Genomic DNA, 230,686 nt, shown 5'->3' with positions numbered 1-230,686 from the left:
CAAAATAATATCCAACTTGTTAATCCAGCGTTTACCAAAATCACCGGCTATACCCTTGAAGAAGTGAAAGGGAAAAACCCTAAAATATTACAATCTGGTCGCCATGGACCTGAATTTTATCAGCAAATGTGGAATAGCCTATTAGAAGATGGCAGATGGCAAAGTGAAATATGGAATAAACGCAAAAACGGTGAAGTATACCCTGAATTCATCGCGCTTAGTGTAGTCAAAGACATCAATGGCAACATCGTTCAACACATCAGTATGTTTTCTGACATCACACAGTATAAACAGTATGAACAAGATATCTGGTATCAAGCAAATCACGATGCATTGACAGACTTACCGAACAGAAATCTATTTTTAGATCGCTTGCGACACGAAATTGAAATGCAACCACGATCGGAAAAAAAACTGACAGTGATGTTTATCGACCTTGACCGTTTTAAGTTTGTAAATGATACATACGGTCACAGTTATGGCGACGAGCTCATCATTACCATTGCTAACAGGCTAACCGAATGTTTGAGAAAAAGTGATACTGTCTCACGATTCGGTGGTGACGAATTCGTTGTATTGTCATCGAATATTAATGGTGTCGCTGAAATTAAGTCCATTGCGTTAAAAATACTGAAAGAAGCCGCTAAACCAATCAAGCTTTCTAATGGGCAAGAAGCCATTGTGTCCGCCAGTATTGGCATCACTATATACCCAGACGATGCTCATAGCGTTGAAGAATTGGTTAAGCATGCAGACACCGCGATGTATCAAGCAAAAGATGAAGGTAAAAATACCTTTTGTTTCTATATGCCAGAAATGAATATCGCTGTTACTGAGCAAATGCAGTTAGAGCTCGAACTTCGTCGGGCAGTAAAAAACAGAGAATTCACCTTACATTATCAACCGGTATTGTCATTAAAAGACAACTGCATCATTGGAGCAGAGGCGCTTATAAGATGGAATCATCCAACAAAGGGCATGATCTTTCCCGACGTATTTATTCCAAGAGCAGAAGAGTCTGGCCTTATTGTAGAAATTGGTGAACAAGTTTTAGAGCAAGCCGCTTTAGCTATTTGTTTACTCCACGATTTGGACTTTTCAATTCACGTAGCGGTTAATGTATCTGGTCGACAATGCATATCTTCAAATAAAAAACCGATTGAAGACGTGATTGCTGACACCATAGCCAAGTTCGACCTCGACCCACACTCATTGAAGATTGAGATTACCGAAAGTATGCTGTTAGAAGACAGTCAACACGTGAAAAACACCTTACAAGCGATAAGAGATCTTAATGTTGATATTTACATGGACGACTTTGGCACAGGCTACTCTTCACTGAGTTATTTAAAACAATTTCCTATTGATGTCCTAAAAATTGACCGTAGTTTTATCTGGAAAATGCTAGAAGATGATGCAGACGCCAGTCTAGTTGAAGCTATAGTAATGATTGGACGCAGTTTGGACCTTAGGCTTGTTGCAGAAGGTGTCGAAACACAAGCCCATTTAGAGCATATGCAAGCATTACATTGTGAATATGCTCAAGGTTATCACATCTCAAAACCACTCGAACTAGAAAGTTTTATCACGTTCTTGAAAAACACCGATTACATAATAAAGTAAAGTACAGTCAGAATGCATTTCTAAAGCTTTACAATAAACAATAAAGTGCTTACTACGTCAGCTAATAACACGTATTTTATCGATTGTTTTTTGAATTTTATTCAGGACATGGGGTTCCTGCAACAACAGTATTGTTGTCGATCATTGTGTTTTCCCGTACAGACAGATTTGAGTAACTCGTTCTAGCTTTGTTAATCTCTTTTATTAACGTTTCAGGTGCGTCTACATCAAGCCAAAGTCTTTCCACCTGTTCCGGGAACTGCCCTAACATGGCTAAGTAAGTTTGAGGTGTTTTAAAGGTCAGGCTAATATTTGCGCATTGACCACGGCCAAGGATTAGCTGTTCTGACTGTTCATCTCTATTAAATTCGCCTGCGGATGCTTTTTCAATATCATCAAGATTAATAACAATCATGCTCCAAAATGCTTTGTTAATAACGAGTTTATTATCATGATTTAAATAAATAGAGTAATACTTAGCCACTCGATGATTGGCGGTGAGAAAAATCACACCATAGCAAATCAAGGTTGCCACAATCACTGCTGCAATTTCACTCCAACCCATCAATAAATAATAACTCAGTACGCCCAGAACTAAGCAGGCGAATATCGACAAACCCCAATGCATAGATGAACAAGCGTTAACGTTTAGTTGGCATATGGCTTTGATATGATTTTTAGAAAACCTTGGGATCATGTAATACCAACTCGCAGGCTCCCACGCCATTGGAAGCGCTACTGCTAATTTTTTTTCATTGTCTTTATATTTTTCTAGGGTATGAACTCGGGGGTCTCCCGACAGCTTTCTCGCGTTCCAAAGTCCTTTTGCGATAGTCCACATCAAATAAAACTCAAAAATAAGCACTACCGCAATGATTGGGTACTTGATGTAAACAACAAACTCAAAGTGATGAGCAATGTCGGTTGGAAAGCTGTATCGGGCACATGCACAACTTAGCGACAGTGCCAATATCATTTTCCAAGGCTTTTGTTGACCCGCCTTAATTACCCAAAACCAATACAACAGTGGCACAACGATAAAATATCCGAAAACAGCTAAGAACAAAGGCATTAACGTGAGTAAATTACCCTGTAGGTTTATTGTCTCAGGTAAGAACTGAAAGCCACTGACAAAAATAGCTATAGCAACGACAAAAAAGTGAATTCGTTTTTTGACGGGTCTGCGCATGTCATCATCCTTAATCTTTATTGTTTTATTTGCGTCATAACAACAGTCGCAGCGTTTACCTTTTTATTACACTTTTCAAAAAATTTATTTACTCATAGCATTAACCCTCTCACTTTAACTGGATAAATAAACAGTATCAATTTATAGTAGAGATAATCTTTTTAAATGACCTAAGAACATGAATTTGTATATTGCCGAAAAACCAAGCCTGGGACGCGCCATTGCTGATGCCTTACCTAAACCCCATAAGAAACAGCAAGGGTTTATACAGACAGGTAACGGAGATGTTGTGACGTGGTGTATTGGCCATATTTTAGAACAAGTTGAACCTGATCATTATGATGAAAAATATAAAAAATGGCAGCTAGAGCACCTGCCTATCATTCCTGAACAATGGCAATTAAAACCGAAATTCAAAACAAAAAGTCAGTTAACCGTGGTCAGAAAACTGGTAAAACAATGTCACCACATTATTCACGCTGGTGATCCTGACAGAGAGGGGCAGCTACTGGTCGATGAAGTGATTGATTACTTAAATGTCAGTCAGCAAAAACGCCAAAGCATGCAACGGCTGCTGATCAGCGACTTAAATTTAGCGGCGGTAAAGCGCTCACTTACACAATTAAAACCCAATAGTGATTTTATGCCGCTATCTGTTTCTGCTTTAGCAAGAAGCCGCGCCGATTGGCTATATGGTATTAATTTGACTCGCGCATACACCATTCAAGGCGGTAAAGTCGGTTATCAGGGTGTGCTGTCAGTTGGCCGAGTACAAACTCCCGTTCTAGGTTTGGTGGTTAATCGAGGCAAAGAAATTTCCGCATTCACGTCAAAGCCTTTCTATGAGGTCAATGCAGAAGTATCAACTGTTAACAATGAAACCTTTATGGCGAAATGGCAGCCGAGTGAGGCGTGTCAACCATACATGGACGAAGAGGGTCGAGTGCTGGTGCGATCGCTGGCATTAAATGTCATTCAACGTATTGAACACCAAACAGCAACAGTAATTGAGGTCAAAAAAGAGCAAAAAAAACAAAATGCCCCCCTAACTTACAATCTTTCCTCATTACAAATTGATGCTGCTAAGATTTTTTCAATGAATGCTAAGCTAGTGTTAGATGTTTGTCAGTCACTCTATGAAAAACACAAATTGATCACCTACCCCCGCTCAGATTGTCGCTACTTACCCTTAGAGCATCACCAACAGGCAAAAAGTATTTTATCAATCATTGCTCAATCGGGGATAGCGTATGCTGAGGGCGCTAAGCATGCGGATCCGTCGATCAAATCAAAAACATTTAATAATGGAAAAGTCAGCGCGCATCACGCTATCGTACCCACTGAGAAATCACCAAGTAACACTAACCTCAATAATTTTGAAAAGAACATCTATGGGTTAATCGCCAGACAGTACATCGCACAGTTTTATCCCGCCTACTTGTACAACCATACAAGAATTTCGCTTGATATCGCCGGCGGTCGATTCTGCGCATCGGCAAATGTCCCAGAGCAACTTGGCTGGAAATCTTTGTTTAACACAACGAATAAAAAAGCCGACGATGAAGTAAATCAGTCATTGCCACAAATTAACAAAGGCGAAGTAGTGCAATGCGTTAAAGGGCATTTGTTAGAAAAAGAAACCCAGCCTCCTAAAGCCTTTACCGATGCTACGCTACTTGGCGCGATGACAGGCATAAATAGGTTTGTCACTGACAAAGCGCTAAAATCAATTTTAAAAGACACTGACGGGTTAGGCACAGAAGCCACTCGCGCGGGCATTATTGAATTATTGTTTAAACGCGGTTTTTTAAAACGCCAAGGTAAGCAAATTCATGCGACGGACGTAGGTATCGGATTAATCGACGCCTTACCAGTGCAGTGCACAACACCTGACATGACTGCACAGTGGGAAGCGACTTTGAATGACATTGGTGAAAAAAAGGCAAACTACCAAAATTTTATGCAGCCACTATCGGCAACATTAGTAGAACTAGTCTCAAATGCAAGTGCCCAACTGCCTACTTCACTCAAAGGTCTTAAAAGCAATATTAATTCAACTTACAAAAAACGCCGACGCCGAAAAAATGCTGCATGAAGTGTGCTAAACACAACTTATCATGTATTAAATTTATTAGTTTAATACATGAATAAACACAATTTTGCCTGTTCAAACTATTGTAATCTAACAAGTATCACGTTAGCGTAAATCCAAGCCAATAAGGATTTTTTGCGTTAATGTCTGAATTGATCGCACTGTCAACAAGCACCTACTTAAACAGCACAAAATCAATGCTGATTAAAATCGATCAGGATGTCCAAAAGGAGCAGCCCCTAGATAATTTAGAGTTGCTGGTTTTAGAGTACCTAATCCAGCATAAAGACACGACCGTTTCTAAAGACGCCTTATTGGCACTTTGGCCAACCACCGTAGTTATGGAGCACTCATTAGCAAGAATAATCTCTTCTTTAAGAAAAAAACTGGAAGATTCAACCAAGTCACCAATTTTCATTAAAACGGTGCAACGAGAGGGCTACCGTTATATTGGTGATAACTCTTTAATAGAGCAAAAAAAGCCTGCCTTTTCCCATTTTTCAAAGCAATATTTATGGCTTGCTTTGGGCGCTCTGGTTGTCTCTCTTGTCATATATTTTCTTTCACTTGTGCCAAATACGTCGAAGATTATAGATTCGCCCAATTATGTCAGGCAAATCATTGCAGACCGTCAAACACAAAAACAAGACTTGAGTATTAATACTGAGGGTACATTACTCGCCTACTCCGCCCGCAAGCTAGCCCAAGAAGATTGGTTTTTACGGATTAAAGACTTAGCCAGCGGAACAACATTTGATCATATTGTCGATAGCAAAAGTGTTTTTGCGCCGGTCTGGCTAAATGAAAACACGCTAATTTTTCAGCAATGGCGATATGATACTTGTAGCTACCAAACCATCACATTTAGCAGAAATGATGGATTTTCACTACCTAAACACATTGCCGATTGCGAGCCAAACATCAGCGCGAACACCATTGCAGTGCTAGATGAAAATACCGTGTTGATCAGCGATTCCTCTGTAATTGATTTTCCGTTTTCTATCTATCAACTTGCGTTAGATAGCGCTAAGAAAACCATGGTCAAGCAAAGTAGTGGTTTAGGAAATGGTGTTTATAAAATAATTTCCAGTGTTGATAGAAATTACATTGCGACACTCGAAACAAAAGACTGGTTTGATACTACAATCTCTATCTATTCAAGCACAGACTTTGACAAAGCACTTTGGCAAAAAGTGCTTAACACACCGTTACACTCCATTGCTCTTTCTGATAAATACATTTCATACATCAATGAGTTTGGTCATTTGGTTACCGAAGCGTTCAAACTTGGAACAAGCAAAAATAGTAATATCGCATTTACCTCAAAAGCGTACCACCCTGTTACACATGGTGAAGATTTTTATTTGTTTGAGGGAATATACACCGCAAGCCACATTAGCCTTACTGATTTAAAATCGAATAACGTTATCAGCCTAGCGCCACTATCAAACGACAGCGTCACCTTAACCCAGAAAGTAGATGGAAATAGCTTTATTTATGTATCCGATCAGTCCGGTATCAATCAGGTTTGGCTCGCCAGTTTTGATGGTAATCAAGTCAAGCAATTGACCACATTTGAGCGTTCATTAACAATTAAAAATATAGACTATGATCGGCAAAATGATGCACTAGTTATCGAGTCACAATATGGTGTGAGTCTTTACCATAGAAATGCCAATAATGATTTTATCGAATCAAAAGCAATCCCCGATGCTCAATCGCCAATACTGCATAACAATCAGCTATATTTCACTCGTCTACATCATCGTGGCGCGAATATTTTTAAATACGACATCAATAATGATGAGCTGTCTTTGTTTGTTAAAAATGGCTACCAACTCGTTGTTGACAACAACACCTATTATTATTCTAAATATTTTCAAGCGGGATTGTGGCAATTCAATCAGATAGGCGATGAGCATAAATACATCGACATACCTCAAATTCAGCTAACTTTAGAAACATGGGATGTAAAGGATAATTTATTGACCATAATCGATGACGAGAGCTTTATTCAAACTAATCTGATAACCCGAGAAGTTGAGCAATTTGACACAACACGTTGTGACAGCGCACAACTTTGGCAACCGTATACCTGCTTAAGCTATGAGCATGTACCAATCGCTAATAAGATAGTAAAACTTAAAGCACATCGTTAGACCTGCTTTAAAACTCGGAGTTAATGAACACTGAGGAAGGTAAAGTCATCCAGTCCTTCAACTCCCCACGTAGTGTAACAACCTACACTCTCTCGACAAGATGCGCTGGGCAACCTTGAACCTAACGATGTTTTGGGTCTTCTGTACGCCATAATTTGCTGATCTAAAATGGTCTCCACAGAAGGTGACGTAATCGTAATCACTTCTGTTTCATCCACTGGCCATTTGCTTTTCTGACCTTCAACTTTAATCAGTGGCTGATGTTGCATGGCTTTAAATAACTTCGGATAGTTGCTCGAACTGATGACTTCACTTTCTGCCAGCACGTCAACAACGAGTGGCATATCAGGATGCTTTCTCTTAAACGCTTTCGTGAGGTAATGATCAGCTTTATCTTTATTGTATAATCCAAACGATTTGTTCATATAGACAATACCTAACAAAAAAGTCGAGTTTAAGAAATCGCGGTTTGCAGCTTTTTCTAAATAACGAGCGCCTTTGTTGAGGTCTCTATATTCATCGTGGCTTAAATAAATAAGTCCGGTTTTATATTGCGCGGCAATATTGCCCAGTCTTGCGGATTTTTTGAAATAAACAAAGGCCCTGTCTTTGTCAACCTCGGTGCCATAACCGTAATAATAAAACTGACCAAGGGTTGCCATGGCATCGGCATGGCCTCTATGCGCGCCTGTTTCTATTTTTTTAAAATAGCCAATACAAACTTCAGTCATACACTGTTGTACCATGGCTGATGACGCGCCAAAGCTTATCGTTAACAATAAAAGTGTACTCACAACTAATCGTTTAAATTTGCTCATGCTTACTCCTCGGTTATTAACGTGTTGAGATCACCATACCCGTATAAAAACTGCATACAATATGGCATACGGGTATGTGCTCTGCGCTGATGCTGCTTCATCATATTGATGTTATTTTCAATAACAGTAAATTAATAAAAGGTAATATTTTCTAATATTAAAGAGTACATTATTGATAGCCCTAAAAATAGAGAACTTTTTCTCAACAAATTTTAATCGAAAAGATGATTAATATCAGGCCAGCTAACCTATAATAACCGTAAGTAATACAATGATATATTTAAAAAATGGCACGATTAGACATTTCTCACATTAAAACACTATTTCCCGGTATGTTAGTCGCTAGTATTACTGGCCTGTCTGCACTTTTTCTCTCCCAGCATTACGGTGCTCCTGCAATGCTGTTTGCCTTGTTGCTCGGTATCGCCTTGTCATTCTTATATGAAAACAATACATGTAAGGCAGGAATAGAGTTCACTGCCTCCTCCATTTTACGTATTGGTGTTGCACTTTTAGGATTACGTATTGCGTTTGATGACTTAATGTCATTGGGCTTAAGTACCATTATAATTCTCATTAGTGCTGTACTATCGACCATTATTATTGGCGTTACTTTGAGTAAAGCGCTGGGGCTGAGCAAACGATTCGGCGCATTAACAGGAGGCTCTGTCGCCATTTGTGGCGCATCAGCGGCGATGGCTATCTCAGCCGTACTCCCTAACGATAAAAATAAAGAGCGAGACACTTTACTCACAATTATAGGCATAACCTCTTTAAGCACTATTGCGATGGTCGTCTACCCAATATTGACTAATGCGCTAGGTTTATCAGCGCATGAAAGCAGTATTTTTCTTGGTGGGACTATTCATGATGTCGCTCAAGTCGTAGGGGCAGGCTATTCAATATCCGAACAAACGGGAGACCTGGCGACCTTGGTTAAGCTCGTTCGTGTGAGTTTCTTAATGCCCGTAGTCCTAATGTTTGTTTTAGTTATTAATGCTAAGAATAAAAATGATGTCTCACCTGTTCAATCCTCAGGCTTTCCTTTATTCTTGATTGCCTTTGTCATTCTTATGCTGCTCAATTCATTCATCGACTTACCAAACACACTCACCGAAGAAGCAACCACCGTTAGCCGCTTTTTCTTAGTCATATCAATTGCAGCCATTGGTATGAAAACTAATCTTGCGCAGTTAACGTCCGTTGGGGTTAAACCCATTATTTTAATGATTTTAGAAACACTTTGGATAGCATTGTTTATCTTAGCTGCAATTTTATATTTGTAATCGCGTAGTGGTATATACGTCTAGTTGAAAGGAGTTCACATGACCAAACCGAAAGAACATTATGACTTAGTTGTTGTCGGTGGAGGAGTTAATGGCACGGGTATCGCGGCAGATGCTTCAGGCCGTGGACTTAACGTTTTATTGTGTGAAAAAAATGACTTAGCTTCTGCCACCTCTTCGAGTAGCAGCAAACTTATCCATGGCGGCCTGCGCTATTTGGAATTATATGAATTTGGCCTAGTCAAACAAGCTTTGGCTGAGCGAGAAGTCCTTATTGAAAATGCACCGCATATTATTAAACCGCTTCGGTTTATTTTACCGCATCAGCCGCACCTGAGACCCGCCTGGTTAATCAAATCCGGGCTTTTTCTATACGATCATTTAGCCAAAAGAAACACCTTGGAAGGCTCACACGCTATTACCTTTACTCAAGATTCACCACTGGTTCCTGAAATTAAGCAAGGGTTTGAATATTCCGATGGTTGGGTTGATGACGCTAGATTAGTGGTGCTCAACGCAAAAGTTGCTGAACAACATGGCGCAGATATCCATACCTATACAAAATGCATCAGCCTTTCCAGAGCAGAGCACGATTGGCAAGTCATATTGGAGGATGATCAAAAAAAGCATCGAACCGTTCGGGCCAAAGCAATCGTGAATGCGGCAGGCCCTTGGGTTTCCTTGCTGTTTGAACAAATAGAGCATATTCAGGCACCACAGAAAACTCGCTTGATCAAAGGTAGCCATATCATTGTCCCCAAAATATACGATCACGCCAAAGCCTATATTTTACAAAAGCAAGATGGGCGCATTATTTTCATTCTGCCTTTTGAAGACGAATTCTCTCTAATTGGCACTACAGATATTGAGTTTAACGATGCGCCAGAAAAAGCCGAGATTGATGAACAAGAAATAGAATATTTACTGAGTGAAACCAATCGATATTTCATCAAGCAAACAAGCCCTCAAGACATCATCATGTGTTATTCAGGCGTGAGACCGCTCATGGATGATGAGTCTGTCGATGCACAAAAAGTAACCCGTGATTACACCATAGAAGTCGACGCCATTGCTAACAAGTTGCCATTAGTTTCCGTATTTGGTGGCAAAATAACGACTTACAGAAAGTTATCTGAATCCGTCGTTGATAAACTGCAGCCAACGTTTCCAATGATGAAAGCAAAGTGGACAAAAAAATTCGCCAATAGCAGGGGGCGATTTTGATTCAAAGCAGTCCCTAGCAAAACAATTGCTTGTAGATTTTCCTTGGCTCAGCGTCAAGATCATAAAACGATATGTAAGGAGCTACGGTACGCTAACGTACAAACTACTTAAAGAAATTAATTGCCTAGACGATATGGGCACCTCATTTGGCGCAGGATTATTTTCGTGCGAAGTTGATTATTTGGTTCAACACGAATGGGCAAGAACGCGAGATGATATATTGTGGCGAAGAACCAAGCTGGGATTACACCTAACATCAGCACAAACTGATGAACTGGATCGTTATCTTGCATTAAACCTAGATCAACTATTAACCAATCATTAATGCAAATCAACCAACAAGTTTCTTCACTTTCAACATTAGCTCAAGTTCTAAAAAACCATCTATTCTGGCATCATTCAAATAGCGCTCAAGTAAGGGTAAATTATCTGGCTCATAACCACTCATGGGTAACCATTGACTATAAAGCGCCAGTTGTAAGTCGTTTACCTGTTCCATCGTCCCTTTAATGTAGAATCGTGCATAAGTACCACAAGGAAATGTTGACTTAACAAATGGTGACGGTACCTCGATATGTTGGTCAATTACAATGGCTGCCTCGTAGCGGCATTTATCTACTGGCGTGATCGCGGGATTGTCATAGCAAAACGCAAACCTAAATTGCTGAGCTGACGGTATGCCGTGCTGTTCACCCCAGTTCATCAACCGATCCCATGTATCAAATAGGGCTGCCGGTGCATATCCTCCGTTTGATGCTAACGTACAAATAGTGTTCTCAGGCATCTGTTCAACACAAATGTCTACGCCAGATATAGACTGCTCACCAGCACTTGCACTAACTTTGGGGTACATATCATGAGGATTAAATGTCTTACCATATTTTTTTAGGGTATTGCCTATTACCGCCGATTGAGCGCTTTGCGGGCTTCTTATTTGCGACGGACTAAACCCGAAGTGTAATTTGAACGCTTTTGAAAAATTAGCACTGGATGAAAAGCCACAATGTAATGCAATCTCAGTGATCGGCTTTTTACGCTGAACCAATAACATATTAGCCGCCATTTCTATACGACGACGGACAATAAAGTTATTGAGGGTTTCGTTCATCATGCCTTTGAAAACGCGATGAAAATGAAACGGCGAGAAGTGGCTCGCTTTTGCCACTTCTTCTAGCCCAATAGGCTGCGTTAGATGTTGTTCGATGAACATCACGGCGTTTTGAATACGTTGTTGGTATTTTTCGTTCATGCTATCTCGCGATGATATTCAGTGAAAAATGCTCAGGGCCAATATTAAAACTGACATTGACATGGCTAAGTATTTGTATCTGTGCATTTAAATTAAAATTGAATTCCTTAACAGAAGTAAATACAACACCGAGTAAGGCAGTGTAAAAGAATACAAAAGTTAATGCTCTAATCACTATTGTGATATTACAGCGTCGATTTGTTGACGACATCATTGGTTGGTCCAAGGTTTACAAAATGAATCACTATCATAGTGCCACTTTGCATTCATTGATTTTCCAATATTGCTCATTTTCATGTAGTAAAAATCCACTACAGCAAGAATGGAAAAGCATCTTCGTGGGTCCTAATTACAATAATACCAATTGAAATAAGTATTTGATCAAGTGACAAAACAACAAAAAATTTAAGGAAGGAAGTTTACATGACTAAAACCTATTTAGAACCCACACAAGCCGCTGGCGCAGAGCTATTTTCCAAGAGCATTGATGGCGAAGTTGTCATGTTAAATTTATTAAAATTTAAGGACATTGCCGATTACAGTGAACACCCAGAGCTAGCGCCAAGCGCTGAGATATCAGGCAAACAAGCGTATCAAAAGTACATGGTACATACAGGGCCTTTTTTACAAAAAAATGGCGGCGAAGTCATGTTGTTGGGTAAATGCAGCAGCTTTTTTATTGGACCTAGCGATGAAAAATGGGACGCAGTAATGTTAGTAAAACAACGCTCCTTGAAAGACTTTTTAGCGTTTGCAACGAATGAAGAATACCTCAAAGGAATAGGCCACCGAGCAGCGTCGCTGGAAGACTCTCGCCTGTTACCGATAGAGCCTATCAACAGTTAGTATTAAAGCTGTTATGCGCTTCATGAAAGCTGAAAACGAATTACATCGCTTTCAGTTTTTCAGTGTATTGCGCTAAGAACTTTTGTTGTCGCTTCTGGTGCCAGGAGAGCATGTTCTTACCTAGTGCTGCTGCTTTAGTTTGGTACTTTACAGCATTGACTAAGTCGCCTAACTGTTCATAGGCCCGAGCAACTGCGTGATAAGCATAGGCGTCTTCAGGAAAGCTGTTAACGCTTTCTTTTAAGACGTTAAGCCCTTGCTCAGGAGATTTTTTTAATAATGAAAACCCTAGTGTTTCTATTGAGCGCTTAGGAGAAACATCAAAGCCATACTTGTTTTCAGATAAATCCTTATAGTGAGCGATGATCGCTTTGACACCCTGCTCAGCAATCACAGAATCAGCGGGTAAGCCACGATGAATATCACTAAATAATGCCTCAATGCCCGAGATAACCGACAACGCGGGAAGCGACATAAAGTAATGTGCACCAAAATCCTGATAATGATATTGGTTGTTGACCATTTATTTTGCTAAGCCTTGGTTTAACGTTTGGTAGGTAGGTAGTTGATGATCTTCTTTGATGGTTGATGCATGAGAGAATAGTAAAAAACAATGTTGCCCTCCTTTTAAACGATCTTTGTTCTTAAGCTTAGATAATATCTGCGCATAATCCTTTTTTAGCTCTGGGCTGATCGCAATATAAGCATTAAATAATTCAGGCTTATTAAGTAATGTTGAAAGCACAATCGTACCGTTAGTACGAAAGCCACTGATGATTCGGAATTTATTGGTTCGATATTGTTTGTCTATTTCAGGAATTAATTGACTGGCAAAAAAATCAATAAGCCGCGTCGTCTCGCCTGATTCATCAAATAACTTACCAACAGGGTTACCATAGGCTGGCGTTACAATGATGGTTTCAAGCCACGGCCACTCGCCATTATGGCTCATCCAGTCATGTAAACCAGATAAATAGGTATGCGAATAGGGATGAAAATCAAACAACAACACATAACGTTTGTCTGGCTTACTGACATAACTTTTGGGTAACTGAACGTTAAACACTAGGGGTTTATCGAACCGCTCATCATTGATAGCAAACGTATCTTGTGTCGATTGCGCAAGAGCAGTATTGGTTAATACACAAATGAGCATCAACCACTTAATAAGAGTCCGCATTTACCCTCCTTGGTTATTTTGTTGTTATTGTTAAGTTGCTTCTATTTTTATGCGAAGCATTTCGTACACCACTATGTCACATAATTGATTAAATGTTCAGCATAAAAAAACACCGCCTAAGCGGTGTTTTAAATTTCAACTAACGTTGATGAATTACGCTTAAAAACAGTAATTAACAACGTGGAAATACTAATAAATCATGAGGTAAATAGCTTAGTTTTTCGAAGGAAGCGCGGTGCATACAAAGGTATGTGAGCACTTCCGACAATAAAAATAAGTTGATTTAACCTTGAGTTATACTCTTTCGATTACTGTTGCGATACCTTGACCCAATCCAATACACATAGTGGCTAAACCAATGTTAGTATCTTCATTTTCCATAACATTAAGCAACGTCCCCGTAATACGCGTACCTGAACAACCTAATGGGTGACCTAATGCAATTGCACCACCGTTAAGGTTAATCATATCATCTACTCTGTCTTCCAAACCAAGTGCACGAACACAAGATAATGCTTGCGCGGCAAATGCTTCATTAAATTCTGCAGTTTGAATATCATCTAACGTGATACCTGCACGTTGTAATGCTTTTTTCGTTGCCGGTACTGGACCGTAACCCATGGTTGATGGATCGCAACCAGCTACTGCCATACCGCGAATTTTAGCACGTGGCGTTAAACCAAGTTCTTTCGCTTTGTCCGCTGACATCACAAGCATTGCTGATGCACCATCTGATAATGCTGATGATGTACCTGCAGTAACGGTACCGTTAACAGGGTCGAATACTGGACGTAAACCCGATAGCGATTCTGCTGTTGTTTCTGGACGAATCACTTCATCGTGCTCAATCATGGTCAATGCGCCCATGGCATCATGACCTGCAGTAGCAACGATTTCATTTGACCAACGACCATCAAGTGTTGCTTGGTGTGCACGTTGATGAGAACGCGCGCCAAAAGCGTCTTGTTGCTCACGGGTTACACCGTGCTGCATACCCAGTAACTCAGCCGTTAAGCCCATGTTACCTGCAGCGCGAGAAATGTGCTTGCTAAGTGCTGGGTCAAAATCTACATCGTACATCATAGGTACATGGCCCATGTGCTCAACACCGCCTACCATAAACACGTCGCCTTGACCTGCAATGATATTCGTTGTTGCATCATGTAGTGCTTGCATTGATGAACCACATAAACGGTTAACCGTAACAGCGCCTGTTGATTTAGGGATATCAGTTAATAACTGAGCATTACGAGCAATGTTGAAACCTTGCTCTTTAGTTTGCTTAACATTACCCCAGATAATGTCTTCAATTAACGCAGGATCTAAGTTCGGATTACGAACTAATAGCTGCTGCATTAAATGTGCTGATAAGGCTTCGGCACGTACGTTACGAAAAACACCAGCCTTAGAACGACCCATAGGGGTACGAATACAATCGATAATTACGACTTCTTTCATTTTCTTTTCCTCGGCTTAAGCTGTTTTAACGTCAGTGAAAAAGTAAGATTTGCCAGACTTGGCCATCTCACGCATACCATCAGTCACTTGATAAATTTCACCCAAATGCGCATATTTGTCAGCCATTGCAATGAAGTTTTCAATACCAACAGTTTCTAAATAGCGAATTGGACCACCACGGAATGGAGGGAAACCTAAACCATAAATTAAGCCCATATCAGCTTCAGCGGCAGTATCAACGATACCTTCTTCTAAACAGCGTACAACTTCGTTCACCATAGGGATCATCACACGAGACATAATTTCATCAGGCGTAAATTCTTTATGTTCAGTATTGCCAATTAGCTCATAAGCAACTTCTGAAGGTACTTTCGTTGGTTTACCACGCTTATCTGTACCGTAATCGTAGAAGCCTTTACCGTTCTTTTGACCAAGGCGATCATTGTTGTACATCTTGCTTACTGGATCATTGCCGATTTTTTGCATACGGGTTGGGAAGCCTGCTGACATAACGCCAGTACAGTGATCTGCTGTATCAATACCAACAACATCAAGTAAGTATGCCGGTCCCATTGGCCAACCGAATTGTTTTTCCATAACTTTATCAACAGCGGTAAAATCAGCACCTTCGTTAACAAGGTGGCTAAAACCAGCAAAATAAGGGAACAATACGCGGTTTACGTAAAAACCTGGGCAGTCATTAACAACAATAGGTGATTTACCCATCTTAGCTGCATATGCAACAACGGCTGCAACAGTTTCATCAGACGTTTCTTTTCCACGAATAACTTCTACTAATGGCATTTTGTGCACTGGATTGAAGAAATGCATACCACAGAACTTGTCTTTACGTTTTACGCTTTCAGCCAATAAATCGATAGAAATTGTTGACGTATTTGATGTAACGATTGCATCATCAGCAACGATACCTTCAACTTCAGCGAGCACAATACCTTTGACTTTCGGGTTTTCAACAACTGCTTCAACGACAATATCAACGTCTTTAACGCTGTCATAGCTAAGTGATGGGGTAATGTTGTTTAACACTCCAGCCATTTTCTTAGGGTTCATGCGGCCACGTTCAACTTGCTTAGTTAGAATTCCTGAAGCTGTTTTTAAGCCTAGGTCTAATGCACTATCAGCAATATCTTTCATGATAATTGGCGTGCCTTTATAAGCTGACTGATATGCAATGCCGCCGCCCATAATGCCTGCGCCCAATACAGCAGCTTTATTGACCGCTTTTGTAGCCAACTTGCCTGCTTTTTTCGCTTTACCTTTAATGACTTGATCAGCCATGAATAAACCAATTTGCGCTGTCGCGGCATCAGTTTTAGCTAGTTTTGCAAAACCTTGGTTTTCCAACAACATCGCTTCTGCGCGACTTTTACTCGCTGCTGCTTCGATCGTTTTAACCATCATCATTGGAGCAGGGTAATGTTTGCCTGCTTTTGCCGCGATCATGCCTTTACAGGTATTGAACGTCATAATGGTTTCAGTTGGGCTAAGCGTTAATGGTGACATTTTAACGTCACGACGTGCTCGCCAATCAAGCTTACCTTCAATTGCTTGTTTTACCATGCTTAAAGCCGCTTCACGTAAATGCTCTGGAGCAACTACCGCATCAATAGTTCCCGCCGCCATCGCTTGCTCTGGCTTATGTGCTTTACCTGTGGACATCCATTCAACAGCATTGTCGGCACCAATTAAGCGAGGTAAACGTACTGTTCCACCAAAACCTGGGATAAGACCTAATTTAACTTCTGGCAAACCGATAGAAGCTGTTGTATCAGCAACACGGTATTCACAAGAAAGAATCATCTCACAACCGCCGCCTAACGCGAATCCGTTAACAGCAGCGACTTTAGGAATATCTAAATCTTCGAATGAATCAAAAACATCTGTTGCTTGTTTAACCCAATCAACTAGCGTTTCTTCTGGAAGTTTAAAGGTTTCTAAGAACTCAGTGATATCTGCACCGACGATAAATGTAGATTTAGAAGAGGTAACAATCACACCTTTAGCGTCAGCACAATTTTTAATGGCTGATACGACTTGACGAAATTCTTCAAAAGTTGCCTGATCGAACTTGTTTACTGAGCCTTGTGCATCGAATTTAAAATCTACGATGCCATCGCTAAGTAACTCGGCAGAAAGGCTTTTGCCTTGAAATAACATGCCTGATCTCCTTCACCGCAAGGGTGCTTGTTGAACATATTGTTGTTGTACCAAACGACACTTCAATAGACGTTCGGCATTATTAATAAGTAATAATAGCTGACTGAGTTTGCCTTGAATGAATATTAAAAGCAAATATTTTAAACAGGCGTTTTAATTGAGTGTTTACATGTGCGCTGAAATTATGCGTTCGCTGTATTCAATGATCAAAAATCATTACATTTTAGCTAAGTGGCGTTCGTTATCAGTTCGTGAATTTTCGTTTCAAACGAAGTAAAATACTGTTCCCGAAAAGGACAGGCCGGCACATGTTCTATTTGCTAGAGCTTATATTATAAGGAACGGTATTGAACGTTCAAAAATACACTTTAAAACCTGAAAATTTATTATTGGCAATGGCATTTATTATGCCGTTGGTATTTTCCATCTGGATGGTGCTACTTAACAACTTTGTCATTGAAAAAGCGGCTTTTACTGGTGAAGAGATTGGTATCTTACAAAGCCTACGTGAAATCCCTGGCTTTCTCGCCTTTACTGTTATTTATGTATTACTGTTCATTAAGGAACAAAGGCTTGCCCTACTTTCATTGGGACTAACCGCTATAGGGGTTTTCGCCACAGGCTTTTTCCCGACAACATTTGGTTTATATGTCACCACCATCATCATGTCGGTCGGTTTTCATTACTTTGAAACAGTTAATCAGTCATTAACATTACAATGGATAGCAAAAGATAAAACAGCGCATTTTATGGGCCGCCTTTTATCAGCTAAATCGATTGCATCACTACTTGCATTCTCTAGTGTTTGGTTGTTGATGGACCAATTTTCTTGGTCTTATCAAGCGACCTATGCGTTATTTGGTGGGCTTGCTATGGTATTCACTATCCTTTTAGCGCTCAGTTTCAAGCAGTTTTCTTCGCCAACTGAACAGCACAAAAAGATAATACTGCGTAAGAAATATTGGCTGTTTTATGCGTTAACGTTTTTTAGCGGCGCACGTCGGCAGATTTTTGTTGTTTTCGCTGGATTTTTAATGGTGGAAAAATTTGGTTACTCTGTGGCCGATATCAGCGCACTGTTTTTAATTAACTATGTGTTCAATTGGCTCTTTGCAGCAAAAATAGGGCAATTCATCGGTAAAGTTGGTGAGCGAAAAACGTTAATATTTGAGTATGTTGGCCTCGCCATATTATTTGTTTCTTATGGTCTAGTAGAAAGCGGTATGCTTGCAGCGGTGTTGTACGTTGTCGACCACCTCTTTTTTGCGCTTGCTATTGCCATTAAAACCTACTTCCAAAAAATAGCAGAGCCAGAAGATATTGCCGCAACCGCCGGGGTTAGTTTCTCGATTAATCACATTGCAGCTGTCGTTATTCCTGCGCTGCTTGGCATTGTTTGGATGACAAACTCAAGCTGGGTTTTTTATGTTGGCGCAGGGTTTGCGGTATGTTCGTTAGCTTTATCATTATTAATACCCTTGGTACCTAAACAAGGCATTGAATGGCGTGCGAAAGAATTAAACAACGAAACAGCCAAGTTAGCAGAACAAAATCACGGATAAGGAAATATTCGCAACCATAAAAAAAGCACCATGTTGGTGCTTTTTTTATGGTCTTTTACAGTGATGCTAGTTTTTTTTGCTTCTCAAGAAGCTCAAGAACTCATCTGCTGGCATTGGTTTAGCATAAAAGAATCCCTGCACTTCATCACATTGTTGATTGAGTAAATGGGCTTCTTGTTCCGCATCTTCAACACCTTCAGCGATGACTTTAAGGTTTAGCTGTTTCCCTAATCCGATAATAGTATCAGCCAATAAAGACTGCCCAGGCTTAGTAACATCATTAACAAAAGCGCGATCAACTTTTAGGCGATCAATAGGTAATTTTTGCAAGTAGCTCAGTGATGAATAACCGGTACCAAAGTCATCAAGCGCGATACTGATGCCTTGTTGTTTTAGTTTAGTTAATGCATCAATCACCATTTGCGGATCATCCATCAAAATATTTTCAGTTATTTCAAGCTCAAGCTTGCTCGGCTTTACTTGATGAACTTTAGTGGCATTGATAACGGTATCAACAAAATTGTTTCGTCTAAATTGAGGAATCGACACATTGACAGAAATCCCAACATCAGTGAATCCTTCAGCTTCAATGATATTTATTTGTTTACACGCTTGATGTACAACCCAATCACCAATTTCAATAATTAACCCTGAGTACTCGGCCAATGGAATGAAAACCGCTGGCGATATGAAATTTCCATCTGCTGAGCGCCAGCGCAATAACGCTTCAGCGCCAATAACATTACCATTGTTCAAATCTAGTTGTGGTTGATACCAAAGCTCTAATCGATCTTCTGCAAAGTCGGTACGCAGCTGGCGAATCATACCCAGACGCCAAAGTGTTTCGTCTTCCATTTCTTGTTTATAATACTGGAAATGTTTATCAGCATCTTTCTTTGCTAAATTGAGGGCAATATTGATTTGATTTAGAACTTTAACACCGCCTTGGCCAGCATCTTCTTTTAAACAAAGCCCCAAACAGGCATTGATGGGTAACGTTTGTTCACCCGCTTCAAAGGGTTTACTAAACAACGCTAATAAGCTATCAGGATTGATTACATCTTTACTGCCAATAATACCAAATACATCAGCACCAACCCGTGCCAATTTGTTTGATTCACAAAGCGTCATTAACCTTTTGGCTACGGCAGAGAGTAACTGGTTCCCAACGTCTTGCCCTAAGCCATCATTGATATCACTAAAGTGGTTAATATCAATGAGTGCGGCAGCGGTGTCACCAGAGTCACCATTTGAAAAACTATCAAGTAAGTTCAAAAACTGTAGTCGATTTGGCAGATCCGTTAACCAGTCTTTGTAGGCAGCATTTCTTAGCTTTTGGAATAAATGTACATTTTCATATCCAATCGCAATATTTGATAAAAACACTTGTAATAATTGCTTGCCAAGTTCTGACAAGTTGTCTTTCAGCCCTACAAAAATCACCGCACGATAACCACCACGAGCAACATACAAGGCTGCGCTCTTGGAAGAAAAAATATGCTCTTTTTGCTGAAAAGCGGCATTAATCGTGTCGACAATGAAATTGTCGTTTAATGTCTGTAGTTTACAATTTTCCACTTCATTAAGGTTTCCCTCTTGCGCGAGCACATACAAACTTAAATCATCCGCATCATCAACAATGCCATGACCTCTTGCACAAAAAACACCACTAGCAAACCCGCCGAGTAATTGTTGAATTTGTTGTAAAACACCTTTGCCAAATCGCTGAATTGAATGAAGTTCGAGCAAATTGGATGAGCCTTCTATAACTTGCTCTAATCCTAATCTGCTTTGATTTACCGTGGTGATTTGTTGGTATGAACGAATGGCTGCATAGACCGTAGTAACAAGCTTTCGACGTGTTAATTCAGTTTTAGTTTTATAATCATTAATATCATAATCTTTTATAACACTTTCTTCGGGCGCATATCCTGGTTGCCCAGTTCTCAGCACAATTCGAATATCTTGGCGATCGAGTTCGGTTCGAATGTATTTAACAACATTCAAGCCTGCATCGTCGGTCTCCATTACAACATCAAGCAATACTAAAACAATATCACTTTCCTGTTCTAACAAAGTATTAGCTTCCTCACCTGAATAGGCGTGAAGATATTCTAAACGACGGCCCAAAACGATTAAATCTGACAACGCCAGTTGCGTCACTGAATGAATTTCTGGATCATCATCTACAATCAAGACTTTCCATGACTCGCCACTGGCATCTTCTAGAACTTCATCTTCATCACTATCGTCAATAAACAAGAAGTCGTCGTTGGTATTTTGTGAAGCCTGCATACTGCCCTCATCTAACCAGCAGCGAGCTGATTAGGAAATTGTTCTTTAGTATTAATGTGACAATAATTAAATGATACATCTCTCATTCTAGTACATAATAAAAGTGAGATTGATATTATTCAACAAATCATTACATAAACTTCATTCAATCAAGTATTTAGAAATAGCAAAATGAAAATTCATTATTTTTCATTTTTGCCAATTAATTAATAAGTGCTTGATAAAATTGATTAACTAATTAAAACTCAATTATCGATTGTTTATATATGAATGCTAATTAATATTAGCCCACTTGGCATTGAGGCAGAACATGACAACTGACAATAATTGCTCTACACATCCTGTTACCATTGATGTTGAGCCTGAAAGCTCCAATACAACTAATGAAAACCAGCAATCGAAAAAGTCAGCCAGTTCGACTCAAGTACAATTACTCAACTTAGCCAAAAACTTTGGTTTAGCCGACAGTTTAAAACCTGAAAATAAGCAATTACCCATTGAAGAGCGAATGCTCAAACGGGACCGTTACACTCACTTGAGAAAACAAAGCAACATGGAAGCCATTATTGAGAAATCAATTAAGTATTGCTCAGAGCATGTTGCAAGCAGTAAGGCGGATCCTGATTGGTTTTCAAATTTTATAGAACTTGCTGAAAATATTAGTAACAATGTCATGCAGGATTTGTGGGCAAAAATCCTTGCGGGTGAAATATCTAACCCAGGATCTTTTTCATTAAAAACTTTACGTACATTTAAAAATTTAGCTATTCACGATGCCAAACTATTGGCGAAAGCCTGTGCGGTTGCCGTCAAAGATAAAAGTAAAAGAAACATTCGACTGTTATCTGGCAGTTATCAAAAGCCAGGGCTATTCAATCTACTAAATAAACAAAGAGCAGTTGACTTTAAACTCAGTGAATTTGGTTTAGGTTATGGTGAAATTTTGGCACTTTCAGACAATAACCTACTCTATGCGCAAGAAACTGAGTTAGCACCTATGGCAAAAGGTGATGAAATAGCATTAAGGCAAGGCGGCTCTCCCATCATTCTAAGAGCTAAAAAAAACGGTATAGTGTTGCGATTTTATAAATTCACCGTCGTTGGTGTAGAGCTCGCACAACTTATCGGCGATAAACCAGACGAAGAATTACTGACAGCGTTAAAAATAAAGCTTAGTCATCACTTCGACAGTTAAACTAGCTTACAGAATGAAAGTGTATGGCAAGTTTGTCTAACGCTTGAGCAATGTCCTTTTTAATCACCATCTTTACAAGGAATGTGGGTAACCACCCATCAACCTCGCCTCGAATATGGTAATCAATCACTGTACCTTCTTTCGTGCTATTAAAAAAAATATCACCCTGATGATTTTTCAACGGACCTTTACCGACAATTTTATACTGAATACCCGTTAAGTCTGCTTTAATTATTTCTTCAATAAAACTGTTTCTATGAGTCGTTACCTTGCGTAAACAGCCCGCTCCTCCATCTATTTCTTCAGCGTTCTCTGCGCGTTCAATCACGAAACTCGCGTTAAAAAAACGACAGAGCTGCTCATGCGCTAATAGTGTCGGTAGTAATAAATCAGTATGGACAGGAATGAACTTGGTTAAATGAATATTCATGTTTGTACTTATTGCTTTTGAATAAGTACAAGCTTATAGGCTGGCAACCTTTGATGCACGAATTTTAATCTCGGTGTTCAAGTAGTTAGTGTCGACAAATAACGAAGGATTAATGCATGGTATTGAGCAGAAAAATATCTGACGCTAACGCGATAATAGCCTCCGTGCTCTTCACTGCTGTACTCAAATTAGGTTGAATTCGAGTACAGCGACGTATGATAAAACATATTATTAAATACCATCGCCATCAGTGTGCAAGCCACACTCACGTTGCCCGCCGCCAAAACGCGTATCTTGTTCATCCATTCCAGCTGATAATGGTCTTGTACTATGTACGTCACCAACAGAGACATAGCCTTGATCCCATAAAGGATGGTATGGCAAGTTATGCTTGGTTAAATACTCATGTACGTCTTTGTTTGACCAATCAATAATCGGATGCACTTTAAATCGACCGCGTAAAATACTGACCACCGACAAACTCTTTCTGTGTTCGCTTTGTTGACGACGAATGCCTGAAAACCAGGTACCTGATTGCAAATCGGTTAAGCCACGCTCAAGCGGCTCAACTTTATTGATTCGGTTGTACTCTTTGAGAGCTTCGTCACCCTGCGCCCATTGTTCTCCATTTCTCGCGAGCTGCCACGATGCACTTTGTTGGGCACTGTACACCTGCAAATTCAGATTAAAACGATCAGTTAATTGATCAATAAATTGATATGTTTCAGGAAACAAATGCCCCGTATCGGTAACCAGTACCGGAATATTAGGGTCAATTTGCGTCATCATGTGCAACATAACCGCAGACTGGATGCCAAAACTGGATGAAAGCACAAAGTGGCTAGGCAAATTTTCCATTGCCCATTCCACGCGCTCAACCGGTGTTTGTCCTTCTAATAGCTCATTCCATTGTGCCAACCACGCAGGTGGCAAAGATGCAGGAAAACGATTATTGACGACTTTCTTCGTCGTAGCAGGTGCAATAGCAGTTGCTACTGACGATATTTCGTTTAGTTTAGTCATGAAAATCTCGCACACTTACAATCACTTCATTCACAATGCCTGCGCGAATAACAAAGTCGCCAAACGCTTCTTTGGTACCATCTGCTTGCACTTCTCGCTCTGCAACCCAACGACCGATTAAACCATCAATTTCACTTACAATGGTTTGCTCATCAATCCCTTCTTTGTATAGTTTTGGAATTCGGGTTCCACCAATGTTACCGCCCATATACATGTTGTATTTTCCTGGCCCTTTACCCACTAAGCCTATTTCCGCCAACATTGCTCGACCACAGCCATTAGGACAGCCAGTAACGCGCAAAATAATATGCTCATCACTGACATTATGCTTGTTCAGCAATGTTTCAACATTACTCACCAAACCAGGTAAATAACGCTCGGCTTCAGCCATCGCTAATGGACAAGTCGGGAACGCAACACAGGCCATTGAATTTTGGCGCTGAGCACTGGTCTCGTCTTTTAGCAAACCGTATTGACGAGCTAGCTGCTCAATATGTGCTTTGTCTTGTTCGGCCACACCAGCAACAATTAAGTTTTGGTTTGCCGTCATGCGAAAATCACCTTTGTGTACAAGGGCTATTTCGCGAGCACCGGTTTTTAATGGGCTGTTGGGCGCATCGATCAATCGACCGTTTTCAATAAACAAGGTCAGATGATGCTTTCCATCAATACCTTCTACCCAACCAAAACGGTCACCACGGCCAGTAAACTCATACGGACGACTGTTTTCAAAACTAACTTCAGCACGTTTTTCAACTTCCGCCTTAAACACGTCAATACCCACGCGATCTAGCGTGTATTTGGTTTTAGCATTTTTACGATTAACACGGTTACCCCAGTCACGCTGGGTGGTAACAACTGCTGCTGCCACATCTAGTACTTTGTCTAAAGCGACAAAGCCAAAATCATCAGCACGACGCGGGTAAGTTGATTTGTCGCCGTGAGTCATGGCCAAACCGCCACCAACTAATACGTTAAAACCAACAAGCTGACCATTTTCACTGATCGCGACAAAGTTCAAATCATTAGCATGGACGTCAATATCGTTTTGCGGTGGGATAACGACTGTAGTTTTGAACTTTCTCGGTAAATACGTACTTCCTAGAATAGGCTCTTCAGTTGTCTCAACCTTCTCACCATCTAACCAAATTTCCGCATACGCGTTTGTTTTTGGTAACAAGTGCTCACTAATTTTTGTCGCCCACTCGTAAGCTTGCTGATGTAATTCTGATTCAACAGGGTTCGACGTACACAGTACATTACGATTAACATCACCGGCTGTTGCGATTGAATCAATACCAATGCTGTTTAATGTTTGATGCATCAATTTTATGTGCGGCTTTAATACCCCATGAAACTGAAATGTCTGGCGAGTAGTCAAACGGATACTACTATATATAGTGCTGTCATCAGCAAATTTATCAATCGCCAACCACTGTTTTGGCGTAATTATGCCTCCAGGCATACGCGCACGTAACATCACATTATGTAATGGCTCTAACTTTTGTTTTTGACGCTCTGCACGGATGTCACGATCATCCTGCTGATACATGCCGTGAAAGCGAATCAGCTGAAAGTTATCACTGGTAAAGCCACCTGTGATGCGATCTTTTAAATCTTGTTCAATGGTGCCACGTAAGAAATTACTTTCACGCTTCATGCGCTCATTGCCAGCTAATTCACCTTCAACAATGATCGGCCCTTCGCCTACCAATGGACCATTTGCTATGGCTTTAACGTTGCTCATTAATATACATCCTTCTGATAACGCTTAGCTGAGCGTAATGATTTTAAGTAGTCTTCTGCTTGTTCTTCCGTTTTTTGCCCTTGCTCAATAACAATATCAACAAGTGCTTGATGAACATCTTTTGCCATTCGATTGGCGTCACCACAGATATATAAATGCGCGCCGCTTTCTAACCAAGCAAACACATCTTGAGCATTTTCTTTTAGGCGATCTTGTACATATATTTTTTCAGCTTGATCACGCGAAAACGCAACATCAAGTTTAGTTAACAAGCCAGATTTAAGGTAGTTTTGCCATTCCACTTGGTAAAGGAAGTCTTGCGCAAAGGTTTGATCGCCAAAAAACATCCAGTTATCACCTGTAGCATCATTGGCTTCACGTTCTTGCATGAACGCTCTAAACGGCGCAACACCTGTACCTGGGCCAATCATGATCACTGGCGTTTCAGGGTTTTGAGGCAAACGGAAATTGTCGTTGTGTTCAATAAACACCTTAACATCACCGCCCTCTTCTAATCGTTGTGCCAAAAACCCTGATGCACCGCCAGTTCGAGTTTGACCTTCATTGTCATAGCTCACTAGACCAACGGTTAAGTGCACTTCTTCTTCCACTTCCGCTTGGCTTGAGGCAATAGAGTATAAACGTGGTGTTAATTTTCTTAACGCATCAACAAAGTCCTGTGCGGCAATTACTGCTGGAGCGCTTTTAACAATATCCACGATTTGGTGATTTGCCGCGTATTTACGAGCACTATTCTTGTCACTGGCAATGTCAGCTAACGTTTGGCTTTCTGAAATTTTCGCCCAAAAATCAATAAAGTTTGGCGCAGTTAAAGTAATCTCCAGCTCACTAATCAATGCTGCTTTTAATGGTAATGATAATGTTTGTTCACCTTTGACTAGGCTGACTTCTTCCTCACCTGTTAACGACAATACATTAAGCAGCTCATCAACTAGTGCCGAATCGTTATCAAAGTAAACACCTAAGGCATCACCTGCTTGATAAGTTAAACCAGACTCACCTAAATCAATCTCAATATGTCTGACGTCTTTAGCAGAGTCACGACCGGTAATTTTTTGACTGACCAATAACTGCGCAGCATAAGGGTTTTGTTTACTGTATAAGCTCGCAGCGCCTGCTGGTGCTGTTGCAGACACTAATGAAACGACTTGCGCCAGCTCTTGTGACTCTGCAGTAAGCTCACCTTTTAAGTGCTCGACAATGTCGTTTGACCACGTTTTCGCGTCAACGTCATAATCCACGTCACAATCAACCCGGGCTGAGACTTGAGTTGCACCTAACGCGGCCAAGCGCTCGTCAAATTCTTTACCTGTTTGGCAGAAAAATTCATAACTACTGTCACCTAACGCTAATACGCTGTACTTTAAGTTCGCTAGTTTAGGGGCCTTTTTTCCGTGCAGGAATTCGTGGAATTCCAACGCATCATCAGGTGGCTCGCCTTCACCATTCGTACTGGCAACGATTAATAAATGCGTTTCAGACTTTAAGGATTTAGGCTTGTAATCAGCAACGTTCTTTAAGTTAACCGTTATACCTGCTTGTTTCGCCGCATCAGCTAATTTACTCGCTACACCTTTGGCGTTACCCGTTTGAGAGGCAAACAAAATGGTTAATATGGAGCTTACAACGGGCTGGGTTGCAGCTGAAACCGCACTTGCAACGGGGCTGATTTCACTTTTCGCAGCCAAGTAGCCGCTTGCCCACGCTAGTTGCAATGGAGAATAGCCATTGGTTAATTGCTGTAACTGCTGCAATTGATTAGCATCTAAAGCCGTTGATGGCTGTGCTGAGTTTAAATTTTTCTGTTCTGGCAACATAACGGATACTTCGCCCATTTGAATAATGTGACAAGGATAGACAATACAGAACAACATTAAAAAGAATAGAAAATGATTTTTTATTCCAAAAACGAATAGAAGATTTTAGAAAATGTGCTTGAGACTAATATGGAGAATCTATTCGGGAATTAGAGTTTTCTCGGATATTCTCAACTCTGGCTAAAATTCTCATGTCTAGAGAAATAATCATAGGCAATTCTAGATTGATAAGCAGACCTAAATATATGTTTCACTCAATATGAATCGACACCAATAATCTAGGCACTTCTTAGCCTAAAGTTGTTTTTCAATAAATAATCACGTTCAATGCATTTCTGATTAAAAACAATGATATACATCTATCAAAAGTTTATATATCTACATTGATATGTTTTTGATAAGACCTCTATGATTAATTTTCATATTGTGTCGGTAACTTAAAACTAGGGAGTTATCGATGAAGGTTCACTTGTCACGTTATTCACTTATCTTTGCATTTGCTTGCATAACATTATTCACAATACCGACACTAAAAGTTGCAGCAGGAGAAGTTGAAGATTTTATCTCCAAGCTGAAAACGCATTATCAAAAAGCACCGCAACTTGAGGTATTCTCACTTAATTATCACTACTTGGGCGGAGGAAGTCCCTATCAAGCTTGGGACTATCAGACACCAGAAAGGTACATGTCATTAAGAATGGTTGAAATAGATTTAGTAAAAGAGCATTTTGTAGAAAATGATATACATCATTTTCCTGATGGTAAGACATTTAATAGGATCGAATTTCAAAATGATACTGAAAGTTTGTTCTACGATAGGAATGGTCTAGGTTTAGGCAAAGGTATTCTAAGGCAAAGTATGGATAGCTTTGAGGAAAAGAAAGGCTTTGTTTTCATGAATGTCGATTTTCTTGCGGTAACACCTTTACTTGAGGAAAATAATATTGCGACAACCATCAAGCTTCATCAAGACAAATTATCTCGGCAAACAACCCTCACACACACGGTTTCTGAGGATACTATCATCGATTATGCATTTAAAGACAATCCATTACGGCTTGTATCCATTAACAATAAATCTCAGAAAAAAATATTTCTTTATGATGATTATCAAACCAGTAATGGTATAACCTTTGCCCGGGCTATTTTTAAATATTATGGTGGTGATACCAGACCTAGTTTTATCCACCGCATTGGCCAATTGCATATTCTTAAGGAAATTGACCCAGCCCGGTTTGAAATTCCACAAGAATTTGGACCCATAATTCCTGAGCTTGACGAAACATTAGTAGCAAAAAAAATTGCACCAGATCTTTATCTTGTAACTGATGCTTCAGCCTGGCGTAACACATTATTTAAAGTCAACGGTGATGAAATTATGGTTTTTGGCGCCCCCATCAGTCCTGAATTTGCAGAGGAAACTATTAAGCTAATCCTAGGCAAGTTTCCGCATAAGAGCATCACTTCTGTCTATGTGACCCATCCTCATAGTGATCATATTGAGGGTCTGCCCGCCTATGCTAAACGAGGTATTAAAATCTATGCCGATGCCTATAGTATCGCAGCCATCAAAGCCTATCCTCAATTTGCCGATGACATTGCTAGATTCAAATTCCACACTATTAAACATGAGCAAGCAATTGACGATGCACGCTTTTATGTATTAGAAAATACCCACTCTAAACGACAAAGTTTTGTTTATTTTAAGAACAGCGGCATTATCTATCAAGCAGACTTCCTTGACGTTGCATTCGATAATAGCATTCCTAAAGTAGTGCCAAGTTACAGCAAAACCTTTATTGATTTTGTTCGGAGCAAGCAACTTAAGTTCAACCGAATTGTTGGACACCACCGTAATAACAATATCTCTGTTGAAATGATGAATAAGGTCTATGAAGCCAATATGTAATACTAAAGGTGTGTCCGCTGCGTATTAATCTACGTAGTGGTGGCCACCTTTAGTTATAAAAATAACCGCCTTATTAGAGGTTAAGTGTAAGCTGCTTTATTTCATTAGCGCTTCGCCAGTGTTCCGTTGCATTATCATTAATGTACTGAGAATAAAAATCACAGTTTACCTCTTGGTTACATAAAAGAAGAGCAACATCTAAGCTCAGTGATCGTTCTCCTGCCAGCTGCGCCTGTTCGAAGGTACGCTGGGCCTGACTGATCATTTCATTAGTTTGCTGTTTTGCTTGTGCCATTAAGGTTTTTAAATATGAGTTATTACTGTTGTCTGAGGTGGCTTGGTCAATTAAAGCTTGGGCCTCTTCAAGCCGATCTTGGGCTATATAATATTGTACTAATTTTCTTCTACTAGACTGTGCTACCCAGTTTTCTGGTGCCAATTCAGTAAGTTTGAGCACTTGTTTTAGGTGCGGCTCTTTTTCCGAGGCAGCTTGAGCAAAAGTGGCATAACGATAAGAAATTTTGGCTAAGTGATAATTAGGCAACTGGTACGCTGTTATTTTATCTTCAGCTTGTTGTAAATAAAAATATTTATCCTCTTCTTTTTGGTAATAATGGGCCTTGCCAGCCAAGTGAATAAGCGTGTCTATTTCGCCAAGTTTATTTTGAGCATCAAAGGCAAGTTGCGCTGATTTTAATAAGCTAGCTTTCATCGCAGCGTAATTATTATGTTGATCATCTAACCAAGCTTGGTAATACCATGCACGAGCTAGATACTTTAAGTCGTTTATTTTTTCAAATTGATCCATGGCTAATTTCAGCTTTTGAGCACTTAAATCAAATAACTTCATTCTTGTTAATATTTTGCTCTGATAAGCCAACGCTCTACCCATTTGCTGCGGCATATTCTGCCGTTGAGCAAGTTGGATCAGTTTATCGGCCATCGCCATCGCTTTTTCTAGCTCGTTTGTCATAAAGTAGGAAATACTAAGCTCTCTGAGAATGATAAGATCTTTTGGTGATGTTTGATGAGCAATTGATAACTTGGCTTGTCTTACTTCAGGCGGTTGAGCCTTACTGATAAGATCATATATAACCTGTTGACTTAAATGCTGTTTCAGGTGCTGAATAATCTCTTGTTTTGATGAATTAGATAGTTGGCCGTGCCAATCACTAGCAGGCCCTTTTAACGTAAAATCTAGATAGTTTTTTTGCTGATGAGTACGAAATTTACCCATTAATATAAATGGATGAGTGTTAGACAATTTTGGGTATTCTATTTCCGCTAAATCTTCGAATTTTTCAGTAGTGATATGAGTTAATTCGGTGAAATCAAAGACAGTATTATCATTAAGTTTGATACTTTCATGATTAGCTTGCGTTTTATTATTATGCTCAGTGATTGGAATATAAGCCAATTTAATCACTGATTCTGTACTTTCTGGCTTGAGCTTATTTTGTGAGGAAAAAACGCCGACTGTAATAACAAAAAGACCGACTAATATTGCAAGTCGCCAAAAAGGTTGCTTTTTAGCTGATGTCGAAAAGTGAGATTGTGGTGATAATTTAAGTGCTTTTTGTGAATTTTCATTATCGGTTGGATACTGAATTTCAGGTGTAACAACTTCCGTGTGAAGTTGCCATTGGTAGCCACGCTTGGGAAAAGTCTTAATGGCGTTGTTACCGAAACGGTTTCTTAAGTTACTGATGTTTTGAAAAACAACCTGTTCAGATACAATCTTATGTTGCCAAACATGAGAAAGAATATCCTCTTTGTTTAAGACGTTATCAGCTTGTGCAAGTAATAATGCAAGTACTTTGGCTTCGCTATTACGAATGGCCTGTGTTACGCCATTGTGAGTTAGTAGTATAGTCTCACTATCAAATTCAAATTCATTAAATCTATAACGCATTGTTTTTTATGTGTTCAACTGACCTCAATGTCTTGTCAATATCTTAACTCAATAACACTAACGTTGTCGGTCACTTGTCGAAATTTATTTTTCTAGTGATTTTTTGACGTTTAGCGTGATTTTCTCGTAACTTCTGACTCATAAATTTTAAACAAATCATCAAAATTGAACGACAACCCAGAAAACAACATTTAAGAATTTTCATAATTTATGAAAACCTGTATATATGTGGAGTGGAATTAATGCTATTTGAAGTGAATGACTCAACAAGCAGCTTTTCGGGAATAGTTTATCAAGATAAAAACTATATTGAAAAGTTGAAATATAGAGCATCGAAATTTGAAGATGTTATAAAATTAAAGCGCGATGATAAATAACTATAATAAAAATTTTAGCTTCCACTCTTGGCACTTAACCGCCATTAATTTTCCGGATTATCAATTCGTCGAGAAATTCTTAACATTTATATTCTGATCTCAAATATTAAGGTGTTGATTTATTTCAATCGCAAATATCACTCCCGAACAGATTCACCAGCTTGGGTGAATCTATTTAAAAATAGAGAAATGCTTAGCTCATTAAAAAGAGCTTAGAAAAGTCGAGTGTTACTCACTGATTAACAAATAAACCTGCGTTTGTTGCGGCTCTAAAGTGACACAACTCATTCCTACCAATTAAGAATTAAACTGTGCACTTTAAAGTTACTTTCACATTGATGAGTTAGTTAACGTTTCGTTGGTTGAGTAATTTATTTACCAATTGCTCTGGTATGGTTTTGTCATAATTAATTTCAATATCAGGGGTTACTGACATATGGTTTTCACCACCTTTGGGTCTTTCAAGGTAAAAGAAAGGGCTGACCACGCTTAAGTTTGAATGTTTAAGGCTCTTAAATTGCGTGCCTCCAGTCTGGCCACTTTTCCCTCCGGTACGTTCGCCGACCAGTTGACCAAACTGATGGTCTTGGATGACATTTGCAAATAATATAGATGATGAATAAGTAAAAGAGCTAATTAAGACCGAAACATCACCTGTAAATTTATTCACTTTCGGGTCGAGCTCTCGAAAGCTGTTTTCGCCTTCAACAACATCGCCGATTGTCTCTCCCTCGTCCGCACGACCTTCTATGATTTTGGCTTTGTACTTGCTGCCTGTTCTCCATTTCTTATCAGCGAGATAAGGCAAGATACCGTCAATCCAAATGACATCGTCACCACCGCCATTTTCACGAATATCTATAATAAGGTGATCTATCTTGTTTTGTGCTATTTGTGAAAAAGATTGGTGCAGAAAGTCAATGACACGCTTATATTCAGCGCCCCAACTGAAGGTATTTAGCGTTAATAAAGCACTATTTTTGTCCAATATTTCAAATGAAAATTGCTCCTCGAAATTATCATCAAGATTAAATTCATCATGACTGGCTGCAAATGTTTTGATTTGCTGTTGGCCGTATTTATTCAGTGTTAAAACGAATGAATCAATTTCTCCGTAATACAGCCATATATATTCTGCTAATCGTCTTTGTAATAATGCCCTCCTAAACAGCACACTATCCCCATTGGTTCGCTTTAACAAAGGCGCGATGAATTTACTGGTGTTAACACCGTTGATATGAGTGATTTCATTCCCTCTATATGCTGTCGCCTCACCATTGATTTGTGATTTTATGATCAGTTTATCGTTTCTAAAAACGACCTCGAATGGAAATAGTCCACCGCCATTTTTGACGTGTTGATTTGCTAGTGTTTTTATTTTGGGTAAATTTATGACGGTGTGACCGTCACTCAAAACACTATTAAATACCGATACATGCCGCCAAAGCTCCAATATTGAAATGGGCTGAGTAATGCTGGCTTTGAGTTTTTCGACGTCCGCATGAAAAGCATCAACATTGTCCACGGTATACGAAAGTTGAGGGTGAGTTTTATTTAAAAAGGTTAACCACTGTTCAAGATCTTCACTTACCTGCTCTGGCTGCAATAGGGTATTTAAGTACTCTTGTGCATTAGCGCTCTTTTGAAAAAGGCTTAAGCAAACAAGAAGAATTAGTATTATATATTTGTTCATGACAGTCCTTGATTGGTCATTTATTTCATTTACGGAAAGAGTAAAGAAATGAACATCAAATACTTCAATAAAAGCTTTGGAAAATCCTTGGTTATTTTTGGTTTTTTTATTTTTATTTAATATCAACACCTTATCTTTCTATTTAAATTTAATAATTTCGGACTCGTCATTTTCTCTAAAAGAAAAAGTACACATTAATCTGTCGGAACTACATTTTAAAAACCCCACATGTCCTTGATAAGTTAATTCATCACTCACCAAATGCCCCGTGTTTAAATCAAATATGTTGAACTTGTTATCGGTAGCCCAGATTAATTTTTCGTTATTCCAGATATCCCAAAACGTATTAAACTTAATGTTGATGTTTTCAAAGACCTTCGTAATCACACCTGTTTGCAAATCCTTTTTCCAAAGCCCTTTGTCATGAAATTTAGTAAAATATAGCTGGCCGTTAGATTGTCGAGCAGAAAATGCGTTGAGATTTAAAGCTGATATTTTAAGCGTAAACAAATCGAGAGACTTAAGTGTCCAATATTCCTTATTTCCTTCCGAAAAAATAAGCTGCCCATCATCTGTAATACTGAAGTTGAATACTTCGTGTTTTTTCTTTGAAAGCCACTCAAGCTCGTTTAGGTCAAGGTCATAACGAAATAGGCGCTTCTGTGACAAACCATAAAGACTATTAGTGTCTATTGAGAATTCGAGCTCTCGAGCATTGGCCGGTAATTGAACTTCTTCATGCTGTTTGAACCCTTGCACTGTTTTTTGCCAGAGTTTCTCTTCACCCGAACGATCAGAGATAAAATACAGGCTGTCGTTAGCGCCAAACATCGCATTGAAATCGTAATATGGACTTTCAATTAACGGTTGAATTGTGAATGGATCGTTAATCCCCTTTTTTAGTGTCCAAATAGCATTTTTTATTCTTACTTTTTTGATCGCGAAAAGTTGCTCTGCTGCTACTACGGGATAGTTACATGAAAAACCTATTTGAGCTAATGAGGTTTGCTGTTTAGTCACAAGCTCATAAGACCAAAGCTCGTCGTTCTTGTCGCAATATACTAACTCTTCATTACTCAACCAGGCTACCCTGTCAATAAGGTAAGGCAACTCGGCAACTTTCTCTGTTTGGTTGCCTGATGTATCGCGCACTAGAATATGACTTTCCTGCCAAAGTACATTTCGAACAATAGCTAATAGCTTTCCATCAGGAGACAATGAGAAAGCGTAATCTCCTCGACCAGACGATGCAGGTGAAGTAATACTGCGTTCAAATAGTGATCTTAAATCCAATTGAAAGACCTTAAATGGATCTGTTAATGAGTTCGCTCTCGAAAAATACACATGATTGCCGTCTTTTGAGAAAGCCGTTGTTGACCAAAACCCTCCCTTTCCGCAATCGGTGAGCTTTCTTGTATTATTTGAATCAAGGTGAAAAGAACTGAAATCTGCTAACCAAACTTCACATTCATCCAAAGTTTGCTTGTGAAAAACAATTTGTGTGACATCACGAGAAAATGTAGGAGAGCCGAAGTAGTGGTTATCTTTAGCAACCAGTTGCTGAGTTCTTCCAGTGCTTAATTCTTTAACCACTAAAGACGGTTTAACATTAGGTGCCTTATTCACATAAACTAGCCAACGACCATCGTTACTGACATCAAATTCATCTTCTCTACCAACCTCATGGGAAAGCACTTCAAAATCACTATAAGATTGGCTGACTTGTGTGTTTTCGGTTAAGTTTAAAGCAGTATTTACAGCCAGTAACAAAGCGATAATGGTTAAGACAATAACTAACCATTTCCATGTGCTTTTTTCTGTTCTAACCGCTATGACTGACGGTTCAGTGCTTTCTTTGCCATTTTGTGTTTCTTTGCCCGCTTCACTTTTATCCAATAACTCAGGTGTGGTGGATGTGCTTTTTGGCTGGTTGGTTTTAGGGGGTTCAGAAACCACTTCCGCATCGACAACCTCTACAGGTTGCGTAAAACGATAACCTCGCTTTGGTAAGGTAACTATTATTTTCTGACCGTCATTGCCGCAGCCAACCAATTTTCTGATTTCCGAAATAACCGAAGATATTGTGCTGGCATCTTTGTGCGTTGTTCCCCACACCTTCAACAGTAGTTCATCATAACTCACGGTTTTGCCCGCACTCGTTATAAGCGAGAGTAAACAGGAATTTAACCGAGAAGGAAGCTGCGCTTTTCGCCCGTCTGCGTAGATTATTTCTTGGCTATCAGGAACGAACGTCCAATTTTTACACTTATACACGGTCATTTAGAAAAAGCACTCTTCTTGGGCGAAATAAGAAAGTATCCTATAAAGATTGAGCGATTTCAAAACTATGATTCATCAACTAAAAAGGTTCTTATCCAATAGAGGTAGAAGAATTGCTCGCCGAACAAGTAACCAATTTAATTATTACCCAGAATTAATGCATAGATAACTGTATTGAGTATCTCTGGTTAGATGTCTATTAGTAAAGTATTCATAGAGTACAGCCCACAGGTTAAAAGAGTTGTTCAAGGAAATAATGCTAGACAGTAAACATGCAATAATTTCTAGCCACTATTAAATTGATTTACCTATTAAATTATCTCTTATCTCGGCGCTTGTATATGTTGTGTAATGTACATAAGTTTACTTGAGTTAGCTTAATAACCTCAGTAGTGTGGTAACTAATTTTTACCTGAACAACATTGGATTATATTGATGGATTTAACAGGAAAAAGCATTTCTTTGGTATTAGGAAGTGGCGGGGCTAGAGGATTGGCCCATGTAGGTATTATAAGAGAGTTAGAGGCTCGAGGTTGCAGTATTCAGTCTATTTCGGGTTGTTCTGCAGGTGCGCTTATAGGAGCTGTATATGCCGCAGGTAAACTAGACGCATTTGAAGAATGGGTTTGTCAACTCACCAAAGTTGATGTCATGACATTATTGGATATTTCATGGAGTTCAGGAGGGTTAGTTAAGGGTGATAAGATAATAAACAAGTTAATTGATATCGTAGGTGATATCTTAATTGAAGACCTTCCTATCTCTTTCACTGCTGTGGCAGCTGATGTTAATAATGAAAAAGAAGTGTGGCTAAACTCTGGCAGATTATTTGATGCAGTAAGAGCTTCAATATCTTTACCTTTGTTTTTTACCCCTGTTAATTATAAAGGCAGCTACTTAATTGATGGCGGAGTGTTAAACCCTGTTCCTATTGCGCCCACTTTTAATGATGGAACAGACTTAACAATTGCAGTTAATTTGGGAGGCAGCATTGAGCATAGCAATGAATTATCACAACCAATCGATGAGAAAGAAAATACAGCAAGCCCAATAGCGAAAATTCAAGCTAAAATTAAAAGCTTCATCAGCGATTTATCAGAAAACAGCAATAAAGTTAGCCCACAAGACTGGGGCGCGTACGATATTGCTAACCAAGCGTTTGATGCAATGCAGTCAACCATCGCTAGACAAAAATTAGCCGCTTACCCGCCCGATATTGAAATTGAAATAGCGCGTAATGCCTGCCAAACATTAGAAGTTTACCGAGCAAAAGAAATGATAGCCTTGGGTCACTCGAAAGCTAAAGAGTATTTCGAATAAACTTGCGCATAGTTGTTCACATCTTAATGAGAAAATCTTAAAATATGCCCACAATGTATTTGAGGTTTAAATGTTGAAAGCAGTTTCTAGAATAATCGTAATAGTGATGATGCTTGTTGCCTTTATTGGACAAGCTACGGCCTTTACGACGTCTGTTTTCTGTGAAAATTCAATAGTTCCATATATATCAAGTATTAGTGAACAAGTAACACATAACGACTTAAATGCTGCTGACGACAATAACGCAGCAGATTGTTGTGATATTGATTGTTGTGATGCAAATTGTGTATGCATTGCCAATGCATGTTCTTCTTTTGCATACTTAAATACATCACTTGCTTCATCTCGAACTGTCATGTTAAGTGAAGCGAATTATGCACAGCAAATTAGACAGCCCATATCAATTACGACATCACTTTACCGCCCCCCTATTTTTACCTTGTCAAAAATGAGTACATCTTAGTTACTTACAACCGTTCACTTTTCGAGTTAGTCAGCGCCATTGTGCTGAATTATTACCAAGCATTATTTAAGGTAAAAAATGTTTAAACAATCTTTAAAAATAGCAGCAACCGTGCTGCTACTACCCGCTATTTCATACGCGAATGAAAATAACGCTGAACATGACCACCATGAAGAAGCCGAGCATCATGAGCATGACGAGAGCGCTATTGAAAGGATCCAAGTGCGAGCCTCTCGTTTAGGCCGAATTGTCACCGAATCAGCAACACGAACTGAAATTATTAACGGCGAAGAAATACAAGAAAAAGCACTTATGCGCCCTGGTAACATCTCAATGCTGGTGGCTGAAACTGGTGGCGTTAGAGTACAAACCACGTCTCCCTCATTGGGGAGTGCCAACATCAGGTTACAAGGATTATACGGGCGTTATACGCAATTATTAAGTGACGGCTTGCCTTTATACGGTGGCCAAACAGCATCTATTGGCTTATTACAGATCCCCCCTACCGACCTTGCAAATGTAGAGATAATTAAAGGCTCTGCGTCTTCCCTTTATGGCGGCTCGGCGCTAGGTGGCGTAATAAATTTGATTTCACGCACCCCTTCAGATGAATATGAAGGAGAAGTATTGGTCAACGTTACCTCTAAAGACGGCCAAGACATTACTTCGTATGTTGCATCACCAATTACCACTGATTTAAGCGCATCCGTTACCACAGGTTTTCACCACCAAGCGGTACAAGACTTAGATGACGATGGCTGGGCTGACATGGCTGGCTACGACAGGGGTAGTGTTCGTCCACGTTTCTACTGGCAAGACGGCAATGGGGCAAACTTATACGTCACATTAGGAGCAATGAAAGAACAACGAACGGGTGGCACTATTGGCGACGCTACAGTACCTGACGGTAGTGAATACCATCAGTCTCAAGACACACTTAGAACAGATGTTGGTTTTATCTATGACCAACCACTAGGAGAAGTTACCAGTGTCAACGTCCGTGGATCTGCAATGAATCAAGACCATGCACATGAATATGGCGCCGTTAGTGAAGACGATAATCACGAAAGTTACTTAATTGAATCAAGCGTTTCTGGTTATTCCGATGAAACAGCATGGTTAGTTGGGTTAGCATTTCAATCTGAAAAATTCGATTCTGATACCTATTCAGAATTCAATTACTCGTATCAAGTACCTGGACTTTTTTCGCAATTGGACTACGAAGCAAGCGATGATATTTCCCTATCGTTTAGTGCACGTTCAGACTGGCACAGCGAGTATGGAACGCAAGTAAGTCCTCGCATTTCATTATTATATGGCCCTGAAAACTGGACAATAAGGGGAGCTTATGGGCAAGGTTTTTTCGCCCCAAGTCCGTTTATTGAAGACATTGACGAAGTGGGCTTATCTCGCCTTGCGCCGTTAGAAAATATTGAGGAAGAACGAGCAACCACAGCGTCTATAGACATTAGCTACGTGTTGGACAGCCTGGAAACTAGCATGACACTTTTTGCCTCAGATATTGATAATGTCACGGAATTAGAAACCATTGATGACCTTAATGACTATTCAGATAAAAAAGTACGCATTGTTAATGCCGATGGCGAAACTGAAATTCGAGGTGCTGAATTATTACTGCGTTATCGCTGGCAAGACATTAAATTTACAGGAAGTTACCTATATACAGACGCAACTCAAGCGGGTGAATCAAGTCTAGGGCGGGAGCCGTTGGCCCTAACGCCACAACATTCTGCTGGTCTTGTTGTGATGTGGGAAGAACACGGTAGTCATTTGCTTGGCTTTGAAGCCTATTATACTGGCACACAGCACCTTGAAAACAATCCATATCGTGAAAGAAGCGACGCCTATTGGCACCTTGGGTTATTAGGCCAAATTACCATCGGTAAAGTTAGCTGGTTTGTTAATGCCGAAAACTTATTAAATGTGAGACAAACTAAAGATGATCCTTTGGTTTTACCTGAGCAAGCTCCTAGCGGCCGCTGGACCACAGATATTTGGTCGAGAAATGATGGTTTTACTGTTAATGCCGGTGTGCGTTATCAATTCGGCGACTAACTTTTATTGTTCATCAACATAAAAACCTTTCAGTTGGGTTCTCAATCATGAAAACTCAACTGAAATACTAAATTTACCCAGCCAACACAGCGTTAATTTTCTCGTGTAGTTAGCTGGAGATTGTTACCATATTTTCACCCGTCGTTTAGGAGTGAGATACATCGCGTCTTCTTCTTTTACATCAAATGCTGAATAAAACTCGGGTACATTTCGCACCGCGCCATTCACGCGATACATTGACGGCGCATGCTCATCAGTATTGATTTGATGACGCAGTGCTTTTTCACGATACTTATTACGCCACACTTGCGCAAAGCCGATAAAAACACGTTGTTCTCCTGAAAACCCATCAATGACTGGCGCAGCTTTACCGTTAAGGGATAATTGATAGGCCTTTAATCCAATGCTAATACCGCTTAGATCGCCAATATTTTCATCAAGAGTAAATTCCCCGTTTACGTGCAAATCGTCAAATGGTTTAAATGAATCATATTGTTCGATTAGGGAAGCCACTCTCGAATCAAACTCATCTTTATCTTTCTCTGTCCACCAATCTCTAAGTACGCCATCGCCGTCAAATGCACTGCCTGAAGCATCAAAGCCATGAGCAATCTCATGACCAATGATCGAACCAATAGCGCCATAGTTGATCGCGTCCTCAGCATTCATATCAAAAAATGGCGGTTGCAATATTGCAGCAGGGAATACGATCTCATTGAGCGGCGGATAATAATATGCATTTACGGTTTGTGGATTCATACCCCATTCATGTTTTCGCACAGGGCCTTTTTGCTTTTCCAGTTTTTGTTTATGTATTATTTGGGCTGAGCGTTCCAAGTTTCCGAAGAGGTCTTTTTTATCTATAGTGAGTGCTGAGTAGTCTTTCCATTTATCAGGATAACCAATTTTCACTGTGAATTTAGAGAGCTTGTCTAAGGCTTGCACCTTTGTTTTGTCAGTCATCCAATCTAATTTTTTAATAGAATCTTCGTAAGCTGTAAGCAAGTTGTTAACAAGTTCATACATGTGTTGTTTGGCTCCGCTAGTGAAGTGTTTTGTTACATACACTTTCCCTACAACTTCACCTATATTATCGTTAACTACGTTTACACCTCTTCGCCACATTGGTTGTTGTGTTTCAACACCTCGAAGAACTTTGCTATAGAAATTAAAATGTTGTTTATCTAAAGCACCTGTGAGCCGATCTGCTGTGGCATTTGTCACTCGCCATTTCATGTACAATTTCCAATCAACTAGCGATGTAGATTGGAAAATATCATTAAATGCTTTCATGTAATCCAACTGAGTAACAACTAAAGCATCTAGTTTAGTTAACTGCATTTCAGCCAAGTACCCCTGCCAGTTGAAATCAGGCATTAGCTGGTCTAATTCTGCAATAGGAACTTTATTATAGATAGCAACCATATCGAGGTTTTGTTCCTTGCTTATGTGATGCTGAGCAAGCTTTTCTTCAATCTTGTAAATCGTAGCTGCAGCGGATGCAGGTTCCTCAAACTCCACAAGTGACAGTGAAACTTCTATATGCTGCTTATACTTTTGTCTGATTTCCTCAGACGTTTGCCCTTCTTCTAAATAATACGCTCGATCTGGTAGGCCAAGTCCTTCTTGCCAGCTGTATATCATATAAGTATTTGGGCTTTTAAAATCAACATATTGATGTATGCCAAAAGGACCACCGTATTTTAGTATATTAAACTGTGCCATAAGCACAGCCAACTGATGGTGATTTTCAATAGCATCAATAGTGTCAAAGTGCGTTTTCAACGGAGATATCCCAATAATATTCCTTGTGTCCAAATCCATGAACGATCGGTACAAGTCACCTACCTTCTGTCGGTCACTACCTACAGAAAATTGCCCTCTTGCAGACTCCTCTATAATGAATTTGACATTAGCTTGGGCGACGTCCCTCAGTTTTGGATACAAACCATACTTAGATTTGTCTTCAGGGATCTCTGTTTGCTCAATCCAATTGCCATTTACATAAGCATTAAAGTCATCACCAGGTTTAACCGAACGATTCATACCTTCGGTCAACACTCCTGAATTTTTTTTATTGTCATGTTTCGCTATAATCGCTTGACTACAGCCAGACACGGCAAGCAGCATGATTATGGTTTGTAGTACTTTTCTCATTTTATAATTCCATTTATTCGTTAAGGCTTAGTATCAATACAATTCTGCCAAATAGTCACCAATTATCCTCATGGTTGCTCAAGTAGCGCTACTTCGCTTTAAGACCAGTAATACCGCCGTAAATATCAATAGTTAATCCCCTTTCTTTAGCGTAAGTATTGGGCGTTAATCCTAATTGGCTTTTTAAGTACCTGATCAAATGTGGCTGATCGCTAAAGCCAAATTTAAATGCCACGTCCACCCAATTTATTTCCTCTTTGCTGAGCGGAGCAAGATACTCCAACATGGCCTCAAGCCTATTCATAGATTGGCATTGTTTAAGCGTTATCCCTGTCACTTTGCTAAATGTTCTCTCTAAGGTTCTTTGAGAGCAGTGCAATGTTTTGCCCATTTCTGCAATGACGGCGCTGTCTAATATTTGCAATGCCCTTGATGTCAGTTCACTGTATCTATCGGGCTTAAATTGGGATAACCAGGGCACAAGCAAGTTATCGAGTCGCTCGGAGCAGGCTTTCTCGTTTGATCTCGCAAGATTAAGCAGGCACGAGATATTCAAATCCGTTTGTAAGATTAATGCTGGGAAGTTAATAGGCTCTATCTGATTCAACCTAGGGTGTGATTGATTCGGTAACACGGCAGAATACAAAGCTCCTACCTTAAACTTAATACCCAAGTGAATAAAAGGCTGAGAGTGGTCAAGTTGATACGTGTGTAAATACGGAAACAGAAGATGACTCCCAACACCCGATGCACAAACGCCGTCAACGTCATAGGAATAAGGTTGAGTTGCAGGAGAAATAATTAAATGCGCACTTGGATCAGGGTTCAATTTAGGAAACTGCGCTCTCTCTGCTCCGTGTTTTTTCTCAATCATCCAATAGCATTCAACAAACATTGCTACGAGTGGTGACTTAGGACGATGTAACCAATGAATCATAGAAGTCCGAAAAGTGAGAATATTCACTTACTATATGGACAATGAGTGAAAATTCATAGGTTTTGTCTCCCTACGCAGTCAACATAAAGCCGGTAAATTTAACCAAACGCAATTTACGTAGTAAGAAATACTCTGTGGTATTGATAGCAAGTAAACTTATTTAAAATCAAATTGTACAATTCGATGAGGAGCAAAAAAACCCGCTTTGGCAATTGCTTTTTGTGCACCCAAATTAGCACTTTCAGTAGAGCATATCGCTTTTAGCCCTTGGCATTTAGCAAGTTCAACAAGATGATTTAAGACACGAGTGGCTAGTCCTTGATTTCTTTGTGTTGGTGCGACAATCACACCTAAATCTACATATTGTGTTTGAATATCATCAAAACGTCGACACTCACCCGTTGCTGCAATTTCTTGGTTTACCGCGTAGAACCATAATTCTTGTCGCTCGATCAGATGACGATAATAACCCATGAGCCACTCTTTCGGCGCGCTGATCGCATTAACAGCAAAGGCAACTAAAGGTTCAAGTTGACTGGTATCGGCTAAAGTCATTTCAATGCTATGGACGTCATTTACTTGGTTCACACCCATATGCTGATACATCAAGGCATTAACGCTTATTGTCGGCAAATTATCGAAACATAACGATAAGTATTGAGGCTCAGCGGTACTGACGAATGCCCCATTAATATCGCCAATCACGGACTCTTTACCTTGAATGATCAAGGCGAATAAATCGTTAATTTGTGAATGCAGGTCATTGGGTAGATAGAATTGCAACATATATCCGTCACTTTTTACACAGCAAAAGCCGACCAAGTTTTTATCATCATAAAAGCCATAGTGCGCGGCCATAGGAACAAAACCAAAATGCCACATGCCGTCTAGTGGTGAGGTTGATTGTGAAAAATAGGCTTGTTTTAATTCGGATAACTCATTTAGCTGTGTAATTTCTTTAATCGTTAACATCGATATAATTCCTACTTGTGTAATCAATCTTCGTGGAATTGTCCAACATAAATGTTGCCACCACGACTCAATGAACGCCAGCTTACAGCGGTGAACATATTCAATATTGAACAAAAACGACAAATGGACTAATGAAGTAGAAATGTAATAACTGAGCACCAAGCTATATTCACGCCAGCGATGATTGGGAATTACGTGCCGGCATACGTAAAGAATATTGGGACGTAACAGCGTTTCAGCACCTTGTGGATGTTATTAACCAAATAGATGGCGTAGAAGACACTGAGGGCGAGGATAAATTAGGGCTGTACTCAGGCAGCACTATAACCAGATGGATCAATTCGGTCTTGATGTGCAAGCCACCATTGATGATTGGTTGTGGAAGCTGGAAACCATTTATCGCACCACAGAGGATGATGACTTTTGGGCTAGCCAAGCTGGCTTTTAATACACCTACATTGGCGTATTCGAGAGCAATGCAGCTCTAGGCTTATTGCTTGAATATGGTTGGGATTCTCGAGGCGAAGGTAGCGAAAACTCACCGAAAGCAAGCGTGTAAAATGATATTTTTTTCGGCAGTCATCTTGCGTTTAATGACATACAAAGCAGCGAGATGTTGGTGGGATTAGGCGCAGACCTAGACCACAATGCCTTTAGCTTTATTGTTGAAGCAAATCGCCGTTTTGGTGAAAGCGTTAAGATAAGCTTAGACGTGAGACTGATGCAAAGCACTGAGGCTAATGATGTTCTATACAGCATTAAAGAAGACGACCATCTTCAACTAACCGTTGAATATTGCTACTAAAGAAAAGGTGATGAGATACTTACTCCTTTAATATCTCATCACGCTTTACCTCATGAGCTTTTTGCTTAGTGAGCTGTTACTTCAGGTCAAATCGATCCGCTTGCATCACTTTTACCCACGCCTTGACAAAATCGTTCACAAAGCGTTCTTGAGCATTATCATAAGCATAAGCTTCAGTGACCGCTCGTAGTTCAGATGAAGAGCCAAAAATTAAATCTACTGGTGTTGCAGTAAACTTTACTGCCCCAGTTTTGCGATCTACCCCCTCATAAATATCACCTGCTTTACGCCACTTGGTCGCCATGTCCAATAAGTTAACAAAAAAGTCATTTGTTAAGCTGCCTGGCTTATCCGTAAATACGCCATGTGAGCTGCCATCGGTATTTGTGTTTAGTACACGCATTCCGCCAAGTAACACGGTCATTTCAGGAACCGTTAATCCTAACTGATCGGCTTTATCCACTAATGCCGCAGTCGGCGATTTGTAATAACCTTTCTCGTAATAATTACGGAATCCATCCGCGTGTGGTTTCAATAACGAGAATGAAGTGATGTCCGTTTGCGCCTGTGTCGCGTCACCACGACCAGGAACAAATGGGACTTGAACATTGACACCAGCTCGCTTAGCCGCTTGTTCTACTGCCGCAGCTCCGGCCAAAATAATGGTATCGGCTAATGATATTTTTGCAGCGCCATAAAATGCACGGTTAAAGTCCTCATGAATTGACTTTAACTTGGTTATAACTTTACTGGCTTCAGCAGGGTTATTAACTGCCCAATCTTTTTGTGGCGCCAGCGCAATACGTGCTCCGTTTGCACCACCGCGCATATCAGAATCACGATAAGATGATGCAGATGCCCAAGCCACTTTGACCAGCTCAGAAACGGTTAAACCTGAATTTAAGATCTCAGCTTTTAGTTTAGCGATATCTTTTTGATCAACCAGTGTGTGATCAGGTTTAGCAATTGGGTCTTGCCAAATGTGCGCTTGTTGAGGGAAATCTTGACCTAAATAATTGTCACGTGGCCCCATATCTCGGTGAGTTAGTTTAAACCAAGCTTTCGCAAACGCTAAACGATACTCCTCAGGGTCGGCGAGGAAGCGTTCGGCTATTTTTCTATAAGCAGGGTCAACCTTAAGGGCTATATCCGCGGTATTCATTACTGGCGGGTTAAATTTACCTTTTACGTGCGCATCAGGAACCGCACTATGCAAAGATTCATCGGATGGCACCCAAATGGTTGCCCCAGCAGGGCTTTTAGATAGCTCCCAGTCAAATTGCAATAAGTTGGATAAATACAAAGATGTCCACTTGGTTGGCGCTTGCGTCCATGCGCCTTCCAAGCCACTTGTAACTGTGTCTTCAGAATGCCCCTTACCGCAACTGTTTTTCCAACCTAGGCCCTGTGTTTCAGTAGGTGCCGCACCAGGCTCCTCACCAACACACTTGCTTGCTTTGTGCGCACCATGCATTTTGCCAAAGGTATGACCGCCAGCGATTAACGCAAGTGTTTCCTCATCGTTCATCGCCATGCGTGCAAAGGCTTCTCTGACATTTTTTGCTGACGCTAAAGGATCAGGCACACCACCTGGCCCTTCAGGGTTAACGTAGATCAACCCCATATGAACGGCAGCTAATGGTTTTTTCAATTTGCCATTTGTATCACGACGATCGCTGGCCAGCATTTCAACTTCTGGTCCCCAGTAAACCAAATCCGGCTCCCAGTCATCATCACGGCCCGCAGCAAAACCGTAGGTTTCAAAACCCATGTTGTCTAACGCCACATTGCCTGCGAGCACAATAAGATCGCCCCAAGAAATCTGCTCACCATACTTTTGTTTAACAGGCCACAATAAGCGACGTGCTTTATCTAAATTGCCGTTATCTGGCCAACTATTTAGTGGATCAAAGCGTTGTTGACCACCACCTGCGCCACCACGACCATCTAATGTTCGATAAGTACCAGCGGCGTGCCAAGTCATGCGGATAAACAACGGCCCATAATGGCCCCAATCTGCCGGCCACCAGTCCTGCGAGTCAGTTAATATACTGGCGATGTCTTTCTTCAATGCCGCCATATCAAGTTGGGCGAAAGCCGCTTTATAGCTGAAATTCTCACCGAATGGATTTGAATTAGAATCATGATCTCGCAAGCTACTCAAGTCGAGTTGATCAGGCCACCAAAATTGATTAGATTTAGCTTGATGCGGGGCTACTTTACCCACCCCCATAGCACCTTTAGGTTTGCTAGTGTTACCAGTAAACGCTAAAGCATTTTGATTCAGTGTTAACGCTAATGCTCCTGCGAGCGCAGAATACTTAAATATATTAATTGCTTTCATTGTCTGATTGCTCCCACTTAAATTTTAATGTTGTTTTACAAAACAAAGTCTAAAATTGATCGGCAGGTTGTTAAAATTGAATTAATTGAAGTTGATGTTCGGTTTTATTTATCGCTCTAGTTAGCACGAGGCAAATGACGGGCTGTTTTCCACAACACACTGCCCGTCTAACAAAAATGACGCTAATACCTTATTATTATTTAGGGCTAACTACAGGCTTTGAGCAGCAAATCTGATCGCCGTAATAATTGTTTGAATAGTTACAGCGCAGCGATTCTTTAATCGGTTTGCTGAAAACGTGTGTAATGCGGTTAAGTAATTTTTTCATTTTTTCTCCTGTCTCGAAAATTAGACTGTTGTTTTTACTAATGCTTGGTTTTAATACTTTTAATTAAGAAGAAGCTATTGTTTGATTTCTTGAGTCGTAACATTTGCGCTCAAGTTGTTTCGTGAAGATGTTCTGTAACAAAGTTAGCTCTTTGGCTCTGGCAAAATTGGGTCGTATTACAAAAGCGATGGTGCGATGAGGCCCTGGCTCATTCAAATGAATGGCACTTAATTCTGACTCATTAGTTACTAGCTGATCTATTGCCATGTGCGGAACCAAGGTTGTACCCAGTTTTCCTGCCACCATTTGTATTAGCGTATATAAACTTGCCGAGTCGAAGCCCGAATCTGACTTTCGTGCTTTAAATCGACAAGCGGCCAGTGCATGCTCTTTTAAACAATGGCCATCTTTTAGAAGCATAAGTTCATCAATTGCTAATTCTTCACTGGTAATTTCTTGCAACTTTTGGGGGCATTCATCTTTATGACACACCCAATAGAAATCTTCTTGCCAGAAATCGAAGCTCATTAAGCCATCTATAGGGTAAGGCAATGCCATTATCGCAGCATCGATCTCACCGTTTCTTATTTGTTCAACCAAAACATGAGATTGGTCTTCAATAATGTTTAGTTTCAAGCTAGGGTATTGCTGTCGCACCTCAGGTAGTACTTTAGGTAAGAGGTAAGGGCCAACTGTCGGGATCACCCCAAGAGTAAGCGGATTGATAAATGGTTTTTTATCCCGTTGTGCAATTTGCACTAATTCATCCAATTCAATCTTAACTCTTTTCGCTCTTTCCAGTATCAATCGTCCATTGCTTGTCACTAGAACTTGCTTGTTATTTCTTTCAAAAATCATGACACCTAATTGCTTTTCAAGCTCATGTATCGCAGTACTTAACGCTGACTGTGACACATTGCAAAGGTCAGCCGCTTTTTTAAAGTGCAGTGTTTTTTCAATAGCTAACGCGTAATGTATTTGTTTAATGGAAATCATAAAACCCCATAACATATAGTTTTATAGGCTTTTTAGTAGCCAAACATAGATGAATTGTTTTGTCCGGTATCAACCACTATTGCTGATATACCTGCTCAGTTTGACGAGGCCAATGCGACAATGAACAATGTTTTGTACATAGCATGAAAGTGCTCAAATTGTTCTGCCCATCTGCGCTAAGCCTGTTTCCCCATCGATAGATTAGAACGTGTTTTCGTCAGACGTGTACATAGTATATCTACACAATTCATTATTAAAATTGATTAAATCGATGGTTGTATTCTGAAAAATCTATCAGGGTGATAGCAGATGTTAATTAGATGACTAAAGACTTGAAATTGATAATGGCGAAGATAAGAAGTGCTGGCACGGCCTTATATTCCATGCGCTGTTTTTCATATTCTGTTACGACTTTAATTAATGTTATTATAAGGATATGCAAATACTAGTTGTTATGATTAGCGATTAAGTCGTTTCCTTATTCGATAATAAATGGACCTTTAATTTTTATCATGCTTTATGTTCTAACCATTTTCCTTAGTGCGTTCTTGCTGTTTCAAATTCAGCCACTTATCGCTAAAACAATTTTACCTTTGTTTGGTGGCGGGGCGTCGATTTGGACGACATGCATGTTATTTTTTCAAGGTTTTCTGCTGTTAGGCTATCTTTATGCCCATGGCTTAAGTCAATTACAGAACATAAAGCATCAGCTAGTGATCCATGGTGGATTATTGCTCGTTAGCATACTGTTTTTGCCATACTCACTCGCTATCTCTGTTAACACGTCTGTTTCAGCAACACCATTATTTGATATTTTAATAATATTACTGTCTACCGTTGGGGTCCCCTATTTTGTGCTTTCTGCTACTGGACCATTAGTGCAGCGCTGGCAAAGTTTAGCTGCACGAGACAAGCTACCGTATAAACTATATTCAATTTCAAATATAGGCTCACTTTTAGCACTGTTAAGCTACCCGTTTGTGATTGAGCCGTGGTTAACATTAGTGAATCAAGGTTGGGCTTGGACCATCAGTTATGTCATTTTGACAAGCCTATTTTTAGCGTTGATCTGGCAACTTTATCAACAAAGCCAACATCTAGGTGCATCAATAAAGCATGAACAGTCAAGCCAGTTTAATGAATCTAAATGGGTGCCCTTGTTGTGGCTTTGTCTTTCAGCTGTCGGTGTCATGCTGTTGGTGTCGACCACAAATGCCATGACTCAAAATATTCCACCGGTGCCTTTTTTGTGGATACTGCCTTTATGCTTATATTTGCTGACGTTTATTATCTGTTTTCATAGCCCTAAGTGGTATGTTCGTTGGTATTGGTTTGCATTTTTCACGCTCAGTGCCTTCGCCGCCATTTTGATGTTTTTTATCGGGTCCCAGTTTGACATCATCTCACAGACCTTGATGTATTCATTCATTTTATTTTCTGCCTGTATGATCTGTCACGGAGAATTAGTGCACTTAAAACCTCACTCGAATAAGCTAACAAAGTTCTACCTTTACATGTCATTAGGCGGGTTTTTAGGCAGTGTTTTTGTCTCTATAATTGCCGAAAGAGTGTTTGTTCAGTTCACAGAGTTTCCCTTAGCCATTTTTGCCACGACCCTGTTATTTATGCTTTGCATCGCAGTTGATAAAGCTAAATTACGCTTTCCAAAAGTCGTTGTACAAAGTGTTTTAGCTGTTCCACTAGGGTTATTGATTTATTTATTCATGCTTTTACAAGGACAATTTGACCAGCATGATGTAGCCAGCAAACGAAACTTTTATGGTTTACTAAAAGTGGTTGATGTTAAAGTATCGGGCCAACAAGAGCGCCGATTGATCGACGGAACAACCTCTCATGGCACACAAATACTAAACACTGAACAACACGCGATTCCTCAAAGTTACTACCGCGAAGATACGGGTGTTGCGCTCGCTTTAGAGAGCTTAATACCTGTCGGTAATAGCTTTGAGCCATTAAACGTTGGTCTTATAGGCTTAGGCGCAGGAACATTGGCAGCATACGGGAAACCACAAGAGTACTATCATTTTTATGAACTTAACCCTGCGGTAAAAACATTTGCAGAGCAGTACTTTAGTTACATTGAACAATCAAAGGCTGTGGTAGAAATTTCATTGGGGGATGGCCGCGCATTATTACAACAAGAGGCTTTGGAGTTTGGTAGTCAAGGTTATGATGTGCTAGTTGTCGATGCCTTTTCTGGCGACGCGATACCGACTCATTTGCTCACTCAAGAAGCGTTTGAGCTGTATTGGGTTCATTTGAAAGAACAAGGCGTATTGGCACTGCATATCTCTAATACACACTTAGATTTGAAAGCACTGACACGAACCTTGGCTAAAAGTATTGATAAACAGGCGGTCTATTTTAAGAGTGAAGCAAACGATGAAAATACCAATGATGCTGAGTGGGTACTAATTACTAATAACCAGCAGTTTTTATCAACTTATAAAGTCAAAAAACTGATCACGCCCTGGCCTGAATCTTCTAATAAAACATTACTGTGGACAGATGATTATTCCAATTTGTTTTCAGTATTAAAATAGTGCATTAAAGAGATTGAATTTTAGGATTCAAACCAAAATTCAATCTCATCGGTTTCTTGTTTAAATTCAGCAGCATGCACAGCGTTTGCAGGAACATGATACCATTGCCCAATACCGTAGCGGGAGACTATACCATTAAGGGTTAATATCAATTCGCCTTTGGTGATCACGCCCCAATTTTCCGTTTCATGAGTATGAGGACCAATGACAGTGTCCGCTGGATAGGAGGCAAACAATATGTCACATTGTTCAGCGTTCATTCTCCTTGCATCAAAGCGGCCATTGTACATTGGTAACTCTTTTATTTTATCTGGATAGTTCCCTGCCATATTTTAAATCCTCCATGATTACCAATTATTCAGTTTGATTAAGTTTAAAGGCTAAAGACTTTTTCACCGACGGCCATTCATTGTTAATAATTGAAAAAACAACGGTGTCTCGATAGGCGCCATCAGGTTCAACCGAAAAGTTTCGCAATACACCATCTTGTTTTGCTCCTAGGCGGGCAATGGCGTTGCGCGATGCGTGATTATGCCAATGGGTTCTAAATTCCACAGCTATTGCCTTAAGATTTTCAAAAGCATGTGATAACAGCAAGTACTTACATTCAGTATTAACAATAGTACGTTGCACACTTTTTCGATACCAAGTATAGCCAATCTCAACTCTTTTATTTTTTGTAACTGCGTTACAAAAACGAGTGCAGCCAAGCAATTGGTTAGTGTCTTTATCAAGCACGACAAATGGTAACGCTGTACCATTACTTTTATCCTTAAACGCGACCTCGAGGTAAGTATCAATAGTTTGTTCTGATGGAACCTGAGTAAACCAGAGCGTTGATAACTCCCCATCGCTCGACGCTTCAACTAACGCATTACGATGTTCACTAGATAACGGCACAAGCTTTACGTGCTCTCCAATCAGCTCAAGCTCTTGCAACCATGTACTCATTTCATACTCCTTTATTTCTCTCTATAGCTCAAAATTAAACAGGTATTGCGCTACGCCCCCTGCAGGTGCTGAAAACTCTCCGCTACCATAAAGGCCACTAAAATCGTCCGTGCCAGAATGTGCCACCACAACAAATGAACTGCTGGCTACACCGTCTTCAAACTTACCCAAGTGACGGACAATAAACTGTCCTTTTTTATCACCAATAGCCGCTATTATCGTTTCAAAACCAACAAATTCAGCCACTGTAGGCGAGTGATATGACATTAAATACTGCAATGAACTGCTGCCTTCAATATCACCACGATAAGTTTGTGTTATTTTAGCGTGGGACTGTTTTGTGCCGTCCGCTTGCTCTACATAGGCTTCTTCATTCCATGTACTGATTTCAAAATTACCTGTACTTGTAAATTTCATGCTTTCTCCTTGTTTTCAAACCGCTATTGCACGCATTTTGCCATATTATCCGTGCCTCAATTTGGCAATTCAGACGCCTGAATTTTGAACTCAGTCGTTACTAGACTTGGATTCAAATTGAACGATTTCTCCACTTACCGAGATGGTTTCAGTGCTCACCTGTTCACAATGATGACTCAACCTCACCTCGCCTACACCACTGCCATTAAATAGAGTTTTGTTCGGTGATGTACTGGGTTTTCTGACGCGGATGCGCATTCTACGCCGCTTTGTGAACCAATTAAGCGGTGAGTACTGCCCGTAAAGGTAGTAATTAAGTCGTTCCAAAACATTTAGTAGCCCGGCCGGAAACTCATTTTTAATACCACTACAGGTAATTTGAATGATGCGAGAGCTGTTGCGGCGAAAACGGTGGGTGACGTCATAAACAAACGAATAATGAACATCGCCTGATAAAATAACGAAGTTAGGTGGCGTTTTGTGATGACGAAATATATTGAGCATCACGTTCGCGGTGCCCGAATGCGCCATCCAGTTTTCAGCATCAACCGCCAGCGGCTTACCGAAGAAGGTAAAGATGCGCTGCACGGCTTCAATCACTTTCACGCCATAAATAGGTGCAGGAGAAACCATGATCACTGCTGGTTGATTGATTAGTTCTTGCTGCAAGGCTGACAATGATTCCCAATCCATTAAACCAGAAGGTTTTGATGCATCATCTTCTGAGCGCCAGCGCTGCGTTCTTGTATCAAGCACGACTATTTTAGGCGTCGTATCTAAATGATAATGCCAATGTTCCCAAGCCAACACTTCTGAAACTAACAGATCATGTTCTTGCACCCCCTGTGCGCTAAAGCAGGGTTGGATTTTTTCAGATAAACCTTTTAGCCGATCAACGCCGTTACCTAAACCTTGGCAGAGATAGTAGCCGACCAGAGCATTCCCAATAATACGCTTAGCAAATGGATGTTCATAAGCCGCTTCTTCCCAGCCTCGGGTTAGGTTCCAATCATCTGTGATGTCATGATCATCAAAAATCATATAGACAGGAATATGAGCAAGTGTACGCCTGACGTGAGATAGGCTTTGGCTAAATGCTTTGATAATCACCAGTTCATCTTGGTATTTTTTTCGATGTTTCTCCGGCAGGAATTGATCGGTATCGATGTCCACCAAAGACCACATCGTGGGCGACCACGTTAAAATATACATCGCGATGACTTCCGACAAAGTCACTAAGTGGTTTTTCGCGTTAACAGAAGTAAATATAGGTTTCTTACTGGCGGCAAAAACGCGGTCAATCCAAGAGCGATTGACTCTGTCTTGCGGTAAAAACAAATGGCGATTGTAATAACAATTTTCATGTTCAAAAAGCTGCAAACTGGTGGTGAGAATATCACCGTCTGTTGCATCGTTCTCCCACGACTCCGTATACAAGCCTAAATGGGCAATCACCTGATGAATAGCCGACAACATGGGACCTGCTACATCATCTGCATACACTTGATCGCCTGACATCATCAATAACGAAGGACGGTTCTCAGCTGTGAAGTCTTGTTGTTCTATTCTTTGGTCTAAAGTAGCTAAACCGTCTTCACTTGGAAAGTGCGGCTTACGACAGGAGCCATGCCACAATTTCTCAATGTACGGTTTTAATACAAAACTTGGCCTAGCTTGACCCGAGTATAATAAATCAGGAATTGCTTGACTCAGCAGGACGGTTTCGTCTTTGAACTTCAATACAAGCTCGTATTCAATCAAAGTATGAACTGGTAGTTCTTGCTCCAACTTGACGGTCACTTGGTTGATAAACGCGTGTTCACCCACTTGTGTGCGTAACAGCTCGGCGTCCGCAATGTCGCGATCAACAAGTACCTTGCTGTTCTCTGCATTAAATAATTGGCAAGCAAAATCAAAAGGTTTCGATGTGACCAACCAAAAGGTGATGTTGTTGCTGTCGCAGTGACGCAGCAACGGGCCTGCCACAATGGAAGGTGGGTTTACTAAACTGATATCAGATACCTCAATGGATGACGTTCTATAATCAATCATTTAGCTATAGAAATAGTTATTTGTCTATCTTTTCAGGCAAGAAGTTTTTAAGAAAAAATTACAGAGATTCAGATGCACGAGGTAAAGTAATTGAAGTAGTAGGTGCAAGAAAATTAGCCGTAATAAAAAAGCCCACTATGAATCAAGTGACTCATAGCAGGCTTTACTTATTTATTAACAATAATTGTTTATTACTGACTACTGCTCAAAGTAGAATTTTTCACGCTCATTATCATAGTTACCAATTTCATTCATGGTATCGGCATCGTACAAACGACCGTTAATCATTGTATGAGTCACTTTGTCACTTAGGCGAATATCAAGTGTGATATCTCCATCAATTACGATTAAGTCAGCAAGCTTACCGGTTTTAATTGAGCCTATTTGATCATCTAAACCTAATGTTTCGGCCGGAGAAATAGTGGCAGTGCTTATCGCCTCTAAAGGTGTCATACCACCTTGTGCCATCATCCACATTTCCCAATGCATCGCTAGACCCTCACGTTGACCGTGACCACCGGAGTTGATATTAACACCAAGTTTTTGCAACTCTGTCGCCACTGTCGCTACGTTGATGTGATTATAGTGATGATGTGGCGCTTTTGGACGACGCATAGAACGTGCATCCAAAAACTCGCTCGGTACATATTTGCTTAGGCGTGGGTGTTTCCAGACATCTGTAGTGTCATACCAGAAATTTTCCCCCGCAATACCGCCAAAGGCAACGGCCATAGTCGGTGTATAAGCCATACCCGATTGTGACCAAAGCTGTTTAACATCATCATAAATGCGCTCTGTCGATATCGAGTGTTCTAACGTTGTATGACCATCAACCACCATGGTTAAATTATGCTGTAATAATGAACCACCTTCTGGCACAACCATCATTTGTGCTTCACGTGCTGCTTGAATCAACTGTTGACGCTGGTTACGTCGTGGTTGGTTATAGCTTTTCACACTAAATGCACCGGCCTTTTTCAAGCGTTCGATATGGAATTTAGCATCATCTAGACTGTCAACATGTGAGGTATACCCCGCCGCTGTTGCACCGTATAAAATAGTACCGGTTGAGAACAATCGCGCAGCAACAATATCACCCGCTTTTTGCATTTCACTAGCAGCAAAGAACTCTGTGGTATCGTTTGAAGGATCATGGATTGTGGTTACACCTAAGGCCAGACCAGCATAATTTTTCCAATTCTGCTGCGGAATAATTTCATCCGTTCCTTGTGGGCCATGAGCATGAGCATCTATTAGCCCTGGCATAATTGATTTACCAGAAATATCAATGACATGCGCATTTTTAGGGATATTGACGGAAGCCTTATTACCGACTGCTTTGATTTTGTTTCCTTCAACCAGCACGACACCGTTGGTGATCACTTGCCCTTTTTCCATGGTCACAATTTTGCCGCCTACAAAAGCAACCGTACCTGATGGCATATCGGCTTTTTTGGTGAAGCTTAAGTTTGTTTGTGTTGGCTTAGCGCTATCGTCTTTGGCTTTATCTGCTGCGTTGTCATTTTGAATATCAAATAAATCGCCAACACTTGCTTGGTATAGGTCAGCACCTAGACTCCAGTAAATTTCATTTGATTTACTGTTCCAGCTTAAACCTTCACCTGCACGTACCGATAATTGTCTCACAGGGAAGTTACGTGCGCTGGGTCCAGTATCAATCACATCACCACGCTCAACTAGAGGCGTTACAAAGACTTTAAAACGCTCTGAGAACGCTAAGAATTCACCATCAGGTGATACTTTATACTCTGTGGCAAACTTGCCTTGATATAATGTTTTATCGTTGTTGCCGTCTAGATCTACGCGAGCAAGTTGTGTTTTCTCACCGCTGCGCACCACATAGATACGATCATTATCAACACCGAAGTGCGGCTGCACACCATTGTCAGTCACTAATGACGATTTACCGCCTTTTGCCGAAACCGTGTAGATGCCAGGGTTTAATCCCCAAGTAGGATTGGTAATATAACCACCTGAAATTTTTCGGTATACCACGGTTTTGCCATCAGGAGAGAAGCTTGGTTCAACATATTTACCGGGCTCCTTTGTGATCACTTTCGCAGAGCCACCGCGACTAGAAACGACATTGACTGTGCCAAGTTCGTTGTCATCCCAGCTTACATAGACCACTTTTTTGCCATCGCGTGAGAAACTTGGGTTGTATTCAAACTTACTTTTTTGTGTCGTAAGGCGACGTGGCTTTCCGTCAGGTAAGGTGCGAGTATAAATGTGTCCCATTGCTTCGAAGACCACTTTTTTGCCGTCTGGTGAGATTTCCACATCACGCAGCATTTTGACATCAAATACTGGCTGATCTAAATTTTGCTTGAAACGTACAGCAGTTTGAATTTTTTTGTCCGTTTTAACATGGAATTCAATGTTTTTAGCTTTTTTAGATTTGAGGTCTAACTGCTTTATTTTACCGCCAGCCCAAAAAATAATGCTCTTGTTATCAGGTGTCCAGGCCATAGTTGGATACACACCATGAATCGCCCATGTTTCTTGCATGTCGCGATCTAAATCTTCATAAACAAGCGTTTCTTCGCCGCTCTTTAAATCATACAAGTACAAATTAGGCTGAAAATCATCACGGCTAATGTAGGCTAGGTAACGACCATCACGTGAAGGAGTTGGTCGAATAGCGCCACCTTTACCTGAAACAATGACATCAATTTCACCGGTTTCTAACGTCAGTCGCTTAATTTTATAGATACCCTTTTCAGAGTCTTTGCTGTAGTGGAACGTTTTACCTGGTGTTGCATCTTGTGAAAAGTAAACATACTTCCCATCGTGAGAAAAAGCCGGCTCACCTAAGTCTTTCTGTTGATTAGGGCGCTTGGTTAACATTGCACCTTGGCCGCCGGTTTTATGATATAGCCATACTTCGCCAGCACCCAATGAGCGAGAGCCTGTGTAATGCTTACGACCGACTATATAGTTACCGTCAGGAGACCACGCAGGGCTGTTCAGTAAACGAAAGGTTTCATCAGTGATCGCTTTTTTATTGCTACCATCAACATTCATGATCCAAAGGTTATCACCACCATCTTCGTCTGAAGTAAAGGCGATGTGTTTACCGTCGGGACTAAACCTAGGTTGCATTTGCCATGCAATATCTGTCATTAGAGGCTTAGCTTCACCACCAGTTATCGGCATCGTATAAAGATCACCCAACAAGTCAAATACAACGGTACGGCCGTCTGGGCTAATATCGACATTCATCCATGTGCCTTGGGTAACATCAATACTTGCGGTTTTAAACTGTCCTTGTGGATCATTGACAGACCATTGTTCTTCTTTAGCTTTTTCAGCAAATACCGATGCAGACAAGCTCAGGCTCAAGGCCAATGATAAAGCAGAAATCTTCGAGAATTTTTTTGACATATTTCGACTACCTGTAAAGGTTTTAGTTTGTTGTTGTAAATAATTGGCCTAACTAAACCATAAAAATTATGTCATTGGTACTTTGTTGGGTTAAAACGACTAAATACAGCGACTAGTAACCATGATTATTAACTCAATGAATGTGTCCTGAAATAAGCGAATTATGAATTTTGTGCTACGGTTTAATAAGAATAAATAAATAGTTGTTGTAACCTTTGCTGAGCTTTATTACTTTTTTCCTTCCTGCGGCTATCATGAATAGCTATAGCTTTTCTTTAGCTGCTGAGCCACAAGTGCTCAGCATGATTGCCTTATCTCAAGAAAACCTTATTCAAAACAATAGCAAAGGCGCACTTGATTTCATGCTCAAAGATCTGTCGAAATTAAGTGGTATTCCACACCAATATACAGTGACATCAATTAAACGAGGAAAACGAAAATTTAGGAATAAGCGTGTTGCTTGTGTAATTCCAAGTGTGGTAGGGCAAAGCGAGTTCAAAAGCTTGAATGTGATCCACTCGGTACCCTTTGCCCAACTTGAAAACCATGCGTTTACTTTACCTAGTCAAGCGGTTATACAAGAAGAAGTGCAACTACATGGTCGATTGATCGGGGTATTAAAAGGCAGCCCTATGCTCGACAGTCCTTTTTTATACTCAATTAATCGCGCAACAATTATAGAAGTCAGCGAGTTAAGCCGTTTAGTGGATATGTTGAAGAAAAAACGTATTGAAGTTGCGATACATAATTCATTTGAATTTCAACTGGCTGCCCAACATCAACAAGTAGACATGCACCATGATGCCGCATACTCTGTTGCCGTTACGGCACTGGGCGTCACTTGCCACAGAAGCGCGCTGACGGAAAGTTACCTGAGACAAGTCAATCCAGTGTTTGAATCGTTCAATGACAAAGGGCTCGCGCCCTATTTTGAAAAATCATTTGCTGCCAAATAGCCTTACTTAAAGCCTTAGTTACAGCTTTTGGCGTTTATTTTTGATATCCCCAGCGCGGCATAATGTCTTGTGAAATGGATAAATGATCCAGGATGCGACCGACCATAAAGTCAATTAAGTCGTTAATGGATTCAGGGTTATGATAAAAACCAGGAGCCGCAGGCATTATCGTTGCCCCCAGTTGCGATAAGCTCAACATATTCTGTAAATGAATGGTAGAAAAAGGCGTTTCACGGGGCACAAGGATCAGTTGGCCACGCTCTTTAATCACAACATCTGCCGCTCTTTCAATCAAATTATCACTCATGCCTTGGCTGATCGCAGCCAAAGTGCCAGTAGAGCAAGGGCAGACCACCATTTGCTTAGGTGCTGCCGAACCAGATGCCACCGGTGAAAACCATTGTTCTTTACCAAAAACACTGATTTGTCCTGCTTTAGCCGAAAACCTTTCACTAAAAAATTGTGCTGCTGCATCGGGAGATGAGGGGACTTTAACACCAAGTTCAGTGTCGAATACGACCCGCGCCGCGCTAGAATATAAAATAAAGACCTGATGATTAGCCGTCACTAAACATTCAATCAGCCGCATGGCATACGCGGAGCCAGAAGCCCCCGTGATGGCGATGGTTATAGGGGATTTAAATTCTGTTAATACTGGCTCTGCCACAATAAGCTCCGAATATTTTTTGGCTATTAATGTTAAACAATATAAACGGGGTTTCCGTTACTTATACTAATGATAGGCGCTCTAGCAGTTTAGTGTGAAAACCACCAAAACCTCCATTACTCATCACCAATATAGTGTCGCCAGCGGTTGCTTGCGTTGCCACTTCGTCAATCAGCTGGTCAAGTGCATCCGTGTTGTAAAAAGGCTGTGAACATTGCGCCGCTAGCTCATCTACCGACCAGTGAACATTTTCTCCTTGGAATAAAAATATATGATCGGCCTTGCTTAATGCTGAAGCTAACTTGTCTTTATGAATTCCACTTTTCATGGTGTTTGAGCGGGGCTCTAATACCGTTAAAATTCTACCGTCACCAACATGTGCTCGTAACCCATCAAGGGTTTTGCTAATTGCGGTTGGATGGTGGGCAAAATCATCAAACACTTTGATGTCATTGATTGTCCCGCGTAGCTCTAATCGACGCTTAGTATTAATAAACTCGCCAAGCGCTTCTATAGCGATATGGCTAGGAACGCCCGCATGTCTAGCTGCCGCAATCGCCATTAAGCCATTGTCGATATTAAAATCTCCAATCAAGTCCCATTTAACTCGTCCTTGCTCGGTTCCTTTGAAGTTCACAATAAACTCGCTGCCGTCTTCAATAAGCTTTTCTGCATACCACCCTTGGCTAGTATGCTTCTTATCGACACTAAACTCAGTTGGCGTCCAACAACCTTCTGTTAGCGTCTCTTCAATCGCCTGTTCAGATAAAGGAGATAAAATAAGACCATTGCTAGGAACCATACGAATAAGATGATGAAACTGACGTTGAATGTCGCTGATATCATCAAAAATATCGGCATGGTCAAACTCTAAATTATTGATCACTAACGTGCGTGGACGGTAATGAACAAATTTAGAGCGCTTATCAAAAAATGCCGTGTCGTATTCGTCTGCCTCAATGACGAAGAACGGCGCATCTCCTAATCGTGCTGAAACATCAAAATTTTGTGGGACGCCACCGATTAAATAACCAGGGGACAAATGAGCATACTCTAAGATCCACGTGAGCATAGAGCTGGTCGTCGTTTTACCGTGTGTACCGGCAACCGCAAGCACCCAGCGATCTTTTAAGACATTTTCCAGTAACCACTGTGGTCCAGAAATGTAAGGAATATTGCGATCCAGCACATATTCAACCATGGCATTACCACGCGACATGGCATTGCCAACAATGACAATGTCAGGCTCATCATTTAAATGCTCTGGTAAGTACCCTTGCTGTAACTCAATACCCAATGCTTCAAGTTGGGTACTCATTGGGGGATACACATTCGCATCACAACCCGAAACACGATGTCCTAATTGTGCAGCAATGGCTGCAATACCGCCCATAAAGGTGCCGCAAATACCAAGGATATGAATATGCATAAAATTTCCGCGAGATCATTAAGCTACTACGTTATTGGCGCCAATATACCTGACTTTAATCTGCTTTAATATCTACATGCTCATGGTTGATTAAATATTTTCATTCATTTGCCATCATTCTATGATTGTATTATTAAACACAATTGCTCAAGATTAAGAGAAGGAATTAACCTCATTATCAAGGACATAACTTTGCCAGCTTGCAACTTACAAGACATTCGCGTCTATCCGATAAAATCATCCGCAGGTATTAGTCTGTCTACAAGCTGGGTTGATAATATTGGCTTACCCTTTGATCGACGTTTTGTTGTTTCTAATCCCCAAGGGCAATTTATCACGGCAAGAACGCAGCCAACACTGTGCTTGATTCAGTGTAATATCACAGCCTCAGGGTTGGTGCTTAGTGCTCCGGACATGCCGATATTAACCATCGACTACCAACAATGCACTGAGCAATATCAAGACGTTACTGTGTGGCGAGACACAATATTGGCACAACGATGCCATCAAAAAGTTGATCAATGGTTTAGCGCATATTTAAATATGCCATGCCATTTGCTGTTTTTTGGCGAGCGCTCAAAGAGAAAGGTAAATAAGTCTAACAATCCGCTTGCTTTTGCAGATGGTTATCCTTTATTGCTTATTTCAGAAGCTTCACTCAGAGATCTAAACTCACAATTAGAACAGTCCGTCAGCATGAGTCATTTTCGACCTAACTTGATTATTGAACATTGCGAGCCGTTTGCTGAAGATGAATGGAAACACATTAGAATTGGCGAAGTTGAATTTGAACTTACCAAGCCTTGTTCTCGTTGTATTTTTACCACTGTTGATCCGAGAACAGGCGAAAAACATGCATTACAAGAGCCGTTAACGACGTTAAAATCATATCGTCAGGTCGACAGTGGTGATGTTATGTTTGGCCAAAACCTGATCCCATTAAACAAGGGACAAGTTAAAAAAGGCGATGCTGTTATTGTTCTTGAAACAGGTAGTGCACCGCATTTTAAACCCAGAGGGAGACAAAAGCATAGGCCCACATTAGCTGCCGCGTCACAAATAAAACCTGAACAAAATACCTCAATGGTCCCAATATCGTTGACTTGTCACAAGATCATAGAAGAAACCCATGACGTAAAAACTTTTATCTTAACCAGTCCTGATGAACAACATTTTTATTACCTTGCTGGTCAGCATCTCCCAATCACTCTAGACATTCACGGTGATATGGTCAACGCGGTTTATACTTTGTCCTCTTCACCAACTCGACCGCACTATTTATCGTTGACTGTAAAAAGAGTACTTGGTGGCAGAGTGTCTAATTTTCTTCACGATCATTTTAAGCAAGGTGATAGTTTACAAGCTAGAGTGCCCAATGGCGACTTCCATCTAGGCGCAATCGATGCCAGTAAACTGCTACTGATTTCTGCTGGCAGTGGCATTACGCCGATGTTATCGATATTAAAGTCACTAACCGATCAAGCGATAAACAATGACGTTGTCTTCTTCCATTCAGCACGCACGGAGCAAGACTTGATTGCCCGAGATGAAATTAGTGCATTAGCAAAACAGCATGGTAAATGCCAAGTCAGTTACACCTTAACGCGCGGATGTAAACCAAACTGGCAAGATCATCAAGGACATATCACAGAGCAAATGTTGGCTAATATTCCCCTACTAACGGAAAGAGAAGTGATGGTTTGTGGTCCAGAGCAGTTTCGTGAAGCCGTAAAAAATCTATTATTGTCTTTGGATTTACCTCAAGAACAATTTCATTTTGAAAGTTTTGGCCAAAAAGTACCTAAAGAAACCAAAACGCCAACAGCCAAAAAAATCAATATTCTATTTGATTCTTGGAATAAACACATTAAAGGAAACAATCAAGAAACACTGCTAGAACAAGGTGAGTCAGCCGGGCTAATATTACCCTACTCCTGTCGTAGCGGCATGTGTGGTAGCTGTAAGGTCAAGCTAGAAAGTGGGGAAGTAAACCAACTTTCCAATGATGGCTTAACTGATGACGAAAAAGCCCAAAGCTATGTACTTGCCTGTAGCTGCATCCCTACATCCGATATAGTACTATCGAAAGGGTAAGTTTATGACCATTTATAATGACAAAAATAGCGAAGACATGACATGAAACTAAATTGCGACCTCGGTGAAAGTTTTGGTCAATGGTCAAAAGGGGCTGACGAGCACATAATGCCACTCATTGATTTGGCTAATATCGCCTGTGGCTTTCATGCAGGAGATCCCGAGACCATGGCACATACCGTTGAGCTAGCAGTGAATGCCAATGTTACTATTGGTGCCCATCCAGGCTACCCTGATTTAGTAGGTTTTGGTCGACGCAGCATAAAACTATCTCAATCTGAGCTCAAGACCACTGTTCAATATCAAGTGGGCGCATTGCAGGCTCTATGTAAGGCACAAAAAACTCAAGTGTCATACGTTAAGCCTCACGGTGCTATGTACAACGATATGATGAGCAGTATCGAAATTTTTGAAACAATCTGTCAGGCTATTGCTGAACTTGATGATTCGTTAGTACTCATATTGCAAGCATTGCCTGATATGAGCCGCTATCATCAAGTGGCCAAACGCTATAATATCTCATTGCTGCATGAAGCTTTTGCCGATCGAAATTATCAAGACAACGGCTTACTCGTAGATCGAAAGCAAGCAAATGCCGTCATAACCGATGCCAAACTCGTGTGCCAGCGAATAAAGCACTACAATGAAACTAAAAATTTACTAAGTGAACACGGCGCGGAACTCCCAATAAAAGTGGATACCTTTTGTGTTCATGGTGACAATCTCCATGCGCTTGAGCTGGTAAAACGTATAAAACACATGCTAGAGCAGAACAAATAGCGTCGGCGAGAAAGTACCCAAGTATCAATTAATAAACCAACACTTTATTTAAAAAACTCGTGTCATTCAGAGCAGACAAGCATTAAAATGATCGCCCGGTAAATTTCATTGTCTTACTAGCAGGTGTTTTTGTGTTGTTAATGATCGATAATTACGATTCATTTACTTTTAACCTCGTTCATTATTTTCAGTCCTTAGGGCAAGAAGTTGTCGTCGCTCGTAATGATGAAATTACTTTAGCTGAAATTGAACAATTGGCCCCGAAGTACTTAGTCATTTCCCCTGGTCCCTGTGACCCCGATCAGGCGGGCATTTCTTTGGACGTGATTAAACACTTTGCAGGTAAAATCCCTTTACTAGGTGTGTGTCTAGGGCATCAAGCCATAGCCCAACATTTTGGCGCTATTGTCACCAAAGCGCACCAAGTGATGCACGGCAAGACCAGCATAATTAAGCACAATGGTCAGGGACTATTTTCAACGCTAAATGAGCCACTAGAAGTAACACGCTACCACTCGTTAATCGTCGACAAAAATACTTTACCCAATGAACTAAGTATAACGGCATGGAGTACAGACCAAGAGGGAATTTTTGATGAAATCATGGGGCTTGAGCATAAGACTTTAGCCATTGCCAGTGTGCAGTTTCATCCCGAATCAATACTCACCGAACAGGGCCATGCGTTATTAAATAATTTTTTAAATTATTATACTGATTAACACTTTGCTAATATTTAAATGACCATTGCCGATACATAACCGAAAACTTTAACTTTATATTTCAATCATTCATGCAGCTATTTACACAAAACGATACCGTTCACGAAATTTACCAACGCTCATTAAGCCTTGCTATTGGCAAGGAGTTTGCGCAACGCCAAAACGGTGACATAATCGTGACAACCGAACAAGGGAGTGAACAGTCGACCAGCCGCCGTGAATTGCTTGCAGTAGAACAACAAGCAAAGAAAGACAAAATTATCCAAGCCCATGGTGAAAACCATTTTCGTAATCAAGTCATGACTAAGTTCTTTAGCAAGGTTACGGCTGAACTTAATACTGAATTTGAAAATAAAGAAACGTTTTATCAAAAATTCTTAAGAATAGAAGACGCTGCACCTACTATTTTGGAGTTGTTATCATTAAAAGCAGCATCGATTAATCGCATCACGCCGCTTGTGACCAGTTTACCATGGTTGGCTGATGAGCTAATTAAGCTGGTGAATAAGCCGCAGTACCGAAAGCGTGCCGATGTAAAGGTAACTGATGCCAGTTTAGCTGTTAGTTACATCGGCCTAGAAAACCTAAAGCTGGTGGTGCCGACATTCATTCTCAAACATTGGCTACCTATTTCAACATCGCCATTTCCACTGATGAAACGCAAGTTATGGAACGACAGCTTATCTGTGGCGCTTGCGTCACGCGTATTGGCTGAAAACCAAGGCATTGATTGGTATCGCGCGTTTAGTGCAGGCATGCTGTCGAACGTTGGCCTGCTTGCAGTAACACATTGTTTTATAACCAAGTTTAATGCGTTGTACAATGATGAGCGTAAGCAAGCTTATAATAATCGGGATAAGAGGTTACATGATGCTTTGCACGCTATTCAAAGTTCACCTCAATTATTACTAGAACATGTCAGCTCAAGAAGTTTCCAAGTTGGAGCTAACCTCATCGAGCAGATGCGCTTCGATCGTTTACCGCTAACGGAGCCCATGTTTGACCTTGCATTTAGCACAGATCAAAGCCAAATGTGCGAGATCGCTAAAATTATTACAAAAGCGAAAGCCTTTGTAATTTTCAGAAGCTTAGCTAAAGAAGAGCTGATCAACAACGATGAAGCGAAAGCCATTTTATCGATCAGTAAAATCACGGCTGAAGAAATCACCCTGCTAAAGAAAAGCGATATTGACCATATTAAGCTCAATTTTAAATAATTTTTTTTGATTAGTTATGAAGTGCACTGTTAAGGGGCAACTGTAACTCTGTGCCTATTCAGTGTATGGGCATTAGAATTATTCCCAATGCAGTTACAAAAATAGTTATGCAGTGAAGATGAATAAAACACTGTAAAGCGTTATTTTATCTGGCTTTGCAAGCAGGCAAACAAGACAAAGTTAGTTTTTTCTGCCATAATATTCCTCTATTTTCAGCAAGGTCTTGCTTAAAAAAAGATAACAGACCCAATAAAAGAGGAAGAACAAATGTCGAATCATTTTCCTGTCAACCGTGAATTATTTAACGATGTAATGGTGCCAAACTACGCGCCGTCAGCAGTCATTCCCGTACGCGGTAAAGGCTCTCGTGTTTGGGATCAAGAAGACAGAGAATTCATCGATTTTGCCGGTGGTATTGCGGTTAACTGTCTAGGTCATTGTCACCCTGCACTAGTAGGCGCATTAAAAGAGCAAGGCGAGAAAATCTGGCATCTTTCAAACGTAATGACTAACGAACCTGCATTACGTTTAGCCAAAACGATGGTTGATAATACGTTTGCTGATAAAGTGTACTTTGCCAACTCAGGTGCGGAATCAAACGAAGCAGCACTTAAATTAGCTCGTCGTTGGGCATTAGATAACCACGGTGCTGACAAATCACAAATCATCGCCTTTAAACAAGGCTTCCACGGTCGTACTTTCTTCACAGTTACAGTGGGTGGCCAAGCGGCTTATTCTGACGGTTTTGGTCCTAAGCCTGGCGATATTGTTCATGCTGAATACAACAACCTAGAAAGCGTTAAAGCGCTTATCTCTGATAAAACTTGTGCTGTTGTTATGGAGCCCCTACAAGGCGAAGGCGGCATTGTTTCACCAACTGAAGAGTTTGTGAAAGGCGTACGTGAGTTATGTGATGAAAACAATGCGTTATTAGTATTTGATGAAGTTCAAACGGGTGTTGGCCGTTTAGGTGAGTTATACGCATATATGGGCTTAGGTGTTACACCTGACATTTTAACTACAGCTAAAGCATTAGGCGGTGGTTTCCCCATTGGTGCGATGATTACAACAACTGACATTGCTAAGCATTTAAAAATTGGTACTCATGGCAGCACATATGGTGGTAACCCATTAGCATGTGCCGTTGCAGAAGCAGCATTTAACACAGTAAATGACAAAGCGGTTCTAGACGGTGTAAAAGCAAAAGCCGAACTTTACATTAAAGGTCTTAACGCCATCAATGAAAAATACAACGTTTTTTCAGAGATTCGCGGTAAAGGCTTATTAATTGGTGCCGTCTTAAATGAAGCATACCAAGGTCGTGCAAAAGATTTCTTGAATGCAGCAATGGCGGAAGGAGTTATGACTCTAGTAGCTGGGGCTAGCATTGTTCGTTTTGCTCCTTCGCTTGTTATTCCTGATGAAGACATTGCTGAAGGTTTAGCTCGTTTTGAAGCCGCAGTAGCAAAACTAACAAAATAATTGTTAGGCCTGTGCTTGCCAACGCTTAAATTGGCAAGCTTCTTTTAGTGCTAAAGAGAACTTTCTATGATTATTATACGCCCTATTCAGCTTAGCGATTACGATTCTCTACATCGCATTGCGATAGAATCAGGACACGGTTTTACATCACTGCCAGTCAATGAAGAGCTACTTCAAAAACGTATCTCACACGCTCAAGAATCTTTCAATAAAACCGTAACAAAACCCGGTGATGAAGGTTACTTGTTTGTGATGGAAGATACAGAAACTAACACCGTGGTAGGTACCAGTGGCATTGAAGCCGCTGTAGGCTTAGATGATGCGTTTTATCATTACCATTTAGGTAAAGTCGTGCACAATTCAAGAGAGTTGGGTATTTACAATACCGTAGAAACCCTTTCTTTATGCAATGATTACACAGGTGCATCTGAAATCTGCACATTATTTTTGGGTGAATCTCATCGGAAAAATAATAATGGTCGCTTCTTGTCACGTTTTCGCTTCATGTTTATGGCTGAGCACAGTGAACGTTTTTCGGATACTGTTATCGCCGAAATGCGTGGTGTTTCAGATGAAAGTGGTCGCTCTCCGTTTTGGGACTGGCTAGAAGAACATTTTTTCTCAATGGACTTCCCAACAGCCGATTATTTAACAGGCATTGGCAAAAAAGTGTTTATTGCAGAATTAATGCCCAAACACCCAATATATGTCAGTTTGTTAAGCAAAGACGCTCAGCAAGTCATCAATAAAGTCCACAGTCAAACGGTACCTGCACTAAGATTATTAGAAGCTGAAGGTTTTGCGCGTCGTGGCTACGTTGATATTTTTGATGGTGGTCCTACTGTAGAAGCGCACAAAGACAGTATTCGTACCATTCAAAATAGCCAAAAACACCAAGTAATTATTGGTGATGTGACAGGCGAAGAAAGGTATTTTGTGTGCAACACAAAAGTGGCCGACTTTAGAGCGACCCAAGCTGATGTTTCAGTACGAGAAACGGCGAATCAGGTCGTGATCAGCCAAGAAGTCGCAGAAGCATTACTCGTCACCGAAGGTGATTGGGTGCGTATAGTGGCAAGTTAATACAGCCCTATTATTTAACAGGAATAATATAAATGTCTGAACCAATTCAATTTATAAACGGCCAATGGTTAGCCGGCCTAGGTCACCAAGTGACATCATTAAATCCCGCTCGAAATAGTGTGATTTGGCAAGGCAAGACAGCATCGCCAGCACAAGTAGATGACGCGATCAGCGCTGCTCGTTCAGCGTTTACAAGCTGGTCTATGCAGAGTTTAGAAGAACGTATTTCAGTTATCGAAGCTTTTGGTAAGCAGCTAGAAGAAAACAAAGAAGAAATGGCTCGCACTATTGCAGAAGAAACCGGCAAGCCATTATGGGAAACTCGCACAGAAGCTGGTGCAATGATAGGAAAAATAGGCCTATCACTAAAATCTTACCATGAGCGTACAGGTACGGTTGAAAATCCTATGCCTGGCGCCAAAGCATTTATTCGCCACAAACCGCATGGTGTTGTTGCCGTATTTGGCCCATACAATTTCCCTGGTCACTTACCAAATGGTCACATTGTTCCTGCGCTAATTGCAGGTAACACCCTTGTGTTTAAGCCAAGTGAATTAACCCCGAAAGTGGCTGAATTCACTTTCAAGCTTTGGGAAAAAGCAGGTTTACCTAAAGGTGTACTAAACCTTGTTCAAGGTGAATTAGAAACAGGTAAAGCACTAGCGAGTCATCCTCAAATTGACGGTTTATTTTTCACTGGCTCATCTACTACAGGTAAATTATTACACGAGCAATTTGGCGGTCAACCGGGCAAAATTTTAGCATTAGAAATGGGTGGCAATAACCCACTAATCGTTAAAGACGTGAGCGATGTTGATGCCGCAGTTCATGAAATAATCCAATCAGCATTTATCACAACGGGTCAGCGTTGTACATGTGCTCGTCGCTTGTTTATAAAAAGTGATGCACAAGGCGATGCCATTATTGCTAAGCTTATTGAAGTGACAAAAGCGATAAAAATTGGCCACTTCGATGATGAAGAGCAGCCTTTTATCGGTTCGATGATTTCAGAAAAAGCCGCTTTAGGTTTAGTCGCAGCACAATCACAATTGATTGAACTTGGTGGTAAAAGCTTAGTTGAGCTTAAACAGTTAGAGGCAAATACAGGTTTTGTTTCTCCTGGTATTATTGATGTAACTTCAATTGATGCGATGCCTGACGAAGAACACTTTGGTCCTCTTTTAAAAGTATTCCGCTACAATGACTTTGATGCAGCAATCAAAGAAGCCAACAACACAAGCTTCGGTTTATCTGCGGGTTTATTAGCTGATAGCAAAGACGACTACGATTACTTCTTCACTCGTATTCGTGCTGGAATTGTTAACTGGAATAAGCAAATCACAGGCGCTAGTGGCGCAGCACCATTTGGCGGTATTGGCGACAGCGGAAACCACAGAGCTAGCGCTTATTACGCAGCTGATTATTGTGCCTACCCTGTTGCTTCAGTTGAGGCTGAAAAAGTCGCACTACCTGAGACGTTAAGCCCTGGCTTATCAATCTAGAGTTGAAAATAATGCTCAACAGCTTAAAAAACTTGTTGAGCATTAACTCTAAAATTGGTTAAAATACCAACATGACAGTAAAATACAGTTTAAGCATTGCCGGCATTCGCCCTTGCTTCTTTAAGAAAATCGACCAAATCTAACCATTTTGATGAGTTAGCAACTGCTTTCGTCAAAATTCTACGGATGTTCATACCGCAGTCGCTGATTTCATTATATTTATTCTTTTTTTTGATTTATTAGGATAACTCCATGACAGCACAAATTACGTCACTATTTGAAAATATCTGGCAGAACTATTTAGAAGTAACGCCATCAGCTGAAAAGGTACATCAACTGCTTGGCTCTGGTACCGATGTGATCAATGATCACGTTGCATACCGTACATTTAACATTGCATCTGTTAACTTAGATAAGCTGGCTCAACACCTTTTAAACTTGGGTTACAAAGAGTGCGGTGAATATCATTTCGAAGCAAAATGCTTATATGCTAAGCATTTTGAACATCAAGACACTACATTACCGAAGGTGTTCATCAGCGAACTATTGGTAGAGAAGTTCTCACCACAAGTTCAAAGCATCGTCACTAAACTTGTAGAGCAAATGGATGAAGGAGCCGCAGAGCAAGAAAACTTCTTGTACTCGGGTAAGCATTGGTCAATTAGCTTTGAAGACTACAAAACACTACTAGCCGAAAGCGAATATGCAGCCTGGCTTTCTGCTTGGGGCTTTAGAGCTAATCACTTTACCGTAAGCATTAACCATTTAGAAAACTATACATGTATAAATGCGGTAAATGACGCGGTTAAAGATGGCGGTTTTGCATTGAACACTGTTGGCGGTGAAGTTAAAGGTGATGAAACAGTTAAACTTGAGCAATCATCAACCATGGCCGACTTGTCACCTGTAGAGTTTAGTGATGGCATTAAAGAAATTCCAAGCTGTTTCTACGAATTCGCCTTACGTTACCCATTAGCCAATGGCGAATTGTATTCAGGTTTTGTTGCAGCATCTGCTGACAAAATTTTTGAAAGTACAAACGCGGCTTGATGACCAGCACCACTTAATGAATTCAAAAGCCAACTGATATTTAGTTGGCTTTTTTGTTTATATTAACAATTGGAAATTAAACGTGCTATTTCAAAAGACGTATAAGCATGATTTACGTATTGAATATAATATAGCTATTTGTGTTGGCTATAGTATTACTTGAATTCAAATAGTTATTAAGAGTAAAGTAAGGAAGCGACTAGGACACAGAAGTACATAAAATTATGGTAACTGACACAGACGGTTATATTCATATTATTGAATACCTAACGGCGCACCTGAGTTTGTTTGAAAATTCAGATGAGATGCCTATGGGTGATGAAACCGTAATGGAAATTATTGAGCAAGAGTTAAGTGAACAAATAATTACATTATGTGGTCAAAACGAACTGCTCTCGTTCAACCAAAGAAACATGGTGATAAGAGAAGTAGACTCCATTGTTTATGATCTTGAAGAGATCCTTAGTGGCGTTGTAAACAACCAAGTGACTAAAAAGCAACAAGCATTCATTACTGAGTTTGCCACTTTGATTAAAAACCTATTTGATACAGAAATTCACTCTCTTCCATAAATTGATCTAGTCTCCCTGCTATTGCTCCGCTAAAATGGCCTATTTAGAAGTAAAGATAAATAAGGCTGATAAATGAAAGCAAACGTAAAATGGGTAGGCGAAGAATTGTTTCTGGCTACCTCAGAAAGTGGTCACTCTCTTGTATTAGATGCCAATGGCGGAAAGCTGGCTCCGAGCCCATTAGAAAACGTTCTCTTGTCACTGGGCGGTTGCTCTTCGGTAGATGTAGTCAGTATCCTACAAAAATCACGTCAAAATATCACCGCATGTGAAGTAGAAATAGAAGCGGAACGCGTTGATTCTGTGCCAAAATTATTTTCAAAAATTCACTTACATTTTGTTGTAACAGGTAGTGATGTTAATGAAAAACAAGTTGCCCGTGCGGTCAGTTTGTCTGCCGACAAATATTGCTCCGTTGCATTGATGCTTAATAAAACAGTGGAGATCAGCCATGATTTCGAAATCAAAGCGTCATAGCCTGTAAATGAGTTATTTAAGCAATTCGTTTTATGGATAGTTTCATTAGGGCAAACTAGTATATAGGGCGTATTGCAGAAACTTATGCACTTGGTTTTACCAGTCAATTTACTAACGGCGCAAGTTCCTCATAACGCTCTTCCACTAACCTGTTCTTGATTAACTCCATAAAGGATTGTTTCGCATTAAAATTGGCGCCTTTGGATGAGCTAATGAAATCCCGCCATATATCAGATAATTGATATCCTGGTTGTGTGTGCTTCGCGATGAAATCAAAAATGAATAACCCACACTGATAAAACAGTTGATAATTAGACGTTTTCGCGGCTTGAGATAATCTTGCTTCTTCTAGACTTTGTTTACATTGCGTCGAGGCTTGATTTAGCTTACGGGCAGTTAGGCTTTCGCTATCTGGCATCAACTGTTGCACCAACAACATGGCAAGATACTCTGCATGCCCCTCCTGCAACCAGGCATTTTCTTCTCCTGAAAGTGCAGAAATTTGTCCTTGATATAAATGTGCTGCTTCATGGGCGAAAAACCAAGTCACTTCGAAACGATCGTTTTTGTCCAAACTTGGTATGTTTCCATACCAGTGCATAAAAACTTGATGAGGTAGAACACCGCCCTGTCGACCGTAATTTGATTGAGAGGTTTTGCCAAAAGAAGCAAAAAGCATAGGCGTGCTGATGAGTTTGCCATAATCATGTTCAAGCATTGACATCATTTTAGGAAAGAAATCATCCAAGCTGTTTTTGATGAATAAAGGTAAGCCCTGATCTATGACACTTATATACCCTTTTTCCTTTTTCCCTAATTGTTTGCCGACATAAAAATTGGTGCCATCGTTACTGTCCCACCAGCTTGTTTTACCCGTAAATGATTTACCATGCAGATACACTTTGTCACTGTCTGGCACAGTCAGCGTAAGATACCAACTGTTTTCATAGTCGCTACAGATATTTGCGCAGGCAAAAAAACGAGCGCTGTGAATGAGCATACCGCCATTAGAATATGGGGAAAAGGGCGCGTAATATTTATGTAAATGGATATACGTGGGGGTGAGCTTTAATGACACTTGAGAGAATGCTTTATTGTCCCTTCTAGTAATTATGTCTCTACCATTGATCTGGATAAGTAAAAACTGATTGTCCGTCAGGCGCCAACGCGACGCCCGTGATCGATCAGGTGTTATTGCAAGCTGTATGCTTTTTACTGGTTCGACGCTTTGGTACTCAAGAAACCAATCACCTACTTCGGTTTTAGTAATATTGGTTATTAAAGCGCTCTTACCCATCGCAATAGATGAGAATAAAAGCAAACTAATAAAAATGCATGTTTTAATCACTAAAGATCGGACATCCAATCGATTTGCTTGTTGGCTTCAGCTTTCTTATTCATTAAATTTCTTATCAACGGCGTTAGTATTAACTCCATAGCTAAACCCATTTTACCGCCTGGTACAACCAAGGTATTAACACGAGACATAAACGCACCATCAATCATGCTCAAATAATACGGAAAATCTACGTTTGTTGAATCTCTGAATCGAATAACAACGAAACTTTCATCTAGAGTCGGGATCGCTTTAGCGCTAAAAGGATTCGATGTATCTACGGTAGGAACCCGCTGAAAATTAACATGTGTACGCGAAAACTGTGGTGTGATGAATGAAATGTAGTCTTCCATTGATCGTACAATACTAGCTGTAACCGCTTCACGACTATGACCTCTTTGATTAGTGTCTCTTATGATCTTTTGAATCCACTCAAGGTTTACGATTGGTACCATGCCAATGAGTAAATCGACATGTTTAGCAACATCATTCTTTTCCGTAACAACACCTCCATGAAGGCCTTCATAGAATAATAAATCAGTTCCTTCACCTAAGTCTTCCCAAGGTGTAAAAGTACCGGGCATCTGATTATAAGGAACAGCTTCGTCAAATGTATGAAGATAACGGCGCATTTTACCTTTGCCTGTTTCAGAATAATCGTTGAACAAGGTTTCTAAGGCATCAAAATCATTAGCTTGATCACCAAAATAGCTAATATTTTTACCATCATCTCGTGCTTTACGCTTTTCTAGATCCATTTCTTGTCGGGAAAAGCGGTGAAAACTATCCCCTTCGACTTTGGCAGAGGTTATTCCCAACGTCCTGAAGATATGCTCGAAAGATTCTGTCGTAGTCGAGGTGCCTGCGCCAGAAGAGCCTGTTACGGCAATAATTGGATTACGAGATGACATGTTGTCTCACTTTTTAAAAAGATGCATTTGTTTATATGATTATTTCAGGTTGAGTTCAAGCTCGTAGAAAAATAAACATCATAATTTACCCACACTAGACCTAGTACCATCCCAGGCGATTGTAATTCTTTACATAACCTAATTAGAAACTCTCTTATCAATCAGACGATATTCAGAAGAGAAAATATCTAAGATTAGAGAAAACATTTAAAAAAATGCAAAAAGCAGGCATAAAAAAACGGAGCCTGAGCTCCGTTTTTTAAACATTTTAATCTTTACGATTAAGCTTCTGTATTTGCTTCTTCAACAACTTCCGCAGCTTCTTCAACTGCTGGACGGTCTACTAGCTCAACATAAGCCATTGGTGCTTTATCACCAGTACGGTAACCACATTTTAAAATGCGAGTGTAACCGCCTGGACGTTCTTGGTAACGTTCACCAAGTTCATTAAATAAAATACCAACTACTTCTTGGTCACGTGTACGAGCAAACGCTAAACGGCGATTTGCAACACTGTCAGTTTTAGCCAATGTAATTAATGGCTCAACTACGCGACGTAGTTCTTTTGCTTTAGCAACAGTCGTTTTAATAACGCCATGTTTAACTAAAGAGCTTGCCATATTGCGGAACATCGCTTGACGATGACTGCTATTACGGTTTAACTGGCGACCGCTTTTACGATGGCGCATAAGTTAATCCTTATCTCTACTATATGTTAACGATGATATCGATTTAGTCGTTATCAGCAATGCTTTCAGGCGGCCAGTTCTCTAGGCGCATACCTAAAGATAAACCGCGAGACGCTAATACGTCTTTGATTTCCGTTAAAGACTTCTTACCTAAATTAGGTGTTTTAAGAAGTTCAACTTCTGCACGCTGTACTAAATCACCGATATACTGAATTGCTTCTGCTTTCAAACAGTTCGCTGAACGAACAGTTAATTCTAAGTCATCAACAGGACGAAGTAAGATTGGATCAAATAGAGGTTTCTCTTCTTTTTGTTCCACTTCAGTCACATCACGTAATTCAACAAATGCATCTAGCTGTTCAGCTAGAATAGTTGATGCGCGACGGATTGCTTCTTCAGGGTCTAACGTACCGTTAGTTTCCATATCAATAACTAGCTTATCTAAATCCGTGCGCTGTTCAACACGCGCAGAATCTACATCATAAGCAATTCTTTCAACAGGACTGAATGAAGCATCAACCAATAAACGGCCAATTGCTCTGTCTTCATCTTCGGCTTCGCGACGAATTGAAGCAGGTACGTAACCACGTCCCATTTCAATCTTGATACGCATGCTGATTGACCCATCACCTGTCAAATGACAGATAATGTGCTCAGGATTAGCGATAGTTACATCGCCATCATGTTGAATATCAGCAGCCGTAACAGGGCCTTCACCAGACTTAGTGATGGTAAGAACGGCTTCATTTTTACCTTCTAAACCAACTGCAAGCCCTTTAAGGTTCAACAGTATTTCGATGATGTCTTCTTGAACACCTTCTTTACTACTGTACTCGTGTAATACACCATCAATTTCAACTTCAGTTACAGCACAACCTGGCATTGAAGATAGTAAAATGCGGCGTAACGCATTACCTAAAGTGTGACCAAAACCACGTTCTAATGGCTCCAAAGTTACCTTAGCACGTGTAGTACTAACGTTTTCGATACCAACCAATCGTGGTCTTAAGAATTCGGTTACAGAACCCTGCATTATGTCCTCTCTTAAAATTCAGCTTTACTTAGAGTAAAGCTCGACAATCAACTGTTCATTAATTTCGGCAGATAAATCTGAACGATCTGGAACGCGTTTAAATACACCTTCCATTTTCTTGTTATCTACTTCAACCCAGACTGGCTTCTCGCGTTGTTCAGCTAATTCTAAAGCAGCGATTATACGCGCTTGAGTTTTAGACTTCTCACGAATTGAAACCACATCTTCTGCTTTAACATTGAAAGATGGAATATTCACTACACCGCCATTTACCACGATAGCTTTGTGGCTTACTAGTTGACGAGCTTCTGCACGTGTACTAGCAAATCCCATGCGGTAAACAACATTGTCAAGACGCTGTTCTAAAAGCTGTAACAAGTTTTCACCTGTGTTGCCTTTAATACGAGCAGCAGCTTTATAGTAGTTACTGAATTGTTTTTCAAGCACACCGTAAATACGACGAACTTTTTGTTTTTCACGAAGCTGAACACCATAGTCAGACAAACGACCGCGACGAGCGCCGTGTTGACCAGGGATAGTTTCGATTTTACATTTAGTGTCAATCGCTCTAACACCACTTTTAAGGAACAAATCTGTTCCTTCGCGGCGGCTGAGCTTTAACTTAGGACCTAAATATCTTGCCATTTTCTTTCTCCAACTATCCTATTAAACGCGACGTTTCTTAGGAGGACGACAACCATTATGAGGAATAGGAGTAACGTCAGTAATGTTGGTGATTTTAAAACCAGCAGCATTTAAGGCACGGATTGCAGATTCACGACCTGGACCTGGACCTTTAACGAACACTTCAATATTCTTCAAGCCAAACTCTTGAGCAGCTTTACCTGCACGCTCTGCAGCAACCTGCGCAGCGAACGGGGTAGATTTACGTGAACCACGGAAACCTGAACCACCTGCAGTCGCCCAAGATAAAGCATTACCTTGACGATCTGTAAGAGTCACGATTGTGTTGTTGAAAGAAGCATGGATATGAGCCATGCCATCAGCAACTTGTTTTTTTACGCGTTTACGCGTACGAACTGGAGCTTTTGCCATTGTCTAATCCCTCGTTACTTTTTAATAGGCTTACGAGGACCTTTACGGGTACGCGCATTTGTTTTAGTGCGTTGACCACGTAGAGGAAGACTGCGACGATGACGTATGCCACGGAAACAGCCAAGGTCCATCAGACGCTTGATGTTCATTGAAACTTCACGGCGTAAATCACCTTCTACGGTGTATTTATCCACTTCTGCACGAAGCACATCGATTTGAGCTTCGTCTAATTCGCTGATCTTTGTTGATTCTGCAATACCAGTTGCTACACAAATTGCTTTCGCACGTGTTGCACCGATACCGTAGATCGCAGTAAGGGCAATTACTGCATGCTTACGATCAGGGATGTTAATGCCAGCGATACGGGCCACTAACACATCTCCTATATTTAAATTAAAAACCACAGGTTGAAAAGCCCGTTAGGATACTCAACCCGACTCTTTTTCGCAAAGCGAAGCGGCATTATACAGAATAATCTGCATAATACCACTCCTAAAAGTTTTTACCTGTTAGGTTATAACTTAACCTTGACGTTGCTTATGCTTAGGGTCTGTCTTGCAAATTACACGAACAACACCAGCACGTTTCACAACTTTACAGTTACGGCAAATCTTTTTTACGGATGCACGAACTTTCATCTTACTACTCCGTTGAACCTTATCGACCGTAGCCTTTAAGGTTAGCTTTCTTAAGTACACTATCATATTGATGAGACATCATATGAGTTTGTACTTGTGCCATAAAGTCCATGATTACTACAACAATGATCAATAATGACGTACCGCCAAAATAAAACTGAACATCGAGAGCTATCATCATAAACTCAGGTACTAAACAAATAAAGGTAATATACAACGCACCCGCGAGGGTTAAACGTGTCATCACTTTATCAATGTATTTAGAAGTCTGTTCACCCGGGCGAATACCTGGAATGAATGCACCAGACTTTTTAAGGTTATCTGCTGTTTCACGCGGATTGAAAACCAATGCCGTGTAAAAGAAACAGAAAAAGATTATTGCCGCAGCTAATAACATTACGTACAGCGGTTGACCCGGAGAAATTGTAATAGACAACTCCTGTAGGAAATCAGCAACCATACCATCACCTTGACCGAACCAGCTCGCAAGCGTGCCAGGGAACAAGATAATACTTGAAGCGAAAATTGGAGGAATAACACCGGCCATATTCACTTTTAATGGTAAATGCGTGCTTTGTGCAGCGAACACTTTACGACCTTGTTGACGTTTTGCGTAGTTAACGACAATACGACGTTGACCACGTTCAACAAATACAACAAAGAAAGTGACTGCAAACACGATAACTGCAATTAGCAATAATGCTAATAAGTGCATCTCACCTTGACGCGCCATCTCTGCAGTTTGACCTACAGCTGATGGCATACCAGCAACAATACCAGCAAAAATAAGAACAGAAATACCGTTACCGATACCTCGCTCTGTAATTTGTTCACCCAGCCACATTAAGAACATTGTTCCTGTAACTAGTGATACAACTGCTGCGAAATAGAAGCCAAAACCTTCGTTAATAACAAGGCCTGGCATCATAGCCGGTAAACCGCGAGCAATCGCGATTGACTGAACTGTTGCTAATACTAAAGTACCGTAGCGCGTATATTGGCTAATCTTACGACGTCCAGCTTCACCTTCTTTCTTAAGCTCCATCATTGGCGGATGTATTACCGTCAATAGTTGCATAATAATCGAAGCCGAAATGTACGGCATAATACCTAAAGCCAATACTGAGGCTCGCTCAAGTGCACCACCAGAGAACATGTTAAACATTTCTACGATGGTGCCCTTTTGTTGATCAAACAACTGAGCTAATACAGCGGCGTCAATACCAGGGATTGGCACAAATGAACCCAAACGAAACACAATAAGTGCGCCGAATACGAACATTAACCTTTGCTTAAGCTCAGACAAACCGCCTTGAGCTTTGTTATCCATTCCTGGTGTAGCCATAATCTGTATTATTCCTCGATCTTGCCGCCGGCAGCTTCAATAGCTGCACGAGCACCTTTAGTAACACCTATACCACGGATTGTAACAGGCTTAGTGATCTCGCCAGAAAGCATGATCTTAACTGTTTCAATGTTACGCGTGATTAGGTTAGCGTCTTTAAGCGCATGAATATCGACAACATCACCTTGGATGCTATTTAGTTCATGTAAACGTACTTCAGCGTGAACTAAAGATTTACGTGACGTGAAACCAAATTTAGGTAAACGTTGTTTCAATGGCATTTGACCGCCTTCAAAACCAGGACGTACACTACCGCCAGAACGAGACTTCTGACCTTTGTGACCGCGACCACCAGTTTTACCTATGCCTGAACCAATACCACGACCACATCGTTTCTTGGCTTTCTTAGCACCTGGTGCAGGAGATAAAGTATTTAAATGCATTATTAATCCTCCACCTTAATCATGTAATGTACTTGATTAATCATACCACGTACAGATGGAGTATCTTCTAATTCCACTGTATGGTTGATACGACGTAAACCAAGACCTTTCAATGTAGCTCTATGCTTCGGAATACGACCGATAGAACTTTTTACTTGAGTTACTTTAACTGTTTTAGACATGCTTTATTACCCCAAGATATCTGCAACGTTTTTGCCACGTTTTGCAGCAACAGCTTCTGGCGATTTCATGTTCGCTAGAGCGCCGATAGTTGCACGGACAACGTTGATTGGGTTAGTAGAACCGTATGCTTTTGACAATACGTTCTGTACGCCAGCAACTTCTAGTACTGCACGCATCGCGCCACCGGCGATGATACCTGTACCTTCAGAAGCAGGTTGCATGTAAACTTTAGAACCTGAATGACGGCCCTTGATAGGGTGCTGAAGAGTAGTACCCTTCAAGTCAACAGTTACTAAGTTACGACGAGCTTTTTCCATTGCTTTCTGGATTGCAGCTGGCACTTCACGTGCTTTACCGTATCCGAATCCAACGCGACCAGCGCCGTCACCAACAACAGTTAGTGCTGTGAAACTAAAAATACGACCACCTTTAACCACTTTTGAAACGCGGTTAACGGCGATTAGCTTTTCAGCCATATCACTTTGTTGTGAGTTTTCTTGATTATGATTAGCCATCATCAACTCCTAGAATTGAAGGCCAGCTTCACGAGCTGCTTCTGCTAACGCTTTAACGCGACCATGGTAACGGAAACCTGAACGATCAAATGCAACTGACTCAACACCTTTTGCTTTTGCACGTTCTGCGATTGTTTTTCCTACAGCTTCAGCTGCAGCAATGTTACCTGTTTTTTCAACTTGTGCTTTAACTTCTTTATCTAAAGTAGATGCAGCTGCAAGTACTTCAGAACCAGTTGGAGCAATAAGTTGTGCGTAAATATGGCGAGGAGTACGGAATACAACTAAACGATTCGCACCCAACTCGCTGATTTTTGCGCGTGCACGTTTTGCACGGCGTAAACGAGATGTTTTCTTATCCATCGTATTACCCTACTTCTTCTTAGCTTCTTTACGGCGAACAACTTCGTCATCATAACGAATACCTTTGCCTTTATAAGGCTCAGGTGCACGATATGCACGAATGTTTGCTGCTACTTGACCAACTAAATGCTTGTCAGCACTTTTCAGTACGACTTCAGTTTGAGTTGGAGTTTCACACGTAACGCCTTCCGGAATTGCGTGGTCTACTGGGTGAGAGAATCCTAATGATAGGTTCAATACTTTACCAGCGGCTTTTGCACGATAACCAACACCGTTAAGTATTAGTTTCTTTTCAAAACCTTTATCTACGCCAACTACCATATTATTGATAATTGCGCGCGCTGTACCAGCTTGAGCCCAAGCTTCTTTGCTTTCTGCAGCTACACCAGTCTTAATTACATTTTCTTCTTGAGAAAGTGCAACTAGGCTGTTGAACGTACGAGAAAGTTCGCCCTTAGGACCTTTAACTTTAATGTCTTGACCTGATAACGTAACAGTAACGCCAGCAGGAATTTCGACAGGTGCTTTAGCAACACGAGACATATTATTATTCCTTACGCTACGAAACCAAGGATTTCACCGCCAAGACCCGCAGAGCGAGCGGCGCGATCCGTCATCAAACCTTTAGAAGTAGAAACGATTGCAATACCCATGCCTGCTAATACTTTAGGAAGCTCATTGCTGCCTTTGTATACGCGAAGACCTGGACGTGAAACACGCTTGATCGTTTCGATTACTTCTTTGCCTTCAAAATATTTCAACTCAACAGTTAGTTCAGGTTTTGTACCTTCAGCAACTGCAAATTCAGAAATATAACCTTCTTCTTTAAGTAAGTTAGCGATAGCCACTTTAAGCTTAGAAGAAGGCATAGTTACTGCAGTTTTTGCTGCAGATTGACCGTTGCGGATGCGTGTAAACATGTCCGCGATAGGATCAGTCATCATAATTGCGTTCTCCTTTGATTACCAACTAGCTTTCTTAAGACCAGGTACTTCACCGCGCATTGTCGCTTCACGTAATTTAATGCGGCTTAAACCGAATTTACGTAAAAAACCATGTGGACGGCCAGTCACGTTACAACGGTTACGTTGACGTGATGAGCTTGAGTCACGAGGTAAAGATTGAAGTTTTAATACTGCATCCCAACGTTCTTCTTCAGAAGAATTTACGTTTGAGATAATTGCTTTTAATGCACTGCGCTTTTCAGCGTACTGAGCGACTAATTTAGTGCGCTTAGCTTCACGTGCTTTCATAGATGATTTAGCCATAACTCTACACCTTATTTCTTAAACGGGAAATTAAAGGCAGTCAACAAAGCACGACCTTCCTCATCAGATGCCGCTGTGGTAGTGATAGTAATATCCATACCGCGGATCTTATCGATTTTATCATAATCGATTTCAGGAAATATGATTTGCTCACGAACGCCCATGCTGTAATTACCACGGCCATCGAATGATTTAGGGTTCAAGCCACGGAAATCACGGATACGTGGAACTGAGATAGAAATTAATCTTTCTAAGAATTCCCACATACGTTCGCCGCGTAAAGTTACTTTTGCGCCAATAGGGTAGCCTTCACGAATTTTAAAGCCCGCAACTGATTTGCGTGCTTTCGTGATCATAGGCTTTTGACCAGAGATCGAAGTAAGATCATTTGTGGCGTTTTCTAATACTTTTTTATCAGTAATAGCTTCACCAACACCCATGTTTAGGGTGATCTTTTCAATCCGAGGGACTTGCATGACACTTTTGTATTCAAACTTCTTTTGAAGGTCTGAAACAATTGTATCTTTGTAAAACTCATGCAGTTTCGCCATCGTTTACTCCAATATTAAACTAATTCGTTATCAGACTTGAAGAAACGAACTTTTTTGCCGTCTTCAATTCTGAAACCAACGCGATCCGCTTTCCCTGATTTAGGGTTAACGATTGCTACGTTAGATACATGGATTGGTGCTTCTTTCTCAACGATGCCACCAGCTTGCTGTAACTGAGGTACAGGCTTCTGATGTTTCTTGATTAGGTTAACACCTTCTACAAATACTTTGCTGTTTTCAACAAGAACTTTAGTAACTTTACCAGTTTTGCCCTTGTCTTTACCCGCAAGTACGATTATTTCGTCATTTAGACGAATTTTAGAGGCCATTTTCGTGACTCCTTATAGTACTTCTGGTGCTAATGATACGATCTTCATGAACTTTTCAGTTCTTAATTCACGTGTCACCGGCCCGAAAATACGAGTACCAATTGGCTGTAAGTTAGCATTTAACATTACTGCCGAGTTGCCGTCAAAACGAATGGTTGAACCATCTGAACGACGTACGCCCTTTTTAGTGCGCACCACTACCGCGTTTAGGACATCACCTTTTTTTACTTTGCCGCGAGGAATTGCTTCCTTCACTGCAACTTTAATGACATCACCAATGCGTGCGTAGCGACGGTGCGAGCCACCAAGGACCTTTATACACTGTACACGTTTGGCGCCGCTATTATCAGCAACGTCAAGCTGTGATTGCATCTGGATCATTTTATGTGCTCCGCTGTTATTTAAAATTCAAGGCCAGAAATTTGACCCGTCACTGCCTTTAAAAAACCCACTCATAACGAGAGGGCGCGAGATTATAACACCACCAATTTTAAATTGGTACTTTATTTATACAATTTGTTTGGGTTATGAAACGATATATATTGTTGCTACATTCTGGATGGAAGAAAAGGTGACACATCAATAATTTCTTGTATCACCAAAATTTAGAATTAGCGACGAATTAGAATTGATTGATAAGATCGGTTGTTATTCCATCAAATGAATATACGTTACCGCCATATTTACTCGCAAATGCATCCGCCACTTTTTTCTCTGCAAAGCTAGCTAACGTAGAGCCCATTGCGCCAGACTGATTTGAACCGACCACAAACCAAGCGCTTTTAGCATCTATATATAGTTCATCGTCTGGCATATCCCATGGCACCTGACTCATATCATGCACCAGCAATTGTTTAACATTTCTTTTATGCTCAGGATCTAAATAATACGCAAACATATCTCGGGTCGAACAGAACTTACGTGGCGTATTTTCGGTTTTATGAGTCACCGCACCTTTAGGGCCCGCAAAACCTTCAATGATCATACCGCACAAGTGACATTCGTCCGCTTTTTCAATCGCCACTGCGGTTAACAATGCTTCTTCAGTTTTTTGCTCCGTACAAGCACCTAATGTTATTGCCGTTATAAGCATCAACGCGTGATGAATTTTTTTCATTAAATTTTTCTCGTTCTAAAAATAACTATTGCTAGTACTAGCGGGATTATCACCCATAAGCCAAGTAAGATAAATAGCTCACTAGCTGAAGCACTTGACTGTATTGCCACGGCCAAAGCCCCATTAACATCTGAGCTTTCAAGACCTGCAAAATTAACTAATCTAAAAATATCGGCAGGGTTGAGCATCATTAAATTCGTTAAGCCTTGCTGTGACATAACGTCTTCTGTTCCAACAAGTAATGCAAGCATTGCCATATCGAACACTAATGCGAAGAAGAACCATAAGATTAGCGCAAAACCTGCGGCCTTAGACTTTTCGTTTACTAATAAACTGACAATATAGGCTATAGCAGTAAAGCTCAACCCCAGTAATATGGCTGAGCCAATGAATAGACTAAAGGCAGGCAATACTTCTTCTGCGCCCTGTTGGTATGACAGCAATGCGGCAGAAGCGCCAAAACCCAATAGAATGGCAAGCGATATAATTCCCCCTTGCCCAATAAATTTACCTAACAGTAACTGGCTTTTACTCATTGGATAAGTCAACAATAAAAGGAGGGTGCCTGATTCTTGCTCACCAACAAAACTGTCGTAACTCACCAATAAAGCTATTAATGGAATTAGGAATACCGCGAGGCTCGCCAAACTCGCTATTGTCGATGACAATGATGCAACACCTACGCTGCCCGATACGGCGCTACCATAGTAACTTAATCCGATGGATAAAATGGCAAAAATCCCTGTGATTGAGATAAACCATCTGTTTCTTAAGCCATCATGAAACTCTTTATTTGCGACCGTTAGAATTTGTTTCATGAATGGGCCCCTAATGTCATGTTTTTCGATTGTGCTGATATAGATTCGTGTGCAGTCAAAAAATGCTGATACAACTGATTAAGATTGGCAGGAGACACGCTGATATCAGACAATCCATCATGGCTAAGTAAGTGTCGTAAAACTTGCACTTTTTGAGGCTCGGGCACTAACAAAGACTGTTGTTCGATATCCCAGTAATCATTAAGCAATTTATCTTTCACTAGTGCTCCATTTAACCCGTGGGGCTTTATTGTCACGTTCAGATTAGCTTGCTGTCTAAGTTCGCTAAGTGTTCCTATTGCCAGCTGTTTACCCGAAGACATGATCATTGCTCTGTCAATATGCTGCTCTACGCCAGGTAAAACATGAGAGCAAAGAATAATACTAGCGCCTGAAGACTTTAATTGGTCTACTGTTTGGTAAAACTCTTGTGTCGCTATTGGATCTAAACCAACAGTGGGCTCATCAAGTAGGAGTAATTTCGGCTCACCGATAAATGCTTGTGCTAGACCTAAACGCTGACGCATACCTTTGGAGTAGGTTTTCACTTGTCTATTCATAGCATGAGATAAACCGACTTGTTCAAGCAACTGATGTGCAGTTTTTTTGTCGTAGCCTTTTAACTTACTAAAGTAAGTAAGTACCTCCAAACCCGTTAGGTGTTCATAGAAGCTCACATTTTCAGGTAAATAGCCCATTTGTTTACGCATGTGCCATGCTTCTTTACTGTCTGGACTAACGCCAAATACTGACACTTCACCGGCTGTCGCAGAAATAACCCCCAAAATGAGCTTCATCATGGTTGTTTTACCGGCACCGTTGTGACCGAATAAACCAAGCACCTCACCTTCTGGTAAAGACAGATTAATATTTGAAAGTGCATCAAGTTGTTGATATGACTTCGACGCTTCATTGAGTGACACAATGATTTTGCTCATAATTTTATTTACTCTTTAACTACGGCTATTTGTTGCAGATTTTCGATTGCAGGTGGACTCATTAAGGGGAAGCTATCTTTAACTCCCGGTGGTTTTAAGACAGGAAATTGTCGTTGCACCCATCGCAACACTAATATAGCTGGACTCGACATCAATACTTTCATTTCTGGGTATTGCCAAAGTAATTTATCAATCCCGTCGTTAGGCTCAAACGGTACATCACCTTTTTCATCGTTGTTCATGTCCCAGCCTAAATAATTGCTCCAATAATTACCGTAGCCGTCTTTACTCCACTCTTGCTTCTTATTCGACACATATTTAACTTGGACGGGGTTATCTATAAAGCTGTTACCATATACTTTCGTGTTCTCCGAGCCCGCGGTCAGGTGAATGCCAATTTCCGTGCGCTTAACCACGTTATTACTGATGGTGTTATAACCAGAATTATAGACAAAAAAGCCCTTTCCATCTCGACCCAACACCTTTTTCTCAGGTTTGGTCCACACGTCTTCTATAACATTTCCGCTAATGTTGCTATGAATAATGTAGTTGAGCAAAAATCCATAATCTTCGCTGTCTTTACTGGTGTTACCCGTAATCTCAAGGTAGCGAGAATTCATCATCGCGTAACCTGCTCGGGTACTGTATGCGTGATTTTGAATAATACTGTTTTTATAAGAATACATGTAATGAATACCGTAGCGTAAGTGGTGCAAGGTATTTCCTCGCAATACATTATCTTGGCTATTAATCACATACAAGCCATCACGTACTTTACTGATATTATTATTAATGACCTCGCTTTGCTTAACCCCCGACAGTTGGATGCCATTGCCGCGATCTGCCGTTCGAAGTGTTGTGTTTCCTATAACCGTATTATTCAGAATACGAGTATTTTGGGTATTTTGTATCCACATGCCAAAGGCGTCGCCTTGCAAATGGTTATTTTTAATCAAAAGGTTTGTTGTTGGTTGCTCAGCATAAATTCCGGCATTTTGCTCGGTTAAATCATCGCCCCAATTAACAATAGAAAGATTGTCAATTGTAATATTTGAACTCGTTAACAAAAGTGCATTGCCACTGCCACCGGCGTCAAGGATAGACTCTTTGGTTCCAGACAAAGTGAGTTGTTTATCAATTGTGAATTGCCCACGGTAACGCCCTGGTGCCAAAATCAAATGATCACCCGCTTGAGCTAAAGAGATTTGTTTTGATAGATCCATGCCTGCATCAACATGAATTACCTCTGCCTTGGAGTGTAAGCTCAGCAAAATAAAGCTTAAAGTAAGCAGAACAGAATGTTTAAAAATCGACAAGAGCATTCTCTCTTCTTTAAATTAAACAACGCATAATGCTAGGCACTATGCGTTGTTTTAGAGATAATATGGGTAAAAACAATTACGCGTTTTTCCCCAGTATACCTTATGCCGGCTCTACAAGCATACGACCACGCATTTCCATGTGTAATGCGTGACAGAACCAGTTACAGTAGTACCATTGTACGCCTGGTTTGTCGGCAATAAAGGTCACAGAAGCTGTAGCTTGTGGACCAATTTCCATTTGTACACCATGGTTAGTCATACAGAAACCGTGGGTTACGTCTTCAACTTGGTCAAGGTTAGTCACTACAACAGTGACTTCGTTTCCTTCTTTAACGGTAAACTCATTCATACCAAAGTTAGGGGCGATAGATGTCATGTAAACACGTACTTTATTGCCGTCGCGAATAACCTTGTTTTCCGTCATGACGTTCACACCGTCGGCTTTAGCCATTGCCACTGTGCCCGCGAAGATAGGATCATCACGCGTCCAAAGTTTGTTTGGCTTCATTTTACTGCGATGTACCATCATACAGTCATGCGGTTCAGCATAAGTAGGGCCGTCATGTACTAGTTTCATTTCATCACCAGAGATATCAATTAATTGATCATTTTCTGGGCGTAATGGACCAACAGGTAAGAAACGGTCTTTAGAGAACTTACATAGTGACACTAACCATTTACCATCAGCGTCACGCGTTTCACCAGCTGATGTATGGTTATGGCCTGGTTGATAGTGAACGTCTAGTTTTTGACGAATGTAGTTAACTTTTTCACCATTATAAGCACGTACTGCGTCTTCAACGTTCCATTTAGCAATTTGGCTATCCAAGAATAACGTTGTATAAGCATTACCTTTATTATCAAAGGCGGTATGTAGTGGACCTAAACCTAATTCAACTTCTGCGGCAATAGCGTCACGAGGCTTAATTTTATCCGCGAATAAAGAATCAAGCTTAGCAATTTCTATCAATGAAACTGTAGGTGATAACTTACCGTTTGCTGCGAAGTACTTACCATTTGGCGAAGTATTTAAACCGTGAGGAGATTTTGGCACCGGAATGTAACGAGTCAGCTCAGAGCCTTTTTGACCGTCCAATACTTTGACACCATTCATCATTTTGTAGTTGCCAGCTTTGATCGCGGCTTCACAACGTTCAAGACTAAATATTACAACATGGTCACGTTCAGCCGTGATCATTTCACCTAAATTAACGCCATTTTCTGAATTATAACAAGTAGAAGCGAAATATTTACCGTCATAATCTGCATCAGTGTTGTCTAAGTTACCAGAAACAATCACTTGGAAAGAAACTTCCATTGTTTCTGCATCAATACAGTTAAACATTGAACGGTAAGCTTTAGGGTTGTTTAGATCTGTCCCATCATTAACCAAAGGTACTTCAAATTCACCGTTACAAATCACGTATTTAGTGTAAGGAACTTTTTGTACACGCAAACCATGGATAGCTTGAACATTAGGTACATGAGTAATCTTATCAGTTTTCATTACGTCACAACGAATTCGACCAACACGTGTGTTTGATTTATCGTTGATGAATACATATTTACCGTTGTAGCTACCGTCAGTCATTGACATGTGTGGGTGATGAGAGTCACCTACATGAATATTTTCGCTCTGCTTACCTTTAATAGCCTTCGATTCATTTGTGATGCCCCAACCTGTTGCACTATCAGTGTTAAATACAGGTATACGCATTAATTCACGCATTGACGGAACACCTAAAATACGTACTTCACCAGAGTGACCACCACTCCAGAAACCATAGTATTCATCTAGTTCGCCTGGGCCAACATGTGGGCTACCTGCTGCTTCTTTAGCTTTGGCTTGTGCCGTCGCAGCAAACATTGCTGCAGTCATAGGTGCTGCTACTGCGCCAGCGCCTATTAATGCGGTTTTGCCAAAAAATTTACGGCGCTCTTCATTCTCGAGGCCTAACTCTGTTGAGTCTTTTTCATTGTCGATCATGTGCTTCTCCAATTGTTATTTTTGATGCTCTTTAAAGAGCTATTAACCAGATATTGCTTAAAAGTTAATTCGTTACTTCTACAGGAATAGCCTGTTTTTTATATTGTTGTTTCTTACGCGCCATTTTTTTCAATGGTGGACATTTTGTCTCGTTAAAATATGTCATTTGGCAATCAAGGCAATAATGACATTCGCGCATATTAATGGTGCCATCAGGATAAATTGCTTGAATTTCACATTCTTTAGCACAAGTTTTACAAGGGGTGCCACACTCAGGACGACGTTTTAGCCAACTAAATAACCGCGCACTGTTTGGCATAGATAACGCTGCCCCTAATGGACATAAATATCGGCAAAAGAATTTACGTGTAAAGATGTTAATCACTAATAAGAAAGCGGCGTAGATAACAAAAGGCCATGTTCTGTCAAATTTTAACAAAAATGTTGTTTTGAAAGGCTCAATTTCTGCGAACTGCTCTGCTGTTGCTAAAGAGTCTAAAGATAAGCCGAATAATCCAAGTAAAATAAGATACTTAATTGCCCATAATCGCTCATGCACTGCAAAAGGAAGTTCAAACTGTCTGATTTTCAACATGCGGGCGACGTGATTTATCAACTCTTGCAATGCGCCAAAAGGACACAACCAACCACAATATACCGCGCGCCCCCAGATGACGACTGTGACAGCAGCAGCTATCCACAGGCAGAAAATAATAGGGTCAAGTAAGAATAAGTCCCAGCTGAAATCTTTCATGAATGCTTGTAAAAACGTAAACACATTAACAACTGATAGCTGACCGCCCCAACTCCACCCGATAAATACAACGGTGAATATTAAAAATATATGTCTAAAGTTGTGCATGAAGGTTGGATGTCTAACGAAGACATCTTGGAAAAACAACATTAATATAAGTAATGACATGGCAAAAATTAAGATCATCACTTCAGCATTTTTTTCCTGCCAAACCTGCTGTGTTAAGGTGAGTTCCTCTTCAACTATTGGTCTGTCAACATCTCTGCCTAGAGCTGAGTAGTCGCCTTTAAATGTTGTAAAAATACTGTCTAGAGGCCCTGTTTGACGACGTACTAGTAACTCAAGTTGCCAGTCTTCGCCGGGGTTGAATTTATGATGTTCACCAATCACAAACAAAGACATTTCTTTGAACTCAGGTGCGCCAGAAATAACCAAATCAGTAATGCGATGATGATCTAAATCGCGAAAAGAAATATTGGTGTCATTTTGAATCACCTGTATACGATCGAATATCGCGCCGCGAACATAGCCTGAACCTTTGAATGAGTACCCATTACCCATAATAAGCACCGCATGTTCGCCTGGCTTAAGCAGCTTCTGAAGCCACTCAAACTCTGCTTCACCTAATATATTTTTACCAAGATTTGGTAGATTTATTTGGCCAAAGTAAATATCCGCAAACATATCTTGCTTTTGCTCAGGTGATGCTTTTTCAACATCTTCAGCTTCGGTACCTACAAATGCCTGGTCGATTTTTGCTCGGTCTAGAAAAAGTCTTCTGATCGAGCCATCTCCGACCAACGCTTGCCAGTCAGCAGATGTATATACGTCCTGTTTGATTGTCGCCATCGGCGTGGCACTGAACTGACTTTCATCAATAATCCCTTGCGACTTAGCAACGGACTGTGCAGCACGAGTGATTGCAACATTCATCACGCGAACGGTAACCGTTGCTCCAGATAACCCATCTATGTGAACAGAGCCTTGCGAGGTATTACCTCCTACTTTAATTTTCGTTGCAACGGATAAGCCTGGATACTGATCAGCAAAATCATATAATTTCGTTTCAGGAATACCCGCAAGAATAATTGGCTCGTGATGTTCCAATACTTTTGCTGCTAAATAATTCCCTTGTGGATCTATAATAACTAGCATGTTTACTGGCTCACCTGAATAGGCAGGTATTTTCGCTATGTCGTTAGTTTCAAAGGCATAACCTAAAACTTCATCGCCCTGTTTAATAACCCAATGTAACGGGTCGCCTTGTTTTTCAGAAATGCTGGCTTGCGAAGGAAAAATTTCTTTAATTAGAGGGATAGGATCTTTAGGCGGACTAACAAACAACGCATAACTTGGCAATGCCCAAGTGAGCGCGAAAAGAATAAAGCTTAGAGTAAAATACTGACGCATTGTTCAACCTTGATAACGAAGTTTATAGATAACTCTATATTTCGGTAAGGTAGCACTCTATGTATTCAATTGTAACAATGCTCAGTAACTACTAAGCCCTTTGTTGATCTGAGTCATGCTTTCCTTTTAGTTCAAAGAATAGACAATTATTTTGGAGTAGCAAGGCACTAAACCCTTACGATTACTAGGGATTTTATTGAACTGATTTAATCGCTTAGTTTTGTGACAATTGTAAGTTAGGAATAAGATTATTATTAAGATAAAGCTAGCTTTGTAACAACTTCATTTTGCATTGGGCATAAAAAAGCCCCACCGGTTAGGGTGAGGCTTTTACGCATATATTGAAGTGTTTACGTACTAGAAATTGCGATTAAGCTTTTTCTAAAACGTCAACCAATGTCCAAGATTTACTCTTAGAAATTGGTGCACATTCACGAATAGTTACTAAGTCACCTTCGTTACATACGTTAGCTTCATCATGTGCTTTCAACTTAGTTGAACGGATCATGAATTTACCGTATATAGGGTGCTTAACACGACGCTCGATCAGAACAGTAACAGACTTATCCATCTTGTTGCTGATTACGCGACCTTGTAGTGTACGAATTTTATCGCTCATTACTTACCAGCCTTTTCAGTCATGATTGTCTTTACGCGTGCAATGTTGCGACGCACTGTTCTAAGCATATGTGTCTGAGCTAACTGACCAGTACTTGCTTGCATACGTAAGTTAAATTGCTCACGTAGTAAGTTAAGTAGTTCAGCGTTTAGCTCTTCAATGCTCTTTTCTTTAAGTTCGCTAGCTTTCATTACATCACCGTTCTAGTTACGAAGGTAGTTTTGAAAGGAAGCTTAGCTGCTGCTAAAGCAAAAGCTTCACGCGCTAACTCTTCAGAAACACCTTCCATTTCATAAAGAACACGACCTGGTAGGATTTGACAAACCCAATATTCCACGCCACCTTTACCTTTACCCATACGAACCTCAAGAGGTTTTTTAGTAATTGGCTTATCAGGGAATACGCGAATCCAGATTTTACCTTGACGCTTAACGTGACGAGTCATCGCACGACGAGCGGCTTCGATTTGACGAGCAGTCATACGACCACGCTCAACTGATTTCAAACCGAAAGTACCGAAGCTAACTGAGCTACCTGTGTGTGCAAGACCACGGTTGCGCAGTTTCATTTGCTTACGGAATTTAGTACGTTTTGGTTGTAACATTACTTAACTCCTACTTGCTCTTACGGTTGTTTCTTTTCTTAGGCTTAGGAGCTGGCGCTTCTACTTGCGTAGGCATGCCACCAATTACTTCACCTTTAAAGATCCAAACTTTAATACCGATAGTACCGTACGTAGTTTCGCCACGCGCAGTAGCATAGTCGATGTCAGCACGCAAAGTGTGTAATGGAACACGGCCTTCACGGTACCATTCAGAGCGAGCAATATCTGCACCGCCTAAACGACCACTAACTTCAACTTTGATACCTTTAGCACCTAAACGCATAGCGTTTTGTACTGCACGCTTCATAGCACGACGGAACATAACACGACGTTCTAATTGGCTAGCAATGCTGTCAGCAACTAATTGAGCATCCATCTCTGGCTTACGTACTTCCGCAATGTTAATTTGCGCAGGTACACCAGCGATTTGTGATACTTTTAAACGTAATTTTTCTACGTCTTCGCCTTTCTTACCGATAACAACACCTGGACGAGCCGTGTGGATTGTTACGCGGATAGATTTAGCTGGACGCTCAATCACGATTTTCGATAAAGAAGCACGCTTAAGTTTTTCAGTTAAGTATTCACGAACCAAATGGTCACCGTGAAGGTTATCTGCATAATCTTTGCTGCTTGCGAACCATGTAGACGCGAAAGGCTTTGTGATACCTAGGCGAATACCGGTAGGATGTACTTTTTGACCCATACTAATATCTCCTAGTTATCAGCAACAACCACAGTGATGTGGCTTGTGCGTTTAAGGATACGATCCGCGCGACCTTTCGCACGAGGCTTAATACGTTTCATTGTTGGACCATCGTCAACCATAATAGTTTTAACGAATAATTCATCAATGTCTGCACCATCATTGTGCTCTGCGTTAGCAATTGCTGAGTCAAGTACTTTCTTCACTAAAACAGCAGCTGATTTGTTGCTGTAAGTTAAGATTTCAAGTGCTTTCTCAACGTGCAAGCCGCGGATTTGATCCACAACTAAACGTGCTTTTTGAGCAGAACCACGGGCAAATTTATGTTTAGCAATAGCTTCCATTTAACTTCCCCTTATCTTTTCTTCGCTTTCTTATCCGCAGCATGGCCACGGTAAGTACGAGTTGGTGCAAATTCACCTAGTTTGTGACCGATCATTTCATCAGTTACAAACACAGGTACGTGTTGACGGCCATTATGGACAGCTATGGTCAATCCGATCATATTAGGTATGATCATTGAACGACGGGACCAAGTTTTAATTGGTTTTTTATTCCCGCTTTCCAGAGCTTTCTCTACCTTCGTCAACAAGTGTAGGTCGATAAATGGACCTTTCTTGAGAGAACGTGGCATGGTGATTCCTCTTATTTAATTAACTAGTACTATTTAGTACGACGACGTACGATGAACTTATCAGTACGCTTGTTTTTACGAGTCTTGTAACCTTTAGTAGGTACGCCCCAAGGAGATACTGGGTGACGACCACCAGAAGTACGACCTTCACCACCACCGTGTGGGTGATCAACCGGGTTCATGGCAACACCACGAACAGTTGGGCGAACACCACGCCAGCGTGTAGCACCAGCTTTACCTAGTGAACGTAACATGTGTTCTGCGTTACCAATCTCACCAAGAGTTGCACGACAGTCAGCTTCGATTTTACGCATTTCGCCAGAGCGAAGACGTAAAGTCACATAAGCGCCATCTTTAGCAACTAATTGTGCATAAGTACCAGCAGCACGCGCGATTTGAGCACCTTTACCAGGCTTCAATTCGATTGCGTGAACAACACTACCTAATGGTGTGTTACGTAAAGGTAATGTGTTACCTGCTTTGATTGGAGCATCGATACCTGACTGGATCGTATCACCAGCTGTAAGGCCTTTTGGAGCCAAGATGTAACGACGTTCACCATCTGCATATAATACTAACGCAATGTTAGCACTACGGTTTGGATCATATTCCAAACGCTCTACTTTTGCAGGGATACCATCTTTAGTACGTTTAAAGTCAATCAAACGGTAATGATGCTTGTGACCACCACCTACGTGACGAACTGTAATACGACCTGTATTGTTACGACCACCAGTTTTAGATTTAGTATCTAATAAAGGAGCGTAAGGCTTACCTTTGTGCAACTCAGAGTTAACCACTTTAACAACGTGGCGACGACCCGGAGAAGTTGGTTTACATTTTACAATAGCCATTTTATAACTCTCCTATTACTCAGCGCCAACGAAGTCGATATCACTGCCTTCTGCAAGAGTAACGTACGCTTTTTTCCAGTCGCTACGACGACCAAAACGAGCACCTGTACGTTTTGTTTTACCCTTAACATTCAAAGTGCGAACACCTTCAACAGAAACTTCGAATAACTTTTCAACAGCGGCTTTGATTTCAGCTTTAGTAGCAGTAGTAGCAACTTTGAAAACAACTGTGTTGTTTGCTTCAGCGGCCATTGTTGCTTTCTCAGAAATGTTCGGTGCTAAAAGCACTTTCAACAAACGTTCTTCGCTTATCATGCTAACATCTCCTCGATTTGCTTAACTGCAGAAGCAGTCATCAATACTTTTTCAAAACCAACTAAAGAAACTGGGTCGATTGCTTGAACGTCACGAACGTCAACTTTGTATAAGTTGCGAGCAGACAAGAATAAGTTCTCATCAACTTCTGGCGTTACAATCAATACATCTTTAAGTTCTAAACCTTTAAGCTTAGCAACTAATTCTTTAGTTTTCGGTGTTTCAACTGCGAAATCATTAACTATAACTAAACGTTCTTGACGAACTAATTCAGAAAGGATGCTAGCAATAGCACCACGATACATTTTACGGTTAACTTTTTGGCTGTGATCTTGTGGCTTAGCAGCGAATGTTACGCCACCTGTACGCCAGATTGGACCACGAGTTGTACCAGCACGTGCACGGCCAGTACCTTTTTGACGCCATGGCTTCTTGCCACCGCCGCTTACTTCAGAACGAGTTTTCTGAGCACGTGTACCTTGACGAGCACCAGCTGCATATGCAACTACTACTTGGTGTACTAATGCTTCATTGAACTCACGTCCGAAAGTTGCTTCAGAAACTTCAAGAGCGCCTGACGCGTCTTTTAATGCTAATTCCATCAAAATTCTCCTCAGACGTTAGGCTTTAACAGCTGGTTTGATGATTACGTTACCGTTAATTGCGCCCGGAACTGCACCTTTAATAAGAAGCAAGTTACGTTCAGCATCAACGCGAACCAATTCAAGGTTTTGTGTAGTTACCTTCACAGCACCCATGTGACCAGACATTTTTTTGCCTTTAAATACACGACCTGGTGTTTGACACTGGCCGATTGAACCGTTTGAACGGTGAGAGATAGAGTTACCGTGAGTAGCATCTTGCATTGTAAAATTCCAACGCTTAATACCACCTTGGAAACCTTTACCTTTCGATGTACCGGTTACGTCTACTAATTTAGTGTCGTTGAAAAGCTCAACAGTGATCGCACTGCCAGCTTCAAGACCTTCACCTTCATTTTCGTTTAAACGGAATTCCCACAAGCCGCGGCCTGCTTCGATTCCTGCTTTAGCGAAATGTCCAGCTGCTGGTTTGTTAACACGGTTTGCTTTTTTAGCACCCGTAGTAACTTGTAGTGCTGAATAACCATCGTTGTCTACAGTTTTAACCTGAGCAACACGGTTCGCTTCAACTTCTAGGACTGTAACAGGTGTAGAAACGCCATCTTCAGAGAAGATACGAGTCATGCCTACTTTACGTCCAACTAGACCTATAGTCATGTTAAAACCCCCTATTAACCCAAGCTAATTTGAACGTCAACGCCAGCTGCTAAGTCTAAACGCATCAATGCGTCAACAGTCTTATCAGTAGGTTCAACGATATCAATTAAACGCTTGTGAGTACGAATTTCGTACTGATCACGCGCATCTTTGTTAACGTGTGGAGAAACCAAGATAGTGAAACGTTCCTTGCGAGTAGGAAGTGGAATAGGACCACGAACCTGTGCGCCAGTACGTTTTGCAGTATCAACGATTTCTGCTGTAGATTGATCAATCAAACGATGATCGAACGCTTTCAAACGAATGCGAATTCTTTGATTTGACATGAAGACAAATCCCCAATTTTAAAGAACGAACAAAATACTGCCCATCACCTTCCTATTGTAGAAGGGGGGAGTATCGCTAATATCATTCAACCCCCTATCGGGGTTGCTGTAGAAGCAAACAAACCTGAGTTATATTTGCTTAAAAACACGCAGGCATAGCCATACGTGGAGGCGTATTATACTTAATTCGATTAGAAATACAACCATAACTTTTAACTTGCTAGAAATGCACTAACATGGTGGTTGTCACACTGGAATTGATATACTTAACAATTGTTCAGCATGGCTTATTAGGCAATAAACATTACTACCATATAGCTAGCACAAATTTGCTCTGCTATTAGATAGTTTTAATAACAAGCCGGAAAAACTAATACGGTTCCATAGGTTGTTGCTATGCTTTAATCACACATGAATAAAATTAGGTACTAGGTATGCTAGTACTTATATATCTTGTATATCTTGGCGAAAGCACCGCAAAATCTATTTAACTCTGCTTATATATAGAAAGCTTTAAACAAACCGTTGACTATTTGGGTCACAGTAACATTGTGCACTTTGTTTTTTAGCCATAAAGCACTGAGCTATTCTTTTAGAATTGCACAGATTTGCAAGCGAAACGGTTGTAAATACCAAAATAATTAGTATTTTTGTTCAATATTGAATAAACGCTGAAACTCCCCACAATCACTAGCTTTGGCTAATTTCTGCGCTGGTAAATAGCGATATTTTCTTATTCAACTATGTTTGTTTGCTTGAAGTTCTGGTATACTCGCGCGGTTTTTATTCACTAACCTTATTTAGAGCAAAACAATGGCAGATTTAAGTAAATACAGAAATATTGGTATTTTCGCTCACGTTGATGCTGGTAAAACCACCACAACAGAACGAATTTTGAAACTTACAGGTATGATCCATAAGATTGGTGAAGTACATGATGGTGAGTCAACTACTGACTTCATGGAACAGGAAGCTGAGCGCGGTATTACTATCCAGTCTGCTGCTGTAACTTGTGAGTGGAAAAAACACCGTTTCAACGTAATTGACACTCCTGGTCACGTTGACTTTACAGTAGAAGTATACCGTTCACTTAAAGTACTTGATGGTGGTATCGGTGTATTTTGTGGTTCTGGTGGTGTTGAGCCACAATCGGAAACTAACTGGCGTTACGCTAACGAGTCTAAAGTTGCTCGTTTAATTTTCGTTAACAAGTTAGACCGTTTAGGTGCGAACTTTTACCGCGTTAAAGATCAAGTAGAAAATGTACTTGGTGCCCGCCCACTTGCAATGACTTTACCAATTGGTGAAGAAGATGATTTTGTAGGTGTTGTTGATGTACTAACTCAAAAAGCATACTACTGGGATGATTCAGGTCAGCCAGAAAACTACGAAGTTAAAGATATCCCTGCGGATATGGTTGACGACGCTGCTGCTTACCGTGAAGAAATGATCGAAACAGCTTTAGAAGCTGACGAAGACATGTTGATGGAATATTTGGAAGGTGAAATGACACCGACTGAAGAACAAATTAAAGCATGTATCCGTAAAGGTACAAACGAATTAATGTTCTTCCCTACATACTGTGGTTCAGCATTCAAAAACAAAGGTATGCAGTTATTATTAGACGCTGTTGTTGATTACTTACCTTCGCCAACTGAAGTTCCGCCTCAACCGTTAACTGACGAAGAAGGTGAACCTACAGGTGAATTCGCGATCGTTGATGCTGAAGAGCCGTTCCGTGCATTAGCATTCAAAATTATGGATGACCGATTCGGTGCCCTTACTTTCGTACGTGTATACTCAGGTACATTAAACAAAGGCGATACTGTACTTAACTCATTCACTGGCAAGACTGAACGTATCGGCCGCATGGTTGAAATGCAAGCTGAAGACCGTACAGAACTTACATCAGCACAAGCGGGTGATATCCTTGCTATCGTAGGTATGAAAAACGTTCAAACAGGTCATACTTTATGTTCTGTTAAAGAGCCATGTACACTTGAGGCTATGGTATTCCCTGAGCCAGTAATCTCAATCGCTGTATCGCCTAAAGATAAAGGTTCTACAGAGAAAATGGGTATCGCTATCGGTAAGATGGTTGCAGAAGATCCTACGTTCAAAGTTGAAACTGACGAAGATTCTGGTGAAACCATCCTTAAAGGTATGGGTGAATTACACTTAGATATTAAAGTAGATATCTTAAAGCGTACTTACGGCGTTGAATTAGAGGTTGGTAAACCACAAGTTGCTTACCGTGAAACAATCACTCAAGAAATTGAAGATTCTTACACGCATAAGAAACAATCAGGTGGTTCTGGTCAGTTTGGTAAGATCGATTACAAAATCCGTCCAGGCGAGCCAAACTCTGGTTTCACGTTCACTTCAACGGTTGTTGGTGGTAACGTTCCTAAGGAATTCTTCCCGGCTGTTGAGAAAGGTTTCAAATCAATGATGGATACTGGTGTTCTTGCTGGTTTCCCTGTATTGGATGTTGAAGTTGAATTATTCGACGGTGGCTTCCACGCGGTTGATTCATCTGCTGTTGCCTTCGAAATCGCTGCAAAAGGCGCATTCCGTCAGTCGATTCCAAAAGCCGGTGCTCAGTTAATTGAACCAATCATGAAAGTTGATGTGTTTACTCCAGAAGATCACGTTGGTGATGTTATCGGTGACCTTAACCGTCGTCGTGGTATGATCAAAGACCAAGAAGCTGGTACAACTGGTGTTCGTATTAAAGCAGACGTTCCTCTTTCAGAAATGTTCGGTTACATCGGAACATTACGTACAATGACATCAGGTCGTGGTCAATTCTCTATGGAATTCTCTCACTACAACCCATGTCCAAATAACGTTGCTGAAGCAGTAATTGCTGAAGTTAAAGAGCGTAATGCTAAAAAATAATTATTAAGTTAATTATTTAATTAAAGAGCCTCGCAACAGCGGGGCTTTTTTATACTTATTCAAACAAAAAACCCCTGCTTCTATTTTATGAAAAGATAACTTCCCTTTATCAACTATTGATCCGAACTCCCATTCAGACTAAACTCATCTGACCAGTATGTTGGATTTTTCCATTTTTGCATAACAAGAGTTTTATATGACCGATTTTAAAGCCCCCGTTGAAGACATCAATTTTCTCGTTAATGATGTTTTTAAATTTGAACAGCACTATAAAAAATTTCCAGAGTTTGAAGAAGCAACGCCAGACCTTGTAGAAGTCATTATCAGTGAGTGTGCTAAATTTTGTGAAAATGAACTCGCCCCACTAAATCACAGTGGAGATAAAGAAGGGTGTACATTCAATGACGGCGTTGTAACCACACCATCAGGGTTTAAAGAGGCATACCAGCAATTTATAGAAGCAGGGTGGCAAGGGCTTTCTCACCCTGTTGAATATGGCGGTCAAGGACTACCAACATCACTCGGCTTAATCAAAAGCGAAATAGTAGGCACTTCTAACTGGTCTTTTGGCATGTACCCTGGTCTTAGTATTGGTGCTATGAATACCATTTTGGCGCATGGTAGCGAAGAACAAAAAAATAGCTACATGCCTAAACTTACAGAAGGTACATGGAGTGGCACCATGTGTCTTACTGAAGCGCAATGTGGTACCGACTTAGGACAGATTAGAACAAAAGCAGAGCCAAATGAAGACGGTAGTTTCTCAGTTACTGGTAGCAAAATTTTTATTTCTGCTGGTGAACATGATCTGACTGAAAACATCATCCATATTGTGTTAGCACGTCTACCTAATGCACCTAAAGGTACCCGCGGCATATCACTTTTCATTGTGCCTAAGTTTAATATTAATGAAGATAATTCTCTTGGGGAGCGCAATCCAGTATTTTGTGGTTCTATCGAAGACAAAATGGGGATTAAAGCGTCTGCTACTGCTGTATTAAATTTCGATGGCGCAAAAGGCTATTTGATTGGCCCGGAGAATAAAGGATTAGAGTGCATGTTTACCTTTATGAACACTGCACGTATAGGCACTGCAATTCAAGGCGTCGCTGCATCTGAACTCGGATACCAAATCAGTTTGGCCTACGCAAAAGATAGAATGTCTATGCGTTCATTAAGCGGCACCAAATCACCTGAACAAATAGCAGATCCTATCATTCATCACCCTGATGTGAGGCGTATGCTTCTGACGCAAAAGGCCATCTCGGAAGGCGGTCGTGCAATGACCTATTACGCTGCTTTGATAGCTGATCAGACTGATAAAGGCGCTACTCAAGAAGAGCGAGATGCCGCTGATAGGAAATTAGGCTTCATCACGCCTATTCTCAAAGCTTTTCTTACAGAAGTAGGCTTTGAATCGGCCAATAATGCAATTCAAATCTTTGGTGGTCATGGCTACATCAAGGAATGGGGATTGGAGCAAAACTTACGTGACGTAAGAATTTCAAGCCTATATGAAGGTACAACTGGCATTCAAGCTTTGGATTTAGTCGGCCGTAAGATACTGCTAGATAGAGCACAATTATTCAAATCATTCAGTATCGAGATATTAGCGTTCTGTAAAGATCACAGCATGATTTCTGGTAATCCACAAAAGAAACGCATGCATAAATTCATTTGGCAATTGAGCAAAGAAGTGGCTAACTGGCAACGTCATACGGTCAGACTAATGCTGAAAGCACGTAAGGACAGAGATTTCGTTGGTTCATGTTCAGTAGACTACCTGATGTACTCAGGTTATATATTCATGGGCTATATGTGGGCGATGATGGCACAATCTGCTAATGAGAATCTAACTGAAGGTAAAGGTGATAAAGAGTTCAATAAGGCTAAAGTACGCACAGCAGAGTTTTACTTTGATAGATTATTCCCACGTGTAAAAACACTTTCGAAAACGATGATGAAAGATGCTGGCTCTTTGATGAAAATTGACGTAAACCAGTTTTAGCAAAGATGAGCGTTTGACAAGAGCCTCACATAGTATGTGAGGCTTTTATAACCCTATATTACCTCTTCAACGCTAACGATTATTCGCCATATAACCTTTGTATTTGATCGCTAAGATATTGGATACGTTGAGCCATTCCCTCAATAACCGCATCTTTAAACTTATCTTTTAAAACCGAGGGTAAGCCATGCAGGGTATCCTCGTCTATACATAGAATTATCGATTCCGATAGTGCTTTCGCACTTGCACTTTTAGGTCGCTTTTTAATAAAGCTACCTTCACCAATAAACTGACCTGCAGAAATACTACCTAAGGCTTGTGCTTTTCCTTGACGCAATATCTCTATCTCGCCTGTTAGCACGATATAAAAATGGCTGTTATGATCCAGTTCAGATTGTACATACTGCTCTTTTGCACATTTATATACTTTTGTGCTGCTTAGTAAACGCTCTCGCTCTGCAATAGTGAAGCTTTTGAAAAAAGTGATTCGTCCAATGATTTCAAGTAATTTAAGTTTAGATATATTATTAAGAGGTAACATTTTATTGAGGCGAAGTAGGCTTCAGCTATTCATACTTATTAGCTTTGACACTATCAAAATAAACCGCACTTTGATAGATCCTTAAGACACTACCGGTGATTTCATTAACTTAGACGTTTAAATTTAGGTTCAGCTTATTATTTTCCTGCGAAAACAAGCAATGTCCGATGTTGATTTGAAAGCTAAATTGACACTATCACCTCAAATTCAATAAGTTTCAGGAAGAAAGCACAGTTTACTTACCATTTAATTGCAAAAACGACCTGTACCGCATATTGGGCAACACCTACCCCCCTTCCAAACGTACGTCCGCGTAAATCATTGTAATAGTTTGTATTTCAGCGTGACCTGCTGCGGTTGTTACACTATAGTTACCTTAATGTAAGGAATGAGCACCAAAAATTCTTCATTTTTGTTCAATGATAATTAACTTGGAAATAGCGTAATTTTACTGCTTTATTTTCATCAAAGATCATTAATAATTAATTAACCATTTATAAACTCAAAGCTACAGGAGAAAACAAATGAAGCTTTTCAAACCTAAGTCTTTAGCTAAATTGACTTTACTATCAGTTTTAGCCGCTACAACGACTTCTGCATTTGCAGCACAAGATACCTCTCGTCCAAATATTCTCGCAATATGGGGTGATGATATCGGTTATTTCAACATTAGCGCATATAACCAAGGCATGATGGGTTACGAAACACCTAATCTAGACCGTATCGCAAATGAAGGTGCATTATTCACTGACCACTATGCTCAACAAAGTTGTACAGCGGGTCGAGCGTCATTCATTACGGGTCAACACCCATTCAGAACTGGTTTATTAACTATTGGTATGCCTGGCTCTCAACATGGTATCCCTGATTGGGCGCCTACTATTGCAGATGCATTAAAAGAGAAAGGCTACACTACAGGCCAATTTGGTAAGAACCACTTGGGCGACCAAGACAAACATTTACCAACAAACCATGGTTTTGATGAATTTTTCGGTAACCTATACCACTTAAATGCTGAAGAAGAGCCAGAAACATACTATTACCCTAAAGATCCTGAGTTTGCCAAAAAATTTGGTCCTCGTGGTGTAATTCACTCGTACGCTGACGGCCGCATTGAAGATACTGGACCTATGACGCGTAAGCGCATGGAAACAGCTGACGAAGAATTCGTAAGCGCAGCAATCACGTTTATGGGTAAAGCCGTTAAGCAAGACAAGCCTTTCTTTGCATGGGTAAATGCATCACGTATGCACGTTCATACTCGTCTTCAAGAGAAATACAAAGGCATCACAGGTATTGGCTTATACCCTGACGGAATGACTGAGCACGATGACCATGTTGGCGTACTTTTAGACAAGTTAGACGAGTGGAAAATTGCTGACAATACTATCGTAATTTACTCTACAGATAACGGCGCAGAAAAATTCACTTGGCCTGACGGTGGTACATCTCCATTCCACGGTGAAAAAGGTTCAACTGCTGAAGGCGGAATGCGTGTACCTCAGTTAGTGCGCTGGCCTGGTGTGATCAAAGGTGGTACAAAGATCAATGCAATGATGTCTCATGAAGACTGGATGCCTACGTTATTAGCCGCTACTGGTGAAGGCAACTTCAAAGAAGACCTTAAAAAAGGAACTAACTTCAATAATAAAGATTGGAGAGTACACCTAGACGGTTATAATTTCTTACCTTACTTCAGTGGCGAGACTAAAGAATCACCACGTAAGAGCAAGCTATATTTCAGTGCAAACGGTGAATTAAATGCTATTCGTTGGACTGATTGGAAAGCAAGTTTTGCTATGATGGAAGGTAACATGCAATCCGCTGTTCGTAACGTTCCAGCATGGGCTTCACTTACTAACCTTAAAGCGGACCCATTTGAGATTGCAGCTAAAGAATCAGCTATGTATGTTCGTTGGATGATTGACAACATGTGGTTATTCGTACCAATGTCACAAGAAGTTGGTAAATTCATTGGCTCTTTGGAAGGTTATCCAATGCAAGCTGGTGCAGGTTTCAGTGCAGCTGGTATTAACTACAACACGCTTAAGTTGAAGAAAGTGCTTGGTAAATTGGAAGCACAACAACAGCAGTAAGCTACGTTAGTTAAACAATAGAGTTATAAAAAACCCAGCATCTTTATACTGGGTTTTTTTTACGCTAAATATCCGTAAAATATAAAAGGACTACATAGAGGTTGTTATGAAAATACTTATTCCTACGTTGATGATCGTGTTGCTGCAATCATGTGCGCTAACCAAATCTTATAATAATGAATTGAGAGAGCAAGTGCTTAACAACATGATACTCGTTGATGGTGGTACATTTGATATGGGGAGCTCATGTGAACAAGAGAAAAACTGTGATCATGTGCAACATCAAGTAACTGTTGATTCCTTTTACATTGGTAAATTCGAGGTCACACAGCAGTTATTTGAATCAGTTTTAGGTTCAAGTAGCTCCTATTTTCCTGGCGACGAATTTCCAGTCAATTATGTTAGTTGGCAACAGGTGAAGTACTTTCTTAGTAAACTTAATGAAGAAACTGGACTAGATTTTCGTCTTCCTACTGAAGCTGAGTGGGAATTTGCTGCTCGTGGCGGTACAAAAAGCAAAGATTATGTCTTTAGTGGCTCTAATGATATTGAAACCGTAGGTTGGTATGCGCAAAATGCAAATAACAAAGCACATGCTGTGGGGTTAAAAGCACCAAATGAACTCGGCCTTTATGATATGACAGGAAACGTCGGAGAACTTGTTGAGGATGCGTTTGATGTTAACTTTTACAAGCATTCACCCAAAAACAATCCTGTTAACTCAATTGCGTCAAAGCATCCGTTAGCATATAAATCAGTAAGAGGCGGTAGCTTTTCTTATGACGGTCATGAATCAGAAAATTTTCGAAGAGATTCTGCAAGTCAAAGCGCACTTATGCCAGACATAGGATTTAGACTCGCAATGTCTAAATAGAGGTATTGATAATAACTCTGTGATTGATTTATCGTTAGAGCGTAAAAGTTGACTTATCAAGCCCTCATTTTCACTAATTTTAGAGGGCTTAACGAAATAAATTTCTATCAACTAATTCACTCAATGATTTAGCATTAACCTTATTGATATAAACTATATGTGTTTTTGAATGAAGCCATCAATTGCTTCTAACGCCTTCATTCTATTGGCTCCATTGCTCAGGTAATGATCGCCATGTTCTAACTCGATCAGTTCAACCACTTTATTTGCATCTTTTAATTTGTCTTCCATATATTTCGACTGATGCAAAGGTACGACTTTATCGTATTCACCGTGAATTAATAATACTGGCACGTTAATTTGTTCGACATAGTTAATCGGTGAAATGAGTTTCAAATGATTTTCTGGTAACTCACCATTATTTATCAACTTTTGCCAATAGGCCACTACCCAGTGTTCAGCGCCATGCTCACGTCTTTCATCTCGCATCATTCTATCTATATCTGATACACCATTAATTGAAACCGCACACTTGTATAGCTCGGGAGAGAAAGCGGCACCAGCTAAAGCAGCGTAGCCTCCATAACTGGCGCCTACGATACACACCCTTTCACTATTCACATAACCGGACTTGGCTAACGTGCGAAGCGTATCGGTTAGATCATCTTGCATCTTTCTGCCCCATTCACCACGCCCTTTTTGCTTAAACTCGTATCCAAATCCGTCTGAGCCCCTAAACTGAGGCTGCATGACTAAGAAACCTCGACTAGCAAAATATTGAGCTAGCCAATCAAATCTAATACTGTCATATGCCTCTGGACCACCATGGGGCAACATAATTGCGGGTAAATTTTGTGGGTTTTCCACATTAGGTAAAGTTAATAATGTTGGAATACGTAGGCCATCTCTCGCCTTAATTTTTGTCTGAACGATTTGATTAATCTGCTCAGTGGAAATATCAGGCCTTCTACTCGCTAAAAACCTCAGCTTTTCATTACTATATAAGTAATATTCACCAACACTGTTATTACCTTCTATCAAAAAAATGAGCTTGTTCCATTCAGGAGTATGATCTACGAGGGTAACGGAACTGTTGGGCACTAATTCCACAACATCTGTAATCATCTTTGTAGCTTGTGCGTCAAAGAACTCATAAGATGGCGTAAAACCTGAATAACGAACGCCATAAACAATCCGGTTAATATCTGTCATCACATATTCAACATCCTTGTCCGATTGCGCAAAAATTGGCCCTCCGACCTCACCATCTTCTAGTGCCATAGTGTAGTATGACACTATGCCTTTATTACTATGTTGTAAAAATACAAGGTGTTTAACATCCGCGGTTAGGCCCACGAATGATTTGGTTTTAATGTCCGTCTTCTCACGATAAATCTCAACCCACTCTTCATTTTTGAATACTTCTATTCGGTGTAGGTCTTTTTTGTTATCAAAGCGCTCTCGAGCTATAGGTAGATCATTGCAAACAAAGAAGTCAATGGTATCCGATTTCCCTTTAGTAAATCGCCTCGCCTTTCTTTTACTGTCTAGCTTTGTTTTCATTAAGCTAAATGTGGCTCCGTTTTCCCACGCAGGCATATAAACTTCTCTGCCGTCGTTGGATACTCCTACGATCCTTCCTAGAGCAGTTTGTCCGTCATGGATGCCATCGCCAAGTCTTAATAGTTGCCTTAACTTTTTATCCTTGACGTTATATGAAAAGGCGGCGCTAATTTCATGACGCCCTTTATAGCCCCATAATTTAGCATTGTCGCTTGCCACTAAAATTAAGCGATCTTCATCGATAAAATATGCGCTGTCAGGTCGGATGTCTCCAATATCAATAGCACCAATTGATTTACTCCCATTAAGATCGTAAATCATAAAGAAGTCTTTTCCTTCTTTAGTCAATCGATACGCTATCTTAGTTCCACTAGGAGATAGCACCATCATGCTAGTCTTGGGCAGGCTACCATACGCTTCTATAGGAATAGGCTTTGATGAAATTGATGTTGAAATTAAACACAAAAGAAAAAGTAATTGAAAAATACGCATTTACTGTCCTTGTAAATATTCTTGCCACAGCTTGTAAAGCTGCAATGCTTTTGATTTGTCTTAGTCGTCCTATAAATATGCTAACGCTAAAATATTGGAATGTCTAAATAGTGAAATAAAAAATCAGTGCTCAGGTGAGTATTGGCCGCCTTAAGCATATATGATGAAAATAAAAAAGGCCGCTTTCGCGACCTTTTTCAGTGTATTCTAAAAAGAATCAATATTAGTCGATTACTTTAGAAACAACACCAGCACCTACTGTACGGCCACCTTCACGGATAGCGAAGCGTAAACCTTCGTCCATCGCGATTGGGTTGATTAGCTCAACAACAAACTTCAAGTTGTCGCCTGGCATTACCATTTCTACACCTTCAGGAAGCTCTACTGCACCTGTGATGTCAGTTGTACGGAAGTAGAACTGTGGACGGTATCCTTTGAAGAATGGAGTATGACGACCACCTTCATCTTTTGAAAGTACGTATACTTCTGATTCGAACTTCGTATGCGGGTTGATTGAACCAGGCTTACAAAGTACTTGACCACGTTGTACGTCTTCACGCTTAGTACCACGTAAAAGTACACCACAGTTCTCACCAGCTCGACCTTCGTCAAGAAGCTTACGGAACATCTCTACACCAGTACATGTTGTAGTGGTAGTTTCTTTGATACCTACGATTTCTACATCGTCACCAACACGAACGATACCGCGTTCAACACGACCTGTTACTACTGTACCACGGCCTTGGATTGAGAATACATCTTCAATTGGAAGAATGAAGTCACCATCGATTGCACGCTCTGGCTCTGGAATATAAGTATCTAATGCGTTAGCAAGTTCTAATACTTTTTCTTCCCAGTTTGCTTCACCGTTCAATGCACCTAGTGCTGAACCTTGAATTACTGGTAAGTCGTCACCTGGGAATTCGTATTCTGAAAGAAGTTCACGAACTTCCATTTCTACTAATTCTAATAACTCTTCGTCATCTACCATGTCACATTTGTTCATGAATACGATGATGAAAGGTACACCAACTTGACGAGAAAGAAGGATGTGCTCACGTGTTTGTGGCATTGGACCGTCTGTCGCTGCAACTACTAAGATTGCGCCGTCCATTTGAGCAGCACCAGTGATCATGTTTTTAACATAATCGGCGTGACCAGGACAGTCTACGTGTGCGTAGTGACGAGTTTCTGTATCGTATTCGATGTGAGAAGTATTAATTGTAATACCACGCTCGCGCTCTTCTGGAGCGTTATCGATTTGTGCGAAATCTTTAACTTCACCACCGTGAGTTTTTGTTAATACTGCAGAGATAGCAGCTGTTAGTGTTGTTTTACCGTGGTCAACGTGGCCGATAGTACCAACGTTAACGTGCGGTTTCGAACGTTCAAATTTTTCTTTAGCCATTTTTCATGTACCTTAAAGATTATCAATTAAATTAAATTATTTAGCACTTAGCGACTGTTGACCACTGAGCAGCAGGAGGTGATTTTAGAGAATGGTTATTCTCTTGTCAAAACAATCCTTACTACCTATACGGCAACCGCTAAAATGCGGGAAAACAATACTAAAAAGAGTATCTCTTTTTAGAATGTACCTCCTCGTGACTCAACTACTGTTTTAGCCACCGCCTTTGGTGCTTCTACATATTGAAGAAACTCCATTGAATATGATGCACGACCTTGAGTTGCACTACGTAAATCAGTAGCGTAACCAAACATCTCTGCTAGTGGTACTTGCGCATTCACTATTTTAAGTCCAGCTGGACCTTCGTCCATACCATCGATCATGCCTCGACGTCGGTTTAAGTCACCAACAACATCACCCATGTTTTCTTCTGGAGTCGTTACCTCAACTTTCATCATTGGTTCAAGTAAAATAGGGCTTGCTTCACGCGCACCATCTTTAAAGGCAAGCGATGCTGCCACTTTAAAGGCAATTTCGTTAGAGTCTACATCATGGAATGAACCATCATACAATGTCACTTTAACGTCTAGCATAGGGAAGCTAGCCAGTACACCGGCGTCCATCTGCTCGCTACAACCTTTTTCTACTGCAGGGATGAACTCTTTTGGAACAGCCCCACCAACAATTTCGTTTTCAAATACAAATCCAGCGCCGTACTCTAATGGCTCCATCTTCAGCCAAACGTGACCATATTGGCCTCGGCCGCCAGATTGTCTTACAAATTTACCTTCAACTTCTACTGAATTACGAATCGATTCACGATAAGCGACCTGCGGTTTACCAACATTACAGCCGACTTTAAATTCACGCATCATGCGATCGACGATTATATCTAAGTGTAGTTCACCCATCCCTGAAATGATGGTTTGCCCTGACTCTTCGTCCGATTCAACTTTAAATGACGGATCTTCAGCAGCAAGTTTGCCTAAAGCAATTGCCATTTTATCTTGATCAGCGACGGTCTTAGGTTCAACAGCAACCGAAATAACCGGCTCTGGAAATTCCATCTTTTCCAAGGTAATAACATTATTGTTATCACAAAGTGTGTCACCAGTAGTCACTTCTTTTAGTCCGATTGCGGCAGCGATATCACCTGCACGAACTTCTTTAATTTCTTCGCGATTATTCGAGTGCATCTGTACAATGCGACCTAAACGTTCCTTTTTACCCTTGATTGGGTTAAATACGCTATCACCAGTTTTAACTACTCCGGAATAGACACGGAAGAATGTTAATGTTCCCACAAATGGGTCAGTGGCAATTTTAAATGCTAGTGCAGAAAACGGCGCATTGTCATCGGCTTCACGCACGTCTTCTGTTTCCTGCTTATCATTTTTAATACCAGTGATTGCAGCCACTTCAGTAGGCGATGGTAAATATTCAACCACAGCATCAAGCACCGCTTGAACACCTTTGTTCTTAAATGCACTACCACAGGTACAAAGGACAATTTCATTATTCAATGTACGAGTACGTATGCCTGCTTTGATTTCTTCTTCGGTTAAATCACCTTCTTCAAGGTATTTATCCATTAATTCATCATTCGCTTCTGCGGCCGCTGAGATCAAATTTTCACGCCACTCTTCCGCCATATCTTGCATATCAGCAGGGATATCTTCGTAAGAAAACGTCATGCCTTGATCGGCTTCATCCCAGTTGATTGCTTTCATTTTTACCAAATCAACTACGCCGGAAAAATCTTCTTCTGCGCCGATAGCTAATTGTATTGGTACAGCCGTCGCGCCTAGACGCGTTTCCATTTGCTCAACTACATTTAGGAAGTCAGCACCGGTTCTGTCCATTTTGTTGACAAAGACCATGCGAGGTACGGCGTATTTTTCCATTTGTCGCCAAACAGTTTCTGTTTGTGGTTGAACACCAGATGAACCACATAATACAAGCACGGCGCCGTCAAGTACTCGCAATGAGCGTTCTACTTCAATGGTAAAGTCAACATGTCCTGGAGTGTCAATTATGTTGATGCGATGATCGTCAAACTGCTTATCCATTCCCTTCCAAAAACAGGTGGTGGCAGCAGAAGTGATGGTAATACCACGTTCTTGCTCTTGTTCCATCCAATCCATTGTTGCAGCACCGTCGTGAACTTCGCCCATCTTGTGGGAAAGTCCAGTATAAAACAATACACGCTCTGTAGTTGTTGTTTTACCAGCATCTACATGGGCACAAATACCAATGTTACGGTAGCGCTCAATAGGAGTTGTACGAGCCACAAATGTTCCTCAAATTCAAAACAGAATAATTACTTAACGTTTATTCATGATAAAAAATGTACAAACGTTAAAAAACTACATATTAATAAAAACTGTGCTCTATAGAGTAGAAAAGTGCAGCTACAACGAATGTAACTGCACTATTCAAATTACCTATGGAGTGATTACCAGCGGTAATGTGCGAACGCTTTGTTCGCTTCAGCCATACGGTGTACGTCTTCACGTTTCTTAACCGCTGAGCCTTTGTTGTCAGACGCATCTAACATTTCGTTAGCTAGGCGCTGAGCCATTGATTTTTCACCACGTTTACGAGCTGCTTCAACTAACCAACGCATGGCTAGTGCATTACGACGCACTGGACGAACTTCAACTGGAACTTGATAAGTTGAACCACCTACACGACGAGATTTAACCTCGACTTGTGGACGGATATTATCTAAAGCAATTTCGAAAAGCTCTAAGTGAGTTTTTTCGTTGTTTTTCTCAGTTAAAATGTCTAATGCACCATAAACGATTTTTTCTGCAACAGCTTTTTTACCATCAACCATAAGGATGTTGATGAATTTTGCTAAAAGTTCATTATGGAACTTAGGATCTGGCAATATTTTACGTTGCCCTACGACGCGTCTTCTTGGCATCTTAATTCTCCGTTGTTTTCAGGTATAACCCAAAATTTAATATTTTATTTGGCCTTACTTAACTTTTTCTATTTCTAATTAAAGAAATGGAATAGCTTAAGATTTAGGTCGTTTAGCACCGTATTTAGAACGGCCTTGTCTACGATCGTTAACACCTGAACAATCAAGTGCGCCACGAACAGTATGGTAACGAACACCTGGTAAATCTTTAACACGACCACCGCGGATTAAGATAACACTATGTTCTTGTAAGTTGTGACCTTCACCACCAATGTATGAAGTTACTTCGAAACCGTTAGTTAAACGAACACGAGCAACCTTACGCAATGCTGAGTTAGGTTTTTTTGGTGTAGTTGTATACACACGAGTACATACGCCACGACGTTGTGGACAAGCTTGTAACGCTGGAACGTTACTTTTAGTTACTTGTCTGACACGTGGTTTACGTACCAATTGGTTAATAGTTGCCATTATAGCTCCTGATTAAGTTAAAACATGGGTAAATACATTGACTAAGTTTGTCATTTTACCCGCTTATAAACGTGAAAAACCGCGACCTTATTATTCTAGCGCACAAGGCACAGAATATAGGGTCGCGGAATTCTAATGGTCAAGGCTTAACCTGTCAAGCTTTAACTAAACTTAAGACAGGTTAATTGATCATTTTCATCGCAAAAGGATCGCTTTAGTCATTTGCGTCTGCATTCAAAGCATCAGTTAGTGCTTGTGCTGCTTCGTCTGCTGAAACTGTAGTTTCTTCTTGCATTGCTGCATTACGCTTACGAGCACGATCCTGATGGTAAGCATAACCTGTACCTGCCGGGATCAAGCGACCAACAATTACGTTCTCTTTCAAGCCACGTAACGCATCTTTCTTACCTGCAACTGCAGCTTCTGTAAGTACACGTGTTGTTTCTTGGAACGATGCCGCAGAGATAAATGATTCAGTTGCTAGTGATGCTTTGGTAATACCCATCATTAACATTTCAAGCTCAGCTGGCTTCTTACCTTGAGCTTCTAACTCACGGTTGGCAATATTTACATTGGCAACTTCAAGTATTTCACCTTTCAGGAACTCTGAATCACCTGCGTCTAAAATCTCGCACTTGCGGATCATTTGACGAACGATAACTTCAATGTGTTTATCATTGATTTTTACACCTTGTAAACGGTATACATCTTGTACTTCGTTAACAATGTAGTTTGCAACTGGTGCAACACCACGCAAGCGTAATATATCATGTGGTGACTCAGGACCGTCGGCAATAACTTCACCTTTAAGTACTGATTCACCTTCGAACACGTTAAGTTGACGCCACTTAGGGATCATCTCTTCGTAAACAACACCATCTGGTTGAGTAATCAATAGACGACGCTTACCTTTAGTTTCTTTACCGAAGCCGATAACACCTGTTTTCTCAGCAAGAATTGCTGGTTCCTTAGGCTTACGAGCTTCAAACAAGTCCGCTACGCGCGGCAGACCACCGGTAATATCACGAGTCTTCGAAGATTCTTGCGGGATACGTGCTAACGCGTCACCAATACCAACTTCACTACCATCTTCCAAGTTAACGATCGCGTTACCAGGTAAGAAGTATTGCGCAGGAATTTCAGTACCAGCGATCATCACGTCATTGCCTTTCGCATCAACTAGCTTAACCATTGGGCGCATTTCTTTACCCGCTGAGCTACGTTGACCAGCATCAGTAACAACAATGCTAGACAGACCTGTTAATTCATCAGTTTGACGAGTCATAGTTAGGCCATCGATTAAATCGACGAACTTAATTTTACCTGCCACTTCAGTGATGATTGGATGCGTATGCGGATCCCAGTTTGCAACTGTTTCACCAGCTTCGATAGCTTTGCCATCTTGCTTGTTTAATACCGAGCCGTAAGGCACTTTATAGCGCTCTTTCTCACGACCTAGCTCATCGATTACTGTTAGCTCAGAAGAACGTGAAGTGATAACAACTTTCTTCTCAGAGTTAATGACGAACTTGGCGTTTTGAAGTTTCAATGTACCAGTGTTTTTAACTTGTACAGAGTTTTCAGCTGACGCTCTTGATGCCGCACCACCGATATGGAACGTACGCATCGTTAACTGTGTACCTGGCTCACCAATTGATTGAGCAGCTACAACACCAATTGCTTCACCTTGGTTGATCATATGACCACGGGCCAAGTCACGTCCGTAACAATGAGCACAAATACCAAAGTCTGTTTGACACGTAATGATAGATCGTACTTTGATTTGATCGACAGAATTCTCTTCAATCACATCACACAACGCTTCATCAATTAATGTGTTACGTGGCAGTAATACCGTTTCAGTACCAGGAATAAGCACATCATCAGCTACTACACGACCTAATACACGTTCACGTAAAGGCTCTACAACATCACCACCTTCAATGAGTGGTGTCATTAATAAACCGTCTTCTGTACCACAATCGTGTTCAGTAACAACCAAATCTTGTGCAACATCAACTAGACGACGAGTTAAGTAACCCGAGTTAGCTGTTTTAAGTGCAGTATCCGCTAGACCCTTACGAGCACCGTGAGTAGAGATGAAGTACTGTAGTACGTTCAAACCTTCACGGAAGTTAGCAGTAATTGGTGTTTCGATGATTGAGCCATCTGGCTTAGCCATTAGACCACGCATACCGGCTAGCTGACGAATCTGTGCGGCACTACCACGAGCGCCTGAGTCAGCCATCATAAAGATTGAGTTGAAAGAGTCTTGCTCTTCTGGCTCACCATCACGGTTAATAACTGTCTCTTTTGACAAGTTGTCCATCATCGCTTTAGACACTTTTTCGTTCGCAGACGACCAAATATCGATTACTTTGTTGTACTTCTCACCCGCTGTTACAAGACCTTGTTCAAACTGTTCTTGAATTTCGGTTACTTCTTCTTCAGCAGCATCGATGATTGTGTACTTAGCGTCAGGAATTACCATGTCGTCTATACCAACAGACGCACCCGCGATCATCGCGTAGTGGAAGCCGGTATACATAATGTGGTCGGCAAAGATAACAGTATCTTTAAGGCCAAGGTTACGATACGCATGGTTAATCAATTTAGAAATTGGCTTTTTGCCAAGTGGCTGGTCGATTAAATCGTATGGTAGTCCTTCAGGACATACTTGCCATAAGATTGCACGACCTACCGTTGTATCACGTAAGGTCGTAGTGGCGACTAATTCACCCTCTTCGTTACGAACATGTTCAGTAATACGAATTTTAACACGAGCATGTAACTCTGCTGCACCGGTACGGTATGCTTTTTCAGCTTCTTTAGTGCTGGCAAATACCATGCCTTCACCTAAACCGTTAACGCGATCACGTGTTAAGTAGTAAAGACCTAATACAACATCCTGTGAAGGAACAATAATTGGGTCACCGTTCGCAGGAGAAAGTACGTTGTTCGTTGACATCATTAACGCACGAGCTTCTAACTGTGCTTCAAGAGTCAATGGTACGTGCACCGCCATTTGGTCACCATCGAAGTCGGCGTTATATGCCGCACAAACTAATGGGTGTAAATGGATTGCCTTACCTTCGATAAGTACAGGTTCAAACGCTTGGATACCTAGTCTATGTAGAGTAGGTGCGCGGTTAAGCATCACTGGATGTTCACGAATAACTTCGTCTAATACATCCCATACTTCTGCGCCTTCGCGTTCTACTAATTTTTTAGCCGCTTTAATCGTTGTCGCTAAACCACGTGCTTCTAATTTTCCGTAGATGAATGGCTTGAATAGCTCTAACGCCATTTTCTTAGGTAAACCACACTGGTGTAAACGTAACGTTGGACCTACAGTAATTACTGAACGACCAGAGTAATCAACACGCTTACCTAGTAGGTTTTGACGGAAACGACCTTGCTTACCTTTAATCATATCGGCAAGTGATTTCAATGGACGTTTGTTTGAACCGGTAATAGCACGACCACGACGACCGTTATCAAGAAGGGCATCAACAGACTCTTGTAACATACGCTTTTCGTTACGTACGATAATGTCTGGTGCTACCAAGTCTAGAAGACGTTTCAAACGGTTGTTACGGTTGATAACACGACGGTATAAATCGTTTAAGTCAGACGTAGCAAAACGGCCACCATCTAGTGGTACTAGAGGACGTAAGTCAGGTGGTAGAATTGGTAGTACTGACATGATCATCCACTCTGGCTTGTTACCAGATTGTGCGAATGATTCCATCAATTTAAGACGCTTAGTGATTTTCTTGCGCTTAGTTTCAGAGCCAATTTCAGGTAGCTCTTCACGCATTTGAGCGATTTCACCTTCAAGATCGATTTGTTGTAAAAGCGCTAACACCGCTTCTGCACCCATCTTGGCATCAAACTCGTCACCGTGCTCTTCTAAAGAATCTAAGTATTCTTCTTCAGTAAGAATTTGACTACGCTCCAATGTAGTCATACCTGGTTCGGTCACTACATAAGATTCAAAGTAAAGTACGCGTTCAATATCACGTAATGTCATGTCTAGTAATAAACCAATACGCGAAGGCAGTGATTTAAGGAACCAGATATGTGCAACCGGGCTTGCTAATTCGATGTGACCCATACGCTCACGACGAACTTTGGTTAAAGTAACTTCAACGCCACATTTTTCACAAATAACACCACGGTGTTTTAATCTTTTGTATTTGCCACAAAGACATTCGTAGTCTTTTACTGGGCCAAATATACGCGCACAGAATAAACCATCACGTTCAGGTTTAAATGTACGGTAGTTGATGGTTTCTGGTTTTTTAACTTCACCGAATGACCATGAACGGATCAAATCTGGTGATGCTAATCCAATGCGAATACCATCGAATTCTTCTGTTTGATTTTGTTGCTTAAGAAACTTAAGTAAATCTTTCACACTCTATCTCCTGTCGGAGTTAACCTTGATAGAGAGCGGTATAGCCGCTCTCTCCATGTACTAACTTTTAGCAGTTAGTCTGCTCAACAACTCGCTATGCGGTTATTCCTGATCTAATTCAATGTTAATACCTAAAGAACGAATTTCTTTAAGTAATACGTTGAATGATTCAGGCATACCCGGTTCCATGCGATGATCACCATCAACTAAGTTTTTATACATCTTAGTACGACCGTTAACATCATCAGATTTAACCGTTAACATTTCTTGTAGCGTATATGCAGCACCGTATGCTTCTAGTGCCCATACTTCCATCTCACCGAAACGCTGACCACCGAACTGAGCTTTACCACCAAGTGGTTGCTGAGTAACAAGTGAGTATGAACCTGTTGAACGTGCATGCATTTTGTCATCAACTAAGTGATTCAGTTTCAACATGTACATATAACCAACGGTTACAGGACGTTCAAAACGACGACCAGTACGACCATCTGTAAGGTTGAACTGACCACTTTCAGGCATGTCTGCTAACTTGAATAGGTCTTTAATTTCTCTTTCGCTTGCACCGTCAAATACTGGTGTTGCAATAGGAAGGCCTGCACGTAAGTTATTCGCTAGACGTTGGATTTCATCATCAGAGAAGCTATCGATATCAACTTCTTGACGAGATTCACCCAGTTCATACACTTCTTTTAAGAAGCTACGCAATTTAGCAACTTGTTGCTGAGCTTTGATCATGCGATCAATCTTCTCACCAATACCACGTGCCGCCATACCTAAGTGAGTTTCTAAAATCTGACCTATGTTCATACGTGATGGTACACCCAACGGGTTAAGTACGATATCAACTGGAACACCATTTTCGTCATACGGCATATCTTCAACAGGTACTACGTTTGAAATAACACCTTTGTTACCGTGACGACCGGCCATTTTATCACCTGGCTGAATGCGACGTTTAACGGCAAGATAAACTTTAACAATCTTCAATACGCCTGGTGCTAAATCATCACCTTGAGTGATCTTACGACGCTTAACTTCGTATTTCTTATCAAAGTCAGCTTTAATGTTGTCGTATTGCTCAGCAATTTGCTCAAGTTCTGCTTGTTGACCATCGTCAGATAAGTTTTGAACTAACCACTTGTCACGTGACATTGAGTTAAGATCAGACTCATTTAAGCCAGAAGAAAGAAGAAGCTTCTTAGCACGAGCATAAATGCCATCTTCTAAGATGCTAAACTCATCGCCTAAGTCTTTCTTAACTTCTTTAAGCTGCATTTCTTCTATTTCTAGTGCACGAGCGTCTTTTTCAACACCGTCACGAGTGAAGATTTGTACATCGATGATCGTACCAGACACTGAGTTAGGTACGCGTAATGAACTGTCTTTAACATCAGCAGCTTTCTCACCGAAGATAGCACGTAAAAGCTTTTCTTCAGGTGTTAACTGTGTTTCACCTTTAGGTGTCACTTTACCTACTAAGATGTCACCACCGTTAACTTCAGCACCTATATATACAACACCAGATTCATCAAGTTTAGATAATGCAGATTCACCAACATTAGGAATATCAGAAGTAATCTCTTCTGAGCCTAATTTGGTATCACGAGCAATACAACTTAATTCTTGAATGTGAATTGTAGTGAATCGGTCTTCTTGAGCTACACGCTCAGATAACAACATTGAATCCTCAAAGTTGTAACCATTCCAAGGCATGAAAGCGATACGCATGTTTTGACCAAGTGCCAATTCACCCATATCAGTTGACGGACCATCAGCCAATACATCGCCACGAACTACCGGCTCACCAATGCGACACTGTGGGCGTTGGTTAATACAAGTGTTTTGGTTAGAACGTGTGTATTTAGTTAAGTTATAGATATCAATACCTGCTTCACCAGCATGCATTTCATCTTCATTCACTTTAACTACGATACGAGAAGCGTCTACATATTCAACGACACCGCCACGTTTAGCTACAGCTGTAACGCCAGAGTCAACGGCAACGATTTTTTCCATACCGGTACCAACTAGTGGCTTGTCCACTTTCAATGTTGGCACTGCTTGACGTTGCATGTTCGACCCCATCAAGGCACGGTTAGCATCATCGTGCTCTAGGAATGGAATAAGTGATGCAGCAACAGAAACGATCTGTTGTGGAGAAACGTCCATGTACTGAACCGCCTCTTTAGACATCAACGTAAATTCATTTTTGTGACGACAAGGTACTAGGTCACTTGTTAAGCGGCCGCTTTCATCACGTTCAGCATTTGCCTGAGCGATAACAAAGTTACCCTCTTCAATCGCTGATAAGTAGTCAACTTCATCTGTTACTATACCGTCAACAATTTTACGGTAAGGAGTTTCTAAGAAACCGTAATCGTTGGTACGTGCGTAACAAGACAGCGAGTTGATCAAACCGATGTTTGGACCTTCCGGCGTTTCGATAGGACATACTCGACCGTAGTGGGTTGGATGTACGTCACGTACTTCGAAACCTGCACGCTCACGCGTCAAACCACCAGGGCCTAATGCAGAAATACGACGCTTATGCGTTACTTCAGATAACGGGTTGTTTTGATCCATAAACTGTGAAAGTTGTGATGAACCAAAAAACTCTTTAACCGCTGCAGAAATTGGCTTAGCGTTAATTAGGTCTTGAGGCATTATAGCGTCAAGGTCACCTAAGCTTAGACGTTCACGAACAGCACGTTCAACACGAACAAGGCCGACGCGGAATTGGTTTTCTGCCATTTCACCTACAGAACGAATACGGCGGTTGCCTAGATGATCGATATCATCTACTTCACCTTTACCATCACGGATGGCAATTAATGTTTTCATTACTGAGATGATATCTTCTTTAGATAAAATTCCTTCGCCCGTTGAATCAGAAGAGCCAACACGACGATTGAACTTCATACGACCAACTGTTGATAGGTCATAACGCTCTAACGAGAAGAATAAGTTCGCGAATAAGCCTTCAGCTGCATCTTTCGTTGGTGGCTCGCCAGGGCGCATCATACGGTAGATTTCTACTAGCGCTTCTAAACGGCTGTTAGTTGAGTCAACACGAAGCGTATCTGACATATATGAACCAACATCAAATTCGTTCATATATAATGTGCTAAGCTGCTTGTGACCAGCTTGACTTAGTTCAGCTAGTAATTCTAACGTGATTTCAGCATTTGCTTCAGCAATCACTTCACCAGTAGATTCATCAACATACGCTTTAGAAAGTACACGGCCTACAATATATTCTGCTGGAACTTCTAACTCAGTAATATTTTCTTTTGATAACGTACGAATGTGACGTGCGGTAATACGACGGCCTTGTTCAACTAATACATCACCATTTGGCAATTTAATATCAAAAGTAGCAGTTTCGCCACGAAGTCGTTCAGGAACAAGTTCCATGATCAACTTATCGCCTTTGATTTCGTATCCTGTTGTATCGTAGAAAATGTCTAAGATTTCTTCAGTAGAATAATCTAGTGCACGTAAGATAATCGACGCAGGTAATTTACGGCGACGGTCAATACGAACAAATAAGTTGTCTTTGGGATCGAATTCAAAGTCTAACCATGAACCACGATAAGGGATAACACGTGCGTTATATAACACTTTACCTGAAGAATGTGTCTTACCTTTATCGTGATCGAAAAATACGCCTGGAGAACGGTGTAATTGAGAAACAATAACACGCTCAGTACCATTGATGACGAATGTACCATTTTCCGTCATTAATGGTATTTCACCCATGTATACTTCTTGTTCTTTGATATCTTTTACTGTGCCAGCCGGCGCTTCTTTATCATAGATAACTAAACGTAACTTAACACGTAACGGAGCAGAATAAGTGACACCACGAATTTGACATTCTTTAACATCAAATAATGGCTCACCTAAACGGTAACTCACGTATTGTAATTCTGAACTACCAGAATATGCTTTTATCGGGAAAATTGAACGAAAAGCGGCTTCTAAACCGGTTTCACCTGTAGGGTCAATATCAATAAACTTGCGGAAAGATCCGAGTTGGATGGACAACAGGAATGGATATTCCATGACCTGTGCACTTTTACCAAAGTCCTTTCTAATTCGTTTCTTTTCAGAGTAGGAGTATCCCATGGGGTTCCTCAGCTAGCTGGTTATACCGAATCTGTCTTAGTTTTGTCGACTAAGCTAAGACAGCCTTTTTGCTTTGACATCAAATGCCAAGTTGATTGAATACTTCAACGAAATATTCAATCAACTTGGCAAGCGTCTAACTTTTTATAATGCACTGTTTTGCTTTTAAAAAAAACCAATTTAGTTGGCTTCGTAAAAAATAGCTTTAATTAGCGCAAAAAGGCCGGTGACGTTTAAATCACCAGCCAATGCCTTTTCAGGCAAATAATCTGTCTAGAGACAGATTATTTGATCTCAACAGAAGCACCTGCTTCTTCAAGAGCTTTCTTAAGCTCTTCAGCTTCAGCTTTCTCAACGCCTTCTTTAAGAGCTTTAGGAGCAGATTCAACTAACTCTTTAGCTTCTTTAAGGCCAAGACCTGTAGCGCCACGAACAGCTTTGATTACTGCAACTTTCTTCTCACCGAAACCAGTTAAGATTACGTCGAATTCAGTTTGCTCTTCAGCAGCACCACCAGCGTCGCCGCCAGCTACTGCAACAGCAGCAGCAGCAGAAACACCGAATTTTTCTTCCATTGCTTCGATTAATTCAACAACGTCCATTACTGACATTTCAGCAATTGCGTTTAAGATATCGTCTTTAGAAATAGACATACTATAATTTCCTAATTTTTAATAAACAGTCTTTATTAATTTAAATGAACTGTTTGAAATAACTATTAATACAAAAAGTGCGATTTGCGTTAGCAAATAAATTACGCTGCTTCTTGCTCTTTCTGATCGCGAACTGCAGCAATCGTGCGGCAAAGTTTGCCAGCAGATGCTTCTTTCATAGCGCTCATTAAACGTGCAATTGCTTCGTCGTAAGTTGGTAGCTTAGCTAACATGTTTACGTCTACTACATTACCTTCAAATGCTGCTGCTTTTAATTCAAATGCTTCGTTAGTTTTAGCGAAGTCAGAGAATAAACGCGCTGCGGCACCTGGATGCTCGTTTGAAAATGCAATTAATGAAGGACCTTTAAACGTGTCTGCAACACATTCAAATTCAGTACCTTCTACTGCGCGACGCGCTAAAGTGTTACGGACAACTTTCATCCATACACCGTTCTCACGTGCTTGCTTACGCAATACAGTAATTGCTTCAACTGTGACGCCACGTGCGTCGGCAACAACAGCTGATTGAGCGCCATTGGCAGCTTCTTGAACTTCAGCAACAATTGCTTTTTTGTCATCAAGATTGATAGCCATTGGCTTTAACTCCTGGTTCAACCGGATCATTCCGGTGTTTTCAATCCCTAATAAAATAAATTATTAGGCCGTTACGGCGAGGACCAGAATTTAGGAAAATGTCTGGGTAATCACCATCTACGCAGGCTCTAATTAAGATTCTTACATATAAATATGTAAAATCACCTACGGTCTTTGACGGACCACTAGAGTTGCAAATAATACGCAATCCCAGCAGTTCCTACCAAAATTTAAGGGGCGAAATTATAGTTCACAATATCACCCCTGTAAAGCTTCAATTAATTGAAACTTTGAAAGTTACATGCTTAAGCTACTTTGGTCTACTGTTACACCAGCACCCATAGTAGTTGAAACTGAAACCTTCTTAATAAATTGACCTTTAGCATTTGCTGGTTTTGCTTTCTTAAGCGCTTCCAATAATGCTTCTAAGTTTTGTTGTAACTTAGCATCGTCAAAATCAACCTTACCAATAGTAGTATGGATGATACCGTTCTTGTCGTTACGGTAACGAATTTGACCAGCTTTTGCGTTATTAACCGCAGCAACTACGTCTGGTGTTACAGTGCCAACCTTAGGGTTAGGCATTAAACCACGTGGGCCTAAGATTTGACCTAGTTGACCAACAACACGCATTGCGTCTGGAGTTGCGATAACTACGTCAAAGTCCATTTCACCTTTCTTAACTTGTTCAGCTAAGTCTTCCATACCAACGATGTCTGCACCAGCTTCTTTAGCTTTGTCTGCATTTGCACCTTGAGTGAATACAGCAACACGTACGTCACGACCTGTACCGTTAGGTAGTACAGTTGCACCACGAACGTTTTGGTCTGATTTACGAGCATCAATGCCTAAGTTGATAGCAACATCAACACTTTCTTTGAAATTAGCTGTTGCTAATTCTTTAAGAAGTGCGATTGCTTCGTTGATTTCATAATCTTTTAATACGTCTACTTTTTCACGGATAAGACGAGCGCGTTTTGATAATTTAGCCATTGATTAGTCCTCTACCACTAAACCCATTGAACGAGCAGAACCCGCAATGGTACGCACTGCAGCTTCCATAGAACCAGCAGTCAAATCAGGCTCTTTCATCTTAACGATTTCTTCAAGTTGAGCTACTTTAACAGTACCCACTTTTTCAGTGTTAGGACGACCAGAACCACTCTTGATACCAGCAGCTTTCTTAAGTAAGTATGATGCAGGTGGAGTTTTAGTTTCAAACGTGAAAGAGCGATCGCTGTATACAGTAATTACTACTGGAACTGGAGCGCCTTTATCTAAAGAATCTGTTTTTGCGTTGAACGCTTTACAGAATTCCATGATGTTTACACCGTGTTGACCAAGAGCTGGACCAACTGGTGGTGACGGGTTTGCTGCACCAGCAGCAACTTGTAGCTTGATTAAAGCTTGGACTTTTTTAGCCATCTTCAATATACCTTTAGTTTGGGTTCTAACGCTCTGTTCAATATTTCAGAACAACTAATCATTTAAGATTGAGCTCCCCGTGGATTAAAAAACGCTTTTATTGAACAAACTTTCATCCGGACAAATAAAAACGGCAGCGGATTATAAATTAATCAACACTGCCGTTTCAAGATCTTTTTATATTTAGATGAAAAATAGTTAAAAACTACCTTTCACAGCGATATTTCTATTCGCCTTTTTCTACTTGTACAAATTCTAAGTCTACTGGCGTTGAGCGACCGAAGATAAGTACAGATACTTTAATGCGGTTCTTCTCGTAATCGAGCTCTTCAACGACACCATTAAAGTCAGCAAAAGGTCCGTCAATAACGCGTACCACTTCACCCACTTCAAATAAAGTCTTAGGTTTAGGCGCATCTGTCTCTTCAAGGCGCTGCAAAATACGATCAGCTTCTTTTTGCGTGATAGGAGCTGGACGATCAGACGTTCCACCGATGAACCCTAATACACGAGGCACACTTTTAACCAAGTGCCATGCTTCTTCATCCATCGCCATTTCTACTAATACATAGCCAGGGAAGAATTTACGCGCACTTTTTCGTTTTTGGCCTGCACGCATTTCAATTACTTCTTCAGTTGGTACTAATACCTGTCCGAACTTGTCTTGCAATGCATGGATTTCAATGTGTTCTAAAAGCGTTTTTTGAACACGTGCTTCATAACCTGAAAACGCTTGAACTACGTACCAACGCAATTTAGGTTTGTTTTCTTGATTTGAGCTTTCTGAGATAGTTTCTTCAGACATATTTACACCTGTAACCCAGTAACGAAACCAACAAGCCAGAATAGAATTGAATCTAAGCCCCACATTACTAATGACATGAATAAGGTAGCAACAAGTACAATACCTGTAGTTTGCACTGCTTCTTGTCTTGTTGGCCAAACAACTTTACGCACTTCAGTACGTGATTCTTTTGCAAAAACCACAGCATTGCGACCTTTTGTTGTTTGCATGGCAATTAAACCAGCAACAACAACAGCAGCAACTACACCTAATGCTCTAACCAATACAGATTGGTCACTAAAATAATAATTGGCGAACACTGCGCCACCTAAAACGAGGAAGATAATACCCCATTTCAAAGAATCTAGAGAACCACTTGGCTGGCTTTCTGTACTTGCATTCATAAAATTGACCTGTTAGTTACCGTCTAGCTTTACTGTCTCGTTCTATACGAGTGTTGTAGATTATTCCACAACCTAATATGGCAGGGGTAGAGAGATTCGAACTCCCAACCGTCGGTTTTGGAGACCGCTGTTCTACCAATTGGAACTATACCCCTAAATTATTTACTTACACTTACCGAGCGGTTCTTAAATTGTTTTGGGAAAAATAAGAGTTACTCTAGAAGTGAGCCCGCTATTATACTGAGTCAATAATATATCTCAAGGAGAATTTAATATTCCTCACGCCATATATTTGATAACTCGCAACTATTAATTTAGGAGGATGTTATTTCCTGTTTCGATGACAGTAAACTCAGTTCCTACCTGACCTTCAAGCAACAACTTACAGTGTGCTCCATCAATAGGAATCTCAATATCTGTTGTTCGCTGTAAGGACTTGAAATAGTTCCTGCACCTAAGTTCAATCCTTATTATCTTGCCAACAACATCTTGCACACTAAGCTGGCTTTTTACGATACGGTGATATGTTATTGTATCTTCTTTGTCCACAACATAGCTTTTCTTGATTTCTTGCTGGGCATTCAAGGATGCCGTAATTAAGGCTTGGTACTCTGAATAACCATCTTCAGTCAAATTTACACCGGTCAGTCTCTTCATTGAATTGAGTACATCTAAAGCAAACTGATACTCAAGGTCATAAAGTGCATAATCAATCAGGTTCTTCGTCACAATGTACGCATATTGATCGGTAAGTTTTTCCTTTAGTACCCATGCGTCATACGTTGCGCTTTGATATTTACCCCACTCTTTTGTTTTTGAGTAATATATGGATGACAGCCATGAGAAATATGCTTGTTCAGTTAAATTTTTGACTTTATTTTCTTCGAGATCAAGTAGTACAGATGAAGCTTCCTCCAAGTGTCCCTTTTCAATAAGCTTATTCGCTTCATCATAGCCCCGGCTGAAATGAACGGAAATGCCATCATTAGGGTTTCCCCAAAGACTTTTTTGAAATTTGAGTAAAAAGGTTCTTTCTGTTTTTATCGGTTTACCATTACGATTCGCAGGAATATACCTTAAATTCTCGACATATTGTTTGGCTTTGGCTTTTTTGTCTTTTGACTTTGATGAACTGATCACTTCAATGTTTTCAGGCTTCCCGTCAACGTTGACCACATAACTCAGATATGCCCACGATTCTTTGCGTGAATTGCTTGAGTCTTCGTATGTTTTTGCATTTAGATTTTCTTCAAAAATTGATACTTTAAAATTAGTAGATAAACTGCTGAAAGACACAATAATGAAAAGAGAAGACAACGCTCCCTTGAACATATTCATTCCTTGAATGGTTAATAAAATTCCATCTTGAACATATCATTTATTGCAATACGATGACTACAATTAAAGTTGTTTAAGTAACTAAATAAGAACTTCAAATAGCAAATACAAAAAGGGCCGCTTTCGCGACCTTTTTCAGTGTATTCTAAAAAGAATCGATATTAGTCGATTACTTTAGAAACAACACCAGCACCTACTGTACGGCTCTCAACTTCATCGCGGAGCGATTCGTCCTCGTTTACTGAAGTTAGTCAACTATGACTAACTTCTCAACGTACTCGGTCATCACGGATAAATCCGCTCGGTGGCCTAGTAACAAAAAAGGATGCCGAAGCATCCTTTTTTTAAGTTCTGTGTGAACTAAAGCTCGATATTAGTCGATTACTTTAGAAACAACACCAGCACCTACTGTACGGCCACCTTCACGGATAGCGAAGCGTAAACCTTCGTCCATCGCGATTGGGTTGATTAGCTCAACAACAAACTTCAAGTTGTCGCCTGGCATTACCATTTCTACACCTTCAGGAAGCTCTACTGCACCTGTGATGTCAGTTGTACGGAAGTAGAACTGTGGACGGTATCCTTTGAAGAATGGAGTATGACGACCACCTTCATCTTTTGAAAGTACGTATACTTCTGATTCGAACTTCGTATGCGGGTTGATTGAACCAGGCTTACAAAGTACTTGACCACGTTGTACGTCTTCACGCTTAGTACCACGTAAAAGTACACCACAGTTCTCACCAGCTCGACCTTCGTCAAGAAGCTTACGGAACATCTCTACACCAGTACATGTTGTAGTGGTAGTTTCTTTGATACCTACGATTTCTACATCGTCACCAACACGAACGATACCGCGTTCAACACGACCTGTTACTACTGTACCACGGCCTTGGATTGAGAATACATCTTCAATTGGAAGAATGAAGTCACCATCGATTGCACGCTCTGGCTCTGGAATATAAGTATCTAATGCGTTAGCAAGTTCTAATACTTTTTCTTCCCAGTTTGCTTCACCGTTCAATGCACCTAGTGCTGAACCTTGAATTACTGGTAAGTCGTCACCTGGGAATTCGTATTCTGAAAGAAGTTCACGAACTTCCATTTCTACTAATTCTAATAACTCTTCGTCATCTACCATGTCACATTTGTTCATGAATACGATGATGAAAGGTACACCAACTTGACGAGAAAGAAGGATGTGCTCACGTGTTTGTGGCATTGGACCGTCTGTCGCTGCAACTACTAAGATTGCGCCGTCCATTTGAGCAGCACCAGTGATCATGTTTTTAACATAATCGGCGTGACCAGGACAGTCTACGTGTGCGTAGTGACGAGTTTCTGTATCGTATTCGATGTGAGAAGTATTAATTGTAATACCACGCTCGCGCTCTTCTGGAGCGTTATCGATTTGTGCGAAATCTTTAACTTCACCACCGTGAGTTTTTGTTAATACTGCAGAGATAGCAGCTGTTAGTGTTGTTTTACCGTGGTCAACGTGTCCGATAGTACCAACGTTAACATGCGGTTTCGAACGTTCAAATTTTTCTTTAGCCACTTTAAAATACCTCGAGGTAAAAATTTAAGTTTAAAATTTTAGTAAAAGATAAGTATAGATAAGATTCAATGAAATGGTGCTAATAGGCAGATTCGAACTGCCGACCTCACCCTTACCAAGGGTGCGCTCTACCAACTGAGCTATATCAGCACTATGTACAAAGAATGGAGCGGACGGCGGGAATCGAACCCGCAGCTTTAGCTTGGAAGGCTAAGGTATTACCACTATACGACGTCCGCTTTGCAAATCTATCAGATATCTCTGCAAAAAATGGTGGAGGGAGGTGGATTCGAACCACCGAAGGCGGAGCCGTCAGATTTACAGTCTGATCCCTTTGGCCACTCGGGAACCCCTCCAAATTCTTTTTAACACTATTGCTAGTGTATTAATGGTGCCGACTGCCGGAATCGAACTGGCGACCTACTGATTACAAGTCAGTTGCTCTACCAACTGAGCTAAGTCGGCACTACATTAAGTGGAGCGCATTCTAGAGTAATGTTTTGAAGCTTGCAATAGCTAAAATAAAAAAAATTGCTTAATTTGACCGTTTGACGTTTTTTTATGCAAGTTAACAATATTTATCAAGATTATTGCGCTATATAGCAAGCTAACCCAATAAAAATTAACTTTTCAACATAGCTAAATGATTGTAGGTCATTGTTGACTTCACAGTGCTGCATTAATAATTTACCGTTGCCACCGGTAAAAATGACGCGACTTGGCTTGTCCCCTGAGTCATTAGCTAATTTAATCGCTTGCTCAACGGCGCCAACGGTTGCAGCCCAACTAGCATAAGATAGGTTATCTGAAGTCGATTTACCAAAAGCAATATTCTCTACATGTGTTGCACTGCCTTTCACATTAGCTGTAGATTCAAGGACACTGTTTGTCATCAGTTCTATACCGGGTAAAATCCAGCCGCCATGATGTGATCCTTGAGCATCTAGCACGTCAAATGTAGTTGCCGTACCACTATCAATAATCAAACAATTATCAGTGGGGAACATTTGTTTTGCACCTACTAGTGCCAACCAACGATCCACACCCATTTGACCGAAATTTGTATAACCATTAATTACATTATTAAAACTCTTTTCTGTACCCACTATTTTGAACGGTATACTTTTGCTGATTGCCCAATTTTTCAGTATTTCGCTGTAACGTTGATCATTTACGTTGGCAAAAACAAGATGGGTGATATTGCTTAAATGCTCAGTTAGCCATTTTGAAGTCAATTCTTGATTGTCGATACTGATTATGGCGCTATAGCATTGCTCTTCTACTATCGATCCCTTTATGTCCTCATCAAGAAGATAATGAACATACTTAAATCGCGTGTTACCGATATCGAGTAATGCGATCATGATACTCCCCTAACGCTGACTTCCCCACCAAACACGGTTCTAACTTCATTGCCATCATCAAGCAGCAATGCGCCTTGCTCATTTATTCCGCGGCAGGTACCAAATATTTCATTATTGCCTGTGACTAATTTGATCGGTTTATTAAGAAAAATATCTGACTGGTGCCAATCGTCTAACATAGCTTTTAAGCCTGTGCTTTTGTACTGTTTCATCCGTTTATTTAACGAGAAAATTAATGTGGCGGCTAATAGATTTCGATCAACCCCTGTGGCAACGTGTAAACTAAGATCGGTCCAAGGTTGATCTATGGTTTTAGCTGCAGCCACTGGCATATTTACATTTACGCCTAAGCCGATAATGCTATGACAGGATCCCGTTGCCTGGCCTTCTAGATCAATCAATATTCCGGCAATTTTTTCCCCTTGGACATAAATGTCATTAGGCCATTTTAAACCAACTTCGATACTGAACAATGCAGAAATGGAATCTTTGACGGCAAGCGCTGTTAACAAACTTAAGCCCATTGCTTGCGACATGCCTTGTTCAAGAGGTTGATACATTGATAAGTAGAGATGTGAGCCAAAAGGAGAAAGCCACTGACGACCTCGTCGACCTCTACCTGATTGCTGGTATTCGGCTAAACAGATTTGCCCCGAGCTTAGTTGGTTAGGTAACTTTCTCATCAAGTAGTTATTTGTAGAGTCAATTACATTATGTACTTCAACTGTGTTTTCTAAGCCAAACTCTTTCAAGTAGGCGCTGATAACCTGCTTATCGAGTAATTCAATCGGCACGGCGAGTTGATATCCTTTGCCACGGACTTTGAAAATATCTAAGCCCATCTCGCCTAAATTACTAACTTGATTAGAGATAGCGGCTCTAGATACGCCAAACTTGTCTGCCAACTCTTGGCCCGAAACAAATGTTCCTGATGCCAGCTCTTTGATTAAATGCTCTTTAATTGATTTAGCCATGAATAGTTAACTCTTGAAACGACTTTTCACCTTGAGCAGTGACCAAGCGAACTTCAGGCTCAAGTTGAACATTAAACTTAGCAAAGACCTCTTTCATGATTAATATTGCTAAGTCAAAAATAGCACGACCAGATTCACTATGATGATTAACGAGCACCAGCGCTTGCTTAGCGTGAACACCAACTCCAAGCATTTTATACCCTTTATAACCACTCTGCTCAATTAACCAACCCGCGGCCAATTTGACATGTTGTTCGTCTACTTGATAATGCGGAATTTGACCATAGTGTCTTTTCAATGCATCAAGAATCGCTATTGGAACTATAGGATTTTTAAAAAAACTTCCCGCATTGGGGATATCGCTAGGATCAGGTAATTTTGATTGGCGTATGATAATGACTTTTTCCAACACCTCTTTGGCAGTGCAATCAACAGCTAGCTCGTTAAGCCCTGCGTAGGTGATTTTGGGTTGCCAAAGCTTGGGTAATTTAAGCGTCACTGCTGTTATCAACCCTTTATTTTTCAAGTCATGTTTAAAAATACTGTCTCTGTATTTGAATTGGCATTGTTCCGTCGTCAGTACTTTCTCTTGATTTGACTCAAAACAAAACCAACGTACTTGCTGGCAAAAATCCGCCAGTTCTACCCCATACGCTCCAATATTTTGAACAGGAGCTGCACCGACGCTCCCAGGTATGAGCGCTAAATTTTCTAAACCGTAAACACTGTTATTCACACAATGTAAAACTAAATCATGCCAATTTTCACTTGCCGCTGCAGTGACTAAATAATACTCGTCATGAGTTTCAATTTTGACGCCATAAAGCTTGGGACTCACCAGCACGGGGGTAATCTCATCAAGGAACAGCGTATTACTTCCTTCTCCAAGAATGTAAAAGTGCTCAGGTAATTGGTTAGATAGCTTTATCAAATCGTCAATATTTTCTGGTTGATAAAACGCTTGGCAATGGGCTTGTACGGCCAAAGTATTTAAGGCTTTGACAAATTTTGGGCTTGGTTTCATATCAAAAGTGCTATGTTGTTTGCATTATTGTACTGAACAATGATGTAAAACGGCAACGCTAACCTTGCTTCCTCACGGGCAATTTAATGATATTAGCCATGTCATTGTAATATTTACTGTGATATTTGCTGGTATCAATATTTTGGCTTTGATTAATAACAATACCATCGATTGGCGCACGAACTTGCTTAAGCATACGAATACCTGAGGTGATATGTTCTCGACGTGTTTTATTGCCATGAACAACATAAAGCACACTTTCGACAAGCCGAGAAATGATAACGGCATCACTTACTGCGTTAACAGGGGGAGTTTCGATAATAATACGATCATAAAAATTACCAAAGACTTTAATAAGCATCTCAAAACGCTTCATTGACAAAAACGCAAGTGGATTAGCTGGTGAGATCCCAGAGGTTAAAATGTCTAACTTTGCACTCTTATCACGCACAATACATTCGTTAATTTGGTGCGTTTTAGCGAGCAAGTTTGATAGACCCGGTCGGTGTTGGGCCAAGTCCAAATTTTTAGCTAATGTGGGGTGGCGTAAATCAGCCTCAATCAGTAATACTTTTTCCATTTCACTAAAAGAGCGCGCTAAATGAAGTGCAACAGTAGACTTCCCTTCGTTAGGGACAGAAGATGTAATGGCTATTACTTTGGGCGGTTTTTTTTCATTGTTAAACAACAATGAGGTTCGTAAAGTTCGGACCGCCTCGGTAAACCTATTATCGACGATATACTTGTCATCATCTTGTTGCGCTTTGTACTTAATTTTAGGTAATACAGCTAATATCTTGGCCTCATTAAAGCTTTCCAATTTTCTGCGGGAGTTTAATGTATCAACAAGCAGCTCTCGCATGATGACATATATTGATGTAACAATCGTCGACAGGATAAAGCATACTATGACCAGTAATGTTTTTCGTGGCGCATATGGACTATTAGGCTCTATTGCTTTGTCGATAAAGCGAACATAAAAATTAGCGTTATAATTTCCCATAGCGTCAGCTTCTTTCAAGCGAACTAAGTAATTGTTGTAGAGTTCTTTATTTGTTTCAACTTCACGTTCTAACTGTGAAAATTTATTCTCTAATTTGCTCAATCGTAAATAATCAGCTTTGGCTTTAACAAGTCTCGCTTTTGTCGCCTTTAATTTAGCAACTGCAGTAAAATAATCCTTCTCTACAGATAAAACCTGATTTTGCACTTGTTGAACAATGTTTTCTTTTATCGCCTCTAACTCTGCTTGCACCGAAATACGTTTAGGATGCTTTGGACCATAGCGCTTGGACAACTCAGATATCTTTCGTTCAATTTGATCTTTGGTGTTTGTCAGCTGTAAATAGGAACGATGGGCATTCACTTCGCTTAGATCAGTTAGCTTTCGAAAATCTCTTTTGTTTTGCTGTATATATTCAAAAGTTACGTTTAAATCATCGAGCTGTTTTTCTGCTTGTAATAACGAAGAGGTTAAAGCTGTAATTTCAGAGCCTATTAGCCCCCGAACACCTTGGATATCAACTAATCCTTCATCTTCTTTAAATCGTTGGAGAGAAAGCTCTGAGACTTCAAGTTTCTTACCCAACTCTTTTAGTTGATCGACTAACCATTGTGACGTTGATTCTTTAGAGGCACTGTGGATTTCATCTTGATACGCAACATAAGTCTTTCCAACCTGATTGGCAACACGCATCGATAATTTAGGATCATAGGAAGAAAAAGTTATTCGAACTAATTCAGTATTGAGTACAGGTGATATCGTCAGACGCCCCTGTACACCAGAAACAACATTTGCAATTGAGGGGGAAGATAATGACGTCTTATCTGCAAGAAATGGAAGTCTATTATTGTACTTTCCAGCAACAAACTCCTTATTATCTTGTAATTCAAGCTCGGTTACTACTCGCTCAGCAAATTGTCGAGACCTAAGTAATTCATATTGAGTTTGGATTTGTTCCTCAGTAGCACTCGACTCTGAAAAGGCATCATTTATTGACAAAGTGTTAGATGAGATATTGCTGCCTATATGTAGGATAGCACTTGCTTTGTATACTGGTTTTAACAAGGTGACGTAAAACGCCACTATTGAAGTAACCAATAGCGTACAAAAAATTATCTTCCAACGACGCACCCAAAGAGGCCGCAATAGCTCTTTCAGAGAGACATCTTCGTCAGTAAAATTATAATCCAATCTATTATTATCTAGCTCGCTCAAAAGAAACTTTGCTCTATTTTTATTATATCGTCAGGTAATACTACGGTAGAAATATCTGCTTCTATCGTAAATGTTTTTCCATTTTCTGACCTAGTAATTTTCCAGTTCGACTTAGACGCCCTGTTTGCAAGTCCTCCTGCCAATGCTATCGCCTTATCTAGCCTCAAGTCTTCTTGGTAGGGATATCCACCAGGTTTTACAACTTCCCCATGAATAAAGAACGGTCGGTAATCAATAACGGAAACTGAGACTTGTGGATCAACTAAGTAATCCCCCAGCAAACCATTTCTAACCTGCAACTCAACCGCTTCAGTTGTCATTCCAATAATTGCAATATCTTTAATGAAGGGAAAAGAAACGATTCCCGTTCTATCAATTTTAGCTTCAACTGTTAAATCAGGTTCGTTATAGACAGTGATTTTAATTTTATCACCAGACCCCAATAAATAATCCCCAGCAAGTACTGGTGAATTCATAATCAGTATCACTATTACAACTAACATCCTCATTTCAACAAACTACTCTCTAAAATTGTCCGTTGATACCAATTTCAAAACTGTTCTTATCATATTCATTGATACCTATATCACTACTAACAGTAATAAATTCATAGCCAATGCGCATCTTAACACGTTCACTAACTTGATATTGTAACTGCGGCGCAAATAACAAAAAGTCTTCATCTACTGTATTAGTAGTAAACTGTATTTCTTCAGCCCTATAGGCAACTTGAAGACGCATATTTAAATGAGAACTAATGAAATACGAACTCGTTAACGTGTAATCATCCACCACTCTATAGTTTCTTTCAATTTCATTAGATTGCTCACTCGAGCGACCTGATCTCAGTTGCATTGAGAAATAATCAAGAGGCCTCCAATCATAGGACATACGCCATTTAAATATATCATCATCATCAAACACACTTTCATCAAAAGACAAGGTTTCATAGCCAAGCATCAATGTAAGTTGGCTGAGTTCTGACGCTTCCCACTTTATACCAGCTAATATCGCAATTTCTTCTCTGTTCTGCTCTTTTGAATAATCGTACTCAATGTCTTCTAACTCGACTAGAAAACTAAAGTAGGTCTTTTCTGACATTAGATAATCTACACCTACATGCGCAAATTTCGCCTCGTTATCCAACGTTCTCGTAACTTGCCTACGAGTTTTGTATTCTCGTTCTTTGATTCCCACTAAAAGCGAGACTTTAGAAACTGAGTCTAATCGTCCATAGTTATAACCTAGATTTAATAGTTTATCGTCAAACTCATTGCCGGAGTCTAATGCCAGTGCTTGGCCTTTACTCGTACCTGTTCCCCTGTATTCATAATTATTACTAAACACTATGCTAGAAAACAACGTTTGCATATCTGCAAGCTTATAAAAATACTTTGCTCTTACATTGACATTCGAGTGTTCATCATCCTTAAAGTCGTCGAAAAATATTGTATCGACATCCGCTCCAATTTGTAGAAGATGGTTATCATTGTGAGTTTGTAGAAAAGAATCGGCAGAAATTTTGGCGAAAGTCGTACTTTGTTTACCATGACTTTGATTTAAAAAATTATCAATATATCCATATTGAGCACCAATGCCTGCTTCAAAATAATTACCTTCATTAAAATCAAAAACAAAGTTATTTTCACTACGTTCAATAGTTGCTGCCAAAACGGACGGAGACAAAGAAGAAATAGATAAAGAAAAAGTTAAGGCTAGATAATTACTACTACTGCGCATAAATATGATCAATTATTATAATTTTCGACATTATGCTGAATTTTTCAGCAAAATTAAATAACAAAATTTTGTATAGAGTAAATCATTGAGATTAGTAGCGTTCTACTTGAATTATTTTTATATGTGAGTAAGCCATTTATTCAAACGCCAGACGTAAAAACGCCAGACGTAAAAAAGCCCGACTCTTTCGAATCGGGCTTTTCATAATAGAAGCTTGACAATGTCCTACTCTCACATGGGAACTCCCACACTACCATCGGCGCTATTGCATTTCACTTCTGAGTTCGGCATGGGATCAGGTGGTTCTACAACGCTATTGTCGTCAAGCAAAAAAACTACAATCTTGAAAGCTGATGACGTGCACGAATGCACTAATATCGCAATGACATGGATGTCAGTGAGCGATGTAAATACTTATCTAAATCTAATCAGTAACACGAGTACGTGACTTTTATTCATGTCAGACACACAAAACCACTTGGGTGTTGTATGGTTAAGCCTCACGGGCAATTAGTATCAGTTAGCTCAAGGCCTCACAACCCTTACACACCTGACCTATCAACGTTGTAGTCTCCAACGACCCTTTAGGGGACTTAAAGTCCCAGTGAGAACTCATCTCAAAGCCTGCTTCCCGCTTAGATGCTTTCAGCGGTTATCAGTTCCGAACGTAGCTACCGGGCAATGCCATTGGCATGACAACCCGAACACCAGAGGTTCGTCCACTCCGGTCCTCTCGTACTAGGAGCAGCCCTCTTCAATTCTCAAACGCCCACGGCAGATAGGGACCGAACTGTCTCACGACGTTCTAAACCCAGCTCGCGTACCACTTTAAATGGCGAACAGCCATACCCTTGGGACCGACTTCAGCCCCAGGATGTGATGAGCCGACATCGAGGTGCCAAACACCGCCGTCGATATGAACTCTTGGGCGGTATCAGCCTGTTATCCCCGGAGTACCTTTTATCCGTTGAGCGATGGCCCTTCCATACAGAACCACCGGATCACTATGACCTGCTTTCGCACCTGCTCGACGTGTCTGTCTCGCAGTTAAGCTGGCTTATGCCATTGCACTAACCGTACGATGTCCGACCGTACTTAGCCAACCTTCGTGCTCCTCCGTTACTCTTTAGGAGGAGACCGCCCCAGTCAAACTACCCACCAGACAGTGTCCCCAAGCCCGATTAGGGCCCTAGGTTAGAACATCACGCATACAAGGGTGGTATTTCAAGATTGGCTCCACCACATCTAGCGACGCGGTTTCAAAGCCTCCCACCTATCCTACACATGTAGGAGCAATGTTCACTGTCAAGCTATAGTAAAGGTTCACGGGGTCTTTCCGTCTAGCCGCGGGTATACGGCATCTTAACCGCAAATTCAATTTCACTGAGTCTCGGGTGGAGACAGTGTGGCCATGATTACGCCATTCGTGCAGGTCGGAACTTACCCGACAAGGAATTTCGCTACCTTAGGACCGTTATAGTTACGGCCGCCGTTTACCGGGGCTTCGATCATGAGCTTCGCAGAGCTAACCCAATCAATTAACCTTCCGGCACCGGGCAGGCGTCACACCGTATACGTCATCTTTCGATTTTGCACAGTGCTGTGTTTTTAATAAACAGTTCCAGCCACCTGGTTACTTCGACTCTCCTGTGCTTACTCCGCAAGGGATTCACACTAGAGAGCGTACCTTCTCCCGAAGTTACGGTACTATTTTGCCTAGTTCCTTCACCCGAGTTCTCTCAAGCGCCTTAGTATTCTCTACCTAACCACCTGTGTCGGTTTGGGGTACGGTTCCTATATATCTGAAGCTTAGAAGCTTTTCCTGGAAGCATGGCATCAATGACTTCAAACCCTTGGGTTCTCGTCTCGTATCTCAGCCTTAAGAAGACCCGGATTTACCTAAGTCTTCAGCCTACATACTTTCACACGGACTACCAACGCCGTGCTCACCTAGCCTACTCCGTCCCTCCTTCGCAATATATAGAAGTACAGAAATATTAATCTGTTTCCCATCGACTACGCGTTTCCGCCTCGCCTTAGGGGCCGACTTACCCTGCCCTGATTAACATGGGACAGGAAACCTTGGTCTTTCGGCGGGGGAGTTTTTCACTCCCCTTATCGTTACTCATGTCAGCATTCGCACTTCTGATACCTCCAGCAAACCTCTCAGTTCACCTTCAACGGCTTACAGAACGCTCCCCTACCACTTAACTTAAAAGTTAAATCCGCAGCTTCGGTGCATAGTTTAGCCCCGTTACATCTTCCGCGCAGACCGACTCGACTAGTGAGCTATTACGCTTTCTTTAAAGGATGGCTGCTTCTAAGCCAACCTCCTAGCTGTCTGGGCCTTTCCACATCGTTTCCCACTTAACTATGACTTTGGGACCTTAGCTGGCGGTCTGGGTTGTTTCCCTCTTCACGACGGACGTTAGCACCCGCCGTGTGTCTCCCGGATATCACTCATCGGTATTCGGAGTTTGCAAAGGGTTGGTAAGTCGGGATGACCCCCTAGCCTTAACAGTGCTCTACCCCCGATGGTGTTCGTCCGAGGCTCTACCTAAATAGATTTCGGGGAGAACCAGCTATCTCCCGGCTTGATTAGCCTTTCACTCCGACCCACAAGTCATCACCGCATTTTTCAACATACGTGTGTTCGGTCCTCCAGTTGATGTTACTCAACCTTCAACCTGCCCATGGGTAGATCGCCGGGTTTCGGGTCTATTCCTTGCAACTAAACGCGCAGTTAACACTCGCTTTCGCTACGGCTCCCCTAATCGGTTAACCTTGCTACAAAAAATAAGTCGCTGACCCATTATACAAAAGGTACGCAGTCACCCGAAGGCTTCCACTGCTTGTACGTATGCGGTTTCAGGTTCTATTTCACTCCCCTCACAGGGGTTCTTTTCGCCTTTCCCTCACGGTACTGGTTCACTATCGGTCAGTTAGGAGTATTTAGCCTTGGAGGATGGTCCCCCCATATTCAGTCAACATTTCACGTGTGCCGACCTACTCGATTTCATGGTAAGTTTGTTTTCGTGTACGGGGCTATCACCCTGTATCGCTAAGCTTTCCAGCTTATTCCACTAACTTACAAACCACTTAAGGGCTAATTCCCGTTCGCTCGCCGCTACTAAGGAAATCTCGGTTGATTTCTTTTCCTCGGGGTACTTAGATGTTTCAGTTCTCCCGGTTCGCCTCACTTAGCTATGTATTCACTAAGTGATAGTGTCTTATGACACTGGGTTTCCCCATTCAGAAATCTGAGTCTATAACGGTTTTTATCACCTCAACTCAGCTTATCGCAGATTAACACGTCTTTCATCGCCTCTAACTGCCAAGGCATCCACCACATACGCTTAGTCACTTAACCATACAACCCTAAGTAGTCTTAGAATGTTCGGAGACTAATCCGAACTAATCGTACAGCCTGACATTTTCACGTACTCTCACATCTTTCGATGTAGATGAGTTACTTGATTTAGATTTTTTATTAACATTCTCCGAGGAGGAGAAGTTAATCAGCTTGTTCGATAAACGATAAGGTTATCTCACTCGCTGTTGGTATCTATATGTTGATGTATTGAAACGCGCGACACGTTCAACACCATATAAACACCGGGTATTTATATCAGCTTTCCAGATTGTTAAAGAGCTTCAAACTAGCGCGCATTCGGCTAATTCGTGGTTTAAAAAACCAAATTTAAATCATCTTAAAAAAGATAGCTTAAATTTGGTCATTTAATTCTTTGTGAAGAAGATTGGTAGGTCTGGGCAGACTTGAACTGCCGACCTCACCCTTATCAGGGGTGCGCTCTAACCAGCTGAGCTACAGACCTGCATAAGTACCTAAGTACTACACAATAAGTGGTGGAGCTAAGCAGGATCGAACTGCTGACCTCCTGCGTGCAAGGCAGGCGCTCTCCCAGCTGAGCTATAGCCCCTTATTATGCTAGGGTTTTACTTTTCTTCTTCTAATTTGTTATCAGTGCAATTTGTGTGAACACTCATGAAACCCGAAGGCTTCCATCAGGCGTTTTACTTCAAGATAAGGAGGTGATCCAACCCCAGGTTCCCCTAGGGTTACCTTGTTACGACTTCACCCCAGTCATGAATCACAAAGTGGTAACCGTCCTCCCGAAGGTTAGACTAGCTACTTCTTTTGCAACCCACTCCCATGGTGTGACGGGCGGTGTGTACAAGGCCCGGGAACGTATTCACCGTAGCATTCTGATCTACGATTACTAGCGATTCCGACTTCACGGAGTCGAGTTGCAGACTCCGATCCGGACTACGACGTACTTTATGGGATTCGCTCCACCTCGCGGTCTTGCTGCCCTTTGTATACGCCATTGTAGCACGTGTGTAGCCCATCCCGTAAGGGCCATGATGACTTGACGTCGTCCCCACCTTCCTCCGGTTTATCACCGGCAGTCTCCTTAAAGTTCCCGACATAACTCGCTGGCAAATAAGGATAGGGGTTGCGCTCGTTGCGGGACTTAACCCAACATTTCACAACACGAGCTGACGACAGCCATGCAGCACCTGTCTCAGAGTTCCCGAAGGCACTAAACTATCTCTAGTAAATTCTCTGGATGTCAAGGGATGGTAAGGTTCTTCGCGTTGCATCGAATTAAACCACATGCTCCACCGCTTGTGCGGGCCCCCGTCAATTCATTTGAGTTTTAACCTTGCGGCCGTACTCCCCAGGCGGTCAACTTAGCGCGTTAGCTACGCTACCCACAGATCAAGTCTACAGACAGCTAGTTGACATCGTTTACGGCGTGGACTACCAGGGTATCTAATCCTGTTCGCTCCCCACGCTTTCGTACCTCAGCGTCAGTATTTGTCCAGGTGGCCGCCTTCGCCACTGATGTTCCTTCCAATCTCTACGCATTTCACCGCTACACTGGAAATTCCACCACCCTCTACAATACTCTAGTTTGCCAGTTCAAAATGCAGTTCCAAGGTTGAGCCCTGGGCTTTCACATCTTGCTTAACAAACCGCCTACGCACGCTTTACGCCCAGTAATTCCGATTAACGCTCGCACCCTCCGTATTACCGCGGCTGCTGGCACGGAGTTAGCCGGTGCTTCTTCTGTCGCTAACGTCACAGTACTAGTTTATTAAACTAGCACCTTTCCTCACGACTGAAAGTGCTTTACAACCCGAAGGCCTTCTTCACACACGCGGCATGGCTGCATCAGGCTTTCGCCCATTGTGCAATATTCCCCACTGCTGCCTCCCGTAGGAGTCTGGGCCGTGTCTCAGTCCCAGTGTGGCTGATCATCCTCTCAAACCAGCTAGAGATCGTCGCCTTGGTAAGCCTTTACCTTACCAACTAGCTAATCTCACTTGGGCTAATCAAATGGCGAGAGGTCCGAAGATCCCCCCCTTTGGTCCGTAGACATTATGCGGTATTAGCAGTCGTTTCCAACTGTTGTCCCCCACCATAAGGCATATTCCCAAGCATTACTCACCCGTCCGCCGCTCGACGCCAAAGTAGCAAGCTACTTTTCGTTTCCGCTCGACTTGCATGTGTTAAGCCTGCCGCCAGCGTTCAATCTGAGCCATGATCAAACTCTTCAATTAAAATCGTTTGTGCATCATAAGATGCGGCTCAATGAATTCTGTACATTTAAAACATATGTTCTTATAACCCGAAGGTCATAAGTAGTTTTGCGTGAACTTCATCATTAAGCTGTTTTTTTGTCCCGAAGGACTATGTAAAATCAACACTAATGTGAGTGCTCACACAAATTGCATGATAACTAATTGTTAAAGAACACTACTTGATTAAGTAGCCAGTGTAAGTCGCATTCGCTTATCACTGTTTGCTTGGAGCTGGCTAGTAGCCTGTCCCGAAGCGAGATGCGCATTCTACGCAACTCAGTTTTGATGTCAACAACTTTTTGAAAAATAATTTAACTTGTTTTTCTAAGTTATCTTCGAGCTTAAGCAAACTATTGTTTAACTAAACTGTTCAAAACAACCTCTTGGGCTTGTCCCGAAGAAGTGGAGCGCATTTTAGGGATTTTTAGGAAAGGATCAAGCTTTATTTTAAATTAATTTACTGTTCGGTCAATAATTGAACGAAGCCTTTATTTTTGGCATTTATTCGCACGATCTTTAGCGATCTTTTAAACAAAAATTAAGTATTATCATAAACGAGTGATCGTCGAACTTATTGATAGCGATAAACATAGAAAGAATGCGTTTAGCTTCAATTGGCAGAGATATTCTTTAATTTTGCTATTAACTTGCTCTATTTGAATTAATTGGACAAATCTTGAACTTAATGTTGCACATTCATGAAAGCTGGGTAACATAGAATTGTCATTTTATGATTTACAATAATAATCAGGTATAACAATATGAAGTCTTCTCAAATCTTTACAGCCATTGTTGCTGCCGCTATTTTGGCAGTTATTGGCTTTTTCTTAGCTAACATGTTCGACGCGAATCAACAAACCGTCGCAGTTAGTATCTTTATTGGAGCATTGGTGTCTCCTTTCCTAAGCCAATTATTCAATTCAAATAGCAGTGAACAGTCAAGCGATATAAAAACACTTTATGTAGGTAACTTACCCTATCGTGCAAATGAGGCTGCTGTAAGAAACCTGTTTTCTGAACACGGAACTGTTCATTCTGTACGTTTAATGAAAGATAAACACACAGGTAAGCGACGAGGTTTTGGGTTTGTCGAAATGGCGTCGGCTGACTTTGAAAATGCAATTTCTGCGTTAAATGATTCAGAGTTTCAGCAGCGTACATTGAAAGTTCGTGAAGCCAAAGAAAGACCTGAACGTACTGACGACTCAGAATAGTTTCCGTCTAAATAAAAAGCGGAATCAACATTGTTGATTCCGCTTTTTTAATGCCTATGATCGCTAATTTTGCTCTCGTGATATTGCTCGATAAGCAATATCAGTTCTAAACTCTACTTTATCCCATGAGATCTGGTGTAATAATTCATAAGCTGCTTGCTGTGCTTGGGTTACGTTATCACCTAGCGCAGTAGCACAAAGTACTCGACCGCCCGAGGTGACAACTTGTCCATCCTTTAATGCTGTGCCAGCATGAAAAGTTTTACGATCTTCAAGGGTATTAGTGTTCAACCCGAAAATGACATCGCCTTTTTCGTAACTTCCTGGGTAACCACCTGCAGCTAGAACAACACCTACTGCAGCTCTTGAATCAAACTCAATCGTTGATTGATCTAATGATTCATTACATGCAGCTAAACAAAGCTCAACAAGATCCGATTTTAATCGCATCATAATTGGCTGCGTCTCTGGGTCACCAAAACGGCAATTGTATTCAATTACTTTAGGTGTACCGTCCGCTGCTATCATCAAACCTGCGTACAAGAAACCAGTATATGGCGCCTCTTCTTTGGCCATTCCTTCTACAGTAGGAATAATAACTTCGTTCATTACACGTTCATGAATTTCAGAAGTCACCACCGGCGCTGGAGAATATGCACCCATGCCACCTGTATTAGGGCCTTTATCTTCATTGTAAGCACGCTTATGATCTTGGCTTGTTGCGAAAGGCAATATATTTTTGCCATCTACCATGACAATAAAGCTTGCTTCTTCGCCTTCCAAAAACTCTTCAATTACAACGCGGTGACCTGCATCACCGAACGCATTACCGGCCAACATATCTTTGATGGCGTCTTCAGCTTCTTGAAGTGTCAGTGCGACAATGACACCTTTACCTGCCGCTAGGCCGTCGGCTTTTACGACTATTGGCGCACCTTGCTGACGAACATAAGCCAGTGCTGGTTCTATTTCAGTGAAGTTCTGATAAGCACCTGTTGGAATATTATGACGAGCGAGGAAGTCCTTAGTGAAAGATTTTGAGCCTTCAAGTTGCGCAGCTTTTGCACTAGGCCCAAAAATAGCAAGACCTTCAGCCTGAAAAGCGTCTACAACACCATCGACAAGAGGTTGTTCTGGGCCGACAATAGTCAGCCCAATGTTTTCTTGCTTAGCAAAATCAATAAGTGCTGGAATATCAGAAACACTGATAGCAATATTTTCCAACTTCTCTTCTGTAGCTGTGCCGGCATTACCTGGCGCTACGAATACTTTAGATACATTGTTTGATTGCGCCGCTTTCCATGCAAGTGCATGTTCACGACCACCACTACCAATAACCAATACGTTCATTTATTTGATTTTCCTAATGTATAAAACTTAAAAAGGAAAAGCGAAAAGCTCTTCCGTTATTTTTTCGGTTTAACAAACTTTAAAGTCATACGATCACTTTCACCGATCGCTAAATATTTTTCTTTGTCTTTTTCACCATTAGCAAGCGCTGGTGGTAACGTCCAGACCTTATATTGTGCAAGATCTTTAGGGTTTGCATTAATTTCACTTTTAGCCGCTAATTTAAAACCAGCAGCTTTAGCTTGCGCAATTGTTTTACTTTGAGAAACGTAACCACGAGATTTTTCTGGGTCACTACCTTCTGGTAAACGATGCTCTACTACACCTAATACTCCGCCAGCTTTTAGTGCTTTGTATGCGTCTTTAAATACCTGTTCAACGCCGGCATCTTTCCAGTTATGTAAATTACGGAAAGTTAGTACTAGATCGGCAGTGCCCGCTGGGGCTAATGTACTTTCTTTACGCGGAACAAAATCAGTTAATTCGACTTCACTAAATACAGCGTTACTGGCTAATTTTTTCTCAAGATTCTTACGAGATTTGCTGAAGTAATTATCTTCTCCAGTATCAGGGTACTGAGCGCCGTATAACTTTCCTTTTCCTTTTAAAGCTGGAGCCAGAATTTCAGTATACCAACCACCACCAGGTGTGATTTCAACCACGGTCATAGCCGAATGAAAACCAAAGAACTCCAACGTTTCTTTGGGGTGGCGATACATATCACGGGCTTTATTCTTATCGCTACGATGATCGCCGGCAATGGCTGCTGACAACTGGTTCATTTTCGTTGCGTGCTCTTTATCACCATGAGCATATGCGGTTTGAGCACCTGCTAATGTCAATGTTAAAAGTGATGCTGCTGTGAGTGTTTTTATTATTTTCATTTTAATCTTCCATAACCAAGTTAAATGTTTTAGAGCTGGATATGTTATAGCAGAATTAATAAAAAGAGTCAGTTCACTCAATAGAAAACTGTATCTAATTATGACAACTTGCTTTTCATGCCTATAGAAGTGAGCCTTGAGAGTTTACTTCTTATGGAACCCAACATCCTTAACAAACAAAGAGAGCATTAAAAAACGAAATGTTTTTAAAAGCGCTCTCTTTGTTGCTATTACCGAGCCATTTTACTTGGCAATAAAAGCTTAGTGACGGAAGTGGCGCATACCTGTGAACACCATAGCAATACCGTGCTCGTCTGCCGCAGCAATAACTTCGTCATCGCGCATGGACCCACCAGGTTGAATTACCGCAGTAATACCCGCTTCGGCGGCTGCATCTAAACCATCACGGAACGGGAAGAATGCATCAGAAGCCATAACAGAGCCTTTCACTTCCAAGTTTTCATCGGCCGCCTTTATGCCCGCCACTTTAGCGGAGTAAACACGGCTCATTTGGCCAGCTCCAACGCCGATGGTCATGCTATTCTTAACGTAAACAATAGCATTTGATTTCACGTATTTAGCGACTTTCCAACAGAATTGTAAATCACGCATTTCTTCTGTCGTTGGTTGACGTTTAGTGACAACTTTCAAGTCACTTTCTGCAACGCGACCTTGATCACGATCTTGAATCAACAAACCACCGTTAACACGTTTATAGTCAACACCTGTAGTCTTAGTATCCCATTGTCCACACTCTAATAAGCGAACATTTGGCTTAGCCGCGACAATTTGTGCCGCCGCGTCCGAAATACTTGGCGCGATAATCACTTCTACAAACTGACGCGAAACGATCGCTTCAGCGGTGTCCGCATCTAACTCACGGTTAAAGGCAATGATACCGCCAAATGCTGAAGTAGGATCTGTCGTAAACGCACTTTCATAAGCCGCTAAAATATTGTCGCCAATAGCAACACCACAAGGGTTTGCATGCTTCACAATAACGCAGGCTGGCTCATCAAATTCTTTTACACATTCTAAAGCCGCATCGGTATCAGCTATATTGTTATATGATAGTGCTTTACCTTGAAGTTGAGATGCAGTAGAAACTGATGCTTCTTCAGGATTTGCTTCGACATAAAAAGCAGCGGCTTGGTGAGAGTTTTCACCATAACGTAAATCTTGCTTCTTAACGAACTGGCTATTGAATGTACGTGGGAATTGTTTCTTTTCTTCAAAGTTCGGCGTGCTTTCTTCGCTACCATGGGCAGGTAACATTTGGCCAAAGTAATTGGCAATCATACCGTCATAACTTGCTGTATGTTCATATGCAGCAATCGCTAAATCAAAACGTGTACTGTAGGTTAATGAATCATCGTTGGCATCCATTTCCGCTAATACACGTTTATAGTCATGAGCATTAACAATAATAGTAACATCTTTGTGGTTTTTTGCCGCAGCACGCACCATGGTTGGGCCGCCAATATCGATATTTTCGATGGCATCTTCCAATGAACAATCTTGGTTTGCCACGGTATTAGCAAATGGGTACAAGTTAACAACAACCATATCGATAGCATCGATGTTGTTTTCAGCCATCACTGCTTCGTCCATACCACGACGCGCTAAAATACCACCATGCACTTTAGGGTGAAGGGTTTTTACGCGACCGTCCATTATTTCAGGGTGGCCTGTGTAGTTCGACACTTCAGTGACGTTAATACCATTATCTGCCAATAATTTTGCAGTACCGCCAGTTGAAAGAAGTTCAACACCTTTTTGCGCTAATACGCGAGCGAATTCTACAATACCAGTTTTATCAGAAACACTTAAAAGTGCACGTTTGATTGGGCGTGGGGTATCCATTGCTGTTTGCTTACCTTTGAATTAAATTTAGTTGGTCTGGCCTTTGACATCTATCCTTGGCAGTGAGTCTTTTACTCATTATCGCTCCAGCGCGATAATTGGAGCTAAAAAGTTGACTAATTGGATAACTTTTTTAGTTCCTAAAAACAAAAAAGCACCCTAAGGTGCTTTTCATTGCAGGCTGAGCCTGCGGGGTATTAATTCATACCGTATTTTTTAAGCTTCTTACGAAGTGTACCACGGTTGATACCTAATAAGTTCGCTGCACGTGTTTGGTTACCGCGAGTATACTGCATTACTTCTTCAAGCATTGGCGCTTCAATTTCTGACAGTACAAGGTCATACATATCATCAACGTCATTACCATTTAGTTGTGACAAATAGTTTTTGATCGCTATTTTAGCTTGTGTACGCAAAGGTGATGCCTTTGATTGCGCTTGAATATCGTTAACATTGGTAATGAACGGAGAAGAAATATTTTGTTCAAACATAAAGTTCAGACTCTTATTTAGTTAAATTATCAAAATACATATTTAATGCCTCAAGCTGCTCGCTAGTCGATTCGAGTGCATTAAATATTGATCGAAACGTTTTCTGTTGGTCATGACGCTGCATGTACCAAGAAACATGCTTACGGGCGATTCTCACCCCCATAAAGTCACCATAAAATTGGTGCAATTCTTTTACATGCTCAAGTAAAATTGAGCGAACCTCGTCCAATGAGGGAGCCGATAAGTGTTTACCAGTTTCTAGAAAATGATTTATTTCTCTAAAAATCCAAGGCTTACCTTGTGCAGCCCGACCAATCATGATCGCATCTGCATTAGTATAAGCTAACACTTGCTCAGCTTTTTCAGCAGAGTCAATATCTCCATTTGCCACTACTGGAATAGAAACCGCTTTTTTAATCGCTTTAATGGTGTCGTACTCTGCGTTGCCTTTATAAAAGTCATTACGCGTACGGCCATGAACTGCTAGTGATTGAATACCATTGAGTTCTGCAATTTTTGCAATTTCGATACCATTTCGAGTGTTTTCACACCAGCCGGTTCTAATTTTAAGCGTAACTGGAACGTTGACAGCATTGACCACCGATTTAACGATTTGCTCAACCTGTGCCGGTTCTTTTAGTAACGCAGAGCCCGCTAGCTTTTTGTTCACTTTTTTGGCCGGACACCCCATATTGATATCAATAATTTGAGCGCCACTTTCTACATTAACCTGAGCTGCAAATGCCATTTCGTCAGGATCAGAGCCGGCGATTTGTACTGAGCGAATTCCTGCTTCAGCACTATGTACCATTCTGAGCTTTGACTTTTCCGTTTTCCATACTTTCGGATTGGCTGACAACATTTCAGACACTGCTAATCCAGCACCTAATTGACAACAAAGTTGTCTAAAAGGCTTATCAGTAATACCGGCCATTGGCGCAAGTATTACATTACTTTTTAGCTGATATGTACCTATCTTCACTGTTGCTTTTTTGAGCTCTTAGTCAAAAGGGCGCTAAGTTTACGTGTTTTTAATAGGATTGAAAAGGATATATTTTGAACAAAATTTGATTTTTTTCGTGTTTTTAATATTGACTTTTTGCAATTAGCTGATGAGAGCATAAATCGTACAAATATTGACAAAATATGCTCTAAATTTGATGTTAAGCCTTGCGACGCGTCCCTGAAAGTCTAACCCACTCATCTTGAACTTTAACCGCATCCATGTCGCACCATTTACTATAAATAGTTTGTAGTTGTGCAGCTTGTCCTTCTAGCACGCCAGATAAGGCAAGCAAGCCTTTTTCGGCGACGAACTCAATAATCGTCGGCGCCAGTTCCTTTAACGGACCTGCTAAGATATTGGCCACCACAATATCTGCTTTTAAGGTGGGCTGATCTTGAGGCAAATACAATTCTAAGCGGTCTTCTACTTTGTTTCGCTTTGCATTTTCTAGGCTTGCTTGCAGTGCTTGTGGATCAATGTCTATACCAATCACCTTTTCAGCACCGAGTTTTAATGCTGCTAACGATAATATTCCTGAGCCACAACCAAAATCGACGACAGTTTTTCCTGTTAGATCTAACCCGTCCAACCAAGTTAAACATAGTGCAGTTGTTGGATGGGTACCGGTGCCAAAGGCTAAACCAGGATCTAACATAACATTTACTGCCTCAGGCTCCGGCACTTCACGCCAACTAGGACAAATCCATAACCGCTGACCAAATTTCATCGGATGGAAGTTGTCCATCCACTCGCGTTCCCAATCTTTATCTTCAAGTTGTTCCACTTTAAATTGCATTTCAGCTTTATCAGGATGAATTGTCTTTAAATAACGAACAACTTTTTCCATGTCTTGATTGGCATCGTACAACCCCATTACAATGGTGTTTTCCCAATACACAACCTCGTCACCGGGTAAGGGTTCATAGATAGGTGTATCTTTGGCATCGCCGAACGGGTTGGTATCACTATTATGTATTGTGTCGTTATAGTCTTTCAAATCGAGAAGCGTTACAGCGACCGAGCCACTAGCCACTAACCAATCACTGAACTTTTCAGCATTTTCTTCATTCGCTAATAACCTGAGTTGAATATATGGCATTGAGTCTTTCTTAATATGAGCAGGAGATAAATATTATCCATATTATAAGACGATAGTGACGCAATGTTGATCTATTTAAGCGCTCATAAGCCATATTTTCATCCCACGCTCAAAAGATAAAGCTAGTCGAAAATAGGGACGAGTTTTCTATTTAGACGTATAGTTAATTATATTGTGAGCAAATAACGATTTACTTAACTAGTCAACATAATGAATATTTAGAGGTAAATATGTATCGGTTTAATTGTTCGGTATACCCATACATAAAAGGATTTTTATATGTAGTATTGTTTTATCCTATAGCCAGTAGTGCTTTGGCTCCCTCCCCACTTAATATAACCATAGTGACGGAGTCACTACCACCCCTACAATTTGAAGACGACAATGGCGAAGCTAAAGGTGCCATGGTTGAACTGGTAGAAGCCATCATCGACGATGCCGGTATACAGGGAGAGATTAAAGTGCTTCCTTGGGCTAGAGCTTTTCAGATAGCCAAAACATACCCAAACACACTGATTTTTTCGATCATGAAAACCCCAAAGCGCCAACCCCAATTCAACTGGATTGGCACCATTTATCATGCCAATGTCTACCTTATTAAGTTAAAGCGACTACAGCACTTACAATTAAATACAATTAAAGATGCCCTGAAATATAAAGTGGGCGTGATACGACTAGACATATCACAGGAATACCTACTTGGTCATGGCTTTAGACTAGACGAGAACCTACTGACAAGCGTAGGCTATCAAGGGCTATGGCAGCTACTATACAAAAACAATATAGATTTCTTATTGGCAAATAAATTTATGTGGCAACTAGAAGCTTCAGATCCAAGCTTGAATAACCAACCAATTGAGATTGCACTGGAGCTCAAAGACTTTGCCACTAACTACTATTTGGCCACAAGTAAAAATACTTCACCAGAAATCACCAAAAAGTTGACCGAATCGCTGGAAAAAATAAAAAAAAGCGGACAATATCAATCCATCTTAGCTAAATGGCAACTTGATTAACTTATGGATTACTTTCCCGTATTTTTAGACAGCAAACGAATTCGTGCGATTATTATCGGAGGAGGCGATGTTGCAGCTAGAAAAATCGAACTCTTACTTAAGTCGACAACGTCGATAACGATCATTTCTCCAAAGATAAACGCCACGGTCGAGCGATTAATCAATCTTCACCAATTAACATGGCATCAGCGCGTTTTCGCGGCTGAAGATATTGGTGAGGTTAACTTAGTGATCTCAGCAACAGATGATTCAGCAGTGAACGAAAAAGTATCAAATTTGGCCCAGCAGAAGAACATTCTGGTTAATGTTGTCGACCAACCTGAGTTATGTAGTTATATCACACCAGCTATTGTCGATAGAAGCCCGATGTTAGTAGCAATATCTAGCTCTGGTAGCTCGCCTGTGTTGGTGAGAATGCTACGAGAAAAAATTGACAAAATTCTACCCGCCCAATACGGCAAACTTGCAGAGTTTTGCTTTAAATTTAGAGATCACGTAAAAGCACGAGTTAAAGGTGTTCGCAATAGGCGACTCTTTTGGGAGCAGATGCTGCGAGGAAATATCGGTCAAGATATTCTCGTCGGCAAAACAGCGTCGGCCGAACAACAACTGATCGTTAGCTTAAAGCAGGAAGTTCCGCCTCCCTCAGGTGATATTGTCTTTATACACACTCTTGACGGTAATCCCGAATGTTTAACATTAGCCGCGCACCGAGAGCTACAATTTGCCGACGCCGTATTTTACGATCAAGACGTAAACCCTGAACTTCTAGAATACGTGCGGCGTGATGCAGAAAAATATCCACAAGATATCTCTTCAACGATAATGGTAAATTATCAACACGCTATTGAACTGGCAGAGCAAGGCTTAAAAATAATTTATTTGCTCAATGGTGCTACTGCTTTACCACAAAACCAAGCATTGGATGCTAGCAGTGTTGGCAAGAAAACTTTCTTCTCGGGAACATAACTAATTAATTTTTTTATTAAAAAAAGAATAAGAGGACTAAAAAACAGGCAAACTTTGGTTTCCTTGGGTTATTTGTAATTAAGTGTTAACATCATGCAACTTTCGTGTAATAAAACGAAAATAAGTAGAGGCAGGCTAACTGCCCACAATTAAAATAAAAATAATGAATATAGACATCTGCTAATTACCCTAGCGAGTTGCATCTGTATTGTTGTATGAAGTCCACAGGGTTTACTTGATGAAATTAACATTTATTGTCTTGGCAGCACTCCTTGTCGCTTTTGTTTTGTATTTTTTACTGAATGTAATCTCTCCAAAACAAAATAAAGTGAATGGAAAATTAAGAATTACAGGGAAAAAGCAAGCAGCATATTACCTTGCGTTTTGTTTAATGTTGGTACCGTTATTGGTGCTGGGAATTAAAAACAGTAATGAAGAAGCTCTGGCGAATAGTTATGGTTTAGCGAACTTTGAAAGCTATACGGTTGAGCTTAACAAAGCACAATCTTATGATTTAACATTAGAACAATACTTAGCCGCCATGACGTTGGCGCGCAACGAAGGCTTTACCGAGTACACTGCTCACCAAAACCATTTAGAAGCAAAGCAACACAACTATAGCGACTATGCGAGTTACACTCGTGATCTTGAGCTTTCAGTACATTATGGCTTTTCTTTAGCGATATATAGACAATTAAAAGCAGAATCAGACGATCAAAATTTTGAATTTTTTGATGATTATCTACTTCATTTGGAAAAATTATCATTAACAAAAAAGCTTGAAAAAGTCGCATCATTAGAAGGCGATTATAATATTGAAAGTGTGCCTTTAGGCGTTAAAAAGAATGAGTTATTGTCTTTAGTTGATGATTGTAAAATCACTCAAATACCTGACTACAGCTTTCCAATTAGCAACACTTTAGCGCCACGCAATTCTGCCCACGTCTCACATTTTTTTCCTGAAACCAATACCAATACCAATTTTGGCCTCACTCCATACAGTATGAACTTTACCGTCATGCCTGGCCTTGATCGACAAGCAATCACAAAGTATGAGATGAAATGTGAGACAAATCGCTATGATTTATGGTTTTTGAAATCAGATGATAGCTTAGTGATGTATGAAAAAACCATTCATATGCCAAGCATTCGCCGTTTTGACGATACTGTAGCTAGAATTGAAAACATATTATCTGCCAAGTGTGATGCAGAGATCAGCGTTGGTTTAGAAATGGCATTTGAAGAATACGGCGAACGCACTATTAAAAACCTTTATTGTAAGAGTTTTCAAGATTACATTATTGCGACCATTGTTGACGGCGCCATTGTTGCAGGCGTTAGAAAAGACCCAGATATTCATATTGGCTATTTAAGTGATAGACTATGGAAAAAGTACATCAGCAACTTGCATGCGGTAAAAGGTAAAAAACGCAATGTCACCTTTACCCTAAACAATAACAATAACCGAAATCAAACGAAGACCATTGAGAGTCGTATTTGATAATAACGACACTATACAATCAAAACGTTTGAAATTAAGGGCAACATCAGTTGCCTTTTTTTATTAACTCGCTTTTCCAAATACCAGATTTTGATGCTTCAACAACGCGATAAGCAATCAGACTCTCATCAAAGTTCACAGAGAAATACCGTGGCCGGTTAGATGCTAATTGCCAGACCTTCGTCTGACTTAAGTCAGCCAAACTCCTGCTTATTATCCCGTGCTCATGAGGAGAATAAAGAGAATCGTTTCTCACTTGCCATTTATTCCAGTCAGTAATTTTAAATGTAGGGTCGACCAGTTGTTCATTACTTTTGTCTATCTCAAGTTTGTAGAGTCCGGTTTGATTGAACTTGGTAAAATAAAGTGTTTTGCTCAGCGCTGAAAAAGCGGCACTGTATCCACCATAAACCGTCAGTTTCTGTATGTGCTTTGAAGTTAAATCAACTGACCATAGCTGCCATTCACCGTCATCATCACTACTAACCACCACCTGTTCATTGCCCATGAATGCGACGAAATGAATATTTGATAAGCCAGTTTTAACCTCACTCCATTGTTGCGACATAAATTGATATTCAAATAAACGGCTATTAATGGTCGCTAGCAAAAATTTGTCATCAGGGCTCCATTTAATATTAGAAAAATGTTTAATTTTCTCGGGAAAGATTAATGCCTGTCCATCATCAGAGCGGTGTACTTGCCAATCACCAGTATCGTTTGAGACAAAAACAAATTCATTTGAAGTACTGGCAAATACCGGATGATAGTTACTGTACGGAGATTGAGTGAGTGCCTGTGGCGCAGAAGCGCTTTTCTGATCATAAGCCACTTGATAGATATTTTGCGTAACATCACCTCGAACGTAATAAATGCTGCGATCTTGACGATTGAAAGACGCCTGTCCTGTTCCCTCAGCCTCAATAAGCGTTTGGCTTTCGCGGGTATTGATATCAAAGCTCAATACCCCTTTAGCATTTGACACTAATACTGTGCGATCATCTATCCAATCTAAACCAGAGACACCAATATATGTCGAATAACGTTTGATTTCGCTGTGATTATTCAATGAAATAACCTTCAATAGTGCGGTGCCGTCAGCTTGGTATTCAAATACTGCCATTTGTTGCTGAGTTGGAGACAAGGCAAACATAAAGTCGCCGCGCATATTACCATCCGGTATTGCACGAGTTAATTGCTGTTTTCGTCCTGTCTTTAAATGATAACTAACAATTGAATAAGGGTCAGTGACTTGTTCTCGGTCATTAAAATACAACTTATCCTGCATAGTGTTATAGGCCAAATAGGTTAACGCTCGCTCACCACAATCAAGCACTTTAGCTATAGCTCGTGTGACGATGTTAATCTTCACAATTTCACAGGCCCGCGAGGTGAGGTTATCAAAGCGGCTGGCGAACACCGTCTCATCATCAGCAAAAATAGCATAAGTATAATAGTTATTATCTGAGGTCAGTTTTAACGGTCTTCGCTCACCCGCCGTCAACCATAACTGTGCATTGTCTTGCGGGTGTTCTTTTCTTAAGTAAACGATACGTGAATCTACATGACTAACGTCAGGTTTAAATTCGCTGCCTTTTTTAGTTGTGATGGGAATAGCTTGACCGGCAGTATATTGTGGTGAGCTGTTCTCTGCAGGTTGATCAGCATATTGCAACCAAACAATTGTGCCAACTGTCAGCAAGGTAAGCACCGAAATGATGGATAGTGCAGATGTGAACCGCCTAGTTGACGACTTATCCGAAGATTGTTGGCTTTCAATAACAGGTTCTAACGATGGCTTAGATGAACTACTTTTGTCTTGGTTAATCGATTGGCTAGTTTGTTCAATGTCTGCTTGAAATTGATAACCAACTTTACTGATTGTGACGATAAATAAAGGTTTACTGGCATCATCTTCTATAACTTTTCGTAGCTCACCTACCGCTCGATTAATAGCAGCATAACTAACAATTCGTCCTTGCCACACTTCTTCGATGAGCTCATCTCTTGATATAGGACGCGCCACATTTTTACAAAAGAAACATAACAATTGAAATACACGAGGTTCAACGTCCAAAAACATGGCGTTTTTTTTAAGCGTGTACGCACTTTCATTCACGACAAAGTCGTTAAACTTAAACTCCATTTTTAGCCTTTTGTTATTGATTTAGCTAACATTACAAAATCATTATCATTTCATTATCTTGCCATTATTGCCTCTGCGCTCAACTTTTTCCAAGCTAAATTTACAAATTAAATAGTAAGGAAAAATTATGCTTAATCGAATAATAACAGCAAGTGTTGCCAAGGTTATCTTATTAGTCTCTGTCACGTTGCTCACAGCCTGCGGTGGCGGTGGCAACAGTAGCAACACAAAGCCAGTTCCAATAACACCAGTACCTCTAGAAAAAGCTTGCGACGACTTAAACTTAACCAATGAGCAAGAATGTTTAACCGTAGACGAGCGCAGTAGTATTGTTTATAAGCCAGCCAACCAACAAAGTTATAATGGCATTGCTATATACCTACACGGCGCACCAGGAACCCCAAGCAAGGTATTTGATATTTTTGATGGTAAGAGCATTGCCGATAAATATAACCTTATTTCTATCGCCCCTGAAGGTAACGGCAGTGACTATCAATGGGACAGCAATAATACCGGCAATAATGGCACCAATAATGATATTAACTTTATCAATGCGTTGATTGACAATGTTCAAGCTAGTTACGAATTTTCAACACAAAATGTCTACATTTTAGGTTATTCAGCCGGCGGGTTTATGGCTTATAAGCTGGCCTGTGAAATGCCTGAAAAATTAACCGCTATCATTTCGCTAGCAGGTCAATACCGAGGCGACACAGCTAACTGTACCACCTCAACTCCACTTGCCATCCATCATATGCACAGCAGTGCTGATCTCGACGTACCGTTTGCGGGTCGACAAATGGGTAATATTGCTTCTGTTAATGACACTATTGCGCTATGGGCGTTAAAAAATGGCTGTAGCGAAGAGAGTAAATTGATAGAGCAAGCTGGTGTAACCAACAAAAGCCCAATTACAAACACTCAACAATATTTAGGTTGCGTTAAACCAGTAACATTATCAACATTACTGGCTGTACAACATGAAGATGATTATTTGTCAGATAAGTTATTAGCCACTTTCGAGTATATATTCTCCCAATAGAGCATCGAAAGCCGCTGTGGCGATGACAATCTATTTCAGTCATCGCTTTTTTCACTTATAAATTTAATTGAATAGTTTGAGTCGTTTCTCGCTCGCCAAAAGTTGATTCATAACCGTTGGTAAATTCTTGATGTACAGTCACTAACCGTTCATTGACCACTTTAAATTTAGTGGTACCTGTACCATAGGCTTTCAAACTTAATACGATATAAGCGCGGCCATTGCCTTTAAAGTTCAATTGCGTTTCTAACGGGGTCCCATCATCGTCAATGATTACTTGGAATTTACCTTCAAACTTATCAACATATTCTCGGGTCTTCTTATTGTTCACAATGGTTCTCATGGGCAGTTCAAAATTTAATACTCGAACCGCTTTGCCGTAGTAAACGACCTCTTGTTCATCAATAAATGTCGCCTGCTCTAGACGACGTAACAATGAAGACGCCGAAGACAAAAGTGCTCTTAATTCTGTTGCCTCGAGCCTATCCACCGCATTAAGTGTCGGCGTGTCTGCATCTTCGTCTTTCACTCTTAAATTGGATTCTTCATCGGCATTTTTAAGCACTTGATTGCTATAGGTGATTTGTAGACCCTGCTCACCATCTTGTAGGTTAATTTCAACATTGCCGTTTTTAACGACCTTATCTTTTCCTTCACCTTGGTTTTCAATGATCGTTGCTTCAAGTATTGCTGAAATTGGGCTGTTTCCTTGGAGGCGCTCTAAAGCCGATTTTAGGTCTGACAGCCCATCGGCAAATGCCATTGTAGAGGTCGTTATTGAGCAAAACATTGCGCTCACAAGGATACCATTAAACGTCGATTTTATATTCATAGATTACCCGTATGACTTTGTTTACTTGGTCAGTTTTATACTGACTCTCGATGATAAGACTCATTAAATAGTAACAAGCTAATTGTACAATTATTCGCCTTTAGTTATTACAGACATCATACGCTGTAATAAAGTTCGCTCGAAGGGGCAATTTGTTTCAAATTAATTCGCGTAGCTAGCCAGACAAACGTTTACTAGCTACGCCATTCTCATGATGAATGAATCAGGACTTATGGGACTCGTGGACTGGTTAAGATAGGAATATAGACAAATAAGAAGATCAAGTGCGCGACAACCCAAAGTATGACACTCAGCGCCCATGCTTCAACCATAAGCCCAAAATATGGAAATACAACACGAATTACAGCGGCTAATACAATCATCATAAACGCCCAGCTAATGACTGGCCTTGGCGTTAACATTCGACCCGTATGGCCTAAAGAGACACGACTCATCATTGATATGATCATCAATCCTACCGCGCCAATCGTGATTAAATGCAGTGCGCTGCTAACCTGAACTCCTACATTTAGCTGGCTGGCTCCAAGTAACAATGTACCAATAGCCATAAGTAAATAAGATAAATGTAATGACCACAATAATGGCACAGAAATGGTTTTTATTGTCCGCCAAAAAACGATACGTATCAGCTGTAAGAAACCCGTAATCAACATGATGACACTGAACACAGTTATTGAAATCAAGTTGGGGCCTAATGCATAAACAATGACTGAACAAATTACTGCCACTAAATTTACATACTCAAATAAAGGCGGCATCTTAATAGGGCTAGTATTAGCTCCTCTGACCGTAAAAAATGGGATGACACGCCCACCGACAATAGTCATTAACAAGGTAAATAACATCACACCTGTTCGGGCTAAGTGAAGCGCCATTTGACTCTCACCTTTAATATCAAGCAACAGCAAAGCAATATTGAGTATGCCCATAAACGTCAAAATTGGAATAAATAGGTAGTTGCGGCGATTTTGCGCTTTGAGCACTATATTGGCGTAACAATAAATCACACTCAGCCACCACATCGACTGCAGCGCTATCGCTAAATAAATACTGGTTTCTGTGTTAACCCAAACGCTCAACCTGACAGCAATCCATAACAGAATTAACGCAGCCAGTGGCTTTTTAGTTATGCTTGGCCGCCCTGCCCAAGTTTGTACTGCGGTTAAGATGAAACCGACGGCTACCGTGGCAGCAAAACCAAAAATCATCTCATGCGCATGCCAAATTGTTGGCGACAAGCCTGATAAATCGAAAGTAAAAATACCGTTTAAGTTTGCCAACCAAATGATCAGCGCAACAATAGAAGTAAAGGACCCCATTAGAAAATACGATCTAAACGCCAATTCAAATATAGGGTGATTAAAACCACTGACGTCTTGTTGTTTGCTTGGCGGCTCTGAAATATTGAGCATGTTTGACCTTCACTTTCTGTAAAAATAAGCACACGAATGCGCGGATAACTTCAATTGACTTAGTTTATCCTAATTATCAATAAAGTATGACAGAAACACCACAGAGCAGAAGTTTTATTGATAAGCGTCAACATTAATTATGGCGATAGTAAGTACCGAAGCCATATTTTATTGCACAAGCGTTCAAGCAAAAAAAGCGCTAGTCATGGTCAATGAATAGCGCTTTTGATTTGTCAGTGTCTCGACCTAAACCAATGACATTAACTGTTGTTTATCAAAAGGTACTAAGTGTTCAAACTGACCTTTTTTCACTTTCTCAACCCAATCAGGATTTGAAATCAATGCTCTGCCCACTGCAACTAAATCGAATTCATCGTTATTCACTCGTTCAACCAGGTTGTCTAAATTAGCGGTTTCGGCGTCTCTAAAATTAGCTGTGCCGTCATTAGGTAGAAAATCGTTACTTAGGCCAACACTGCCCACTGTGATGGTTGGTTTGCCTGTTAATTTTTTAACCCAGCCAGCAAGGTTTAAGTTACTACCTTCAAATTCTGGCTCCCAAAAACGGCGCGTTGAGCAGTGAAAGATATCTACTCCAGCGGTCACTAACGGCGCTAAAAATGCTTCTAAAGCTTCCGCCGTCTCGACTAAACGAGCACTATAATCTTGCTGCTTCCACTGGGAAAATCTGAAGATAATTGGATAATCTTCGCCTACCGCTTTTCTTACTGCGGCAACAAGCTCAATGGAAAAGCGTGAACGCCCGGCTAAATCGCCACCGTATTCATCATCACGAACATTGGTTTCAGACCAGAAAAATTGATCGAGTAGGTAACCATGCGCGCCATGAATTTCTACAGCATCAAAGCCTATGGCTTTGGCGTCAGCCGCCGCCTGCGCGAAAGACTCAATAACCTCTGCAATATCTTGTTTAGTCATAACATGTCCGGTGACTTTTCCAGGCATTGCCATACCTGATGGGCCAAAACCTAGCGTATCGCCACCTGGCTCTACACCCGGTTTACGAATAGCCCCAACATGCCACAATTGTGGTGCTATTTTACCGCCAGCATGATGCACTGCATCAACGACTTTTTTCCATCCAGCTAGCGCTTCATCGCCTGCAATAAACGGCACATTAGGATAGCCAGATGCGGCCTTATGTCCGACACATGTGCCTTCGGTTATAATTAAACCAACGCCACCTTCTGCACGTTTGCGGTAATACTCCACAACAAGATCATTGGGTACATTACCTTTTGAGAAACTGCGCGTCATGGGTGCCATAGCAATTCTATTGTTTAACGCTAACGGTCCTAAATTAATCGGTTTGAATAAGTTTTCCATTGTTACCTCATTTGTTAATTTTTACCGTTAACTTTCCTCGAGGATAGTTAACAGGGTAAAATTTTTTATCGCTGTGCCCTCAACCTTCGGGTTTAGCTCTCATTAAAGTCGTTACGCCAAGGCGCTTAAGTATTTGTCACTAACAGAGTGTTCATCTGATGAATAGTTTGTTCAAACATTTCATTGCCATGCAATCTAGAATACTGCAGCGCTCCTTTACAGCTCAGCACCAACAAAACGGCTTGACTAGATGCCGCGCCGGGGAAGTTAAATGTCCCATCTTCCAGACCTTGCTCTAGTATTTGACTAATAAAGCCAAGCTCATGTTCGTCTAGTTTTTTTAAGGCATTTTTCATACCGTCAGGCAATGAAGGAATATCCGCTTGCAGACTACTCAGTGGACAAATTTTATTCTTACCACAAGAAAAACGCAGCATCGCATTGATGTACGTATCTAGCTTCTCTTTAGCAGTACAATGCATCGTCAATATTTTGCCAAATTCACCTGCGTGCCAAGTTTGAATAGCCTCACATAAGGCTACACCTAAATCTGGCTTTTTTGGAAAATGGTGATGAACGCTCGCTTTGGTGATACCAAGTTTATTGGCAATATCTAAATAACTGAAGTTTTCATAGCCATGAGTTTGCAACAGCTCTAGGGCTGTGGAAACAATTTGTTCTTTTCTGTTTTTAAGGCGTGTTTGCATAACAACACATTACTTACCTCAAGGATAGTTAGCAAGAAGTTATTAATAATTTGTTCGCGCTTATATGAATTTTTGGTTATAAAAGCCGAATGACTTCGTCTGCAGTTAATGGTTTATGTAAGTAGAAGCCTTGCACGTAATCACATTGTTGTGACTTGAGAAAGTCAAGCTGTTGCTTCGTTTCAACACACTCAGCGACAATCTTCAAATTTAGGCTATGTGCAAGAATAATGGTCGACGACACAATACCACGACTAGTGCGATTTTCATCGAGATCCATCACAAACATGCCATCGAGTTTTAAAGTATCTACAGGTAAATCTTTAAGATAGCTCAAGGAAGAGTACCCTGTACCAAAATCATCAATAGCAATCTTGATACCCAAATATTGAAGTTCTGACAACACACCTATCGTACGTTGAGAATGCTCTAAAAAGACTTCTTCTGTGATTTCAAACTCCAAATCTTCGAATTCGGTTTGGTGTTCATTAATCACCGATTTAATGTAATCAACTAAGCTGACATCAAGTAATTGACTTGATGAGACATTCACTGCCACTCTGACCTTCTTTTCTTGCCAAAATTTTTGATGGCGACAAGCTTCATTGATCACCCATTTGCCTAGCTGATTGATCATGCCAATTTCTTCTGCTATCGGAATAAACTCAGCAGGAGAAATACAGCCCAATTCAGGATTCGTCCAGCGTAAAAGCGCTTCGAGCTTGACGATATCGTTTGTGTTGACACATAACTGTGGTTGAAAAACAAGATGAAACTCATTGTTATCAATGGCATTACGCAATTGATTTTCAATTTCTAATCGTTGGTGAATGGTCTGGTTCATTTCATCTCGATAGAAACAATAACTCCCTGGGCCTTGCTCTTTAGCATGATACATACTGACATCTGCATTTTTCAGTAAATGGCTACTTTCTTGGCCATCGCTGGGGTATACACTGATACCTATACTGGTAGACACATGCAATACATAGTTCGCTAACACAAAAGGTGTTTTGAAAACTTCGTTAATCTTTTGTGCAATTCTGCCCGCATCTTCTGGCTTTTCTATTCCTTCTGCAAGATAGATAAATTCATCACCACCTAGACGTGCTACCGTATCAGAATCACGACTTATTTCTTTCAATCGGTTTGCTGCAGCCTTTAGTAGTTCATCACCAACATCATGCCCTAAACTGTCGTTGATGAGTTTGAACCGATCCAAATCCATGAATAAAATAGCCAGACCTTCTTTTTTTCGGTCGGCTGTTAAAATGGCATGTTCAAGGCGATCTGATAACAAATAGCGATTCGGTAATAACGTTAATGAATCAAAATGGGCTTTGTGGTATAGCTGCTCTGTACGTTCATCCACAATGGCTTGTAGGTTACTGCTCTGATTTTTCAATTCTTGTTCGCGTTCAGCAACTACATTTAGCATATGATTAAAGCCATTGGCCAACATGCCAAGCTCATCATTTTTATGAAGTCTCAAGCGTCTTCGGTAGTCTTTGGTGGTACTAAGCGCTTGCACATAATCCACCATCACTCTTAATGGCTGCGTAATAATGCGTTGGGCTGCTGATGAAAGAATAAATGCCAGAAATAAGCTAAATAAGAAAACGTATGAGAATATCTGACCATAATAGATTCGCTGTTGAGACAATCGGTCTAACGAGGTTTTAATGTAGAGGTAGCCAATGCTGCTTCCTTGCTCACTAATTACTTCAATCACTTCCAGATATTCTTTTCCTAGTATGACGTTGGCTTGTTGGTTATTAGCTGGTCGCGACGTCCAAGTGCTTAAAGGTTCACTGCTTTCTAAATTACTGCTCTTATTTGCGTCGTCTTTACTAAACTCGGCAAATAAACTGCCATTAGGTAAGCGTACCGCTGCGTATTTTACTTGTTTGTTTTTGTCCAATAATCGCAGCGTTGAGTTGGCGGAAATTTCATCGTCAAAAATAATCGCTGAAGCTAACGACGAGCCGATAATTGCAGCTTGCATTTGGCCGCTTTCAATGACTGAATTTTCCAAAATATTGACTTCATTTTTATAAAACAATATTGAGGCGACACTCATAACAAGCGTACTTACGACGACCATCAGGAAAATAAGCTTGTGCCGAATAGAAATGAATTTATTTCGAAACATTTACACCTCGTTCAGTTTTAAACTGTTGATGAGGAGTCCCTTCGATAACCTTGGCGTGTTTCAGTAACTCTGAGCTAATTTTAAGATTTGCCGCCTGTACTGCAGGTAAGTTAACTTCCAATCTTACTTTTTTCTTATCCATCGCAAAGTTAATCATTCCTCCTTGGCTGATAAAATTATCACTTTGACTGACTAATAGAATTGGGTGTGAGGGCGGAATCTGCTGCCATAAGGCTTCATAATGTGAAGGGGCTACGAAAATAAGTTGGCAGTTTGATAAAGGTTGGAGCGATGACTGATCTAAGCGGCGGATCACTATCACTTGTCCACTTCTATTTTTAGGACGGCGCTTCACCATACTATCTAAATAACTTTTGAATGGATCGTTCCCTAAAATACACAATTGAAAGTCATCAGATTCCAATACCGGCCAATGCGTGAACGAGGTTAAATGCAGTAAAAGTCCCGCCATAATCTGATGGTGTTTTGTAATTTTCGTTTCAGCACTGATAGAAAACGAGCTCAGCAGTAATATTAGGCACCAGCAAACATGTTTAGGCCATTTAGTCACTCTGTTTGAATTAACCGCTTGATAAGGCAAAATTATCGACTCATTTAAAGATGACTTTGCCAACTGAGGCTGAAATGTACGGTTTCTTTAGGTTGTATACCATTCAAATTTTGATAAATAGGCGCACCAACCTCGAGAGTTAGTACTTGAGTCCCTAAGTAAATGTCACCACCAACAACCAGATTTATTTTTTGTCCACCATAATTGTGAGGGTTTGTTATGCCAGCAGGGTAAGGAAATTTGGCATGCGGCACTGTAATTTCGTCGTCTTGGCCAAATATATGTCCCCAATCTTGAAACACAACCTTAGCTAAAGGATGAAAATGTTCGTTGACATACCATTTATTCCATACAGAGACTGCAAATCGATTACCTAAGCGATAATCCCGATCGTTCTTGCCCATCCTCGTTTTCGCAAAAACATTAGCGCCCCAACTATAGCCCACTTTGTCTTCGATATAACTGATACCCACAGGGATATCCCAAGTACCAGAGCCCAATTGCATTGTATAAGGCAGCTGCTGATTGCCAGGAGCTCTAGGCGTATCTCCTTGTTCATCAATGGAGCCGGATGGAAATGAAAGACCAATAGAGTAAGAAATACGTCGACGTTCCCAACTACCAATTAGACCTGAGTAATTCACCGTAATATCACCTATCCCGTCTGAACTAATATTAAATTCATCATAATTGGGGACAATACTTTCATGATCGGTACTTTGTTCTATGTAGGGAATGCTAACACTAATATTTTGATCTGCACTTAAAAAGTAACTGATATTAGCGATATAAGTCTCTTGTGAAATTACCGTCGGTAACACCGGGAAATTCTCAGAGGTTCTTTGTTCATGCTTTTCGAACAAGACGTCCTGATCGCTTATTTTAGAAGAACCCTCTAAGTAACCATCTAAGTCGGAACGTTTATATAAAAAATTGAACTGCCAAGTACTGTAGGTTTGTGATTCCATTTCATCAGTTGATAGCGCAAATAATTCTTGTAGGCTTAAATCAGCCATCTCGGAGGGTGTATTAGCATATGTTGCAAGCGAAGCGTTGAGGCTGATAACAGTCACAAAAACGACCCGAATAAGAGAAAAAAATATAGATTTTGTCATGATTAAAGTAACCTCAGCGCTCAGTTAACAACGACGCATACAGCAAAGCAACTTTGCTTTCTTATTAAGATGATTATGCTGACTAAACTAGCATATTTTGTTAAGCGAGTGAATAAAAGCTACGGGGTATCCTCCCCATCAGTGCTGAGTTCTAGATAGGGGGATAATCACTATATATGATACTGCCATAAAACTATTTTGCGTAACTGACCCTTACAGGCAGAGTTAAGATCTGCTTCCCTTGATGCTTCAGCCATAAGTAAATTGCACTAAAGATCACCATTACCATCGTCAAACTGACCACTGCAAACAAGGTGTTTGTTGGTAGTTGAGTGACTTGGTAAACAAAAGTAGAGACGAGGTAGGCGAATGTAAAGCTCCAAAGCGCTGCAAATATTGCCCAGCGGTTGCCCACTTCATTTTTAATCGCGCCCATTGCGGCTGCACACGGCGTATAGAGCAATATAAATAATAGATAGCTAAACGCACCAATTTGACCGGCAAAAGCGTTTTGCATTGCGGTATAGGTAGTAACTTCAACTTCTTGCTCTTGGGCAGCGACGGCTAAATCTGAGACATCACCAACATCAACTCCCAACGGATCTTCTGGGACAATACCCATTAAGTTCTCTTTTATGCTTCCCGTTGCATCGGTCCAAATATCGCCAAAATTAAGATCATCGCCACCGTCTGGCTTGGTTGGAGAATATAAGCTGTTAAATGTCGCCACTAGCGCTTCTTTAGCAAATATCCCCGTAATGATACCTACGCTTGCTTGCCAGTTTTCTTCTTTAATACCTATAGGCGACAACAAAGGTGTTACCACTTGAGCCCCTTTTGACAATACAGAGCTGTCTGAATCATGATGGCCAAACTGTCCATCAGTGCCTAACGAATTGAAAAAGTTTAAAAAGCAAACCACCAAAACAATTGTTTTACCGGCCCCCATGACAAATGATCGAGTTCGGCGCCAAACTCGTCTAATCAATTCAGTAAGCTGTGGCATTTCATAAAGTGGTAATTCCATGATGCTAACCGAATTTGAGCCAGACAATACCGTTATTTTCAACAGGAAACCGGTGAAAATGGCCGCTGCAATACCTATTAAATACAGCAAAAACACTATATTCTGCCCAGACTCAGGAAAAAACGCCGCGGCAAATAAAGCATAAACAGGCAACCTTGCCCCGCACGACATGAACGGTGACATCATAATGGTCGTAATTCGCTCTCTTTCGCTATCAAGCACACGGGCAGACATAACCGCCGGAACGGTGCAGCCGAATCCTACAATAAGCGGGACAAAGGCTTTACCTGGCAGACCTATTTTGTGCATTACATTTTCAACGACAAAGGCGGCACGTGCCAAATATCCACTGGTTTCAAGTATTGATAAACCAATGAATAAACAGACAATAACAGGAATGAACGTGGCCACAGTTTGAATACCGCTACCAAAGCCTTCAACTATTGTTAAAGACCATGCTGGCATGTTAAACGGTGCTAATAACTCTGCTGGGTACTCGACAAAAATTGCACCGGCTAAAATATCGAAAAAGTCTATGAATGCACTACCGACATTGATAGCAAACATAAATAACAGATACATCATCAGTAAGAACACAGGAATCCCCATTAACGGATGAAGTACTATATTATCGATACGCTCGCTTAGGCTTTTTGCTTCACTTTTTGAAATTGTTGAGGCCAATAAAGTTTGTTCGACAAAGTTATATCGCGCCTGCATGATTTGCATCACGGTGTCATTATCTTGTGCACAATTTGAGCACTGAGTTGTTAACGAACACTCGATATCCAATAAGCTTTGCTCATTTTGTTCCAAGTTGTTTGCCAAAGACTCAGGCAGAGCCATCTTAGGCGGTAACTTAGAACAAGTAGGCATTACAGTTAGGGCTTGAGCAATTATCTCAAATGAAGAAGGTGCGCGACTATCAAGCTCCATCACAGGGCAGCCTAATTCACTGGTCAATTTTTCAATGTCTACTTTCGCAGCTTCTTTGCGATCAGATTTACTCAGCACCACCAACATTGGTAAACCAAGCTCAAGTAATTGGGTTGTCAAATACAGCTGGCGTTGTAGCTGAGTTGCATCAACCACATTAATAATACAATCAATTTTTTCTTGTTGCAGGTAGTCATGCGTGATCGATAGATCGCTACTTTGTTGCTGTCTTTTTGCTAAAGAAGGCACTCCAGGAATATCAGTAAAAATAACTGATTCACCATTAAATAGAACGGTTTGTTGTTTTACCGAGACTGTAACGCCAGCCCAATTACCCGTTTTTTGCTTGGTGCTGGTTAGTTGATTAAATAAGGTGGTTTTGCCTGAATTGGCAAAGCCTGCAAGGACAAACTTCTTTGACATATCTATTACTCTGCGTTGATTTTATGCTGGCTCAACACAAATTTGCGCCGCTAAGGCATGCTGAATACTAATTTTAGTGCCGTGTAAATAAAACGCTACTGGCCCTTTAAAAGGTGCTGCGTTTGCCATTTCAACTTCTACATTAGGAACAAAGCCTTGTTCCATCAATCGGCTAGCGAGTGCAAGATCTTTTGGCAACGCGGTAATACGTGCGCGTTGTTTTTTTTGTAAATTAGAGAGGGTCATATATTAACCTTTGAAAAACTATCGCTATTGATAACGATTCTCATTTATATTACTAGCTATTGTTTTGATATTCAATCATTACAACAAGTACTCTTGATCTAAAACAAACAACATTAACGCGTGACGTTTTCCCTATTAAAGAGTGACAACTGGTGATCATTCGCACAATGTGTCAGAGTATATGCTCTAACTAATAATAATATTCCGATATCTATCATGACAGTAGAGTTAATATTGCAGCTCATCGCACTTGGCACCTCCGTAGGGTTTATGGCGGGTTTATTGGGGATCGGTGGTGGTGGCATTTTTGTCCCCGTATTGACTTCCCTTTTTCTCGCAAACCACGTTGAAAGCACATACGTTGTTCATTTAGCCCTTGGTACATCAATGACCACCATTGTAGCCACTTCTTTATCGAGTATGTTGGCGCACAATAAACACAAAAACGTCCTTTGGCCGATAGTAAAGAAGATGGTTCCTGCGATTATTGTTGGCGCATTCATCACTACCTTCGTCGTTGTGTATATTAATTCAAAAGCACTCGCCCTCTTTTTTACTATTTTTATGGCTTATGTATCTTTCAAAATGGCATTTGGCGGTAAAAAACCGCTATCAGCTGAACATGCAAAACAGGCCTCGATGTTTCCAGCCTTAGGAATTGGCAGTATTTCGACTTTAGTTGCCATTGGCGGAGGTTCGCTCACTGTGCCCTATTTGGTCAGTTTAGGAAATGACATTAAGAAAGCGATTGGTACATCCGCGGCGATTGGTTTTCCCTTAGCAATTGCAGGCAGCTTGGGTTACTTAATCAACGGCTGGAATATTGAGGTAAGTTCTTCGTTGGAAAATAGCGGCATCATTGGATTTGTCCATTTACCTGCAGTGGTTATTCTCTCAATATGTGGTTTTATCAGCGCACCGATAGGTGCAAATTTTGCCAATAAGCTCCCTATGGCCACGTTAAAAAAGATTTTTGCAACTTTATTGCTAGCCCTTAGTATTAAAATGATGCTTTCGGTGTTCTAAGTGAATTTACTATCTTTATAGCAACCCTGATACAAATAGAAGTAGAGCCACGCCTTGTTAAATCTAATAAAACCGTATATTGCAAGACTATTGACCAGTGACGCCTTGTTAAACACTAAGAGATTGATATTTCACTATAAAAGGCAGCTGACAAAGTCACCTAAAATAGTGATTGTTTGTCTACGTATTGATGATCCTTATAGCTATCTTTTACTTCAAGTGTTAAAGACATTTCAAGCAAGGTTTAATCTTTACTATCAATTTAAAATTGTGCATGAAGTGCAAAAGGCCATGTACCCTGAATACCCGTTATGGCAAAAAAATGCCTTTAATGATGCTCAATACTTATCAAAGTTGTTTAATCTTTCCTTTCCAACATCACCGTTAAATAGCAACATAGAGACAAAAGAGTTCTCGTGCCGACTTGTTGCACTAGAACAGGACTCTACATTTATAGACAAAGCCCTCACCTTGTTCGACCATTATTGGCATGGCAATGACACAGAGCTTCAACTTGATGAGAAATCGTCGGAAACTCTAAACCTACTTGCTGATCAGCTTCTGGAAAACGAACTTGCTCAGAAGAAGAAAGGTCACTACCTTTCTGGTAGCTTATATTTTGAAGGTGAGTATTATTGGGGTCTGGATCGACTACATCATTTAGAAAAGCGGCTACTCCAACAGTTAAAATCCAATAGCCAACCACTTTTTTACTTTCATCGCGATCAGCACGTTTTGGCGTTCAACCACGGCACGGTAACCAAGCAATCGAAAATCGACTGTTTCAAGGCAAAACCCATCGAAGTTTATTGGTCACTTAGGAGTCCATATTCTTATATTGGCCTAATTAGAGTTATTAAACTAGCGGAGCATTACCAAACGCCTTTAGTCATTAAGCCTGTTTTACCTATGGTAATGCGCGATTTACCAGTCCCTTCGGCTAAAAGATCTTACATCTTACATGACGCGAAACGGGAAGCTAAAAAATATGGTATACCGTTTGGCTTTATTGCAGATCCTTTAGGCAAAGGTGTTGAACGATGCTATGCACTGTTTGACTACGCAAAAACTGAAGGAAAAGAAATCAATTTTTTGAAAAACTATGCCACTGCAGTTTGGACACAAGGAGTCCAATCAGATACAGATAAAGGACTGAAAGCAATTGTTGAAAAATCGGGTTTAGATTGGCTTCATGCAAAACAGATCGTAAAAAATCAAGAGTGGCGTCAGTGGGCTAATGAAAACCTTGCAGAGCTTTACGCACATAACTTATGGGGTGTGCCCAGTTTTATATACAATAATCAATCGGTCTTTGGGCAAGATAGGCTTTGGCTCATAGAACAAAAGATAGTAGAGGATTTATAGTGTTGATGGGGTAAACCAGGGCGCATGTTTTGCCAGGCGAGCACCAAAACACCGATGCTCAATTTGACCAAAAAGCAGTGAATATGCCCACTTCTTTTATAAATGAAGAATTTACTAAGACTTAAAAATTAGCCTAACCAACTGATAGTAAAGAGCTATGTTAGATTGGTATCAGTATTGCTGCTTTGAGAAAAAAATTAAAGGGAGCTTATCATGGCTGAAGCTATCATTGCGGCGTCAAATAACAGCACAAATCTAAACACTTTTGCAAAAAAATCATTAAAACATAGTGCACAGATATGGTTTTTCACCGCCATTGTTGGCCAACTATTTTTTGTTTACTACCTAGTGAGCTTTTATGGCATATCTGCCATAAATGGTAATCTTGAACAATGGAATAAAGTACTGCCACACGGTTATGTACCTGGCGAAATATGGGGAAACATCGCGGTTATCATTCATATATTATTTGCTATTGTCATGATCACAGCCGGTGCCTTACAATTTATTCCACAAATACGCCAGCGTGCACCAAAATTTCACCGTATTAATGGGCGTGTTTACTTGAGCTTAGCTGTTGCATTGTCAATTACTGGTGTATTTATGGTGTGGACTAAAAACGGTGTCGGCGATTTATCACAACATATCAGCATCACCATCAACGGGCTTTTAATTCTAGCCTTTGCAGCGCTCACTGTTAAATATGCAATAAAACGTAAAATTGACATTCACCGCCGTTGGGCATTGCGATTATTCATGGTTGTTAGTGGCGTGTGGTTTTTTCGCGTTGGCTTAATGTTCTGGTTGCTTGTCAATGGTGGCCCAGTAGGATTTGATCCAAAAACCTTTGCAGGACCTTTTTTAACTTTTTTGGCTATTTCACAATACGCAATTCCACTACTTGGTGTTGAACTATATGTGCGCGCTCAAAAGACAAAAAATAATGCAATGGTACTTAGTACATCTTTATTTATCATCTGTTCAACAATTGTTATGGGCATTGGTATTTTTGGTGCCGCGATGGGCATGTGGTTGCCAAGGATTAGTTAATCGTATCACGCAATTTGATCGTGAAAATAAATACCTTTGACAAAAGGTGTTGGCAGTGTCTACCATTGCAAAGCTTTCAAACGAAAATAAACACATTTTGATAACTAATAGAAAGTGCATAAGAAATATGGATTGCTATGCACTTAATGTGACTTAAATTAGCCTAAAACAAACAATTAAAAGGAATTAATAATGTCTAAACAAATCGCACTGCTGTGCGGAATGTTGCTGTTTACCATGAAAGTGGTTGCAGACACTCAACAACCCTATATTTACTATGTGAACTTTCCCGTTACATTACTCGAGTCAGAAATAACGGTTTCAGCGCAATATCGATTACCAAGAAATATCGAAGAACCGATGCCGGCGGTCGTTATTCTTCATAGCTCTGGTGGCATAGACCGTACCGGAAAATTCTACGCTAGAAAATTAAATAGAGCAGGTATTGCCACATTAGAGCTGGATATGTGGGCAGCAAGAGGCTTGCTCGGCGGCACACAAAATAGGCCAAGTTCGGTTCAAGAAACCATACCAGATGCTTTTGCAGCATTAGCTTACTTAGCTAATAAACCGGAGATAGATAGTGAAAGAATTGCTGTGCTTGGGTTTTCTTGGGGCGGCGTTGTTTCATTGCTATCTGCAACTCAGCAGTATGCACCAGCTAATGACTTCCCATACCAATTTGCCGCTCATATTGCACATTATCCCGTCTGTTGGGCATACAATTTTCTTCCCGGCTTTGAGCTTAATAATTTAACTGGTGCACCTGTGCTCATCCAAGCTGCCGAATTTGACGATTACGATCTGCCGGATACTTGTGAAAACCTAGTTGACTCACTCTCCAACGAAGATCGCGAGTATGTCAGTTTAAATATGTATAAAAATGCTTATCACGCATGGGATCGACTAGAGCAAGAATTAGTGGTTGATGATATTTTTGCGCACCTTGGCCAAGGCGGAAGTGTCACCCTTTCACCGAACCGAAAACAAGCATTTAAATCTCGGAAAAAAGTCCTCAAGTTTTTGAAAGCAGCATTTGAACAATAAACACAAAGCTATATGGTTAAATTGTTTTTTAAAAAGGTGCAGCAACAGCACCTTTTTTTTCATACATTTAACCAAACGGCAGACACTAGAATAATAATTACTGTCTTGGCTCATTTATCTTATTTGTTAGGGAGTCATGACGGCTATCTAGTGCCAATTCGTAAGCCATGTCGAAACTGTTCACCGCTTCAACAGGATAATCAGGAACAACCCCCTCACCTTCCCAGTTTGATTTGGTTACTGGATGTATTGGCATCGCGATTGGCACGTTGATACTGATGATGTCGTTTACTTTTCTCTTGTTTGAAATCAAAGCAACACCCATTGTTTTTTCACCAACAATCACCGCTTTGTCCAAATGTTTGAGTGTGTAACTTAAGAACTCACCTGAGCCCGAAACAAAGGCAGAAGTTAAGATAAAGAGCGGAAAGTTTTGCTTGAAAGCTGTTGAACCTAGCCCTGAAATTGGTACTAAGGCCTTTGTTTTTCGCTGTTGTTCATAGAGAACATCAGTTAACACCACGTCATCATTTACAAAGTAGCTCATTAAAAAATGGACTAGAGAGTAAGAATCTCCTTCTGCTGACCTTATATCAATGATTATCGCAGTCGTGCTTGCCAGTTTTTCCAATGCACTGGCGGCTTGCAGCTCTGCTGCTTGGCTTTGATAAAAGTGGTGAATTTTCAAATAACCAATATTACCCGCCAAGATGCGGGGCACTTCAATGCCGTATTCTTGAGTATTTGCTTGCATGCCAATTACCGGAGCATGACTCAGGGACAAGGCTCGTGTTGACGGCACTAGCTCTAAATAGCCATCACCACTAACGCTACGCATCAACATACTTAGCTCTTTAATAACAGTACTGGCGTCACTAGAAAAATTTTGTGAATACGTACTGATTTTTTGATTTAAGCGTTTAGCGATGATTTTAGTTTTTTCCGGAAAAAGATATTCTTGTTCTAGAACATCAATGACACCACTTATTGTTTTCTTAACATTTACAGCGTCAACTTCTGGAGAATGGGTATTATGCTCAGACGCATTTACGTAATTGCAAACAGCGCTCGTTACAAATAATAAACACCATAATATTACTGTTAATTTATTCATCTTATTCCTTTCTTTTTGAGTGCAACTATCTTTCCCGCAAAAAATTAATTTCATCGGGACACATTGAAACAAAAGAAATTAAGACCTGTATTTAACGTGAGATTTATACTGCAAATTACTTGTCCGCCCATCTGATACCTTATATCGAGATCGGTATTTAAGCATTTGGAACCAAGGAGGTGCGAGAATTGGCAAGAGATAGTAGCGATAATTAACAGTTATCACGAGTAGAAAAGATAAAGTCATCACCAATATATAGTCGATGGCTATTTGATGGCTGTGATTAAAATGTGCTGCTTGATTAATACGTAACGTCACACCGTCAGTTTGAGCTAACGTATTCGTTGTATCTTGCATGTGTGTAGAAGCAGAGATTACTGACAACGTCGGCGATAAGTTTATAAATTTGAACGTGACAAGCCCAGCGAGTAATATCACCACCAATAGTGTCATTAACCCAGTAAATAAACGTTTAAACTCAAACACAGCTTTCATCGCCCTAGTATCTCGCCTACTTAGTGTATCATCACCAATACCAAAAAACATAAGCTATGTGCTGTCCTATTTTACTACGATAGCACGAAGACAGAATTGCCTAATTTGATCTAACAATTCCGCTTCACGTTCCTCAGCAATGGGCTGAGACAATGGCCTTATTAACACTTCAGCAATAATACCAACAATGGCTGTAGCAGCCAGTGAGCTTGATTGGTCGACAAATTCTTTATTGATGATACCTTCTTGAATCACTTGTTCAAAAATGACTGCATAGGCCGCGCGATATTTCAGTCGTTCACGTTCAACATTTGGATGAACAGGTTCGAAAATCAAAGCATAGGCTTGTTTTTGTGCATGCATCGCGCGCCGTGAAAAGGTAACAATCGCTTTTTCTAAGCGAAGCCTTGCGCTACCTTTTTCTTTGGCGATATCAGCAATTATCGACACTTCTTTTTCTGTAGCAAGTATAAAGACTTCCTGACAAAGCGCCGCTTTTGATTCGAAATACTTGTACACCGTACCTACGGCAATGCCTGCAGCTTGAGCTAAAGATTCCATAGTTAAGTGATTAAAGCCGCCCAACTGAATTTGGGCAACTGCTTGTTCAATCAGCGCTAGCCGCTTCGCTTCCTTTCGCGCTTTTGTTTTTTCTGTTGCTCTGTAGACCATTATCTAGATGCTTAAACTCACGACAATTGCATGAATATATCATAAAAACTTCTCTTGATTTAGCCAACCTGATAAAGTGTGAACACGTATTCACTTCTTCATTTGAATGTACTATGACCAAACAAAACCCTTTGCAGCAAGCAGATACCCACGAAGTCAGTAATCGCCCTTGTGCGCTAGAAAACTATAATCTTTATCAACAAGACATAGCATTACAAGAAGCAACACTGCGGGAAGGAGCCAGTTGGGCGACAAATGATTTAGTTGCATTTGGCGATCTTGCTGGTACACAAGAATCTATAAAACTTGGTTTTGATGCCAATGCAAACAAACCTGAGTTTTTCAGCCACGATCCACTTGGTTATCGCGTAGACGAAGTACATTTTCATCCAGCCTATCATCAACTAATGAAAACCTCGATTGAACATGGCATCCATTCAGTCCATTGGACAGCACCGAAGAGCGGCGCCCAGGTTGCTCGAGCGGCAAAGTTTTATATGCAAACTCAGGTGGAAGCTGCGCATTTATGCCCTATCACGATGACCTCAGCGGCCATTCCAGCTCTGATCAATCAGCCGGATATTTTGGCTAAATATGGTTCACAAATTATGGCCACTGAATACGACCATCGAAATATCCCATTGGAACAAAAATCGGGTATTACCATCGGAATGGCAATGACGGAAAAGCAAGGCGGCTCAGATGTTCAATCCAACACCACAACGGCAGTCTCTATCGAAGGACAAGAAGACAGCAGGGCTTACAGCCTGGTCGGGCATAAATACTTTGTTTCCGCGCCGATGTCCGACGCATTTTTAGTGCTCGCAAAAACAGCAAAGGGGTTGTCTTGTTTCTTTTTACCAAGATGGAGACCGGATGGTACAAAAAACCCAATGCAAATTCAGCAACTTAAACTCAAAATGGGCAATGTGGCTAACGCATCAAGTGAAACGGAGCTGCGTGGCGCTTATGCACTAATGGTCGGTGAAGAAGGTCACGGCGTAAGAACTATTATCGACATGGTAGCTATGACGCGATTTGATTGCATGATTGGCTCGGCTGCAGGGATGCGCCAAGCCGTAGTACAAGCAGTGCACCATTGTAGTCAGCGCTTCGCTTTTGGTGCGCGGTTAACTGAGCAGCCTTTGATGCAAAATGTACTTGCTGATTTAATTATTGAAAGTGAAGCCGCTTTAGCAATGACAATGCGTATAGCTCGTGCGCTCGACCATAAATCATCCTCAAAAAGTGAAGAGCATTTAGTACGTATTGGCACGTCAATAGGCAAGTATTGGATTTGTAAGCGACAAGTTGAACATGCGTTTGAAGCGATGGAATGTATTGGCGGCAGTGGTGTCATGGAGACAACCATTATGCCTAGGCTATATCGTGAAGCGCCGATCAACTCAATATGGGAAGGTAGCGGTAATGTACAATGCCTAGATATGCTTCGAACATTGCACAAGATACCTGACAGTTTAACGGTGTTCATCGAGGAGTTGAAATTAAGCCATGGCATGCACCCTAACTTTGACGTGGCACTAGCAAACTTAATGCAAGAGTTAACAAATGTGCGTGATGTAGAGTACCGCGCACGAAGTACTGTTGAGTTGATGGCCCTTTGTTTTCAAGGCGCATTACTATTACAAAATGGTGATAGCGACATAGCCAAAGGATTTTGTGACTCTCGACTTGCTCAATCCATAACTGGGCATGTGTTTGGCAATTTGCCAACGGGCATCAATTGCGAACATATCATTGAACGTGCAAGGGTATCTGTATCAGCAACAAGAAATTGAATACGGTTAGATCTTATTGATAAGCTCTAGCTTTCGATGGCAATTAACTTTTCTTAAGTTAATAGTTGTATATGCAAGCTGTTGTTATTTTGAGCAACTCCCTATATTTTAGATAGTCTGTTGGATACTCAATTTAGGAACGTTCAATATGAAGCACATACTGTTGGTTATTGCATTACTGTTGCCAATTGTTAACCTCACTTCGGCTATAGCAAAATCTATCGAGGCAACCAAAGCGCAAGTAATGATGTTGGGGGTGTTTCACTTTAGCAGTCCAGGAAAAGACACGGTAAAAATAAGACACCTTGATGTCATGGCTCCCGAGTCACAACAGTATTTACAGAAATTGTCAGCGGCAATAGTCAAAGACTATAACCCTACGTTGGTTTTAGTGGAATACAACCCTAAAAATGATCCCGCAGTGCAGGCAAAGTATAAGCAATATCTGCAGGGAAATTTAGAATTGCCAGTAAATGAGATATACCAACTCGGCTTTCGCGTGGCAAAAGCCGCAGGCAATGTGCCAATAGCGACTTTTGACGATAGAGCAATAGGTTGGGATGCCGAGCGATTATTTGAAACCATGCCGACATCTGCGCCAACACTGCAAAAGGCCTTTGATGAAAAAATTAATCATTTTACCGAGCAAGGCAACAAAGACCACCAAGCCCTGTCGCTATCTGAGCTTTTGCTGAAACACAATGATCCTAAGTTTGACCAACAAAATAAGGCTCTGTATCTACTTACTAATTCCGTTTCAACCGATGGTGAGTTTGAGGGGGCGAGAGCTGCGTCTAGCTGGTGGCATCGAAACTTTAGAATGTACGCAAAAATACAGCAGTTCGCGCAGCCGAATGAGCGTATTTTGGTGATTGGAGGCCAAGGTCATACTGCTATCTTGAAAGACTTTTTAGCCCTCGATGAACATATCCAAGCCATTGATGTTAGGAAGTTTATCAATTAATTTTATATCTCTATGCCTTTTTCTTTCGCTCTTTTTCGCCACAATTTCCGTGCTTCTTTTTGCATATCAATGGCCTGATCTTTTTCATCAACAATCTCCAAGCCTAGTACTGTCTCTATTACATCTTCTAAGGTGATGATCCCTTGTACCACCCCATATTCATTAACTGCCATCATGATATGAGCGCGTTCTTTTAATAACTGATTAAACGCATTCTTTAACGGCATGGTCGATAATATGGCAGGTAACGGGCGTACATAGTTTTTTAATTGTTGGCTGCCGTTTTCTCTTGCCTGTGCCAGTAATAAATCACTGCGAAAAACATAGCCATAGATATCATCACCGCTTTCTTTATATATCGGTACCCTAGAGAAAAATACCTTATCGTACTTATGAAAATACTCTTCTACCAATAAGCGGTCAGACAAGCTAAACATAACTGTTCTTGGTGTCATTGCATCTTTTACGCGCATATTTCTTAACAATAAGAGATTTTTGAGCAGTTTTGATTCGTGCTCTTCGAGCTGTCCTTCTTCGGTACTTAAATCAGCCATCGCCGAAAATTCTTCACGGCTAAAGCCGCTAAGTGTTGGCTTACTTTCAGAGCTTTTGGTTAATACTTCTGCCAACTTGACAAAAGGGTATAAAATCAAAATCATGTATTTCAATATATAAGCGGAAACTGGTGCCAATACTCGCCAGTAGCGAGCTCCTATCGTTTTAGGAATAATTTCAGAAAACACCAAGATCAGTAGCGTTAAAATGGCAGAAAATACGCCAAGATATGCATTACCAAAAACAGCCGCAGCCTGTGCACCTGCACCTGCAGCCCCTATGGTATGAGCAATCGTATTTAACGACAATATCGCAGCAAGCGGCTTACCAATATCTTGTTTCCAGTGCTTATAAAGCTTACCTGCGGGCTTATTGTCATTGTTCAGCATAGTGATGTAGGCTGAATTGACGCTTAGTAGAACCGCTTCAAGAATCGAACAAAGAAAAGAAAAAGCAATCGCGACAAAAATGTAAAGCAAAAGCAATGTCATATAGAGTAAAACCTCGTGTGAAAAATACGGTGAGCAGCCCATTTATATATGAAGCTAAAATGCAGTCAAGCTAAACTAACATATTTGAGTACGAAAAGGGTGACACCACCTCGTTTATCGTTAATTAATGAATAATTTAACGAGTATGTTGTTCGGCTATAAAAGCTTTAAAAGCCGCGACAGTTTTCATCGGTGCTTCTTCATGCGGGACATGACCAAGCTCATCAAATCGAACTAATTGACTGTTTTGTATCTCTCGGTTAAAACGCTCCCCATTTTCAGTTGGGATAAGACGATCTTGGCCACCCCACATAATTAAAGTCGGTTGCTTAATTTCAGACATTTTGTCTGCAATTGGCCCAGGTCTAGTTTGGCGAAATCGCTCTGTTAACGCCTGACGATTGCCTTTACGAGTCGTGAGCTCAAAGTAACGATTGACAAGACCATCGGTAACTTGTGAAGGATCGCCATATACATTCTCTAAACTACTTCTAACCACGCTCCTTGGCAGTACTTTGTTCATGATTTTATTCAGCACAGGAGTATTGGCAATTTTAAAAGCAATGGGGACAGATTGCGATTCAAAAGGATAACCACTGGCGTCAATAAGGGTTAATTGCTTTACACGATCAGGATATATAATCGTGGTCGCCCATGCGACATAGCCCCCCAATGAATTGCCCACTAGAATGCTTTCTTTCACTTGTAGATGATCGAGTAACGCGATAACAGTGTCGGCGTAATTCTCGATGGTGTAGTCATTGTCAGGATCAGGGCCAGTTAACCCAAATGCTGGCAGATCAAAGCGAATGACTCGGTGCTCTGTCTTGAGTATTTCAACCCAATCATCCCAAGTGTGAAGCGAGGCGCTGGTACCATGAATCAAGATTATTGGCGTGGGATCATCGCGAAGGCCTTCATCGCGAAAATGTAACTGCATGCCTTCAATATCTGCAAACTGTGACGGTGGTGTTGCCCATTTGGTTTTCAATTGTTCGACTGAGGTATCTGCTTGCCAATTGAGTGCTATAAAGGCACCAAAAACCACAACCAACAATAAAAATAACCCGCCAGAAATGCGTAATACCTGTTTCATTAGAACTCTACTTTTAGTTTTAAGAATAATATCAGTGAATCTTCACCCTCAGAACATCGCTGTTAATTCGCCCCAGAAGTTACTCTAGCGTAATCGACATGCCCCGATTTAGCTCACCGGCTTCTGAGGCTGCATGATACTTATCGCCCGACCTAATAATAAGCTGAACATCACCAAAACTGCCTTGAATGGTATTGTAACCCAAGTCATGTAAAGACTTTAAAACCGAGGCATCAATACCTGAATAGTGTTCTATTTGATCTTTGGGCCACAATTGATGATGAAAACGAGCACTGTTGACGGATTGCTTAACGTCCATATCAAACTCCATTGCATTAAGGATGGATTGATACACTGAGCTAATAATCGTTGTGCCGCCAGGCGAGCCCGTCACTAGTTTAACGTTGCCATTATCGAGCATAATAGTCGGTGACATTGAAGACAACATACGTTTGTTTGGCTGAATTTCATTTGCTTTACCACCAACTGCGCCAAAAACATTAGCCACGCCAGCTTTAGCACTAAAGTCATCCATTTCATCATTTAAGAGAAAGCCTAATTCATCAATCACTACACCGCTACCAAAGGTATAATTAATGGTCGTGGTATTCGAGACAGCATTACCCCATTGATCAACAATTGAGAAATGGGTGGTATCTGTACTTTCTTTTAATCCCGGCTTTATATGGTTGGTGGCAGATATTTTGTCAAAAGAAATGTTTTTAGCTCTAGATTTTAAATAATCGATATTCAATAGCGGTTCAACCGGTACGTTAACAAAATCAGGATCACCCAAATATTCTGCTCGATCGGCAAATACCCGCTTTCCTATTTCAGATAACACATGAACGTAATCGGTAGAGTTATGAGCCAGTTTTTGCTCGCCTTTAACCAAGTCAAACATGGTAAGCCATTGCAAAATAGCAATGCCACCAGAGCTTGGCGGTGGCGCAGTAATAACGGTATGATCACGCCAGTTATATACGATTGGCTCACGCCATACGGCCTGATAATTGGCTAAATCAGTTTCGTTAATAATCCCACCATTTTCTTCCATGAACTGGCTAAATAGTTTGGCGGTTTCTCCTTTATAAAAACCATCTCTACCAAATTTTGATATGCGCTTAAGTGTTGACGCTAACGCTGGCTGTTTAAACAGCTCTCCTGCTTTAGCATGGCCAAAATGCTTTGAAAAGTTAACTTTGATCCCTTGTTCATCAAACGTTTTAATGCGCCACTCGATATTATCCCACATTTTAGGATGAACAATATGACCTTGCTCCGCTAGTTCTATCGCCGGCGCAATTAATGCTTGCCATGATTTAGTGCCATATTTTTTATGTGCTTTCCACATGCCATCAACAGAGCCAGGCACACCCGCTGATAAAATGCCGTACAGAGATAAGTTTGGGATGACATGGCCGTTTTTATCGAGGTACATATCCCGATGTGCTTTTTGGGGCGCAACTTCTCTATAGTCTAAAAAGTTAGCTTGTCCGTCTTTATAAATGGTCATAAACCCGCCACCACCTATATTTCCCGCTTCAGGTAAAGTCACCGCTAAAACAAATTGCGCTGCAATAGCTGCGTCAATAGCATTTCCTCCGTCTTTTAGAACTTTAGAAGAAGCAATAGCACTGTAGCGATCAGGCATGGCAACTGCCGCATTTTGTCCGGCAGAAGCTGTCGACACAAATAAAACCAAACTGCAGACAAGCACAGCACTGACGTTGTTGAACATATTGTTTTCCTTTAGCAATGTAACCGAAAGTAGGGGGCCCCCCTAGTAATGCCTTCTAACTTAAGTGCATTGCTGACCTAATACAAGCTTCTATGAGCTAAATTCAATACACACACTATCTACACATTTGAGTGATATTTAATCTATTCATGTCTGCCATTTACTTATATCATGGGCAAAAGGGAATCGTAAGTTGAGCAAAAAGTGTTGGATCGCAATAAATACTTAAACCTAAAATTCAGGTCTTTAATCATTTTACTCCTCGTTGCTATGTCTTCTTTTGCCACAGCTCAAGAGGCATTACGATCATCTGTCTCACCTGAATTTAGAAACGGCCTACAAGAAAAAATTTTACGCTACATAGCCGATAAAATGGACTTATCATTGACTATTTATCCCATTACTTACATGGAAAGAATAGGCCTACTGCGTGCAGGTAAAATAGATATTATGGTGGGCTTGAAAGAACACGAGCTCCCTCGGAATGACTTTATTTATTTAAAGCCAAGTTATGAGCAATTAACCAACAGCATATTTGTTTTGCGAAAGGACCAAAATAAATTCAAATCTCTCGCAGATTTCAAAAATCATACCATTGCCCTAACTGACGACAACAGCGCCGTAATATCCGACCTTAATAATCAAGGAACCAAGCACCTATCTGCGTCCTATCTTGCTCAGAAAATTGATTTACTCACAAGAGGCAGAGTCGATGCCTTGATTCACTTTACTCAGGTCACAGAAATTAAACTAAAAGAATTAGGGTTGGACAGTGACATTGTTCTGGCTAATTTACCCCCATTTTCAGTGAGAGATCATTACATTAGACTAAGCTTGCAATCACCATTAATCAGCAAAAAAGAAAAAATGATCCAAGTGATCAAAAATGGAGTTGTTAATGGTGATTTTAAACGGATAAGAATGCAACATTATATAGAAACTCATTGACAAGCTAGCCAACACTGACATGCAAACAACTTGTTGAATACAAACTGGCTTCCCTTATTAACACAGTTCAAAAACCGCCAAGTTATCCTAGCCGATAATTATCAATACAATTCACTAAGATTATTTCATCCAAGCCAAGGTTACTTCGATAATGCAAAAGCGCCTTTCACTACATCCCGCACATGGGGTAATATTCGGCGACTCACGGGAATCTTATCTCCAGTGGTTAACAGCAAGAACGCAGTATTTGCTGATCCGGTTTTAGATGAGCTAATTGCGATAACCTCATCTAAGTTAACAATGAAAGAGCGATGAACTTTCATGAACGTTGCCGGTAATTGAGATTCAAGGCTTTTTAATGTGCCGCTAAAGAGAGATTGGCGATTGCTGGTTAAGTGAATTTCGACATAGTCACCCGCGGCTTTGCAAAATGAGATTTCATGCACAGCAATAAATTCAATTTTACCCGCACTGGTCAGCTTTAACTTACTTGGTGATTTTTGTTGCTCCAATTGTTCGAGCTTCAATTGTAATTTCAGTACCTGCTGTTGCTCCGCCTTTCTCAGGCTTCTTTCATGGGCAAATTCATTGGTTTTGCTGACCACAAGAAAAGCCAGCATGGCGGTCACAATATAGTAAAAATACATTGAGTGAAAATCAGCAAAGGTCAATAGAATTGTTATTGCAAAAAGACCATAAATAATGGTGTAAGCGAACGACTCATTGCTTCGCTCTTGTCGGTATTTAGCAACGCTAAGTAGGGCGGAGAATAAAGCAGGTACAAGTATCGCCATGGCTGATTTACCATCAAAGCCAGGAGTCATTATCGTTAAAAGTAATGTCAGAGATACTGAAGGCACTAGCCATTTTGCTTTATTTTTACAGGTAAACTTATAGAGTGAAAACAGTAAAAAGCTAAGACCAAACACGAGAGAAAATGCCACTATAGCAACTAATCGGACATCGTGAAGGGGGTAGCTGTAATTAAACAGTACGCGAGAAATTTCTAAAAATAATTGCCCGCTTGACGCCGTTAGCATCAACAAAATGAGAATTGTCGTGTTTTTTTCTTCCGTTCGAAGGGTGATGGCAATAAGGTAAACACACCCCAGCAACATAGCCCCTAACAGGCTAATTGATATCAGCATATCTCGCTTAAAAAATTCACCCGTTTCGGTATATTCTGATACACCAATAAAATGAATAGGTCCAGCCAGCGACAAAAAACCATTGTGGCTAGACGCATGAACAATAACCTCGTTCTCACCTTGTTTAAGTATATGCGACGGCACATAAAACCTTGCATCCATGTCGCCCGAATATTCATCTTTCTCTAGGAAGCTAGGGGTGCCATTGTTACCCAATAATAAGCCATTCAAATAGACCTCACTCGACATTTTGGCGAATACAAACAACGCAGAGGGCTGTTGTCTTTTCATGTAAGCTTGGGAAACGGTTAAGTTAGCTTTTAACCACAGTTCAGTATTTTGAGGGTCAACCTTATATAAAGAGAGTTGCTGACATTCTATCTCTAAGAATGTGGGTGGTTCTTTTTGATCCGGTTTTGCAGGGCAAACAATAACAGTTTCACTATCAACAGATATTAATGATTGGGCGAAAACAGGTGACTGATAGCCCAAAAATACTACCCAAAATATTGCACCTAAATACAGCCACTTATTCATAGTTTTCCTTGTTACCGTTCATCGATTTTTTACTACCGCTAGTCAGTTTCAGCCGTAAAATCAGTAGCTTTAATAGAATAACACATGCCTTGCTTTCCTCATTACGTTTTAATCGGTTCCACTTACAGAGCACTAAATTAAGGTCAACAAAATGCGAAATATGTACTTTAGACGCACTATCAAACAGACACTTGCCATGACAGCATTATTAGTCTCAGGTCATGCGTTAGCCGACAACCAACCCAGCACTTTGTATGCTAATGAAAAAGCCATTGTCTTTAAAACCATGGACAATAAAACCACTAACGCCTTTGAAGGCTATATTGAGGTACCGGAGAATAGAAATAACGCCAATAGCCGATTAATTCCCGTTAAATATGTTCGCTTTCCCGCTACCGAAGAAAAAAGTGGTCCACCCATTATTTACTTATCAGGAGGTCCTGGTGGCTCTGGCATTGATACAGCGAAGTACCCGAACTTTCGCTTTCCTTTGTTTATGGCGCTAAGAGAGTTCGGCGACGTTATTGCCTTGGATCAACGAGGAACTGGCGCCTCAAATACCACACCTACTTGTACCTCATCGCACAGTGTACCTTTGAGTAAAAAGTTAACGGCAGATCAAGTAACGAAAATTTACCAAGCCTCTGCCAATGAGTGCCTTGCTTTTTGGCAACAACAAAAAGTTGATATTCTAGGCTACACCACATTACAAAGTGCTCTTGATATTGATGATTTGCGAAAACATCTACAGGCTGAAAAAGTTACACTCTGGGGTATTTCTTATGGTAGCCACTTAGCATTTGCTGCAATGAATACCCTAAAAGATAAGATTGATAAAGTCGTCATCGCGAGCGCTGAAGGGCTGAATCAAACGGTAAAACTGCCGCACGAAACCAATGCTTACTTTGCCAGGTTACAGCAAGCAATAAATACCCAAGCAGACGCCGCGAAAGCCTATCCAGACCTCGTTAGCCTGATGCACCGCGTTCATAAGCAACTAGTTTCAACTCCTATGCCCGTCAGCATTTTGCAAAAAGATGGTTCGTCGGTTGAGATGCTATTTCAAAAAATGCACTTGCAAATTATTGCATCATCGATGATTGCTGATCCTCAGCGAGGCGTTAAGCATTTATTGATGCTGTACAAAACACTCGATCAAGGCTCAGATAAGGTGCTTATTGAAGTGCTCAAACGAGGCTACTTTGATGACAAGCCTATATCCTTTAAAGCAATGAATTTTGCGATGGATATTGCTTCTGGCATCACTGATGATAGATTAGCTATTGTTAATGAGCAAGCCAAAACATCGCTACTTGGACTAGCTTTGAACTTTCCGATGCCTCAACTAAATAGATCGGTAAAAGGGTTAGATTTAGGGGATGATTTTCGCAAAAACCCAGTCAATGACATTCCTACCCTATTATTAACGGGCACGTTAGACGGCAGAACCTATATCAACGAACAAAATATGGCGACCAAAGGGTTATCCAACTTAACACAAATAAAGGTCATCAATGGTGGGCACAATATTTTTATGGTCTCACCAAAAATCACCGAAGTGATTAAGTTATTTCTGTCAAACAAAGCCATTACGACAAAATCAGTTACAGTGGCATTGCCAAGTTTTGTTTCAAAATAACCTTCATTAGCTAGGTTATTTCAAGAGGCCAAGATTGACCTCGATTAATCTTGGCCTAATCGAGCCCACCAAATTCACTTCAATAATATCTCATCGTGTGCAAATTGTTACTAACTGGTTAAATTGGTTATAACTTAGTGGATTTGATTTTCGATTATATTCTGAATTCTCCAATAAGCCCGCCATTCGTGCACTTGACCTTTTGGAACGCCTCTTGCTGATTATCCTTGCAAATAATACTTAAGAGGGATTTATCCATGCAAACCACACAGTTTTTACGCGTAAGGAATTATTTTATCGCTGCCGTAAGCGTTACCATATGGTCAATGCTTATATGGCAGCACTTGCACGACGGCGTACCTAGCCACCACTTATTTCAAAGTGCAGATTATCCCGCGATGTCAAATTGGTGGGGCGCCATCATACTTCCAGTATTTTCATGGTTCACGTTAGGTAGCATTAAAAAACGCCTGTTCCAAAATAGCGATACCGTTGAGGCCACTAGGTTTAAACAAGTTGCTCTGAGTTTCGTCATTGCTCTATGTTACGGCGCTGCATTGTCGTTAACCTTTACATTGGGTTACTCAGAAATATCTTCAGTCTTATTTCCGAGTATTCTGATCTTCGCCATGTTCTTTAAAGTCTACCGTGCTGAGTTCTTCCTTGGTTTCCTTTTAAGTATGAGTCTTACTTTTGGGGCGGTACTGCCAACAATGTTCGGCACGATAATTTGCTTAGCTTCATTCGTTGTTTACACTGTAATGCAATTCATTTGGCGTCACTTCAAGAGACTCTTCCTAAACAAGCAAGTGACCAGCTAAGCATTCATAACAGCCAACCTCTGCCAGTGTGTATAATAATTCGCACTGGCAAGAACTATAAACTATTTTGTGAAACTGCTGTCTGGCGTACCGGAAAAACAAGCAAGAACATATGGAAAATCACTCGTTATGTAGTAGCCATAAACACCATTTTTATTCATACCGTTACATTCATCCAAATCCCCTAACCCTTCAACAAACTCATAATCATCGCGATAGCTGCCATCATATATGCCTCCTGGGTTACCTTCACCACTTGGGCGCTCACCGGCTTTTAGCCGATAACTTGAGATTGCTTTTCGAACAGTGCCTGCATCATCAAAATTGCCACCAAATATGGGATAGCCATCGGCGGCAAACCCGACAACAGGCGATATTTGGTCACTGTCATCTTCAAATAGCGCTAACGGAGAGCCATGATAATGATAGGTGCCATCGGCTTGTGCGTGGGCATTGTGGGAATCAACAGAAAAGCCATTCGCTTTATGCATGGGGTCGTACCGCCAGGGTTGGTTCATATCATGACAACCCACTTTTCCATTACCGATGCCGTAACAACCAGCAGCTAGCAGGTCAACCTTCACGCCATTTAACATAATGGCGTTATCCACAGACAAAGATATATCCGTTGTCTGATCGGCTAGTTCCGGCGAAATCGTGATTTCAAACAAATCATTTTGTGCACTTACATTATTTGGAAAAGCATTACCCCCATCATTAAAATCATGGTTTGGGATGGCATTGGTTTGAAACACACATTTATCACCTACTTGAGAAATCACTAAGTCGCCATAAAACACTGTACCATTATGTACATCGTTGACAGTTGAGGTGAATTGTTCAATGTAATCAACACAATTTTGGCTTTTGTTTTCCAGTATAGCGTTGGTGATATCAATAGGGCTTAAGGTTTCTTGGCCATGAATCAGCGTGCCATAATTTTCTATATGGCCTAGTTGCTCAAGTAAGTCACTGTCATTAGTTGGCAATAAATTTTCTGCTTCTAAAAAGTCATTCTCCAATGAATAGAGCTCTTGTCTACCATCAGAAAACTCAATTAACTTGTACTTTGCGGACCGAACCGCCCAACCAGTGACTTTGTCTGATTTGTAGGCCGTATAAACATAGTCATTGTCTAGGCTTGCCTCTTCAGAAAATAGGGTTTTGAAACTTTGACTATCATGTATTTTTGTTTCGTTTCCACCTGCTATATCTATAATGGTCGCAAACAAATCTGTTGCGGTGAGCAGCGTAGCGTCTCGCTCATTTATTCGCGTTACTCCCTTTCCAGAAACAACAAACGGTACGGCAACTCCTCCTTGATACAAACTGCCTTTAGCGTGTGATGAACTAAACGAATCAATGACGCCTGTGGGTGTGCCATTGTCTCCAATAAAAATAATGATGGTATTCTCTAAAGTGTCCTCATCTAAGGCATCTAGCAAACGCCCTATTTCTGCATCCATAGCTTCAATTGCCGCGAAATAATACTCGCGTTTATGGGTAACAATATCAGCGGCAGAGCTTGATAAGGTGCGTTCATGCAGTGACGCGGGTGGTATATGCAGAGGGGAATGTGGCGCCGAGTAGGCGACCCAAGCAAACCAAGGCGCCGTTTGTTCGCTTATCCAACTCACCGCCAAATCGGTGATTTTGGAGGTATGGTAGTCCGTAACATTTTCACTCACGCCATTGATGGTCAGTGACCAATCATAATAGTCAGATAAATTGCCGAGGTTGCCCGCATAATAGTCCACGCCAAGTTCATTCGGATGGGTTTCACTATCGCTACCGGTGGCTAAGTGCCATTTTCCAAACACAGCAGATTGGTAGTCCTGCGTCGCTTCATTTTGCTTTAAATATTTTTGCAGTATTTCATGTTCACTAGATAAATTAGCTGGCAATGACTCGACACCATTATTTACTCCGAACTTACCGGTTATAATGGTTGCTCTAGTGGTTGAGCATGCGGGTGTGACCCACATATTATCAAAGGTAAGTCCTTGTTGAGCTAAGATATTGATCGTCGACGTATTGGGAAGGTCGTTACTGACTGTGTATTGGGCCGAAGCATCTAGCCCTTGATCATCAGAAATAATAAACAACACATTTGGCGACTGTGCTTCTTCTATCGGCGTATCTTCAACGGTTGGCTCTTGTGTGACTGGCGGTATTATGGACTCATCAGTCTCATTATCATCGCTTCCGCCACCACCGCACCCAGTTAATAGAGCCAAAACAACAATAAGATTAAACATTACGTTTTTGTGCATCATGAATACGCCTCGATGAAGTTTCACTGTTATTAATCTGCTTTTATCTACTTTAGATAAATTACCTTATCAAAAGAATGTGCAAAAAATGAGACAAGTCGTGATAAATAATAACGAAGTCAATATTAGTAGAGTCAACTATTGGCGTGATTAACTTTGTGGAACTAATGCTAAATTATATTTATCACTAGCTATTTTCGCTTGGTCAAATAACGTCGTTAGCTCTCTTTTTTTCGCTAAAGTTAGTGCCTGTGTGGCTCGCTGCTTGGCGTTGACAACATCATTATTTAGAAAAGCATTTTCAGCTAGATTCAATAAGTTATTTACCTCACCAAACGGGCATTTAATTATTCGATGATTTATGATGGCCTTATTATAATATTCGCTGGCGAGGTCATATTGTTGCATCGTTCGATATAAATGACCTTGTGCTTCAGCCAAGTACCCTAAATAGAGCCAATCTTGTGCTGCATTGACAATAGTATTGGCTTCTAAAAATATTTTTTCCGCACGGTTTACACGCTTAAATTGCAACTCATTCAAACCTTGCCAAAACTTCAATCGACCGTACTCTCGTTGCCGATAGCCTGGTTTTTGGTCTTCTAATGTTTTGCTCTGGGAATACGCTTGCATTTGCTTATCAAGCATTTGCTCGGCTGAAACTACCATGTCATTAATTTGTTGAGTCTTTTTTAAATATACGGAGATTTCAGCAAGCAACCTTCTCGCTTGAAAGTGAGTTGGCGCAATGGCAAGTAACGAGGTTAAATATTGCTCTGCACTTTGATAATCATCAATATTTTTTGCATCCAATGCTTGAGCAAGCAACTGATTAACTAACTTATTTCTTGAAATGGTTAAGGAAGATGCTAACGTTCCTAAACGTTTAGCTACCAAATTTGCTAGCTGATCGATACCATCATCAATGTCTGAAGTGATCAGTACCCCCCGATCGATACTTTGGCGACGACGCAGCGTATAGACTAACTGATAATCACCAGGAGAGCCTGACAGCTCGGCTTCAATAATCAGCTCGGCGCCGGAAACCTGAAAAAGCTTGTCAATTTGAGTCGGGTTAAACTCTGTAAGTGACATCTGAGCACGCTTCATGATTTCCAATACATCATCAACTTGCATCACGCCATAGTCTTTTGACGGGGGTATTTGCTGAATGAGCAAGTCCATACCGCCAATTTTTACCCATTTATGGTCGCGATCATCCAAATGCGCTTTGATCGGTAAAACAATGATAGAGCCATCAATTTTAGCAACATCATCATTATTCGATTGAAGAAATAACAAGGTCAATAACCCAAAGCACAACACACAAAATATCACGACGGCTGCAATTGGTTTGAACCTGTTTTCCGACCATTGGCGACTAGACGTCTGTGTCGATGTATTACTGTTAGGTTTGGGTGAGCTTTCAGAAAAAGCACTGTCATCTGCAACAGATACATCCGCAACCCAAGCGTAACCTTTTCTTGGAAAGGTCTTGATGGCATCTATTGCAGAAAATGCTTTTCTTAGTTCTTTAATTGATTGAAAAATGACTTGTTCATCGACATTAACGTCATCCCAAATCGTCATTAAAATGGTATTCTTGCTCACCACTTGATTTGGCGTTAACAATAATAACTTTAAGAGCTCAAACGATTTCGGCCGAATAGTAATCTCGACTTCTTGACGATAAACTCGGCGCTTCAACAAATCGATCTGGTAATCACCTGTTATTATTTTATTCGACACACCGGCTCTCTATAGGTTGTTGCTTGACATCTGATGACGATGTTGCAGGGGTTAATGATACGTTAAATCACTTGAAATTTGAAGTGCAGCCAAACTTTCAGAAATCACGTAAGCCATTGATAAGCATTTAATTTCAGAAACTTTCAGATAATTTCATTAGAAATAACTAGCTCACGAATGCAAGATGCTTACAACATTTAAGGAGAAGTAAATGCATTCAATCAAAGCATTATCAAAACAAAAACCGATTATATTTACCTTGCTATTGGTCATCACCTGTATAGGTGCTCTATATAGCAGCATGTTACTCAATATCGATGATGTCTATTATCAAGATCTCATCAGCTCTTTCATCAAAAATGCGATTACCATCGCATTATTGATGATGTTAGTTAAATTAAATTGGCTAAAACAATCGTTGCTGACGACCCCATTCAAAAATTGGCGTTCGACATGGTGGTTAGCTTCATTCCCTATGGCTTTGGTTGCCGTGATGAATTTAGTCTCAATTGATTTTTCTTTGCTGTCTTTTGATCCTATCAAGGCACTAGCTTGGGTTTATACCAACCTATCGACAGGTTTATTTGAAGAAATCATGTTAAGAGGTATTTGTTTTGTTGTGCTGTATTCTGCTTGGAAAGATAAAGAAAATGGCTTAATGCAAGCGGCGATTTGCCAAGCATTGATCTTCGGTGTTGCTCACTATGTCAACTTAACCAAAGCGCCATTCTTGGAAGTCAGTGTTCAAGTCACTTATGCAACACTCATCGGTATTGGCTTTGCTGGTTTAGTCGCATATAGCCGCTCGTTATGGCCTGCTATTATCCTTCATACAATAATAAATGCCTGTGGCAGCATTCGATTATTTTTTCAACCTGATTACGTAGCAGTAGATATGTCAATCGCCAACTATGCAATCATTATTGTGCTTATTGCTATCACTTGCGCACTGCCGGGTTATATTCTACTGAGAAAGGCCGCGGCTCAACCTCCGTCTACTCCTCTGGTATCACAATAAGGAGCACAAAATGAATTATTCAAACGCCCAGGCATTAGTTTTTAGTGTAGTACTTGTTACGGCGGCACTTACCGCGCCAATAGCAACACAAGCTGCTTCAGTTGACCACCAAACAGTACAACACGCTAGCGACAATAGTATCGCTATAGCTGCACTTCATCAGGCGATAGAAGATGCTAAGACAAGACTTAAGCAATTTCATCATTCTCAGCAAGCAGTCGGGTTAACCCAAACCAGTGAGGATTTAAACGGTAATATTCTGCAACGAAAATTCACACCGACCGCATACCACAACAATGAAATAACAGGGGAATGGCAGACACTTCGTGCCGATGAAAAATTCAATGATTCGATAACCGTCTCTGATCAGGTTATTTTTGACAGCACTAACATTGACCTAAGCAGCGCACAATTTCTCCAAGAAACACAATCTACTTGGGTTTTCAAAATAGCCAACATCATCAATGTTCAAAGCAACGATGATTCAGCAGAACAAGAACTAGAGCAAATAGATAATGCCATGACAGAGCACTTGTTTACCGAAGTGATTATTGACAAAAAATCCCCAAAAATTAAAGCGATAAAAATCTATACACGCGCTACCTTCAAGCCTAGCTGGATGCTAACCATAGAAAAGTTTGAATTACGGTTGAACTACAGCGAGGCATGGCGTAATGGCCCGCTAATCCGAAAAAGCATGACCCGTCATGTGAAAGGTCAATATGGCTGGTTGGTGTCAATTGATGAGCTGATAACAACGGAGTTGACAGAGGTTAAAAAAATGAACCTTGCTGCATTACAATAAACCAATGCAGCTTGATTCTAACACTCAGCATCATTGATTAACGGTCACTTGAGCTTCAATTATATTGATAATTTCTTGAGCAACACTTGCTGATGACAAATAGTTTTGCCCAGTGACTATTCGCCCATCAACCTCTACATGCTTTTTATTTCTGGGACTATAGTGAAATGTGCCACCGTGATGTTCAATTGTCTCCGTAATTTTAAAAGGAAACTGTTTGAAATACGCTTTACTTTGATTTTCGTATTCGTCTGGGTAACCGCTGATTTTCTTGCCTGAAACGAGATACTCACCATTGCTCTTTTTAAGAAACACTATACCGGCTGTCCCGTGGCAAACAGACGAAATAACGCCTTGGTGCTTCTCATAAATTTCCATTGTAATGGCTTGTATTTTGGCATTGTTGGCCACACCGTACATCGCATTGCCTCCGCCAACGTAATGAACAGCCTTGTATTGGCTTGCTGTTATTTGTTCAGGAGACATGGTGTGCTTTATCGCATACATAAAATCAGCATTGTATAAATACTGTTTAGCCAGTTCATCTGAGGTGTTTATATAGGCAAGCGGTATTGCGCCGCCTTCAGGGCTTACAAATTCGACGGTATAGCCTGCTTGCATAAATGTGTGATAAGCATTGACTATTTCTGAATAACTCACGCCAGTAGGCAATGACGAATTACCATGAAAATGAGCGTTTGAGACAATAAACAGAATTTTATGATTGTTTTTGTCCTTAAATAGCTGAGAGGCTGTTTTGCTGATAATTTGCCAATGCTTGTCTACTTTTCTTAGCAAAAATAAATCGATGAAATATTGTTTTTTGGAAGGGTTAAATATTTCAACTTTTGCCGTTGCAATATCACCTGTCACGTCAATATTTAAGATATTCCCTTGTCTACCGGTTGCTGTGCCGGCTTTAGCTTTGCTATACCAACTAATATACTCTTTCGCTGAAACCCTCCACACCGGACTTTCAGCTTTTGTAAGCAGCAAATCAGCGTCTGGGTAAAATGCCTTAGTAATTTGATCCGGCTTTGTATTTGCAGTGCCATTTATATAAAGCTGTAAAACGTCACTGATCTGCTTTTCTGGTGAACCCGCAAAAGCCTTTGCGGTAAGACATAAAATAACGATTAAAAGACCTAACTTTTTAAAATATAACGCCATGGTTTCTCCAAAGATATGGTTTAACTAAGTGGAGAAAATCTACGTCATTTTAACTTGTTACACAGCCGCAAATGATAAATCAGGACTCCGAATTTATCATTTAGGAGTATATTTCGTCCTGTAATTGGCTGGCGTTAAATCAGTGTGCTTTTTAAACACACTGTAGAAAGTGGATGATGAATTAAAACCACATTGCTCTGCAATATCATCGACTTTTTGTCTGGGCTGCTCAACTAAAGCTTGTTTTGCTTGAGCAACGCGCAACTCATTAATATAGACAGAAAATGACTTATTAAGCTTTTCATTTAATAGCTGAGAAAACTTGGGTGAAGACATGCCAATTCGCTTGGCTATTTGCGGCATGGTAATATTGGGGTTGTTAAACAGCTTCTGTTCAGTCATTAGCTGCGCTAATTTGGATAAGCCGTCATTTACTTCTTTGTCTTCAATTTTATGGTCGCCATACTTAGCTTTATTTGGCGTATAACCTCTATTGAATTTAAAAAAGGCGAGTATTAAGGAAACCAAAAAAACAAAACTAAATGATAAAGCACCAACAATGTATGAGGTATATGAAGCAGTATAATAAGCTAGCCAAATAACGACATTTCCTACTAACACGCACAACAGCAATATTTCATCTTCTGTTAGTTCTTTTCTTTTCTTAGTCAATAATTTGCTCAAGTAAGGCTTAATACTCATCAGGCTCAACAGGATATAAACGAACCAAATGTAATTTACCGCCTTGTAAATAACAGAGCCCCACAGTTCAGGGTAACCGGTATATGGAAACACGCTTCCAACGGCAATTAATAAAGTGAATAAACCGAGTAAATGAAGGCGCCAACTCATTGGCAACACACTTGGTTGTTCACGCAAAGCGGTGACATAAAAAAAGAGAAATGGGCCTATAAGAAAACAAGCAGACAGTCCGATTTGTAAAATCAATTTATCCACTTCGGGGTTAAAGAAAAACAATACCGACTTAAATATCCGAACACTTATCATCAGCAGCATCAAGGCTAGAAATTGTCGTGAGGCTTGCCGCTTACTGGTAACAAAAACATAACCAGAGACAACAAATCCATTTAATGCACCAAAAGCACTGACAATAAGTAAAAGTTGGCTGTCTAATGTCATATGTTAGGTGTTGTTCATCTGATTAAATTGATGCTTGGAAATTTAACATAGATTCAGCATACAACAATATAAAACGCTGATTTTTATTGGTCATCTAGCTAAAATATAGCTTAAGCTGTATTAGCTCATCTGAACTGACCGTTTTAACTAATAGGTTTAGATTTCACCTGATAGGCTGCTATGTTGTAATGAGTAGACTATTCATACTTATCCCAAATTAATAGTCAACACACTAATTACAAACTCCATGGAGCCTTAGGGTTGACCTTTTCAATTATATGGTCGATGAAAAGTCTAACAGGTTTTGTCATGTATTTATGAGATTGATAAATAATAAACATATTGGACTGTGGTGTTTCATAGTCAGTCAAAACTTGCACCAGCCTGCCACTTTCCAAGTGACTGTTAACTAACGCAATAGGTACGTAAGCAACACCTAATCCGCTCAAAGCCGATTCGATAACCAAATGCATACTTGTTGTTGCGTACCTTCCAGAAACTTTAACTTGATAGGGTTTTGCTTGCTTTATAAAGTGCCAATCATTAGAAAGTAGTGATTTTCCCATAATAAGGCAGTTGAGTTTTGACAAATCATCAGGAACGTTGATTTGTCCCACTGCATTCAAGAATTCCGGACTTGCGCAACAAACGCTATGCTTTGGTCCTATTCGCCTTGCAATTAATGAAGAGTCTTGTAATTGGCCTGAGCGAAATGCGACATCAATTCTGTCTTCCACCATATTGACATAGCTATCGGAGGTATCCAACTCAATGCTAATTTCTGGATATCTTTTTAAAAACTCTACTATCCAAGGCTGGGCGTATTGTATAGCAAAGTCAAAAGGCGATGAAATGCGAACCTTTCCTTTTGGCTCAGCTTGCGCTTGCATAATCAGTTCGTTTGCTTGTTCAAGCGCTACGAGATGCTGTTGACATAAGTGAAAATAGTGTTGCCCTCCTTCCGTTAATGATAATTTTCGTGTGCTTCGATGGAGTAACTTTACTCCTAGATTAGCTTCTAATTGAACAACCTTCCGACTGACCGTTGTTGATGGCATCGCTAATATATTGCTCGCTCCAGCAAAACTACCTGCTTCGACAACACTTACAAAGACCTTGATATCATTAAGGTTCATAAATTACCTACAAAAATGGGATTAACAAACCCTAACAAACCATCTAATCAAATAATAAGTCTTGCATTAGTCTTTATCAATAGAAATTGAAGCAGGATTAAATGTGATGACAAGACAAATCATAGAAATTAGAAATGGTAGAAAACACGGCCCTGTTAGTAGCTTTGTTGCGGCAACCAATATAGAGGAACTTAACCCTTTCGTACTGTGGGACCACTTTTATTTACCTCAAGTAGAAGGGACAGCAGGATTTGATTTTCACGGTCACTCAGGTGTTGCCACTATTAGCTATCCCCAAGTTGGTGATATAGCGCATGAAGATACTGGCGGCCATAGTGGGCTATTAAAAGCTGGTGGCATTCAAATCATGTCCTCTGGGGCCGGAGTTTTGCACAAAGAAACCGTGTTTCCTGATAAAAAACATGCTGATGCTTTTCAACTTTGGGTTGCATTACCCGAAAAAGACTTAGAAATGGGGCCCGTGACCTATTCAACACTGCAAGAGCAGAATATTCCAGTTATCGAAGCTAATGGCTCAGTAGTTAAAGTTCTTGTAGGAGAGTATCAAGGACAAAAAAGCGCTGCTCAACCGCCAGTTGATATGTCGTATTTTCATATCAAGCTAGAGGCCGATAGCACATGGGCTTATGTAAGCCAAGAATTACACACCACAGCATTTATCTATGTCAGAAAAGGAATGATAGAAACAGGCGGCGTGCGCTTGTCAGTAGGTGAGTTTGGCATCTATGAAAACCAACCTGAGCTTATATCGGTTAATGCGCTAAACCAAAATGCTGAATTTTTAGTGGTAACAGGTGCGCCATTAAAACAACCCATTATCAGCAATGGTGCATCACTTCACAGCAGTAATATAAATTTAATCGCAGGTGTACAAAAGATAAGACAACTGCACACAAATGGCATTCGCCAAATATCTTAATAGAGAGGTTAATATGAAAACAACTACTTTTACACCAGAAAACTCAGTGATGTTATTAATTGATCATCAGGTCGGCACAATGGGCTGGGTTGGCTCACTGGAACTAGATGAAATCAAGAGAAATACGGTTGCTTTAGCGCGCGCAGCAAAGGAAACAGACATGCCATTAATACTTACTTCTAGTATGGAAGACCAGGCTCAAGGGCCACTTTTTGAAGAGTTAATTCAAGCCGTGCCAGAAGCCTATGAAAACCGAATTCTTCGAGCAGGTGTGGTAGATAGCATGAAGGATAAAAGTTTTGCTGCCGCAGTTAAAGCTACAGGTCGTAAAAATATTATTATCGCAGGTATCACCACAGACGTTTGTGTTGTCTATCCCGCAATAACAGCTATTAATGAAGGCTACGTTGTACAAGTTGTTGTAGATGGCTCTGGTTCTCCTACGACCCTAGCAGATGAAACGGCGTTAAGACGAATGGAAAGTCATGGTGTTACATTGACATCAACAAACCAGTTAATTGCAGAGTTAGCTCAAGACTGGAGTAGTGAAAACGGAGGGAAATTAATTCAAGTCTTGTTTGAAGAAATTCTTTCCAAAATGCACTAAGGGTAGAGCGCTGTAATGGCTAATTATTTGGTCATTACAGCCAATTTTTATACGGGAGAAGAGAGTGAACTCTAACATGTCGAGCAAGCATATAATGGCAATAACAACATATTTGTCTTTACTGCCTTTGGTCTATTTCCTTCCTAAATTGCTAGACTCTTATTTACCTGAAAATGAATTAATTAGGTTGATGATACTGCTTGCTTTAATTGTTCCATTTACCTCTTATTTCGTTTTGCCTAATGTTGTCAGGTTAATAAGATTTTTAGAAGGTTAGATATTAGTTTTTGGTTAACTTTATCAACATCCACGTCTGGTAAATATAGGAAGTACGGTAATGAGCGAGTAACGGACATTAACCGTTAAGTTTTTAATGGCAGCAACTAGCCAATTGCGGACATTAAGCCTTTTCAAATTCATGAGCATGGTTATAACAATTCTAACCAAAATTTACTGCTTGTTTGTGGGGCTGGTTTAAGCTCATAGCTGCCATTGACTTCAACCATTGTTAATGAATGCTATAGTAGCCAGTAATTAAGTATCAATTACTGGTTTCAAATTATACGATTGTTTTGGATAGAAAACTCAGACCTAAGTAGCACCGATATAAATACCCACCTCTAACATTTACCATAAATATTCTAGATTTTATTGTTGACCTGTCTATTACTTTATAGTTTATAGTTCTTAACCATCAATAGGACAAAAGATTCATCATTGTGTATAAAATTTCTGAACTTGCAGAGAAAGTAGGCTTATCAAGAACAGCATTACTTTATTATGAAAAGTTAAAGCTTATCACTGGACGTAGGCTTGAAAATGGTTATCGAGTATACAGCGAACTGGATCTACAACGTGTCCGTTTGATTCAGCAACTTCACTTAGGAGGCTTGACCTTGAAAGAGTGCAAAGTGTGTCTTGAATCGAAAATTGATAAAGCGCTTGTTAAGCAGCGCCTAAAAGCACTGGATGAGGAGATAGAGCAAAAGCAGCAATCAAGAATTTTACTTGCTGCTATTGTCGGAGAGGGTGATCTAAAATCATGGCATGAGCGCTTAGATAAGCTCGCTCCAGATGCGCATCTAGATTGGTTAAAAACGCAAGGTTTCAGTGACAAGGAAGCTTTGCAATTGAAATGGTTATCAAAAGACATGAATGATCACGATGTTTATATGCAAGATTTTATGAAAGTTTTTCAAACTTTAGAACGTTGGGGGCCTGGCAGTGAGGATGATACGAAGCATGCGCTATCATTAATTCCAACCTCACCTAGTAGTATCTTAGAAATTGGCTGTGGTAAAGGGTTAGCAACTAATGTGTTGGCAAAGTTTAGCCAAGCACAAATTACCGCTATAGATAATGAGCAACCAGCGCTTGATCGATTAGCAAAAAGGTTTGAAGAAAAAGGGTTATCAGCTCGATTAGAATTATGTTGTACAAATATGGCTGACCTACCTTACTCCAATGAGAGTTTTGATCTTATTTGGTCTGAAGGTAGTGCTTATATTATAGGTATAGAGAAAGCATTAATGCTATGGAAACCTATTCTTAAAAAACAAGGCTATTTAATGATGAGTGATTTGGTATGGAAAACAAACTCACCAAGTGAAGTGTCAACTGAATTTTGGAGTCATGAATACCCTGACATTCAAACTGTTCAAACAAGAATTAAACAAATCGAAAAGGCTGGTTATCAAGTTATTGCTAATTTCCCTCAAAGCAAAGGTGCATGGTTAAATTATTATGGCCCTTTACGCGAACGCTTAAATGAACTTGAGTCTGAAATGGTTAACTCTACAGCATTTAAAGATATGAAAAATGAAATCAATATTTGTACAGAATTTGCCGATGAGTTTGGTTATCACATGTTCATTTTAGCAAAGATATAGTTACTTTAGACCGACTTTAACTTAATGATTGTGAGTTAAGCTATTTTTGGGTGACAAGAAAGGAGTAAAGAAAAATATGAAACATTTTATTCTGACAATACTAGTAGTTATGTCAATAAATAGCGTAAATGCTAGCGAGCAAAATCCTGTGACTAGGTTTGGTATCGCCATATCAAATGACAAAGAGCAAATTGCATATAGTGTTAATGGTCGTGGCAAAACATCACTTATATTTATTCACGGTTGGAGTTTAGATAGTAGGCTTTGGCAAAATCAAACTTTATACTTTTCAGAAGAATATCAAGTTATCACTATTGATTTAGCAGGTCATGGAAACTCATCATACAATCGAGAAGATTACACCATGGTTTCTTTTGCTAATGATATTAAAGCTGTTATTGAGAAAGAAGGCATAAACTCGGCAATATTAATTGGACACTCTATGGGCGGGGGCGTAATCGCTGAAGCGGCAAAGCTAATGCCGAACAAAGTAGTTGGTATTATTGGTGTTGATACTTCACAAAATGTCGCACTGAAACTCACGCAAGAAGAGCTAAACGTAATGACTAAGCCTTTTGAAGATAACTTTCAACGTGCAATGAGGGCATTTGTAAAAGACGCTTTACCGAAAAATGTAGAGGAAGATATGCTTTATTGGATTAGCGAAGATATGGCATCTGCACCTAAAGATATTGCGATTAATCAGTTTCGCAACTATCTAAGTCAATATATAAGTGGAGAATCGTATCGTGTGTATAAGGATATCAACGTGCCTGTTGTACTCGTTAACGCTAAGTTATGGCCGACTGACTCAGAAGAAAACAAAAAACATATCAAAAATTACAGTATTTATTTCATTGAGGAAACTGGTCATTTTCCTATGCTAGAAAAGCCTAGTGAATTTAATAAGCTCCTTTTAAAAGCCGTCAAATCTGTAGAGTAGCTATTATAGAATGGCCTGAATCAATTATGTGAACGACTGCTTTGGTGGTATTTTTGCCAGTCAAGTTATTCGATTAATTCGTAATATTTATAGCCAAACAATGCCTATTTATATCTGTGTGAAACGTCTGCTTTCGTATCAAAGCTGTCTTTCTATATTTAGTAGCCAACTTCCGCATTTGGCGCATATGAAACAGTCAGACTTGATTGAGTCCTGTTAATCGAATCTGACAAATCAAGTTAAGGTTTACTCACTGAAGCTGATAACAAGTATGGCAAATAGCGATTTACTCAATTTCAATAACTTCTCTCGCAGCTCTCATCGCTTCAATAGCTGCGGGGAAACCACAATAAACACTTGCGTGCATAATCACCGCCCTAATTTCTTCTTTACTGACGCCGTTACGAAGTGCACCTCGCACATGTCCTTTTAATTCGTTAGGGGCTTTAAGGGCTATTAACATCGAAATGGTTACCAAACTTCTTATATCTATTGGCAAATCATCCCGACACCAAGTACTTCCCCACGCATTTTCCATAACCAAATCCTGCAACGGCTGATCAAATTCAGTGGCATTATTTAAGGCACGGTCAACAAATTCATCGCTCATCACTTCACGACGAATTTGCTCTCCTTTTTGATAATTTTGACTCTGTTTACTGTTGCCCATTTGCACTCCTGTTTAAAGCTAACGAACTAATACTAAAAAGGATGACGCATAAAAAACAGACAACTAGCTAAATGGTTACTATAAGCAATAATGATATCGGTTAGCTGACAACCTTTACAACTTACCACATATAAACACGCTTTTTTAAAATGAAATAACAAAAGCTTTTGATGATACTCTAGAGTAGAATTGTATTTTAATTGGCAACTTTTAATGAAAATTATTAGGCGCAAAGCTACTAACCTAAGTGCATTGCATATGGTCGTGGGGTTGCATTCATATGGACATTTTTACAACCTTGTTTTTCGTCTCATCACGATATTTTTTGAGGTTCTTAAATGTTTTTTCAAAATAGAGTTATTTCGACTTTTGTTTTTACTGTTTTTTTATCCGCATGTGGTGGGGGCTCTTCTTCAAGTTCTGATTCTTCCCCGCCAAACACGCCACCCCCACCAGTTATTGCGACATGCACCAACCCTCATAGCGCTGATTATCCAGATGAATATCTTGGTAAGTTTGAATTACCTTCACCGCGCGGCGAACTCTCTAGCCATATCACTAGAGGCATCAGCTTTAAAGATTATGCCCCTTACCTCCTTTGGGGAGGCTTATCTGAAAGCGAACGAGGGAATTGCACGCAAGATGAATACGTAAAGTTAGTGTATTTACAGGCATTGCAAGCAATGAAGGCTTCAGGTGTACAAAGAACATGGCTCTATAACTATGGGCGTTGGAATAGTGAAAATGAACCTTGGGTAGTACCTCAGAGTGAATATAACCTCCCTAAACGCTACGTTGAGTACGTTGTAGAACAAGCAGCCAAGCTCGATATTGAGATATATTATGCATGGCAATTTACTACTAATGACGTCAATTTTAAGAGTTTACTCTCCTTAGGTGAGACGCTCACTATGGAAAAACTAAAACAAGTGTTAGACGCACACCAAAATAACATGATAATTCAAGCGAAACACGCGCAAGAAATTGGTATAAAAGGTATCGCTGCTGATTGGAATGCCATGAATATCAACATACCTACCGATGAACTAAAGAATTACTACCTTGATCGTTTTGCCGAAATTATTGATGACATCAGAGCAAATTTTGACGGTGAAATCGTTTGGGGACAAGTCGGTTATGTGTTCAATGATGAACGAATTTTTTCGCGCATTGACAGTATCTTAGTGAATGCCATGAACGTTAATGGTAGTACGATATTTACCGACGAAGAAAACGCTAACTTAACCCCTGAACTTGTTAAAACCAAAACGCTTGAATCGCTTGAAGGCATGAGAACTCAAATCTATTGTTTAGACATACATCAGCCATGCTGGCATGGAAAGTCAGATATTGAGCTACCCATTATATTAAATATTCAGGTTCAAAGCCGCGATGATTTTTTCCTTAAAGGCTGGAAAGAAGATGGCTTTTGCACAAGTGAAACGATGGAAGATGGGTCTGTTGATACCTGTATCCAAAACTCTTTTGTTACTGACTTTTCATTACAAGCAATTGGTATTGAAGGTATTATGCAAGCAGTCGCAGATCAAGACACGTTTGAAATTAATAGCGTTGATATTCACACGGGGTATTGGCTATCAGAAACATTAGTACCGAGTAAAGAGGGCTTTCCGAATATTTCACAGTCGGTTCGTGGTAAGCCAGCTGAATCGGTGTTGAAACATTGGTATACCGGCCAAAAATAGAGTCACATCCCTTCCATATAAATGTACCAAGATTGATGACTGATCTTTCTTGGTCATTTTTCTGGCTACTAGCTTACGCCAATTAGCTATCACCTGCTCAATTTAGCCTTGCGGGATTAATTCATAAAGACCTTTTTGGTTACCACAATAAACCATATTTGTTAGATTTTTACATGAGCCATCAACGTAAACCATTCGGAAAGTTAAATAATAATCATAGCGATGATCTAAATATTTTGTAGTTCGTATTAAGGGTAACTATCAAATACAGAGATGTTATCAATGCGAATTTTATTATTAGTTATTTCACTTTTACTCGTCACTGGGTGTGCGACAAATTATGCAAATCAAAATGTTACTGGAAAAACCTTTATCTCAGTAAGTGGGCAAAATCTTGAACAAGAAACAATTAATATTCCTGCATTTTTTAAAAGTGACTTTACGCTATTGCTAGTTGGGTATAAGCAGAATTCACAATTTGATATAGACAGGTGGTTAATTGCATTAGACATGACGGAAACTAAGATTGATGTTTTTGAAATTCCTACTATTCAAGGACTATTTCCAAAAATGTTCAGTACTATGATTGATAACGGGATGCGCAAAGGTATACCTAAAGCGCTATGGAAAGGAGTTATTACCGTTTATGAAGATGGGGAGAGGGTTCAAGAATTTACCGGGAATGAAAACCCCAACAATGCCAGAGTTGTACTGTTAGATGAAAACGGTCTGATCTTGTATTTTTATGATGAGGGTTTTTCTGTGGCTGCACTCAATAAGTTAAGAAGCTATTTAAAATCTTAACTTGTTTACTTTGTTTCTAGATGTACCAAGATAGGTGTTTTTTCTTTCTTGGTCATTACTGATATTTCACTTAATAAACTAAAACCTAAGTCAACACTTTTTAATAAGACACTTAAGCTCTCCTTCACATAAAGAAAATACCCATTATTCTTTTCATAGCAAACAATTCCGCCATATAGCGTTTTTAGGATTTACATGTAGCTGTGCACCGTTGTTAAGAAACAAAAACACTCACATTGATCTTTAGTGACTTTATGTTCGTAACATCAATATGGTTAAGCTTTTAACATCCGATAACTTTAAGGCAATTGATTTGAGACACATTACAAAAGACGACACTCGTTGCATGGAACCTGACTATAGAGCACATTTGATTAATAGTTTACTCGGTGTAAAAAGTGCAAACTTAATAGGTACTAATAGCCAGCAGAATCAAACGATCTTCGCTATCTTTAGTTACGCTAAACCTAACCAGCTTCAACAAAAGCTCAATCTAGATGGCAGCGATGCTTATGTTGCCTGAAAAAAAAACCAATAATGTTGTAAAACTGTGGCAAATTCTCGGTTATATGGGTTTGCTCCCCTTTTTTACTTGCATGGTAATAAGCCTTTTTATCCCTGAGCTACAGCTTGTTGCCAAACAGTCATTTATTTATTACAGCGCCATTATATTAAGTTTTATTGCCGGTTCACTTTGGCGAATTGACCAAAAAACAAAGCGAGGCAAAACGCAAATAATCAGTAACCTTTTCAGTTTAATAGCCTGTTTTACACTGCTCACTGATTTTTGGTTAGCATTATGGATACTTGCAACAAGCTACCTCTTTATCTTCTTATTTGAGCGTTCTATTAGGCATGATAAAGCCTTAAACAGGCAATATATGAGCATGCGGTTTTGGCTGACCAGTGTAGTAGTTTTATTACATATGATAGCGATTATCTTTTGGTTTTAATTAAGTATTAACTTTGGGAACATTATGCTGATTATATTTTACGACGGTAATTGTCCGCTTTGTAGCGCTGAAATGAGTCATCTAAAAAAGCATGATGAAAATAATAATATCAAGCTTGTTAACCTTCACAGCAAGAATTTCAGCAAGTTATATCCAAGCATTAATATTCATCGCGCAATGCAAATTTTGCATGGTACTTATCAAGGACATTTTTTACTCGGTCTTGAAGTAACTCATCGAGCATGGACTCTTGTCGGTAAAGGTTTTTGGGTAGCCCCATTAAACTGGCCAATACTTAAGACGCTGAGTCATTGGGTTTATTTACTGATAGCAAAGTACAGGCACCCTATCTCTAGTGCTATTGCGAAAGTATTTAAGTTGGAATCAGCTGTATGTCAATCAGGAGCATGTTTTGAAAAATCAACGAACGCTAATCATCGGCGCAAATAGTGCCATTGCCCAAGCAATCAGTACGGAGCTTCTGATACACGGTGAACAACACCTTATTTTAATTAGCCGAAAACTAGAGACATATTGCAGCGGTAACTACCTTGGCGCCCAGAAAATTCAAGTAAGTGATTATTCCGAAAAAACAATCGAACATGCGGTTAGCGCCATTGAAAACAACAATAAAAGCCCGATTACTCGTGTATTCATTTGCCATGGTATTTTACATAATGATGTTTTACAGCCTGAAAAATGCTTAGAAAGCATCAACGCAGCATCATTTGAAACTGTACTTAAAATTAATGCATTAACCCCCTTGTTATGGATAAAATATCTAACGCCAAAATTAACACATAAACACCCTTGCAAGATAACCGTATTTAGCGCTCGTATAGGTAGCATTAGTGATAATAATTTAGGTGGTTGGTACAGTTATCGTGCTTCTAAAGCAGCCTTGAACATGATGTTGAAAACCGCAGCAATTGAACTTGCACGAAGGGCTAAGAACATAAAACTTATAGCCTTTCACCCAGGTACAACAGACACAAAACTATCAAAACCATTTCAAAAAAACGTTCCAGATAACAAGATATTCACCACTAAATTTGTCGCTCAACAGTTGCTCGATATTGTTAATGATAAAGATATTGATGGCCAATTAAGTTACCTCGACTGGCAAGGGAAGAAGATAAGTTGGTAAGTTGGTAAGTTGGTAAGTTGGTAAGTTGGTAAGTTGGTAAGTTGGTAAGTTGGTAAGTTGGTAAGTATTAATACAACAACCAAGTAATATTACAAATACTGATAATGCATGAAAGCTGAACAAAAAGGCGGATTATTTCCATCCTATCACCCATTCTTCACTGACCTTTAGGTCGCGCCAGTTAATCGTGTATTCTTTTTTGCTGATCACGGCTTCAATTACACACAGTATCACTTGCTGTTTTTCGTTAAATTTCACTTTAGTGACTGTAAAGTGTTTTTCTTTATGGGTGATATGAACTTTACTCCACTTACTGTGAAGTAAAGCTTTAGGGCTTATTTTATTCATCGACTTACACCTCATATTGGCGGTAAATGTCTACTTGAAATAGCGATAATGAGAAAGCAACAGGGGCTTTATTGGTCACTAAGAAACCAATTTGTCGAATTTGCTCGGAAGTTAATTGCGGCGCGTCAGTAATACTTCTACCTCGAAAGGTTGCCTTGAAATCATTCAACTTAATACATACGCGACTTTTTTCGCCTTCGGTTGTCTGAAAATCATACTTGTAGGCTAATCGGTAACCATTAATGTAAACAATTACTCTAAGTTGATACACTAAACCATCTCCAGCTACACATATTTCTATGGTATCAAGGCCTACAGGAAGCGGTTCTAGATTTCGGTAAATAGAACTAAAGCCCCCATTGTTTTCTATAGAAAGATTACCCGTAAACATACAGATACCGTTATTGATCACTATCTGTCCCTTTGACTTCCCACCCATCACGCCATCATTAGTTGAACGCCATAATATGTCTTCATCATCGTCGGTCAAATCAATCACATAATGATACGGTTTTACCATGTTTAGCGCTGAAGACTTTGCCATATGTTGTCCAATAGACCAGGGGATAAATACTTGCTGAAAAAATGAAATCATTAGTGTAAACAGAGCTTTAATAAGCATAAGTTTACTTCTACTCATACATGGGTTAAAACAAAGGTTCCTCTTCTAAGATGGTATTTTGAACTTACAACAAACTACTTTTAACCTAGCTTATTTTTCAAGTTCAACTCAAAGTACTACATAAAGTATCAGAGCAACTATCTCACCTATGGTTATTACCTATTTATTACGTTTAAGAGATAAGAAAAGTTCACATGAGTGGCATAATTATTAACTCAACGTATTGATGGTTCAATAATTAGTAATTCATTAAAAAGATGAACCAAGAATGATGACTGATCCTTCTTGGTCATTTTACTGACCACCAGCATGTAAGACTTATCTATCATGCGCTCAATTTCACCTTGAGGGATTGGGTCATCCAAAATCACAGTATTCCATTGTGCCTTATTCATGTGTATCAATATACCCATAGATTAAAGCATACATACCCATAAAAATTTATTTGTCTTTACCTCTTATAGGTGTTGAACCATATTTAGAAAAATTTTTAATGTCCTCCAATGGAATGTGATCACCTTCGTCTTTACCTTTATGGATATGCTCAATACGCCCGTCTCTATCCAGGAGTATCTCCAAAGGCATAGAAAATATATTGCCCTTAATTGGAAATGGCCAATACCCTTTTATAAACATCGCATATATAAGAGTAGGAAACCGTTTAATGAAACCTTTGATTGTTTTTAAAACTGAACGTTCAACATTAAATCTTTGATAATAAACATTGCTATCATCAGCCAAAATAGCAAAAGGTGCATGATGGCTTTCTGCATGTGTTTGTAAATGGTTAAGAGGAGAGTCAAAAATTGCAACAATGGCAAAGTCATCAGCAAAGGAATCAAAATTCTTAACTAATTGATGAATATGCAAATTGCAGAAAGGACAAGTTGCAAATCGATGAAATGATATTAGTACTTTTTTGCCTTTTAATGACTCCAATTCAAACGAATTTCCATCAATATTGGGAAGTTTAATGTTTTCCAATATTTCGCCGACTTTTAATTTCATTAACTTAATTCCTTGTAATATATTTATACTGCAACAGTTGTTTCAATATAAATATAACCAAAACTGATTTTTATTACAACGAACGTTGTAGTAAAGTAATCACTATTAATGATAAACCTTTCAGTTTTAGTAAAAAAAGCCATGGGCAGAACAATAACTTTCGATAAAGATCAAGTATTAGAATCCTGTTTGCGGGCATTTTGGAAGGCAGGATATGACAATACCTCCATAAGAGATTTACAAAAAAAAACAGGATTAAGTGGCAGAAGTTTAATCCATAGCTTTGGTGACAAAAAAAATATATTCAGTTTGTGCTTGCAACAATATTTACTATTTGTTGAACAGTTAACACAAAGTTTATTAGAAGAAAAATCTGGCTTAGAAAAGTTTTTTAAGGCTTTCATATCATGTGACTCTGCGGACGTACGTCACAATGGTTGCTTTATCTTAAATAGTATATATGGCGACTTAAAAGCAGATAAGCAATTAGTAGCTGCTTATACTGAATTTGAACAAATGTTACTCGGTTTTTTTACTGCACAACTTACCATTAAAGGTCTTAAAGAACCGTCACAGAAAGCCAATATTATCTTTAATATTTTCTTAGCTGGATTGACAAAAATTTCAATATATGAAGATGCAACACAAATGGAAAAAGAGTTTAAGCAGATAAAATCACTCATTGCTTCGTGGTAAATACAATGCAGTAAGATGAACTTTTACTTACAAGTAAATGACAGTAATCACAAATGCACCCATATTGATTACTGATCTTTCTTGGTCATTTTACTAACCACCAACATATACGAATTACCCATCATCCTCTCTATTTCACCTTGTGGAATTGAGCCATCTAAAATAACGGTGTTCCACTGCACCTTAATAATTAGCAACTATAACCCCATATTTATTTCGAAAGGTTATAAGGCTGAAAATTATTCTCTTCATAATTTAATGTTGTTTAAGATAGTTTTATTGAAATACAAATAGAAATTAAAACAAAGTTAAATCTGGCAAGAATTAATTTATTTTTATAGCATCACATAAAAATTTCTAGGGTGAGATTTTTAGATTCACCCTATATAGCTTTCTTAGATATTATGCCTCTTTAATTGCAAAGAACTTAAGATTGTTAATATTAAGAAGAAAGCGGGGTCACTCCAGCCAAATCCAACAAAAATACCAACTATTCCTGCATAGATAGTTATTACTGCGCCAAGCAAGTTTGTAACTATCAAAGCTTTTAAAAGCTGACCAACTGCGTCTTTATCACTAACCTTCCTCAGAAATAAACTAACAGCAGCTAATCCACCTAAAAATATACTTGTATGTTGTGATAAAAAGTTGGCGTACTTATCATTGATTTCCAATCCATACATAGGCCAAATTTGTGTAGGTAGAAAAAATAATGCTAAAGCAAAAACTAAGTAGATCGTTCCATGAACCGTGAAAAATGTTTGATTACTCATATGTTAATTACCTTCTTGAAATACAGGACCCTGGTTAATTTCAGTTAATGGTAAATTCACATCAAAAATAATACCTCTAACTTCCTTTACCCCCATTTCCTTTAACCGACTTGAATGCATTTTTAGATAATTTTGGGCACTTTGTTCATTTTGAAATAGATAAATTCCACCACCAAGCTTTCTAGACACATTTTCTGTCCAAATTTTCCAAATTAAGCCTTCTTCTTTGTTAATAGACTCAGCCAGTTCAACAAGGGCATTTGACATTTCTTCCCCCATTGGTCCTTGATAATCAAAATCAACTTGTAATAGCTTCATTGTTTAGTCTCCAGTAATGATACTTTTTGTGTATTGGTTTCTATTGTTGAAATTATTAACTAAAATAAATGCACAATAAAGTTCATAATTTTACCACTTTATGTTCAAAAAACTGACAGGTTATATATGAGATTAAAGAGTACTCTTGAACAATGGGTTACATTACAAGAAGTTGATAAAGCAGGAAGTATTCAAGCAGCGGCTTTGTTGCTCAACAAAAGTCACACGACGTTAATTTATTCCATTAAAAAATTGGAAACACAATTAGATGTAAAACTGCTTGAAATAAATGGGCGGCGCTCAGTGCTAACGAATCATGCTAAATCTTTACTCAGAAGAGCAACAAGTATGATTGAGCAAGCTAGAGATATAGAAGAAATAAGTCACCAACTATCCAAAGGTGTTGAATCTGAAATTATAGTTTCAATGGATCACCTATGCGAGCCTTCCTTAATTTATCAACCAATGAAAGAATTTTTAACAATTAACTCCACTACATCAATACATGTTCTTGAAACATCTCTATCTAAAACCACTAACATGGTCACAAGTAAGAAAGCTGATGTTTCAATCATAACGCTGCCAATAACAAACTATCCAGCGCAGGTATTTTCTCTAACGAATATGATTCCAGTAGTATCCAATAATCATCCTCTTGCCAAATTGAAATCAATTTGCATGTCAGATTTAGTTAATCATTGTCAAATAGTTATACGGGATTTAGGCGGAGAGCAATTAAATAACAACACTAAAGATGTTGGATGGCTAAAGGCAAACCAAAGAATCACCGTGGATAACTTTGATCATGCCGTAAGAGCAATTAAGCATGGACTTGGGTTTTGTCGCTTACCTGAACATATTTTAAAACAGCAAAACAGCGAAAAATTAAAAGTAATCAAAATTGAACAAAATGAAAAATATCAAGTACCTTTGCATATTACATTGCCTAAAGGAAGCAAAACAGGAAGTGCCGCGTTAGCGTTTTATGAAATGCTATTATTAAATTCGAATGATTATTAGAAAGAGACAACCTTTAAACATATTAAATTGATAAATGCACCAAGATGGATGCTTGGTCTTTCTTGGTCATTTTACTGACCACCAGCATATATGAATTATCAATCATACGTTCAAGCTCACCATGTGGAATTGAGCCATCAAGAATGATCGTGTTCCATTGCGCTTTATTCATGTGATAACCCGGGATCACCGCAGGAAAAATATCGCGTAACATCGCCGCTTCATCAGGATCACACTTTAAGTTCATACAGTAAAATCCGGCCATCTTACCGTCGGTATCTTTCTCAGTGCCTTTACCAAGTGCTAAGGTCGCAAACATCTTGTTTTTAACCTTGAAAACTTTGACATCTTCACCGAAGGGATAATCTAACTGCGTTTCTGGCTTCGCAAGCATATAAGCTTGCACTTGATGATCATTCATTTTTCCACCTATTGATTCAGAATAGCCGGAATAATGTATTGTTCAATGATTTCACTAGTTTGTCCATGTACGCTATTGTCAGCAAAACTGTAGTTACTGGTTGTAAAAGCAATCACCATATCAAGCATGGGTATAAAAATAATTTTTTGCTCGCCATCACCTAACGCTTGATAGGTATCAATCAATTGCTCATTCACGAACCATTTGTCTTGATACCACAAATAGCCATAATCCAGTTGGTCATCAATAGTAAAACGCGGAATTAAAGACTGTTCAAGCCAAGATTGACTAATTACCTGTTGGTTTAACCATTGGCCTTGATTAAGAAAAAGTTGACCTAATTTGGCCATCGAACGCGGTGTCATTTCCAACGCCAGCGCTTCGTCGCTCGGTGAATGTGACCACGTTGCATCATCTATTTGCAGCGGTGTAAATAGATAATCCTGAGAAAACTTCGCAAGCGCTAATTGTGATTGCTGCTCAATAATTTCATGTAGTAAAATCGGTATGCCTGTAAAATAGCGCCATTGACTGCCGGGCGCAAATGCCATATTAGCAGCCAAGGTATAACGACTCCAATTTCCACTGGCATTAAGCTGACCGCCATCACAAGCTTTTTGTGGCTGAGTTCCTTCAAAGCAATCAAACCCTGCGCTCATTGTTAATAAATGCTCAATGGTGATGTCAGATTTATCATTGTCCCATACTAAGTCTTGATGTTGTGGAAAGTAACCTTGGATTTTCTCATCAACACTTAGAGTGGATTGCTGATCGAGCAGTATTCCGGTTAGCAGCGAACCGATACTTTTGCTCGCTGATTGAAGCTGATGAGGACGATTAGCGTGAAAGCCATTAAAGTAATGCTCAAAGACCAACTGCCCTTGCTTAGCTATGACTATGCCGTCGATATTAACGTATTTTCCTTGAGTGATGTCATTGACTAACTGCGTGATTAATTGAATGTTTAAGCCAGTATCACCTGCATGCCCAACCGACCAACCGTCATTTTGCGACGCCGGCATCTCATATTCATATAAAGGCAATGGTGGTGAACAGCCACAAACAGGATTACTGCCTCCGTCGCCTGAACCACAGCTATACAGGCACAACGCCAAGGTAAATGTGAGAACTTTCTTAAACAAAGAGCTAGCCATGGAAATCCTTTTTAAAGCTAATAGATGATAAGGCACGCCTAAGTCATTCGACTAGATGTGCGTTAACACTCACTAATATAGTGTATTTCTACAACACCTTTGAATTATTGGCAATAATATAGAGCGTTATCCTGTTGAACAAATGTGTCCAAATGTCACAAGGTAGGACCAATCACATGCTTAGCAACAACTTTGCAAATAATTGACATTTGATGCACTTACATTTAAAACTCTTCACCATTTTTTATCATGTAAACTCCTAAACAAGCATTAAATGCGTTTTATTACCACCTACAAAGCCATAAACATTACCCTTTAAATACAATAAGTTAACAATAAAAAATAAAGTTATTTACAAATACTCATCTAATAAAACATTACTGACAAAAGCTGAAAAATCTTTTTTGATATAACTATATACAAGCAAATGGAATGGCTTTAGTTGGAACGGTATTTTCTCTGATTTTAAATAAGTAAGCAGGCTGTTTTGAGGACGTCCCCGAGCGTTAATAGGATAAAATTTTTTAAAGGAGTTTACTCATGCGTACACTAACTACATTAACCTCATCAATATTGGCACTTAGCATAGGCATTAGCAGCAGTGCGTTTGCTCAACAATATAAATTCATTGGTACAGATAACAGTTTAGCCACAAAAATGTGCGTGAGTGCAGGCTCTAACGACAGCAGAAAATTGAAGTCAACTATCAGACGTAATAAGTCGGCAAATCAGTACCAAGTTGTTAACAACTTCACTTGCAATGGCTTGTCGATGGCGAAATTTGCGTATAAGTATGAAGCAAATGATACCTATGAATATTTGAATAAATACAGCAACATCAAAAACAGAGTTACCCCTTCTGTGACCATTAAAGATGTTGCCCTAAATCATCAAGATAAGTCAGAAACCCCTAAAGTTATTTACGTTTCATCAAGCAACTAACTTCAAAGCATGACTTGAGCGCATACATTACTTTGTCACAAGTTTTTGTGAGCAAAGTGATGTTGCTCGCCACCAGAAGAATTGCTCGATAGAATGTCGTTATTAAACTCCAATGCCATGAGCTCACACTAGCTTTGTACTAAATATGACATTTCGAATCACCCTTTTATCTACTCTCTTTTTATTTGTTTCAACCTCAAGTTACGCTTTAGGGAAACTTGGCCATCAACTCACATGCGACTTAACATACCAACAATTGACCTCTGCCACCAAAGCTAAGCTTGATCATTTGTTGAGCGCTGTTGATAAACGTTCGTTAGTAGAACTTAATCAATATAACTACCGTAAAAAACTGGCACCCATGAGTTTCGCTAATGCATGTACATGGCCAGATATGATTAAAAATCTTCCAAAGTATCAGCAATATAAGAAATGGCATTACATTAATATCAATAGAGGTCAAAGCTCAATAAGCGAAGAAAGCTGTCGGAAAAACTGTATTACGCAGGCTATCCCATTTCATCAACAACAATTGATGTCATTATCAAATAGCAAAGAAAAGCTGGAAGCAGTTATGTTTTTAAGTCATTGGGTAGCTGATATTCATCAACCCTTGCATGTCAGCTATGCCAATGATTTGGGCGGCAACAAAACAAAAGTGAAGTCTCATGACGGTAAATGTACCAATATGCATTGGCTTTGGGATCAATGTTTGTTGTCTCGTCAAATTGACACCAAAGACCATAAAATGCGCTACCAGTACTTATTTACGACATTGCAAAGCCAGCTGAAAAAGAGCAAAGAGAGTAAACAAATAGAAAGTTGGCAACAATCAACTGTCATAGATTGGGCCAACGAATCGTTGAAACTGACAATAAGCGAAGGATTAAGCTATTGCAGGATGCATCACGGCAATTGCCAGCGTATAAACCAACAGCCTTTAGTGCTTGCTGACAACTATCAAACGGTTTATTCCAAAAAACTTAATATGCGTATTGTTCAAGCATCAGTCCGGCTTGCTCACCTGCTAGAACAGTCCTTATGATTGCCTTGTAGTTTGCACTTATTACAATATGATCAGATAAGTTACTAACTTATCTGATCAAGCCCCTAGCAAAGATTGCAACATAGCGTTAACATTTCCTCATTGCCCTTTTACGCCAATTCATTTATATGCAACATTTCATCGTCGAATTTAAAAATGCCTTCTCCACTGATTTTTGTGACAACCTGATCGCAAAGTTTGAGAAAGACGAAAATGTAACACAAGGGCGTATAGGCTCTGGCGTAGACCGAAGTAAAAAAAACAGTATAGATTTACATCTATCCACGTTAGCCCATTGGAAAAATGAGCATTTGTCGATTACAAATACGATGCGCCAAGCACTGACTCAATACGTTCGAGCCTACCCGCACTTTTTGATTGGCGCGCTTTCACCCAGTTTTATCGACAATAACACAAAAAAAACTAAAGCTCTGACGGTTGAAGATATTCCACAAATGAGTGATGAATCACTAAGTAGTGTTATAGGCAGCATTTTTTGTTTTGATGAGATCAATTTACAAAAGTATCCTCAAAACTCTGGCAACTTTAATCATTGGCACTCCGAGCATTATCCTCACCCTTCTGATGGAGCACAAAAAAGCTTACATCGAACATTATTGTGGCTAGTTTATTTGAATGATGTTGAGCAAGGAGGGGAAACTGAGTTTATCTACCAGCAAGCCAGAATTAAACCGACAAAAGGCAGTATTGTGCTATCGCCTTGCACGTTTACCCACACACACAGAGGCATAACTCCTGTTTCTAATGATAAATATGTGCTGGCATCATGGATCATGTATAAGCCGGCACAACAGCTTTACAACACTAAGTAAAATATTGCCCTACACTGAAAAGCTGTCTGGAATTGTGTTATTCACGCTCGCCGTTATGTTCATTCTCTAACTTATTTTTAGCTTCTATCCATTGAGACATAAACTGCGTACTTCGGTGCGAGTGATGATTTAACATCGCACCAGTAAAGTTATTAGCCCTGTGCTGAGCTAGGTTATCAGTGACATGTTCAAATGCTTTAATTAGCACATCGCTATGTTGCTCTAAATCAAACAACAAGTGAGCGTTCACTTTCCCTAAAGCGCTCGCGTTATTCCATACGTGTTGGTCTTGATACAATTGAATCGCCTGATCTGCCATCGCATTAATATCATCATTTACCGCACCTGCCCATGGGTGCTCCGTATGCATACCCTCAGCCCCTATCTCCGTTGTGACCGAAGGAGTACCGCAGTACATAGCCTCAGCTAACTTACCTTTAATGCCAGCACCAAACCGCAGTGGTGCTATACACACTTTTGCATTTTTCATAGCAAGTAATGCATCATCAACCCAGCCTTTAACTAAAAACCCAGACTTTTCATCATGTAAATCCGTGGCCTTTTTCGGCGGATATGCACCATAAATATGGAGCTGTGCCTGTGGCAGTTTTTTTCTAATTAACGGCCACAGTTTTTGCTTGAGCAATAAAACGGCGTCCCAGTTAGGCGCGTGACGAAAATTACCGATCGAAATAAAATGCTGACGCTCGTCAAAACAAGGCGTTTCCTGATCCAACACCGCTGGCTCAAACATAAACGGACTATAGACAAGTAAACTAGGATCAACCCTATAATGTTGCTCAAGAAGATTTATTTCTTCGGGAGAAATCATAATGCTTAAATCGCTTCTGAAAATTGCAGAGACTTCTCGGACTGCGAGCTCAGTATTAAGGCTCGCTTCACTTGCCGATTGATGTTGCTTAATAGCTTGATGGCGTGCATTACGAAGGCTTTGCAGATCTTCTGTGTCTAACACCCTCACTGCATTCGGACATGCTTTCGAAACACGCCAGCCAAATTGCTCTTCCATCATGTACCGATCAAACATCACCACATCGGGGTCCAATTGACCAATAAATTCATCAAAGCTAGCGCAATTTAACGTGATCGCTTTAGTGGCTATATCAAGCGCATTCAGATCTTCCATATGCTCGGTAAGTTGAGCAGGGCTCGCAAACGTCACACTATAGTGAGCTCGTTGAAAACACTCAATCAGTTGCAACATACGACTGCCCGCGGCAGACGATTTAGGCTCAGGCCAAACCCAGCCAATAATTAGTAATTGTTTTTGCACTGTGTCTTAAAGATCAGAATATTGATGTGCGATATTTTACTTAATTTTCTGTCAAATAGCAGGCATAAAAAAAGCGAGCCCTAGCTCGCTTTTGATTGTCATCATAAATTATTTAATTAATTACTGCGCTGCTTGCGCACCCACTTGTGGCGCTGGCTCAGCTTTTTGAATCTCTAATAATTCAACTTCAAAGTTCAATACTGAATTACCTGGGATGCGCGGAGGGCTACCTGCTTCACCGTATGCTAGGTTTGCGGGAATAGTGAATTTGTACTTAGCACCAACAGACATTAACTGAACACCTTCAGTCCAACCCGGGATAACACGGTTTAGTGGGAATGTTGTTGGTTCGCCACGATCTACAGAGCTGTCGAAAACTTCACCATTAATGAAAGAACCAGTGTAATGTACTTTAACAGTATCAGTCGCTAACGGCTTTTCGCCTTCACCTTCCGCCAAAACAACATACTGAATACCAGAATCAGTTACTTGAACACCCTCAAGTTTCGCGTTTTGCTCTAAGTATTGTTGACCTTCAGCTAAAGCTGCTGCAGTTTCAGCCGCTAATTTTTCTTGCTGTTTAGCTTTCATTTCCTGATCTAGTGCCATCAGTAAACCTTGGATTTCTTCTTGAGGAATTTGAGAGTTTCCATCAATACTTTCCATAAAGCCTTTAATGATAAGGTCTTTGTCTAGGTTAAGACCTAATTTAGTATGTTCTTCTAAATTACGCTCCATATACATACCAATTGACGCACCTAAGCCATATGATTGCTTTTGGATTTCAGTTTCTAGAACTGGGGCTGCAACAACAGTCTCTTCTGTTTTTGCTTGTTCCTGACAACCCATAACAGTAGCAAGTGCAATAGCAACCATAGCTGGTTTAAACAATTTCATTTATATCTCCATAACTTAAATAGATTTCTGGCGAAGGTTTCTCACCGGCAATTATTTTAGTAATCTTATTTAATCGCGTAAAAAAAGACTTATACTAACGACAAATGCCCAGAGAAAAAAGTATAAATATATTGAATAAATGTAATCTTTTTATTTATCGGCTCGTTTTACCGCTTTTAGCTACCTTTTTACTAGGTTGCCAACCAACTGGCGATGCACCAATTGAGCGCTGGCAACATGCGGCGGAAGGGGCATATGCTGCAACTATATCTAATGATGCAACACTCAGCGTCGTCTCATCTATCCATCACGGCATTAGTGTTTGGGACTTACAAAAAAACGCCTTGAAGTTCACCTGGTCACAAGAACAAAACAGTGCTGATAATTTAGTGCTAGCTATCGACATCAGTGACAATAATAGCCACGCATTAACCGCCAATCGCGAAAGCTTTGCTCTTTGGAATATAGAAACAGGACTTTCTGAAGGATATTGGAAAGTAAGAGAGTCCAACATTCGAGATATTGCCGTCGCGAACAATGGCAATTACCTATTAATTGGCAAGTCAAATGGCACGGTGGTGCATGTCACTATGCGAAATGGCAGGCGCCTCGAGTTTTTAGGGCATACAGAGAAAATTAATTCGGTAGATATGCTGCCCAATGGTCGTATTGCGATTTCTGGCGGCAATGACTTTATTGCAAATGTATGGGATACGCAGACCGGACAGGTCATTTATAAATTCAATCACCCCAGTCGGGTGACCAAAGTCGCACTAGATCCTCAAGGTCGTTATGCATTTACCGCAGACAGTAAGAAAGATGCGAATATTTGGAACTTAAAAACGGGTCAATTGATTCAAAATTTAAAATACACTAACCGACAAGAAGTGTTTAGCTCTGTACAATTCTCTCCTGATGGCACACAGCTATTAACCGGCGCACCAACGAGAAAAATCAGTTTATGGAGTATTGGTACAGGAGATCGCATTCAAAGCTGGCGTGTTACCCCAAGAAAAGACATTCGTCCGGCGGGCGCGGTTGTGTACAGTGCCGCTTTTAGGGATAATAACAGCATTATTACCGAAAGCTCTTCAGGATACGCTGAATTATGGCAGCTGCCGAATTAAACACATTAAACGAACTCGAACATCGTCTTGAGTCATTAGAAGCGCGTAATGCGTTTCAAGATGATGTTATTGAACAACTGAATCAAGAACTCACCATTCACCAAGCACAGTTAGCTGAACTCAAAGAAAACATGCGTTTAATTGCAGCGCGGATCAAAGAGTCCACGACCTCGCCTGATACTCAAGTTGAGATCGAGCCACCTCCACCGCACTATTAAGCCTTTGCTCGAAAAGGATAAACCACCTATAAACTATTCAGGCTTGAAAATGCCAATGACTTGCTCTTGGTCACGCACTTCTTTTTCAACATGCGCCTCAGGTTGTGACATGGTTTCGCCACATTGAACACACGTTACCGTTTCGACAGCATTTTCTTTCGTTAAAGCCATAGTATCCATAGCTTTGCATTTGGGGCATATTGCTCCAGCGATAAATCGTTTTTTCACATTATATCTCTTTGATAGCCATTCCTCGTTATTTTAACTTGAATGTCACCTGTGGGAAAAGGACAATAGTACCATTATTAAATTTGAGGACAGTGGATTGATCACTGCTAATAACCTTAGCGTAAATCGCGGCGCTAAAAATCTAATCATTGATGCTAACTTTGCTATTCATGCCAACCACAAAGTTGGGCTGGTTGGCGCAAATGGTTGCGGAAAGTCATCATTGTTTTCGGTATTATTGGGCCATCTTTCACCTGATCAAGGTAATCTTAACTTGCCTAGTCGCTGGAAGATTGCCACAGTAAAACAAGAAACACCCGCGCTTGATAAGTCAGCACTAGATTACGTCATTGACGGCGACCAAGAATATAGAGCATTAGAACAAGAGCTAGAACAAGCTCGTGCGACCGATAACGGTAATCAAGAAGCCATTATCATCAATCAAATTGATGCAATAAACGGTTACAGCCTTGCCGCAAGAGCAGGCGAATTACTCCATGGTTTAGGTTTTTTACAAGAACAATTAAGCTTACCTGTGAAGAGTTTTTCAGGTGGTTGGCGCATGCGACTCAACCTTGCCCAAGCCTTGATCAGCCGCGCTGATTTATTGTTGCTTGATGAGCCGACTAACCATTTAGATTTGGACGCAGTAATTTGGCTGCAAAATTGGCTAAAACGATACGACGGTACGTTGATGCTAATTTCTCACGATCGTGACTTTCTTGACGATGTCATCGGTCAAATATTGCATATTGAACAACAAAAAGCAAAGCTATACTCGGGCAATTATACCTCGTTTGAACGTCAGCGCGCAGAACACTTATCTCAACAAGATGCGCAATTTCAGAAACAACAACGAGAAGTAGCACACTTAACCAAATTTGTTGACCGCTTTCGCGCAAAAGCCAGTAAAGCTAAACAAGCCCAAAGTCGATTAAAGCGCCTTCAAAAATTACCTGATTTAGCGCCGGCACATGTCGATTCGCAATTTACCTTTAGCTTTGAAACACCAGAAAATCTGCCCTACCCACTACTTTCACTTACTGATACTAATTGTGGCTATGGCGATATAAAAATACTAGCTAACGTTAATATTACTTTAGTACCAGGAACACGTTTGGGCCTACTAGGACGCAATGGTGCTGGTAAATCAACGTTAATTAAGACGCTCGCCGGAGAAATCCAATTATTAGCCGGAAAACGTTTTTCAGCCCAAGAATTGAAAATAGGCTACTTTTCTCAACACCAGCTTGAGCAATTACATTCAAATTCTACAGCCATCGAGCATATCATCAGAGAGAAGCCTGAGTTTACCGAATTAGAAGCGCGGTCATTTTTAGGTCGGTTTGGCTTTAGTGGCGATCAAGCGTTGTCTGTAATTGACACCATGTCTGGTGGAGAAAAGGCGCGCTTAGTACTAGCCATGATTGTGCTAGCCAAGCCACAGTTGTTATTACTCGATGAACCGACCAACCACCTAGATTTAGAAATGCGCCAGGCAATTGTCATGGCGCTACAGGATTTTGATGGAGCTATCATATTAATTGCTCATGATCGTTATTTACTAGAGTCATGTGTTGATGAGTTCTTACTTGTTGGTCAAGGTAAAGTCGCTGATTTTAGCGGTGACATTGATGATTATCATCAATGGTTACATCAGGATAAAAAAGCCGCAACCGCATCGACTATTGAAAAGTCTCCAACCGTTGATAAAAAAGCGATACGCCAGCAGCAAGCGGAGTTGAGAAAAAAAGCAGCCCCGCTAAAAAAGCAAGTCGATAAAATCAATGCACAAATGGAAAAATGGCAGCAAGAACTCGATGAAATTGAGTCCGTATTAGCTGACGGCAGCATTTATCAGTCAGACGACAAGGCGGAGCTTTCCCGGCTGCTAAAAGCACAAGGTAAATTAACTGAGAATATTGCTGAACATGAGCTACAATGGCTTGATTTGGAAGAACAAATAGACCAAATTATGTCGAGTTTAAATGATTAATTAACCATTTGTCTTGATAGAAAATTCAAACCGCTCAGCTCTTTGCTACACTAAAAGATAAGCATTGCTGACAACAAAGAGAATTACGATGAAAAAGATACTGTCGATCATTTCGTTTTGCACGATTGCTATTACTACTCACGTTAGCGTGGCTGCTGATTTAAAACAGGGCATGTATGAACTCAATCGCGGGCAATTTAAAGCAGCAATTACCGAATTTACGCCTTTAGTTGAGGAAGGGTATGCACCTGGACAGTATCAAATGGCCATGATGCACTTAAACGGCTGGGGCATGAAGAAAGACCCTAAAAAAGCATTTGAATTATTAACATTAGCTGCAGATCAAAATTACCCCGATGCTCAGTTTGAACTAGCATTGATGTACAGTGAAGGAGACGTCACTGCCAAAAACGAAGCTAAAGCGTTCGAACTCACCAAAGCCGCCGCAAATAAAGGGCTGGCAAGTGCTCAATTTAATCTTGGGGTAATGTATGCCAATGGCACAGGTACATACAAAGATTTTAAGAATGCGGCGCGAAGCTATGAAAAAGCAGCCAAACAAAATTATGCGTTGGCTCAGTTTAACCTTGCCTTACTTTATGCTGAAGGGTTAGGTGTTAATAAGAGTATTGAAGAGTCTTACATTTGGAACATTATTTCTTCTCGAAATGGCTACACACCAGCAGAAACAAGTCGAGTATTAGACGAACGGAACTTAGGCAATACCCAAATAGAGAAAGCGCGAGAAAAGGCTGAAATATTGTATCAAAATTTAATTGCTCAAGCAGAGATGAAAGCGAAAAACGCGAATAAATAACCAATAACCCTACTTTTATTACTAGATTTGATCTGAATCACAACTTCGCAACAACTCCTTATTTAAAATGAGATAGAACATTAAATAAGGAGTTCACCATGGAATTACTTAAGAGTTTTGCTAACGATCCTGTATTTTGGTTTTCAATGGCTGGTCTAGCTATAGTGCTGGGAATTTGCTCATTTTACGTTTATTACTTCCTAAAAAATATTGCCGAAGACAAGTAATTATTTATTTTTATTAACAAAAATAATACCAAAATGTCCCCTCCCCCAAAATGTACAAATATTAACCATTTGTTGTGTGTTAGTTTGCTATAATTAAGGCTGGTAAATGTTATAAGGTGGTATTATGGAGTTATCTGTTAATCAAACGTCAGCTTCATTGAGTTTAATTTCTCAACAGCAAAAACAGCGAGAAGAAGAAGACGAGAAAATTGCGTCGGGAAAACGAATTAATGGTGCCGATGACGACCCTGCCGGCTTGCAAATCGCTAGCCGATTAACTGCTGAAATCAATGAAAATGCGCAGCTCAGTGTAAACGCCCAGGATCAAATCAACTATAACACTGTTCAAGAAGGTGGACTAACCGCGATCAATGATAGTTTGCAACGTGCCAATGAATTGAGTGTTGCCTCAGGTAGTCCATTGAATGATTCTGATGCAATTCAAAATGAGCTAGACGAACTGACCGAGCAAATAAATGCCCTAGCGGGCGAAGTGTTGGGCGATCCAAATTTTCTTGCACCACTAGACGCATCAGATCCCAGTACAACACAAGACTCTATTAACACTGCACTGGAAGTTGTAAACGAAGAAGCTGTCGCACTTGGTGCAAACAGTAGCGGCTTATCTAGCCAAGTCAGTACGTATGACACTTCAGTAGTCAATGTTAGCAACTCAAGATCTCGTATCGAAGATACCGATTTTGCTGAGACAACGACTAACCAAGAGCAATTGAATGTACTATTGCAAGCATCTATTGTTGCCAAAAAAGACGATGAAGAAGCAAGAAAAGGCTTGCTGATTAATCAAGTAGTCTAATCGGTTACATCGAGGTTATAATATCAAGCTCGCCAATCGGCGAGCTTTTTTATGAATTATGAACCTTAAGGACTGGATATTTTCATGGTGGTAAATAGCGACTTTAAACCTGCATGGTGGCTTTCTAACCCACACGTTCAAACTATCGCTGCCAAATGGCTTAGACGAAAGCTGGTTTTTAACGGTCATGTTGAAACACTGGAAACCCCAGATAATGATTTTATCGATTTGGTTTGGACTCAAATTCCTGATAAAAGTACTACCAAACCCATTGTTGTAGTATTGCACGGCTTAGCGGGCTCTGTGGATAGCCATTACGCTAAAGGCTTATTAACAGCCATTACAGCGAAAGGCTGGATTGGCGTACTAATGCATTTTAGAGGCTGTAGTGGTAGACCTAATCGTCAAGGACCTTCTTATCACTCAGGCGACACTCGTGATATAAATTATCTCACCCAATGGCTTGAACAACATTACCCTAATGCACCATTGTCTGTCGTAGGGTTTTCTTTAGGTGGGAACGTATTGACGCGTTATCTAGCTCAAGTCCCTGGAAATCCGTATAAAGCCGCTTGCATTATTTGCGCACCACTAGATCTATCAAGTTGTAGCAAGAAAATCGGCAGAGGCTTTTCAAAGATTTATCAAAAATATCTTGTTGATATGCTAAAAACGGCCACTCGTGAAAAAATGGAAATGAATTTGCTGCCGCAAGTTTGCTCAATACATTTATCAAGCATCACTAAAATGTGGGATTTCGATCAACATGTCACTGCCCCTATCAATGGATTTGAAGGTGCCGAGCATTATTATCGCCAAGCAAGTGGAAAGTTTGTTATTGGTGACATCAAAAACAATAGCTTATTTATTCATGCAGCAGATGACCCATTTTTAGATCATGAAACCATTGTTCCTCATCAACCACTACCTGAACATTTAACCTTTGAAGTTTGCCGAAAAGGGGGCCATGTAGGCTTCATCTCAGGCCGTAATCCAATGAAGCCATTGTATTGGTTAGACAAGCGTATTCCCGACTATTTGGAGCAGCATTTATGATCATCCCCATTGAGCAAGTAGCGCCTGAAATTCTTGAAAATATCATCAAGGAATTCGTACTGCGTGAAGGAACAGAGTATGGAGCACAAGACGTCGCCATTGCGGATAAAATTGCGCAGGTAAAGCTGCAGTTACAAAACGGCAGTGCCGTTTTGGTTTATTCAGAATTACATGAAACCGTAAATATCATGCCCAAAGAACACTTCAATCAAGACAACCATGAGTAACTCTTTCAGCAAAAAAAACGGCGTTGCATCTTGTTAAGTTGCTTTTACGACCTGATTAATCACTTGATTCCTTCCTGTTTTCTTCGCAATGTATAGGCGCTGGTCGACACGGTCGATTAGCTGCTCTGTTGATAAAACATGATCATCTGATTGGCAAATACCTGCACTCATTGTGACTACTTTGTAATCACTGCCGTCATGGGGAATGTCAAGTGCGGCCACTTTAGATAGGATATCTTCAAACAACTCAGTTGCAACTGTCATCTCACAACTTAAACAAAGTACAGCAAACTCACTGCCGGTGAACCGATAAACTCGATCTTGGCTACGCACGTGTTTTCTAAACAGAGCAGCGATTTTTTTCAATAGATCGTCACCCGCTAGGTGTCCATGATTGCTGTTGAACTGATGAAACATATCAACACTGGCAATGACTAATTGAAAGGCTTCGCCATCTTTCGCTTGACGTTGCCAAGCTTCAGCCATATCAACATCAAAACTGCGGCGGTTATACAACGCCGTCATGCCATCAAGGAAACTTAATTCTGTCAGCCTTTTGTTGGCGACTTCCAATTCCATTGTGCGTTGCTTAACTTTGACTTCAAGATCTTGTTTGAGACGATTAAACGCATGACGTCGATATAAAAAAAATATCAACAGGGCGCCTGCAACACTCGCGAATACCGTATTTTTCCACGCTTGACGCTGTTGTTTTTGCTCTAACAATTGAAACTTTTTATTTTGCTCCAGTTCTTGAACCTGATTGGTTAGTTGCTGCACTTCAAACTGAGCCAATTGCTGATCTAATGCAAGATTCACCAATTTGTGTTTTTCGTGTAAATACTCGCGATAAACTTTCAATGATTTAGTGAAATCTTGCTTACCTGCAAGAGCCAGAGCGCTTAGCCCGAGATTTTCAATAATCTGGGGCTTATAGTTTATTTCTTGGCCTTTCTGAGTAGACAGTGCCAGCTGCTCGATCACGTCGTCTAACTGACCCTGCTGAAACAGAGATGTGGCATGAGTATAAAGCCCGCCAACAAACGCTTTTTTATGACCGACTTTTTGACTAAGTTCTATGGTTTTAAGCGCGTAATCATATGCCTTCTCGTATTCGCCAGAAATATTATATAAATCAGATAGGTTTTGATATTGCGAGGTCACCTGATAAAAGTTCTTTTGGCCTAGATAATAATCCATCGCCTTATTCATATAATGTTCAGCGTTTTTGAATTGTCTCGCTTGCTTATAGGCGACACCTATGTCTGCATAAGCACTAGCAAGATCTTCATCATCACTCATTTGCAATCGCTTCTCGATTACTTCATGCAACATATCAATCGCTATATCGAATTTTTTTAACCGAATATGCAGGCCCGCAATGTTGTAGCGAATATCAATTTTGTCTTCTTCATCACCATATTTTTGATAAAGCGGCTCTGCCGTTTGATATGCCTGAAGGGCCTTTGCTATTTCACCCGTTGTGGTATAAACCAGTGCCATATTATTATGTAAATTGGCTTGATATACGGGTAATTCCATTTCAATGAATATTTCTAACGCTCTTTCATACGATACTATCGCCGCTTTATTCTCGCCACGGTAATAGTGCATTGCACCGATCATTTTATGCGCCGTTGCTACTTCTTTTTTTAAACCTACATTGCTAGCAAATTCTTGTGACTTTTGAGCTTGCGCCAGCGCTTTATCTAAATCATTGAGTTCATGATAAGTAAACATGATGGCTAAATGAACTGAGAATTTTTGACTCGCCACCAGATCAGCGGATTGCATGAGCGTTGCGAGTTCTGACAAAACAAGAGCTTTGTCGTCTAAACGCTGGATGTCGGCTAACTGTTGATCGAATTTACTATTGTCAGCAACAGAAATTCGAGGATAGACAGTTAACGCAACGATTATCAGAAATAACCGAAGCGATAGGTGCATGTTGATGCCTTTTATTCTTACGTTAATAATAACTAGGTTTGGTTAGCGCTGGTTAAAGGGAAACCAACTCACTTTAAGCACTCAAATCAGTGAAGTACATTTATTTTCGCTCGAACTGCAACACAAATGTAACCGGCACAGTATTGCTAATACTTGGCAAGCCTGCTAGTGACTGCAACTTTGCTATACCTGCGATTAAAGCGAAATCTTGCGCCCTAATCAATAATGGCTGCTTTGCCGATACAATCACGCGATTATTGCTAAGTTTTGCTGCAACGATCTCAATGATGATTGACTGAGATTGACCGTGCAATTGTATTTTTCCCGGCAAGGACATAGACGTTGTTGTCCCCACTTTCATTGTAGTTAAATCTATATTATTTAGTTTTGCGCTAAATGTTGCTTGCGCGAATTTGTTGGTCTCAAATAAAAAATCTCGCATTCTTTGATCGCGTAGTGCAATTTTGGTGTCAACACTGGCTAAGTCGATAACAAACTTTATTTCACTTTGATCAACCTCTCCTGACAACGAGTTAAATTGATGAACTTCAGCTATGTCATTTTTCTTAATGCTGATAAAGCTCAACGTTGATTTTTCATTATCCAGCTGCCACGCCGCTAACGCTGGCATTGCAATCGATAAACTACAACAGAACGCGATGATAATTGCACGTACACTCATGATAAAACCCTTAAATTAATGTGTTATTTTTTTGTTTTCATTGTTTTTTAGTATTTGCGATCCGCTCGATGGGGTATAACAATATCCTGCCATGGAAACGCCTGAGCACCTAAACTCATAAAGTCAGGATTGAGTAGAGATTCACGCTTGTTATAACTAAGTGGATTAAACTCACTGTCCAAAATCTTGCCCCCCGCTTGCTCCAATATGCACTGACTCGCACCAGTGTCCCACTCTCCAGTCGGCCCAATGCGTAAATAGCAGTCCGCTCCACCTTCTGCAATGAGGCAATTTTTCAAAGAGCACGAGCCTAATGCAATATGCTCGTAGTCAAATGATGAACTTAAATATTGCCCCATTAAACTTAGCTCTTGTCGACGACTAATCGCCACGCGGACATTCTGACCAGGTTCATAAGGAGTGACGTGAATCTGGTGGCTCTGTTGGCTGTTGTCCTTAAAAGCGCCTAGGCCTGATTGACCATAATAAGTTAAGCAATGATCTGGGGCGTGAATGACGCCAATGCTGGGCCAGCCATTTTCAATAAGTGCTATATTGACTGCAAAATCGCCACTGCCAATGATGAATTCTCCTGTGCCATCAATTGGGTCAAGTAACCAATAACGTTGCCAACTTTGTCGCTCACTCAATGCAACCGCACCAACTTCTTCAGATATGATCGGAATATCAGGCGTTAACGATTTTAATTGCTCCATGATCACCGTGTTGGCCGCTAAATCAGCACTGGTTACTGGACTGTCATCAGCTTTCATTTCGGCGGTAAAATTACCTTTTTGGTAATAGCTCATGACCTCTTTACCCGCCATTTTTGCACTTTCAAGGGCTATATTAAGTAAACGCTCATTAGGCATTATTCACTCCTTTATCCCTTAACATCATCAATGCAACGATACTACGCGCTTCATTAAAGTCTTCTTGTGCAAGCAGACTTTTATAATCCGACAATTTCCACTCTACGATTTCCATCGGCTCAGGCTCATCCCCTTCTAGTTTCGATGCGTATAGTTCTGTCGCGACAAAAATTTCCATTTTGGCATCAAAAAACGCCGGCGCAATTCTGACTTGGTGAAGATGAGTTAATGTGCGCGCCCCAAAACCTATTTCTTCTTGCAGCTCTCTGTTGGCAGCAATATCCGCTTGTTCTCCGGCATCAATCAATCCTTTAGGAAATCCTAATTCATAACTGTGCGTACCGGCGCAATACTCTCTGACTAGCAGCATAGTATCGTCATCTAACATTGGCACTACCATGACCGCACCTCGACCGGAGCCCATCATGCGCTCATATTCGCGTTGCTGGCCATTTGAAAAGGTTAAGTCAATTTGCTCAATCGCAAACAGTCGACTTTTAGCCACAGGTGTTCTTTGATTTATGCTCGGCAATACGTTTTTATTTATTTTCATTAACGCGTCATTTTTATAGTTAAAACACAGGAAATTAAACTTAGCTGCAATCAGTGCTTTTTTGATCGGCTATTGATTCGTTATAATGCCATAATAAGATGTTTTCTAGGTATAAATCTATGCTTGATTGGTCAGAAATTTCAACCGTTTTACTCGACATGGATGGCACCATCCTTGATTTGCATTTTGACAACCAATTTTGGTTAGTACATTTACCGCAAAAGTACGCTGAATCGACCGGTATTTCATTGCGTGAAGCCAAGGCCAAATTGACCTCCCATTACCAAAAAGTAGAGGGCACAATTGACTGGTATTGTTTGGATTATTGGGCAGAGCAAACACAGTTGCCGATCAGTGCATTAAAGCGAGAAATTCAGCATTTAATTCAACTTCGAGAAGATGCACACGATTTTCTGGTCGCACTAAAGCACAGTGGTCGAAACATTATTTTGGTGACCAATGCACACCCTGACAGTCTGTCGTTAAAAATCGAACGCACTCAGCTCGATAGGTATTTTGACAAACTCTATTCAACTCATCAGTTTGGCGTGACTAAAGAATCACAAGAGCTATGGAGAAAGTTGCAAAAAGAAGTAGGTTTCAATGTTAATAGCACCCTATTTGTAGACGATAGCATTAATATTTTACAATCCGCACAGCAATTTGGCATCAAACATTTATTGGCTGTCGCCAACCCTGACAGCAAACAAGCCGCCAAAGAAGTCGATAATTTTCTGGCCATTACTGATTTTAATTGTTTAGTCGAAGGTATAAAAGCCACGCCTATTGACACTAAGTTCGTTCAATAGAACTGCTATATGTGAATGCGATAGCGACCTTGCTGGTCTGGTTTACCCAAAAATGACAATAACTCACGCAACTTGCTGGGGAAACCAGCTCCAGGCTTGATAAACCCACTGCCGGATAAACGACCGTTTTTCATGAGTTGACCAGAAAAAGACAAACCAAGTTTATTCGTTGGTTGAATGTTCAACGTCAACAAGTTATCGACACAAGCAAGTTCCGCATCAAACTGGCCAAGCTCTACTTGTTCGCCCATTGCAGAAAGTGCTGCATTTAGCCACTTAACATGGCCACTGGCATTGCTACACTGACCTGCTTGATAATCAAATCGTTCGATATTGGCTCTGATTAGCCCAAACGCTTGTACGGGAATGGGTGAGTTGATAAAGGGAGCGATGGTATTTGCCGCCACTTCTAGTTCAGCGCCTATAATATCAATGCGCTCTCCATCAGTTGATATAACGCCTTGCCCTTGAGGTCCTTCATACAATCCACCACCAAATGTGACCTTCACTGTTGGAGTAAGAAGTGCAAGTGATAAAGGGCTCAACTGTGCATTGACATCAAATACGCTGAATTTATCAACATCCACACGTTCCACATGTGACTGCCAAAGTGTGCCTGAAAAGTTATGCAGCGCAATATTTTTAGGGAGTTTAGCCCCGTAAGTTAATATTGATGCCGGCGCATTTACAACCAAGAAAACCGTATAAACCGCAATAAAGACTGCGACTGCGGTGACCACTTTTTTCATTACATTTTTCCTAACTGAAGGCGACGAATGTTGACTGCCCCTTCTGCATTCCCTTCACTGATGTCTATTGTTTTAACCTGCAAACCATTCTTTTCAGTCAGATCCGCCAACCACAACAACAACTGATTAAAGGCGACTTGTTCGATCCATACTTGAATATCATCCCCTTGTGGTTGAACGCGGCTAATGTTGATCTGATGAGCTTTTGCGACTCGGTTAACGATGCTCGACAAGCTACCCGTAGCTTTACTGTTGCCGCCACTGCGCAAGGCCGCCTGGTATTGAGAAGTATGTTGCTCAACATAACTGAGCAATGCTTGATGTCGTGCTAACTTTTTACTTTCTTTATCAAGCCCCTCATTCACTGGCTGCCATAATAAATGATAGAATAGAAAGCACACAACAAAGACTGACATCAACATCAGTAATCGTTGTTCTTTTTCTGCAAGTTGTGTCCACCACTGTTTCATGAACGCTCCTTAATACTCAATGATCCTGTCACTAAATCACCTTGATTGTTTTGTGCACCTTGAGTGACAAGCAAGTTCATTTTTTCAAGCTCCCCTTTAAACTTATCGAAAGCTTGATAATCACGTGCACTCGCCGTTAATCGGATTTCGCCACGCTTACTGTCAAACTTTATTGACGTTGTGGTAAAGGTAGGCACCTGCGTATAAGCATTTCCTAATTTAGATAGCAACATCAAGAAGCTCTGCTCATTTACGCCACTGCCGATACCAGACATCTTCCTTTTAAGTTGTGATCTTATTGTTGAAACCCGCACTCGTTTGGTCTCTGGAAAAGCCCCGATATAAGTATCAATAATTTGCTGTTCAATTTGGGCTTGTTGGGCTTTTAGCTGAAATAACGCCGCGCCTTTTTGGCCCAACGACAGCAAGAGCGCTACCAAACAAATGCCTGCCGCCATAGCCCATGTTTTAACAATGGGCGAACGATCATCTTTTACTGAAAATTCACCTTGTAGCAAGTTGAACTGCGATTGCCCTGACTGAGCAATTAAAGTGAGTAGCATTTCCTGGGGCTTTTGTTCAACAACTAAGCCTTCGGGAGTGTTCGGTAGGGTGGTATAGCTAGCGATACTAGGAGTGCCATCTTCCATTAACCACTGCTCACAAGCAAACGTCCACAAACTCGTATCAAGTGTCATGCCACGCCACTGACCTTGACGCACAATAATTTGCTCATCAACTTGGGCGACACTCCATCCGTCAGCTTCTAATGGCATCGCCAGAATTTCAGGTATCATTAGCTGACACTTAATATTGGCAGCTTGTAGGCACTGTAGCCAATCTCTAAACAATTGGCGTTTAACCACTGCGATAAAACAATTATTATCTTCATCAGCAATTTTAGTGTTGCTATAGGCAAAAAACAACTCATCAACGTCTTCGGTCAGTTCATCCTCAAGCATGTAGGGGACTACAGCTTTGTGTGCACGACTTGATTTACCTGGCACATTTACTGACTTCAAAGTAACGTCTTGGCTCGGTACAATCACAACCACTTTGCGGTGATCCGCCTTATCTGACAGTGTTGAAAGCTGTTCAGCTGATAACAACTCTCCGCTGGCGATGATTTCTCTTTCGACATTTGACCAAATTAACCACCAGATGGGCGCATCCGCGTGGCTATTGAGTCGAATATATAACACTTCACTCATTGAAACGTCCTATCGTGCGACTGAGTACAGCCACTTCATTGTTACTCACCACTTTGAGCGTGGTATTAAGGCTAAAATAGCTATCACTAAAGCGTGTATTGGCTACCAGTTTAAAATATTCACTATCAACTACAAACTGTTGTTTTTGATCATCGGTGAAATTAACCGATGTGACTTCAGGTAAATTAAAAAATTCATCAATAGTTTCAAACCCTTTATCATCTCTGGCGGCTAATATATCCGCGGCTTTTTGGGCATCAATACCCAGTAAGCTTTGCAGTAATTGAGGATGTTCGGCGTCAAGTGTATTGATGTTAATTTTATGAATATTGCTTTGCGGGATCACACAGACATGGGCTTTAAGTTCATTAATAACTGGTACACTAAAATGCTCGACCAGTCGTAATTCATTAACGTTAGCCAAATAATGATTGGCGGTGAGGTAAGGGTGTTCTTTGGCCGCATAGTCATTATCTTCAGCGCCTCCAGCGCTAGCAATCCCGTCATTGCTGTCTAGCCAATCGCTTAAACTGTCTGACATGTATTCTGCTTCAAATTGCCCAACACCTTCTATATTTAAGTTGACGATCAGCTCTTCAAGTGCGGCCTTTGCTGGCGCTTTTTTGACGTTGCCATTTTTTGGGGTTTCATTGCCTTCTTCACGTAATGCATTAAGGTTTAAGCAGGCATGTAAGTCTTTTATTTCGCCAGAAATTTCACCAAAATCGACCGGAAAATTTTGATACCCTTGCGCCCAATTTTGCTCTCGGTGTGTCACTTTTTCATTTTCTTCTTGTGCTTGGATGATCACACGTTTAGCAAACGCTTCGGCCCCCATGGCATACCAAAACGCTTGTTGGTTCATTTGAATATTGGCGCTGCGTTGCATTTGCAGCATTAATCGACCACTCATTTCGGTAGCTACAATAGCCACAAGTGCCACGACAAGCATGACAGTGATTAAAGCAATACCCCGTTGACGGTGAGTTGAATGACTAACCATTACCACTCCCTTCATCTTGAAGCTCAACATCTGCGCTCGCAGGCAATAAAAACTGACGCCTGATCTCGCCAAAATCTTTGGAGCTAATAATCACCGCAATTGCTTGTGGTAAGCTTTCGCTACTGAGGCTTTCTTGCCATTTATTTTGATAATAAAATTCAAAGGCTAATTCATCAACCTCTTCAAGCAATACCCTAGTTTTTGGTTCTTCCCCAACCACATTGTCTACAAAATTGAAAAATAATCGCTGTACTTGACTGTCTTTTAATTGATAAACCACCGGTTGTAAGTTACTGCGCGGCAGTAATAATCCAGGGTTTGTCCAACCGGCACGAACAAAAGCGACTCCTGAGGTTTCTGAAAAAATACCATCAGTATCTAAGTGAAGAAAGCCCGATATTGGAGCTTCACCGTTTAGCCGTACGGTGCGTCTTGCCAGTTGAAGGAAATCTCGCTCCATAACGATAAAAGCACTATCTAGTGCGTTTAATCGTTGGTTTTTAGCTGTTAACGTTTCATCACTGGTGATCACCGTTGATAATATCGTAAAACTGGTCAAGCTGATCACCGAAAATATCGCCATCGCAACCAGTAACTCAATCAGCGTAAAACCTAGACGGTGATGAACTAAGCCTTGGCGAACCATACTATTTTCCGCTCTTCGCAATAAAAGTGACTAAGCTGGTGATGGGTTGTTCATCTTTTTCATTTATGCGAATTTCCATGGTGATTTGACGCATGTTTTTGTCGGTAGTACGTACAACTTTCTGACGCCAAAACCACGTCACGCCCGACATTTCTACTTTTCCTTTGAGGTTGTTTTTAGGGGGCCATTCTGAGACTAATGAGGCGGCTACTAGTTGATTAGACGCTACCCATTGAGCCACCGTTTTTTGTTCCAATTGGCCAAAATTCGATAGACTATTTTTAGCTGAGCCCAATAACGCCACACCAGCGATAGCAAAAATGGCCATCGCCAGCATCACCTCAATTAAGGTAAAGCCAAATACAGGGCTTGATTTTTTATGATTGCATAAGCCTTTAGACGTTGCCCGAGCAGATAGATTACAATTCACTAAGACTCTGGCCCTAGTAGCTGCAAAGGTAAACTATATTGACCAATGACTTGATACATAATATCCGAGTCATCATCGAGCTCATCGGCTGGCATAAAGTTCAACTCAAATGGCGTAATTTCGCCACCAGATAAAATATATATTTGTGGGATCAGTTTCTTTTCTTCATCACTGTCTTTAAAGCTCTCACCATTATTAAATAACCCTTCATCGTCTTTAACAAAGGTTTCGATATCGAATAACGCTTGCTCGTCTACCTCCAAGCCTTCCAGGTTGACCGCCATTTTAAGATGCTCTGGCAATCGGTAATCTTTCAAGTAATCACTGTCTGAAATAGCTTGCCAGTTTTCACCATCAAATCCTAAAAATTGATAATGATCTTCTTCAACTAAGACACCTAACTCTAGGTTATTGAGTAAGGCATATTCAGCCGCGATGGTAAACGAACCTATAAATTGTTTACTTACTTTTTTTAAGTCTTGCTCTAATTTATTTCCTTGAAAAGTAAACTGTACTAGTGAAACCATCACTCCAATTAAGACCAGCACCAGCATGATCTCAATCAAGGTAAAACCTTGTTGTGATGGCTTTTTCTTAGCTGACGAGTGACGGAACATATTGGCAAACCACTTAAGTGAAAGAAAAAAGGCCAACATTTTCGTTAGCCTTCGTATGATAACGGCTTACTTACTGGTAGTCTGCTAAATTCCAATTACCAATATCATCATCGGTACTTGCTTCGCCATCTGGGCCCATAGTGAAAACATCGATTTTGCCATTTTCACCCGGATTCAATAGTTGATAATCATTGCCCCACGGATCTTTTGGTAAGCGCGTTATATATCCTTCTTCAGGAAAGCGGCGAGGTAACGGCTCAATGTCTGTTGCTGTGACCAACGACTCAATGCCTTGCTCAGTGCTTGGGTATTTATAATTATCTAATTTGTACATCTTTAAAGATGCTTCAAGTGCGTTAATATCAGACACGGCTTTTTGCAAATTAGCTCTTTCTTGGCTGCCCATTATGTTGGGGACAACAAAGCTGCCTAGAATTCCTAAAATCACGATCACTACCATGATTTCAATTAACGTGAAGCCTTGATGCTTGGCTTTGTACATAGTCATAACTAACTTCCTACTAAGGTATTTAACTGCAATATTGGTTGTAATATTGCTAAA

The 230,686-nt window shown here is 40.4% G+C and carries 208 protein-coding genes, 7 tRNA genes, 3 rRNA genes, 2 pseudogenes and 1 riboswitch (2 of these 221 only partly in view); of the genes and pseudogenes, 69 read left to right on the top strand and 151 right to left on the bottom strand.

Annotated elements, in window-relative coordinates; all coding sequences use genetic code 11:
* Positions 1–1,623, top strand: partial view of an EAL domain-containing protein gene (locus tag QUE03_RS02940; RefSeq protein ID WP_286264923.1) — the 3' portion only. Its footprint begins 1,587 nt before the window's first position; 1,623 of the gene's 3,210 nt are visible here — the last part of the coding sequence; its start codon lies beyond the left edge, outside the window; its stop codon occupies positions 1,621–1,623.
* Between the two features lie 97 nt (positions 1,624–1,720).
* On the opposite strand, the gene QUE03_RS02935 is transcribed toward QUE03_RS02940, so the two are convergent.
* Positions 1,721–2,812, bottom strand: coding sequence for a hypothetical protein (locus QUE03_RS02935; RefSeq protein WP_286264920.1), 1,092 nt, complete (start codon positions 2,810–2,812; stop codon positions 1,721–1,723).
* Positions 2,813–2,990: 178 nt separating this feature from the next.
* Between QUE03_RS02935 and QUE03_RS02930 the strand changes: the two genes are divergently transcribed.
* Positions 2,991–4,907: a DNA topoisomerase III gene (locus QUE03_RS02930; RefSeq protein ID WP_286264917.1), complete on the top strand. Its 1,917-nt coding sequence runs from the start codon at positions 2,991–2,993 to the stop codon at positions 4,905–4,907.
* 140 nt (positions 4,908–5,047) lie between these two features.
* Positions 5,048–7,063, top strand: a complete 2,016-nt coding sequence (locus QUE03_RS02925) for a winged helix-turn-helix domain-containing protein (protein ID WP_286264914.1) — start codon at positions 5,048–5,050, stop codon at positions 7,061–7,063.
* Positions 7,064–7,083: 20 nt separating this feature from the next.
* Here the strand turns inward: QUE03_RS02925 and QUE03_RS02920 are convergent, their stop codons facing one another.
* Positions 7,084–7,881 (bottom strand): tetratricopeptide repeat protein, encoded by a 798-nt coding sequence (locus QUE03_RS02920; RefSeq protein WP_286264912.1) that lies wholly within the window; start codon positions 7,879–7,881, stop codon positions 7,084–7,086.
* 287 nt (positions 7,882–8,168) lie between these two features.
* Between QUE03_RS02920 and QUE03_RS02915 the strand changes: the two genes are divergently transcribed.
* Positions 8,169–9,167, top strand: coding sequence for a YeiH family protein (locus tag QUE03_RS02915; protein WP_286264910.1), 999 nt, complete (start codon positions 8,169–8,171; stop codon positions 9,165–9,167).
* A 39-nt stretch (positions 9,168–9,206) separates the two neighbouring features.
* Positions 9,207–10,716, top strand: a pseudogene (glpD, locus tag QUE03_RS02910) (glycerol-3-phosphate dehydrogenase).
* Between the two features lie 6 nt (positions 10,717–10,722).
* On the opposite strand, the gene QUE03_RS02905 reads toward glpD, so the two are convergent.
* Together QUE03_RS02905 and QUE03_RS02900 are read right to left on the bottom strand one after the other, a co-directional pair.
* Complete coding sequence (locus tag QUE03_RS02905) at positions 10,723–11,640, bottom strand: AraC family transcriptional regulator (RefSeq protein WP_286264909.1); 918 nt, start codon at positions 11,638–11,640, stop codon at positions 10,723–10,725.
* A gap of 1 nt (position 11,641) precedes the next feature.
* Entirely contained in the window at positions 11,642–11,854 is a 213-nt protein-coding gene (locus tag QUE03_RS02900; RefSeq protein WP_286264908.1) for a hypothetical protein, read from the bottom strand.
* Between the two features lie 209 nt (positions 11,855–12,063).
* Here QUE03_RS02900 and QUE03_RS02895 point away from each other — a divergent pair, with 209 nt between their 5' ends.
* Positions 12,064–12,486 (top strand): DUF1330 domain-containing protein, encoded by a 423-nt coding sequence (locus tag QUE03_RS02895; protein ID WP_286264907.1) that lies wholly within the window; start codon positions 12,064–12,066, stop codon positions 12,484–12,486.
* A gap of 40 nt (positions 12,487–12,526) precedes the next feature.
* Here the strand turns inward: QUE03_RS02895 and QUE03_RS02890 are convergent, their stop codons facing one another.
* The 4 genes from QUE03_RS02890 to fadB all read right to left on the bottom strand — a co-directional run bounded on the left by QUE03_RS02890 (position 12,527) and on the right by fadB (position 17,302).
* A complete protein-coding gene (locus QUE03_RS02890) occupies positions 12,527–13,009 on the bottom strand; it encodes an SGNH/GDSL hydrolase family protein (RefSeq protein ID WP_286264906.1) in 483 nt (160 codons plus the stop codon).
* Positions 13,010–13,666, bottom strand: a complete 657-nt coding sequence (locus QUE03_RS02885; protein ID WP_286264905.1) for an alpha/beta hydrolase-fold protein — start codon at positions 13,664–13,666, stop codon at positions 13,010–13,012.
* Positions 13,667–13,960: 294 nt separating this feature from the next.
* Entirely contained in the window at positions 13,961–15,124 is a 1,164-nt protein-coding gene (gene fadA, locus QUE03_RS02880) for an acetyl-CoA C-acyltransferase FadA (protein WP_286264904.1), read from the bottom strand.
* A gap of 15 nt (positions 15,125–15,139) precedes the next feature.
* Positions 15,140–17,302, bottom strand: coding sequence for a fatty acid oxidation complex subunit alpha FadB (fadB, locus tag QUE03_RS02875; RefSeq protein WP_286264903.1), 2,163 nt, complete (start codon positions 17,300–17,302; stop codon positions 15,140–15,142).
* 395 nt (positions 17,303–17,697) lie between these two features.
* Here fadB and QUE03_RS02870 point away from each other — a divergent pair, with 395 nt between their 5' ends.
* Positions 17,698–18,864 (top strand): MFS transporter, encoded by a 1,167-nt coding sequence (locus QUE03_RS02870; protein ID WP_350227414.1) that lies wholly within the window; start codon positions 17,698–17,700, stop codon positions 18,862–18,864.
* 66 nt (positions 18,865–18,930) lie between these two features.
* Here QUE03_RS02870 and QUE03_RS02865 read toward each other — a convergent pair whose 3' ends face one another.
* A complete protein-coding gene (locus QUE03_RS02865; RefSeq protein ID WP_286264902.1) occupies positions 18,931–21,159 on the bottom strand; it encodes a bifunctional diguanylate cyclase/phosphodiesterase in 2,229 nt (742 codons plus the stop codon).
* A gap of 310 nt (positions 21,160–21,469) precedes the next feature.
* Here QUE03_RS02865 and QUE03_RS02860 point away from each other — a divergent pair, with 310 nt between their 5' ends.
* On the top strand, positions 21,470–22,354 hold the full coding sequence (locus tag QUE03_RS02860; RefSeq protein ID WP_286264901.1) for a TIGR03899 family protein: 885 nt from the start codon (positions 21,470–21,472) through the stop codon (positions 22,352–22,354).
* A 1-nt stretch (position 22,355) separates the two neighbouring features.
* On the opposite strand, the gene QUE03_RS02855 is transcribed toward QUE03_RS02860, so the two are convergent.
* From QUE03_RS02855 to QUE03_RS02840, 4 genes are all read right to left on the bottom strand, one after another.
* Positions 22,356–22,784 (bottom strand): SRPBCC family protein, encoded by a 429-nt coding sequence (locus tag QUE03_RS02855; protein WP_286264900.1) that lies wholly within the window; start codon positions 22,782–22,784, stop codon positions 22,356–22,358.
* Positions 22,785–23,015: 231 nt separating this feature from the next.
* Entirely contained in the window at positions 23,016–23,807 is a 792-nt protein-coding gene (locus QUE03_RS02850) for a phosphoadenylyl-sulfate reductase (RefSeq protein WP_286264899.1), read from the bottom strand.
* Positions 23,800–25,554 carry an assimilatory sulfite reductase (NADPH) hemoprotein subunit gene (cysI, locus tag QUE03_RS02845; protein WP_286264898.1) on the bottom strand — a complete coding sequence of 585 codons (1,755 nt, stop codon included), beginning with the start codon at positions 25,552–25,554 and terminating at the stop codon, positions 23,800–23,802. Before cysI ends, QUE03_RS02850 begins: the two co-directional genes overlap by 8 nt.
* Positions 25,554–27,392 carry an assimilatory sulfite reductase (NADPH) flavoprotein subunit gene (locus tag QUE03_RS02840; RefSeq protein ID WP_286264897.1) on the bottom strand — a complete coding sequence of 613 codons (1,839 nt, stop codon included), beginning with the start codon at positions 27,390–27,392 and terminating at the stop codon, positions 25,554–25,556. Before QUE03_RS02840 ends, cysI begins: the two co-directional genes overlap by 1 nt.
* A gap of 457 nt (positions 27,393–27,849) precedes the next feature.
* Here QUE03_RS02840 and QUE03_RS02835 point away from each other — a divergent pair, with 457 nt between their 5' ends.
* Positions 27,850–29,301, top strand: a complete 1,452-nt coding sequence (locus QUE03_RS02835; RefSeq protein WP_286264895.1) for an MBL fold metallo-hydrolase — start codon at positions 27,850–27,852, stop codon at positions 29,299–29,301.
* Between the two features lie 73 nt (positions 29,302–29,374).
* On the opposite strand, the gene QUE03_RS02830 is transcribed toward QUE03_RS02835, so the two are convergent.
* The 3 genes from QUE03_RS02830 to QUE03_RS02820 form a co-directional block, all read right to left on the bottom strand.
* Positions 29,375–31,213, bottom strand: coding sequence for a winged helix-turn-helix domain-containing protein (locus QUE03_RS02830; protein WP_286264893.1), 1,839 nt, complete (start codon positions 31,211–31,213; stop codon positions 29,375–29,377).
* 720 nt (positions 31,214–31,933) lie between these two features.
* Positions 31,934–33,283: a S41 family peptidase gene (locus tag QUE03_RS02825; protein WP_286264891.1), complete on the bottom strand. Its 1,350-nt coding sequence runs from the start codon at positions 33,281–33,283 to the stop codon at positions 31,934–31,936.
* A gap of 138 nt (positions 33,284–33,421) precedes the next feature.
* Complete coding sequence (locus QUE03_RS02820) at positions 33,422–35,563, bottom strand: winged helix-turn-helix domain-containing protein (RefSeq protein WP_286264888.1); 2,142 nt, start codon at positions 35,561–35,563, stop codon at positions 33,422–33,424.
* 435 nt (positions 35,564–35,998) lie between these two features.
* Between QUE03_RS02820 and QUE03_RS02815 the strand changes: the two genes are divergently transcribed.
* Positions 35,999–36,883, top strand: a complete 885-nt coding sequence (locus tag QUE03_RS02815) for a patatin-like phospholipase family protein (RefSeq protein ID WP_286264886.1) — start codon at positions 35,999–36,001, stop codon at positions 36,881–36,883.
* Between the two features lie 66 nt (positions 36,884–36,949).
* On the opposite strand, the gene QUE03_RS02810 is transcribed toward QUE03_RS02815, so the two are convergent.
* Entirely contained in the window at positions 36,950–37,240 is a 291-nt protein-coding gene (locus QUE03_RS02810) for a hypothetical protein (protein ID WP_286264884.1), read from the bottom strand.
* Positions 37,241–37,424: 184 nt separating this feature from the next.
* Between QUE03_RS02810 and QUE03_RS02805 the strand changes: the two genes are divergently transcribed.
* Positions 37,425–39,422 (top strand): TonB-dependent receptor plug domain-containing protein, encoded by a 1,998-nt coding sequence (locus QUE03_RS02805; RefSeq protein ID WP_286264881.1) that lies wholly within the window; start codon positions 37,425–37,427, stop codon positions 39,420–39,422.
* Positions 39,423–39,545: 123 nt separating this feature from the next.
* Here the strand turns inward: QUE03_RS02805 and QUE03_RS02800 are convergent, their stop codons facing one another.
* The 3 genes from QUE03_RS02800 to QUE03_RS02790 form a co-directional block, all read right to left on the bottom strand.
* A complete protein-coding gene (locus QUE03_RS02800; protein WP_286264879.1) occupies positions 39,546–41,579 on the bottom strand; it encodes a M13 family metallopeptidase in 2,034 nt (677 codons plus the stop codon).
* Between the two features lie 88 nt (positions 41,580–41,667).
* A complete protein-coding gene (locus QUE03_RS02795) occupies positions 41,668–42,516 on the bottom strand; it encodes a helix-turn-helix domain-containing protein (RefSeq protein ID WP_286264877.1) in 849 nt (282 codons plus the stop codon).
* A gap of 156 nt (positions 42,517–42,672) precedes the next feature.
* A complete protein-coding gene (locus QUE03_RS02790) occupies positions 42,673–43,488 on the bottom strand; it encodes a GNAT family N-acetyltransferase (protein WP_286264875.1) in 816 nt (271 codons plus the stop codon).
* A gap of 613 nt (positions 43,489–44,101) precedes the next feature.
* Here QUE03_RS02790 and QUE03_RS02785 point away from each other — a divergent pair.
* The gene (locus tag QUE03_RS02785; protein ID WP_286264873.1) at positions 44,102–44,293 is read left to right on the top strand and encodes a hypothetical protein; all 192 of its coding nucleotides are present in this window, start codon (positions 44,102–44,104) and stop codon (positions 44,291–44,293) included.
* Between the two features lie 76 nt (positions 44,294–44,369).
* Here the strand turns inward: QUE03_RS02785 and katG are convergent, their stop codons facing one another.
* The gene (gene katG, locus QUE03_RS02780) at positions 44,370–46,637 is read right to left on the bottom strand and encodes a catalase/peroxidase HPI (protein WP_286264871.1); all 2,268 of its coding nucleotides are present in this window, start codon (positions 46,635–46,637) and stop codon (positions 44,370–44,372) included.
* Positions 46,638–47,028: 391 nt separating this feature from the next.
* Entirely contained in the window at positions 47,029–47,961 is a 933-nt protein-coding gene (locus QUE03_RS02775; protein WP_286264868.1) for a hydrogen peroxide-inducible genes activator, read from the bottom strand.
* Between the two features lie 629 nt (positions 47,962–48,590).
* Here QUE03_RS02775 and QUE03_RS02770 point away from each other — a divergent pair.
* On the top strand, positions 48,591–50,525 hold the full coding sequence (locus QUE03_RS02770) for a spermidine synthase (RefSeq protein WP_286264866.1): 1,935 nt from the start codon (positions 48,591–48,593) through the stop codon (positions 50,523–50,525).
* Positions 50,526–50,545: 20 nt separating this feature from the next.
* On the opposite strand, the gene QUE03_RS02765 is transcribed toward QUE03_RS02770, so the two are convergent.
* The 5 genes from QUE03_RS02765 to QUE03_RS02745 all read right to left on the bottom strand — a co-directional run bounded on the left by QUE03_RS02765 (position 50,546) and on the right by QUE03_RS02745 (position 57,350).
* A complete protein-coding gene (locus QUE03_RS02765) occupies positions 50,546–50,854 on the bottom strand; it encodes a cupin domain-containing protein (RefSeq protein ID WP_286264865.1) in 309 nt (102 codons plus the stop codon).
* Between the two features lie 25 nt (positions 50,855–50,879).
* Positions 50,880–51,476 (bottom strand): GNAT family N-acetyltransferase, encoded by a 597-nt coding sequence (locus tag QUE03_RS02760; RefSeq protein WP_286264862.1) that lies wholly within the window; start codon positions 51,474–51,476, stop codon positions 50,880–50,882.
* Positions 51,477–51,497: 21 nt separating this feature from the next.
* Entirely contained in the window at positions 51,498–51,893 is a 396-nt protein-coding gene (locus tag QUE03_RS02755; RefSeq protein ID WP_286264860.1) for a DUF3224 domain-containing protein, read from the bottom strand.
* Positions 51,894–51,983: 90 nt separating this feature from the next.
* Positions 51,984–53,945, bottom strand: coding sequence for a metallophosphoesterase family protein (locus tag QUE03_RS02750; RefSeq protein WP_286264858.1), 1,962 nt, complete (start codon positions 53,943–53,945; stop codon positions 51,984–51,986).
* A 198-nt stretch (positions 53,946–54,143) separates the two neighbouring features.
* The gene (locus tag QUE03_RS02745) at positions 54,144–57,350 is read right to left on the bottom strand and encodes an amidohydrolase family protein (RefSeq protein ID WP_286264855.1); all 3,207 of its coding nucleotides are present in this window, start codon (positions 57,348–57,350) and stop codon (positions 54,144–54,146) included.
* A 254-nt stretch (positions 57,351–57,604) separates the two neighbouring features.
* Between QUE03_RS02745 and QUE03_RS02740 the strand changes: the two genes are divergently transcribed.
* Entirely contained in the window at positions 57,605–58,306 is a 702-nt protein-coding gene (locus QUE03_RS02740; protein ID WP_286264853.1) for a type 2 periplasmic-binding domain-containing protein, read from the top strand.
* A 34-nt stretch (positions 58,307–58,340) separates the two neighbouring features.
* Here QUE03_RS02740 and QUE03_RS02735 read toward each other — a convergent pair whose 3' ends face one another.
* Positions 58,341–58,973: a flavin prenyltransferase UbiX gene (locus tag QUE03_RS02735; protein WP_286264851.1), complete on the bottom strand. Its 633-nt coding sequence runs from the start codon at positions 58,971–58,973 to the stop codon at positions 58,341–58,343.
* Positions 58,974–59,034: 61 nt separating this feature from the next.
* A complete protein-coding gene (gene mpl / locus QUE03_RS02730; RefSeq protein ID WP_286264849.1) occupies positions 59,035–60,402 on the bottom strand; it encodes a UDP-N-acetylmuramate:L-alanyl-gamma-D-glutamyl-meso-diaminopimelate ligase in 1,368 nt (455 codons plus the stop codon).
* Between the two features lie 192 nt (positions 60,403–60,594).
* Between mpl and QUE03_RS02725 the strand changes: the two genes are divergently transcribed.
* From QUE03_RS02725 to QUE03_RS02680, 10 genes are all read left to right on the top strand, one after another.
* Entirely contained in the window at positions 60,595–62,496 is a 1,902-nt protein-coding gene (locus QUE03_RS02725) for a hybrid-cluster NAD(P)-dependent oxidoreductase (protein ID WP_286264846.1), read from the top strand.
* 42 nt (positions 62,497–62,538) lie between these two features.
* Positions 62,539–63,276: a 5-oxoprolinase subunit PxpA gene (locus QUE03_RS02720; protein ID WP_286264844.1), complete on the top strand. Its 738-nt coding sequence runs from the start codon at positions 62,539–62,541 to the stop codon at positions 63,274–63,276.
* A gap of 131 nt (positions 63,277–63,407) precedes the next feature.
* Positions 63,408–63,995 (top strand): anthranilate synthase component II, encoded by a 588-nt coding sequence (locus tag QUE03_RS02715; RefSeq protein ID WP_286264842.1) that lies wholly within the window; start codon positions 63,408–63,410, stop codon positions 63,993–63,995.
* Positions 63,996–64,066: 71 nt separating this feature from the next.
* Positions 64,067–65,212: an HDOD domain-containing protein gene (locus tag QUE03_RS02710; protein ID WP_286264840.1), complete on the top strand. Its 1,146-nt coding sequence runs from the start codon at positions 64,067–64,069 to the stop codon at positions 65,210–65,212.
* Between the two features lie 267 nt (positions 65,213–65,479).
* Complete coding sequence (locus tag QUE03_RS02705; RefSeq protein ID WP_286264838.1) at positions 65,480–66,694, top strand: aspartate aminotransferase family protein; 1,215 nt, start codon at positions 65,480–65,482, stop codon at positions 66,692–66,694.
* Positions 66,695–66,760: 66 nt separating this feature from the next.
* Entirely contained in the window at positions 66,761–67,777 is a 1,017-nt protein-coding gene (gene astA / locus QUE03_RS02700) for an arginine N-succinyltransferase (RefSeq protein WP_286264836.1), read from the top strand.
* Between the two features lie 32 nt (positions 67,778–67,809).
* Positions 67,810–69,279 (top strand): succinylglutamate-semialdehyde dehydrogenase, encoded by a 1,470-nt coding sequence (gene astD, locus QUE03_RS02695; RefSeq protein WP_286264834.1) that lies wholly within the window; start codon positions 67,810–67,812, stop codon positions 69,277–69,279.
* A 252-nt stretch (positions 69,280–69,531) separates the two neighbouring features.
* Positions 69,532–70,329 (top strand): DUF1338 domain-containing protein, encoded by a 798-nt coding sequence (locus QUE03_RS02690; protein ID WP_286264832.1) that lies wholly within the window; start codon positions 69,532–69,534, stop codon positions 70,327–70,329.
* A 224-nt stretch (positions 70,330–70,553) separates the two neighbouring features.
* On the top strand, positions 70,554–70,901 hold the full coding sequence (locus QUE03_RS02685; protein ID WP_286264830.1) for a DUF3802 family protein: 348 nt from the start codon (positions 70,554–70,556) through the stop codon (positions 70,899–70,901).
* A 72-nt stretch (positions 70,902–70,973) separates the two neighbouring features.
* Entirely contained in the window at positions 70,974–71,378 is a 405-nt protein-coding gene (locus QUE03_RS02680; RefSeq protein WP_286264828.1) for an OsmC family protein, read from the top strand.
* A 103-nt stretch (positions 71,379–71,481) separates the two neighbouring features.
* Here QUE03_RS02680 and QUE03_RS02675 read toward each other — a convergent pair whose 3' ends face one another.
* From QUE03_RS02675 to rpsJ, 36 genes are all read right to left on the bottom strand, one after another.
* Positions 71,482–72,699 carry a hypothetical protein gene (locus QUE03_RS02675; RefSeq protein ID WP_286264826.1) on the bottom strand — a complete coding sequence of 406 codons (1,218 nt, stop codon included), beginning with the start codon at positions 72,697–72,699 and terminating at the stop codon, positions 71,482–71,484.
* 26 nt (positions 72,700–72,725) lie between these two features.
* Positions 72,726–73,625 carry a phosphoribulokinase gene (locus tag QUE03_RS02670; RefSeq protein WP_286264824.1) on the bottom strand — a complete coding sequence of 300 codons (900 nt, stop codon included), beginning with the start codon at positions 73,623–73,625 and terminating at the stop codon, positions 72,726–72,728.
* Between the two features lie 281 nt (positions 73,626–73,906).
* A complete protein-coding gene (gene rplQ / locus QUE03_RS02665) occupies positions 73,907–74,314 on the bottom strand; it encodes a 50S ribosomal protein L17 (RefSeq protein WP_286264821.1) in 408 nt (135 codons plus the stop codon).
* 43 nt (positions 74,315–74,357) lie between these two features.
* Positions 74,358–75,347, bottom strand: coding sequence for a DNA-directed RNA polymerase subunit alpha (locus QUE03_RS02660; protein WP_286264819.1), 990 nt, complete (start codon positions 75,345–75,347; stop codon positions 74,358–74,360).
* Between the two features lie 24 nt (positions 75,348–75,371).
* Positions 75,372–75,992 (bottom strand): 30S ribosomal protein S4, encoded by a 621-nt coding sequence (rpsD, locus tag QUE03_RS02655; RefSeq protein WP_286264817.1) that lies wholly within the window; start codon positions 75,990–75,992, stop codon positions 75,372–75,374.
* Between the two features lie 21 nt (positions 75,993–76,013).
* Positions 76,014–76,403 carry a 30S ribosomal protein S11 gene (gene rpsK, locus QUE03_RS02650; protein WP_286264815.1) on the bottom strand — a complete coding sequence of 130 codons (390 nt, stop codon included), beginning with the start codon at positions 76,401–76,403 and terminating at the stop codon, positions 76,014–76,016.
* Positions 76,404–76,417: 14 nt separating this feature from the next.
* Entirely contained in the window at positions 76,418–76,774 is a 357-nt protein-coding gene (gene rpsM / locus QUE03_RS02645; protein WP_286264812.1) for a 30S ribosomal protein S13, read from the bottom strand.
* A 150-nt stretch (positions 76,775–76,924) separates the two neighbouring features.
* On the bottom strand, positions 76,925–77,041 hold the full coding sequence (gene rpmJ, locus QUE03_RS02640) for a 50S ribosomal protein L36 (protein WP_074496180.1): 117 nt from the start codon (positions 77,039–77,041) through the stop codon (positions 76,925–76,927).
* A 19-nt stretch (positions 77,042–77,060) separates the two neighbouring features.
* Positions 77,061–78,386 carry a preprotein translocase subunit SecY gene (gene secY, locus QUE03_RS02635; RefSeq protein WP_286264810.1) on the bottom strand — a complete coding sequence of 442 codons (1,326 nt, stop codon included), beginning with the start codon at positions 78,384–78,386 and terminating at the stop codon, positions 77,061–77,063.
* An 8-nt stretch (positions 78,387–78,394) separates the two neighbouring features.
* Positions 78,395–78,829: a 50S ribosomal protein L15 gene (gene rplO / locus QUE03_RS02630; protein ID WP_286264808.1), complete on the bottom strand. Its 435-nt coding sequence runs from the start codon at positions 78,827–78,829 to the stop codon at positions 78,395–78,397.
* A gap of 2 nt (positions 78,830–78,831) precedes the next feature.
* On the bottom strand, positions 78,832–79,011 hold the full coding sequence (gene rpmD, locus QUE03_RS02625) for a 50S ribosomal protein L30 (RefSeq protein ID WP_286264806.1): 180 nt from the start codon (positions 79,009–79,011) through the stop codon (positions 78,832–78,834).
* Between the two features lie 6 nt (positions 79,012–79,017).
* Positions 79,018–79,527: a 30S ribosomal protein S5 gene (rpsE, locus tag QUE03_RS02620; RefSeq protein ID WP_286267730.1), complete on the bottom strand. Its 510-nt coding sequence runs from the start codon at positions 79,525–79,527 to the stop codon at positions 79,018–79,020.
* A gap of 9 nt (positions 79,528–79,536) precedes the next feature.
* Positions 79,537–79,890: a 50S ribosomal protein L18 gene (gene rplR, locus QUE03_RS02615; RefSeq protein WP_286264804.1), complete on the bottom strand. Its 354-nt coding sequence runs from the start codon at positions 79,888–79,890 to the stop codon at positions 79,537–79,539.
* 9 nt (positions 79,891–79,899) lie between these two features.
* Complete coding sequence (gene rplF / locus QUE03_RS02610) at positions 79,900–80,433, bottom strand: 50S ribosomal protein L6 (protein WP_286264802.1); 534 nt, start codon at positions 80,431–80,433, stop codon at positions 79,900–79,902.
* Positions 80,434–80,444: 11 nt separating this feature from the next.
* A complete protein-coding gene (gene rpsH / locus QUE03_RS02605) occupies positions 80,445–80,837 on the bottom strand; it encodes a 30S ribosomal protein S8 (RefSeq protein WP_286267728.1) in 393 nt (130 codons plus the stop codon).
* A 15-nt stretch (positions 80,838–80,852) separates the two neighbouring features.
* Complete coding sequence (rpsN, locus tag QUE03_RS02600; RefSeq protein WP_286264800.1) at positions 80,853–81,158, bottom strand: 30S ribosomal protein S14; 306 nt, start codon at positions 81,156–81,158, stop codon at positions 80,853–80,855.
* A gap of 11 nt (positions 81,159–81,169) precedes the next feature.
* Positions 81,170–81,709 (bottom strand): 50S ribosomal protein L5, encoded by a 540-nt coding sequence (gene rplE, locus QUE03_RS02595; RefSeq protein WP_286264798.1) that lies wholly within the window; start codon positions 81,707–81,709, stop codon positions 81,170–81,172.
* Between the two features lie 14 nt (positions 81,710–81,723).
* Positions 81,724–82,038 (bottom strand): 50S ribosomal protein L24, encoded by a 315-nt coding sequence (rplX, locus tag QUE03_RS02590; protein ID WP_286264796.1) that lies wholly within the window; start codon positions 82,036–82,038, stop codon positions 81,724–81,726.
* Positions 82,039–82,050: 12 nt separating this feature from the next.
* Entirely contained in the window at positions 82,051–82,419 is a 369-nt protein-coding gene (gene rplN / locus QUE03_RS02585) for a 50S ribosomal protein L14 (RefSeq protein ID WP_286264794.1), read from the bottom strand.
* Between the two features lie 241 nt (positions 82,420–82,660).
* The gene (locus tag QUE03_RS02580) at positions 82,661–83,155 is read right to left on the bottom strand and encodes a nitrous oxide reductase accessory protein NosL (RefSeq protein WP_286264792.1); all 495 of its coding nucleotides are present in this window, start codon (positions 83,153–83,155) and stop codon (positions 82,661–82,663) included.
* Positions 83,155–83,973, bottom strand: coding sequence for an ABC transporter permease (locus QUE03_RS02575; protein ID WP_286264790.1), 819 nt, complete (start codon positions 83,971–83,973; stop codon positions 83,155–83,157). Before QUE03_RS02575 ends, QUE03_RS02580 begins: the two co-directional genes overlap by 1 nt.
* Positions 83,970–84,911 (bottom strand): ABC transporter ATP-binding protein, encoded by a 942-nt coding sequence (locus QUE03_RS02570; protein ID WP_286264788.1) that lies wholly within the window; start codon positions 84,909–84,911, stop codon positions 83,970–83,972. The genes QUE03_RS02575 and QUE03_RS02570 overlap by 4 nt, the downstream gene beginning before the upstream one ends.
* Before the next feature lie 8 nt (positions 84,912–84,919).
* Complete coding sequence (locus QUE03_RS02565; RefSeq protein ID WP_286264787.1) at positions 84,920–86,233, bottom strand: nitrous oxide reductase family maturation protein NosD; 1,314 nt, start codon at positions 86,231–86,233, stop codon at positions 84,920–84,922.
* Positions 86,234–86,333: 100 nt separating this feature from the next.
* On the bottom strand, positions 86,334–88,220 hold the full coding sequence (nosZ, locus tag QUE03_RS02560; RefSeq protein ID WP_286264785.1) for a TAT-dependent nitrous-oxide reductase: 1,887 nt from the start codon (positions 88,218–88,220) through the stop codon (positions 86,334–86,336).
* A 64-nt stretch (positions 88,221–88,284) separates the two neighbouring features.
* Positions 88,285–90,384, bottom strand: coding sequence for a transcriptional regulator NosR (gene nosR, locus QUE03_RS02555; RefSeq protein ID WP_286264782.1), 2,100 nt, complete (start codon positions 90,382–90,384; stop codon positions 88,285–88,287).
* A 370-nt stretch (positions 90,385–90,754) separates the two neighbouring features.
* The gene (gene rpsQ / locus QUE03_RS02550) at positions 90,755–91,003 is read right to left on the bottom strand and encodes a 30S ribosomal protein S17 (RefSeq protein ID WP_286264779.1); all 249 of its coding nucleotides are present in this window, start codon (positions 91,001–91,003) and stop codon (positions 90,755–90,757) included.
* A complete protein-coding gene (gene rpmC, locus QUE03_RS02545; protein WP_286264777.1) occupies positions 91,003–91,194 on the bottom strand; it encodes a 50S ribosomal protein L29 in 192 nt (63 codons plus the stop codon). The genes rpsQ and rpmC overlap by 1 nt, the downstream gene beginning before the upstream one ends.
* Positions 91,194–91,607, bottom strand: a complete 414-nt coding sequence (gene rplP, locus QUE03_RS02540) for a 50S ribosomal protein L16 (protein ID WP_044841776.1) — start codon at positions 91,605–91,607, stop codon at positions 91,194–91,196. The genes rpmC and rplP overlap by 1 nt, the downstream gene beginning before the upstream one ends.
* A gap of 10 nt (positions 91,608–91,617) precedes the next feature.
* The gene (rpsC, locus tag QUE03_RS02535) at positions 91,618–92,313 is read right to left on the bottom strand and encodes a 30S ribosomal protein S3 (protein ID WP_286264764.1); all 696 of its coding nucleotides are present in this window, start codon (positions 92,311–92,313) and stop codon (positions 91,618–91,620) included.
* 11 nt (positions 92,314–92,324) lie between these two features.
* A complete protein-coding gene (rplV, locus tag QUE03_RS02530; protein ID WP_286264762.1) occupies positions 92,325–92,657 on the bottom strand; it encodes a 50S ribosomal protein L22 in 333 nt (110 codons plus the stop codon).
* An 11-nt stretch (positions 92,658–92,668) separates the two neighbouring features.
* Complete coding sequence (gene rpsS, locus QUE03_RS02525; protein ID WP_135438210.1) at positions 92,669–92,947, bottom strand: 30S ribosomal protein S19; 279 nt, start codon at positions 92,945–92,947, stop codon at positions 92,669–92,671.
* A gap of 29 nt (positions 92,948–92,976) precedes the next feature.
* Positions 92,977–93,801 (bottom strand): 50S ribosomal protein L2, encoded by an 825-nt coding sequence (gene rplB / locus QUE03_RS02520; protein ID WP_286264756.1) that lies wholly within the window; start codon positions 93,799–93,801, stop codon positions 92,977–92,979.
* 15 nt (positions 93,802–93,816) lie between these two features.
* Complete coding sequence (rplW, locus tag QUE03_RS02515) at positions 93,817–94,116, bottom strand: 50S ribosomal protein L23 (RefSeq protein ID WP_286264754.1); 300 nt, start codon at positions 94,114–94,116, stop codon at positions 93,817–93,819.
* Entirely contained in the window at positions 94,113–94,718 is a 606-nt protein-coding gene (gene rplD, locus QUE03_RS02510; RefSeq protein WP_286264752.1) for a 50S ribosomal protein L4, read from the bottom strand. Before rplD ends, rplW begins: the two co-directional genes overlap by 4 nt.
* 18 nt (positions 94,719–94,736) lie before the next feature.
* Positions 94,737–95,375, bottom strand: coding sequence for a 50S ribosomal protein L3 (rplC, locus tag QUE03_RS02505; RefSeq protein ID WP_286264750.1), 639 nt, complete (start codon positions 95,373–95,375; stop codon positions 94,737–94,739).
* A 14-nt stretch (positions 95,376–95,389) separates the two neighbouring features.
* Positions 95,390–95,701 carry a 30S ribosomal protein S10 gene (gene rpsJ / locus QUE03_RS02500; protein WP_286264748.1) on the bottom strand — a complete coding sequence of 104 codons (312 nt, stop codon included), beginning with the start codon at positions 95,699–95,701 and terminating at the stop codon, positions 95,390–95,392.
* Between the two features lie 813 nt (positions 95,702–96,514).
* Here rpsJ and fusA (QUE03_RS02495) point away from each other — a divergent pair.
* Together fusA (QUE03_RS02495) and QUE03_RS02490 are read left to right on the top strand one after the other, a co-directional pair.
* On the top strand, positions 96,515–98,602 hold the full coding sequence (fusA, locus tag QUE03_RS02495) for an elongation factor G (protein ID WP_286264745.1): 2,088 nt from the start codon (positions 96,515–96,517) through the stop codon (positions 98,600–98,602).
* A 196-nt stretch (positions 98,603–98,798) separates the two neighbouring features.
* Entirely contained in the window at positions 98,799–100,610 is a 1,812-nt protein-coding gene (locus QUE03_RS02490; RefSeq protein ID WP_286264742.1) for an acyl-CoA dehydrogenase C-terminal domain-containing protein, read from the top strand.
* 79 nt (positions 100,611–100,689) lie between these two features.
* Here the strand turns inward: QUE03_RS02490 and QUE03_RS02485 are convergent, their stop codons facing one another.
* A complete protein-coding gene (locus QUE03_RS02485) occupies positions 100,690–101,151 on the bottom strand; it encodes a Crp/Fnr family transcriptional regulator (RefSeq protein WP_286264740.1) in 462 nt (153 codons plus the stop codon).
* 524 nt (positions 101,152–101,675) lie between these two features.
* Here QUE03_RS02485 and QUE03_RS02480 point away from each other — a divergent pair.
* Both QUE03_RS02480 and QUE03_RS02475 read left to right on the top strand, forming a co-directional pair.
* Entirely contained in the window at positions 101,676–103,247 is a 1,572-nt protein-coding gene (locus tag QUE03_RS02480) for an arylsulfatase (protein ID WP_286264738.1), read from the top strand.
* 106 nt (positions 103,248–103,353) lie between these two features.
* A complete protein-coding gene (locus tag QUE03_RS02475; protein ID WP_286264736.1) occupies positions 103,354–104,121 on the top strand; it encodes a formylglycine-generating enzyme family protein in 768 nt (255 codons plus the stop codon).
* A 153-nt stretch (positions 104,122–104,274) separates the two neighbouring features.
* Here the strand turns inward: QUE03_RS02475 and QUE03_RS02470 are convergent, their stop codons facing one another.
* The 31 genes from QUE03_RS02470 to QUE03_RS02320 all read right to left on the bottom strand — a co-directional run bounded on the left by QUE03_RS02470 (position 104,275) and on the right by QUE03_RS02320 (position 139,202).
* Positions 104,275–106,176 (bottom strand): alpha/beta hydrolase family protein, encoded by a 1,902-nt coding sequence (locus QUE03_RS02470; RefSeq protein WP_286264734.1) that lies wholly within the window; start codon positions 106,174–106,176, stop codon positions 104,275–104,277.
* A gap of 223 nt (positions 106,177–106,399) precedes the next feature.
* Positions 106,400–107,584: an elongation factor Tu gene (tuf, locus tag QUE03_RS02465; protein WP_286264720.1), complete on the bottom strand. Its 1,185-nt coding sequence runs from the start codon at positions 107,582–107,584 to the stop codon at positions 106,400–106,402.
* A gap of 179 nt (positions 107,585–107,763) precedes the next feature.
* On the bottom strand, positions 107,764–109,875 hold the full coding sequence (fusA, locus tag QUE03_RS02460; RefSeq protein WP_286264733.1) for an elongation factor G: 2,112 nt from the start codon (positions 109,873–109,875) through the stop codon (positions 107,764–107,766).
* A 164-nt stretch (positions 109,876–110,039) separates the two neighbouring features.
* Positions 110,040–110,513 (bottom strand): 30S ribosomal protein S7, encoded by a 474-nt coding sequence (gene rpsG, locus QUE03_RS02455; RefSeq protein WP_286264731.1) that lies wholly within the window; start codon positions 110,511–110,513, stop codon positions 110,040–110,042.
* A gap of 96 nt (positions 110,514–110,609) precedes the next feature.
* Positions 110,610–110,984 (bottom strand): 30S ribosomal protein S12, encoded by a 375-nt coding sequence (gene rpsL / locus QUE03_RS02450; RefSeq protein WP_077343579.1) that lies wholly within the window; start codon positions 110,982–110,984, stop codon positions 110,610–110,612.
* Between the two features lie 214 nt (positions 110,985–111,198).
* Entirely contained in the window at positions 111,199–115,404 is a 4,206-nt protein-coding gene (gene rpoC, locus QUE03_RS02445) for a DNA-directed RNA polymerase subunit beta' (RefSeq protein WP_286264729.1), read from the bottom strand.
* 102 nt (positions 115,405–115,506) lie between these two features.
* Positions 115,507–119,535 carry a DNA-directed RNA polymerase subunit beta gene (gene rpoB, locus QUE03_RS02440; protein WP_286264728.1) on the bottom strand — a complete coding sequence of 1,343 codons (4,029 nt, stop codon included), beginning with the start codon at positions 119,533–119,535 and terminating at the stop codon, positions 115,507–115,509.
* Between the two features lie 284 nt (positions 119,536–119,819).
* Complete coding sequence (gene rplL, locus QUE03_RS02435; RefSeq protein ID WP_286264727.1) at positions 119,820–120,188, bottom strand: 50S ribosomal protein L7/L12; 369 nt, start codon at positions 120,186–120,188, stop codon at positions 119,820–119,822.
* 101 nt (positions 120,189–120,289) lie between these two features.
* Entirely contained in the window at positions 120,290–120,784 is a 495-nt protein-coding gene (gene rplJ / locus QUE03_RS02430) for a 50S ribosomal protein L10 (RefSeq protein WP_286264726.1), read from the bottom strand.
* Between the two features lie 297 nt (positions 120,785–121,081).
* Entirely contained in the window at positions 121,082–121,777 is a 696-nt protein-coding gene (gene rplA, locus QUE03_RS02425; RefSeq protein ID WP_286264725.1) for a 50S ribosomal protein L1, read from the bottom strand.
* 3 nt (positions 121,778–121,780) lie between these two features.
* Entirely contained in the window at positions 121,781–122,209 is a 429-nt protein-coding gene (rplK, locus tag QUE03_RS02420; protein ID WP_286264724.1) for a 50S ribosomal protein L11, read from the bottom strand.
* Positions 122,210–122,435: 226 nt separating this feature from the next.
* Positions 122,436–123,014, bottom strand: coding sequence for a transcription termination/antitermination protein NusG (nusG, locus tag QUE03_RS02415; RefSeq protein WP_286264723.1), 579 nt, complete (start codon positions 123,012–123,014; stop codon positions 122,436–122,438).
* Between the two features lie 2 nt (positions 123,015–123,016).
* The gene (gene secE, locus QUE03_RS02410; protein ID WP_286264722.1) at positions 123,017–123,397 is read right to left on the bottom strand and encodes a preprotein translocase subunit SecE; all 381 of its coding nucleotides are present in this window, start codon (positions 123,395–123,397) and stop codon (positions 123,017–123,019) included.
* 78 nt (positions 123,398–123,475) lie between these two features.
* Positions 123,476–123,552: transfer RNA gene (locus tag QUE03_RS02405), tRNA-Trp, on the bottom strand.
* Positions 123,553–123,706: 154 nt separating this feature from the next.
* Positions 123,707–124,729, bottom strand: coding sequence for an energy transducer TonB (locus tag QUE03_RS02400; protein WP_286264721.1), 1,023 nt, complete (start codon positions 124,727–124,729; stop codon positions 123,707–123,709).
* A gap of 379 nt (positions 124,730–125,108) precedes the next feature.
* Positions 125,109–126,293 carry an elongation factor Tu gene (tuf, locus tag QUE03_RS02395; RefSeq protein WP_286264720.1) on the bottom strand — a complete coding sequence of 395 codons (1,185 nt, stop codon included), beginning with the start codon at positions 126,291–126,293 and terminating at the stop codon, positions 125,109–125,111.
* 74 nt (positions 126,294–126,367) lie between these two features.
* Positions 126,368–126,443, bottom strand: a tRNA-Thr gene (locus QUE03_RS02390).
* Between the two features lie 15 nt (positions 126,444–126,458).
* A tRNA-Gly gene (locus QUE03_RS02385) sits at positions 126,459–126,532 on the bottom strand.
* Between the two features lie 32 nt (positions 126,533–126,564).
* A tRNA-Tyr gene (locus tag QUE03_RS02380) sits at positions 126,565–126,649 on the bottom strand.
* A gap of 33 nt (positions 126,650–126,682) precedes the next feature.
* Positions 126,683–126,758 (bottom strand) — tRNA-Thr (locus QUE03_RS02375).
* Positions 126,759–126,880: 122 nt separating this feature from the next.
* Positions 126,881–127,657, bottom strand: coding sequence for a type III pantothenate kinase (locus QUE03_RS02370; RefSeq protein WP_286264719.1), 777 nt, complete (start codon positions 127,655–127,657; stop codon positions 126,881–126,883).
* Positions 127,654–128,631: a bifunctional biotin--[acetyl-CoA-carboxylase] ligase/biotin operon repressor BirA gene (birA, locus tag QUE03_RS02365; protein ID WP_286264718.1), complete on the bottom strand. Its 978-nt coding sequence runs from the start codon at positions 128,629–128,631 to the stop codon at positions 127,654–127,656. Before birA ends, QUE03_RS02370 begins: the two co-directional genes overlap by 4 nt.
* Positions 128,624–129,655: a UDP-N-acetylmuramate dehydrogenase gene (gene murB, locus QUE03_RS02360; RefSeq protein ID WP_286264717.1), complete on the bottom strand. Its 1,032-nt coding sequence runs from the start codon at positions 129,653–129,655 to the stop codon at positions 128,624–128,626. The genes birA and murB overlap by 8 nt, the downstream gene beginning before the upstream one ends.
* Positions 129,656–129,713: 58 nt before the next feature.
* Complete coding sequence (locus QUE03_RS02355; protein ID WP_286264716.1) at positions 129,714–131,873, bottom strand: GumC family protein; 2,160 nt, start codon at positions 131,871–131,873, stop codon at positions 129,714–129,716.
* The gene (locus tag QUE03_RS02350; protein ID WP_286264714.1) at positions 131,870–132,349 is read right to left on the bottom strand and encodes a polysaccharide biosynthesis/export family protein; all 480 of its coding nucleotides are present in this window, start codon (positions 132,347–132,349) and stop codon (positions 131,870–131,872) included. The genes QUE03_RS02355 and QUE03_RS02350 overlap by 4 nt, the downstream gene beginning before the upstream one ends.
* Positions 132,350–132,398: 49 nt before the next feature.
* Positions 132,399–133,613, bottom strand: a complete 1,215-nt coding sequence (locus QUE03_RS02345; RefSeq protein WP_286264712.1) for an outer membrane beta-barrel protein — start codon at positions 133,611–133,613, stop codon at positions 132,399–132,401.
* A 212-nt stretch (positions 133,614–133,825) separates the two neighbouring features.
* Positions 133,826–133,940, bottom strand: a 5S ribosomal RNA gene (gene rrf / locus QUE03_RS02340).
* A gap of 162 nt (positions 133,941–134,102) precedes the next feature.
* Positions 134,103–136,983, bottom strand: a 23S ribosomal RNA gene (locus QUE03_RS02335).
* Between the two features lie 389 nt (positions 136,984–137,372).
* Positions 137,373–137,449 (bottom strand) — tRNA-Ile (locus QUE03_RS02330).
* 29 nt (positions 137,450–137,478) lie between these two features.
* Positions 137,479–137,554, bottom strand: a tRNA-Ala gene (locus QUE03_RS02325).
* A 105-nt stretch (positions 137,555–137,659) separates the two neighbouring features.
* Positions 137,660–139,202: ribosomal RNA gene (locus QUE03_RS02320) — 16S ribosomal RNA — on the bottom strand.
* The 16S, 23S and 5S rRNA genes sit together here with 2 tRNA genes alongside, the layout of an rRNA operon.
* A gap of 782 nt (positions 139,203–139,984) precedes the next feature.
* Here QUE03_RS02320 and QUE03_RS02315 point away from each other — a divergent pair.
* Positions 139,985–140,437 (top strand): RNA recognition motif domain-containing protein, encoded by a 453-nt coding sequence (locus QUE03_RS02315; protein ID WP_286264710.1) that lies wholly within the window; start codon positions 139,985–139,987, stop codon positions 140,435–140,437.
* A gap of 63 nt (positions 140,438–140,500) precedes the next feature.
* On the opposite strand, the gene purD is transcribed toward QUE03_RS02315, so the two are convergent.
* From purD to prmA, 6 genes are all read right to left on the bottom strand, one after another.
* Entirely contained in the window at positions 140,501–141,787 is a 1,287-nt protein-coding gene (gene purD, locus QUE03_RS02310; RefSeq protein ID WP_286264708.1) for a phosphoribosylamine--glycine ligase, read from the bottom strand.
* Between the two features lie 56 nt (positions 141,788–141,843).
* On the bottom strand, positions 141,844–142,671 hold the full coding sequence (locus QUE03_RS02305; RefSeq protein WP_286264706.1) for a class I SAM-dependent methyltransferase: 828 nt from the start codon (positions 142,669–142,671) through the stop codon (positions 141,844–141,846).
* A 261-nt stretch (positions 142,672–142,932) separates the two neighbouring features.
* Positions 142,933–144,534 (bottom strand): bifunctional phosphoribosylaminoimidazolecarboxamide formyltransferase/IMP cyclohydrolase, encoded by a 1,602-nt coding sequence (gene purH, locus QUE03_RS02300; protein WP_286264704.1) that lies wholly within the window; start codon positions 144,532–144,534, stop codon positions 142,933–142,935.
* Between the two features lie 197 nt (positions 144,535–144,731).
* Positions 144,732–145,025 (bottom strand): DNA-binding transcriptional regulator Fis, encoded by a 294-nt coding sequence (fis, locus tag QUE03_RS02295; RefSeq protein ID WP_286264702.1) that lies wholly within the window; start codon positions 145,023–145,025, stop codon positions 144,732–144,734.
* Positions 145,026–145,038: 13 nt separating this feature from the next.
* Complete coding sequence (gene dusB, locus QUE03_RS02290; RefSeq protein ID WP_286264700.1) at positions 145,039–146,007, bottom strand: tRNA dihydrouridine synthase DusB; 969 nt, start codon at positions 146,005–146,007, stop codon at positions 145,039–145,041.
* Positions 146,008–146,188: 181 nt separating this feature from the next.
* The gene (gene prmA, locus QUE03_RS02285) at positions 146,189–147,130 is read right to left on the bottom strand and encodes a 50S ribosomal protein L11 methyltransferase (protein ID WP_286264698.1); all 942 of its coding nucleotides are present in this window, start codon (positions 147,128–147,130) and stop codon (positions 146,189–146,191) included.
* Between the two features lie 230 nt (positions 147,131–147,360).
* Between prmA and QUE03_RS02280 the strand changes: the two genes are divergently transcribed.
* The 3 genes from QUE03_RS02280 to QUE03_RS02270 all read left to right on the top strand — a co-directional run bounded on the left by QUE03_RS02280 (position 147,361) and on the right by QUE03_RS02270 (position 150,616).
* Complete coding sequence (locus tag QUE03_RS02280; protein WP_286264697.1) at positions 147,361–148,146, top strand: substrate-binding periplasmic protein; 786 nt, start codon at positions 147,361–147,363, stop codon at positions 148,144–148,146.
* A gap of 3 nt (positions 148,147–148,149) precedes the next feature.
* Positions 148,150–149,115, top strand: coding sequence for an NAD(P)-dependent oxidoreductase (locus QUE03_RS02275; RefSeq protein ID WP_286264694.1), 966 nt, complete (start codon positions 148,150–148,152; stop codon positions 149,113–149,115).
* A 238-nt stretch (positions 149,116–149,353) separates the two neighbouring features.
* Complete coding sequence (locus QUE03_RS02270) at positions 149,354–150,616, top strand: hypothetical protein (protein WP_286264692.1); 1,263 nt, start codon at positions 149,354–149,356, stop codon at positions 150,614–150,616.
* Between the two features lie 46 nt (positions 150,617–150,662).
* Here the strand turns inward: QUE03_RS02270 and QUE03_RS02265 are convergent, their stop codons facing one another.
* Positions 150,663–152,762: a winged helix-turn-helix domain-containing protein gene (locus QUE03_RS02265; RefSeq protein WP_286264690.1), complete on the bottom strand. Its 2,100-nt coding sequence runs from the start codon at positions 152,760–152,762 to the stop codon at positions 150,663–150,665.
* 127 nt (positions 152,763–152,889) lie between these two features.
* Between QUE03_RS02265 and QUE03_RS02260 the strand changes: the two genes are divergently transcribed.
* Positions 152,890–153,804: a CE1 family esterase gene (locus QUE03_RS02260; protein ID WP_286264688.1), complete on the top strand. Its 915-nt coding sequence runs from the start codon at positions 152,890–152,892 to the stop codon at positions 153,802–153,804.
* 55 nt (positions 153,805–153,859) lie between these two features.
* Here QUE03_RS02260 and QUE03_RS02255 read toward each other — a convergent pair whose 3' ends face one another.
* The 9 genes from QUE03_RS02255 to QUE03_RS02215 form a co-directional block, all read right to left on the bottom strand.
* The gene (locus QUE03_RS02255; protein WP_286264686.1) at positions 153,860–154,636 is read right to left on the bottom strand and encodes a hypothetical protein; all 777 of its coding nucleotides are present in this window, start codon (positions 154,634–154,636) and stop codon (positions 153,860–153,862) included.
* A 230-nt stretch (positions 154,637–154,866) separates the two neighbouring features.
* A complete protein-coding gene (locus QUE03_RS02250) occupies positions 154,867–156,069 on the bottom strand; it encodes an NnrS family protein (RefSeq protein ID WP_286264684.1) in 1,203 nt (400 codons plus the stop codon).
* 246 nt (positions 156,070–156,315) lie between these two features.
* Positions 156,316–157,416 (bottom strand): NADH:flavin oxidoreductase, encoded by a 1,101-nt coding sequence (locus tag QUE03_RS02245; RefSeq protein ID WP_286264662.1) that lies wholly within the window; start codon positions 157,414–157,416, stop codon positions 156,316–156,318.
* 125 nt (positions 157,417–157,541) lie between these two features.
* Positions 157,542–158,123 (bottom strand): TetR/AcrR family transcriptional regulator, encoded by a 582-nt coding sequence (locus QUE03_RS02240; RefSeq protein WP_286264660.1) that lies wholly within the window; start codon positions 158,121–158,123, stop codon positions 157,542–157,544.
* A gap of 76 nt (positions 158,124–158,199) precedes the next feature.
* Complete coding sequence (locus tag QUE03_RS02235) at positions 158,200–160,275, bottom strand: EAL domain-containing protein (protein WP_286264658.1); 2,076 nt, start codon at positions 160,273–160,275, stop codon at positions 158,200–158,202.
* Complete coding sequence (locus QUE03_RS02230) at positions 160,262–160,747, bottom strand: YfiR family protein (protein WP_286264656.1); 486 nt, start codon at positions 160,745–160,747, stop codon at positions 160,262–160,264. The genes QUE03_RS02235 and QUE03_RS02230 overlap by 14 nt, the downstream gene beginning before the upstream one ends.
* Before the next feature lie 143 nt (positions 160,748–160,890).
* The gene (locus QUE03_RS02225) at positions 160,891–161,961 is read right to left on the bottom strand and encodes a hypothetical protein (RefSeq protein ID WP_286264654.1); all 1,071 of its coding nucleotides are present in this window, start codon (positions 161,959–161,961) and stop codon (positions 160,891–160,893) included.
* A gap of 193 nt (positions 161,962–162,154) precedes the next feature.
* Positions 162,155–164,347, bottom strand: coding sequence for a ferrous iron transport protein B (gene feoB / locus QUE03_RS02220; RefSeq protein WP_286264652.1), 2,193 nt, complete (start codon positions 164,345–164,347; stop codon positions 162,155–162,157).
* Between the two features lie 21 nt (positions 164,348–164,368).
* On the bottom strand, positions 164,369–164,593 hold the full coding sequence (locus QUE03_RS02215) for a FeoA family protein (protein WP_286264650.1): 225 nt from the start codon (positions 164,591–164,593) through the stop codon (positions 164,369–164,371).
* Between the two features lie 216 nt (positions 164,594–164,809).
* On the opposite strand from QUE03_RS02215, the gene QUE03_RS02210 reads away from it, so the two are divergent.
* From QUE03_RS02210 to QUE03_RS02195, 4 genes are all read left to right on the top strand, one after another.
* Positions 164,810–165,619, top strand: coding sequence for a sulfite exporter TauE/SafE family protein (locus tag QUE03_RS02210; RefSeq protein ID WP_286264648.1), 810 nt, complete (start codon positions 164,810–164,812; stop codon positions 165,617–165,619).
* A 54-nt stretch (positions 165,620–165,673) separates the two neighbouring features.
* On the top strand, positions 165,674–166,984 hold the full coding sequence (locus QUE03_RS02205; protein ID WP_286264646.1) for a DsbA family protein: 1,311 nt from the start codon (positions 165,674–165,676) through the stop codon (positions 166,982–166,984).
* A 213-nt stretch (positions 166,985–167,197) separates the two neighbouring features.
* Positions 167,198–168,034: a DUF2306 domain-containing protein gene (locus QUE03_RS02200; RefSeq protein ID WP_286264643.1), complete on the top strand. Its 837-nt coding sequence runs from the start codon at positions 167,198–167,200 to the stop codon at positions 168,032–168,034.
* A gap of 192 nt (positions 168,035–168,226) precedes the next feature.
* Positions 168,227–169,081 carry a dienelactone hydrolase family protein gene (locus QUE03_RS02195; RefSeq protein ID WP_286264641.1) on the top strand — a complete coding sequence of 285 codons (855 nt, stop codon included), beginning with the start codon at positions 168,227–168,229 and terminating at the stop codon, positions 169,079–169,081.
* A gap of 97 nt (positions 169,082–169,178) precedes the next feature.
* Here the strand turns inward: QUE03_RS02195 and QUE03_RS02190 are convergent, their stop codons facing one another.
* The 3 genes from QUE03_RS02190 to QUE03_RS02180 all read right to left on the bottom strand — a co-directional run bounded on the left by QUE03_RS02190 (position 169,179) and on the right by QUE03_RS02180 (position 171,362).
* Positions 169,179–170,195 carry a S41 family peptidase gene (locus QUE03_RS02190; protein ID WP_286264639.1) on the bottom strand — a complete coding sequence of 339 codons (1,017 nt, stop codon included), beginning with the start codon at positions 170,193–170,195 and terminating at the stop codon, positions 169,179–169,181.
* A gap of 78 nt (positions 170,196–170,273) precedes the next feature.
* A complete protein-coding gene (locus QUE03_RS02185) occupies positions 170,274–170,741 on the bottom strand; it encodes a hypothetical protein (RefSeq protein ID WP_286264638.1) in 468 nt (155 codons plus the stop codon).
* A 15-nt stretch (positions 170,742–170,756) separates the two neighbouring features.
* Complete coding sequence (locus tag QUE03_RS02180) at positions 170,757–171,362, bottom strand: TetR/AcrR family transcriptional regulator (RefSeq protein ID WP_286264637.1); 606 nt, start codon at positions 171,360–171,362, stop codon at positions 170,757–170,759.
* Between the two features lie 113 nt (positions 171,363–171,475).
* Here QUE03_RS02180 and QUE03_RS02175 point away from each other — a divergent pair, with 113 nt between their 5' ends.
* Together QUE03_RS02175 and QUE03_RS02170 are read left to right on the top strand one after the other, a co-directional pair.
* Positions 171,476–173,161 carry an acyl-CoA dehydrogenase family protein gene (locus tag QUE03_RS02175; protein WP_286264635.1) on the top strand — a complete coding sequence of 562 codons (1,686 nt, stop codon included), beginning with the start codon at positions 171,476–171,478 and terminating at the stop codon, positions 173,159–173,161.
* Positions 173,162–173,309: 148 nt separating this feature from the next.
* Positions 173,310–174,125: a DUF5694 domain-containing protein gene (locus QUE03_RS02170; RefSeq protein ID WP_286264633.1), complete on the top strand. Its 816-nt coding sequence runs from the start codon at positions 173,310–173,312 to the stop codon at positions 174,123–174,125.
* Positions 174,126–174,127: 2 nt separating this feature from the next.
* Here QUE03_RS02170 and QUE03_RS02165 read toward each other — a convergent pair whose 3' ends face one another.
* From QUE03_RS02165 to ggt, 3 genes are all read right to left on the bottom strand, one after another.
* Positions 174,128–175,171 (bottom strand): CNNM domain-containing protein, encoded by a 1,044-nt coding sequence (locus QUE03_RS02165; RefSeq protein WP_286264632.1) that lies wholly within the window; start codon positions 175,169–175,171, stop codon positions 174,128–174,130.
* Positions 175,172–175,307: 136 nt separating this feature from the next.
* Positions 175,308–176,267 (bottom strand): alpha/beta fold hydrolase, encoded by a 960-nt coding sequence (locus QUE03_RS02160; RefSeq protein WP_286264631.1) that lies wholly within the window; start codon positions 176,265–176,267, stop codon positions 175,308–175,310.
* Between the two features lie 79 nt (positions 176,268–176,346).
* Complete coding sequence (gene ggt / locus QUE03_RS02155) at positions 176,347–178,008, bottom strand: gamma-glutamyltransferase (protein ID WP_286264629.1); 1,662 nt, start codon at positions 178,006–178,008, stop codon at positions 176,347–176,349.
* A gap of 207 nt (positions 178,009–178,215) precedes the next feature.
* Between ggt and QUE03_RS02150 the strand changes: the two genes are divergently transcribed.
* Positions 178,216–178,956 (top strand): substrate-binding periplasmic protein, encoded by a 741-nt coding sequence (locus QUE03_RS02150; protein ID WP_286264627.1) that lies wholly within the window; start codon positions 178,216–178,218, stop codon positions 178,954–178,956.
* A 140-nt stretch (positions 178,957–179,096) separates the two neighbouring features.
* Here the strand turns inward: QUE03_RS02150 and QUE03_RS02145 are convergent, their stop codons facing one another.
* Entirely contained in the window at positions 179,097–180,641 is a 1,545-nt protein-coding gene (locus QUE03_RS02145) for a LytTR family DNA-binding domain-containing protein (RefSeq protein ID WP_286264624.1), read from the bottom strand.
* 151 nt (positions 180,642–180,792) lie between these two features.
* Here QUE03_RS02145 and QUE03_RS02140 point away from each other — a divergent pair, with 151 nt between their 5' ends.
* Positions 180,793–182,280, top strand: coding sequence for an alpha/beta fold hydrolase (locus tag QUE03_RS02140; protein ID WP_286264622.1), 1,488 nt, complete (start codon positions 180,793–180,795; stop codon positions 182,278–182,280).
* A 257-nt stretch (positions 182,281–182,537) separates the two neighbouring features.
* Positions 182,538–183,101, top strand: a complete 564-nt coding sequence (locus QUE03_RS02135) for a hypothetical protein (protein WP_286264621.1) — start codon at positions 182,538–182,540, stop codon at positions 183,099–183,101.
* Between the two features lie 62 nt (positions 183,102–183,163).
* Here the strand turns inward: QUE03_RS02135 and QUE03_RS02130 are convergent, their stop codons facing one another.
* Both QUE03_RS02130 and QUE03_RS02125 read right to left on the bottom strand, forming a co-directional pair.
* Complete coding sequence (locus tag QUE03_RS02130) at positions 183,164–185,377, bottom strand: YHYH protein (RefSeq protein ID WP_286264619.1); 2,214 nt, start codon at positions 185,375–185,377, stop codon at positions 183,164–183,166.
* 147 nt (positions 185,378–185,524) lie between these two features.
* Complete coding sequence (locus tag QUE03_RS02125) at positions 185,525–187,123, bottom strand: winged helix-turn-helix domain-containing protein (protein WP_286264616.1); 1,599 nt, start codon at positions 187,121–187,123, stop codon at positions 185,525–185,527.
* Between the two features lie 211 nt (positions 187,124–187,334).
* Here QUE03_RS02125 and QUE03_RS02120 point away from each other — a divergent pair, with 211 nt between their 5' ends.
* Together QUE03_RS02120 and QUE03_RS02115 are read left to right on the top strand one after the other, a co-directional pair.
* The gene (locus QUE03_RS02120; RefSeq protein WP_286264615.1) at positions 187,335–188,141 is read left to right on the top strand and encodes a CPBP family intramembrane glutamic endopeptidase; all 807 of its coding nucleotides are present in this window, start codon (positions 187,335–187,337) and stop codon (positions 188,139–188,141) included.
* Between the two features lie 10 nt (positions 188,142–188,151).
* Positions 188,152–188,946 (top strand): hypothetical protein, encoded by a 795-nt coding sequence (locus QUE03_RS02115; protein ID WP_286264613.1) that lies wholly within the window; start codon positions 188,152–188,154, stop codon positions 188,944–188,946.
* Between the two features lie 30 nt (positions 188,947–188,976).
* Here the strand turns inward: QUE03_RS02115 and QUE03_RS02110 are convergent, their stop codons facing one another.
* The 3 genes from QUE03_RS02110 to QUE03_RS02100 all read right to left on the bottom strand — a co-directional run bounded on the left by QUE03_RS02110 (position 188,977) and on the right by QUE03_RS02100 (position 192,392).
* A complete protein-coding gene (locus tag QUE03_RS02110) occupies positions 188,977–190,116 on the bottom strand; it encodes a nuclear transport factor 2 family protein (protein ID WP_286264611.1) in 1,140 nt (379 codons plus the stop codon).
* A gap of 96 nt (positions 190,117–190,212) precedes the next feature.
* On the bottom strand, positions 190,213–191,256 hold the full coding sequence (locus tag QUE03_RS02105) for a helix-turn-helix domain-containing protein (RefSeq protein WP_286264609.1): 1,044 nt from the start codon (positions 191,254–191,256) through the stop codon (positions 190,213–190,215).
* 236 nt (positions 191,257–191,492) lie between these two features.
* On the bottom strand, positions 191,493–192,392 hold the full coding sequence (locus QUE03_RS02100; protein ID WP_286264607.1) for a LysR family transcriptional regulator: 900 nt from the start codon (positions 192,390–192,392) through the stop codon (positions 191,493–191,495).
* A 106-nt stretch (positions 192,393–192,498) separates the two neighbouring features.
* Between QUE03_RS02100 and QUE03_RS02095 the strand changes: the two genes are divergently transcribed.
* The 5 genes from QUE03_RS02095 (at position 192,499) to QUE03_RS02080 (ending at position 196,771) form a co-directional block, all read left to right on the top strand.
* On the top strand, positions 192,499–193,332 hold the full coding sequence (locus QUE03_RS02095) for a pirin family protein (RefSeq protein ID WP_286264605.1): 834 nt from the start codon (positions 192,499–192,501) through the stop codon (positions 193,330–193,332).
* A 13-nt stretch (positions 193,333–193,345) separates the two neighbouring features.
* The gene (locus QUE03_RS02090) at positions 193,346–193,939 is read left to right on the top strand and encodes an isochorismatase family protein (protein WP_286264603.1); all 594 of its coding nucleotides are present in this window, start codon (positions 193,346–193,348) and stop codon (positions 193,937–193,939) included.
* 76 nt (positions 193,940–194,015) lie between these two features.
* Complete coding sequence (locus QUE03_RS19680) at positions 194,016–194,216, top strand: hypothetical protein (protein WP_491136834.1); 201 nt, start codon at positions 194,016–194,018, stop codon at positions 194,214–194,216.
* 442 nt (positions 194,217–194,658) lie between these two features.
* The gene (locus QUE03_RS02085) at positions 194,659–195,828 is read left to right on the top strand and encodes a MerR family transcriptional regulator (protein ID WP_286264601.1); all 1,170 of its coding nucleotides are present in this window, start codon (positions 194,659–194,661) and stop codon (positions 195,826–195,828) included.
* 76 nt (positions 195,829–195,904) lie between these two features.
* Entirely contained in the window at positions 195,905–196,771 is an 867-nt protein-coding gene (locus QUE03_RS02080; RefSeq protein WP_286264598.1) for an alpha/beta fold hydrolase, read from the top strand.
* A 286-nt stretch (positions 196,772–197,057) separates the two neighbouring features.
* Here QUE03_RS02080 and QUE03_RS02075 read toward each other — a convergent pair whose 3' ends face one another.
* On the bottom strand, positions 197,058–197,441 hold the full coding sequence (locus tag QUE03_RS02075) for a carboxymuconolactone decarboxylase family protein (RefSeq protein WP_286264596.1): 384 nt from the start codon (positions 197,439–197,441) through the stop codon (positions 197,058–197,060).
* A gap of 192 nt (positions 197,442–197,633) precedes the next feature.
* A riboswitch (cyclic di-GMP riboswitch) is annotated at positions 197,634–197,719 on the top strand.
* Between the two features lie 60 nt (positions 197,720–197,779).
* On the opposite strand from QUE03_RS02075, the gene QUE03_RS02070 reads away from it, so the two are divergent.
* The 6 genes from QUE03_RS02070 to QUE03_RS02045 all read left to right on the top strand — a co-directional run bounded on the left by QUE03_RS02070 (position 197,780) and on the right by QUE03_RS02045 (position 202,051).
* Positions 197,780–199,147: a glycoside hydrolase family 113 protein gene (locus QUE03_RS02070; RefSeq protein ID WP_286264595.1), complete on the top strand. Its 1,368-nt coding sequence runs from the start codon at positions 197,780–197,782 to the stop codon at positions 199,145–199,147.
* A gap of 282 nt (positions 199,148–199,429) precedes the next feature.
* Positions 199,430–199,951, top strand: a complete 522-nt coding sequence (locus QUE03_RS02065; RefSeq protein WP_286264593.1) for a hypothetical protein — start codon at positions 199,430–199,432, stop codon at positions 199,949–199,951.
* 313 nt (positions 199,952–200,264) lie between these two features.
* Entirely contained in the window at positions 200,265–200,474 is a 210-nt protein-coding gene (locus QUE03_RS02060) for a hypothetical protein (protein ID WP_286264591.1), read from the top strand.
* On the top strand, positions 200,467–200,904 hold the full coding sequence (locus QUE03_RS02055; protein ID WP_286264589.1) for a DUF3429 domain-containing protein: 438 nt from the start codon (positions 200,467–200,469) through the stop codon (positions 200,902–200,904). Before QUE03_RS02060 ends, QUE03_RS02055 begins: the two co-directional genes overlap by 8 nt.
* Positions 200,905–200,928: 24 nt before the next feature.
* On the top strand, positions 200,929–201,354 hold the full coding sequence (locus QUE03_RS02050) for a thiol-disulfide oxidoreductase DCC family protein (protein ID WP_286264587.1): 426 nt from the start codon (positions 200,929–200,931) through the stop codon (positions 201,352–201,354).
* A complete protein-coding gene (locus QUE03_RS02045) occupies positions 201,317–202,051 on the top strand; it encodes an SDR family NAD(P)-dependent oxidoreductase (RefSeq protein WP_286264584.1) in 735 nt (244 codons plus the stop codon). The genes QUE03_RS02050 and QUE03_RS02045 overlap by 38 nt, the downstream gene beginning before the upstream one ends.
* Positions 202,052–202,183: 132 nt before the next feature.
* Here the strand turns inward: QUE03_RS02045 and QUE03_RS02040 are convergent, their stop codons facing one another.
* The 4 genes from QUE03_RS02040 to QUE03_RS02025 all read right to left on the bottom strand — a co-directional run bounded on the left by QUE03_RS02040 (position 202,184) and on the right by QUE03_RS02025 (position 204,029).
* A complete protein-coding gene (locus tag QUE03_RS02040) occupies positions 202,184–202,399 on the bottom strand; it encodes a TIGR02450 family Trp-rich protein (RefSeq protein ID WP_286264581.1) in 216 nt (71 codons plus the stop codon).
* Between the two features lie 4 nt (positions 202,400–202,403).
* Positions 202,404–202,943, bottom strand: a complete 540-nt coding sequence (locus QUE03_RS02035) for a CIA30 family protein (protein WP_286264579.1) — start codon at positions 202,941–202,943, stop codon at positions 202,404–202,406.
* Between the two features lie 293 nt (positions 202,944–203,236).
* On the bottom strand, positions 203,237–203,416 hold the full coding sequence (locus QUE03_RS02030) for an MmcQ/YjbR family DNA-binding protein (RefSeq protein ID WP_350227393.1): 180 nt from the start codon (positions 203,414–203,416) through the stop codon (positions 203,237–203,239).
* Positions 203,417–203,462: 46 nt separating this feature from the next.
* Positions 203,463–204,029, bottom strand: coding sequence for a peroxiredoxin-like family protein (locus QUE03_RS02025; protein WP_286264577.1), 567 nt, complete (start codon positions 204,027–204,029; stop codon positions 203,463–203,465).
* 108 nt (positions 204,030–204,137) lie between these two features.
* Here QUE03_RS02025 and QUE03_RS02020 point away from each other — a divergent pair, with 108 nt between their 5' ends.
* Positions 204,138–204,725, top strand: a complete 588-nt coding sequence (locus tag QUE03_RS02020; RefSeq protein WP_286264575.1) for a TetR/AcrR family transcriptional regulator — start codon at positions 204,138–204,140, stop codon at positions 204,723–204,725.
* A gap of 68 nt (positions 204,726–204,793) precedes the next feature.
* Here QUE03_RS02020 and QUE03_RS02015 read toward each other — a convergent pair.
* The 3 genes and pseudogenes from QUE03_RS02015 to QUE03_RS02005 all read right to left on the bottom strand — a co-directional run.
* A pseudogene (locus QUE03_RS02015) lies at positions 204,794–204,910 on the bottom strand (MmcQ/YjbR family DNA-binding protein); the annotation flags it as partial.
* A gap of 210 nt (positions 204,911–205,120) precedes the next feature.
* Complete coding sequence (locus tag QUE03_RS02010; RefSeq protein WP_286264570.1) at positions 205,121–205,498, bottom strand: hypothetical protein; 378 nt, start codon at positions 205,496–205,498, stop codon at positions 205,121–205,123.
* A 3-nt stretch (positions 205,499–205,501) separates the two neighbouring features.
* Positions 205,502–205,816 (bottom strand): monooxygenase, encoded by a 315-nt coding sequence (locus QUE03_RS02005; RefSeq protein WP_286264568.1) that lies wholly within the window; start codon positions 205,814–205,816, stop codon positions 205,502–205,504.
* 126 nt (positions 205,817–205,942) lie between these two features.
* On the opposite strand from QUE03_RS02005, the gene QUE03_RS02000 reads away from it, so the two are divergent.
* Positions 205,943–206,836, top strand: coding sequence for a LysR family transcriptional regulator (locus QUE03_RS02000; RefSeq protein ID WP_286264565.1), 894 nt, complete (start codon positions 205,943–205,945; stop codon positions 206,834–206,836).
* Positions 206,837–206,858: 22 nt separating this feature from the next.
* Here the strand turns inward: QUE03_RS02000 and QUE03_RS01995 are convergent, their stop codons facing one another.
* Together QUE03_RS01995 and QUE03_RS01990 are read right to left on the bottom strand one after the other, a co-directional pair.
* Positions 206,859–207,257, bottom strand: coding sequence for an MmcQ/YjbR family DNA-binding protein (locus tag QUE03_RS01995; RefSeq protein WP_286264562.1), 399 nt, complete (start codon positions 207,255–207,257; stop codon positions 206,859–206,861).
* Positions 207,258–207,265: 8 nt separating this feature from the next.
* Positions 207,266–208,411: a serine hydrolase domain-containing protein gene (locus QUE03_RS01990; protein WP_286264560.1), complete on the bottom strand. Its 1,146-nt coding sequence runs from the start codon at positions 208,409–208,411 to the stop codon at positions 207,266–207,268.
* A 540-nt stretch (positions 208,412–208,951) separates the two neighbouring features.
* Between QUE03_RS01990 and QUE03_RS01985 the strand changes: the two genes are divergently transcribed.
* The 3 genes from QUE03_RS01985 (at position 208,952) to QUE03_RS01975 (ending at position 211,231) form a co-directional block, all read left to right on the top strand.
* A complete protein-coding gene (locus tag QUE03_RS01985) occupies positions 208,952–209,353 on the top strand; it encodes a DUF3718 domain-containing protein (protein WP_286264558.1) in 402 nt (133 codons plus the stop codon).
* 145 nt (positions 209,354–209,498) lie between these two features.
* Complete coding sequence (locus tag QUE03_RS01980) at positions 209,499–210,398, top strand: S1/P1 nuclease (protein ID WP_286264556.1); 900 nt, start codon at positions 209,499–209,501, stop codon at positions 210,396–210,398.
* 128 nt (positions 210,399–210,526) lie between these two features.
* Complete coding sequence (locus QUE03_RS01975) at positions 210,527–211,231, top strand: 2OG-Fe(II) oxygenase (RefSeq protein WP_286264554.1); 705 nt, start codon at positions 210,527–210,529, stop codon at positions 211,229–211,231.
* 37 nt (positions 211,232–211,268) lie between these two features.
* Here the strand turns inward: QUE03_RS01975 and QUE03_RS01970 are convergent, their stop codons facing one another.
* Positions 211,269–212,525: a glycosyltransferase gene (locus QUE03_RS01970; protein WP_286264552.1), complete on the bottom strand. Its 1,257-nt coding sequence runs from the start codon at positions 212,523–212,525 to the stop codon at positions 211,269–211,271.
* Positions 212,526–212,645: 120 nt separating this feature from the next.
* Positions 212,646–213,422, bottom strand: coding sequence for an FKBP-type peptidyl-prolyl cis-trans isomerase (gene fkpA / locus QUE03_RS01965; protein WP_286264551.1), 777 nt, complete (start codon positions 213,420–213,422; stop codon positions 212,646–212,648).
* Positions 213,423–213,553: 131 nt separating this feature from the next.
* Here fkpA and QUE03_RS01960 point away from each other — a divergent pair, with 131 nt between their 5' ends.
* Both QUE03_RS01960 and QUE03_RS01955 read left to right on the top strand, forming a co-directional pair.
* Positions 213,554–214,549 carry a WD40 repeat domain-containing protein gene (locus tag QUE03_RS01960; RefSeq protein WP_286264550.1) on the top strand — a complete coding sequence of 332 codons (996 nt, stop codon included), beginning with the start codon at positions 213,554–213,556 and terminating at the stop codon, positions 214,547–214,549.
* Positions 214,531–214,767, top strand: coding sequence for a SlyX family protein (locus tag QUE03_RS01955; protein WP_286264549.1), 237 nt, complete (start codon positions 214,531–214,533; stop codon positions 214,765–214,767). Before QUE03_RS01960 ends, QUE03_RS01955 begins: the two co-directional genes overlap by 19 nt.
* 33 nt (positions 214,768–214,800) lie before the next feature.
* On the opposite strand, the gene QUE03_RS01950 is transcribed toward QUE03_RS01955, so the two are convergent.
* On the bottom strand, positions 214,801–214,995 hold the full coding sequence (locus QUE03_RS01950) for a YheV family putative zinc ribbon protein (protein ID WP_286264548.1): 195 nt from the start codon (positions 214,993–214,995) through the stop codon (positions 214,801–214,803).
* Positions 214,996–215,092: 97 nt separating this feature from the next.
* On the opposite strand from QUE03_RS01950, the gene QUE03_RS01945 reads away from it, so the two are divergent.
* From QUE03_RS01945 to QUE03_RS01920, 6 genes are all read left to right on the top strand, one after another.
* Positions 215,093–216,991, top strand: a complete 1,899-nt coding sequence (locus tag QUE03_RS01945) for an ATP-binding cassette domain-containing protein (RefSeq protein ID WP_286264547.1) — start codon at positions 215,093–215,095, stop codon at positions 216,989–216,991.
* An 88-nt stretch (positions 216,992–217,079) separates the two neighbouring features.
* Positions 217,080–217,808, top strand: coding sequence for a tetratricopeptide repeat protein (locus QUE03_RS01940; RefSeq protein ID WP_286264546.1), 729 nt, complete (start codon positions 217,080–217,082; stop codon positions 217,806–217,808).
* A gap of 98 nt (positions 217,809–217,906) precedes the next feature.
* The gene (locus tag QUE03_RS01935; protein ID WP_286264545.1) at positions 217,907–218,035 is read left to right on the top strand and encodes a DUF3149 domain-containing protein; all 129 of its coding nucleotides are present in this window, start codon (positions 217,907–217,909) and stop codon (positions 218,033–218,035) included.
* Between the two features lie 124 nt (positions 218,036–218,159).
* Positions 218,160–218,852, top strand: coding sequence for a flagellin (locus QUE03_RS01930; protein WP_286264544.1), 693 nt, complete (start codon positions 218,160–218,162; stop codon positions 218,850–218,852).
* Positions 218,853–218,936: 84 nt separating this feature from the next.
* The gene (locus QUE03_RS01925) at positions 218,937–219,908 is read left to right on the top strand and encodes a hydrolase (protein ID WP_286264543.1); all 972 of its coding nucleotides are present in this window, start codon (positions 218,937–218,939) and stop codon (positions 219,906–219,908) included.
* Positions 219,905–220,135 (top strand): YheU family protein, encoded by a 231-nt coding sequence (locus QUE03_RS01920; protein WP_286264542.1) that lies wholly within the window; start codon positions 219,905–219,907, stop codon positions 220,133–220,135. Before QUE03_RS01925 ends, QUE03_RS01920 begins: the two co-directional genes overlap by 4 nt.
* Before the next feature lie 33 nt (positions 220,136–220,168).
* Here the strand turns inward: QUE03_RS01920 and QUE03_RS01915 are convergent, their stop codons facing one another.
* The 4 genes from QUE03_RS01915 to nudE form a co-directional block, all read right to left on the bottom strand.
* Positions 220,169–222,082 (bottom strand): tetratricopeptide repeat-containing diguanylate cyclase, encoded by a 1,914-nt coding sequence (locus QUE03_RS01915; RefSeq protein WP_286264541.1) that lies wholly within the window; start codon positions 222,080–222,082, stop codon positions 220,169–220,171.
* A 100-nt stretch (positions 222,083–222,182) separates the two neighbouring features.
* Entirely contained in the window at positions 222,183–222,764 is a 582-nt protein-coding gene (locus QUE03_RS01910; RefSeq protein ID WP_286264540.1) for a YceI family protein, read from the bottom strand.
* Positions 222,765–222,811: 47 nt separating this feature from the next.
* Positions 222,812–223,636, bottom strand: coding sequence for a 3'(2'),5'-bisphosphate nucleotidase CysQ (cysQ, locus tag QUE03_RS01905; protein ID WP_286264539.1), 825 nt, complete (start codon positions 223,634–223,636; stop codon positions 222,812–222,814).
* Positions 223,629–224,189, bottom strand: a complete 561-nt coding sequence (nudE, locus tag QUE03_RS01900; RefSeq protein WP_286264538.1) for an ADP compounds hydrolase NudE — start codon at positions 224,187–224,189, stop codon at positions 223,629–223,631. The genes cysQ and nudE overlap by 8 nt, the downstream gene beginning before the upstream one ends.
* 119 nt (positions 224,190–224,308) lie before the next feature.
* Here nudE and yrfG point away from each other — a divergent pair, with 119 nt between their 5' ends.
* Entirely contained in the window at positions 224,309–224,998 is a 690-nt protein-coding gene (yrfG, locus tag QUE03_RS01895) for a GMP/IMP nucleotidase (protein ID WP_286264537.1), read from the top strand.
* 5 nt (positions 224,999–225,003) lie between these two features.
* On the opposite strand, the gene QUE03_RS01890 is transcribed toward yrfG, so the two are convergent.
* The 9 genes in view from QUE03_RS01890 to gspF are tightly spaced (at most 31 nt apart) and all read right to left on the bottom strand, a layout consistent with a single transcriptional unit that may run on beyond the window.
* Positions 225,004–225,747: a type II secretion system protein N gene (locus tag QUE03_RS01890; RefSeq protein ID WP_286264536.1), complete on the bottom strand. Its 744-nt coding sequence runs from the start codon at positions 225,745–225,747 to the stop codon at positions 225,004–225,006.
* Entirely contained in the window at positions 225,747–226,217 is a 471-nt protein-coding gene (locus tag QUE03_RS01885) for a type II secretion system protein M (RefSeq protein ID WP_286264534.1), read from the bottom strand. The genes QUE03_RS01890 and QUE03_RS01885 overlap by 1 nt, the downstream gene beginning before the upstream one ends.
* Positions 226,214–227,428, bottom strand: a complete 1,215-nt coding sequence (gene gspL / locus QUE03_RS01880) for a type II secretion system protein GspL (protein WP_286264532.1) — start codon at positions 227,426–227,428, stop codon at positions 226,214–226,216. Before gspL ends, QUE03_RS01885 begins: the two co-directional genes overlap by 4 nt.
* Positions 227,421–228,431, bottom strand: coding sequence for a type II secretion system minor pseudopilin GspK (gene gspK, locus QUE03_RS01875; protein WP_286264531.1), 1,011 nt, complete (start codon positions 228,429–228,431; stop codon positions 227,421–227,423). Before gspK ends, gspL begins: the two co-directional genes overlap by 8 nt.
* A complete protein-coding gene (gspJ, locus tag QUE03_RS01870) occupies positions 228,424–229,077 on the bottom strand; it encodes a type II secretion system minor pseudopilin GspJ (protein WP_286264529.1) in 654 nt (217 codons plus the stop codon). The genes gspK and gspJ overlap by 8 nt, the downstream gene beginning before the upstream one ends.
* Before the next feature lies 1 nt (position 229,078).
* The gene (gene gspI, locus QUE03_RS01865) at positions 229,079–229,507 is read right to left on the bottom strand and encodes a type II secretion system minor pseudopilin GspI (RefSeq protein WP_286264526.1); all 429 of its coding nucleotides are present in this window, start codon (positions 229,505–229,507) and stop codon (positions 229,079–229,081) included.
* A complete protein-coding gene (gspH, locus tag QUE03_RS01860; RefSeq protein ID WP_286264524.1) occupies positions 229,507–230,163 on the bottom strand; it encodes a type II secretion system minor pseudopilin GspH in 657 nt (218 codons plus the stop codon). Before gspH ends, gspI begins: the two co-directional genes overlap by 1 nt.
* Positions 230,164–230,194: 31 nt before the next feature.
* Complete coding sequence (gene gspG, locus QUE03_RS01855; RefSeq protein ID WP_286264522.1) at positions 230,195–230,632, bottom strand: type II secretion system major pseudopilin GspG; 438 nt, start codon at positions 230,630–230,632, stop codon at positions 230,195–230,197.
* A gap of 2 nt (positions 230,633–230,634) precedes the next feature.
* Positions 230,635–230,686, bottom strand: partial view of a type II secretion system inner membrane protein GspF gene (gene gspF / locus QUE03_RS01850; protein WP_286264519.1) — the end only. Its footprint extends 1,169 nt past the window's final position; only the last 52 of its 1,221 coding nucleotides appear in the window; its start codon lies beyond the right edge, outside the window; the stop codon is at positions 230,635–230,637.

It is taken from the genome of Thalassotalea atypica (assembly GCF_030295975.1).
Classification (GTDB): Bacteria; Pseudomonadota; Gammaproteobacteria; order Enterobacterales; family Alteromonadaceae; genus Thalassotalea_F; species Thalassotalea_F atypica.
Note: the sequence above shows the minus strand (reverse complement) of the source record. Positions and strands in the feature narration are given on the sequence as shown.

Bases quoted from the DNA above. Each gene is read 5' to 3' on its own strand.
- QUE03_RS02935 (WP_286264920.1), bottom strand. From the start codon at position 2,812: ATGCGCAGACCCGTCAAAAAACGAATTCACTTTTTTGTCGTTGCTATA.
- QUE03_RS02930 (WP_286264917.1), top strand. From the start codon at position 2,991: ATGAATTTGTATATTGCCGAAAAACCAAGCCTGGGACGCGCCATTGCT.
- QUE03_RS02925 (WP_286264914.1), top strand. From the start codon at position 5,048: ATGTCTGAATTGATCGCACTGTCAACAAGCACCTACTTAAACAGCACA.
- QUE03_RS02920 (WP_286264912.1), bottom strand. From the start codon at position 7,881: ATGAGCAAATTTAAACGATTAGTTGTGAGTACACTTTTATTGTTAACG.
- QUE03_RS02915 (WP_286264910.1), top strand. From the start codon at position 8,169: ATGGCACGATTAGACATTTCTCACATTAAAACACTATTTCCCGGTATG.
- QUE03_RS02905 (WP_286264909.1), bottom strand. From the start codon at position 11,640: ATGAACGAAAAATACCAACAACGTATTCAAAACGCCGTGATGTTCATC.
- QUE03_RS02900 (WP_286264908.1), bottom strand. From the start codon at position 11,854: ATGATGTCGTCAACAAATCGACGCTGTAATATCACAATAGTGATTAGA.
- QUE03_RS02895 (WP_286264907.1), top strand. From the start codon at position 12,064: ATGACTAAAACCTATTTAGAACCCACACAAGCCGCTGGCGCAGAGCTA.
- QUE03_RS02890 (WP_286264906.1), bottom strand. From the start codon at position 13,009: ATGGTCAACAACCAATATCATTATCAGGATTTTGGTGCACATTACTTT.
- QUE03_RS02885 (WP_286264905.1), bottom strand. From the start codon at position 13,666: ATGCGGACTCTTATTAAGTGGTTGATGCTCATTTGTGTATTAACCAAT.
- fadA (WP_286264904.1), bottom strand. From the start codon at position 15,124: ATGAAAGAAGTCGTAATTATCGATTGTATTCGTACCCCTATGGGTCGT.
- fadB (WP_286264903.1), bottom strand. From the start codon at position 17,302: ATGTTATTTCAAGGCAAAAGCCTTTCTGCCGAGTTACTTAGCGATGGC.
- QUE03_RS02870 (WP_350227414.1), top strand. From the start codon at position 17,698: ATGGCATTTATTATGCCGTTGGTATTTTCCATCTGGATGGTGCTACTT.
- QUE03_RS02865 (WP_286264902.1), bottom strand. From the start codon at position 21,159: ATGCAGGCTTCACAAAATACCAACGACGACTTCTTGTTTATTGACGAT.
- QUE03_RS02860 (WP_286264901.1), top strand. From the start codon at position 21,470: ATGACAACTGACAATAATTGCTCTACACATCCTGTTACCATTGATGTT.
- QUE03_RS02855 (WP_286264900.1), bottom strand. From the start codon at position 22,784: ATGAATATTCATTTAACCAAGTTCATTCCTGTCCATACTGATTTATTA.
- QUE03_RS02850 (WP_286264899.1), bottom strand. From the start codon at position 23,807: ATGACTAAACTAAACGAAATATCGTCAGTAGCAACTGCTATTGCACCT.
- cysI (WP_286264898.1), bottom strand. From the start codon at position 25,554: ATGAGCAACGTTAAAGCCATAGCAAATGGTCCATTGGTAGGCGAAGGG.
- QUE03_RS02840 (WP_286264897.1), bottom strand. From the start codon at position 27,392: ATGTTGCCAGAACAGAAAAATTTAAACTCAGCACAGCCATCAACGGCT.
- QUE03_RS02835 (WP_286264895.1), top strand. From the start codon at position 27,850: ATGAAGGTTCACTTGTCACGTTATTCACTTATCTTTGCATTTGCTTGC.
- QUE03_RS02830 (WP_286264893.1), bottom strand. From the start codon at position 31,213: ATGCGTTATAGATTTAATGAATTTGAATTTGATAGTGAGACTATACTA.
- QUE03_RS02825 (WP_286264891.1), bottom strand. From the start codon at position 33,283: ATGAACAAATATATAATACTAATTCTTCTTGTTTGCTTAAGCCTTTTT.
- QUE03_RS02820 (WP_286264888.1), bottom strand. From the start codon at position 35,563: ATGACCGTGTATAAGTGTAAAAATTGGACGTTCGTTCCTGATAGCCAA.
- QUE03_RS02815 (WP_286264886.1), top strand. From the start codon at position 35,999: ATGGATTTAACAGGAAAAAGCATTTCTTTGGTATTAGGAAGTGGCGGG.
- QUE03_RS02810 (WP_286264884.1), bottom strand. From the start codon at position 37,240: ATGACAGTTCGAGATGAAGCAAGTGATGTATTTAAGTATGCAAAAGAA.
- QUE03_RS02805 (WP_286264881.1), top strand. From the start codon at position 37,425: ATGTTTAAACAATCTTTAAAAATAGCAGCAACCGTGCTGCTACTACCC.
- QUE03_RS02800 (WP_286264879.1), bottom strand. From the start codon at position 41,579: ATGAGAAAAGTACTACAAACCATAATCATGCTGCTTGCCGTGTCTGGC.
- QUE03_RS02795 (WP_286264877.1), bottom strand. From the start codon at position 42,516: ATGATTCATTGGTTACATCGTCCTAAGTCACCACTCGTAGCAATGTTT.
- QUE03_RS02790 (WP_286264875.1), bottom strand. From the start codon at position 43,488: ATGTTAACGATTAAAGAAATTACACAGCTAAATGAGTTATCCGAATTA.
- QUE03_RS02785 (WP_286264873.1), top strand. From the start codon at position 44,102: ATGTTGGTGGGATTAGGCGCAGACCTAGACCACAATGCCTTTAGCTTT.
- katG (WP_286264871.1), bottom strand. From the start codon at position 46,637: ATGAAAGCAATTAATATATTTAAGTATTCTGCGCTCGCAGGAGCATTA.
- QUE03_RS02775 (WP_286264868.1), bottom strand. From the start codon at position 47,961: ATGATTTCCATTAAACAAATACATTACGCGTTAGCTATTGAAAAAACA.
- QUE03_RS02770 (WP_286264866.1), top strand. From the start codon at position 48,591: ATGTTATTTTTTCAAGGTTTTCTGCTGTTAGGCTATCTTTATGCCCAT.
- QUE03_RS02765 (WP_286264865.1), bottom strand. From the start codon at position 50,854: ATGGCAGGGAACTATCCAGATAAAATAAAAGAGTTACCAATGTACAAT.
- QUE03_RS02760 (WP_286264862.1), bottom strand. From the start codon at position 51,476: ATGAGTACATGGTTGCAAGAGCTTGAGCTGATTGGAGAGCACGTAAAG.
- QUE03_RS02755 (WP_286264860.1), bottom strand. From the start codon at position 51,893: ATGAAATTTACAAGTACAGGTAATTTTGAAATCAGTACATGGAATGAA.
- QUE03_RS02750 (WP_286264858.1), bottom strand. From the start codon at position 53,945: ATGATTGATTATAGAACGTCATCCATTGAGGTATCTGATATCAGTTTA.
- QUE03_RS02745 (WP_286264855.1), bottom strand. From the start codon at position 57,350: ATGTCAAAAAAATTCTCGAAGATTTCTGCTTTATCATTGGCCTTGAGC.
- QUE03_RS02740 (WP_286264853.1), top strand. From the start codon at position 57,605: ATGAATAGCTATAGCTTTTCTTTAGCTGCTGAGCCACAAGTGCTCAGC.
- mpl (WP_286264849.1), bottom strand. From the start codon at position 60,402: ATGCATATTCATATCCTTGGTATTTGCGGCACCTTTATGGGCGGTATT.
- QUE03_RS02720 (WP_286264844.1), top strand. From the start codon at position 62,539: ATGAAACTAAATTGCGACCTCGGTGAAAGTTTTGGTCAATGGTCAAAA.
- QUE03_RS02710 (WP_286264840.1), top strand. From the start codon at position 64,067: ATGCAGCTATTTACACAAAACGATACCGTTCACGAAATTTACCAACGC.
- QUE03_RS02705 (WP_286264838.1), top strand. From the start codon at position 65,480: ATGTCGAATCATTTTCCTGTCAACCGTGAATTATTTAACGATGTAATG.
- astA (WP_286264836.1), top strand. From the start codon at position 66,761: ATGATTATTATACGCCCTATTCAGCTTAGCGATTACGATTCTCTACAT.
- astD (WP_286264834.1), top strand. From the start codon at position 67,810: ATGTCTGAACCAATTCAATTTATAAACGGCCAATGGTTAGCCGGCCTA.
- QUE03_RS02690 (WP_286264832.1), top strand. From the start codon at position 69,532: ATGACAGCACAAATTACGTCACTATTTGAAAATATCTGGCAGAACTAT.
- QUE03_RS02685 (WP_286264830.1), top strand. From the start codon at position 70,554: ATGGTAACTGACACAGACGGTTATATTCATATTATTGAATACCTAACG.
- QUE03_RS02680 (WP_286264828.1), top strand. From the start codon at position 70,974: ATGAAAGCAAACGTAAAATGGGTAGGCGAAGAATTGTTTCTGGCTACC.
- QUE03_RS02670 (WP_286264824.1), bottom strand. From the start codon at position 73,625: ATGTCATCTCGTAATCCAATTATTGCCGTAACAGGCTCTTCTGGCGCA.
- rplQ (WP_286264821.1), bottom strand. From the start codon at position 74,314: ATGCGCCATCGTAAAAGCGGTCGCCAGTTAAACCGTAATAGCAGTCAT.
- QUE03_RS02660 (WP_286264819.1), bottom strand. From the start codon at position 75,347: ATGCAGGGTTCTGTAACCGAATTCTTAAGACCACGATTGGTTGGTATC.
- rpsD (WP_286264817.1), bottom strand. From the start codon at position 75,992: ATGGCAAGATATTTAGGTCCTAAGTTAAAGCTCAGCCGCCGCGAAGGA.
- rpsK (WP_286264815.1), bottom strand. From the start codon at position 76,403: ATGGCAAAAGCTCCAGTTCGTACGCGTAAACGCGTAAAAAAACAAGTT.
- rpmJ (WP_074496180.1), bottom strand. From the start codon at position 77,041: ATGAAAGTTCGTGCATCCGTAAAAAAGATTTGCCGTAACTGTAAAGTT.
- secY (WP_286264810.1), bottom strand. From the start codon at position 78,386: ATGGCTACACCAGGAATGGATAACAAAGCTCAAGGCGGTTTGTCTGAG.
- rplO (WP_286264808.1), bottom strand. From the start codon at position 78,829: ATGCATTTAAATACTTTATCTCCTGCACCAGGTGCTAAGAAAGCCAAG.
- rpmD (WP_286264806.1), bottom strand. From the start codon at position 79,011: ATGTCTAAAACAGTTAAAGTAACTCAAGTAAAAAGTTCTATCGGTCGT.
- rpsE (WP_286267730.1), bottom strand. From the start codon at position 79,527: ATGGCTAATCATAATCAAGAAAACTCACAACAAAGTGATATGGCTGAA.
- rplR (WP_286264804.1), bottom strand. From the start codon at position 79,890: ATGGATAAGAAAACATCTCGTTTACGCCGTGCAAAACGTGCACGCGCA.
- rplF (WP_286264802.1), bottom strand. From the start codon at position 80,433: ATGTCTCGTGTTGCTAAAGCACCTGTCGAAATTCCTGCTGGCGTTACT.
- rpsN (WP_286264800.1), bottom strand. From the start codon at position 81,158: ATGGCTAAATCATCTATGAAAGCACGTGAAGCTAAGCGCACTAAATTA.
- rplE (WP_286264798.1), bottom strand. From the start codon at position 81,709: ATGGCGAAACTGCATGAGTTTTACAAAGATACAATTGTTTCAGACCTT.
- rplX (WP_286264796.1), bottom strand. From the start codon at position 82,038: ATGGCCTCTAAAATTCGTCTAAATGACGAAATAATCGTACTTGCGGGT.
- rplN (WP_286264794.1), bottom strand. From the start codon at position 82,419: ATGATCCAGATGCAATCACAGCTTGACGTTGCTGATAATAGCGGCGCC.
- QUE03_RS02580 (WP_286264792.1), bottom strand. From the start codon at position 83,155: ATGAAAAAAATTCATCACGCGTTGATGCTTATAACGGCAATAACATTA.
- QUE03_RS02575 (WP_286264790.1), bottom strand. From the start codon at position 83,973: ATGAAACAAATTCTAACGGTCGCAAATAAAGAGTTTCATGATGGCTTA.
- QUE03_RS02570 (WP_286264788.1), bottom strand. From the start codon at position 84,911: ATGAGCAAAATCATTGTGTCACTCAATGAAGCGTCGAAGTCATATCAA.
- QUE03_RS02565 (WP_286264787.1), bottom strand. From the start codon at position 86,233: ATGCTCTTGTCGATTTTTAAACATTCTGTTCTGCTTACTTTAAGCTTT.
- nosZ (WP_286264785.1), bottom strand. From the start codon at position 88,220: ATGATCGACAATGAAAAAGACTCAACAGAGTTAGGCCTCGAGAATGAA.
- nosR (WP_286264782.1), bottom strand. From the start codon at position 90,384: ATGCGTCAGTATTTTACTCTAAGCTTTATTCTTTTCGCGCTCACTTGG.
- rpsQ (WP_286264779.1), bottom strand. From the start codon at position 91,003: ATGAGCGATAAAATTCGTACACTACAAGGTCGCGTAATCAGCAACAAG.
- rpmC (WP_286264777.1), bottom strand. From the start codon at position 91,194: ATGAAAGCTAGCGAACTTAAAGAAAAGAGCATTGAAGAGCTAAACGCT.
- rplP (WP_044841776.1), bottom strand. From the start codon at position 91,607: ATGTTACAACCAAAACGTACTAAATTCCGTAAGCAAATGAAACTGCGC.
- rpsC (WP_286264764.1), bottom strand. From the start codon at position 92,313: ATGGGTCAAAAAGTACATCCTACCGGTATTCGCCTAGGTATCACAAAG.
- rplV (WP_286264762.1), bottom strand. From the start codon at position 92,657: ATGGAAGCTATTGCTAAACATAAATTTGCCCGTGGTTCTGCTCAAAAA.
- rpsS (WP_135438210.1), bottom strand. From the start codon at position 92,947: ATGCCACGTTCTCTCAAGAAAGGTCCATTTATCGACCTACACTTGTTG.
- rplB (WP_286264756.1), bottom strand. From the start codon at position 93,801: ATGGCTATTGTAAAATGTAAACCAACTTCTCCGGGTCGTCGCCACGTT.
- rplW (WP_286264754.1), bottom strand. From the start codon at position 94,116: ATGATAAGCGAAGAACGTTTGTTGAAAGTGCTTTTAGCACCGAACATT.
- rplD (WP_286264752.1), bottom strand. From the start codon at position 94,718: ATGGAATTAGCATTAAAAGACGCGTCAGGCGCTCTTGAAGTTTCTGAA.
- rplC (WP_286264750.1), bottom strand. From the start codon at position 95,375: ATGACTATAGGTCTAGTTGGACGTAAAGTAGGCATGACTCGTATCTTC.
- rpsJ (WP_286264748.1), bottom strand. From the start codon at position 95,701: ATGTCAAATCAAAGAATTCGCATTCGTTTGAAAGCGTTCGATCATCGT.
- fusA (WP_286264745.1), top strand. From the start codon at position 96,515: ATGGCAGATTTAAGTAAATACAGAAATATTGGTATTTTCGCTCACGTT.
- QUE03_RS02490 (WP_286264742.1), top strand. From the start codon at position 98,799: ATGACCGATTTTAAAGCCCCCGTTGAAGACATCAATTTTCTCGTTAAT.
- QUE03_RS02485 (WP_286264740.1), bottom strand. From the start codon at position 101,151: ATGTTACCTCTTAATAATATATCTAAACTTAAATTACTTGAAATCATT.
- QUE03_RS02480 (WP_286264738.1), top strand. From the start codon at position 101,676: ATGAAGCTTTTCAAACCTAAGTCTTTAGCTAAATTGACTTTACTATCA.
- QUE03_RS02475 (WP_286264736.1), top strand. From the start codon at position 103,354: ATGAAAATACTTATTCCTACGTTGATGATCGTGTTGCTGCAATCATGT.
- QUE03_RS02470 (WP_286264734.1), bottom strand. From the start codon at position 106,176: ATGCGTATTTTTCAATTACTTTTTCTTTTGTGTTTAATTTCAACATCA.
- tuf (WP_286264720.1), bottom strand. From the start codon at position 107,584: ATGGCTAAAGAAAAATTTGAACGTTCGAAACCGCACGTTAACGTTGGT.
- rpsG (WP_286264731.1), bottom strand. From the start codon at position 110,513: ATGCCAAGAAGACGCGTCGTAGGGCAACGTAAAATATTGCCAGATCCT.
- rpsL (WP_077343579.1), bottom strand. From the start codon at position 110,984: ATGGCAACTATTAACCAATTGGTACGTAAACCACGTGTCAGACAAGTA.
- rpoB (WP_286264728.1), bottom strand. From the start codon at position 119,535: ATGGGATACTCCTACTCTGAAAAGAAACGAATTAGAAAGGACTTTGGT.
- rplL (WP_286264727.1), bottom strand. From the start codon at position 120,188: ATGTCTATTTCTAAAGACGATATCTTAAACGCAATTGCTGAAATGTCA.
- rplJ (WP_286264726.1), bottom strand. From the start codon at position 120,784: ATGGCTATCAATCTTGATGACAAAAAAGCAATTGTTGCTGAAGTTCAA.
- rplA (WP_286264725.1), bottom strand. From the start codon at position 121,777: ATGGCTAAATTATCAAAACGCGCTCGTCTTATCCGTGAAAAAGTAGAC.
- rplK (WP_286264724.1), bottom strand. From the start codon at position 122,209: ATGGCTAAAAAAGTCCAAGCTTTAATCAAGCTACAAGTTGCTGCTGGT.
- nusG (WP_286264723.1), bottom strand. From the start codon at position 123,014: ATGTCTGAAGAAACTATCTCAGAAAGCTCAAATCAAGAAAACAAACCT.
- secE (WP_286264722.1), bottom strand. From the start codon at position 123,397: ATGAATGCAAGTACAGAAAGCCAGCCAAGTGGTTCTCTAGATTCTTTG.
- QUE03_RS02400 (WP_286264721.1), bottom strand. From the start codon at position 124,729: ATGTTCAAGGGAGCGTTGTCTTCTCTTTTCATTATTGTGTCTTTCAGC.
- QUE03_RS02370 (WP_286264719.1), bottom strand. From the start codon at position 127,657: ATGATCGCATTACTCGATATCGGTAACACGCGATTTAAGTATGTTCAT.
- birA (WP_286264718.1), bottom strand. From the start codon at position 128,631: ATGGCTAAATCAATTAAAGAGCATTTAATCAAAGAGCTGGCATCAGGA.
- murB (WP_286264717.1), bottom strand. From the start codon at position 129,655: ATGAAACCAAGCCCAAAATTTGTCAAAGCCTTAAATACTTTGGCCGTA.
- QUE03_RS02350 (WP_286264714.1), bottom strand. From the start codon at position 132,349: ATGAATTCACCAGTACTTGCTGGGGATTATTTATTGGGGTCTGGTGAT.
- QUE03_RS02345 (WP_286264712.1), bottom strand. From the start codon at position 133,613: ATGCGCAGTAGTAGTAATTATCTAGCCTTAACTTTTTCTTTATCTATT.
- QUE03_RS02315 (WP_286264710.1), top strand. From the start codon at position 139,985: ATGAAGTCTTCTCAAATCTTTACAGCCATTGTTGCTGCCGCTATTTTG.
- purD (WP_286264708.1), bottom strand. From the start codon at position 141,787: ATGAACGTATTGGTTATTGGTAGTGGTGGTCGTGAACATGCACTTGCA.
- QUE03_RS02305 (WP_286264706.1), bottom strand. From the start codon at position 142,671: ATGAAAATAATAAAAACACTCACAGCAGCATCACTTTTAACATTGACA.
- purH (WP_286264704.1), bottom strand. From the start codon at position 144,534: ATGGATACCCCACGCCCAATCAAACGTGCACTTTTAAGTGTTTCTGAT.
- fis (WP_286264702.1), bottom strand. From the start codon at position 145,025: ATGTTTGAACAAAATATTTCTTCTCCGTTCATTACCAATGTTAACGAT.
- prmA (WP_286264698.1), bottom strand. From the start codon at position 147,130: ATGCCATATATTCAACTCAGGTTATTAGCGAATGAAGAAAATGCTGAA.
- QUE03_RS02280 (WP_286264697.1), top strand. From the start codon at position 147,361: ATGTATCGGTTTAATTGTTCGGTATACCCATACATAAAAGGATTTTTA.
- QUE03_RS02275 (WP_286264694.1), top strand. From the start codon at position 148,150: ATGGATTACTTTCCCGTATTTTTAGACAGCAAACGAATTCGTGCGATT.
- QUE03_RS02270 (WP_286264692.1), top strand. From the start codon at position 149,354: ATGAAATTAACATTTATTGTCTTGGCAGCACTCCTTGTCGCTTTTGTT.
- QUE03_RS02265 (WP_286264690.1), bottom strand. From the start codon at position 152,762: ATGGAGTTTAAGTTTAACGACTTTGTCGTGAATGAAAGTGCGTACACG.
- QUE03_RS02260 (WP_286264688.1), top strand. From the start codon at position 152,890: ATGCTTAATCGAATAATAACAGCAAGTGTTGCCAAGGTTATCTTATTA.
- QUE03_RS02255 (WP_286264686.1), bottom strand. From the start codon at position 154,636: ATGAATATAAAATCGACGTTTAATGGTATCCTTGTGAGCGCAATGTTT.
- QUE03_RS02250 (WP_286264684.1), bottom strand. From the start codon at position 156,069: ATGCTCAATATTTCAGAGCCGCCAAGCAAACAACAAGACGTCAGTGGT.
- QUE03_RS02245 (WP_286264662.1), bottom strand. From the start codon at position 157,416: ATGGAAAACTTATTCAAACCGATTAATTTAGGACCGTTAGCGTTAAAC.
- QUE03_RS02240 (WP_286264660.1), bottom strand. From the start codon at position 158,123: ATGCAAACACGCCTTAAAAACAGAAAAGAACAAATTGTTTCCACAGCC.
- QUE03_RS02235 (WP_286264658.1), bottom strand. From the start codon at position 160,275: ATGTTTCGAAATAAATTCATTTCTATTCGGCACAAGCTTATTTTCCTG.
- QUE03_RS02230 (WP_286264656.1), bottom strand. From the start codon at position 160,747: ATGGCGGGACTTTTACTGCATTTAACCTCGTTCACGCATTGGCCGGTA.
- QUE03_RS02225 (WP_286264654.1), bottom strand. From the start codon at position 161,961: ATGACAAAATCTATATTTTTTTCTCTTATTCGGGTCGTTTTTGTGACT.
- feoB (WP_286264652.1), bottom strand. From the start codon at position 164,347: ATGTCAAAGAAGTTTGTCCTTGCAGGCTTTGCCAATTCAGGCAAAACC.
- QUE03_RS02215 (WP_286264650.1), bottom strand. From the start codon at position 164,593: ATGACCCTCTCTAATTTACAAAAAAAACAACGCGCACGTATTACCGCG.
- QUE03_RS02210 (WP_286264648.1), top strand. From the start codon at position 164,810: ATGACAGTAGAGTTAATATTGCAGCTCATCGCACTTGGCACCTCCGTA.
- QUE03_RS02200 (WP_286264643.1), top strand. From the start codon at position 167,198: ATGGCTGAAGCTATCATTGCGGCGTCAAATAACAGCACAAATCTAAAC.
- QUE03_RS02195 (WP_286264641.1), top strand. From the start codon at position 168,227: ATGTCTAAACAAATCGCACTGCTGTGCGGAATGTTGCTGTTTACCATG.
- QUE03_RS02190 (WP_286264639.1), bottom strand. From the start codon at position 170,195: ATGAATAAATTAACAGTAATATTATGGTGTTTATTATTTGTAACGAGC.
- QUE03_RS02185 (WP_286264638.1), bottom strand. From the start codon at position 170,741: ATGTTTTTTGGTATTGGTGATGATACACTAAGTAGGCGAGATACTAGG.
- QUE03_RS02180 (WP_286264637.1), bottom strand. From the start codon at position 171,362: ATGGTCTACAGAGCAACAGAAAAAACAAAAGCGCGAAAGGAAGCGAAG.
- QUE03_RS02175 (WP_286264635.1), top strand. From the start codon at position 171,476: ATGACCAAACAAAACCCTTTGCAGCAAGCAGATACCCACGAAGTCAGT.
- QUE03_RS02170 (WP_286264633.1), top strand. From the start codon at position 173,310: ATGAAGCACATACTGTTGGTTATTGCATTACTGTTGCCAATTGTTAAC.
- QUE03_RS02165 (WP_286264632.1), bottom strand. From the start codon at position 175,171: ATGACATTGCTTTTGCTTTACATTTTTGTCGCGATTGCTTTTTCTTTT.
- QUE03_RS02160 (WP_286264631.1), bottom strand. From the start codon at position 176,267: ATGAAACAGGTATTACGCATTTCTGGCGGGTTATTTTTATTGTTGGTT.
- ggt (WP_286264629.1), bottom strand. From the start codon at position 178,008: ATGTTCAACAACGTCAGTGCTGTGCTTGTCTGCAGTTTGGTTTTATTT.
- QUE03_RS02145 (WP_286264624.1), bottom strand. From the start codon at position 180,641: ATGAATAAGTGGCTGTATTTAGGTGCAATATTTTGGGTAGTATTTTTG.
- QUE03_RS02140 (WP_286264622.1), top strand. From the start codon at position 180,793: ATGCGAAATATGTACTTTAGACGCACTATCAAACAGACACTTGCCATG.
- QUE03_RS02135 (WP_286264621.1), top strand. From the start codon at position 182,538: ATGCAAACCACACAGTTTTTACGCGTAAGGAATTATTTTATCGCTGCC.
- QUE03_RS02130 (WP_286264619.1), bottom strand. From the start codon at position 185,377: ATGATGCACAAAAACGTAATGTTTAATCTTATTGTTGTTTTGGCTCTA.
- QUE03_RS02120 (WP_286264615.1), top strand. From the start codon at position 187,335: ATGCATTCAATCAAAGCATTATCAAAACAAAAACCGATTATATTTACC.
- QUE03_RS02115 (WP_286264613.1), top strand. From the start codon at position 188,152: ATGAATTATTCAAACGCCCAGGCATTAGTTTTTAGTGTAGTACTTGTT.
- QUE03_RS02110 (WP_286264611.1), bottom strand. From the start codon at position 190,116: ATGGCGTTATATTTTAAAAAGTTAGGTCTTTTAATCGTTATTTTATGT.
- QUE03_RS02105 (WP_286264609.1), bottom strand. From the start codon at position 191,256: ATGACATTAGACAGCCAACTTTTACTTATTGTCAGTGCTTTTGGTGCA.
- QUE03_RS02100 (WP_286264607.1), bottom strand. From the start codon at position 192,392: ATGAACCTTAATGATATCAAGGTCTTTGTAAGTGTTGTCGAAGCAGGT.
- QUE03_RS02095 (WP_286264605.1), top strand. From the start codon at position 192,499: ATGACAAGACAAATCATAGAAATTAGAAATGGTAGAAAACACGGCCCT.
- QUE03_RS02090 (WP_286264603.1), top strand. From the start codon at position 193,346: ATGAAAACAACTACTTTTACACCAGAAAACTCAGTGATGTTATTAATT.
- QUE03_RS19680 (WP_491136834.1), top strand. From the start codon at position 194,016: ATGTCGAGCAAGCATATAATGGCAATAACAACATATTTGTCTTTACTG.
- QUE03_RS02080 (WP_286264598.1), top strand. From the start codon at position 195,905: ATGAAACATTTTATTCTGACAATACTAGTAGTTATGTCAATAAATAGC.
- QUE03_RS02075 (WP_286264596.1), bottom strand. From the start codon at position 197,441: ATGGGCAACAGTAAACAGAGTCAAAATTATCAAAAAGGAGAGCAAATT.
- QUE03_RS02070 (WP_286264595.1), top strand. From the start codon at position 197,780: ATGTTTTTTCAAAATAGAGTTATTTCGACTTTTGTTTTTACTGTTTTT.
- QUE03_RS02065 (WP_286264593.1), top strand. From the start codon at position 199,430: ATGCGAATTTTATTATTAGTTATTTCACTTTTACTCGTCACTGGGTGT.
- QUE03_RS02050 (WP_286264587.1), top strand. From the start codon at position 200,929: ATGCTGATTATATTTTACGACGGTAATTGTCCGCTTTGTAGCGCTGAA.
- QUE03_RS02040 (WP_286264581.1), bottom strand. From the start codon at position 202,399: ATGAATAAAATAAGCCCTAAAGCTTTACTTCACAGTAAGTGGAGTAAA.
- QUE03_RS02035 (WP_286264579.1), bottom strand. From the start codon at position 202,943: ATGGCAAAGTCTTCAGCGCTAAACATGGTAAAACCGTATCATTATGTG.
- QUE03_RS02030 (WP_350227393.1), bottom strand. From the start codon at position 203,416: ATGAATAAGGCACAATGGAATACTGTGATTTTGGATGACCCAATCCCT.
- QUE03_RS02025 (WP_286264577.1), bottom strand. From the start codon at position 204,029: ATGAAATTAAAAGTCGGCGAAATATTGGAAAACATTAAACTTCCCAAT.
- QUE03_RS02020 (WP_286264575.1), top strand. From the start codon at position 204,138: ATGATAAACCTTTCAGTTTTAGTAAAAAAAGCCATGGGCAGAACAATA.
- QUE03_RS02010 (WP_286264570.1), bottom strand. From the start codon at position 205,498: ATGAGTAATCAAACATTTTTCACGGTTCATGGAACGATCTACTTAGTT.
- QUE03_RS02005 (WP_286264568.1), bottom strand. From the start codon at position 205,816: ATGAAGCTATTACAAGTTGATTTTGATTATCAAGGACCAATGGGGGAA.
- QUE03_RS02000 (WP_286264565.1), top strand. From the start codon at position 205,943: ATGAGATTAAAGAGTACTCTTGAACAATGGGTTACATTACAAGAAGTT.
- QUE03_RS01995 (WP_286264562.1), bottom strand. From the start codon at position 207,257: ATGAATGATCATCAAGTGCAAGCTTATATGCTTGCGAAGCCAGAAACG.
- QUE03_RS01990 (WP_286264560.1), bottom strand. From the start codon at position 208,411: ATGGCTAGCTCTTTGTTTAAGAAAGTTCTCACATTTACCTTGGCGTTG.
- QUE03_RS01985 (WP_286264558.1), top strand. From the start codon at position 208,952: ATGCGTACACTAACTACATTAACCTCATCAATATTGGCACTTAGCATA.
- QUE03_RS01980 (WP_286264556.1), top strand. From the start codon at position 209,499: ATGACATTTCGAATCACCCTTTTATCTACTCTCTTTTTATTTGTTTCA.
- QUE03_RS01975 (WP_286264554.1), top strand. From the start codon at position 210,527: ATGCAACATTTCATCGTCGAATTTAAAAATGCCTTCTCCACTGATTTT.
- fkpA (WP_286264551.1), bottom strand. From the start codon at position 213,422: ATGAAATTGTTTAAACCAGCTATGGTTGCTATTGCACTTGCTACTGTT.
- QUE03_RS01955 (WP_286264549.1), top strand. From the start codon at position 214,531: ATGGCAGCTGCCGAATTAAACACATTAAACGAACTCGAACATCGTCTT.
- QUE03_RS01940 (WP_286264546.1), top strand. From the start codon at position 217,080: ATGAAAAAGATACTGTCGATCATTTCGTTTTGCACGATTGCTATTACT.
- QUE03_RS01935 (WP_286264545.1), top strand. From the start codon at position 217,907: ATGGAATTACTTAAGAGTTTTGCTAACGATCCTGTATTTTGGTTTTCA.
- QUE03_RS01930 (WP_286264544.1), top strand. From the start codon at position 218,160: ATGGAGTTATCTGTTAATCAAACGTCAGCTTCATTGAGTTTAATTTCT.
- QUE03_RS01925 (WP_286264543.1), top strand. From the start codon at position 218,937: ATGGTGGTAAATAGCGACTTTAAACCTGCATGGTGGCTTTCTAACCCA.
- QUE03_RS01920 (WP_286264542.1), top strand. From the start codon at position 219,905: ATGATCATCCCCATTGAGCAAGTAGCGCCTGAAATTCTTGAAAATATC.
- QUE03_RS01915 (WP_286264541.1), bottom strand. From the start codon at position 222,082: ATGCACCTATCGCTTCGGTTATTTCTGATAATCGTTGCGTTAACTGTC.
- QUE03_RS01910 (WP_286264540.1), bottom strand. From the start codon at position 222,764: ATGAGTGTACGTGCAATTATCATCGCGTTCTGTTGTAGTTTATCGATT.
- cysQ (WP_286264539.1), bottom strand. From the start codon at position 223,636: ATGCCTAATGAGCGTTTACTTAATATAGCCCTTGAAAGTGCAAAAATG.
- nudE (WP_286264538.1), bottom strand. From the start codon at position 224,189: ATGAAAATAAATAAAAACGTATTGCCGAGCATAAATCAAAGAACACCT.
- yrfG (WP_286264537.1), top strand. From the start codon at position 224,309: ATGCTTGATTGGTCAGAAATTTCAACCGTTTTACTCGACATGGATGGC.
- QUE03_RS01890 (WP_286264536.1), bottom strand. From the start codon at position 225,747: ATGAAAAAAGTGGTCACCGCAGTCGCAGTCTTTATTGCGGTTTATACG.
- QUE03_RS01885 (WP_286264534.1), bottom strand. From the start codon at position 226,217: ATGAAACAGTGGTGGACACAACTTGCAGAAAAAGAACAACGATTACTG.
- gspL (WP_286264532.1), bottom strand. From the start codon at position 227,428: ATGAGTGAAGTGTTATATATTCGACTCAATAGCCACGCGGATGCGCCC.
- gspK (WP_286264531.1), bottom strand. From the start codon at position 228,431: ATGGTTAGTCATTCAACTCACCGTCAACGGGGTATTGCTTTAATCACT.
- gspJ (WP_286264529.1), bottom strand. From the start codon at position 229,077: ATGGTTCGCCAAGGCTTAGTTCATCACCGTCTAGGTTTTACGCTGATT.
- gspH (WP_286264524.1), bottom strand. From the start codon at position 230,163: ATGTTGGCCTTTTTTCTTTCACTTAAGTGGTTTGCCAATATGTTCCGT.
- gspG (WP_286264522.1), bottom strand. From the start codon at position 230,632: ATGACTATGTACAAAGCCAAGCATCAAGGCTTCACGTTAATTGAAATC.